Source organism: Methylophilus glucosoxydans (assembly GCF_042676145.1).
GTDB classification, from domain to species: domain Bacteria; phylum Pseudomonadota; class Gammaproteobacteria; order Burkholderiales; family Methylophilaceae; genus Methylophilus; species Methylophilus glucosoxydans.
This window is the reverse complement of sequence record NZ_JBHTJW010000001.1, coordinates 228,456-456,719: the sequence shown is the minus strand read 5'-3', so window position 1 is coordinate 456,719 and position 228,264 is coordinate 228,456. Positions and strand designations below refer to the sequence as shown.

Annotated in this window: 217 protein-coding genes and 1 tRNA gene (2 of these 218 running past the window's edge); 85 read left to right on the top strand and 133 right to left on the bottom strand. The window is 51.8% G+C overall.

The window, feature by feature from the left end; all coding sequences use genetic code 11:
* The 7 genes from ACFQ1T_RS02190 to ACFQ1T_RS02160 all read right to left on the bottom strand — a co-directional run.
* On the bottom strand, positions 1–2,233 hold the 5' portion of the coding sequence (locus ACFQ1T_RS02190; RefSeq protein ID WP_379073648.1) for a DUF4118 domain-containing protein. Its footprint begins 497 nt before the window's first position; only the first 2,233 of its 2,730 coding nucleotides appear in the window; it begins with the start codon at positions 2,231–2,233; its stop codon lies beyond the left edge, outside the window.
* Between the two features lie 31 nt (positions 2,234–2,264).
* Positions 2,265–2,549, bottom strand: a complete 285-nt coding sequence (locus ACFQ1T_RS02185) for a hypothetical protein (protein ID WP_379073646.1) — start codon at positions 2,547–2,549, stop codon at positions 2,265–2,267.
* 6 nt (positions 2,550–2,555) lie between these two features.
* The gene (kdpC, locus tag ACFQ1T_RS02180; protein ID WP_379073644.1) at positions 2,556–3,131 is read right to left on the bottom strand and encodes a potassium-transporting ATPase subunit KdpC; all 576 of its coding nucleotides are present in this window, start codon (positions 3,129–3,131) and stop codon (positions 2,556–2,558) included.
* 20 nt (positions 3,132–3,151) lie between these two features.
* Entirely contained in the window at positions 3,152–5,188 is a 2,037-nt protein-coding gene (kdpB, locus tag ACFQ1T_RS02175) for a potassium-transporting ATPase subunit KdpB (RefSeq protein ID WP_379073642.1), read from the bottom strand.
* A 68-nt stretch (positions 5,189–5,256) separates the two neighbouring features.
* Positions 5,257–7,032, bottom strand: a complete 1,776-nt coding sequence (kdpA, locus tag ACFQ1T_RS02170; protein WP_379073640.1) for a potassium-transporting ATPase subunit KdpA — start codon at positions 7,030–7,032, stop codon at positions 5,257–5,259.
* A 1-nt stretch (position 7,033) separates the two neighbouring features.
* Positions 7,034–7,117 (bottom strand): K(+)-transporting ATPase subunit F, encoded by an 84-nt coding sequence (gene kdpF, locus ACFQ1T_RS02165; protein WP_379073774.1) that lies wholly within the window; start codon positions 7,115–7,117, stop codon positions 7,034–7,036.
* 331 nt (positions 7,118–7,448) lie between these two features.
* Positions 7,449–9,575 carry a molybdopterin-containing oxidoreductase family protein gene (locus ACFQ1T_RS02160; RefSeq protein WP_379073638.1) on the bottom strand — a complete coding sequence of 709 codons (2,127 nt, stop codon included), beginning with the start codon at positions 9,573–9,575 and terminating at the stop codon, positions 7,449–7,451.
* Positions 9,576–9,869: 294 nt separating this feature from the next.
* Here ACFQ1T_RS02160 and ACFQ1T_RS02155 point away from each other — a divergent pair, with 294 nt between their 5' ends.
* The 5 genes from ACFQ1T_RS02155 (at position 9,870) to ACFQ1T_RS02135 (ending at position 19,765) form a co-directional block, all read left to right on the top strand.
* Positions 9,870–10,436 (top strand): MOSC domain-containing protein, encoded by a 567-nt coding sequence (locus tag ACFQ1T_RS02155; RefSeq protein ID WP_379073636.1) that lies wholly within the window; start codon positions 9,870–9,872, stop codon positions 10,434–10,436.
* Positions 10,437–10,823: 387 nt separating this feature from the next.
* Complete coding sequence (locus ACFQ1T_RS02150; protein WP_379073634.1) at positions 10,824–12,125, top strand: MdtA/MuxA family multidrug efflux RND transporter periplasmic adaptor subunit; 1,302 nt, start codon at positions 10,824–10,826, stop codon at positions 12,123–12,125.
* 16 nt (positions 12,126–12,141) lie between these two features.
* Complete coding sequence (locus tag ACFQ1T_RS02145) at positions 12,142–15,228, top strand: efflux RND transporter permease subunit (RefSeq protein WP_379073632.1); 3,087 nt, start codon at positions 12,142–12,144, stop codon at positions 15,226–15,228.
* A complete protein-coding gene (locus ACFQ1T_RS02140; protein ID WP_379073630.1) occupies positions 15,225–18,353 on the top strand; it encodes an efflux RND transporter permease subunit in 3,129 nt (1,042 codons plus the stop codon). Before ACFQ1T_RS02145 ends, ACFQ1T_RS02140 begins: the two co-directional genes overlap by 4 nt.
* Positions 18,350–19,765 (top strand): efflux transporter outer membrane subunit, encoded by a 1,416-nt coding sequence (locus ACFQ1T_RS02135; RefSeq protein WP_275356720.1) that lies wholly within the window; start codon positions 18,350–18,352, stop codon positions 19,763–19,765. The genes ACFQ1T_RS02140 and ACFQ1T_RS02135 overlap by 4 nt, the downstream gene beginning before the upstream one ends.
* Here ACFQ1T_RS02135 and ACFQ1T_RS02130 read toward each other — a convergent pair.
* The 10 genes from ACFQ1T_RS02130 to ACFQ1T_RS02085 all read right to left on the bottom strand — a co-directional run bounded on the left by ACFQ1T_RS02130 (position 19,762) and on the right by ACFQ1T_RS02085 (position 28,404).
* On the bottom strand, positions 19,762–20,976 hold the full coding sequence (locus ACFQ1T_RS02130; RefSeq protein WP_379073628.1) for a diguanylate phosphodiesterase: 1,215 nt from the start codon (positions 20,974–20,976) through the stop codon (positions 19,762–19,764). The genes ACFQ1T_RS02135 and ACFQ1T_RS02130 overlap by 4 nt on opposite strands.
* Before the next feature lie 232 nt (positions 20,977–21,208).
* Positions 21,209–21,604 carry a hypothetical protein gene (locus tag ACFQ1T_RS02125; protein ID WP_194749370.1) on the bottom strand — a complete coding sequence of 132 codons (396 nt, stop codon included), beginning with the start codon at positions 21,602–21,604 and terminating at the stop codon, positions 21,209–21,211.
* Positions 21,579–22,730: a GNAT family N-acetyltransferase gene (locus tag ACFQ1T_RS02120; protein ID WP_338656656.1), complete on the bottom strand. Its 1,152-nt coding sequence runs from the start codon at positions 22,728–22,730 to the stop codon at positions 21,579–21,581. The genes ACFQ1T_RS02125 and ACFQ1T_RS02120 overlap by 26 nt, the downstream gene beginning before the upstream one ends.
* 2 nt (positions 22,731–22,732) lie before the next feature.
* On the bottom strand, positions 22,733–23,971 hold the full coding sequence (locus tag ACFQ1T_RS02115) for a beta-ketoacyl-[acyl-carrier-protein] synthase family protein (protein ID WP_379073626.1): 1,239 nt from the start codon (positions 23,969–23,971) through the stop codon (positions 22,733–22,735).
* Positions 23,971–24,225, bottom strand: coding sequence for a phosphopantetheine-binding protein (locus ACFQ1T_RS02110; RefSeq protein ID WP_379073624.1), 255 nt, complete (start codon positions 24,223–24,225; stop codon positions 23,971–23,973). Before ACFQ1T_RS02110 ends, ACFQ1T_RS02115 begins: the two co-directional genes overlap by 1 nt.
* Positions 24,226–24,256: 31 nt before the next feature.
* Complete coding sequence (locus ACFQ1T_RS02105) at positions 24,257–25,096, bottom strand: alpha/beta hydrolase (protein ID WP_379073622.1); 840 nt, start codon at positions 25,094–25,096, stop codon at positions 24,257–24,259.
* Positions 25,093–25,461, bottom strand: coding sequence for an EamA family transporter (locus ACFQ1T_RS02100; RefSeq protein WP_275356714.1), 369 nt, complete (start codon positions 25,459–25,461; stop codon positions 25,093–25,095). Before ACFQ1T_RS02100 ends, ACFQ1T_RS02105 begins: the two co-directional genes overlap by 4 nt.
* Complete coding sequence (locus tag ACFQ1T_RS02095) at positions 25,458–26,330, bottom strand: arginase family protein (RefSeq protein WP_379073772.1); 873 nt, start codon at positions 26,328–26,330, stop codon at positions 25,458–25,460. Before ACFQ1T_RS02095 ends, ACFQ1T_RS02100 begins: the two co-directional genes overlap by 4 nt.
* Before the next feature lie 10 nt (positions 26,331–26,340).
* Positions 26,341–27,714 carry an aspartate aminotransferase family protein gene (locus ACFQ1T_RS02090; protein ID WP_194749364.1) on the bottom strand — a complete coding sequence of 458 codons (1,374 nt, stop codon included), beginning with the start codon at positions 27,712–27,714 and terminating at the stop codon, positions 26,341–26,343.
* A 15-nt stretch (positions 27,715–27,729) separates the two neighbouring features.
* Positions 27,730–28,404 carry an MtnX-like HAD-IB family phosphatase gene (locus ACFQ1T_RS02085; protein WP_194749363.1) on the bottom strand — a complete coding sequence of 225 codons (675 nt, stop codon included), beginning with the start codon at positions 28,402–28,404 and terminating at the stop codon, positions 27,730–27,732.
* A 208-nt stretch (positions 28,405–28,612) separates the two neighbouring features.
* On the opposite strand from ACFQ1T_RS02085, the gene ACFQ1T_RS02080 reads away from it, so the two are divergent.
* On the top strand, positions 28,613–29,284 hold the full coding sequence (locus ACFQ1T_RS02080; protein WP_194749362.1) for a response regulator transcription factor: 672 nt from the start codon (positions 28,613–28,615) through the stop codon (positions 29,282–29,284).
* Positions 29,281–30,726 (top strand): sensor histidine kinase, encoded by a 1,446-nt coding sequence (locus ACFQ1T_RS02075; protein WP_379073618.1) that lies wholly within the window; start codon positions 29,281–29,283, stop codon positions 30,724–30,726. Before ACFQ1T_RS02080 ends, ACFQ1T_RS02075 begins: the two co-directional genes overlap by 4 nt.
* 130 nt (positions 30,727–30,856) lie before the next feature.
* On the opposite strand, the gene ACFQ1T_RS02070 is transcribed toward ACFQ1T_RS02075, so the two are convergent.
* Positions 30,857–31,363 (bottom strand): hypothetical protein, encoded by a 507-nt coding sequence (locus ACFQ1T_RS02070; RefSeq protein WP_379073616.1) that lies wholly within the window; start codon positions 31,361–31,363, stop codon positions 30,857–30,859.
* Between the two features lie 252 nt (positions 31,364–31,615).
* Between ACFQ1T_RS02070 and ACFQ1T_RS02065 the strand changes: the two genes are divergently transcribed.
* The 3 genes from ACFQ1T_RS02065 (at position 31,616) to ACFQ1T_RS02055 (ending at position 34,554) form a co-directional block, all read left to right on the top strand.
* The gene (locus tag ACFQ1T_RS02065) at positions 31,616–31,789 is read left to right on the top strand and encodes a DUF1328 domain-containing protein (RefSeq protein WP_194749360.1); all 174 of its coding nucleotides are present in this window, start codon (positions 31,616–31,618) and stop codon (positions 31,787–31,789) included.
* 115 nt (positions 31,790–31,904) lie between these two features.
* Entirely contained in the window at positions 31,905–34,139 is a 2,235-nt protein-coding gene (locus tag ACFQ1T_RS02060; RefSeq protein ID WP_379073614.1) for a RelA/SpoT family protein, read from the top strand.
* A gap of 43 nt (positions 34,140–34,182) precedes the next feature.
* Complete coding sequence (locus ACFQ1T_RS02055) at positions 34,183–34,554, top strand: YidH family protein (protein WP_379073612.1); 372 nt, start codon at positions 34,183–34,185, stop codon at positions 34,552–34,554.
* 45 nt (positions 34,555–34,599) lie between these two features.
* Here ACFQ1T_RS02055 and ACFQ1T_RS02050 read toward each other — a convergent pair whose 3' ends face one another.
* The 18 genes from ACFQ1T_RS02050 to ureE form a co-directional block, all read right to left on the bottom strand.
* Positions 34,600–35,760, bottom strand: coding sequence for an efflux RND transporter periplasmic adaptor subunit (locus ACFQ1T_RS02050; RefSeq protein WP_313987067.1), 1,161 nt, complete (start codon positions 35,758–35,760; stop codon positions 34,600–34,602).
* Positions 35,753–38,947, bottom strand: a complete 3,195-nt coding sequence (locus tag ACFQ1T_RS02045) for an efflux RND transporter permease subunit (protein WP_379073610.1) — start codon at positions 38,945–38,947, stop codon at positions 35,753–35,755. Before ACFQ1T_RS02045 ends, ACFQ1T_RS02050 begins: the two co-directional genes overlap by 8 nt.
* A complete protein-coding gene (locus tag ACFQ1T_RS02040; RefSeq protein WP_379073608.1) occupies positions 38,940–39,881 on the bottom strand; it encodes a VTT domain-containing protein in 942 nt (313 codons plus the stop codon). The genes ACFQ1T_RS02045 and ACFQ1T_RS02040 overlap by 8 nt, the downstream gene beginning before the upstream one ends.
* A 65-nt stretch (positions 39,882–39,946) precedes the next feature.
* Positions 39,947–41,041 carry a calcium:proton antiporter gene (locus ACFQ1T_RS02035; RefSeq protein WP_379073606.1) on the bottom strand — a complete coding sequence of 365 codons (1,095 nt, stop codon included), beginning with the start codon at positions 41,039–41,041 and terminating at the stop codon, positions 39,947–39,949.
* Positions 41,042–41,113: 72 nt separating this feature from the next.
* Entirely contained in the window at positions 41,114–41,998 is an 885-nt protein-coding gene (locus ACFQ1T_RS02030; protein ID WP_194749353.1) for an HlyD family efflux transporter periplasmic adaptor subunit, read from the bottom strand.
* Positions 41,999–42,009: 11 nt separating this feature from the next.
* On the bottom strand, positions 42,010–42,222 hold the full coding sequence (locus ACFQ1T_RS02025; protein WP_275356702.1) for a DUF1656 domain-containing protein: 213 nt from the start codon (positions 42,220–42,222) through the stop codon (positions 42,010–42,012).
* A 12-nt stretch (positions 42,223–42,234) separates the two neighbouring features.
* On the bottom strand, positions 42,235–44,406 hold the full coding sequence (locus ACFQ1T_RS02020; RefSeq protein WP_379073603.1) for an FUSC family protein: 2,172 nt from the start codon (positions 44,404–44,406) through the stop codon (positions 42,235–42,237).
* Positions 44,384–45,871, bottom strand: coding sequence for an efflux transporter outer membrane subunit (locus ACFQ1T_RS02015; protein WP_379073601.1), 1,488 nt, complete (start codon positions 45,869–45,871; stop codon positions 44,384–44,386). The genes ACFQ1T_RS02020 and ACFQ1T_RS02015 overlap by 23 nt, the downstream gene beginning before the upstream one ends.
* A 60-nt stretch (positions 45,872–45,931) precedes the next feature.
* A complete protein-coding gene (locus tag ACFQ1T_RS02010; protein ID WP_313987048.1) occupies positions 45,932–46,435 on the bottom strand; it encodes a MarR family winged helix-turn-helix transcriptional regulator in 504 nt (167 codons plus the stop codon).
* Between the two features lie 130 nt (positions 46,436–46,565).
* The gene (locus ACFQ1T_RS02005; RefSeq protein WP_379073599.1) at positions 46,566–47,222 is read right to left on the bottom strand and encodes an ANTAR domain-containing response regulator; all 657 of its coding nucleotides are present in this window, start codon (positions 47,220–47,222) and stop codon (positions 46,566–46,568) included.
* Entirely contained in the window at positions 47,188–48,339 is a 1,152-nt protein-coding gene (locus tag ACFQ1T_RS02000; RefSeq protein ID WP_379073597.1) for a transporter substrate-binding domain-containing protein, read from the bottom strand. The genes ACFQ1T_RS02005 and ACFQ1T_RS02000 overlap by 35 nt, the downstream gene beginning before the upstream one ends.
* Positions 48,340–48,395: 56 nt before the next feature.
* The gene (locus ACFQ1T_RS01995; protein WP_379073595.1) at positions 48,396–48,998 is read right to left on the bottom strand and encodes a HupE/UreJ family protein; all 603 of its coding nucleotides are present in this window, start codon (positions 48,996–48,998) and stop codon (positions 48,396–48,398) included.
* A gap of 15 nt (positions 48,999–49,013) precedes the next feature.
* Entirely contained in the window at positions 49,014–49,712 is a 699-nt protein-coding gene (locus ACFQ1T_RS01990) for an urease accessory protein UreD (protein ID WP_379073593.1), read from the bottom strand.
* 214 nt (positions 49,713–49,926) lie between these two features.
* Entirely contained in the window at positions 49,927–50,562 is a 636-nt protein-coding gene (gene ureG / locus ACFQ1T_RS01985) for an urease accessory protein UreG (RefSeq protein ID WP_379073591.1), read from the bottom strand.
* Complete coding sequence (gene ureC, locus ACFQ1T_RS01980) at positions 50,559–52,268, bottom strand: urease subunit alpha (protein WP_379073589.1); 1,710 nt, start codon at positions 52,266–52,268, stop codon at positions 50,559–50,561. The genes ureG and ureC overlap by 4 nt, the downstream gene beginning before the upstream one ends.
* A 3-nt stretch (positions 52,269–52,271) precedes the next feature.
* Positions 52,272–52,973 (bottom strand): urease subunit gamma, encoded by a 702-nt coding sequence (locus tag ACFQ1T_RS01975; RefSeq protein WP_124553590.1) that lies wholly within the window; start codon positions 52,971–52,973, stop codon positions 52,272–52,274.
* Between the two features lie 24 nt (positions 52,974–52,997).
* The gene (locus tag ACFQ1T_RS01970; protein ID WP_379073587.1) at positions 52,998–53,675 is read right to left on the bottom strand and encodes an urease accessory protein UreF; all 678 of its coding nucleotides are present in this window, start codon (positions 53,673–53,675) and stop codon (positions 52,998–53,000) included.
* Positions 53,668–54,114: an urease accessory protein UreE gene (gene ureE / locus ACFQ1T_RS01965; RefSeq protein ID WP_379073585.1), complete on the bottom strand. Its 447-nt coding sequence runs from the start codon at positions 54,112–54,114 to the stop codon at positions 53,668–53,670. The genes ACFQ1T_RS01970 and ureE overlap by 8 nt, the downstream gene beginning before the upstream one ends.
* Before the next feature lie 494 nt (positions 54,115–54,608).
* Here ureE and ACFQ1T_RS01960 point away from each other — a divergent pair, with 494 nt between their 5' ends.
* Complete coding sequence (locus tag ACFQ1T_RS01960; protein WP_194749349.1) at positions 54,609–54,950, top strand: FlxA-like family protein; 342 nt, start codon at positions 54,609–54,611, stop codon at positions 54,948–54,950.
* A 107-nt stretch (positions 54,951–55,057) separates the two neighbouring features.
* Here the strand turns inward: ACFQ1T_RS01960 and ACFQ1T_RS01955 are convergent, their stop codons facing one another.
* Entirely contained in the window at positions 55,058–56,101 is a 1,044-nt protein-coding gene (locus tag ACFQ1T_RS01955; protein WP_194749348.1) for an NAD(P)-dependent alcohol dehydrogenase, read from the bottom strand.
* Positions 56,102–56,256: 155 nt separating this feature from the next.
* On the bottom strand, positions 56,257–57,222 hold the full coding sequence (locus ACFQ1T_RS01950) for an AraC family transcriptional regulator (protein ID WP_194749347.1): 966 nt from the start codon (positions 57,220–57,222) through the stop codon (positions 56,257–56,259).
* 184 nt (positions 57,223–57,406) lie between these two features.
* Here ACFQ1T_RS01950 and ACFQ1T_RS01945 point away from each other — a divergent pair, with 184 nt between their 5' ends.
* The 5 genes from ACFQ1T_RS01945 to ACFQ1T_RS01925 all read left to right on the top strand — a co-directional run bounded on the left by ACFQ1T_RS01945 (position 57,407) and on the right by ACFQ1T_RS01925 (position 62,372).
* On the top strand, positions 57,407–59,344 hold the full coding sequence (locus ACFQ1T_RS01945; protein ID WP_379073582.1) for an SMP-30/gluconolactonase/LRE family protein: 1,938 nt from the start codon (positions 57,407–57,409) through the stop codon (positions 59,342–59,344).
* Between the two features lie 147 nt (positions 59,345–59,491).
* Positions 59,492–59,779: a PsiF family protein gene (locus ACFQ1T_RS01940; RefSeq protein ID WP_194749345.1), complete on the top strand. Its 288-nt coding sequence runs from the start codon at positions 59,492–59,494 to the stop codon at positions 59,777–59,779.
* Positions 59,780–59,956: 177 nt separating this feature from the next.
* Positions 59,957–60,829 (top strand): fatty acid desaturase family protein, encoded by an 873-nt coding sequence (locus ACFQ1T_RS01935; RefSeq protein ID WP_379073580.1) that lies wholly within the window; start codon positions 59,957–59,959, stop codon positions 60,827–60,829.
* Positions 60,830–61,693, top strand: a complete 864-nt coding sequence (locus tag ACFQ1T_RS01930) for a fatty acid desaturase (RefSeq protein ID WP_379073578.1) — start codon at positions 60,830–60,832, stop codon at positions 61,691–61,693.
* A 157-nt stretch (positions 61,694–61,850) separates the two neighbouring features.
* Positions 61,851–62,372, top strand: a complete 522-nt coding sequence (locus ACFQ1T_RS01925; RefSeq protein WP_379073576.1) for a superoxide dismutase family protein — start codon at positions 61,851–61,853, stop codon at positions 62,370–62,372.
* Positions 62,373–62,448: 76 nt separating this feature from the next.
* Here ACFQ1T_RS01925 and cyoE read toward each other — a convergent pair whose 3' ends face one another.
* Genes cyoE through ACFQ1T_RS01905 form a run of 4 tightly spaced genes read right to left on the bottom strand, consistent with a single transcriptional unit; the run spans position 62,449 to position 65,684 of the window.
* Entirely contained in the window at positions 62,449–63,345 is an 897-nt protein-coding gene (gene cyoE / locus ACFQ1T_RS01920; RefSeq protein WP_194749343.1) for a heme o synthase, read from the bottom strand.
* A gap of 18 nt (positions 63,346–63,363) precedes the next feature.
* A complete protein-coding gene (locus ACFQ1T_RS01915; protein WP_379073573.1) occupies positions 63,364–64,338 on the bottom strand; it encodes a COX15/CtaA family protein in 975 nt (324 codons plus the stop codon).
* Positions 64,339–64,341: 3 nt separating this feature from the next.
* Entirely contained in the window at positions 64,342–64,956 is a 615-nt protein-coding gene (locus ACFQ1T_RS01910) for an SCO family protein (RefSeq protein ID WP_338656607.1), read from the bottom strand.
* A 2-nt stretch (positions 64,957–64,958) separates the two neighbouring features.
* Positions 64,959–65,684 (bottom strand): SURF1 family protein, encoded by a 726-nt coding sequence (locus tag ACFQ1T_RS01905; RefSeq protein WP_338656605.1) that lies wholly within the window; start codon positions 65,682–65,684, stop codon positions 64,959–64,961.
* Between the two features lie 49 nt (positions 65,685–65,733).
* On the opposite strand from ACFQ1T_RS01905, the gene ACFQ1T_RS01900 reads away from it, so the two are divergent.
* On the top strand, positions 65,734–65,934 hold the full coding sequence (locus tag ACFQ1T_RS01900) for a twin transmembrane helix small protein (protein ID WP_194749339.1): 201 nt from the start codon (positions 65,734–65,736) through the stop codon (positions 65,932–65,934).
* Between the two features lie 57 nt (positions 65,935–65,991).
* Here the strand turns inward: ACFQ1T_RS01900 and ACFQ1T_RS01895 are convergent, their stop codons facing one another.
* The 5 genes from ACFQ1T_RS01895 to ACFQ1T_RS01875 all read right to left on the bottom strand — a co-directional run bounded on the left by ACFQ1T_RS01895 (position 65,992) and on the right by ACFQ1T_RS01875 (position 70,961).
* Entirely contained in the window at positions 65,992–66,924 is a 933-nt protein-coding gene (locus ACFQ1T_RS01895) for a cytochrome c oxidase subunit 3 (RefSeq protein WP_194749338.1), read from the bottom strand.
* A 40-nt stretch (positions 66,925–66,964) separates the two neighbouring features.
* Entirely contained in the window at positions 66,965–67,504 is a 540-nt protein-coding gene (locus tag ACFQ1T_RS01890) for a cytochrome c oxidase assembly protein (RefSeq protein WP_338656600.1), read from the bottom strand.
* A 185-nt stretch (positions 67,505–67,689) separates the two neighbouring features.
* Positions 67,690–69,282, bottom strand: coding sequence for a cytochrome c oxidase subunit I (gene ctaD, locus ACFQ1T_RS01885; protein WP_379073570.1), 1,593 nt, complete (start codon positions 69,280–69,282; stop codon positions 67,690–67,692).
* 30 nt (positions 69,283–69,312) lie between these two features.
* Positions 69,313–70,479, bottom strand: a complete 1,167-nt coding sequence (gene coxB / locus ACFQ1T_RS01880; protein ID WP_194749335.1) for a cytochrome c oxidase subunit II — start codon at positions 70,477–70,479, stop codon at positions 69,313–69,315.
* Positions 70,480–70,499: 20 nt separating this feature from the next.
* Positions 70,500–70,961: a DUF2244 domain-containing protein gene (locus tag ACFQ1T_RS01875; protein WP_313986986.1), complete on the bottom strand. Its 462-nt coding sequence runs from the start codon at positions 70,959–70,961 to the stop codon at positions 70,500–70,502.
* A 575-nt stretch (positions 70,962–71,536) separates the two neighbouring features.
* On the opposite strand from ACFQ1T_RS01875, the gene ACFQ1T_RS01870 reads away from it, so the two are divergent.
* The 6 genes from ACFQ1T_RS01870 to ACFQ1T_RS01845 all read left to right on the top strand — a co-directional run bounded on the left by ACFQ1T_RS01870 (position 71,537) and on the right by ACFQ1T_RS01845 (position 76,374).
* A complete protein-coding gene (locus tag ACFQ1T_RS01870) occupies positions 71,537–72,322 on the top strand; it encodes a DUF2189 domain-containing protein (RefSeq protein ID WP_379073567.1) in 786 nt (261 codons plus the stop codon).
* A gap of 333 nt (positions 72,323–72,655) precedes the next feature.
* Positions 72,656–73,237, top strand: coding sequence for a hypothetical protein (locus tag ACFQ1T_RS01865; RefSeq protein WP_379073564.1), 582 nt, complete (start codon positions 72,656–72,658; stop codon positions 73,235–73,237).
* A gap of 343 nt (positions 73,238–73,580) precedes the next feature.
* The gene (locus ACFQ1T_RS01860) at positions 73,581–73,952 is read left to right on the top strand and encodes a hypothetical protein (RefSeq protein ID WP_379073562.1); all 372 of its coding nucleotides are present in this window, start codon (positions 73,581–73,583) and stop codon (positions 73,950–73,952) included.
* Between the two features lie 134 nt (positions 73,953–74,086).
* Entirely contained in the window at positions 74,087–75,004 is a 918-nt protein-coding gene (locus ACFQ1T_RS01855) for a hypothetical protein (protein WP_379073560.1), read from the top strand.
* 83 nt (positions 75,005–75,087) lie between these two features.
* Complete coding sequence (locus tag ACFQ1T_RS01850) at positions 75,088–75,531, top strand: hypothetical protein (RefSeq protein WP_379073558.1); 444 nt, start codon at positions 75,088–75,090, stop codon at positions 75,529–75,531.
* Between the two features lie 69 nt (positions 75,532–75,600).
* Positions 75,601–76,374, top strand: a complete 774-nt coding sequence (locus ACFQ1T_RS01845) for a trypsin-like peptidase domain-containing protein (protein WP_379073556.1) — start codon at positions 75,601–75,603, stop codon at positions 76,372–76,374.
* Positions 76,375–76,892: 518 nt separating this feature from the next.
* On the opposite strand, the gene ACFQ1T_RS01840 is transcribed toward ACFQ1T_RS01845, so the two are convergent.
* The 3 genes from ACFQ1T_RS01840 to ACFQ1T_RS01830 form a co-directional block, all read right to left on the bottom strand.
* Positions 76,893–77,912 (bottom strand): DUF4365 domain-containing protein, encoded by a 1,020-nt coding sequence (locus tag ACFQ1T_RS01840; protein ID WP_379073554.1) that lies wholly within the window; start codon positions 77,910–77,912, stop codon positions 76,893–76,895.
* A 132-nt stretch (positions 77,913–78,044) separates the two neighbouring features.
* Positions 78,045–78,908 (bottom strand): tyrosine-type recombinase/integrase, encoded by an 864-nt coding sequence (locus tag ACFQ1T_RS01835; protein WP_379073552.1) that lies wholly within the window; start codon positions 78,906–78,908, stop codon positions 78,045–78,047.
* 159 nt (positions 78,909–79,067) lie between these two features.
* Positions 79,068–79,152 (bottom strand) — tRNA-Leu (locus tag ACFQ1T_RS01830).
* 54 nt (positions 79,153–79,206) lie between these two features.
* Between ACFQ1T_RS01830 and queA the strand changes: the two genes are divergently transcribed.
* The gene (gene queA, locus ACFQ1T_RS01825; RefSeq protein WP_379073550.1) at positions 79,207–80,232 is read left to right on the top strand and encodes a tRNA preQ1(34) S-adenosylmethionine ribosyltransferase-isomerase QueA; all 1,026 of its coding nucleotides are present in this window, start codon (positions 79,207–79,209) and stop codon (positions 80,230–80,232) included.
* Positions 80,233–80,303: 71 nt separating this feature from the next.
* Entirely contained in the window at positions 80,304–81,176 is an 873-nt protein-coding gene (locus tag ACFQ1T_RS01820; protein WP_379073548.1) for a hypothetical protein, read from the top strand.
* A 75-nt stretch (positions 81,177–81,251) separates the two neighbouring features.
* Here ACFQ1T_RS01820 and ACFQ1T_RS01815 read toward each other — a convergent pair whose 3' ends face one another.
* From ACFQ1T_RS01815 to ACFQ1T_RS01745, 15 genes are all read right to left on the bottom strand, one after another.
* Entirely contained in the window at positions 81,252–81,896 is a 645-nt protein-coding gene (locus ACFQ1T_RS01815; RefSeq protein ID WP_379073546.1) for a lytic transglycosylase domain-containing protein, read from the bottom strand.
* 65 nt (positions 81,897–81,961) lie between these two features.
* Positions 81,962–83,671, bottom strand: coding sequence for a proline--tRNA ligase (locus ACFQ1T_RS01810; RefSeq protein WP_379073544.1), 1,710 nt, complete (start codon positions 83,669–83,671; stop codon positions 81,962–81,964).
* A gap of 67 nt (positions 83,672–83,738) precedes the next feature.
* Positions 83,739–84,338 carry a hypothetical protein gene (locus tag ACFQ1T_RS01805; RefSeq protein ID WP_379073542.1) on the bottom strand — a complete coding sequence of 200 codons (600 nt, stop codon included), beginning with the start codon at positions 84,336–84,338 and terminating at the stop codon, positions 83,739–83,741.
* Between the two features lie 46 nt (positions 84,339–84,384).
* A complete protein-coding gene (locus tag ACFQ1T_RS01800; protein WP_379073540.1) occupies positions 84,385–84,894 on the bottom strand; it encodes a TPM domain-containing protein in 510 nt (169 codons plus the stop codon).
* A 9-nt stretch (positions 84,895–84,903) separates the two neighbouring features.
* Positions 84,904–85,725 carry a TPM domain-containing protein gene (locus tag ACFQ1T_RS01795; protein ID WP_194749327.1) on the bottom strand — a complete coding sequence of 274 codons (822 nt, stop codon included), beginning with the start codon at positions 85,723–85,725 and terminating at the stop codon, positions 84,904–84,906.
* Between the two features lie 54 nt (positions 85,726–85,779).
* Positions 85,780–86,376: a LemA family protein gene (locus tag ACFQ1T_RS01790; RefSeq protein ID WP_379073537.1), complete on the bottom strand. Its 597-nt coding sequence runs from the start codon at positions 86,374–86,376 to the stop codon at positions 85,780–85,782.
* A gap of 121 nt (positions 86,377–86,497) precedes the next feature.
* Complete coding sequence (locus ACFQ1T_RS01785) at positions 86,498–87,259, bottom strand: hypothetical protein (protein ID WP_379073535.1); 762 nt, start codon at positions 87,257–87,259, stop codon at positions 86,498–86,500.
* A gap of 10 nt (positions 87,260–87,269) precedes the next feature.
* Complete coding sequence (gene rimI, locus ACFQ1T_RS01780) at positions 87,270–87,731, bottom strand: ribosomal protein S18-alanine N-acetyltransferase (protein ID WP_379073533.1); 462 nt, start codon at positions 87,729–87,731, stop codon at positions 87,270–87,272.
* 7 nt (positions 87,732–87,738) lie between these two features.
* Positions 87,739–88,440 (bottom strand): tRNA (adenosine(37)-N6)-threonylcarbamoyltransferase complex dimerization subunit type 1 TsaB, encoded by a 702-nt coding sequence (gene tsaB, locus ACFQ1T_RS01775; protein ID WP_379073531.1) that lies wholly within the window; start codon positions 88,438–88,440, stop codon positions 87,739–87,741.
* A gap of 69 nt (positions 88,441–88,509) precedes the next feature.
* Positions 88,510–89,292 (bottom strand): hypothetical protein, encoded by a 783-nt coding sequence (locus ACFQ1T_RS01770; RefSeq protein ID WP_379073529.1) that lies wholly within the window; start codon positions 89,290–89,292, stop codon positions 88,510–88,512.
* A gap of 65 nt (positions 89,293–89,357) precedes the next feature.
* On the bottom strand, positions 89,358–90,167 hold the full coding sequence (gene panB / locus ACFQ1T_RS01765; protein ID WP_379073527.1) for a 3-methyl-2-oxobutanoate hydroxymethyltransferase: 810 nt from the start codon (positions 90,165–90,167) through the stop codon (positions 89,358–89,360).
* Positions 90,168–90,227: 60 nt separating this feature from the next.
* The gene (locus tag ACFQ1T_RS01760; RefSeq protein ID WP_228518910.1) at positions 90,228–90,866 is read right to left on the bottom strand and encodes a deoxynucleoside kinase; all 639 of its coding nucleotides are present in this window, start codon (positions 90,864–90,866) and stop codon (positions 90,228–90,230) included.
* 13 nt (positions 90,867–90,879) lie between these two features.
* Complete coding sequence (gene folK, locus ACFQ1T_RS01755) at positions 90,880–91,374, bottom strand: 2-amino-4-hydroxy-6-hydroxymethyldihydropteridine diphosphokinase (RefSeq protein ID WP_275356660.1); 495 nt, start codon at positions 91,372–91,374, stop codon at positions 90,880–90,882.
* A complete protein-coding gene (pcnB, locus tag ACFQ1T_RS01750; protein WP_194749322.1) occupies positions 91,374–92,720 on the bottom strand; it encodes a polynucleotide adenylyltransferase PcnB in 1,347 nt (448 codons plus the stop codon). The genes folK and pcnB overlap by 1 nt, the downstream gene beginning before the upstream one ends.
* Before the next feature lie 33 nt (positions 92,721–92,753).
* The gene (locus tag ACFQ1T_RS01745; protein WP_379073524.1) at positions 92,754–93,305 is read right to left on the bottom strand and encodes a cob(I)yrinic acid a,c-diamide adenosyltransferase; all 552 of its coding nucleotides are present in this window, start codon (positions 93,303–93,305) and stop codon (positions 92,754–92,756) included.
* A gap of 62 nt (positions 93,306–93,367) precedes the next feature.
* On the opposite strand from ACFQ1T_RS01745, the gene murI reads away from it, so the two are divergent.
* A complete protein-coding gene (gene murI, locus ACFQ1T_RS01740) occupies positions 93,368–94,150 on the top strand; it encodes a glutamate racemase (protein WP_379073522.1) in 783 nt (260 codons plus the stop codon).
* Between the two features lie 950 nt (positions 94,151–95,100).
* On the opposite strand, the gene ACFQ1T_RS01735 is transcribed toward murI, so the two are convergent.
* Together ACFQ1T_RS01735 and ACFQ1T_RS01730 are read right to left on the bottom strand one after the other, a co-directional pair.
* Positions 95,101–95,289, bottom strand: a complete 189-nt coding sequence (locus ACFQ1T_RS01735; RefSeq protein ID WP_194749319.1) for a zinc-finger domain-containing protein — start codon at positions 95,287–95,289, stop codon at positions 95,101–95,103.
* Positions 95,290–95,320: 31 nt separating this feature from the next.
* On the bottom strand, positions 95,321–96,238 hold the full coding sequence (locus tag ACFQ1T_RS01730; protein WP_379073770.1) for a branched-chain amino acid transaminase: 918 nt from the start codon (positions 96,236–96,238) through the stop codon (positions 95,321–95,323).
* A gap of 130 nt (positions 96,239–96,368) precedes the next feature.
* Here ACFQ1T_RS01730 and ACFQ1T_RS01725 point away from each other — a divergent pair, with 130 nt between their 5' ends.
* From ACFQ1T_RS01725 to ACFQ1T_RS01710, 4 genes are all read left to right on the top strand, one after another.
* On the top strand, positions 96,369–96,959 hold the full coding sequence (locus ACFQ1T_RS01725; protein ID WP_275356656.1) for an SCO family protein: 591 nt from the start codon (positions 96,369–96,371) through the stop codon (positions 96,957–96,959).
* Between the two features lie 164 nt (positions 96,960–97,123).
* Entirely contained in the window at positions 97,124–97,612 is a 489-nt protein-coding gene (bfr, locus tag ACFQ1T_RS01720) for a bacterioferritin (protein ID WP_194749316.1), read from the top strand.
* A gap of 12 nt (positions 97,613–97,624) precedes the next feature.
* Positions 97,625–98,101 (top strand): bacterioferritin, encoded by a 477-nt coding sequence (gene bfr, locus ACFQ1T_RS01715; RefSeq protein WP_194749315.1) that lies wholly within the window; start codon positions 97,625–97,627, stop codon positions 98,099–98,101.
* Positions 98,102–98,235: 134 nt separating this feature from the next.
* Positions 98,236–98,463, top strand: a complete 228-nt coding sequence (locus ACFQ1T_RS01710; protein ID WP_194749314.1) for a (2Fe-2S)-binding protein — start codon at positions 98,236–98,238, stop codon at positions 98,461–98,463.
* A 171-nt stretch (positions 98,464–98,634) separates the two neighbouring features.
* On the opposite strand, the gene ACFQ1T_RS01705 is transcribed toward ACFQ1T_RS01710, so the two are convergent.
* Positions 98,635–99,261 (bottom strand): TetR/AcrR family transcriptional regulator, encoded by a 627-nt coding sequence (locus tag ACFQ1T_RS01705; RefSeq protein ID WP_379073518.1) that lies wholly within the window; start codon positions 99,259–99,261, stop codon positions 98,635–98,637.
* 147 nt (positions 99,262–99,408) lie between these two features.
* On the opposite strand from ACFQ1T_RS01705, the gene ACFQ1T_RS01700 reads away from it, so the two are divergent.
* The 4 genes from ACFQ1T_RS01700 to ACFQ1T_RS01685 all read left to right on the top strand — a co-directional run bounded on the left by ACFQ1T_RS01700 (position 99,409) and on the right by ACFQ1T_RS01685 (position 106,208).
* Positions 99,409–100,584 carry an efflux RND transporter periplasmic adaptor subunit gene (locus tag ACFQ1T_RS01700; protein WP_379073516.1) on the top strand — a complete coding sequence of 392 codons (1,176 nt, stop codon included), beginning with the start codon at positions 99,409–99,411 and terminating at the stop codon, positions 100,582–100,584.
* Between the two features lie 9 nt (positions 100,585–100,593).
* On the top strand, positions 100,594–103,689 hold the full coding sequence (locus tag ACFQ1T_RS01695) for an efflux RND transporter permease subunit (protein ID WP_379073514.1): 3,096 nt from the start codon (positions 100,594–100,596) through the stop codon (positions 103,687–103,689).
* A 27-nt stretch (positions 103,690–103,716) separates the two neighbouring features.
* Positions 103,717–105,123: an efflux transporter outer membrane subunit gene (locus ACFQ1T_RS01690; RefSeq protein ID WP_379073512.1), complete on the top strand. Its 1,407-nt coding sequence runs from the start codon at positions 103,717–103,719 to the stop codon at positions 105,121–105,123.
* Positions 105,124–105,299: 176 nt separating this feature from the next.
* The gene (locus ACFQ1T_RS01685) at positions 105,300–106,208 is read left to right on the top strand and encodes a DMT family transporter (RefSeq protein WP_379073511.1); all 909 of its coding nucleotides are present in this window, start codon (positions 105,300–105,302) and stop codon (positions 106,206–106,208) included.
* Positions 106,209–106,211: 3 nt separating this feature from the next.
* Here the strand turns inward: ACFQ1T_RS01685 and ACFQ1T_RS01680 are convergent, their stop codons facing one another.
* From ACFQ1T_RS01680 to glyQ, 5 genes are read right to left on the bottom strand one after another with little or no spacing between them, the layout of a single operon-like run.
* On the bottom strand, positions 106,212–106,925 hold the full coding sequence (locus tag ACFQ1T_RS01680) for a M48 family metallopeptidase (protein ID WP_379073510.1): 714 nt from the start codon (positions 106,923–106,925) through the stop codon (positions 106,212–106,214).
* The gene (locus ACFQ1T_RS01675; protein WP_379073509.1) at positions 106,922–107,635 is read right to left on the bottom strand and encodes a lysophospholipid acyltransferase family protein; all 714 of its coding nucleotides are present in this window, start codon (positions 107,633–107,635) and stop codon (positions 106,922–106,924) included. Before ACFQ1T_RS01675 ends, ACFQ1T_RS01680 begins: the two co-directional genes overlap by 4 nt.
* Positions 107,635–108,177 carry a D-glycero-beta-D-manno-heptose 1,7-bisphosphate 7-phosphatase gene (gene gmhB / locus ACFQ1T_RS01670; protein WP_194749307.1) on the bottom strand — a complete coding sequence of 181 codons (543 nt, stop codon included), beginning with the start codon at positions 108,175–108,177 and terminating at the stop codon, positions 107,635–107,637. The genes ACFQ1T_RS01675 and gmhB overlap by 1 nt, the downstream gene beginning before the upstream one ends.
* 21 nt (positions 108,178–108,198) lie before the next feature.
* A complete protein-coding gene (gene glyS / locus ACFQ1T_RS01665) occupies positions 108,199–110,298 on the bottom strand; it encodes a glycine--tRNA ligase subunit beta (RefSeq protein WP_379073508.1) in 2,100 nt (699 codons plus the stop codon).
* The gene (gene glyQ, locus ACFQ1T_RS01660) at positions 110,295–111,239 is read right to left on the bottom strand and encodes a glycine--tRNA ligase subunit alpha (protein WP_275356646.1); all 945 of its coding nucleotides are present in this window, start codon (positions 111,237–111,239) and stop codon (positions 110,295–110,297) included. Before glyQ ends, glyS begins: the two co-directional genes overlap by 4 nt.
* 171 nt (positions 111,240–111,410) lie before the next feature.
* Here glyQ and ACFQ1T_RS01655 point away from each other — a divergent pair, with 171 nt between their 5' ends.
* The 4 genes from ACFQ1T_RS01655 to ACFQ1T_RS01640 all read left to right on the top strand — a co-directional run bounded on the left by ACFQ1T_RS01655 (position 111,411) and on the right by ACFQ1T_RS01640 (position 117,366).
* Positions 111,411–111,848: a hypothetical protein gene (locus tag ACFQ1T_RS01655; RefSeq protein ID WP_379073507.1), complete on the top strand. Its 438-nt coding sequence runs from the start codon at positions 111,411–111,413 to the stop codon at positions 111,846–111,848.
* A gap of 63 nt (positions 111,849–111,911) precedes the next feature.
* Entirely contained in the window at positions 111,912–113,204 is a 1,293-nt protein-coding gene (locus ACFQ1T_RS01650) for a TolC family protein (RefSeq protein ID WP_379073506.1), read from the top strand.
* Positions 113,201–114,289, top strand: a complete 1,089-nt coding sequence (locus ACFQ1T_RS01645) for an efflux RND transporter periplasmic adaptor subunit (protein ID WP_379073505.1) — start codon at positions 113,201–113,203, stop codon at positions 114,287–114,289. The genes ACFQ1T_RS01650 and ACFQ1T_RS01645 overlap by 4 nt, the downstream gene beginning before the upstream one ends.
* A 2-nt stretch (positions 114,290–114,291) precedes the next feature.
* Positions 114,292–117,366, top strand: a complete 3,075-nt coding sequence (locus ACFQ1T_RS01640; RefSeq protein ID WP_379073504.1) for an efflux RND transporter permease subunit — start codon at positions 114,292–114,294, stop codon at positions 117,364–117,366.
* Positions 117,367–117,863: 497 nt separating this feature from the next.
* Here ACFQ1T_RS01640 and lnt read toward each other — a convergent pair whose 3' ends face one another.
* The 6 genes from lnt to phoB form a co-directional block, all read right to left on the bottom strand.
* Complete coding sequence (gene lnt, locus ACFQ1T_RS01635; protein ID WP_379073768.1) at positions 117,864–119,333, bottom strand: apolipoprotein N-acyltransferase; 1,470 nt, start codon at positions 119,331–119,333, stop codon at positions 117,864–117,866.
* Complete coding sequence (locus tag ACFQ1T_RS01630; RefSeq protein ID WP_379073503.1) at positions 119,333–120,184, bottom strand: ChbG/HpnK family deacetylase; 852 nt, start codon at positions 120,182–120,184, stop codon at positions 119,333–119,335. Before ACFQ1T_RS01630 ends, lnt begins: the two co-directional genes overlap by 1 nt.
* Positions 120,181–120,567, bottom strand: coding sequence for a GtrA family protein (locus ACFQ1T_RS01625; protein WP_275356639.1), 387 nt, complete (start codon positions 120,565–120,567; stop codon positions 120,181–120,183). Before ACFQ1T_RS01625 ends, ACFQ1T_RS01630 begins: the two co-directional genes overlap by 4 nt.
* Positions 120,568–120,574: 7 nt before the next feature.
* A complete protein-coding gene (locus ACFQ1T_RS01620) occupies positions 120,575–121,552 on the bottom strand; it encodes a glycosyltransferase family 2 protein (protein WP_338656521.1) in 978 nt (325 codons plus the stop codon).
* A gap of 45 nt (positions 121,553–121,597) precedes the next feature.
* Complete coding sequence (locus tag ACFQ1T_RS01615; protein ID WP_379073502.1) at positions 121,598–123,226, bottom strand: ArnT family glycosyltransferase; 1,629 nt, start codon at positions 123,224–123,226, stop codon at positions 121,598–121,600.
* Positions 123,227–123,338: 112 nt separating this feature from the next.
* A complete protein-coding gene (gene phoB, locus ACFQ1T_RS01610) occupies positions 123,339–124,046 on the bottom strand; it encodes a phosphate regulon transcriptional regulator PhoB (protein ID WP_194749295.1) in 708 nt (235 codons plus the stop codon).
* 156 nt (positions 124,047–124,202) lie between these two features.
* Here phoB and ACFQ1T_RS01605 point away from each other — a divergent pair, with 156 nt between their 5' ends.
* Genes ACFQ1T_RS01605 through nusB form a run of 3 tightly spaced genes read left to right on the top strand, consistent with a single transcriptional unit; the run spans position 124,203 to position 126,853 of the window.
* Positions 124,203–125,876, top strand: a complete 1,674-nt coding sequence (locus tag ACFQ1T_RS01605; protein ID WP_379073501.1) for an OFA family MFS transporter — start codon at positions 124,203–124,205, stop codon at positions 125,874–125,876.
* A 60-nt stretch (positions 125,877–125,936) separates the two neighbouring features.
* On the top strand, positions 125,937–126,386 hold the full coding sequence (gene ribH / locus ACFQ1T_RS01600; protein WP_194749293.1) for a 6,7-dimethyl-8-ribityllumazine synthase: 450 nt from the start codon (positions 125,937–125,939) through the stop codon (positions 126,384–126,386).
* Complete coding sequence (gene nusB / locus ACFQ1T_RS01595; protein WP_379073500.1) at positions 126,383–126,853, top strand: transcription antitermination factor NusB; 471 nt, start codon at positions 126,383–126,385, stop codon at positions 126,851–126,853. Before ribH ends, nusB begins: the two co-directional genes overlap by 4 nt.
* 106 nt (positions 126,854–126,959) lie before the next feature.
* Here nusB and ACFQ1T_RS01590 read toward each other — a convergent pair whose 3' ends face one another.
* The 5 genes from ACFQ1T_RS01590 to ACFQ1T_RS01570 form a co-directional block, all read right to left on the bottom strand.
* On the bottom strand, positions 126,960–127,700 hold the full coding sequence (locus tag ACFQ1T_RS01590; RefSeq protein ID WP_379073499.1) for a UDP-2,3-diacylglucosamine diphosphatase: 741 nt from the start codon (positions 127,698–127,700) through the stop codon (positions 126,960–126,962).
* 3 nt (positions 127,701–127,703) lie between these two features.
* Positions 127,704–128,198, bottom strand: coding sequence for a peptidylprolyl isomerase (locus tag ACFQ1T_RS01585; protein WP_379073498.1), 495 nt, complete (start codon positions 128,196–128,198; stop codon positions 127,704–127,706).
* A 44-nt stretch (positions 128,199–128,242) separates the two neighbouring features.
* Entirely contained in the window at positions 128,243–128,806 is a 564-nt protein-coding gene (locus ACFQ1T_RS01580; protein ID WP_275356634.1) for a peptidylprolyl isomerase, read from the bottom strand.
* A complete protein-coding gene (locus ACFQ1T_RS01575) occupies positions 128,806–130,053 on the bottom strand; it encodes a L,D-transpeptidase family protein (protein ID WP_313985977.1) in 1,248 nt (415 codons plus the stop codon). The genes ACFQ1T_RS01580 and ACFQ1T_RS01575 overlap by 1 nt, the downstream gene beginning before the upstream one ends.
* Positions 130,054–130,173: 120 nt before the next feature.
* Positions 130,174–131,331, bottom strand: coding sequence for a nuclear transport factor 2 family protein (locus ACFQ1T_RS01570; protein ID WP_379073497.1), 1,158 nt, complete (start codon positions 131,329–131,331; stop codon positions 130,174–130,176).
* A gap of 266 nt (positions 131,332–131,597) precedes the next feature.
* On the opposite strand from ACFQ1T_RS01570, the gene cysS reads away from it, so the two are divergent.
* Positions 131,598–132,959, top strand: coding sequence for a cysteine--tRNA ligase (gene cysS / locus ACFQ1T_RS01565; protein ID WP_379073496.1), 1,362 nt, complete (start codon positions 131,598–131,600; stop codon positions 132,957–132,959).
* 37 nt (positions 132,960–132,996) lie between these two features.
* Complete coding sequence (gene argJ, locus ACFQ1T_RS01560) at positions 132,997–134,223, top strand: bifunctional glutamate N-acetyltransferase/amino-acid acetyltransferase ArgJ (RefSeq protein WP_379073495.1); 1,227 nt, start codon at positions 132,997–132,999, stop codon at positions 134,221–134,223.
* Between the two features lie 146 nt (positions 134,224–134,369).
* Here the strand turns inward: argJ and arfB are convergent, their stop codons facing one another.
* Positions 134,370–134,771 carry an alternative ribosome rescue aminoacyl-tRNA hydrolase ArfB gene (gene arfB / locus ACFQ1T_RS01555; RefSeq protein WP_379073494.1) on the bottom strand — a complete coding sequence of 134 codons (402 nt, stop codon included), beginning with the start codon at positions 134,769–134,771 and terminating at the stop codon, positions 134,370–134,372.
* Positions 134,772–134,790: 19 nt separating this feature from the next.
* Positions 134,791–136,737: an ATP-dependent DNA helicase gene (locus ACFQ1T_RS01550; protein ID WP_379073493.1), complete on the bottom strand. Its 1,947-nt coding sequence runs from the start codon at positions 136,735–136,737 to the stop codon at positions 134,791–134,793.
* A 174-nt stretch (positions 136,738–136,911) separates the two neighbouring features.
* On the opposite strand from ACFQ1T_RS01550, the gene ACFQ1T_RS01545 reads away from it, so the two are divergent.
* Entirely contained in the window at positions 136,912–137,466 is a 555-nt protein-coding gene (locus ACFQ1T_RS01545) for a C40 family peptidase (protein ID WP_194749282.1), read from the top strand.
* A gap of 46 nt (positions 137,467–137,512) precedes the next feature.
* On the opposite strand, the gene ACFQ1T_RS01540 is transcribed toward ACFQ1T_RS01545, so the two are convergent.
* A complete protein-coding gene (locus tag ACFQ1T_RS01540) occupies positions 137,513–137,800 on the bottom strand; it encodes a SelT/SelW/SelH family protein (protein ID WP_275356627.1) in 288 nt (95 codons plus the stop codon).
* Positions 137,801–137,972: 172 nt separating this feature from the next.
* On the opposite strand from ACFQ1T_RS01540, the gene ACFQ1T_RS01535 reads away from it, so the two are divergent.
* The 3 genes from ACFQ1T_RS01535 to ACFQ1T_RS01525 are packed head-to-tail and all read left to right on the top strand — an operon-like array spanning position 137,973 to position 140,440.
* On the top strand, positions 137,973–139,400 hold the full coding sequence (locus ACFQ1T_RS01535) for a S41 family peptidase (protein WP_194749280.1): 1,428 nt from the start codon (positions 137,973–137,975) through the stop codon (positions 139,398–139,400).
* 54 nt (positions 139,401–139,454) lie between these two features.
* Positions 139,455–140,096 (top strand): 2-polyprenyl-3-methyl-6-methoxy-1,4-benzoquinone monooxygenase, encoded by a 642-nt coding sequence (gene coq7, locus ACFQ1T_RS01530; protein ID WP_275356626.1) that lies wholly within the window; start codon positions 139,455–139,457, stop codon positions 140,094–140,096.
* Positions 140,097–140,122: 26 nt separating this feature from the next.
* Positions 140,123–140,440, top strand: coding sequence for a DUF2322 family protein (locus ACFQ1T_RS01525; protein ID WP_194749278.1), 318 nt, complete (start codon positions 140,123–140,125; stop codon positions 140,438–140,440).
* Positions 140,441–140,487: 47 nt separating this feature from the next.
* Here ACFQ1T_RS01525 and ACFQ1T_RS01520 read toward each other — a convergent pair whose 3' ends face one another.
* From ACFQ1T_RS01520 to bioA, 5 genes are all read right to left on the bottom strand, one after another.
* Positions 140,488–140,895 carry a VOC family protein gene (locus ACFQ1T_RS01520; RefSeq protein WP_379073492.1) on the bottom strand — a complete coding sequence of 136 codons (408 nt, stop codon included), beginning with the start codon at positions 140,893–140,895 and terminating at the stop codon, positions 140,488–140,490.
* A 48-nt stretch (positions 140,896–140,943) separates the two neighbouring features.
* Entirely contained in the window at positions 140,944–141,369 is a 426-nt protein-coding gene (locus ACFQ1T_RS01515) for an OsmC family protein (protein WP_194749276.1), read from the bottom strand.
* Positions 141,370–141,422: 53 nt separating this feature from the next.
* Positions 141,423–141,836, bottom strand: a complete 414-nt coding sequence (locus ACFQ1T_RS01510) for an FKBP-type peptidyl-prolyl cis-trans isomerase (protein WP_194749413.1) — start codon at positions 141,834–141,836, stop codon at positions 141,423–141,425.
* Positions 141,837–142,129: 293 nt separating this feature from the next.
* Positions 142,130–143,539, bottom strand: a complete 1,410-nt coding sequence (gene dacB / locus ACFQ1T_RS01505; RefSeq protein WP_379073491.1) for a D-alanyl-D-alanine carboxypeptidase/D-alanyl-D-alanine endopeptidase — start codon at positions 143,537–143,539, stop codon at positions 142,130–142,132.
* Entirely contained in the window at positions 143,539–144,855 is a 1,317-nt protein-coding gene (bioA, locus tag ACFQ1T_RS01500) for an adenosylmethionine--8-amino-7-oxononanoate transaminase (RefSeq protein WP_379073490.1), read from the bottom strand. The genes dacB and bioA overlap by 1 nt, the downstream gene beginning before the upstream one ends.
* A gap of 74 nt (positions 144,856–144,929) precedes the next feature.
* On the opposite strand from bioA, the gene ACFQ1T_RS01495 reads away from it, so the two are divergent.
* From ACFQ1T_RS01495 to ACFQ1T_RS01475, 5 genes are all read left to right on the top strand, one after another.
* On the top strand, positions 144,930–146,864 hold the full coding sequence (locus tag ACFQ1T_RS01495) for a peptidase U32 family protein (protein WP_379073489.1): 1,935 nt from the start codon (positions 144,930–144,932) through the stop codon (positions 146,862–146,864).
* A gap of 47 nt (positions 146,865–146,911) precedes the next feature.
* Complete coding sequence (locus tag ACFQ1T_RS01490; RefSeq protein WP_379073488.1) at positions 146,912–147,553, top strand: YchE family NAAT transporter; 642 nt, start codon at positions 146,912–146,914, stop codon at positions 147,551–147,553.
* Positions 147,554–147,668: 115 nt separating this feature from the next.
* On the top strand, positions 147,669–148,124 hold the full coding sequence (locus ACFQ1T_RS01485; protein WP_379073765.1) for an NUDIX hydrolase: 456 nt from the start codon (positions 147,669–147,671) through the stop codon (positions 148,122–148,124).
* Positions 148,121–149,215 (top strand): tRNA 2-thiouridine(34) synthase MnmA, encoded by a 1,095-nt coding sequence (mnmA, locus tag ACFQ1T_RS01480; RefSeq protein ID WP_313985930.1) that lies wholly within the window; start codon positions 148,121–148,123, stop codon positions 149,213–149,215. Before ACFQ1T_RS01485 ends, mnmA begins: the two co-directional genes overlap by 4 nt.
* Before the next feature lie 94 nt (positions 149,216–149,309).
* Positions 149,310–149,639: a hypothetical protein gene (locus ACFQ1T_RS01475; protein WP_194749265.1), complete on the top strand. Its 330-nt coding sequence runs from the start codon at positions 149,310–149,312 to the stop codon at positions 149,637–149,639.
* 33 nt (positions 149,640–149,672) lie between these two features.
* Here the strand turns inward: ACFQ1T_RS01475 and ACFQ1T_RS01470 are convergent, their stop codons facing one another.
* From ACFQ1T_RS01470 to ACFQ1T_RS01455, 4 genes are all read right to left on the bottom strand, one after another.
* A complete protein-coding gene (locus ACFQ1T_RS01470) occupies positions 149,673–151,871 on the bottom strand; it encodes a TonB-dependent receptor domain-containing protein (RefSeq protein WP_379073487.1) in 2,199 nt (732 codons plus the stop codon).
* A gap of 250 nt (positions 151,872–152,121) precedes the next feature.
* Complete coding sequence (locus ACFQ1T_RS01465; protein WP_379073486.1) at positions 152,122–152,778, bottom strand: PEP-CTERM sorting domain-containing protein; 657 nt, start codon at positions 152,776–152,778, stop codon at positions 152,122–152,124.
* Positions 152,779–152,954: 176 nt separating this feature from the next.
* Positions 152,955–153,152, bottom strand: a complete 198-nt coding sequence (locus ACFQ1T_RS01460; RefSeq protein ID WP_194749262.1) for a hypothetical protein — start codon at positions 153,150–153,152, stop codon at positions 152,955–152,957.
* Positions 153,153–153,396: 244 nt separating this feature from the next.
* Positions 153,397–154,020, bottom strand: a complete 624-nt coding sequence (locus ACFQ1T_RS01455; protein WP_275356612.1) for a glutathione S-transferase family protein — start codon at positions 154,018–154,020, stop codon at positions 153,397–153,399.
* 164 nt (positions 154,021–154,184) lie between these two features.
* Between ACFQ1T_RS01455 and nadC the strand changes: the two genes are divergently transcribed.
* A complete protein-coding gene (gene nadC, locus ACFQ1T_RS01450) occupies positions 154,185–155,075 on the top strand; it encodes a carboxylating nicotinate-nucleotide diphosphorylase (RefSeq protein WP_379073485.1) in 891 nt (296 codons plus the stop codon).
* A 401-nt stretch (positions 155,076–155,476) separates the two neighbouring features.
* The gene (locus tag ACFQ1T_RS01445; protein WP_194749259.1) at positions 155,477–156,406 is read left to right on the top strand and encodes a helix-turn-helix domain-containing protein; all 930 of its coding nucleotides are present in this window, start codon (positions 155,477–155,479) and stop codon (positions 156,404–156,406) included.
* A 108-nt stretch (positions 156,407–156,514) separates the two neighbouring features.
* Here ACFQ1T_RS01445 and ACFQ1T_RS01440 read toward each other — a convergent pair whose 3' ends face one another.
* The 3 genes from ACFQ1T_RS01440 to ACFQ1T_RS01430 are packed head-to-tail and all read right to left on the bottom strand — an operon-like array spanning position 156,515 to position 160,659.
* Positions 156,515–157,834 carry an ammonium transporter gene (locus ACFQ1T_RS01440; RefSeq protein ID WP_194749258.1) on the bottom strand — a complete coding sequence of 440 codons (1,320 nt, stop codon included), beginning with the start codon at positions 157,832–157,834 and terminating at the stop codon, positions 156,515–156,517.
* A 22-nt stretch (positions 157,835–157,856) separates the two neighbouring features.
* Positions 157,857–158,624, bottom strand: coding sequence for a cytochrome c oxidase assembly protein (locus ACFQ1T_RS01435; RefSeq protein WP_379073484.1), 768 nt, complete (start codon positions 158,622–158,624; stop codon positions 157,857–157,859).
* Between the two features lie 52 nt (positions 158,625–158,676).
* Complete coding sequence (locus ACFQ1T_RS01430; RefSeq protein WP_379073483.1) at positions 158,677–160,659, bottom strand: primary-amine oxidase; 1,983 nt, start codon at positions 160,657–160,659, stop codon at positions 158,677–158,679.
* A 1,119-nt stretch (positions 160,660–161,778) separates the two neighbouring features.
* On the opposite strand from ACFQ1T_RS01430, the gene ACFQ1T_RS01425 reads away from it, so the two are divergent.
* Positions 161,779–163,569, top strand: a complete 1,791-nt coding sequence (locus ACFQ1T_RS01425; RefSeq protein WP_379073482.1) for a GspE/PulE family protein — start codon at positions 161,779–161,781, stop codon at positions 163,567–163,569.
* A 15-nt stretch (positions 163,570–163,584) separates the two neighbouring features.
* On the opposite strand, the gene ACFQ1T_RS01420 is transcribed toward ACFQ1T_RS01425, so the two are convergent.
* From ACFQ1T_RS01420 to ACFQ1T_RS01315, 22 genes are all read right to left on the bottom strand, one after another.
* Positions 163,585–164,100 (bottom strand): cytochrome b/b6 domain-containing protein, encoded by a 516-nt coding sequence (locus ACFQ1T_RS01420; protein WP_379073481.1) that lies wholly within the window; start codon positions 164,098–164,100, stop codon positions 163,585–163,587.
* Positions 164,101–164,126: 26 nt separating this feature from the next.
* Positions 164,127–164,405 carry a PepSY domain-containing protein gene (locus tag ACFQ1T_RS01415; RefSeq protein WP_379073480.1) on the bottom strand — a complete coding sequence of 93 codons (279 nt, stop codon included), beginning with the start codon at positions 164,403–164,405 and terminating at the stop codon, positions 164,127–164,129.
* Between the two features lie 13 nt (positions 164,406–164,418).
* On the bottom strand, positions 164,419–165,465 hold the full coding sequence (locus tag ACFQ1T_RS01410; protein WP_379073479.1) for an alpha-hydroxy acid oxidase: 1,047 nt from the start codon (positions 165,463–165,465) through the stop codon (positions 164,419–164,421).
* A 4-nt stretch (positions 165,466–165,469) separates the two neighbouring features.
* Positions 165,470–166,150: a Fe2+-dependent dioxygenase gene (locus ACFQ1T_RS01405; RefSeq protein WP_379073478.1), complete on the bottom strand. Its 681-nt coding sequence runs from the start codon at positions 166,148–166,150 to the stop codon at positions 165,470–165,472.
* Positions 166,151–166,158: 8 nt separating this feature from the next.
* On the bottom strand, positions 166,159–168,429 hold the full coding sequence (locus ACFQ1T_RS01400; RefSeq protein ID WP_379073477.1) for a TonB-dependent receptor: 2,271 nt from the start codon (positions 168,427–168,429) through the stop codon (positions 166,159–166,161).
* A gap of 297 nt (positions 168,430–168,726) precedes the next feature.
* Positions 168,727–170,853: a TonB-dependent siderophore receptor gene (locus ACFQ1T_RS01395; protein ID WP_379073476.1), complete on the bottom strand. Its 2,127-nt coding sequence runs from the start codon at positions 170,851–170,853 to the stop codon at positions 168,727–168,729.
* A 214-nt stretch (positions 170,854–171,067) separates the two neighbouring features.
* On the bottom strand, positions 171,068–172,330 hold the full coding sequence (locus ACFQ1T_RS01390) for a PepSY-associated TM helix domain-containing protein (protein WP_379073763.1): 1,263 nt from the start codon (positions 172,328–172,330) through the stop codon (positions 171,068–171,070).
* A gap of 35 nt (positions 172,331–172,365) precedes the next feature.
* Positions 172,366–174,546 carry a TonB-dependent receptor gene (locus ACFQ1T_RS01385; protein WP_379073475.1) on the bottom strand — a complete coding sequence of 727 codons (2,181 nt, stop codon included), beginning with the start codon at positions 174,544–174,546 and terminating at the stop codon, positions 172,366–172,368.
* Between the two features lie 71 nt (positions 174,547–174,617).
* The gene (locus ACFQ1T_RS01380; protein WP_379073474.1) at positions 174,618–176,711 is read right to left on the bottom strand and encodes a TonB-dependent siderophore receptor; all 2,094 of its coding nucleotides are present in this window, start codon (positions 176,709–176,711) and stop codon (positions 174,618–174,620) included.
* Positions 176,712–176,769: 58 nt separating this feature from the next.
* Positions 176,770–177,603, bottom strand: a complete 834-nt coding sequence (locus tag ACFQ1T_RS01375; RefSeq protein ID WP_379073473.1) for an ATP-binding cassette domain-containing protein — start codon at positions 177,601–177,603, stop codon at positions 176,770–176,772.
* Positions 177,600–178,673, bottom strand: coding sequence for a FecCD family ABC transporter permease (locus ACFQ1T_RS01370; protein WP_379073472.1), 1,074 nt, complete (start codon positions 178,671–178,673; stop codon positions 177,600–177,602). The genes ACFQ1T_RS01375 and ACFQ1T_RS01370 overlap by 4 nt, the downstream gene beginning before the upstream one ends.
* Positions 178,670–179,614 (bottom strand): heme/hemin ABC transporter substrate-binding protein, encoded by a 945-nt coding sequence (locus ACFQ1T_RS01365; RefSeq protein WP_313985892.1) that lies wholly within the window; start codon positions 179,612–179,614, stop codon positions 178,670–178,672. Before ACFQ1T_RS01365 ends, ACFQ1T_RS01370 begins: the two co-directional genes overlap by 4 nt.
* On the bottom strand, positions 179,601–180,149 hold the full coding sequence (locus ACFQ1T_RS01360) for a HugZ family pyridoxamine 5'-phosphate oxidase (RefSeq protein WP_194749245.1): 549 nt from the start codon (positions 180,147–180,149) through the stop codon (positions 179,601–179,603). Before ACFQ1T_RS01360 ends, ACFQ1T_RS01365 begins: the two co-directional genes overlap by 14 nt.
* A 139-nt stretch (positions 180,150–180,288) precedes the next feature.
* Entirely contained in the window at positions 180,289–180,804 is a 516-nt protein-coding gene (gene azu, locus ACFQ1T_RS01355; protein WP_379073471.1) for an azurin, read from the bottom strand.
* 109 nt (positions 180,805–180,913) lie between these two features.
* On the bottom strand, positions 180,914–181,153 hold the full coding sequence (locus ACFQ1T_RS01350) for a hypothetical protein (protein ID WP_379073470.1): 240 nt from the start codon (positions 181,151–181,153) through the stop codon (positions 180,914–180,916).
* Between the two features lie 102 nt (positions 181,154–181,255).
* Positions 181,256–182,392: a PepSY-associated TM helix domain-containing protein gene (locus ACFQ1T_RS01345; protein ID WP_379073469.1), complete on the bottom strand. Its 1,137-nt coding sequence runs from the start codon at positions 182,390–182,392 to the stop codon at positions 181,256–181,258.
* 29 nt (positions 182,393–182,421) lie between these two features.
* On the bottom strand, positions 182,422–182,841 hold the full coding sequence (locus ACFQ1T_RS01340) for an ExbD/TolR family protein (RefSeq protein WP_379073468.1): 420 nt from the start codon (positions 182,839–182,841) through the stop codon (positions 182,422–182,424).
* Positions 182,838–183,581 carry a MotA/TolQ/ExbB proton channel family protein gene (locus ACFQ1T_RS01335; protein WP_194749241.1) on the bottom strand — a complete coding sequence of 248 codons (744 nt, stop codon included), beginning with the start codon at positions 183,579–183,581 and terminating at the stop codon, positions 182,838–182,840. Before ACFQ1T_RS01335 ends, ACFQ1T_RS01340 begins: the two co-directional genes overlap by 4 nt.
* A 27-nt stretch (positions 183,582–183,608) precedes the next feature.
* Positions 183,609–184,475: an energy transducer TonB gene (locus ACFQ1T_RS01330; RefSeq protein ID WP_379073467.1), complete on the bottom strand. Its 867-nt coding sequence runs from the start codon at positions 184,473–184,475 to the stop codon at positions 183,609–183,611.
* Between the two features lie 103 nt (positions 184,476–184,578).
* Positions 184,579–184,797 (bottom strand): hemin uptake protein HemP, encoded by a 219-nt coding sequence (hemP, locus tag ACFQ1T_RS01325; protein ID WP_194749239.1) that lies wholly within the window; start codon positions 184,795–184,797, stop codon positions 184,579–184,581.
* 183 nt (positions 184,798–184,980) lie between these two features.
* Positions 184,981–185,598: a 30S ribosomal protein S4 gene (gene rpsD / locus ACFQ1T_RS01320; protein ID WP_275356595.1), complete on the bottom strand. Its 618-nt coding sequence runs from the start codon at positions 185,596–185,598 to the stop codon at positions 184,981–184,983.
* Between the two features lie 84 nt (positions 185,599–185,682).
* On the bottom strand, positions 185,683–185,991 hold the full coding sequence (locus ACFQ1T_RS01315; RefSeq protein ID WP_194749237.1) for a hypothetical protein: 309 nt from the start codon (positions 185,989–185,991) through the stop codon (positions 185,683–185,685).
* A gap of 198 nt (positions 185,992–186,189) precedes the next feature.
* Between ACFQ1T_RS01315 and ilvB the strand changes: the two genes are divergently transcribed.
* The 4 genes from ilvB (at position 186,190) to asd (ending at position 190,535) form a co-directional block, all read left to right on the top strand.
* A complete protein-coding gene (gene ilvB, locus ACFQ1T_RS01310) occupies positions 186,190–187,953 on the top strand; it encodes a biosynthetic-type acetolactate synthase large subunit (RefSeq protein WP_313985872.1) in 1,764 nt (587 codons plus the stop codon).
* The gene (gene ilvN, locus ACFQ1T_RS01305) at positions 187,953–188,444 is read left to right on the top strand and encodes an acetolactate synthase small subunit (RefSeq protein WP_018987330.1); all 492 of its coding nucleotides are present in this window, start codon (positions 187,953–187,955) and stop codon (positions 188,442–188,444) included. Before ilvB ends, ilvN begins: the two co-directional genes overlap by 1 nt.
* Before the next feature lie 52 nt (positions 188,445–188,496).
* A complete protein-coding gene (ilvC, locus tag ACFQ1T_RS01300) occupies positions 188,497–189,513 on the top strand; it encodes a ketol-acid reductoisomerase (protein WP_194749235.1) in 1,017 nt (338 codons plus the stop codon).
* Positions 189,514–189,686: 173 nt separating this feature from the next.
* Complete coding sequence (gene asd / locus ACFQ1T_RS01295) at positions 189,687–190,535, top strand: archaetidylserine decarboxylase (RefSeq protein ID WP_379073466.1); 849 nt, start codon at positions 189,687–189,689, stop codon at positions 190,533–190,535.
* Between the two features lie 44 nt (positions 190,536–190,579).
* On the opposite strand, the gene pepN is transcribed toward asd, so the two are convergent.
* Entirely contained in the window at positions 190,580–193,186 is a 2,607-nt protein-coding gene (pepN, locus tag ACFQ1T_RS01290; protein WP_379073465.1) for an aminopeptidase N, read from the bottom strand.
* Between the two features lie 209 nt (positions 193,187–193,395).
* Here pepN and ACFQ1T_RS01285 point away from each other — a divergent pair, with 209 nt between their 5' ends.
* Together ACFQ1T_RS01285 and ACFQ1T_RS01280 are read left to right on the top strand one after the other, a co-directional pair.
* On the top strand, positions 193,396–193,881 hold the full coding sequence (locus ACFQ1T_RS01285) for a nucleotidyl transferase AbiEii/AbiGii toxin family protein (protein WP_379073464.1): 486 nt from the start codon (positions 193,396–193,398) through the stop codon (positions 193,879–193,881).
* On the top strand, positions 193,878–194,051 hold the full coding sequence (locus ACFQ1T_RS01280; protein WP_379073463.1) for a hypothetical protein: 174 nt from the start codon (positions 193,878–193,880) through the stop codon (positions 194,049–194,051). Before ACFQ1T_RS01285 ends, ACFQ1T_RS01280 begins: the two co-directional genes overlap by 4 nt.
* A gap of 76 nt (positions 194,052–194,127) precedes the next feature.
* Here the strand turns inward: ACFQ1T_RS01280 and ACFQ1T_RS01275 are convergent, their stop codons facing one another.
* Positions 194,128–194,385: a hypothetical protein gene (locus ACFQ1T_RS01275; RefSeq protein ID WP_049639322.1), complete on the bottom strand. Its 258-nt coding sequence runs from the start codon at positions 194,383–194,385 to the stop codon at positions 194,128–194,130.
* A 490-nt stretch (positions 194,386–194,875) separates the two neighbouring features.
* On the opposite strand from ACFQ1T_RS01275, the gene ACFQ1T_RS01270 reads away from it, so the two are divergent.
* Both ACFQ1T_RS01270 and ACFQ1T_RS01265 read left to right on the top strand, forming a co-directional pair.
* Positions 194,876–195,769: a helix-turn-helix domain-containing protein gene (locus ACFQ1T_RS01270; RefSeq protein WP_379073462.1), complete on the top strand. Its 894-nt coding sequence runs from the start codon at positions 194,876–194,878 to the stop codon at positions 195,767–195,769.
* 13 nt (positions 195,770–195,782) lie between these two features.
* Positions 195,783–196,490 (top strand): FRG domain-containing protein, encoded by a 708-nt coding sequence (locus ACFQ1T_RS01265; protein ID WP_379073461.1) that lies wholly within the window; start codon positions 195,783–195,785, stop codon positions 196,488–196,490.
* Between the two features lie 71 nt (positions 196,491–196,561).
* Here ACFQ1T_RS01265 and ACFQ1T_RS01260 read toward each other — a convergent pair whose 3' ends face one another.
* Positions 196,562–196,897: a zinc ribbon domain-containing protein YjdM gene (locus ACFQ1T_RS01260; RefSeq protein WP_379073460.1), complete on the bottom strand. Its 336-nt coding sequence runs from the start codon at positions 196,895–196,897 to the stop codon at positions 196,562–196,564.
* A gap of 140 nt (positions 196,898–197,037) precedes the next feature.
* On the opposite strand from ACFQ1T_RS01260, the gene ACFQ1T_RS01255 reads away from it, so the two are divergent.
* Positions 197,038–197,835 carry a transglutaminase family protein gene (locus ACFQ1T_RS01255; protein WP_275356588.1) on the top strand — a complete coding sequence of 266 codons (798 nt, stop codon included), beginning with the start codon at positions 197,038–197,040 and terminating at the stop codon, positions 197,833–197,835.
* A gap of 19 nt (positions 197,836–197,854) precedes the next feature.
* A complete protein-coding gene (locus ACFQ1T_RS01250; protein ID WP_379073459.1) occupies positions 197,855–198,715 on the top strand; it encodes a transglutaminase family protein in 861 nt (286 codons plus the stop codon).
* A 100-nt stretch (positions 198,716–198,815) separates the two neighbouring features.
* Here ACFQ1T_RS01250 and tkt read toward each other — a convergent pair whose 3' ends face one another.
* On the bottom strand, positions 198,816–200,801 hold the full coding sequence (gene tkt / locus ACFQ1T_RS01245) for a transketolase (RefSeq protein WP_313988683.1): 1,986 nt from the start codon (positions 200,799–200,801) through the stop codon (positions 198,816–198,818).
* A gap of 273 nt (positions 200,802–201,074) precedes the next feature.
* On the opposite strand from tkt, the gene fae reads away from it, so the two are divergent.
* A complete protein-coding gene (gene fae / locus ACFQ1T_RS01240; RefSeq protein ID WP_313988680.1) occupies positions 201,075–201,626 on the top strand; it encodes a formaldehyde-activating enzyme in 552 nt (183 codons plus the stop codon).
* 77 nt (positions 201,627–201,703) lie between these two features.
* Here the strand turns inward: fae and ACFQ1T_RS01235 are convergent, their stop codons facing one another.
* Complete coding sequence (locus ACFQ1T_RS01235) at positions 201,704–202,717, bottom strand: Gfo/Idh/MocA family protein (RefSeq protein ID WP_379073458.1); 1,014 nt, start codon at positions 202,715–202,717, stop codon at positions 201,704–201,706.
* 112 nt (positions 202,718–202,829) lie between these two features.
* Entirely contained in the window at positions 202,830–203,468 is a 639-nt protein-coding gene (locus tag ACFQ1T_RS01230; protein ID WP_228518904.1) for a response regulator, read from the bottom strand.
* A 157-nt stretch (positions 203,469–203,625) separates the two neighbouring features.
* Here ACFQ1T_RS01230 and ACFQ1T_RS01225 point away from each other — a divergent pair, with 157 nt between their 5' ends.
* The 6 genes from ACFQ1T_RS01225 to ACFQ1T_RS01200 all read left to right on the top strand — a co-directional run bounded on the left by ACFQ1T_RS01225 (position 203,626) and on the right by ACFQ1T_RS01200 (position 211,391).
* Entirely contained in the window at positions 203,626–204,882 is a 1,257-nt protein-coding gene (locus ACFQ1T_RS01225) for a hypothetical protein (RefSeq protein ID WP_379073457.1), read from the top strand.
* Positions 204,879–206,762, top strand: a complete 1,884-nt coding sequence (locus ACFQ1T_RS01220) for a sensor histidine kinase (protein ID WP_379073456.1) — start codon at positions 204,879–204,881, stop codon at positions 206,760–206,762. The genes ACFQ1T_RS01225 and ACFQ1T_RS01220 overlap by 4 nt, the downstream gene beginning before the upstream one ends.
* Positions 206,763–206,839: 77 nt before the next feature.
* The gene (locus tag ACFQ1T_RS01215; protein ID WP_379073455.1) at positions 206,840–207,523 is read left to right on the top strand and encodes a PEP-CTERM sorting domain-containing protein; all 684 of its coding nucleotides are present in this window, start codon (positions 206,840–206,842) and stop codon (positions 207,521–207,523) included.
* Between the two features lie 164 nt (positions 207,524–207,687).
* Entirely contained in the window at positions 207,688–209,256 is a 1,569-nt protein-coding gene (locus tag ACFQ1T_RS01210) for a hypothetical protein (RefSeq protein ID WP_379073454.1), read from the top strand.
* A 164-nt stretch (positions 209,257–209,420) separates the two neighbouring features.
* The gene (locus ACFQ1T_RS01205; RefSeq protein WP_379073453.1) at positions 209,421–210,023 is read left to right on the top strand and encodes a PEP-CTERM sorting domain-containing protein; all 603 of its coding nucleotides are present in this window, start codon (positions 209,421–209,423) and stop codon (positions 210,021–210,023) included.
* A gap of 156 nt (positions 210,024–210,179) precedes the next feature.
* On the top strand, positions 210,180–211,391 hold the full coding sequence (locus ACFQ1T_RS01200) for an NnrS family protein (RefSeq protein WP_379073452.1): 1,212 nt from the start codon (positions 210,180–210,182) through the stop codon (positions 211,389–211,391).
* Positions 211,392–211,394: 3 nt separating this feature from the next.
* On the opposite strand, the gene ACFQ1T_RS01195 is transcribed toward ACFQ1T_RS01200, so the two are convergent.
* A complete protein-coding gene (locus ACFQ1T_RS01195) occupies positions 211,395–211,946 on the bottom strand; it encodes a thioredoxin family protein (protein WP_275356576.1) in 552 nt (183 codons plus the stop codon).
* Between the two features lie 111 nt (positions 211,947–212,057).
* Between ACFQ1T_RS01195 and ACFQ1T_RS01190 the strand changes: the two genes are divergently transcribed.
* The 13 genes from ACFQ1T_RS01190 (at position 212,058) to ACFQ1T_RS01130 (ending at position 223,442) form a co-directional block, all read left to right on the top strand.
* Positions 212,058–212,792, top strand: a complete 735-nt coding sequence (locus ACFQ1T_RS01190) for a 16S rRNA (uracil(1498)-N(3))-methyltransferase (protein ID WP_379073451.1) — start codon at positions 212,058–212,060, stop codon at positions 212,790–212,792.
* Between the two features lie 41 nt (positions 212,793–212,833).
* Positions 212,834–213,301, top strand: coding sequence for a nuclear transport factor 2 family protein (locus ACFQ1T_RS01185; RefSeq protein WP_379073450.1), 468 nt, complete (start codon positions 212,834–212,836; stop codon positions 213,299–213,301).
* Positions 213,302–213,309: 8 nt separating this feature from the next.
* Positions 213,310–214,239 carry an AEC family transporter gene (locus ACFQ1T_RS01180; protein WP_379073449.1) on the top strand — a complete coding sequence of 310 codons (930 nt, stop codon included), beginning with the start codon at positions 213,310–213,312 and terminating at the stop codon, positions 214,237–214,239.
* A gap of 162 nt (positions 214,240–214,401) precedes the next feature.
* Positions 214,402–215,574: a cyclopropane fatty acyl phospholipid synthase gene (gene cfa, locus ACFQ1T_RS01175; RefSeq protein WP_194749212.1), complete on the top strand. Its 1,173-nt coding sequence runs from the start codon at positions 214,402–214,404 to the stop codon at positions 215,572–215,574.
* 316 nt (positions 215,575–215,890) lie between these two features.
* A complete protein-coding gene (gene argA, locus ACFQ1T_RS01170) occupies positions 215,891–217,459 on the top strand; it encodes an amino-acid N-acetyltransferase (RefSeq protein ID WP_338656391.1) in 1,569 nt (522 codons plus the stop codon).
* Between the two features lie 171 nt (positions 217,460–217,630).
* Positions 217,631–218,467, top strand: coding sequence for a Tim44 domain-containing protein (locus tag ACFQ1T_RS01165; RefSeq protein WP_379073448.1), 837 nt, complete (start codon positions 217,631–217,633; stop codon positions 218,465–218,467).
* A 134-nt stretch (positions 218,468–218,601) separates the two neighbouring features.
* A complete protein-coding gene (gene argB / locus ACFQ1T_RS01160; protein ID WP_379073761.1) occupies positions 218,602–219,483 on the top strand; it encodes an acetylglutamate kinase in 882 nt (293 codons plus the stop codon).
* A gap of 33 nt (positions 219,484–219,516) precedes the next feature.
* A complete protein-coding gene (locus ACFQ1T_RS01155; protein WP_379073447.1) occupies positions 219,517–220,134 on the top strand; it encodes a glutathione S-transferase family protein in 618 nt (205 codons plus the stop codon).
* 15 nt (positions 220,135–220,149) lie between these two features.
* Entirely contained in the window at positions 220,150–220,815 is a 666-nt protein-coding gene (locus tag ACFQ1T_RS01150; RefSeq protein WP_275356569.1) for a pyrimidine 5'-nucleotidase, read from the top strand.
* A 58-nt stretch (positions 220,816–220,873) separates the two neighbouring features.
* Positions 220,874–221,467 (top strand): nucleoid occlusion factor SlmA, encoded by a 594-nt coding sequence (gene slmA, locus ACFQ1T_RS01145; protein WP_275356568.1) that lies wholly within the window; start codon positions 220,874–220,876, stop codon positions 221,465–221,467.
* A 22-nt stretch (positions 221,468–221,489) separates the two neighbouring features.
* The gene (locus tag ACFQ1T_RS01140) at positions 221,490–221,714 is read left to right on the top strand and encodes a DUF2788 domain-containing protein (RefSeq protein WP_194749205.1); all 225 of its coding nucleotides are present in this window, start codon (positions 221,490–221,492) and stop codon (positions 221,712–221,714) included.
* 71 nt (positions 221,715–221,785) lie between these two features.
* On the top strand, positions 221,786–222,433 hold the full coding sequence (locus ACFQ1T_RS01135) for an SGNH/GDSL hydrolase family protein (RefSeq protein ID WP_313988640.1): 648 nt from the start codon (positions 221,786–221,788) through the stop codon (positions 222,431–222,433).
* Positions 222,434–222,500: 67 nt separating this feature from the next.
* Positions 222,501–223,442: a sensor domain-containing diguanylate cyclase gene (locus tag ACFQ1T_RS01130; protein WP_379073446.1), complete on the top strand. Its 942-nt coding sequence runs from the start codon at positions 222,501–222,503 to the stop codon at positions 223,440–223,442.
* A 22-nt stretch (positions 223,443–223,464) separates the two neighbouring features.
* Here the strand turns inward: ACFQ1T_RS01130 and ACFQ1T_RS01125 are convergent, their stop codons facing one another.
* The 5 genes from ACFQ1T_RS01125 to lpxC all read right to left on the bottom strand — a co-directional run.
* The gene (locus ACFQ1T_RS01125) at positions 223,465–224,682 is read right to left on the bottom strand and encodes a multifunctional CCA addition/repair protein (protein ID WP_379073445.1); all 1,218 of its coding nucleotides are present in this window, start codon (positions 224,680–224,682) and stop codon (positions 223,465–223,467) included.
* A gap of 21 nt (positions 224,683–224,703) precedes the next feature.
* Positions 224,704–225,663, bottom strand: a complete 960-nt coding sequence (locus ACFQ1T_RS01120) for a complex I NDUFA9 subunit family protein (RefSeq protein WP_379073444.1) — start codon at positions 225,661–225,663, stop codon at positions 224,704–224,706.
* Positions 225,664–225,731: 68 nt separating this feature from the next.
* Complete coding sequence (locus ACFQ1T_RS01115) at positions 225,732–227,711, bottom strand: transglycosylase SLT domain-containing protein (protein ID WP_379073443.1); 1,980 nt, start codon at positions 227,709–227,711, stop codon at positions 225,732–225,734.
* A 32-nt stretch (positions 227,712–227,743) separates the two neighbouring features.
* Positions 227,744–227,926 carry a hypothetical protein gene (locus ACFQ1T_RS01110; protein WP_194749199.1) on the bottom strand — a complete coding sequence of 61 codons (183 nt, stop codon included), beginning with the start codon at positions 227,924–227,926 and terminating at the stop codon, positions 227,744–227,746.
* A gap of 21 nt (positions 227,927–227,947) precedes the next feature.
* Positions 227,948–228,264, bottom strand: partial view of a UDP-3-O-acyl-N-acetylglucosamine deacetylase gene (lpxC, locus tag ACFQ1T_RS01105; RefSeq protein WP_379073442.1) — the 3' end only. The gene runs 619 nt beyond the window's last position; only the last 317 of its 936 coding nucleotides appear in the window; the start codon falls outside the window, past its right edge; it ends in the stop codon at positions 227,948–227,950.

The window sequence follows — 228,264 nt, the reverse complement described above, 5'->3', positions numbered from 1 at the left end:
ATTGCAATCTGGCCATATCCAAGAGATTCAAAACCAGATTTTGCATCCGGATCCCTTGGTCATGCAAACCAGCGATCAGCTTATACTCATTGGTTGTTACATCAATAGACTCTTTTAGTTGCCCTGTTGTGGCAATGATGCTGGTTAAGGGAGTTCTTAAATCATGCGAAATTGCGCTCAGCAGAGAGTTTCTTAAACGTTCAGTTTCCATCGAAATAACAGCATCACGAGCAATTTCTACATAGTGTTTACGCTCCAGCGCCAGCCCAATTTGCGAAGCAAAAGTATCTAGCAACTGTCGATGTTCTGGCAGATAGATTTCTTGATTACTGTCTGGTGAAATCGCCAGCACACCGCGGGTACGCATGGGGGCTTTGAGCGGGATATATAAAATTTTGCTTGAGGGTAGAGTGTCTGTACCTAATCCGGCTTGCTGTTGCCTGTCATATGTCCATTGCGCAATGCCCAGATCTACCTCAGGTAATTTTGTTTCCAGCAAAGAGATATCGTTAGACTCCGTAACCTGTGCAATTTGCAATTGTTCATTTGAATCTGGCGTCAGAATGGCTACTTTGGAATTAAACATTCTGGCAACGTGATGAATGCTGACTTCAACAATATGGCTGGTAGTCATGGCTGAGGCTAATTCTTTACCCACTTCATACAATGCCAAACTGCGCTTTTCTCTGTAGTTGGCAATCATTGCCTGCTTGCGCAAACTGGAGGTCAGATTGCTGATTACTAAAGCCACTGAAAGCATAATGGCAAACGTGAGCAAGTATTGGGTATCCGAAACAGTAAAAGAAAAACGAGGCGGCACAAAGAAGAAATCAAAAATAGACACGCTCAAGAATGAAGCAGCAATACCTGGGCCTCTTCCATAACGAATAGAAATCAGCATCACGCCAAGCAGATACAGCATGATGATATTTGCCAATTCAAAATAAAGCAGCAAGACGCTGGCTACTAGTGAAGTAATGGCGCTGATGACGACCGCCCAGACATAACCTTGCCGCTTCTGGTTGTTAAAGTGCGCACTCATGCTTAATGCACTCAGTTTTGATCTTTTATGTTTGGATGATCTTTCCCTGCCCTTCATCACGATATGCACATCAATATCTGTAGCTGCTTTTGCCAGTGCATCACTGACACTAGGTTGGAAAAAGCGTGACAAAATTGATCGGGTTGGCTTCCCTATAACAATGCGTGAGACATTATGGCTAAGTGCATATTCCAATAACTTGTCGGTCACTGAGTCGCCGCTAAGATTGGCAGTTGTGGCGCCTAGTGATTGTGCCAATCTGAGCAATTCGGTAATTTCCTTGCGCGCTGCTATGCTGATATTTTGCAATGCAGGCGTTTCGATATAAGCCACCAGCCAGTCAGCCTTCAGGCTTTGTGCCAGTCGAGCTGCAGTGCGGATCAGGCTCTCAGATTCTTTGTTGGGACCAATACCAACTAAAATACGCTCATTAGCCTGCCAGATATCCTGTATCGATTGATCCTGGCGATACTCCTGCATCTGTGCATCAACGCGGTCTGCTGTACGCCTTAATGCCAGCTCACGTAAAGCAATCAGATTGCCTTTACGGAAGAAGTTTTTAAGTGCTTTTTGCGCTTGCTCCGGGATATAAATCCGGCCTTCGTCCAAACGCTGTAATAATTCTTCTGGAGGCAAATCGATGAGTACCACTTCATCGGCTAAATCAAACACGCTATCCGGAATGGTCTCTTGTACCTTTACACCGGTGATTTGAGCTACGATATCATTCAGGCTTTCGATATGCTGCACATTGACAGTGGTATACACATCAATGCCAGAAGACAATAACTCTTCAACATCTTGCCAGCGTTTCTTGTGTCTTGAGCCTTCTACATTCGAGTGAGCTAATTCATCTACCAGAATCACGGTTGGGTGAATGCGCAACGCTTCATCAATATCAAACTCTTTAAGTGTTTTATTCCGATAGGGAATTTCCTTCAGTGGCAAACATCGCAGACCTTCCACTCTTAAAGCAGTCTCTGAGCGGCCATGTGTTTCGATGACACCAACGAGTACATGTACATGTTCCCGTTGCAAGGCATGCGCTGCATTCAGCATGGCGCAAGTTTTACCGACGCCAGCCGAACTACCAAAGAATACTTTTAATTTGCCTCTAAGGCTTTTCCGGTTTTCAAGATCAAGCTGCTTAAGCAATTGATCTGGATTAGGGCGTACCACAGTTTTATTCATTTATCACAGCTTGTATGGGAAGGTGATGCTATCAGTGTAAAGGATGCAAGCCATGCACGCTATTTCCCGGCAAAGACAAAATAATCCTGACGGTCACGTTGTCTGCCAGCGCAGTAGGCACATCAAAAATCATCTGCGTTTTACCGTTCAATGCACCATTCTCTACAGTAAATACATGGATCTGTTGACCACATGTTGCAAAAATCACTTTTTTAACCAAATCTACACATTCTTTTTGAGCATACAGTTCTATCGAGATGGTTGGCTTGCGCTCAACAATTCTCTGAGCTTGTTTTGGAAATAGCTGAAACATCATCTACCTCTAGGAACGGTTGATTTCATCCAGTGCCAGGTTAAGCTGGAGCACATTGACACGCTGTTCACCAAAGATTCCCCATTGACGACCCACCACATGTTTCATGACTAATGTTTTCACAGTTTCGTTATCCATCTGCCTAGCTTTCGCGACTCTTGCTACCTGATATAAAGCGGCTGCTGGGCTGATTTCCGGGTCCAGGCCGCTGCCTGAGGTTGTAATCAGGTCTACAGGTACTGGATGATTGCTATGTGTAGCGGCCTGTTGGATTTTTACACGCTCGCTCACTGCTTTTGTCAAGGCAGGGTTTAACGGGCCTAAATTAGAGCCGGATGAAGCTGCCGCATTATTTGGGTATGGGCTAGTAGCAGAAGGTCTGCCCCAGAAATACTTTTCGTCGCTGAAGTTCTGGCCGATCAGGGCTGAACCAATCACTTTGCCATCTTTTTTAATCAACGAGCCTTCAACCTGTTCAGGAAAAAATGTTTGACCTATGCCTGTGACCAATAGTGGATAAGCCACACCAGTGACCAAGGTCAGGCTGAGAAACATTACTAGAGAGACATGTACTATATTTTTCATGAAATTCACCTTTCAACTCACTAGACAATGCCAATTGCAACTAGCAAGACATCGATGGCTTTAATGCCGATAAACGGGACGATAATGCCGCCTAGCCCATAAATCAGCATGTTTCTTCGTAATAATGCTGCCGCGCCTATGGCACGATAGGCCACGCCATTAAGGGCCAGAGGAATCAAAACGACAATAATCAGGGCATTGAAAATCACTGCAGATAAGATGGCAGAGTTGGGGGAGCCAAGATGCATCACGTTGAGTGCAGCTAATGCTGGATAAGTGCTGGCAAAAGCAGCTGGAATAATTGCAAAATACTTGGCAATATCATTAGCGATACTGAAAGTGGTCAGCGAGCCACGCGTCATCAGCATTTGCTTACCGATCTCAACGATCTCAATCAGTTTGGTCGGGTTTGAGTCCAAGTCAACCATATTACCGGCTTCTTTTGCTGCCTGTGTACCTGTATTCATTGCTACAGCGACATCGGCCTGCGCCAATGCTGGTGCATCGTTGGTACCGTCGCCGGTCATGGCAACCAGTTTGCCTTCAGCCTGATGGTCACGAATCAACTGTAATTTCGCTTCGGGGGTTGCTTCAGCCAGAAAATCATCTACCCCTGCCTCTGCAGCAATAGATGCAGCCGTTAAACGGTTGTCGCCGGTGATCATCACGGTTTTGATGCCCATATTGCGCAATTCGGCAAAGCGCTCTTTGATACCACCTTTGACGATATCTTTCAGCTCGACTGCACCTAACACCTTTGCATCATCTGCGACGACCAGTGGCGTGCTACCACGCTTGGCAATATCGTCCACAATCCGAATCAATTCATCAGGATATGCACCACCCAGGCTAACGACATGCTGTTTGATCGCACTTGCTGCACCTTTGCGGATTTGGCGTTCACCCAGATTGATTCCACTCATTTTGGTATGTGCTGAGAAAGGCACAAACACTGCACCTAAGGATTGCATATCTCGTTCGCGGATAGCGAATTTGTTTTTAGCCAATACGACAATACTGCGGCCTTCAGGTGTTTCGTCAGCTAGCGAAGACAGCTGAGCGACATCCGCCAAAGCTTCTTCGGTAATTCCACTAATTGGGAAAAAGGCTGAAGCCTGACGGTTACCTAGCGTGATGGTTCCGGTTTTATCCAGCAGCAACACATCCACGTCACCTGCAGCTTCCACCGCCTTACCAGACACAGCAATCACATTGGCTTGCAACATGCGGCTCATACCGGCAACGCCAATCGCAGACAGCAGTCCGGCAATCGTGGTCGGGATCAGACAGACCAACAAAGCTACTAACACGACGATAGAAACAGGTTCACCTGCACCCATTGCATTGACGCTGAAGATCGACATAGGCAACAAGGTTACTGTGGCCAGCAAGAAAACAATCGTCAACGACACCAGTAAAATGGTCAATGCAATTTCATTGGGTGTTTTCTGACGCGTAGCACCTTCTACCATGGCAATCATACGGTCTAAAAATGCTTCGCCCGGATTGACGGTAACGCGTACTACAATCCAGTCAGACAGTACCTGTGTACCACCAGTGACAGCACTAAAGTCACCACCGGACTCACGGATCACTGGTGCAGATTCACCGGTAATCGCGGCTTCATTCACTGAAGCAATCCCTTCAAGCACTTCACCATCGGCTGGAATCGTATCACCTGCTTCAACCAACACAATATCGTCTTTGCGCAGTGACAGACTATCCACTAGACTGACCTTGGCCGACTTGCTAGCGCTGGCCAGTTTTTTGGCAGGCACGTTCTTCTTGGAACTACGCAAGCTGGCTGCCTGGGCTTTGCTCTTGCCTTCAGCAATTGCCTCGGAAAAGTTGGCAAAAATCACGGTGAACCACAGCCATAGACTGATCAAACCAACGAAGCCAGACTGTGTATTCACTTCGGAGAACAATCCGGCAAAGAACAAAGCTGTGGTCAGGATGCTGCCCAGGTACACCACAAACATCACCGGATTGCGCCATTGCACCTGTGGTGACAGGCGCAGGATGGACTGAACGAATGCCGTTTTCAGTTGATCCATCTTCGGTAAGTTGCTAACAGTATTTGTAGCCATCAATTTACTCACTCTCTTACTTTCTTAACGTCGCATTAGTGTTGTGAAAACAACATCAAATGCTCAATGCCTGGACCTAGTGCTAGCGCTGGGATATAGGTCAATGCCCCTACCAGAATCACTGCACCGATCAACAGGCCGATAAACAGCGGTCCATGCGTAGGCAAAGTACCTAAGCCCGGTTTAATGCGTTTCTTGGTAGCCAATGAACCGGCAATCGCAAGCACTGGCACAATGATGCCAAACCGGCCAAACCACATGGCAAATGCAAGCATGAAGTTATAAAACGGGGTGTTGGCAGATAACCCGGCAAAGGCGCTGCCATTGTTATTGGCTGCAGATGAGTAGGCATAAAGAATTTCACTCAAGCCATGCGCCCCTGGGTTAGCAATACCAGCAAGACCTGGTTCAACCACCACCGAAATTGCCACTCCGATCAGTACCAACAATGGCGTTACCAGAATAATCAGTGCTGACATTTTCATTTCGAACACTTCGATTTTCTTACCTTGGTATTCAGGTGTGCGACCTATCATCAGCCCGGCTACAAACACGGCGATCACGGCATAAATCAGCATGGTGTACAAACCGGAACCGACACCACCAAACACTACTTCGCCCAATTGCATCAACCACATCGGCATCATGCCGCCAATAGGTGTAAAGGAATCATGCATGGCGTTCACTGCGCCACAGGATGCAGCGGTGGTGATCGTGGCAAATAAGGCTGATGTCACGATACCGAAACGTGTTTCTTTTCCTTCCATATTGCCACCAGGCTGTTGCAAGGTAGAGGTAGTATCCGCACCGACACTGGTCAACAGAGGGTTGCCGATCAATTCAGAACGAATCGTCACGCCAGCCATGACCACGAACATGATGGCCATTGCACCGAATACAGCCCAGCCTTGCCTGCGATCACCCACCATCATGCCAAAGGCATAGCACAATCCAGCCGGGATCAGAAAGATGACCAGCATCTGAATAAAGTTAGTCAGCGGGGTAGGGTTTTCAAACGGGTGTGCAGAGTTGGCGTTAAAGAAACCACCGCCGTTGGTGCCCAGCATTTTGATTGCTTCCTGCGAGGCAACAGGACCCATGGCAATATGTTGTGTCTGAGTTGTTGCCTGCTCGGTCATCTCGCTACCTGCAACGGCCACTTCATATTGGGTTGTTTCAACGGTTCGTGCATCGACATAAGGGTTGAAGTTCTGGATCACCCCTTGTTGCATGAAGATTGTCGCCAGCACTAATGAAGCAGGCATTAACAAATACAAGGTGGAGCGAGTCAAATCTACCCAAAAGTTACCGATGCGGTCAGTGTTGCTTCTGGCAAAGCCGCGAATCAATGCAATCACAACTGCAATACCTGTTGCTGCAGAAACAAAGTTCTGAACAGACAAGCCTATCATCTGCGTGAAATAGCTCATGGTAGTTTCACCGCTGTAACCTTGCCAGTTAGTGTTGGTGACAAAACTCACTGCCGTGTTGAAGGCAGAATCCCAAGTCACGTTGGCAAGTTTTTCCGGGTTGAGTGGCAGCCATGCCTGCAATATTTGCAACAAGAAAACAAACAGGACACCGATTGCATTAAACGCTAACAAAGCCAATGCATAAGCTTTCCAGTTCATTTCGATTTTGTGGTCTATGCCGGATAAGCGGTAAATCAGGCGTTCTGGTGCGCCTAGCCATTTGTGATCCTGCAAAGATCGTGTTTCCATGACCTTGTATATCAGCTGTCCTGCTGGCTTGGTCAGCAACAGCAACACGAGCATATACAAACCAACTTGTATAAATCCATTCGTGAACATGTTAAAAGCGCTCCGGATTGATAAGGGCGTAAATGAGATATACAAACAGGAACGCTGCTGTGACTCCGCTAATGATGTAAATCATGCTCAGTACCTCTTTAATTTCTAAAACGTCAAAAACAACTTTTGACACCAGAGTCAGGTTACGCCTTCGAAAATAAAGAAGTTGTAATGAAAAAATGCTGGCGTATAAAAAATGTATAAATACACCAGCAAGTGCGGGAGAATCGGAGTTTTAGAAACTCTCTTAGAAGGAAATGGCAAGTAAGGTAGTAGCCATCAGACTGAATAGCCACTAATTTGTAGACTCTGTTCAGCCGATTGATTGAACAGCCTTTCACAGTTAGTGGAGATCCCGAGTGAAAAAACTCGATAGATCACTCGAACCCGTGCCTCTGCTTTTATAAATTAACTGTTCAAACAAGCTCGACTTCAACGAGATTATCGCTAAACGTATTTGAGTGGCCCATGTCGCCATACTCGGCAGAACTGATACAGTTCACCGTCCCTTTGTTGAGTTGCCGCCAATAGCCAAGAGTAGCGACCACGATGCCAGGATTCACGTCTGTGGTGACACGGGCAACTGCTTCAAAAGCGCCTCTTTCGTTATAGGTTTTGACCATCATGCCATCCTGCACATCGCGTGCGAGTGCATCTACCGGGTTGATCATCAGGTATTGCTCGCCTTGCACACGGAGTTTGGATTCCATATTCGCGTAGGAAGAGTTGATAAAGCCATGGCTTTTGGGGGAGATGATGTTTAATGGAAACCTGGCCGCCAGCGCTGCGTTGGTATCAGGAGCTTCCCGACTGGGCACATAGGCCGGCAATGGGTCTAAATCCTCACCTGGTTGAAAACCGTCATACATCTGCCTGAAGGGGCCGGCGACAAAATTCTTGGCGCCTTCAACCATGAACATGCATTTACCGGTTGGGGTGGGGAAGTTCCCCTCGCGATGCGGGGCGCGGTCGTCTTTGGTGCCTACATTCAGTCTTGCAAACCCGTGCTCACGCATGTAGTTGAGGTCTATGCCTTGGCAGGCGGGCGAATTCCAATCTACATAGTTTTCAAGACATTCGCTGTCGCTCCATTTGAAATTGTCTTCTTCGAATCCTAACCGTTTTGCCAAGCGCCGGAATATTTCATTGTTGGGTAAGGCTTCGCCAGGAGGCTCTATGCATTTGGTGTTATAGGTAAGGTATAAATGGCCCCAGGATAAGATCATGTCTTCCTGCTCTGCACCCATGGCGGCGGGCAAGACAATATCTGCATAAGAGGCGGTATCAGAGATGAAATGATCAGCCACAATCGTAAACAGGTCTTCGCGCTTGAGCCCTTCGATGACCTTGTCAGTTTCGGGCGATTGGGTGACCGGATTGGTATTCCACACCATGATAGATTTAATCGGCACCTCTAGCGGCGTTTCGCCAAGCAGCGCCCGGCCTAATTGCAGGATATTCACCACTGGCGTATCTTCAGGGATCAAGTCCGGCCTGCAAATCACGTCAAACTTGTAAGGATGCTCCCAGACCGGGAATTGCAGCGCACCGCCGCCAACGTGTCGCCAGGCTCCAATCAGGGCGGGCAATGAGGTGACAGCGCGTATCGCCTGACTGCCGCCATAACTGCGTTCCAGCGCAACGCCAATGCGGATGGCGGCTGGCGGCGTGGTCGCATATTCGCGGGCAAACAACCGAATCTGGTCGGCGGGGATGCCTGTGATGTCAGCTGCCCATTCCGGCGTGCAGGGTTTAGCTCTTTCCGCCAGCTCGGCATAACCCACGGTATATTTCTCAACATAGTCATGATCAACCAAGTCTTCTGCAATGATCACGTGCATCATGGCCATGGCCAGCGCGCCATCGGTCCCTGGCCTGGGGGCAATATGCCAATCGGCTTCTTTTGCTGTTTTGGAAGCGAACGAATCCACCACGACGATCTTCGCCCCTCGTTTTTGCGCATCTTTAATAATATGCCAGTGATGCAGATTGGTGGAGACAGAGTTACACGCCCAGATGACGATGAATTTGGCATGGATGAAGCTTTCGGGATCCACGCCGGCGGTCGGCCCGACCGTGAGTAGCCAGGCAGTGCAAGAGCCTTCACCACAAAAGGTTCTTTCACAAACGGTGGCGCCCAGCCGGTTGAAAAAGGCATCCCCACCATTGAGTCCATGCACCAGCCCCTGGTTACCCAAATAACTGACGGGTAATATGGCGCGGGGACCGGTATCTTTGATCAATGCCTGCCATCGATCCACAATGGTATCCAGAGCCTCATCCCAGGTGATGCGCTCAAACTGATTCGTGCCTTTGGGCCCGACCCGCTTCATGGGGTACAGCAGGCGGTTGGGGTGATAATGCCGCTTTTCGTAATCTTTTAATTTGACGCATAACCCGCCTCGCGTCATCGGATGATCAGGGTTACCTGAAACTGAAATCAGCTCGCCGTTTTTGACATGAAACTGCATCGCGCAAGTATCAGGACAATCATGCGGACAACCACCATGAAAGGTTTGGACTACATCTGCAACATCATTCATATGACACTCCAAGCGCACTGTTATATGCCGTCATGTTTTAAAAAGAATCAATGCAAGACAGGTCTGTCTATTCCGAATACTATACCCCTTAGCATGGAAATACAATGCTGCTGGATATTGATACTTTTTGCTCTTAAAGCGGATCATCGCCTGCAGATAGAAAGTTTGAACATGGGTTGCATGAATCGCTATTCAAACTCGATATAATCGTTCTGGGCGATACGCAAACAAAATCAATTGTGTTTTCCCAGCACCCCAATTTATGAATCGCTGCTTATTTTTAAGACTCAATCAATGCAAACCGCCACCCTGCGTGACTTAACCCAGCACTTTAGCCAACACGGTCGACTGGAAAACATTTACCTTCGTCCAGATCGCGGCCAGCCTTGTTTGTCACCCAATCAAGCCTTAGCGATAGCAAACCGTGGATTGCAAGGGGATAGAGCCAGCTTGCGCGCGTCATCACAAGCGAATGGCAGCAAACGGCAAGTAACCTTGCTGCAAGCCGAGCATTTACCGGTGATTGCGGCACTCACGGGTCGGGCGCAGGTGGATCCGGCGGTGCTCAGGCGCAACCTGATTGTCTCCGGGCTCAATCTGCTGGCGGCTAAATCGCTGTTTAAAGATCAGCCCTTGCATCTATTGATAGGTGAAGTGGTGCTGGAGGTGACTGGCCCTTGTGAGCCATGCTCACGTATGGAGCAGGTGCTGGGGACAGGCGGTTACAACGCCATGCGTGGTCATGGCGGGGTCACCGCTCGGGTTTTAAAAAGTGGGATACTGCAGCGAGGAGACCCGGTGCGGGTGATGGTCGCTGAGTCTGCAACAGATGCGCCGTTGCAATCGTCTTTGAGCTTCTAGCAGAAGCAGCCCGCAAAATTATTTTTTCCTGACTTGTCTTCGCCGTCCAAACCCCTGGCTAAGCCCGCTTCAATCCCCGGCGTTGAATCAGGGGTTGATACATTTCGTGACAAAATCTTTTGCACAATAATCGCACCAATTGTTAGATTAGCTGCCTAGCAAATGCAGCACTCAATGCGGTGATGCAAGGTTACGCCCTGTAAACAGATATCACAGTGAGTCCCACCCGAATTACAAACTCCTCCCGTTTGCGATTTGGAATTTTCTTTTTCTGGAAAACCAGAATCGGAGGATGGGCGCGATAAAATGCAAGTTGCGGGGGTGAATGATTGACCGCATGAAGAGATGTTTGTATTTTCAACGTTGAGCAAGCATATTGAGTCGGCTATGTCTAATAAAAAAGCGCTATTGAACACTGCAATAGGACTGATTGCCCTGGGATTGGCGATCTGGTTCTGGAAACATTCGCGTACCGATCAAGGGGCTGAGGTGCCCCAGGCCGAGGCGCAAGCTGAGCAGGGGCATGGTCGCGGGCACGGCGGCCATCATGGCCCGGGGGGAGACAAGCCCACGCCAGTGACAGCGGCCACGGTGACGGTTGCCGATATTCCGGTGACACATACGGCGCTGGGGACGGCGATTCCATCTGCGGTGGTGACGGTGACCAGCCGCGTGGCCGGGCAATTGATTCAAGTGGCTTTTCAGGAAGGTCAGCTGGTCAAGCAAGGGCAGTTATTGGCGAAGATTGATCCGCGTCCGTTTGAAACGGCGCTGGGGCAGATTCAGGGGCAGGCGGTGCGTAACCAGGCCTTGCTCAAAAACAGCCAGATTGATTTGGAGCGCTATAAAACCCTGCAAGCGCAAGACTCGATTGCCTCGCAGCAAGTAGACTCACAAGCCTCCCTAGTGCAGCAATATCAGGGCACGGTGCAGGCCGACAAAGCCTCGGTGGAAAACGCCAGGTTACAGCTCAGTTTTACCAACATCACCGCGCCAATCAGCGGCCGCATTGGCTTGCGCCAGGTCGATAGCGGCAACAATATCGACACCACCAGCCCGATTGCGGTGATTAATGCGATTCATCCTATCCATGTGGTGTTTACGCTGCCGGAAGACCGCATCACGCGCCTGGTGGCACAAAGCCAGTCAAGCGCTGGCTTGCACAAACTCAAGGTAGAAGCGTGGGACAAAGGCAATACGCGGCGGTTGGCCAGCGGGGTGCTTGAGAGTATTGATAACCAGATTGATACGACTTCGGGCACACTTAAGCTCAAGGCGGCCTTTGCCAACGAGGACGACCATCTGTTTCCTAACCAGTTTGTGAATGTGAAACTGTTTAGCGAGACGATTCCGCATGCCAGCGTGATCCCGATCAATGCCTTGCAGCAAGGGCCGGACGGCGCTTTTGTCTATAAAATTGTGCCCGATACCAACGGCGAAAAAGTGGTGTTGCAAGCGGTGACGGTGGGGCATACCGACGCGGAAATCGCGGCCATTACCAAGGGCTTGCAGCCGGGTGACCGGGTGGTGAGCAGCGGCATTGATAAACTCAAGCAAGACGCCAAAGTGCGGGTCAAGGACCCGAATCACGCGCTGGATCCGGCTGAGCAGGCGGACCCAACGCCGGCCAATGGTAGCGCTGAGGGACAAGCATCCAAGCATAGACGCCGCGCGGCAGCCGGGGCATAAGCGGCAACGCCTGACGATGATGAACCCTTCACGGCTGTTTATTTTAAGACCGGTGGCGACCTCGTTATTGATGGTCGCCATTCTGCTGGCGGGCCTGCTGGCGTATACCTTGTTGCCAAAAGCTGCCTTGCCGCAGGTTGATTACCCGGTGATTCAGGTGGTCACGCTCTACCCCGGCGCCAGTGCCGAGGTGATGGCGATGAATGTGACCTCACCGCTGGAGCGTCAATTTGGCGCTATGGCTGGCCTGGCACATATGTCCTCTGCCAGCTCTGGCGGCGTTTCAGTCATTACCTTGCAGTTCAGCCTGAAAAACAGCCTCGATGTTGCCGTGCAGTCGGTACAGGCGGCCATGAACGCGGCCAGTACCTTTTTGCCTGCGGATTTACCCTCCCCGCCCATCTATAACAAGGTGAACCCGGCCGATGCCCCGGTGCTGACGCTGGCCGTGACTTCGCAGAGCCTGCCATTGCCCAAGTTACGCGATCTGGTGGATACACGCATGGCGCAAAAAATTGCGCAGGTGAGTGGCGTGGGCCTGGTCAGTGTGGATGGCGGGCAAAAACCGGCGATCCGCATTCAGGTGAATCAGCCCGTGCTGGCGGCCTACGGGCTGGGCATGAATACGCTGCGCACCATCATAGACAGCGCCAACTCCAACCAGGCCAAAGGCAATATTGATGGCCCCTTGCTGGCCTATGAACTCGATGCCAACAGCCAACTGCGGTCCGCAGAGGAATACCGTAACCTGATTATTGCCAACACCGGTGACCGGCCCGTGCGCCTGCGGGATGTGGCTGAGGTGAAAGAAGCACAAGAAGACTTGTATATCTCTGCCTGGGCCAATCAAACGCCCGCCATTCTGGTCAATATCCGCCGCCAGCCCGGCGCCAATGTGATTGAGGTGGTCGAGCAGATTCGCGAGCGCCTGCCCGGCCTGACCGCGGGCTTGCCGGCCGATGTCAGCGTCAGCGAACTCACTAACCGCACGCATACCATCCGCAGTGCGCTTGAAGATGTGCAGTTTGAGCTCATGCTGGCCATTGCCCTGGTGGTGATGGTGATCTTCCTGTTTTTGCGCACGGCGGCGGGCACCGTCATCCCCAGTTTGACTGTGCCGTTGTCGCTGGTGGGCACGTTTAGCATCATGTATGCGGCGGGCTTTAGCATCAACAACCTCACCCTGATGGCGCTGACCATTGCCACCGGCTTTGTGGTCGATGATGCCATTGTCATGATTGAGAATATCGCGCGCCATATTGAAGAAGGCGAGACGCCGATGAATGCCGCCATCAAGGGCGCCCGCCAGATCGGTTTTACCATCATCTCGCTGACCTTTTCACTGATTGCGGTGCTGATCCCCTTGCTGTTTATGGGCGATGTGATTGGCCGCTTGTTCCGCGAGTTTGCCGTCACACTGGCGGTCGCCATCCTGATTTCGGCGGTAGTCTCGCTCACCCTGACGCCCATGCTGTGCGCGCGCTTGCTCAAACCGGCCAAAGCCCCTGTCGCAAACCAGACTAACCTCATAGACCGCATCATTGCCTATTACGGCAGAGGACTGCAGGTTGCCTTGCGGCACCAGCCGCTGGTATTGCTGCTTGCCGCCGCCTCGCTGGTGCTGACAGTCACGCTGGTGATCAGCATCCCCAAAGGCCTGTTCCCGACCCAGGATACCGGCTTTATCCAGGTGATGACTGAGGCCAACGGTTCGGATGCCTTCAGCGTGATCAGCCACAAGCAGCAAGCGGTGGTAGAAGCCATTTTGCAGGATGCCGATGTAGAAAGTATTTCTTCAGTGGTAGGCGTGGATGGGGTCAACACCACGCATAACAGTGGCCGTATGCTGATCAATCTCAAGCCCTACCCGCAACGCCAGGCCAGCGCCAGCGAGGTCATTACCCGCTTGCAATCTCGCCTGGAGGCCACCGCCCCGCTCAAGCTGTTTATGCAACCGGTGCAAGACCTGACGCTGTCAGACCGTGTCAGCCAGACCCAGTATCAATACCTGCTGACCAGCACTGACCCGCAGGCCTTGCAAAGCGCGCTCCCCGGCTTTATGCAAGCACTGCGCAAGCTGCCGCAACTGACCACCGTCACGCATAACCTGCACAGCGACGGCCTGCGCGCCGCCGTGACCGTGGACCGCGACAGTGCCGGGCGGTTGGGCATTACCATGGCGGATGTGGACAATGCGCTCTATAGCGCCTTTGGCCAGCGCATGATCAGCACCATTTTCACCCAGGCCAATCAGTACCGCGTAATTCTTGAGTCACAACCATCCTCGGCCTCAGGCTTGCAGGCGCTGGATCAGGTTTATGTCACCAGCAATACCGGGCGCCAGGTGCCGCTGGCGAGTATCGCCCGCATCAGCGAGCAACCGGCGGCGCTGGTGGTGAACCGGGAAGACCAGTTACCCTCGGTCACCATTGGCTTTAACCTTGCCGACGGCTATGCCCTGGGGGATGCTGTGGCCGCGATTGATGCAGTCAAACAGCGCATGCAATTCCCGGCCACCATGATTAGCCGCTTTCAGGGCGCGGCTGCCGCCTTTAATGCCGCACTCGGCAACGAATTATTTTTAATGTTGACCGCCATCCTCACCATGTATATCGTGCTGGGCATTTTGTATGAAAGCTATATTCACCCGCTGACCATCCTCTCCACCTTGCCTTCTGCTGGCGTCGGCGCCTTGCTGGCCCTCATGCTGACCGGACACCCGCTCAGCGTGATTGCTATCATCGGCATTATCCTGCTGATCGGCATTGTGCAAAAAAATGCCATCATGATGATTGATTTTGCGCTGGAGGCCGAGCGCCATCATGGCAAGTCGCCTGAAGAAGCCATTTATAAAGCCTGCCTGCTCAGGTTCCGGCCTATCCTGATGACCACGCTGGCGGCGCTGTTAAGTGCCGTGCCGCTGGTCACCGGCGATGGCCCCGGCTCAGAATTGCGTGCGCCGCTCGGCATTGCCATGATAGGCGGCCTGTTAGTAAGCCAGCTGCTCACCTTGTTTACCACGCCTGTCATCTACCTGATGTTTGACCGCCTGGCCCAGCCTGGTCAGCGCAAAGCTGTCGCACACAGCGAGGCGAACCCATGAGTGGGCTCACGCTGTTTTTGCGCCGCCCCGTGGCCACCACCTTGCTGGCACTGGCCATTGCCTTGCCCGGCATAGCCGCTTATGTGGCGCTGCCGATTGCCTCGCTGCCGCAAGTGGAAATGCCCAGCATCGATGTGTTTGCGCGGCTGCCCGGCGCCAGCGCCGAAACCATGGCTTCCGCCGTTGCCTCGCCGCTGGAGCGTTCGCTGGGCAATATTGCCGGCCTCAACGAAATGACCTCCAGCAGCACCAAAGGCCAGACCAGGGTCAGTTTGCAGTTTGATCTGGACCGCAATGCAGACAGTGCCGCACGCGATGTGCAAGCGGCCATCAATACCGCCATCCCCTTGCTGCCAGCCGGCATGCAAAGCAACCCAACCTGGCGCAAGAGTGGCCCGACCATGATCATGCATATCGCGCTGACCTCGGACCGCTACAGCCAGTCCGAGCTGTACGATGTGGCCTACAGCTTGGTCGGGCAGCGCATCTCGCAAGTGGATGGCGTGGGCCAGGTCAACGTCAATGGCAGCGCCTTGCGGGCGGTCAGGGTAGAAGTGAATCCGCTCACCGCCAATCAATATGGCATCAGCCTGGACCAGATCCGCACGGCCATCGCCAATGCCAACGCCCATTTACCCAAAGGCTTTATCGAGAGTGCCAGCAAACGCTGGCAGCTGGAAGTGAATGACAGTAACCGCCAGGCGGCCGATTTTCGTGATTTGATTGTGGCCTGGCGCAATGCCGCCCCGGTCAGGCTGCGCGACATTGCCGAGGTGAAAGACTCGGTGCAGGAGCTGCGCAGCGCCGGCAGCGTCAAGCAAAAGCCCGGCGTGGTCATCGCGGTGAATAATATCCCGGGCGCCAACATTGTCGCCACGGTTGATGGCATCAAAGCCTTGCTGCCCAGGCTGCAGCCCTTGTTGCCGCCAGGCATCGCCATGGAAGTGCTCATAGACCGCAGCACCATCGTCCGCAAATCGTTAGAAGAAGTCGAACACAGCCTGCTGATTTCGATTGGATTGGTGATCGTGGTGACTTTTCTGTTTTTAAAAAGCGGGCGCGCGGCGCTGATTCCCAGCATCGCCATTCCGGTGTCCTTGCTGGGGACGCTGGCCGTGATTTACCTGTGCGGTTTCAGCCTCAATAATCTGACCCTGATGGCGCTCATTATTGCCACCGGCTTTGTGGTGGATGATGCGATTGTGGTAGTCGAAAATACGGCCCGGCACATTGAACATGGCCTGAGCCCCTTGCAGGCGGCGCTGCGGGCAGTGCACGAGGTGTCATTTACCATTATCGCCATGAGCCTGGCGCTGATTGCGGCATTTATCCCGCTGCTGTTCATGGACGGTGTGGTCGGGCGCATGTTCCGCGAGTTTTCAATCACGCTGGCCAGTGCGGTGATCATTTCATTGCTGGTGTCGCTGACACTGACACCCGTCCTCTCCTCCAAACTACTGCGGCCGCAAGCAGCAAAGCATGGCGCAAAGGCTGGTGGCGCTGACCATACGAGTCCCGCTCCAGCCAGGCAGAACCAGCCCTGGCCAGCCTCAGTGTATCAGCGTGTGCTGCGCTGGAGCCTGCACCACAGGCGCCTGATTCTGCTGCTCTTCACCGTGGCCATCGGCAGCAACCTTTATCTGTATACCCTGGTGCCCAAGGGCTTTTTTCCGCTGCAAGATACCGGCCGCTTGCAAGGCAACTTCGAGGGCGACCAGAATCTGTCGTTTTGGGCCATGCGTGAAAAAGTGGCCCAATTCATGCAGATCATCGCCCGCGACCCCGATATCGATACCTATTATGAATACACGGGTGGCTTTGGCGGCGGGCAATCCAATACCGGCATGCTCAATGCGCGGCTGAAACCCCGTGCAGAGCGCCAGGCCTCCGCGCAGGAAGTGGTGGATCGCTTGCGCCCGCAACTGGACCGCGTGGCTGGCGCTTCGTTACGCTTGCGGCCACAACAGGAATTCAATATCGGCTTGCGTCCCGGCTCGGCAGAATACCAATACACCTTGCTCTCCAGCAGCGTAGACGATTTGCGCCAGTTTGCTCCCAAACTCAAGGATGCCATGGCCAAGCTGCCGCAACTGACTGACGTCTCCAGTGATGCACAAGACAAGGGCTTGCAGATTAATCTGGTGGTGGACCGCGATGCGGCCACGCGCCTGGGCATCACCCAGCAGCAGATTGACAGTGCCTTGAATGATGCCTTTGGCCAGCGGCTAGTCTCCACCATTTACGAACCACTTAATCAATACTATGTGGTGATGACGGTGGCGGCCCGCTTTGCACAGGGGCCGGAGTCCTTACAGAATATCTACCTGACCAGCCTGAAAAACCAGCGCATTCCGCTGGCCAGTTTTGCCCACTGGCAACCGGTGAATACGCCCCTGGCGGTCAACCACCAGGGGCAGTTTGCCGCCGCCACGGTCTCGTTTAACCTGGCTCAAGGCTATGCGCTGGATGCCGCCAGCCAGGCCATCGAATCGACCTTTGCCGCGCTGGTGCCGCCAGAGAGCATCCATGGCACCTTTGCCGGTAAAGCCAAAGCATTTCAGGATTCCATGGATAGCCAGCCGTGGCTGATCCTGACCGCCGTGATCGCGATCTACATCGTGCTGGGCATGCTGTACGAAAGCCTGATCCATCCGCTGACCATCCTCTCTACCCTGCCCTCGGCGGGCATAGGCGCCTTGCTGGCCCTGTTATGGTTTGACAGCGAGTTGACCATTATCGCCATGATAGGCATTGTGCTCCTGGTGGGCATTGTCATGAAAAACGCCATTATCATGATTGATGCGGCGATTCATTTGCGGCGTGAACACGCGCTCTCTGCCGAAGCCGCCGTCACCCAGGCCTGCCTGCAACGCTTGCGGCCCATTTTAATGACCACGCTGGCGGCGGTGCTGGGGGCGGTGCCCTTGTTGCTGGGTGTCGGCGATGGTGCTGAAATCCGCCAGCCGCTGGGCATCTCCATCGTCGGTGGCCTGCTGGTAGGGCAAGTACTGACGCTGGTCACCACGCCCGTGGTTTATCTGTATCTGGATGATGCGGGACGTTGGCTCAGCCAGCGTTTCGGCCTCTCGTTAAACTCAAATTCTTTGAAGAATCAAACGGTATGAACATAGTCAAAATGTGGGTGCTGGCCATGGCAGGCCTGATGATACAAGGATGCAGTGTCTGGCAAGACTATGTACGCCCGCGCGTCGAGATACCGGCACAATACAAAGAACCGCCGCCTGCAGGCTGGAAAGTGGCCGAGCCCGGTTCACCAGAACTGTCTGCGGCCTGGTGGGAACGCTACAACGATCCCCAACTGACCGCCTTACTCACGCAAGCCAATCAAGCCAACTATACCATCCTGATTGCGGAGGCCAATTATCGGCAAGGGCTGGCACTGGCGCGGGCGAGCCACTCGCCGCAATTGCCCGCACTCAACGGGCAGGCAGGCGCCACCCGCGGAGAGACCACCAATACCACTGGCGTGCGCAGTGATTACAGCATTGGCCTCAATGCCAGTTGGGAGATGGACTTGTGGGGCAGAATACGTAACAGCGTGATTGCCGGCGAAACCAATGCCGAAGCCACGGCCGCCGACCTGGCAGCGGCCAAGCTCTCGGTCCAGTCTACGCTGGCACAAACCTATTTTCAGCTCAGGATTCTGGACTCGCAAAAGCTGCTGCTGGATAACACGGCCAAAAGCTTTGATCGCTCACTCAAGCTGACCACCAACCGCTATAACGTGGGCTTGGCCTCGCGCACGGAAATCGCCCAGGCCGAAACGCAATTGCGCAACACCTTGGCGCAGTCGATTGATATCAGCGCCTCGCGCGCGCAACTGGAGCATGCGATTGCAGTACTGATCGGCAAGCCGCCAGCAGAGCTGTCTATCCCCGAACAACCATACAAGGACGTGGCCAACTTGTCCCTACCCGCCGCGAATACAGGCTTGCCTGCCAGCCTGCTGGAACGCAGACCAGACATTGCCGGGGCTGAGCGCAGGGTCGCCTCCGCCAATGCACAGATCGGCGTTGCGCGAGCGGCACTCTTCCCCACGCTGACGCTGGGCGCGACCTTTGGCTATAGCGACAACAGCCTGAGCAATCTGCTTTCGCTGCCTAACCGCCTCTGGTCACTGGGCCCCGCGCTGGCCGGGCCGATTTTTGATAATCAGTTGCGTAGATCGAACACCAATGCGGCCATTGCCCGCTACGATGCCAGTGTCGCCACCTATAAACAAACGGTGATTAATGGCTTGCGCGAAGTTGAGGATAATCTGGCCTTGCTGCGTATTCTGGAGGCGGAGGCAAAAGAACAGGAAACCGCCGTCAAATTTGCACGCGAAGCCGTCACCCAAACCGAAAACCGCTACCGTGCCGGCATCAGTGAATACCAATACGTGGTCAACGTGCAGTCCACGCTGTTGAGCGCCGAGCGCAACCTGCTCTCCATCACCGGGCGCAGGCTCAATGCTTCAGTGGCTTTGATGGTGGCACTGGGTGGCGCTTACGTGCTGCCCCAGTCTAACTATTAAGTCTGAACAGGCCACTGGATAGGTGCAACCCCATTGAGCATGGGTTTGGCAAATAAAAATCCCTGAAACAAATCAACGCCAGCAGATTGTAACCAGCACCATTCTTCCACGGTCTCTACCCCTTCGGCCACAATCGTAATGCCCAGCGCATGGGCACACTCAATCAGCGCCCGCACAATCGCCTGCTTGGGGCCATCCTTGTGAATATTTTCAACAATAAGTCTATCCACCTTAAGCTTCTCAGGCTGAAATTTGGACAGCAAGGTCAGCCCGGCAAAGCCGGCACCAAAATCATCAATCGACACGCTAATGCCTGCCAGACGTAATTCCCTGATGGCGCGCTGAAAGTCATCAAAGTTGGCAATAGACTCTTGCTCGGTGATTTCAACGATGATTTGCTGCGGCTTGAAATCAAACTGTGCGATGTAACTGAGCAGCTTTTCCACCGCATTGGGCACCCGCACCAAAGACATCGGCAACAGGTTGATGGATAACTTGATCGGTCCCAGTTGCATCTGCGATGCCAGGGCCAACGCGTGCTGCTTGGATTCCAGATCGAATACATATAACTCCTCGGCTGACAATCCCTCAAAACACTGCCGCGGGGTGCCGCCAGACGGGCTGCGGATCAGCGCTTCAATCGAAGAGATCAGTCCGGTCAGCGGAGAAACAATCGGTTGAAATGCAAACTGGCAAGCCGCCTGCTGAATGCGGGCAGGATTCACGACATCAAACGGGGATGGTTGGGGCTGAAACTGCCAGTCTTCCGCGTGCAGTGTCCGCTCGCCATCGCTCCAGCGGGAGGTGGCAAAGGCCGTGATCAGTTTGATAACACGGTCATGATCAGGGAGTGACTCGCCGCTATTAAAGGTAGCCCCCTCTGACAACAGGGCATAAATGTCTTCACCATACACCTTTTGCACATCAATGCAGTACATGGACCAGCCGCCAAATCGCCGCGCAGGAGAAAAGTCCTCCATCAGCTTGACCACATTACGATGCCTGTCATCCAAGGTAATCAGATGATAAAGCAGCTTGATGGCAATATCCGGGCCTTCCAGATATTGCAGAAAATAGTCGCCATCGTATAAGAGCACGCCTGAAATGGCATTCTTTTGATTCTTTTCAGCAGCAGCGTCAACCAATGCAGCAAGTTCATCCCCCACCAGCTGCTTCACTGAGCGACTTTTATACACCAATACCGTAAACATATTTATTACAAAAACAAATTTATATTAATGTATTATACAAACAAAAATTAATCTAAACATAAAAACATTATCTAAAACAGCAAAAAAGTTAGATGTTTCAGCGGAAAACCGTCAACACTGTAGTGGGGAGATGTGACACTTTTATTTTTAAACCCTGTCACCCGCACATTCAGGTGTGACATCGCATGCTGGACGCGTGAATGGAGGCTGGCATTGCGCTAATCGCCCGCTGCTAGCTGAGACTGGAAATCGTCGCCCCCAGGGTGATCAGGCCAATGCCCATGATTTGTGCCGGGCTTAGATGCTCGGCAAACAAATAAACCGAGACCAGTGGCACGGTGGCATAGGCAATGCCAGAGATCAAATGTGCCTTGGAGAGGTCGGTGCGAGACATGAGCAGCATCCAGCAACAAAACGCCACCAGTAGCAGCATCACCCCACCCACCAGCGCAGGCTGCAGCAACAGTGAGCCGGCAAAGGCAAAAAAACTCTGCCAGCTTTCCAATGAGGCCGCGCCGACCTCCAGCGAGGCCATCTTGAATAACACCTGACTAAACGTATCGCAGAAAATCAGCAGTGAAAATAACCAGACGACACTGGCGTTAGATGTTCTGGTCAAAGTTTTCATAAGCAAGCAATTTGGCCAGACAAGCCAGCGGTTGATTCAGGAAGCGGTTGGTATGTTTAAACAGCAAATAAGTGTCTTCAAGCTCGGCACCCAGTCTTTTCTTGACCTCGTAGGAGGCCTGCCCGCTTTGAAACTGCGTGATGCCATCGCGCAGGCACATCTCGATGTTATAGATCCAGCTTAAGAAGTAAATATTGTGCTCCGCCGCGACAGGCTGGTGCATGCCGATGTATTTATCCATCAGGGTATGGCCATTGTGCAGCAGCATGTTAAACGCAATCAGTTTGCCTTCGAGGTAATACAGCACAAAGCGGGTATTTTCTGGCATCAGGCCCGCCACAAACTCAAAAAAGCTGCTGGTCAGTTTTTCAAACTTCAATTCGCTGCGCTCATAGGTTTCGAGATACAGCTGGTAGATTTCGTCCAGATTGGACGGCATGCCCTGCACTTCACGGATTTCAATCTGCGAGCGTTTTTTGAGCTTTCTGCGCAGGTCTTTGCGCGTGGCATAACTCAGGCTGGCGAAGTAGGCCTCCATCGAGTCAAATGCGATCTGATTAACGGCGACCGGCATGTTTCTGAGCGTGCTGTAGCCCAGCGCATTGAGCGGGGCACCCACTTTTTGCAGGTCACGTGCCAGCACATCTTTAAAGGCAATCACCGAGGCACCGGCTTTGGCGGCGATTTTTTGCAACTGCGCATTGAGGGCCTGCATCATGGCCGGATCAAACGGATAGTCAGGATGCAAGGTCATTTTGCAGGCATCCGTGATTGGCGAACCGACGCAAAGTAATTTGACCCGCATGAGGAAAGGAATACGCTCGCGGACTTTTTGCAGCAAAGGTTTCAGGCGCCCTTGCACCGTGGTATCCAGGTTGTAATCGGTGATAAAAAACGGCGCCAGGCAAACAATGACCTGATTTTTCTTGACCGCCAGGTAACCGGTTTTAAAGCCCTGCACATTGGCGGAGTCAAACGCCAGATGCAAGCGGTAGCCTTCGAGATCATCCTTTAACAGCGTTTTCCAGGTTTCCTCGGGAAACTTGGCGGCACTGTAGCCAATTTCGACGTCAAACACAGGCGTTTCGGCACTGAGGTTGGAATCCATATATAAGGCAGTTTGCATGATTAGATCTTTCTCAAAATAAGGACACCGCTGGTACCACCAAAGGCAAACGAGTTACTCATGACATACTCGAGATGCTGAACGGGTTGCGCCTGGTTGGCCACGTAATTCAAATCACATTCCGGGTCCGGGCTGTGCAAATGCATGGTGGGCGGCAAGGTGTTTTGCTGCAAGGCGACAATGCAGGCGACCAACTCGACCGCGGCCGCAGCGCCCATCAAGTGACCATGCATGGATTTGGTGGAACTGACCGGAATCTGCGCCGCCGCCTCACCAAACACTTGCTTGATCGCACGGGTCTCGGTCACATCGTTGAGCTGGGTGCCGGTGCCGTGAGCATTGATATAGCTGATCTGCTCAGGGTTGAGGCCGGCATCTTGCAAGGCTTTTTGCATGGCCAGGGCCTGACCTTCGACCGAAGGCTGGGTCATATGGCTAAAGTCATTTGACGTGCCAAAACCGACAATTTCCGCCAGAATATGCGCGCCGCGCGCACTGGCATGCTCGTAGGTTTCGAGCACAAACACAGCCGCACCTTCACCGAGCACCAGGCCCGTTCTATCGGCGGAAAACGGTTTGCAGGAGGCTGCAGCGGCTTGCGGGTCTTCTTTGGCCAGCGTACGCAACGCCTCCCAGGCCTTGATGGTGCCAAAGGTGAGCAAGGCTTCACTGCCGCCGGCCAGCGCCGCTTCACAGCGGCCAAAGGCAATCTGTTTGGCGGCTTCGCCTATGGCAATCGCGGCAGAAGAACATGCGGTGGAAATGGTTTGATTCGGGCCAGCCAGCTGGTATTTGGTCGCAATTTGCGAAGCAGCCGCACTGTTCATCGCCATGAGTACTGTAAACGGTTTGAGCCGGTTCAGGCCCTGCTTGAACAAGCGCGCATAGCCTTCTTCCGTGGCGGCAGCGCCGCCCATGCCGGTGCCGATAAAGCAACCAAGCGCGTCTGGACTGAAGGCAGCCAAATCGATACCAGACTGCTGCAAGGCTTGCTCGGCACTATGCAAGGCAAACTGGCTGACGCGGTCGAGCAAGGCCAGCTCCTGGCGGCTGAAATGCTGCTCTGGCTCAAACTGGCACTGGGCAGCAATCCGCGTTTCGAGTTGCTCGGCAAACTCGGCCTTGAGCGCAGCGATCCCAGACACCCCGTTCAAGAGATTTTGCTGAAACGCGGGCACCGTATTGCCCAATGGCGAGACGATGCCCGCCCCCGTGATCACCACCCGGCGCGGCATGCTCATTATGCGCTGGCCTCGGTCTTGAGCAAGTCGTCCAGCATGCGCACCACATCTTCTACGGTGGCAATCTCTTCTGAAGGGTTAGGCACCTTGATGCCATACTGATCTTCAGCCTGGAAGATAATGTCAAAAATATCCAGCGAGTCCAGGCCAAGGTCGACCAGCTTGCTCTGCGGTGTAATCGTCTTCTGGTCTATCTCCAGCTTGTTGGCGATCAGGCCGCTGACGACTTCAAATGTATTCTGTGTATTCTGCATAAGCACTCCTTACTTATCTCACTTCTAGTGATCAGGCGTTAATCACGGACAAACAAAACTCTGCACTGCGTCTGGCGATATCATCCTTGCGCTTGTCCAGTGTCACCACGTGGTAGGTATCGCCGATATAAAAGGTTTCCACATGCTTGCTGGCAATTTCTTTTTCTACCAGATAGGCATTTTTAAGGCTGGCCATGTCATCCTCGGTCGAGTGCACAATCAATACCGGGCAAGTGACTTGTGGCAACTGCTTGCGCGCTGCGCGGATCAATTTGACACTCTGGTAGATGACGGTCGCCGGGGTCTTGAAATAGCCGATTTTTTCCGAGGTACGGGCATCCTTGTTTTCAAGCACGGCAGCCACCATGGCGCGTGTACGCTCGCACTTGATGCCATAAGGCGCGGTTTCTTCCCACTGCATGACATAGCGCAAGGGCGAATACAGCACCAGGGGCAACAAAAAGCGTTGCTTGAACAGGGGGATATTCCAGCCGTCATACACAAAGGTCGCCGACAACAGCACCACGCCAGCCACGTCTTTGCCGTGTTTGGCAGCCACCAGCAAGGCAATCAGTGCGCCCATGGACAGGCCTGAAACAAACACGCTTTTATAATGTTTGCGCATCTCGAGAAAGACGGTTTCAATCGAGGTAAACCACGCTTGCCAGCGGGTGCGACTCAACTCCTGCACCGAGGCACAATGCCCGGCCAGCACCGGGCACACCACAGACAGGCCTTTACGGGCGATTTGCTTGCCGTAATGTTTCATTTCTGCAGGCGTGCCGGTCAAACCGTGGACCAGTAATACGGCATGTTCTGACTGTTGCAGCCAGAAGCCGTTTTCGCCTATCAGTTGTTGCAATGTGTTCATGTGTTGCTCCCTAACAACCCAACGCCGGCCACAATGAGCAAGGCCCCCAGCCAGCGCTTCATGCCAATCTGTTCATTTAGCGCCAGTCGTGACACCAGCATGATCAATACAATGGTGATGCTATACATCGGAAAAGCCTGGCTCAGCGAAGAGGCGGACAAATAGGTAATCCAGATCACGTATTCCACCACGTAGACCAGCAAGCCGGCCGGCACATGCCAGCGGGTCAGGCAAGACCGTAACAGCGCCATCGGCGAAGCTTCTACCGTGGTTTCCGGTTGCATGGCACCCAGCTTAAACAAGGTGGTGCCCAGCGTATCCAGCAGGACGGCTGCGACAAATAATGCGCCGGTATGTATCATCATGCGCCCCCCTTCAGGGCATGCAACAAGCGCAGGTTGGCAGCAGCATTAACCTGGGCGGCAACCTGCACAGCCTCACGCGGATGCACTTTGCGGTCTAAATAAGAGGCGATCCATTTGAGTGGTGAACGGAACCGCACCGGCGAAAAGTCGCCCACCGTATCCGCACCTATGAGCTGTTTATGCTGGCTGAGCGCTTGAATGACGGCGGTGACGGTGGCCAGAGGCAGACTCCCCTGCTCCCAGTTGGTCTTGGCGTCTGCCGCTTGCAGGCAGTCTTTATCAATGCTGATATAGACCTGCTCAGTCTCTATATACGACAGCACCTCTTGAATCCCCGTCGCCAGGTCTTGCGCCAGCTTGCTGTGCAAAAACAGGGGCTGCGGCGCATTCACCTGCACCTTGCGATAAGGCAACAAAATGATTTTTTGCTGCAGAAAGCTTTCTACATCGCCTTTTTTAAACTGATCGTAATCAATATCGCCACTTTCGAGGCCGACGATGATCACGCGGTTGACCTGTGGCAAACGGGCCAGTTGATAGACCCAGGTACCACAATGATACTGATGCGGTGGCTGCATCCAGTCAGGATGATTGTCAAACAGCACCACCGTCAACGGCGTTTCAAAACGCACAATCAAGGCCAGTGAGATATGGTGGTAGTCGCCGGAACCAATCAGCGAAAATTGCGGCAGGCTTGTGCGCGGCCGCAACTGGTTGGCCATGGCGGCAAACGCCTTGGCCGACGCCCACAGGCGCGTCGCCGTTTCATGCTGGCGCATGGCATGCAGCACCGGCTGCACCCCTTGCGCGTTCAGCATGGCCAGCTGCGCCTGAATGCTGCCATCAAAATCGTAGGCGACCACTTCCATCTCAAGCAAGTTACTCTGCTCCGCAACGCTTGAGCAGCATTTCAAACAGCTGGATACCCAGGTCGATTTCTTCCTCGGTAATCATCAGCGAAGGCGCCAGCGTGATCACGTTTTTCTCGTAGCCACCGATATCCAGCACCAAGCCATACTGCTTGTCACCAATCAGCAAATCACCTTTCAGGCCTTCGTTAAACATGCGGTCAGCCAGGGCACGACTTGCGGTGAAACCGTCGCTCTCGCACAACTCGATTCTGAGCGCCAGGCCCAGACCGCTGACATCGCCCACGCACTTCCAGCGCGACTTCAGCTCATGCAAACGTTTGAGGAAATGCGCGCCACGTTGACGCACATGCGGCTCAAAATCAGACTCTTGCGTCATCTTCAACACTTCGAGCGCCACGGCAGTGCCGAGCGGATTCGAGGCAAAAGTAGAGTGGGTTGACCCTGGTGGGAATTTTTCAGGCGAGATCAATTCTTCGCGCGCCCAGATCCCGGACAGCGGATTCAAGCCGTTAGTGATCGCCTTACCAAACACAAAAATATCCGGCACGATGCCAAAGTTTTCCCAGGACCACAATTTACCCGTCCGGTAAACGCCCATCTGAATTTCGTCGGCCACCAGCAACACATTGCGTTTTTTCAGTGAAGCTTGCAGCTTTTGCATATATCCCTCAGGCGGAATAATGTAGCCGCCGGTCCCCTGCATAGGCTCAATATAAAACGCGCCAAATTCACACTGTTTGGATTTTTCATCCCAGAAAGACTGGTATTCGGTTTCAAACAGTTTTTCAAACTCTTTGTGGCAATAGGTATCGCAAGTTTCCACTTTCATGTCATACGGGCAACGGAAGCAGTATGGATACGGCACAAAGTGCGCGCGGTCAGCAAAGTTGCCAAACCGGCGGCGGTAACGGTAGCTGGAAGTAATCGCAGAGGCGCCCAGCGTACGGCCGTGGTAACCGCCCATAAATGCAAACTGATGTGTTTTACCGGTATGGTTACGCACCACTTTCAAGGAGTCTTCAACCGCTTGTGCCCCGCCAACGTTGAAGTGGACGCGGCCTTTGACCCCATATTTTTCTTCCATGTAGCGGCAGATGATTTCTGCCAGCTCGACTTTTTCCTTGTGCAGGTATTGGCTGGCCAGTTGTGGCAAGGTATCAATCTGCTTCTTCAGCACATTGGCAATGCGCTCGTTTTTGTAGCCGAAATTGACAGCGGAATACCACATTTGCCAATCGAGGTATTTCACCCCTTTTTCATCATACAAAAAGCTGCCATCACAGCCTTCAAATACTTTGGGAGGATCGGCATAGTTCACCGTGTCACCATGTGAACAGTACTGATTGTTCTTATCGAGAATTTCTATAATTTTTTGGTCCATAATGAAATCGCCTCACTAGGCTGTTTGGTGGGTAAGAGTGGTTGAAATCTGACATTCGGGCCAGTCTTGCAAGACGGCCACTACATCGTCAAAGGTAGAAAACGGAATAAAAGGAATCTGGTTTTTTTCGCAATGCTTGACCAGTGAGCCTTTGGCAAATACCACATCAGCGCGTTTGGCCAGACAGGCGTCTGACTTGCCATCGCCGATCAGCACCACTTTTTCGCCAGGATAGGCGCGCTGGGCCGTGGCAATCGCACATTTGCAATTGCCGTTGCCGCCCGCACAATCAGGCTGACGGTTAGGGAAAGTCATGCGGATGCCTTTGGGTTCAAAGTTCAGGCGATTGGCAAACACCGGCAGCTCAGGAAAGGCGGAATGTTGCATGGAAACCTTGATCGCATGATCCAGGCCATCGCTGGCAATCACCACACGCGCAAACTGGCGGGCAAAGCTATGAAACTGGCAAAAGCTACGGTCTAGCTCTATGGTGCGGAAAAAACTTTCGAGGGCAATGTGATCGGCTTCAACCAGCGCCAACTGGTTGCTCATGCAGGTGACGGCATCGATCTCGCCCGCCAGCCACGACTGCTCATACTGCTGCCAGCGGTCATCGGCAAACTTCTCCAGCAAGGCATCAATCGTGTCCGACTTTGAAATGGTGCCATCAAAATCCACAATAAATAACATCACCCTCTCCTTATTTTTCGACAACAGCAATCTGGTCCGAACAGCAGGCCTCTCCTGTTGCGCCTACCAGTCAATCTTGGTTACGGCGTCATCATGCAGTCAAATTCTTACGAAACACTTACAGTCATTCAGTGGCCAAATTGATGTAAGCAAACTGTAAGTAGGCATGAGGCAAGCTAGCAGCAATCTTGAAGCAGGACTCAGATGAATGCGTATTTTGTTGGTTGAGGATGATGTGGTACTCGGTGATGCCGTCGTGCAATCGCTAGTCAATGCAACCTATGCGGTTGACTGGTTCAGAAATGGCAAGGACGGTGTACTGGCGGCACAAGCACAAACCTATGATCTGGTGTTACTGGATTTGGGGTTGCCGTTTTTAACCGGCTTTGAAGTCATTCAGCGCTTGCGCAACAGCAAACAATCCGTCCCTATCATCGTGCTGACCGCGAATGACAACCCGGATGATATCGTCAACGCCTTTGACATGGGCGCGGATGATTACCTGATCAAACCATTCAGACTGCCCGAGCTGGCTGCCAGGATCCGCGCCCAGATCCGGCGCGTGAATGCGCACTACTCCTCCAAGATTACGATAGGTCCGCTGGAACTGGACACCAAGGAGCATAGCGTTCACCTCAAGGGCGAGAAACTCAGTGTGTCGCCACGCGAGTTTTCCTTACTGGAAACCCTGGCCAATAAATGCGGCAAGTTGGTGACCAAAGAGGCGCTGATTGAAAGCCTGTGCAACTGGGAACAGGATATCGGCCAGAATGCGATTGAGGTCTATGTGCACCGCTTGCGCAAAAAACTGGGCGACGGCGAGGTCTGCATTTCCAACGTACGCGGTCTGGGCTATATCATGGAACAAAAGAATCCATGAATCGACTGTTCAAATTGAGCCAGGGCCGCACCCTGCGCAAACAGTTATTCTTGTGGGTGACCATCCCCATGTTCATCCTGGTGCCGCTGGACACCACCATTTTGTACAAGGTAGGAAGCCACTTTATTGAGCAATCGTTTGATGAGATGCTGGAGGATATTGCCAATGACGTGATCGCCATGATCAGCGAATCCGGCAAGACCCCGGAAAATTTCAGAATGAGCACGGAATCACAAACAGTGCTGTTTTCTGACAAGGATGATAAAACCTATTTTGCGATTTACGACGCGCAAGGCCATTATTTAAGTGGCGACCCGACACTGCCCTTTAACCACAAGGACAGCTTGAATCATCGTCATTTACGCTATGCCAGAGCGCATGGCGAGGTCGTGCGATTGCTTAATCAGAAAAGCACGATTGTCGATCGTCAGAACCAGCCGCTCATGTACTCTGTGTTGATTGCCGAAACCGTGCACAAACGTAATGACTTGCGCAGCCGGATTCTATTCGCCATCGTCCTGCCACAGTTGCTCCTGCTGCTGGTCTGCAGTGTCATGCTGTTAGCCGGGGTGACCAAGGGTCTACGGCCACTGCACGAGCTCAACGAAGAGATCGCTAAACGCTCCAGCACGCAACTGGACCCGGTCATGCTCAACAACGTACCCGAAGAGGCCATGGTGTTGATCAACTCGATCAACCTGCTCATGGGCAGGCTCAATAACGCCATCCTGGCGCAGAACCAGTTTATTGCTGATGCCGCCCATCAATTGCGTACCCCATTGGCAGGCATACAGGCGCAACTGGAGCTCGCATTGCGCCATGAGCAGGCCAAGGACCAGTCTCAACACCAGCTGGGCATGATCAGCGAAAGCGTGAGCAAGCTCACACATATCGTCAACCAGTTGTTGCGGCTGTCAAATAACCAGCCTGAAGCCGCCAACGTGATTGCGCTCAAACCGGTCAATCTGCTGGCCCTGGCCCAAGATGCCTGCGTGGAAGTGATTCATTTTGCACTGAAAAAAAATATAGATCTGGGCCTAGAGTCCAGTAGTGCCGGACCTTTGCCAGACTTCACCATCCATGCCGACAAGCAACGCCTGAAGATTCTTCTGGTCAACCTGCTGGACAATGCGGTGCGCTATACACCGGAAGGAGGCAAGGTGACGCTGTCTGTGATTGCCCAGGAAAAATGGACGGAAATCCAGGTGGAAGACAACGGGATCGGCATCCCGGAAGAAGAGCATGCCATGGTATTTGAACGCTTTCACCGCGTGCTCAACCACTCACAGGAAGGCAGCGGCTTGGGCCTATCCATCGTCAAGGAAATTGTGGCGCTGCATAGTGCCAGCATCACCGTCAGCGCTGGCGAACAGGGCATAGGCACGCTGATGACGGTGCGGTTTCAACGGCCGGGGGCTAGCGGCCCGGCACAGCTGAGCTAAGGCGTGATGCACTTCGCTAGGTCTGATGCACTATGCTGGGAACAGTATGGGCTGAAAACGAGCGATTGCCTGCCATCAAACCAACACTTGCATGCTGTAGCAACCGCCACCTTGACAGGGATGACGCACCTTAGGATTTCATTTTACGCGCTGGCCGGTTTGGCGGATTCAGCGTGGCATATAAATTAATCAGGCTGCGTTGCTGACCATCAGAACACAGCTGAAAATGAATCAGGTACTGCTTGCCGACACGGATAAACTGGTGGGCGGCCTGAATCTCTTCTAGCGTCAATACCGGGTTTTCGCCAACATTGGTGGCAACGTCTAGCGCATTGCCTTGCCAGTCAAACTTGATTTTCTCAGGCGTCATGCCACTTTCACTATAAGCCACGGTTTTGATTCTGGCCATGGTGACTTGCTGCTGGCAGTCAGGCGACACTTCATCCAGATTCACCAGCGCAATGACGGCAGGCTTGCTTGTGGATTTGCTACCGTGCTTATCCTCAGTCACCGTCATGGCACTGATCACTTTGGCACTATCGCTGGAAGCCAGTGCAAAAGAGACCGGCCACCAAAGACTAAACAGGCAACTTCCTGTGACCAGCCAGGCTGCTCGACACTGTTTGATCCCGCCCATGACTGCGCCCTCCTGCAGGTTAACTCATTTGCACTCCGCCATTCACACTGGCGGACTTGCCTATTTTTGATTTGAAATAATATACGCGCATTTTGACGCTCGCCAAGCACTTTTATACTTGTCAATCACGCATGATCCGACTGCGCGGTGCGTCAGCCTTTTCTGACTGGCAGTCACGACAGAGGCTGATAGTGCGCATGCCAGGCTTTTTTTATCATGAGCATGTATCTAAACATTTGGGAAAGGTCGAACATGCTTTATTACGCACTCTTGTTTCTGGTCATTTCATTTATCGCCGGGCTCTTGGGGTTTAGAGGCGTTGAGTCGGGCGCGGCCACCATCTCCAAGGTATTTTTCTTTATTTTCCTGCTGCTGGCCATCGGCATTGCGCTAGCAACGGTGCTTGGCATTAGTATGATCGCTTAATATCCATTCGACCCTGGCAGCGGACACCACCTTCCGCAGCGGGGACGCGTCCTGATCCATGCGTCAGGACGTGTTTTATCTTTACGCTGCCTGGGGATAGCGGCGATAATAGGGCATGGTTTCTGGTCACCGCTCTACTCACACGCCCACTGTACTTGATCCACAGGCACTCAGTTTGTGGATGGATTCCTTAGCGCAACGGTTTACGGCTGATGAATTGACACAAATACGGCAGGCGGCTGAGCTGGCAGCGTCTCTGTATGCGCAACACCATGCCATCAACCGTTATCCCTTATTGCAACATGCCTTAGAAACGGCCTCTACCCTCTCGGATATCAACATGGATGCAGACAGCCTGACTGCCTGCATTCTGTATGCCGCGCCAGACTTTCTTGATGACTGGTCCGTCCACTTATCTGCCCGCTTCAATCCGTGCGTTGTCAGTCTGATAGAGGGTATTTCGCGCATGTCACAGATCCATGCCTTGAGTGAAATGGATGGCTTGCACCACGCGGACACCAAAGCGGACCACAAACAGAATGACCGCGCGCAACAGATGGAAGCGCTGCGCAAAATGCTATTGGCGATGGTGCAAGATATCCGTGTCGTGTTGATCAAGCTGGCAGAGCGTACCCAATTATTACGGCATTTGTCTGGCGCCAGCCCAGAGCAACAAGTGCAGATTGCCCGCGAGAACCAGAGTATCTTTGCCCCGCTGGCCAACCGCCTGGGCGTGTGGCAACTCAAATGGGAACTCGAAGACTTATCCTTACGCTACCTCGAACCGCAGCTGTATAAAGAAGTCTCGAAAATGCTGGACGAACGGCGTGTGGATCGTGAACAGTATATTGCAGAGGTCGTGCGGCAGCTGCAGCATGAACTGACCCAAGCGGGCATCCAGGGGGAAGTGAGCGGGCGGCCAAAACACATCTACAGCATCGTGAAAAAAATGCGTAGCAAGCATCTGCAATTTAACCAGCTGTATGATGTGCGTGCGGTTCGCATCATGGTGCAAGATGTGAAAGACTGCTATACCGCACTTGGCCTGGTACATCACTTGTGGCAACCGATTCCCGGTGAGTTTGATGACTATATTGCCCGCCCCAAAAGCAACAACTACCGGTCCCTGCACACGGCTGTCAGCGGCCCTCGTGGCCTTGCAGTGGAGGTGCAGATCCGCACGTTTGAAATGCACCAGCATTCCGAGCTGGGCGTTGCCGCACATTGGCGCTATAAGGAGGGTGGAAAATCCGACGCGAAATTCGACGAAAAAATTGCCTGGTTGCGCCAGATCTTGTCCTGGAAGGATGAGGTCGCTGATCAGGGTGATTTGCTGGAGCAATTCAACAATGCGTTATTCCAGGACAAAGTATACGTGTTGACACCACAAGGCAAAGTCATGGACTTGCCCAAAGGCGCCACCCCCATAGACTTTGCTTACGCTTTACACACAGACCTGGGTCATCGCACCCGCGGCGCGAAAATCGACGGCCAGATCGTCCCCTTGCATACCAAGCTGGAAAACGGCCAGCGGGTGGAAATCCTGACCGCCAAACATGGCGCCCCCAGCCGAGACTGGCTGAACCCTGCGCTCGGCTTTTTGCAAAGCGCCAGTGCACGCGCCAAGGTGCGCCACTGGTTTAAATACCAGCATTTTGAAGAAAACGTCGCCCAGGGCCGGGCTAAATTGGACAAAGAGTTACACCGTGCCGGTGCCAGTAGCCTGCCGCTTGAAAAAGTCGCACAAAAGCTGCAGTTCCAGAAACTGGAAGATTGCCTGGCTGCGATTGGCCGCGGCGATATCAGCGAACACCAAATTGCCATCACCATTCAGGGGGAATTGACACCGGTTGCGCAAGGCAATGCGCCAGCCATCATCAAGCGCCCCAGCGCCTCTCAGGTGAACCATGCGGGCATTATGATTGAAGGCATAGGCAATGTACAAACCACCATGGCCAAATGCTGCAAGCCGGTGTCGCCAGAACCGATAGTCGCGTATCTGACGCGCAACCACAGTGTGACCATCCACCGCCAGGCGTGCTCGTTTATTACGCGGCTCGACCAGACACGCCACAACCGTCTGCTCAATGCGCAATGGGGCAATAAACAATCTGGCGTATACGAAGTGGATATTGTGCTGGAAGCGAATGACCGTCAGGGATTGTTGCGTGACATCAGCGAGCTGTTTGCGCGTGAAAAAATCAATACCACAAAAGCGAACACGCTCAGCCGCAACCATGTGGCGCTCATGCACTTTACGGTGGAACTGGTTGACCTCGACCAGCTAGAGCACTTGCTGGCAAGGCTCAAGCAAGTGCCAGGCGTGATCATGGCCCAGCGACAGACCTAAGCCACGTTGAATGATGACATCATGAAACAGGAGAATCCAGCACATGTCTTACCTTGATGACCCACGGGTTTATTTTGCGGCAGAACGGACATTGCTGGCCTGGCAACGTTCAGCCATTGCCCTGATGGGGCTGGGGTTTGTGATTGAGCGTTTTGGCTTGTTTATGCAGCTCATGGCACAGGGGCAGCCAGTGCCGCCCTCCCAAAGCATGTTATCGCTCTATCTCGGGGTTGGATTTATTCTGCTGGGGGCCTGTACGGCAATCTTGTCTGCCATCCAATTTCTGCTGTTTTACCAATCACTCAGCACACAGGAAAAACCACGTGGCCACGTTTACTGGCTGCCACCGGCGGTCAACTTGTTCCTGGCGGTCTCTGCTGCAGCATTAAGCGGCTGGTTAGTGTTTACTCGCTAGCCTTTCCAGGCACGGATAGACTGGATTTTCAGATTTAAGCGGTCATCATTTTTCCGCTGCGGCCCTCATGGCAATATTGACCTGATCCCCATCGTTGAGACCATCTGGCGGATTCTCTACCACCATATCCGTGCTTGTCAGTCCAGACTGCACTTCCAGTTGCTTACCCAGGTCACGCGCAATGGTAATCGTTTTTAAAGTCACCTTGCGATCTTTACCAACGGTAGCCACCTTGAGGCCATTCTGGTCAAAAATCAGTGCACTGGCAGGAATGCTCAGCCGCGCGACAGCATCATTGAATAGCAGATTGACATTGGCAAAGCCCCCAGGCAAAAAACGGCCCGCTGCATTATCCACCAGTAACTGTACCAGCGTTGTACCAGAGGATGCATTGATGGCACCTGAAGTTGATTGTATCGTGGCCTCGAACGCTTCACCCGCGGCTTCCGGCACGGTAAACCTGGCTTTGTCACCGGTCCGGATCTGACCGACATAATTTTGTGGCACATTGATATAGAGGCGCAACTTGCGCGTGTTGGACACTTCAAATAGCGGCAACACCGTCGCACTGCTACTGCCCGCATTAATCAGCGCGCCAGTGTCGGTATTGCGTGCTGTCACTGAGCCGTCAAACGGCGCCACGATGCGGGCAAAACTTTTGAGGGCAAGCAAACGGTTGACATTGGCTTCGGCCGCTTTCACGATCGCCTGCTTGCTTTGCAAGTCTCCCACTTTTTCATCCACCGCCTGGCGGGCAATCGACTGCGTTTTTAGCATTTCCTGCCAGCGCTTGGCCGTGGTTTCTGCCAGTGCCACATTGGCTTGCGCACTGGCGAGATCGGCTTTGGCTTGCAACAATTCCTGATCCAGATCCGGCGTCTCGATCTCGGCCAGCAATTGCCCACTTTTCACCCGCGTGCCAATATCGGCTTTCCAGGATTTGAGATAGCCACTGACGCGCGCATAAATCGGTGCTCGTGCGTAGGCCTCAAATCGCCCTGGCAAGATCAGGCTGCCCCCTTGGTCAGACTGTGCAGGCGGGTGGATACTGACCGTCGGAATCGCCTGCTGGTCGGTCCAGGCCTTGACGCTGGCGTCATGGCTGTGACGGCTGCTGATGCCCGCAATCACAATGCCACTGGCGATCAGGGCCAAGATCAGGCCCGCCAGCTTGAGGCCCCGGCTGGCCGTGGGTGGATTACTCATGGATAGGGTCTCCTGAATCACTGACTGGCCCTGAAACACTTGCCTCAGGGGAAGCCTGTCGTTTTTGATGAATCGCACTAAAGACAACGGGCACAAACAGCAGGGTGGCGACGGTGGCAAACAGCAAGCCACCGATCACAGCCCGGCCCAACGGCGCATTCTGCTCGCCGCCCTCGCCCAGGCCCAAAGCCATGGGGGTCATGCCGATGACCATGGCCAGCGCGGTCATGAGTACCGGCCTAAAGCGGACGAAGCCCGCCTCCAGCGCCGCAGCAGTCGCATCTTGCAAGACGGCCAGCCGTTCGCGGGCAAAACTGATCACCAGCACACTATTGGCCGTCGCCACCCCCATACACATGATGGCGCCGGTCAGGGCGGGCACCGACAAAGGCGTGAAGGTCACAAACAACATCCAGACGATACCGGCCAGCGCCGCTGGTAAAGCTGAAATAATCACAAACGGGTCACTCCAGGATTGCAGGTTGACCACAATCAGCAGGTAAATCAGCACAATGGCGCCCAGCAACCCAAAGAACAGACCGGTAAATGCGCTTTGCATGGTCTGCACCTGGCCCAGCATCACCACGCTGGCGGCTTTAGGCACTTGCGCTTGCGTGTCCTCCAGAATCTTGCGGATATCGGCGGCCACCGCCCCCAGGTCGCGGTCTTGCGTGCTGGCATGAATCTGCACCATGGGCTGGATATCATATTGGCTGATGACGGCATTGCCGACACTGCGTTTAAATGTTGCCAACCCACCCAATGTCTGTAGCGGCGTATCTGCACCGCCTATCGGCAGGTTGGCCAGCGTGTTGAGGCTATCGAGCTGGTATTGCGGGGTTTGCAGCACAATCGGGTAAGTCACGCCATTGGCAGGGTTCAACCAATAAGTCGGGGAGACTTGCGAACTGCCCGCCAGGTTCACCACCAGGCTATTGGTGACGTCGCGCGTACTGATGCCCAGCTCCTGCGCACGGGTTTTATCGACGGTAATGTCAAAACCGGGACGCCGACGCGACTGCTGGATACGCGCATCGACCACACCAGGCACTGCGCGGATGCGTGCCAGCAACTGGTTGGCATAGACAAAATCTTCGGCCAGCTTGCCGCCGCGAATCTGGATGTCAATCGGGGCTGGTGAGCCAAAATTAAGTATCTGACTGACAATATCCGCTGGCGGGAATGAAAAGGTCGTATCCGGAAACTGCCTGGGCAGCACTTCGCGTAGGGTACGGATGTAATCTGCTGTCGGCGCATGCTCGGGTTTGAGCGCGATCTGGATATCGCCATCATGCGCGCCGGTCAGGCCGGTATTGTTGTAGGTCATGTTGATACTGCTGATCGGCATGCCGATATTATCGACAATGGTGAGGATTTCCTCCGGCGGGATAACCTGTTTGATGGCTGCCTGTATCCGGGCAAAACGGTTGGCGGTGTCTTCAATACGGGTGCCCACCGGTACGCGGGCATGCATGAGGATTTGGCCACTATCCACCGCCGGAAAAAAGTTACGCCCCAGCATGGGCAGCAATAAAAACGACAGCATCACCAGCAACATAAAGCCGATCATAAACAGTCGGCGGTGGGCAATCGCCAGGCTCAGCAAGCCATGATAGCCATGCCGGAGCTGCTCAAAGCGGGTTTCAAAGTGTTGCTGGAACCTGACCAGCGGATTGCGGCTGGCTGGGCGGTGTTCACCTGCGACATGTGGTTTGAGCAGGTAATTGGCCATGGTCGGGACCAGGGTCCGTGACAAAATAAACGAGCTGACCATGGCAAACATGACGGCTTCGGCCATGGGCACGAATAAAAAGCGCGACACGCCCTCAAGAAAAAACATGGGCACAAACACGATACAAATACACAGCAGCGACACAAACGCAGGCGTCACAATCTGTGCGGCACCATCGAGAATGGACTGCTCGACCGGCTTGCCTTGCTCCAGGTGCCAGTTAATATTTTCAATGGTCACGGTGGCCTCATCGACCAGCAAACCTACTGCCAAGGCGAGGCCACCCAGGGTCATGATATTGAGCGTCTCGCCTATCGCCGACAGCCCCATCACCGCCCCCAGAATGGACAAGGGAATGGAGGTGGCAATGATCAGCGACGAGCGCCAGCTGCCCAAAAATAGCAGGATCATGAGGCTGGTGAGCACCGCCGCCAGCACGCCTTCAAACACCACGCCTTCAATCGCCGCACGCACAAACAGCGACTGATCGTTGATCGGCGTTGCCACCAGCGTCTCAGGCAGGGCCGGCTTGATTTCTTCCAGTTTGGCCTTGATACCATCGACAATATCCAGCGTCGAGATGGCGCCATTTTTGAGGATGGTCATCAGCACCGAACGGTTGCCATCCACATGCACGATATTGGTTTGTGGCGGATTGCCATCACGTACCTGACCGATATCACGCATATAGACGGTGGCGCCATTGACCACCTTGACCGGGATATTGGACAGCTCGTCAATTTGAGTGACGGCATTATTCAGGTTCAGCGTGTATTCAATGCTGCCAATTTTTTGTGTCCCCACCGGTACGATCATATTGTGCGCAGCCAGCGCATTGGCAATATCCTGTGCCGACAAGCCACGGGCCTGCAACGCGGCCGGATTCAGGTCAATCTGGATCTGCCGGCTTTTGCCGCCATAGGGAAATGGCACGCCCGCGCCCGGCACCGTGACCAACCGGATACGCACGGCATTCAGGCCCAGGTCAGCCAGGTTCTGCTCGGTCAGGCCTTTACCAGACAAGGCAATCTGCAAGATGGGCACCGTGGAGGCGTTATAGTTAAGAATCAGCGGCGGCGTGGTGCCGGCGGGCATCTGCCGCGTCACTGTTTGCGAAATCGCCGCCACCTGCGCATTGGCGGTGGCGATATTGACGCCCATGTGGAAAAAGATTTTGACGATGGCAAACCCATTGTATGAATTGGCCTCGATATGCTCGATATCGTTGACGGTGGTGGTCAGGCTGCGCTGATATAGCGTACTGATGCGGCCCGCCATGTCATCTGGCGGCAAGCCATTGTATTGCCAGGCCACCGCTACCACCGGGATGCGGATATCCGGAAAAATATCCACCGGGCTGCGCAGGGCCGACAAAGTACCAAAAATCAGAATCAGCAGCGCCATCACCACAAAGGTGTAAGGCCGTTTGAGGGCAATGCCAACCACATTAAACATGCGCGTCCTTTGCTGCGGTGATGGCAAAACCGGCATCCCGCCAGGCATCAATGCCGCCGCTTAACGGGCGGATATTGCGATAGCCACGCCGAATCAGTTTTTTTGCCACTTTGGCTGCGGTGACCTCATTCGGGCAGGAGCAGTACAAAATAACGGGCGCATCTTCATCAATATCCAGCGTCAATTGGTCCACATCTTCCAGCGTGACAAACTGTGCCCCCGGAATCCAGCCGTCTTCTATCAAGTGCGGGGCACGCGTATCCAGAATCACCGGCGCCGCATCACTGGCGATCAGTGTATGCAACTCTTGGACACTGATCCGAGCCATGCGCAGGCTTTTGAGAAAGCGTTGCCGGTCCCACCATTTGACCGCGATAAACGCGGTTAACAGCAGTAAAACCAGCCCGGTGCCCCATTTACCCATTTCGACCAGCGTTAGCATCAGCTCGTCAATCGCAGAACTGAACAGATTGCCCAACCACAATGCGGAGCCCGACCATAGCAGCGCGCCCAGGCCATCCATAAGCGCAAACAGCCAATAAGGCGTGCCGGATGATCCGGCCAGCGCACTCGAAATTGAGGCAAAGCCCGGGATAAATTTGCAGACCAGCAACGCGGGCGGGCCGAATTTCAGATAAAGCGCCTCGGTTTGTCGCACACAGGTGTCTGGCGACAAGGAGATTTTGCATAACTTGCCCATGACGCGCTTGCCATATTTGCGCCCAGCGCGGTACCAGATGGAGTCTGCCAGCAAGGCTGCCACCAGCGCCACCAGCAACATGGCCGCCCAGGAGTACTGGCCATTGCCGATCAAGACTCCGGCCAGCAGCAAGGTGGGATAGGCCGGTAAAGGCAAGCCCATCTGCTCCAGAAATACACTGGCAAACACAATCAGCAAACCATATTGCTGAATCAGCTCAAGCACGACATTCATAACAGTTCTTTTTTAACGGGAAATCACACACAGACCATCACATGCCCATCATCACAAGTCAATCATCACATGCCTAGGGATGCCAGCATGGTAAACGCCATAAACAAGACAAAATGCGTCATGCCTTCAATCGCATTGGTTTCACCATCATGCAGATTAATGGTGGCCACAATCAAAGTCAAAAATGTCATCACCATCTGCGTGGGCGACAAGCCGACAATGAGCTGCCTGTCCTCAATCAGCGCAATCGCTTCAATCACCGGCACAGTCAAAATCACGGTAGACAAGGTAGCCCCTAGCGCAATATTGACTACAGTTTGCATGCGGTCATTAACGGCGGCCTTTAAGGCGGTGAGCACTTCCGGGCTGGCCGCAATAATCGCAACCACGATCGCCGCCACAATCGGCGGCACGCCGCTGCCAGTCAGGCCCGCATCCATATGCAGGCTCATTTCTTCAGACAGAAAGCCGATGGTAACGATGCCGGCCAGGATGTAAAGAATGGAAAATTTGACATTGGTACTGATCACCGGCACAGGCTGGCCCTGTTCCAGCATGGCCTGATGCTGGTCACGGTAGCTGAAGTAATTGCGGTGCCGCCCGGTTTGCATCTTGAGAAACAGGGCATAAAACACACTCATGGTCACGATGGTGAACATGGAATATACGCGCCAGTGCTCAGGCGGCAAAAAAGCGGGCAAGGCCATCGAGATGCCCAGCGCGGTCATGATCATGACGATATAGGTATTGCCAGAGTTGACGTTGTACTCGACCTCGCCGTACTTGATGCCGCCGACAATGGCACACAAGCCGAGAATGCCGTTGATATCCAGCATCACCGCGGAGTAAATCGCATCTCTGGCCAAGGTGGTCGAGGAGGTATGGCTGAGCATCATGACAATAATCACCACTTCGATGATGACGGCGCTGATGGTAAGGATCATGGTGCCATAAGGCTCTTTGAGCCGTTCGGCGACATATTCCACCTGAAACGATAACTGAAAAGCCAGGTTGATAATCAGCAAGACAAACAGGACCGCAATGATGAGCGACTCAGGCTGCCCGAGCGTGATGACTTTGTCGGCTTGCGCCAGCGCCAGATAAGCGAGGATGGAAATGAGCAGGGACCACAGTCCCTGGGGCGGTTTTTCTTTAAGCATGCGCTTAGATTGTCATCAATGAGTTGTCATCTTAACAGAGCCGCGCTCTTCTGTTGCATGTTGCGCAATGCACTAGGGGTTGATGACCACCGAACACGTCATGCCTGCAACCAGCGTCAGGCCTGCCGGAATCTGGTCCAGCCGGATACGCACCGGGATGCGTTGTGCCAGCCGCACCCAGTTAAAGGTCGGGTTGACATTGGCCAACAGGCGCACGTCGGTTGGGTTGTCGCGGTCGGTAATGCCGTGGGCAATGCTTTCCACGTGCCCCTTGAGCGTGGTGTGGCTGCCCAGCAACTGCACGTCGGCTGCGTCACCCGGCTTGATCATGCTCAGTTTGTGTTCCTCAAAATATCCATAGACCCAGAACGAGTGCTGATCGATGACTGCCAGCTTGGCCGCCCCGACCTGGGCAAAATCGCCAGGCCGTACCAGCAGGTTCGACACCCAGCCGTCCACGGGGGAGCGCACCACCGTCCGCTCCAGGTCCAGCTTGATTTTCTCGACCTGGGCGAGCGCGGCCTCATATTCTGCTTTGGCCGCCAACGCCCCCAAATCGGTATCTTCACGATTCTCGCGAGAAATGACTTCATCATCCAGATGGGCCCGGCGTAAGGCTTGTTGCTGCTTCATCTCCCATAGCGATTTGCGCTGCTGGGCCACGGCCTTGGCTTCGGCCAGGGCATGCGCATAATGCAGGGGGTCTATGCGGAATAGCACATCGCCTTGATGCACATACTGGTTATCGTGCACTGGCACCGTCGTCACCAGCCCGGCCACATCCGGGGCAATATTCACCACATCGGCGCGCACGCGGCCATCCCGTGTCCATGGGTAGTCGGTATAGCGCACCCACAACGTGTAAGCCAACCAGCCAGCTGCCACGGCAATGCCTAGCGTGATCCCTACGCGCAGTACGCCTGTGGTGACCTTCATCCAGATACGTTGCGTTTGCATGTGTCTCCCTTTCAATACACCATCAAGCCAAACAGCGAAAATAAGCCAAAAAACAGCGCCACCCGAAACAGCGCCGGGTACCAGAGCCGCTCGTAAATCGCCCATGCGGCCAGCCATTGATCTAGCTGCCAGACCACCACGGCGGCGAGCAAAAAGGCGACGAACAGCGTCGGCACATGTGCATCCAGAAATGTCAGTTCACGCGGAATCCATGCATGCCACATGTGTCGTCTCCTTCATAAGGACCTAGGGCTGAGCGCAGGCATTTCGCTCGCGATTACCAGCCGGACAAAATGTAACTGCGTTACCAGCTTTTGCACTTGCGTCGGCGACAAGCTCTGCGCATATTCACCGCCTTGCAACCAGACCAAAAAGTGATCCAGCCATTGCAAGACCTGTTGCTGATGTTTGCGGCTGGGCTGTTTGTAGTCGTGTGCGACCAGCAACAGTGTATGTTGTACTAATCGCTGCGGCTGCGCAGGCAACGCCACCGCCGCCATGCGCAAGGCCAGTACGGCATGGCCCATCTCCAGCGCCGCACACAATGCCTCTGCGACGTGGACGCTGTCTGCCGCTTGTGGTCTATGCAGGTCGCCCGAGCGCTGGATCAGGTCGCGTGACCGCATTTCAAACGCCGCCGCGGTCATGGTGGTATTCAGGCAAGCCTCCACCACTAGCCCGCGCAATTGGGCCAGCAAGCGGCGCCTGGCCCAGGGGCTGGTGGCATAGTCAGTCAGGCTGAACAGGATGGCGGACACCGCTAGCGCAATCATGAGCGCAATCGAATCATTGAAATATCTGACTGGCAGATCACCCAGCGCCTGGTTAAAGCCAACCATTAAAAAGTAGGCAATGCCCAGCCCAGCCCCGACAAGTGCGGTGGCAGGCCGGGCACTGAGCCAGGCCGTCAGCAAAATGGCCGGGGCAATGACGATGCACAACATGACGTAGTCGTGTGCCGCCGTCAGCCAGAACACATTGCTCAGGTAAACCAGCACAATGCCCAGAACCACGCCAAGCGTAAACTGGCGCAAGGTAGCCATCGGCGTCGGGCTGCCCGCAAACAAGGTGCTGGTAATCACCCCAAGGGTCATGGCCAGGATGCCGGAAGGCCAGTCTATGGTCATCCAGAGCACGGCCAGCACCAGCAAGGTGAGTGCGCCACGTGTCGCGGCAATTGCCACCGGCAACCAGTCAATATGCCTCTGCAACTGCGCGGCTGCAAACTCGCGGCTGGCCACTTGCCGCTTGCGCGGATTGGCCACCAGCAACACATAGGTGTCCAGATAAGCCGCTAATTCGGCGGCCAGACGTTGCAACAACGCTGCCCCACTCTCGAATGTCAGCAGCTGTACCTCAGGCAGAATCGACAAGGCCTGCCTCTGCCGCTGAAACGCGGTAGCAAACGCTTGCTGATACGCGGCAACCGCCTGTTGCAATTGCGTCAGCTCGGGCGCGCTTGTAGCGGGTTGCCCTTTACTCAACACCGCCGTCGCCAGGGGTTGCATCAACTCCTGCAAAGCCTCGGCTTCATGCTTGCATCCACTGCGCTGCAGCCGCTGTTGCAGGCGCTGAAAGACGATGTAGGTGGTTGAAACCGCCATAAACTGCAGATTAAGCTGGTTAATCGTGGTGCTATGCACGCGCGCATCATCGGTTTCAAATTGCGCCGAAGCCCGGAAAGACTCCAGTTGATACAGGTCTTGCATAAACTTGAGCACGGGCTGATTCAGGCCAGCAGCGTCGCCCTGCCCAAGCAACAGACTGAAATCACGGAACTTGCCACGCACCACGGCCTGAATGGTTTCCCACAGGCGCTGCGGCAGCACCAGCTCGCTCACCAGGCTGGCACTAAGCAAGCCCACCCCGATTTCTGACATGCGCGTTGAGGCAATTTGAAAGGTGTGCCAGGGCGTCAGCGTGGCTGGCAAGCCGACAATACACAGTGTGTAACCGGCCAGCACAAAGCCATACGATTGAAAGTTGCGGTAGACCAGCGATCCTGCCGTGCACAAGCCGATCCAAAGCGCAGCCGCGATAAAAAACGGGAATCGGTCCTGCGCAAAACTGGCTACTAGCAGCAATGAAAACAGGATACCGATGCCTGTGCCGATCAGTCGGTAGTAACTCTTGGTGATTACCATGCCCGAGCGGAAATGCATGACGATCACCACCGTCAACAGCGCCGTCGCCGGCTGGTCCATTTCCATTTTCAAGGCCAGCCATAAGGCCAGCCACGAGGCGAGCAAATACTTGAACAAATAACCAATGCGCGGGAAATCCTGCCGGTACCAGTCTAGTCCGGCCTGTTGCGCACAGATGGCCAGCCACCGCCCCCCGTGGCCAAGTATTGCAATGCCAGCCGCCAGCGCGTGCCAACCTTGCCTAAGGGCGTGCCTGCGTTGCATGCGCCTCCTCCATCACGCCGCCACCCAAGGCCAGCATCAGTGCCGCATACGCCTCCAGGCGCGCGGCCTCCTGTTCGACCAGCACGTTTTTTTGCTGCAAGACCAGCAGATTGGTTTGCAGGCTCTCGACCCGGTTACTGAGTCCGGCGCGGTAGTTTTTCAGCGCCAACCGATGGGTCTGCTCGCTCTTGTCCAGGGCTTGCCGGGTATTTGTCATTTCAGCCTCTACCGTTTGCATGACCGACAACTGGCTGGAGATGCGCTCAAGTGCCTTCAGCAGCGTGGCGTTGTAGTCCTCCACTGCCATGTCATATAAGGCCGTTTCGGCGGACAGATTGGCGCGTCGACGGCCGCCATCAAACAGCGGCAATGTCATGGCTGGGCCCAGATTACCCACCAGACCGGCACTGGAAAACAGACTCGCAAACGCCAGTCCCTGAAAACCGACATAGCCCAGCAAATTGATATTCGGGTAAAACGCGGCTTTGGCACTTTGTATATGCTTCTGTGCCGCCTCCACCCGCCATCTGGCCGCCACCATATCCGGGCGACGGCCAACCAGATTTGCGGGCAAGCGGTCAGGCAGGCCAACGCTGGCGGACAAATGCAAGGTCGGGCGGGTAATGCTTTCGCCCGCGCCAGGCCCCTCGCCGCTCAGTGCCGCCATCTGGTTTTTGAGCAAGGTCAGGTGCAAGTCTATCAATACCAGTTTGTTCTGCGCCGCTGGTAGCCTCGCCTCCAGACGACTCAGGGCGAGTTGGGTATTGAGTCCGGCCGCCAGGGCTTTTTGGGCAATGGCAATCTCGTGACGCAAATCGTCCAGCTCGTCTTGTGCCAGGTCGCGCCATTGATATTCGGCCGCAAGCTGGATCTCATTTTTGACTATCGCCGCCGTGAGCTCAATCTTGACCTGCTGCATTTCAGCATCCGCCACCCGCGCTTCATCCAGTGCCGCCAGCCACGCCGATTTCTGCTGTTTCCACAGGTCCAGGTTGTAGGACATGTCTACGGTCGCCTGGTTGTTCCAGTTAAAGCGACCTGCCCACGGCTTGGGGATAAAGCTCAACTCGGTAAACCGCTCGCGTGAAGAGCTGACTTTGCCACCGATATTGGGCAAGGTAGCCGCATGTGACTGTTCCGCCATGACAGTGGCTAAAGCAATGCGGGCAGTCGCTTTTTTCAGGTCAGGATGGTCATGCAGACTTTTCTCAATCAGACGGTTGAGCTGTGCATCCCCATAGACATGCCACCAGTGCTCGGTCGGCCACGCCATGACAGGCGCCTCCGAAATGGTTTTACCCAGCGCTAACTTATCCTGTAGCAGAGGCTGCGACACGGGCGCAATGCCTTGACTGCTGAGACACCCATTGAGCAACAGCGCCAAGAGCCAGACCGCACTGCGCGCAACCTGCCTGGGCTGACGCGGCGACAAAACAGTCAGTGTTGAGGTGAAAGGCAGAGACATAAAGTATGGTTATTAATAGTACGGGATCAAACTAAATAATTAAAAAAATGATGCCGCCGTTTATTTAATCAAATCGACGCGGCTGGCCAATGTCGCCAAATCCGCGATCAGGGTGTCTCTTTGTGCCTTGGCCAGGACGTTCATAAACTGGGTGACGCATTGCACATAGTCCGGCATCACTTCATCGAGTTTTTGCTGCCCGGCCACCGACAACCGGATCAGGAATTTGCGCCTGTCACTGGTATCCATAAAGCGCGACACCAGGCCCTCACGCTCCAGCCCGTCAATGAAACCCGTCATGGTGGCCTTGGTCACGCCGGCTTTGTCGGCCAGGTCTGAAGGCGAAGAAGTCAGGTCATCCTGCCGCATCAGCAAGACCAGCACCCACCAGCGGCCTTGCAGCAACCCATGCCTGGCCAGTAACGCATCCAGCGCCGTCGAAATATCCGACGCGGCGCGCAAAATACTGACAAAGTCAGAAATCGCTGTAATGTCTGTGCCAGGATAGCGGGTCACAAACTTTTCCAGGCTTTTGGAGGTGGGTAATTCTTTGAGCAGCAACATAGTACGGATCAGTATAGTATGGTATCAAACAAAATGCAAGTGCTGCTTTTCAGAGCCCTTGTTGTTTGATGTAGGCTCAGCAACATCACAAAAAATTTAATTGACCCAACGCAGGCTCAATCAATCAATATCAAATACTCATAATTGATTGAGCATAAATGATTGTTTCCGCAATCACTTCTATCTCAACTCGCTTACTCTTGGCTTGGTCACGGAGTATTGCATAAGCCTCTTCTTCTGAGATTTTTTTCGAAGCCATTAGAATTCTCTTCGCCTCATACACTGTTGCCACCCCCGCAACTTTCCTTTCAAGTCGCTGAATACGCTTACGCCCCTCTGCAATATCTTTGAAGCATTGTCTGGTAATGACCATGGACGTAAGCAAGCCGAATTCGCGAATAGGGCAAGCGACAACGCCTTTTACGCCTATCTTTAATGCCAGGTTTACGATAGTTGGGTTTTCATAGGCTACAACGGCAATAATGGGTGGGCAATTCTCTGAATTAAACCAAGCATACTCTGCCACATTAAATTCAGGATTGATGGATAGAAAAATTAAATCTGTTAATTCAGATAACTCTGGTCGTGGTGGCCAGAATTGCGACGTCCTACAGCCAATCCGCTCTAATTGTTGAAGTAGCATTTCCCCATCTTTATCCTGAGGGTGAAATACCACCACATTCAAAGATCGCAGATCTCTTAATAACTCTGAAGTTAGTCTCAAAGCCTGAGTGGGCTTGCCGTTGGTCAAATTACATCCCCAATCGTCCTGAAACCAGACGGACATCTTCAAATGTATGTGTCACTAAATAGGGATCCGCATACACTTGATTTGACGATTCACGCACAATCGTAAATTGGCCATCAGCGTTTGCTCGTCCAATTCTAGGATTTAGATTTGTATGATGACTCAGTGGATCAATACTGATCAGGCCTTGTGGGGCATTAAACTCTGAATCCAATAGGTAGGGTAAGAGTGCTTCAATATCATCATCGTTGGATTGAGCCATCGCGTTGGCAAACAAGTGAACCTGGAAATACGCTGCTTCCCAATTCATATTTGGGATTGCGCCATGCCCGAATTTTTTTCTAAAGTTAGCTAGACACTCCCGATTGACTTGAGAGTCTACAGATTGAAAATAGGGTGAGGCTGTAAAGTGGCCTGCCGCAGCCTCAGCACCCATTTGTGCAATTTCAGCCTCTGAGGTAGACAAACTTGCTATCGGCATTTGCTGAGGATTCAGTCCAGCCTGAGCATAGTGTTTATACAAATATGCAGTCGTCTCTCCAACCACGGTAGAAAAAATAAAGTCAGGTTTTTTTTCTTTGATATCTTCAATAATGGGAAGAAACTCGTCTTCACTGGCATTCAACTTCAAATAAACCTCACCAAGGACTTCACCATCTTCATACTGGGTCAGTAATTCTTTCATGATGCGATTCGACTCATATGGGAAGATATAGTCAGACCCAACCAGATAAACCCTTGTACCATAATTGGATGTCATATACTCGACTAATTGCACGATATTCTGGTTGGGCGTTGCGCCTGTATAAATGACGTTATTGGAGAACTCAAACCCCTCATACATGGTTGGATAAAAAAGTAGCCTGTTCCATTTTTCTACGACGGGTAAAATAGCTCTACGACTGATGGAGGTGTACCCTCCAAAAATCACCTTTACCTTATCTTCCAAGATTAACTTTTCAGCAAAAGCAGCATCGAGATCAGGATTTGACTGGGTGTCATATGAAATCGGAACGATCATTCTGCCATTGATACCGCCAGCGGCATTGACCTCATCTATCGCAAGCAGAGTACCTTGTAGTTGCGAGTTGCCAATGGCCGAGACGACGCCAGTTTGGGAGTACAGAACCCCCACTTTGATTGAATGATCTTGCATTAATTTAAACCCCAACAACGTACCAAGGTAATCGGTCTTCAAGCATTTTATTGTATTTATACAACCAGAAGCGACAACCCAACCACTGCAGTGGCAGCGCCAAGATAGGCCACTATCTTCTCACGCCCTTTGAGTGAAGTGAGCATACCCGCCAAAAGAAGTAATGACGAACCTGCCACTAAACCCACCCCGTATTCAAAACCTTTTGCATTAAACGGCATTTCAAGACCATGCGCATAGCCATGAAAAAGAGAGAACATCCCTACCAAAGGTAATAACAATGGCAGGGACAATTTGACCCTGCATGCTAACAGCACGCCACTGACGACCAAGGTTAAAAGGATACCCATTTCACTGAAGGAAATAACCAACCCAGAAATGGCTGCAGCACATGCTAGCGCCATTGTCGAAAGGCATACCACCGGCACCAACATGATTGATTTGCCATCTCTTTGACCAGCGAGCAGTCCTATTGCAAACATAGAAAGCAAATGGTCAACCCCGCTAAAAGGGTGACTGAAGCCTGCAAAAAAACCCATCATATCGTTAAAATGACCAGGGTGCGCGTAGGTGCTTCCGGCCCACATCATCAAAAACATCGTCACTAGATATTTAGTATCACTTCTCATATTTTCCTCATTTCCATTTAAATTGATCATTCCTACGCATCTGCCCTAATCAAGCGCAGCTAATTGCAAAGCGTCAACCATAAACTCTCGAACCAATATCCATGCTAAATCCAGCCCTTGCTTGAGGCATGCACCATCCTCACCCAGCATCCGTATCCACACCCCGGCGTTGGATGGCAAGGTAGACACGCCCACATATAACCCCTCCATCGCAACCAGTCCTGCCCGCAGATGGGTCACCAGAGCGTCTGCAGACACCTGCTGGGCGATCACCATGAGTGTTGCCTGCGCCTTATATTTGCCGGTAATGCCCAGGGTCTTGCTTTCGTAGGTCTCCCCAGTCACCAATGCGCGATCCCTCACCAGCACTTCCCCTTGTAGATTACGGACACAGACGTCTGTCCGTAAACTCGTAAACTTCTCGCCATTGTGATTGGGGTTGTGCGCGATAAAAGAGTCGCAAAATATCACCGTCGCTGATGGATCCACTTTCAACTCTAGACTCGATATTAAATTGGCCATTGGAAACATAATCAGAGGCCCAGGCGCATACTCACAAAATGAGCCCGGCCCTGCTTCTATAAAGACTTTTTGTTGCGCGATGTCTTTCTCCATCCTGTGCACAACCGTCGCGGCCGCAGTGGTAACGCGTGCCTGGCTATTCTCTTCAAGGACGATCGAAACACTGGTTCTATCACTCTCAAAAATACCGCCGCTAGTCGATTGCAAGCATAAAGTAGCCATACTGGGCGGATCATTTGGTTTGTAATATGCTCGGCATACATGAAAGGGATAAGTGACAAATTGCTCATCGATATAAGTGCGCTTGCCAGGCCCAGGAGATACAAATACCAATCTGACTTGATTGCCGCCTGTTGAACCAAGCTTCATTAAAGACAAAGGCACGGTTTCCCCAGCCCCTATACTCTCGACGATGGGCGCTACAACCTGTAAATGGTTAGCCCTCAAAAAGAACCTCCCTGGCAATTTTCTCGACCACCTCATCAATGCCATGACCTTTGGCGCAATTGGTGAGCAGTATTGGCTTGCCACCTCGAACCTCTTCACCTTCCATCAACATCCGTTCGATATTTACACCCACATAGGGTGCTAAATCCGTTTTATTGATGATCAACAAATCGCACTGCATGACACCTAGCCCGCGTTTGCGTGGAATATCATCGCCGCCTGCGACATCAATGACGAATAACCAATAATCAACGAGATCAAGTGAAAAAGAAGAAGCCAAATTATCACCGCCACTTTCAATCAGGATGAGATCCAGATTTCCATATTTCTCATCCAGAAAATCAGCCGCCTGGATGTTCATCGTTGGATCTTCACGGATAGCAGTATGAGGACAGGCGCCGGTTTCGACTGCCATCACCCGGTCAGGTGAAATCAGTCCGCTCCGTTGAATCCTGATTGCATCCTCTTTAGTCACTAAATCATTGGTGATGACAGCGAGTTGGGTGCCTCTTGCAATAAATCTTGGAATCAGTTGCTCAAGTAAGGCCGTTTTACCCGACCCAACGGGACCGCCAATGCCGACCCTGGCGGCCCCCTGATGTGGTTTGACAGTTTCTGTATTCATCTGAACATGTACCTTTGCGCCAATGGGAGTTTCGTTGAAGGCTCACAAGTGATTGGAACGCCATCAATTGAGACCTGAAAGGTTTGAGAATTGACACTGATATTAGGCAAGGTCTTGTTGTGAAGCATATTGGACTTATTGATTTTTCTGGTGCCATACGATGGAAGCAGGCCTTTTTTGAGTCCTAACTTGTCGGACAGACCAGCCTCTATTGCCAAAGGATTCACAAAGTTAAAGCTCAACTGACTTGGCGCGCCACCAAAAGCGCCCCATTGTGGACGCATAATGACTGGTTCACAGGTCATTAGTGATGCAGCACTGTCCCCCATGGGAGACCAGACTATGAAACCGCCTTTCACGACTAACTCAGGTTTGATGCCAAAAAATGCAGGGCGCCATAAAACGATATCTGCAATTTTTCCACTTTCCAATGAGCCAACATGTTCATCGATCCCAAACGCGCGTGCTGCGTTAATCGTATATTTAGCGATGTACCTTTTGATCCGCTCGTTATCCCCAATTCGGGAGGTTTCCTCGGCTAAACGGCCGCGCTGGTCTTTCATCTTGCTTGCCAACTGCCAGGTCCTACAAACCACTTCGTTGATACGCCCCATGCCTTGACTGTCAGAGCCAAGCATAGAGATGGCGCCCATATCATGTAAAACATCCTCAGCCGCAATTGTTTGCGCTCGAATGCGACTCTCAGCAAAGGCCACATCTTCTGGAATGGATGGGTTCAGATGATGGCAAACCATAATCATATCCAGGTGCTCATCGAAGGTATTGATGGTGTAAGGATTGGTGGGGTTAGTAGAAGAAGGTAAGCAGTTCAGCTCCCCGACGACTTTGATGATGTCAGGTGCATGCCCACCACCAGCGCCTTCCGTATGGTACATGTGTATTGTTCTACCCTTGACCGCGGCCAACGAGTCTTCAAGAAAACCACTTTCATTTAAAGTGTCTGAGTGAAGGCAAACTTGGAAGTCGAGTTCATCCGCAACAGAGAGGCAAGTGTCGATGACAGCGGGCATCGCGCCCCAGTCTTCATGAATTTTCAGACCAAAACAACCGCCTGAAAGTTGATCATATATTGATTGAGGGTTGGAAGAGCTTCTCCCCAAGAATCCAAAGTTGATTGGCCAATGCTCACTGGATTGATGCATTTTGCCAACATTCCACTCCCCGGCACTGTCAATACCAACTGTAATGGGTCCTAGTGACCCGCCTATGAGCGTTGTCAGGCCTGAACTAAGGGCATGCTCGCAAAGTTGTGCGCTGTCAAAATGAACGTGAACATCAATGCCTCCAGGCGTGGCAATGAGCCCTTCACCGTCACGCACCGTGGTCGCTGCGCCAATCACCAAGTCACTATCTACGCCATCCATAATGGCGGGGTTACCGGCCTTGCCAATCTTGACTATTTTACCGCCCTTAATCCCAATATCCCCTTTAACGATGCCGAGTACTGGATCAATAATCACCACATTTGAGATCAACATATCTAATGATCCGGATGCGCTATCAAACCCCGGCGCCATTCCAAGTCCATCGCGAAGCGTTTTGCCGCCACCATGCAAACACTCATCCCCAGGGAATCCAAAATCTTTTTCGATTTCAGCGAGCAGTGAGGTATCTCCAAGTCGAACAGCATCGCCAACGGTTGGCCCGTACATTGCTGCATATTCTTTACGCGTGATCTTTGCCATCTCTTACGCACCTTTAAAGTTTGATTGACGTGCCCGCTCTAAAGCGACCTCTAGCAGTTCTTCATTTTTTGTAGAGCCATTGGTCAAGTTGTTTAAACCGTATACTTCTGCCCTGCCGCCAAAAGCGACAAGAGTCACCACTTTGCTTTCGCCGGGTTCAAAACGCACTGCGGTACCGGCTGGGATGTCGAGGTGCATTCCGAAAGATAATCTACGCTCAAAATCCAGGGCTCTATTAGCCTCGAAAAAGTGGTAATGGCTGCCAATTTGGATAGGCCTATCTCCAGTATTCACAGCTTTCAATGAAACCTGTTTTCTACCGGCGTTAATTTCAATGTCCCCATCCGCTGCAATGATTTCACCAGGTACAATTTCATCCTCTGGCGCTCGCTTGAGTTTTCCTGGCCGGATTGGATCGTGCACGGTAACGAGTTTTGTCCCATCAGGGAAAACCGGCTCCACCTGAATCATCGTGACCATGGCTTCCACGCCTGGCATGACATCGTCAGTCGTGAGAATCTGCGAGCCATAACTAATGAGCTCGGCCACGGAACGTCCGTCTCTGGCCCCTTCCATAATTTCGTCAGCAATAATGGCAATCGCCTCAGGGTGGTTCAACTTTAGGCCTCGCTCCCTTCTTCTACGCGCCAACTGGGCTGCATTGAATATTGCAAAGCGCTCCATTTCTACGGGTGTTAGTAACATTCATTTCTCCCTCAATGTATGCCATCAATTAAAAAACAATCTTGAATCTGCTGTTTCATGCTGCATCACAGCAATGTCTGTTTCGGGTATATACGAATGAAGTTCTTCAAGCGGCACCAAGGGTTGCGAGAGCAAATGAGAGGAAATCTCATGCATGTTCTTGATGATGATCTGGCTATCAACATAGCCAATCAGACCCAGCCTGATGGCTGCACTGACGAAGGCTGAGCAAAAACTATATCCAGACAACACGGCTGCCTGATGCTCGGTTAAACCGACCCCAAACCACAGCAGCCCCTGAACTGCCGAGAGTTGCCCAGGCGCTTTTAGGCTTTTGACGAGTTTCTTGTATTCTTCCGCATGCGGCGTGCCTAATTTTGCATGCGTGGTTAACAAGCCCGAACCAGCGCGTTCAGCCCCTGTTCTAAACTCCTTAGTAAGCGATAAAACATGTAGCTCTTTATCCACCCGCGCAACCGCTGCTAAATCCCCTTTCGCCTGGTATGCAGCGATGAGGCCTGGCAATTCACAAGTGACCCAACGTCCTCTTAACTGACCCTCGATATAGGTATTTAAATCAAACGAAGATTGAATTGTTTTTTCATTGCAGAGCGTCTCCAATCCCCAGGAAAAGGAAGTTGCTCCTGAAGGAAAGAAGCTGTCTGCATGCTGCAGAGTGATGAATAGGGAATCACTACTCATGCACCAACTCAACTTTCACATCCGAAATAAAATGGAAAATGCGCTCGATATATCGTTCCTTCGGACCATTCAACATGATTCTCAAAATATCGCCCTCAAAATCCACTTTCCAGTGCATATTCCCGCAGAAATACCCAACCTCCAGCGCGGCCGCTACGCTAGTTGGGCGCAAGCAAAGATATTCAACTTTAGCCATTTGAACGACGATGGCTTTTTTGTCTTCAAGTAGGAGGACTGCCCCATTGGACAGCATCTCATTTCTGGAAAGCTGAATCGCACACTCCGTGCCTTTATCCGTCTTCATCCGCAGTCGGTGCCTCAGAACATCGTCCTTATTCAGTACCAAGTGTTCAACAACGCCATGGTGATTTAAATCGTGTAACTGCTCAGCGACGCCCTGATCAGTCGAGTTACCAATAATTTTATTAAGTACGAGCATTCCTCTGTTCCCTTAAACTTGATAAGCACATCGACATAAATTTTGAGCAAAAAAAAGCCCTGTTCAGTCAATAAACTGACTGAACAGGGCTTTCCTAGCCATACACTAAACCGGCAACATTGGCGATTTGTGTAGAATTAACAAACTGTATTCAAACTATTCTCAAATACTTTCATTGTCAACATTTTTGTGTTTTGCTTTGAATAATTTGCACAAAACCCGTCATCGTCGGCTTGGTCACACCGACTTTTCTACTAGGTCAGTCGTCAATGAACTGAGATCATCCTGCCGTATCAATAACCTCATTACCCACCAGCGCAGTCTAAATATCGGAGGCTATACGCAAAATACTGACAAAACAAAATACCAGCCAGATTTTTCAGCGAATATGGTTTAAAAACCAAGACATGCCTGGTCAAACATTCAGCGCTTTTCTCAAGTTTGGCTGACTTGTGTCGTAATTCAATTGTAGACAATACTTTTATGAGCATGCCATGTCCATTTCTATTTCGATGTCCGCTGTGAGCACTCAAATGACCAGTACAGCCAGCACGAGCGGCAGCAGCCAGTCGGCCATAGAAGCACTGCAGAAAAAGCTGACCTCCCTGCAAAAAGACCTGAAGGAAGCGATTAATACGCAATCGAAAGAAGGGCAGGCCAAAGCCAAGCTCATCCAATTGCAAATCGAGGCAACGCAAGCACAACTGGACCAACTTATCCGGCAAAAACAGGAAACGGCAGAAAAGCAGAAGCAGACAGAAGGCTCTTCAACGCTCAACCAGAACAACCAGGCGCCTGCCAAGCAGAAACTCTCAATGATAGACGAATATGTTTAAACTGTTTTCGGCCCTCAGCTTTGGTGGTCGGGCCTGGCATTACCTATAAAAAAGCCCTGTTCATTTAAACAGGGCTTTTTTATCGCGAGACGGCAAGTACTCTCCGCTTAAGCTTTCATGGAATTGATATCAATCACAAAACGATATTTCACATCACTCTTGAGCATGCGCTCGTAAGCATCATTGATATAGTTGGCATCGATCATCTCGACATCACTGACGATATTATGTTTGCCACAGAAATCCAGCATTTCCTGGGTTTCCGCAATGCCGCCTATCAGTGACCCGGCGACATGACGGCGTTGCGTGATCAGGTTGGCGCCATGGACGTCAACCGGGTCCAGCGGACCGACCAGCACGATAGTTTTATCCCGCTTGAGCAAGCCAATATAAGGGTTCAGGTCATGGGCAACCGGCACCGTGTCAATAATCAAATCAAAGCTGGAAGCATGCTTGGCCAGGTCTTCGGCTTGTGTGGAGATCAGCACCTCATGCGCCCCCAGCTTGGTCGCATCAGCGGCCTTGCTGGCCGAAGTGGTGATCATCACCACATGCGCGCCCATCGCGGCCGCCAGCTTGACGCCCATGTGCCCCAAGCCGCCCAGGCCGATAATGCCGACTTTCTGGCCGGGCTGCACCTGCCAGTGTTTCAATGGCGAATACAAGGTAATGCCGGCACAGAGCAAGGGAGCCACGGCCTTGGTATCCAGGTTTTCCGGCACGCTGACCACAAAGTGTTCATCCACGGTAATCCGCTCGGCATAGCCACCAAAGGTCAGGCCGCCATGCTTGGGATCTTTGGCGTTGTAAGTGAAAACCGTGTGGTCACAGTATTGCTCTTCGCCTTCATCGCAGGCCTCACAGTGACGGCACGAATCCACCATGCAACCGACCCCCACCAATTGCCCAGGCTTGAACTTGCTCACTTGCGGGCCGACCTGCCGCACGCGGCCGACAATTTCATGTCCTGGCACCATGGGATAGAGTGAACCGCCACCCCATTCATTGCGCGCCTGGTGAATATCCGAATGGCAAATCCCGCAGTACTCGATGTCGATGAGCACATCGTTAGGACCGGGTTCCCGGCGGTCTATACTCATAGGGGCAACGGGCGAGGTTGCATTTTGTACGCCGTAGGCTGCAGTTTTCATCGCATCTCCATGTCTTCTTGTTCAACTAAATGTTCCGCGGCCAAAGTCGTCCGCAGTCTGATCAACAGTCTAAACAAGCGTACGCCATCCGGCTTGCCTGCTCTTCTCAAATCGTTGCCTATTCCTCTTGGATGTTATGACAAGCAGCCTACACGCTATTGCTGGACGGTCACATAAGCATAGTCCCGTTGATTGCCAATAAATTCCCCTGGTGAAGTGATCAAGGCACTGCGGACTGCACTCACCTCTTCCATCGGGCTGCGGCCAAACATGCGCTTGAATTCACGGCTAAACTGCGAAGCACTCTCATACCCAACCTTGGTCGCCGCCAGCGTGGCATTCATGCCGTCTTGCACCATCAACAACCTGGCTTTGTGCAGCCGTGTTTTTTTCAAATACTGGATAGGTGACGTGGCCGTGACATCGCGAAAGGCGGCATGAAACGACGGCACACTCATGGCAGAGACTGCCGCCAGAGTGTCCACATTGAGGGCGTTGGCATATTCAGCATGAATCAGGCGCAACGCTTTGCTGATGCGGCCCAAATTGCTGTGCGTGCTATGCGCGGCCAGGATGGCAGAAGATTGCGCCGAGGTGAGCAGCCGGTAATGAATCTCGCGGATAATCGCCTGGCCAAGCACGGCAGCCTCCGTTTTGGATTGCAGGCACTCCAGCAATCGCACCACTGCATTCGAGAGTTGTTTGTCCAGCGCGGTAGAAATAATGCCGCTTTTGCCATTCACCTGCATCGGCGTTGTGTGCTCCAGGCTCATTAATAACTCTGAGATCACCGATAAGTTAATCCGGATAGAAATGGCCAGTAGTGGCTCGTCTGGGGAGGCGATTGTTTCGCTTTCAAACGGCAACGGCACTGACAGAATCAGAAACTGCTGCGGGTTATACTGGTAGACCTCACCGCCGAGGTAACCCACTTTTCTGCCCTGGCAGACAAACACAATACTGGGTTCGTAAAACACCGGGCTGCGTGCAATCGACCGGTTCCAGCGCATGAGTTTGACGCCATCGAGTGCGGTCAGGGTAAATCCCTCTTTGGGCGTCAGTGCCGAGAGTAGAGAAATAGTCCGTTCCTTGTCGTGCGCATGCCAGCATTCATTATTCATAATATCCCCGGTTCATTGAATAATCAGGCATTGATATTACTACCAAATAGCAATAAGCAGCATATCCAAAATAGGAATAGGCAATCATTTCATATTTTTAAACTTTGCAGGGCTTGCGCAAATGCTTACACTGGCTGAGCTAGGTATATTGGTTTAAATATTTGTAGAGAAGAGGATATCCGTGATGAAAAAAAGATTAATCACCTGCCTGCTAGGTGCCGTGCTCGCGACAGTGGCGAATGCATCCTGGGCAGATATCAATGATGTACGTGCCAATTTAAACAAACTGCATCTGCCGGATGGCTTTCAGATTGATGTGTATGCCGAGGTGCCGGGAGCCCGCCAGATGGCGCTGGGCACCAATGGCAATGTGTATGTCGGTACGCGTGGCAGTCATGTGTATGCCGTCGTCGATAAAAACAAGGATCACAAGGCTGACCAGGTGGTCAGCATTCTGGACGATCTCAAGGTTGGCAATGGCGTCGCCATGGTGGATGGCCATTTATATGTCGCCGAGCAGCATCGCATCACACGCTATGCCGCCCCAGACTTTGACCTCACGCTGCCGTTTAAGGCCATGCGTGAAGTCGTGTATGAACAACTGCCGGACAAGGCGCATCACGGTTGGCGCTATCTGGCGGTGGGGCCGGACAACAAGCTATATGTGACAATAGGCGCGCCATGCAATATCTGCGACCCGACAGGTCACGAGGCCTCAATTATCCGCATGAATACCGATGGCAGTCGTGTGGAAACGTTTGCCAAAGGCGTGCGTAACTCGGTCGGCATGGATTTTCAGCCAGACACCCAAACCCTGTTTTTCACTGACAATGGCGTCGATCTGCTCGGACCAGACATCCCGCATGACGAACTTAACGCAGCACCTAAAGCCGGGCTGCACTTTGGCTTTCCCTATTTTGCAGGCGGCGATACACGCGATCCCAACTGGAAAAACAAAACGCCGCCTGCCGAGGTGACCAAGCCTGTTGCAGAATTCCAGGCGCACAGCGCCAATCTGGGCTTCAAGTTTTACACAGGCAAGCAATTCCCTGCCGAGTATCAGGGCAATGCGGTGATTGCCCAGCATGGCTCGTGGAACCGCAAGGTGCCGGTTGGCTACCAGTTGGTGCGCGTGACTTTTGATGCTCAGCACCAGGTCAAGGAAACCAAGCCATTTATTGATGGCTGGCTCACCGCGGATGGCGAAGTCTGGGGCCGCCCGACGGATGTGTTACAGCTTGCGGATGGTTCATTGCTGGTCTCGGACGATTACAATGGCGTGATTTACCGGGTGAGCTACACCGGCAAAGCAGGTGCGTCAGGCGTGAACGCCAACACCGCCAACACACTGAGCGGATTCGCCATGCCTGAATCCGTTTTTGCCAGCCCGGACGGCACCCTGTATGTGTCTGAAATCGGTGAATTTGGTAAAGCGGGCGATGGCAAAATCACGCGCATTGCGGCCGACGGCACGCGTACCACACTGGCAGAAGGCCTGAATGACCCCAAAGGGCTGGATCTGTTTAACGGCCAACTGTATGTGGCGGATAATGATCGCGTGGTGCGGATTGACGCCAGCAACGGCAAGCAGACCGTAGTCGCTGCAGCCAGTGCCTTCCCACAAAAACCAGTGTTTCTGAACGATATCGAGATTGATGGCCTAGGCAATGTCTACGTCTCTGACAGTGGCGATGACAACGGCAAGGGCGCGGGGATTTTCAAGCTCACGCCTGAGGGTAAGGTCACGCAAGTGCTCAAAGCCAATGCCGGGATCAAACGCCCCAATGGTTTGCTCATGGATGGTCCTAACCGTTTGCTGGTCGCAGACTTTGGCACAGGCAAATTGTTCAGTGTTCAACTAGGTGGCAGCAAGCCGGTAGTGACGCTACTGAACCAGGGCTTTGGTGGTGCAGATGGCCTGATCCGCGACGCCTACGGCATGCTGTATGTCAGTGACTGGGCGGGCGGCAACGTCTGGCAACTCAGTGACCCCAAAGCGACGCCGCAACGCATCATCCAGGGCTATCAGTCAGCAGCCGATATCAGCCTCTCCGCGGATGGCAAATCACTACTGATCCCCGACATGAAAGCGGGCTTGCTCTATCGTCTGCCCATTCATTAAATAGACGTCTCAGCGTCAGGCATAAAAGCCCGGGATCTCCCGGGCTTTTTTTATTCCCCAAGCCATGCGCTCTATGTCAAAATGCAACACACAGGCCCGCCGCTGGCAGCCTCAAACTCGAAAAATTTATTTTGTTTGGAGACGTCGATGAATAAACTGGTGATTGCTATGTTGCTGTCTTGTGTCTGTTTTTCTGTTCAGGCTGGCACGCAACAAGAAAAAATGAAAACCTGTAACGCCGATGCAAAAGCCAAGGCCTTGGCCGGCGATGAACGCAAAGCATTCATGAAACAATGCCTGTCCGCAGAGGGCGCTAGCTCAGGATTGACCGCGCAACAGGAAAAAATGAAAACCTGTAACGCCGACGCTAAAACCAAAGCGCTCAAAGGCGATGAGCGTAAAGCATTTATGAAATCCTGCCTGTCCGCCAGTTAAGCGACCACTTGCAAAAAAGCCTGTGTTTTACACAGGCTTTTTTGTTGCTTCTGCGATGCGCTAAACGTCGGCACATGCCCCTGTTTGGCAAAATTCTGCCGCTGTAAGGCTTAAGTAAGTGATCCGCTGCATGATACGAGATTATTTTATCCGTGGATCATTGCTGAGGTTTGGCCCGTGCGCGTCAAAAAATCTCCTTACCTGTTCGCTTATAGCGCCTGGGATATCATCCCTGTCCTTGCCGGTTGCCTGCATTTTCTGTTTTTTGCATGGATGATTTCCAGCTTTCATAGTCTGGCGCTGTGGCAAAAATGCGTGGTGGGACTGATCTATGCCTTTAGTATTTCGTGGAATGTGAATAGTGTTTCCCATAACTTTATTCACAACGCCTACTTCAAATCTGCCCTGCTCAACCGACTGTTCAGCCTGATGGAATCAGTCACCATGGGCTTCTCGCAAACCATGTATGACTATGTCCACCGGCAACATCACATCGGCAACAATGACCGCAAAGGTGCCGATGGCGAGACCATAGACTGGATCTCCATTTATCGTCATGGCGAGCATGGTCAAGCCGAGCATCCACTCAAATACTCGCTGCTGAGTTATTTCCGTGATGATCCCAAACGCATCTACGGTTTGATTAAAAAACATAGCCAGGCATTGGCTTATTTTGCGGTGTTTGAAGTCGTCGTGGTCACCTTGATGATCGTGGGCTTTTTGCTGTGGGATTGGCAATTCGGGCTGTTCTTCGTGTTCTTTTATTACCTGGGCCATTCGCTGACGGCCATGAATGGCTACTATGAGCACGCCGGCGCCAACCCGGACTTGCCAATTGCCTGGGGTGTCAGCTGCTATAACAAACTCTATAACTGGTTGTGGTTAAACAATGGCTATCACGCCGAACATCACTACCGGCCCAAGCATCACTGGACACAGATGCATACCTTGCACACAGAAATTGCCGAGAAACAAAAACAAGCCGGGGTCAAGGTGATCCCTTGGCCACACCCGATTGGATTTATGATGGAATGGATGAAGGAACAATAAATGGCCGCCAAAAACAAGCCAGGATTTCTATTTGCCTACTCTTACTGGGATGTGATCCCCGTTGTGTTCGGGATACTGCATTTTGCCTATTTGATTGGCATGTTTCTATGGTTTGACCGTCTGCCCTGGTACGCCAATGTACTACTGGGGCTGGTCTACGCCGTCAGCATTTCATGGAATATCAATGGCATCTCGCATAACTTCATCCACAACCCCTACTTTAAGTCTGAGTTCCTGAACCGGATATTCAGCCTGCTGGAGTCTGTGACCATGGTCTTCTCGCAAACCTTTTATGATGCCGTGCATAAACGCCATCATATCGGTAACAGCGACCGGCCGGATGCCAATGGCAACACCATAGACTGGCTCTCAATTTACCGCTATGGCAGCAACGGAGAGCCTGAGAATGTCTGGGCGTATACCTTCAAAAGTTATTTCAGGGACGACCCGGCGGAAATCTACCGGGAAATTAAAAAACGCAATCCTGGCCTGGCGCGCTTTGGTGTGTTTGAAATCCTCTGCTCCGTCCTGCTGGTGCTGGTCGGTTTTGTGCTGAACTGGAAATTCATGCTGTTTATGGTGCCGTTTTATTACCTTGGTCACTGCCTGTCTTCGCTCAACGGCTGGTATGAGCACTGGCGCGGCAATCCTGACCTGCCGATTGCCTGGGGGGTCAGCAGCTACAGCAAGCTTTACAACCTGATCTGGTTTAACAATGGCTATCATGCCGAGCACCATTACCGTCCCAAGCACCACTGGACCAAAATGCATGAACTGCATTTGCAAATTGCTGACAAACAGAAAGAGGCTGGCGTGCATGTGATTACCTGGTCGCATGGCCTGGGCTTCTTGCAACCCAAGTAGTCGGATCACCCAGGCATCGTGGCATGGTGCCAGTCATCGTCAGGGAAACTTTTAAAGCCTGGTGCCTGCTTTAAGGCTTTATGCCCGACTTTGCGACACCTGCCCTCGCCTGATGACAGCAATTTCTCGCTCAATGATTCATACCAAGGAGTATTTCATGCAAACCCTATCCCGCTTGCTGCTCAGCCTCTCGCCTTTTTTATTGGCCTCTTGCAGTCAAATACCTTTCATGCAGCAGACTTCTGCGCACGCCACGCTGGAAGCCAAATCCGACTCACAGGTCACTGGCGATGTAGACCTGATTCAACAGGGCACGAAAGTACTGTTGATTGCCCGTGTGGCGGGCTTGACGCCCAACTCCATACACGGCTTTCATATTCATGAAAAAGGCGATTGCTCTGCGGCGGATGCTTCGAGTGCAGGCGGGCACTTCAATCCCGATGCGCATCCACATGCCTCGCAAGCAACGCCTAGCCATCATTTTGGCGACCTTCCTAACCTGAAAGCAGACAACACGGGCCATGCCATTTACCGCGCCACGCTGGAGGATGCCAGCCTGGCTGAAGGGGCACATGCACTGATTGGACATGCGATGATTCTTCATCGCGATGCTGACGACTATGTGACTCAGCCAGCGGGCAATGCGGGACCAAGAATCGCGTGTGGCGTGATTAAATAACGGGCTAAAAGCACAGTGCCGATACGGGAGCTATCCGCATCGGCACTGTGGCTTTGATTTTAAACGCTGTTGTTTTTTAAATGAGGTAATGATCCAGTAACAGCGCGGCAAAAATCAGACTTAGGTAGAGGATGGAATACTTGAACGTGGTTTTAGCCAGCGCATCTGAATACTGTCGGTAGAGGCTGACCACATAATACATAAACACTGCATTGAGCAGCACGGCGGATAGCAGGTAGAGCCAGCCACTCATGCCGAGGCCGTAAGGCATCAGCGACACCACCACCAGAATCACGGTATACAAGACAATATGCAACAGTGTGAACCGCTCACCATGGGTGACCGGTAACATGGGCATGCCGACTTTGGCGTATTCTTCGCGGCGATACAAGGCCAGCGCCCAGAAATGCGGAGGCGTCCAGGCAAAAATAATCAAAAACATCACCAGCGACTCTGGCGAGACGGTATTGTTGACTGCTGCCCAACCCAGAATCGGCGGCATGGCGCCAGAAGCGCCGCCAATCACAATATTCATCGGGGTAGCGGGTTTGAGAAACACCGTGTAAATCACTGCATAGCCGACAAAGGTGGCTAAGGTCAGCCACATGGTGAGCGGATTCACCCAGTAATAGAGAATGCTCAAGCCCACCCCGCCCAGTACGCTGGCGAACAGCAAGGTCTCCATTTGCGATAACTGGCCGGTAGGCAATGGGCGTGCGCGCGTACGCGCCATCATGGCATCAATCTTGTACTCGATCAGGCAATTGAATGCCGCGGCAGCCCCAGATGCGAAAGCAATGCCCACCGTGGCGGCCACCAGCACAGTGACCGGCACCATGCCCGGCGTGGCCATAAACATGCCTATCATGGCGGTAAAGACGATCAGCGCGGTGACGCGCGGTTTACATAAGGCATAAAAGTGCCGCAAGCCCATTTTTGCAGCGGCCATGTGTGTGATCCATGCTGTTTGCATCGCATACTCCCCCTTGTTTTAATCTAATGAATGCTTCAATCTGGCATTAATGGCGACCAGGCATATTCCGAGCAGCGCAGCCCCGGCGTTATGCATGACTGCCAGCACTAACGGTAACTGCAAAATCAGGTTGGCAATCCCCAGTGCAATCTGACCCAACACGAGCATCAGCAAGCAGCCAGTTAACCAACGCGGCATGGCTGATTGCCACAACAGCTTGACGCTGACCATGAGCCATACAAACACCAGCAGTGCCCCTAACCGATGCACCCATTGGATGGCCGTTAATGCATTCAGGTGCAGCTGTCCGCCCTCCCGGCTTTCACCCAACGCCCGAGTCAAATGAAACGCCTCGCCCACATCCATGTCTGGCCACCAGGCGCCATGACAGGTGGGAAAGTCCGTACAGGCCAGGGCCGCATAATTACTGCTGGTCCAGCCACCCAGTAGCACCTGCAGTATCCAGACCAGCAAAGCCAGTTGCAACCAGCGCACTTGCCACGGCCTGATCACGATACGTTGGCTGGCAACATGTCGGCAGGCGATCCAGCTTAAGACAGCCAAGGTCGTCATGCCGCCCAGCAAATGTAAAGTCACAATCATGGGTTTCAGCAACAAAGTCACCGTCCACATGCCTAGCAGCGCTTGTACCACAATCAAGCCGATCAATCCTACCGAGAGCTGCCACGGGGTGTGCAAGAATTGCCTTTGCCTGTAAGCTAATACGCCAAGCAGCAATACCAACAGGCCCAAGCTGCCAGCCAGATAGCGATGTGCCATTTCCTTCCAGGCTTTGGCATGTTGCAGTGGTTTATCCGGATAGGCCTGTTGCGCAGACGCGATCGCCGCCTCGCTTTGCGGCACGGTGAGCGCACCATAACAACCCGGCCAGTCTGGGCAGCCCAAGCCGGCATCAGAGAGCCGGACATAGGCCCCTAGCACCACCACACAAAAGGCCACCATCGCCGCCAGCACACTTAAGCGTTTAAACATCGACTATCCAGCCCAAGAAGCTTTTAACAATTTGACCAAGTCCTTGCGTATCCACTTGGCTTCCATCTCTGGCCCGTACTGCATCATGATATTGCCGAGCGGATCAATAAAATACACGCGGTGGGCATCCAGCGTATTCTGTCCACCACCGCTTAATAGCCCACCCAATTCTGCAACTTGCTGCGTTTCTCCATTAATAATTAGCAAATCAGGATAACGTGCACGGATCGCTGTGGTATCGGCCTGTTGCGTGATGAGCACCCGTTGCACGCGGATCATGTCTTTATACAAGGAGACATAAATCTGCCTGAGGTCGTACAGCCGCTGCATACAAGCACTGTCGCACTCCCGTGCGATAAACACCATATTCCATTTGTCTTGCCAGAAGGTGGGCAGCGCCTGCTGCCTGTCGCTGACCCAGTGCGTCGCATGCGCAATCGAGACCGGCGGATGAATGAGCTGACCATGACTTTTACCGCTGGGTCGCCAGTCAAACTTGAACATCGCGACCACGACGAGCAGCGGCACTGTAAAAAATACCGCCAGCAGAAAAAATACCCTGCGGCCTTTGCGCTGCTGGATCGGGTCCAAAACCACCTCTGTCAACTGTTCCTGCATGATCAAGACCGCTTTTCTATCATTTGATAAAGACCAATCATAAAACTCGCCAAGGCAAACCCAAACCACTGATAGGCATAACTCATATGCTTTTCAATTTGCCCACCAGGCACTTCCCATACTCTAACGAATCCGGCAGGCATTGCTGGATCAAGTTTGAGGATGACATTTGCAAACGAAAAAGGCACATGCTGCCGTAAGTAGGAAAAATCTATTACAGGTTGCACCGGCTGCCAGCTTGAGCCCGCTTTATCCAACCGGAATCCGGTTTTGCTTTGTTGCCAGAACATCCCCCGGATGACTTGCTCTGCTTCAGGGGTCTGAATCTCGGGGATTTTTTGATGGTCTGCAAAACCGGGCACCCAACCACGATTCACCCAAATAAGATGCTTCTGGTCATGCAGTAAAAACGGTGTGATGACAGCAAATCCGGCCTGCCCTTGAACCACCTGGTTATCCAGAAAAAAACTGTATTGTGGTAGATAGCGGCCGCCGATCATCACTGTCTGCAAGTGCAGGGCCTCAACATGACTGGGAATATCCAGCGCTTGTGCGCGCAGCTCCACGGCATCGCCATGCGGTTTCAATGCCAGCATAATCGCCTGTTTTTGCTCAGCCTTATGCCACTGCCACAGGCCCAAGCGCAGACAACTCCAGATTGCCACCACCATCACAGCCACCACCATCCAGCGCAGACGAAAAACATAATTTCCCAAGGGTATTTGCATTTTTTTGCTTACAGCCCATAATGTCATCACGTTACCGAGAGATCACATCATGTTAATTAAAATTGCCACCATTTTGATACTGATCGTCATTATTGGCAGCCTGTTTTCTGCCCTGCTTTTTTTACTCAAAGACAAACGCGGATCAGACCGCACGGTTAAAGCACTTACCCTGCGTATTGGTCTGTCTATCTTCCTGTTTCTCGCACTGGTCATCGCCGCACATTTTGGCTACGTGGGCCATACGCTTTAATCCAGAACGATGGAATCACCAGACTAAAAAGGGCGCTGTTTGCGCCCTTTTTAACCGTCAGAGCATGTAAACAAAGATATACAAACCGAGCCAAACCACATCCACAAAGTGCCAATACCAGGCCACGCCTTCAAACCCGAAGTGGTGCTCGGGAGTAAAGTGACCGCGAATGCTGCGCAACCAGATCACAATCAGCATGAGGGTGCCAATGGTAACGTGAAAGCCATGGAAACCGGTTAACATGAAGAAGGTCGCACCATAGGCGCCAGACTTCAGCGTCAGCCCCATTTCTGTATAAGCGTGGTGATACTCGGCTGCCTGGCAGCACAAGAAGGTCACCCCCAGTGCAATCGTCAGGAACAGCCCTACAATCAGTTGTTTGCGGTTATTTTTGATCAAGCCCCAGTGTGCCCAGGTAATGGTCGCACCAGAACTCAACAACAACAAGGTATTGATCAGTGGCAGGCCACTCCAAGTCATGGGGTGAAAGGCGGTGCTTGGTTGATAGGTCTCCCCCAGAACCGTTCCGCCAGGCCCCTGTGATGGCCAAGTACTTAAAAAGTCCTTGTAAGGCGTAATGTCTGGCGCGTAAGAAGCCAGATCAGGCACCGACAACACGCGCATATAAAACAATGCCCCGAAGAACGCCGCAAAAAAAGCCACCTCAGAGCAAATGAACACGATCATGCCAATACGGAAAGATTTGTCTTCCCATTTTTTATACTGGCCGGTGACACTTTCAGTGACAACTGTACTTAACCACTTGAACATCATGGCCAGCACAATCGCCAGGCCCAGATACATCATGTACTTGCCCGGGGTAGCGAGGTAGGACAAGGCCGGATTTTTCATAGACCCATCTAGCCGCGTGTCCGAGCCGGTAACATTAAAGACAAAGCCACTCGCCATCGACAGCAACCCGACTGAAATCAATGCCGGGTAGATACTGCCGTGCGGGACAAAATAGTGATTTTCTGAATGACTAGCCATGCATTAACTCCCTATCCTTTGATCGTGTTACTCATATTATTTATTGCTGACTTGCCGGAAAAAACGAATACGACAAGGTCATTTCTTGTACATCTTTGGGCAATTCGGCACTGACGAAGAATCGCAGTGGCAATGCCTTCACTTCACCCGGTTTTAACGATTGCCTGACAAAGCAGAAACACTCTATTTTTTTCAAGTGGGCCGATGCTTTGCCTGGGGTCACACTGGGAATGGCCTGCCCGACAACCTCCTCATTGGTAATGTTTTTTGCCTCAAACATGACCGTAGTGACTTGGCCAGGATGCACCACCACACTGCTTTGCTTAGGATAAAAATTCCACCCCAACCCAGGCATCACCGATGACACAAACTGCACGGTGACTTCCCGCTTTAAATCTACAACTGCTTTTGTGGCTGTTTCCGCCGTATTTTTGGTTTTGCCATTGAGCCCGGTCACAGAACAAATGACGTCATACAATGGCACCAAGGCAAAGGCAAACAACAGCGCACCGACGATGATCCACACCAATTTAAAAGCCAATTTTCGATTGGCTTCTACCTGATCTTGTTTTAATGCCATAACTGTTTCAGCAACTGGTTTACTTCCAGATCGTAAACATCGAAATCAGGTACCAGAGAATTGCTACCGCAGCGAGCAGCCATGCAATTTTCCTGTTATTAGACTGCTTGGGATCACTCAAAATACGTCAACCTTAAAACAAAGCCAATCAACCAAAAAACTGGATTGACTGGCTTTTTTAGCATTTATTTAACCACCGGCTGTTCAGTAAAGCTGTGATATGGCGGAGGAGATGGCAACGTCCACTCCAGGCCTTGCGCCCCTTCCCAGACACGGTCTGTTGCCTTTTTGCCACCTTTGACACAGCTGATAATGATGTAGACAAACAGCAACTGTGACAGACCCAAGGCAAATGCACCGATACTCGAAATCATATTGAATTCGGCAAACTGCAAGGCATAGTCTGGAATCCGGCGCGGCATCCCGGCCAAGCCGACAAAGAACTGTGGAATAAAGGTCACATTGAATGAAATGGCTGTTAACCAGAAATGTAATTTACCCAGTTTCTCGTTATACATATGGCCTGTCATTTTTGGCAGCCAGTAGTACACGCCCGCCATAATCCCCATGATGCCACCCGCAAACAGGGTGTAATGGAAATGTGCGACCACAAAGTAACTGTTGTGATATTGCGCATCGGCAGCCACGTCTGCGAGCACCAGACCAGTCAGACCACCCACGCCAAACAGAATAATCCAGCCGACCGTGAACAGCATTGGGGTTTCAAAGCTCATGGAGCCTTTCCACATGGTGCGGATCCAGCAATAGAACAGTACCGCCAACGGTAAGGAAATTGCCATGGTGCTATACATAAAGTACAGCAATGCAGGCACAGGCATACCGGCTGTAAAGAAGTGGTGCGCCCAAACAACGACCGCCAAAGCGCCAATCGCCCACAATGAATACACTTGCGCTTTATAGCCATACATAGGCTTGCGGCTGAAGGTTTGCAGAATCTGGGGGATAAAGCCCCAGACGGGCAATAGCAGAATGTAGACTTCCGGGTGACCAAAGAACCAGAACAAATGCTGGAACATAATCGGGTCACCGCCACCGGCCGCGTCAAAGAAGTGTGTACCAAAGTGACGGTCCGTCAGCAACATGGTCACTGCGCCGGCCAGTACAGGAATGGTGGCAATCAGCAAGAAAGCGGTGATCAGCCAACCCCAGGCAAACATCGGCATTTTCATCAAGGTCATGCCAGGCGCACGCATGTTGTAAATCGTCACAATAATGTTGATTGAACCTAACACAGACGAAATACCCAGCAAGTGCACCGCAAAAATGGCAAAGTCCACACCAATGCCGCCTTGCACAGACAGCGGCGGGTAAAAGGTCCAACCGGTGGCCAGCGCGCCATCACCCACACCAAACAATGCCAGAGTGAATGGCAACGTCAGCAAGATGGCGGAAGGGGGCAAAATCCAGAAGCCCCAGTTATTCAAGCGCGGTAAAGCCATGTCTGGCGCACCAATCTGCAACGGCAACATCCAGTTGGCAAATCCGGTTGCAGCCGGCATCAACGCTGCAAAAATCATGATCAGCGCATGCACGCCAATTAACTGATTAAAGAACTCGGGGTTCATCAATTGCAGTCCGGGCTTGAACAACTCGGCACGGATACCAAGAATCATGCTGCCACCAACCAGGAACATAATCAGTGAAAACGTCAGGTACATGGTCCCGATATCTTTGTGGTTTGTCGTCGTCAGCCAACGCATGATCCCGGTTGGGTAATCCTGATGCTCGTCATGATGTGCTACTGAAGTAGTACTCATAGTGCTCTCCTAAATCAATCGCTTAAATATTTATTCACGGGCTGCTTTAACTTGCGCCGGCTGCAACACGGCATCCACTGCCGCCGCGTTACCCAAGGCATTACGCTCATAGGTGATCACCGCTGCAATTTCCGTATCGTTCAAAGTTGCCTTCCAGGCGGGCATCACACCCTTGCCATTCAGCACGCGGTCAAGGTGGCTATCTTTCTGATATTTGCCATCAGAGCCAAAAATAGCGCCCGTCGCAATTTTGCTGCCGGTCAAGGCCGGGAATGCAGGCGGCAAGCCAGCCCCGGTCACCTGATGGCAGACGGCACAGTTTTTCTCGTAAACCACTTTCCCCTGCGCCACCAACTCATCCTTGGTCATTTCTTTCACATCATTCGCGGCTTTTTGCTCATCCTGTTTTTTGTTTGCCCACTGCGCAAACTCTTCTTTGGAAACCGCATTCACAACCACCGGCATATAGCCATGCCCCTTGCCACAGAGTTCTTTGCATTGGCCGCGGTAGACGCCTGGCTTCTCGACTTGCACCCAGGTTTCACGGATAAACCCAGGCACGGCCACACGTGACGAGCCAAACTGTGGCACCCACCAGTTATGCAACACATCAGAGGCCGTCATCAAAATGCGCACCTTCTCGCCGACAGGCAACACTAGCGGATTATCGACTTCAAGCAGGTAGTGCTCGCCTTTATCTTCCTCGTTATGCATTTGGCCGTTAGTCGTCGCCAGGTTGCTGACGAACTTGATGCCCTTGGCATCGCCATCAAGATACTCATATTGCCAGCGCCACTGTGACCCGGTAATTTTGATCACCATGGTCGATTGGTCTCGCGTGTCTTCCATCATCACTACGCTGTGATAGGCCGGGATACCCATGATGACAAAGTCAATCAACAGCAGGATCGCAAACGGGATCAAGGTCCAGAAAATTTCTACGGCAGTAGAGGGGGGGTTATCGGCGACAGGTTTGTAGCCTTTGCTGTGACGGTGGGTCACAATCGAGTAAATCATGATTGCCAGCACCACCACAAAAATCACGGCAGTAATCAGCATGAATTTATTATGTACGTGGAGGGTATCCAAAGCCATTGGCGTGACTGGCTCCGGAAAATTCCAGGTGTAGTCAGCATGCGCACTTAAAGACAAAAACCATGCAACCGCACCAACCCCGAGTTTCTTCATCCCTTGCATCTAATCGCTCCAAAATCCAGTTATCTAGTTTTTAGAAGTGTTCGTTTGAGATGAGAGGCCAGGGCTTCGCGTTGCGCATCATCCATGGTATCTCGACCAAACTCGACTTCTTGATTATGGGACCCTATCCACAGTGACGTCTTGCCGTTCTCACCTTCCCTGAGCGTTATACGGGTCCAGTAGCGCTGAAACCGAACGTGTTTTATTTTCCCCAACACACTTTGTTCGATTTCAATATGATCCTCAACGAAAGTGATTTTTTCGTAGTCACCGCTATGACGCAGCACCACCACAAACGCCAGAACCACCAACACCAATTCCAAGCCAGCAAATGGCAACACCATCCAGGCACCGATATGCAAAAAAGCCATGGCAATCAGCCCCGAAAACACGCCCAAACTCAGCAACAACTTCAACACACTTTCCGATGAAGCCGAGGCATTTGGCCTGGTAACGCATTGTGTTTCGCAAATAGATAACATGTTTGCCAACCCAGAATTCAGCTTGTATCAACCAAATTACGTTTAGTTACAAATTTGTTACATGTTGTAAATTAGCACAAGATAATCGCAGTGACAAGACAAAAAATGCCCGGTGCCAATGTCATCAATGTAAATTTATGAATAGCCACGCTTAACAAAAAAACACGCTCACTCTACCAATCTCACAATTGCAATCCCCCTCACAGCCCCTTAAAAACGCGGCAAAGCAATTCAAAACCTTGGTTCTGCCATCAAGATAGCTGTGCTCACCCGCAGCGCAAAATGTCACTTAAAAGCACAATCAAGAAAATATTCCGGTGGGTGTTGTCACATTTTTGTTGTTGCTTAAGCCACCATTCATGATTAAGCTAAACAAGTCTCGGAACAGAAATGCGCTCCGGGTGACGTGCGCAAAGCCTCAAAACTTGGCGCATTCAAAGCAGTTTTTTGTGTTGATTGATTAGAAATGCCAGTAGCGGGACCGCCGTCCACGAAAGTGTATTTTTAGTTTTAAGACCGGCCCCACTGCCAGCAGCAATGAATGATAGCTATCATTTTTGACGGGGGCCAAACACATGGGCATACAGCATATTTCAGCCAACAAAATACACGCTGACGATGAATTTTTAATTCGAAAAGTCCCCATCCACATCATTCCAGACTGGCTACATTCCGGCGTCACTGACATTCATCTCGGTGGCCGTGCCAGCCTGTTTTATGGCATTTTTTTTGCGGCAACAGGCATTCTGTTACACACCATCTTCGCTGAAAATTACTGGCTGCTCGCCGGGCTCACTACCGGGTTTTTCCTGCTAGGACCATTTCTGGCCATGGGGCTATACGATCTGAGCAGACGCATGGAAGCTGGTGAGCCACCCGCCCTCGCCCCCACGCTCATGGCCTGGCTACCCAACCTCATCAACATCACTCTGTTTACCGTGCTGCTGGTGTGTTTGTTTTTAAGCTGGGTGCGGCTCTCCATGACCATTTTCTCGCATTACTTTCACGGTGCGCTGCCAACATTTACCGATGTCGTCATCAATGTATTCACATTCAAACAACCGGTTTTCCTGTTAGTTTACTTTGGCACTGGCGCCTTGTTTGCCGCGGCCATTTTCAGCATCAGCGTCATTGCCATGCCCCTCATGCTAGATAGAAACACCAGCGCCTGGACCGCCGCCATTACTAGCCTGCGCACCTGCGCCCGCAACCCTATCCCCATGCTGTTCTGGGCTTTTTGTATTGTCGTGCTCATCGGCTTTGGCCTGGCGACCAACTTTTTAGGTTTAATGCTGACCATGCCCGTGGTTGGACACGCAAGTTGGCATGTCTATCGGGATTTGATTGAGGTAAAAAATTAATCCGCTCGTTAAAGTCCATATCCAGCGATAAAGTAACTGCCAGTAATCAGCCTGTCTAGTAATGATTGAGATAATTTAATATCTATGCTGCTTAGTGATTTAGCAACTTATTACTTTAAATCAATTAGTCACATTGATTCTAAGACTCTGCAATAGTCGCATGGTTATCCCATCCGGCTACAGTAGAGTGAAATGTAATGATTTGTATATATAATATGGTTAGACCTTCAGGGAAGTCTAAGACAAGTTTCATGTTGATCTAGTTATATGCACAGCGGCAACTATAGCCGCGATCTATGTTTGTTACGTAGAGAATTAAAATCGGATAAAAACTTGAATAAAATTACCATATTACTTTTAAGCACACTTTTTACTGCATGCGCTACAGGCAATCCATACAAAAACGATGATCCTGTTGATCAGGCGCTCAAAATTTGTGGCCTAGGTTACCAATCACAAGCTGCAAGAGTTTATAAAGGCGCTTACGCTTATGCACTTAAAGAAGGTAGCGCTGAATTTGAGATGAAGATGAATGATTATATCAAGTCACAAACAACTGCTATGTTTGAGTCAATGCAGCTCAAAGGTAAAGAAGAGCTAGACATTCTACAAAAAGAAATTCAAGAAAATCGATCTTGCGTACTCAATTTGATTGAAAAAAACCGTCCGAAAACTCGCTCTGAATTTATATCGTCATGCATTTCCGACCTGAAGAACCGTGTGGGTGATATTGGCAACCAATACCCCAAAGTTAAGAACTGGAGCGTAATCGAGTCTCACCCACAAAATTCTGAAAATAACATTGTAATCAAAGCAGGTATTGATCACGGCGGATCAGATAGTTATTGGCAGACATTAACTTGTCGAATACGAAATAATCGATATGATGATTTAGTATTTATGGATTCCAATTGAAAAATTAGTCCAACCCTTTTTAAAAATGTCTCGCCGCCGAATTAAGCAAAAGCAATTAACCCCACAGCCGATCTCAATCGATGTAGTAAATCCTGAGACCATAAAGGCGCCTTGGTATAAGCGCTACTGGGTGATCGCTTGCGGTATTTGCGGCTTAGTTACAGCAATCCTTATCAAAGGCCCGGAAGCTTTGCAAAACTCTAGGGTCCTACCGTCAGAAATCGCACATACAATTTCCCAATTTCGAAGTTGGGTATACGAAGACTCGGATTGGACCGGAAAATGGTCCGCTCACCCAGAGGGTTACGTTGATCTTATGGACATGCACCTATCTGAAGTTGATATGGAAATCGTTATCTGGGCAACTGAAGGCCGGATCGACGGTACAATTGCAACCAAGAGACTTTGCAAAGAGCTTCCATTGCTGAACTACATTTTGCTTGAGGGTAGCGTTTCCGGTAACTCTGCTGAAGTAGTTGCATGGGATCTAATTGGCGGTCATCGCGTTGAGTTTGCAAGGCTTACTCTTGAGCGTGACGGGCAACTTATGGCCGTCACGCCAATAGCTGGAAATAAGGGCTTGTTCCCAATAAGGTCACGCATTGCACGCGACCCTTCCGTACCAGAGGATAAGGAAAAACTGGATGCTGACCACACTTTTTGCTCCGTGGAGAGATCGGAATTGCTCAAGAGATTTCGAAGCAAACAGCATTAAGGCCTACAAATCATTCAGGCCAACTCTGCTTTTATCGCACTCAGATTCTCTCAAATGAAGTAATGGAAATGGCAATCCCTGGGAGTCAGTAGATGATCGATCATAAACTTCAAATCCATTAGATAGGAGTGTTAATGGCACAGACCGGAACAATATTTAGAGCTCTTGTCGCTTCACCTAGTGATTGCATTCACGAACGAAAAATTATTCCGGAAGTCATCGCTACGTGGAACGCCGTCCACTCTTTGAGCGCTGCGGCAATTATTGAGCCAGTTCTTTGGGAGATGCATTCCAGACCAGGAATGGGTAGCCGCCCGCAAGAGGTAATCAACCGGCAGCTTGTTACGAATTGCGATCTAGTAATCGGAGCGTTCTGGACAAGACTGGGTACGCCCACAGGTGTCTCAGAGTCGGGGACTGCAGAAGAGATCGAACATTTCAGAGAAGCTGGAAAGCCCGTGCTTCTTTACTTTTCGTCGGCTCCAGTTGTTCCGGAGAGCCTGGACGCAGAGCAGTATAAAGCACTTACCGAGTACAAGAAGCGTTTGGGGCAAGAGGGGCTGTATTTCAAATACGAGACGCTTTCCGAATTCCGAGAGCTGCTCCAGCGTCATCTTGCAGGTGAGATGATTGAACTATTAAAGCAAATTCCAACTACAAACCTGCCTACTGAAATGGCCTCATCTAGTGCAACTGAGCAGCAGCAGGCACTTACCAATTTCTGCGCTGACTTTGAGGCCTTCTTACGAAGGCTAACTGCTGAGTGGGAAGCCGAGCGCGACAGCGATCCCCACAGCACAGATGATGGCAAGTACATCATGAGTCGCGCCGCAGACGAGGTGTTGCACTTCAAAAGCATGATCACTGAAGACGGCACCGGGGTATCACAGAGCCTTGGGGAGATATTGAAACGCCTTCGCACTCATCAACGACATCAGACGTATATCGACGGCGGAGTTTCCTTCAAGACGTTTTGGGACGAAGGAGATCAACTCATTTCGGCGATTAGGGAGCAAGTATCGAAGCTACGAGAACTATCCAAGAATGCCTGAGCACATTATACCCAACCCTACAATGCACCGGACCTTGTGCAATAGCCTCGCAAGGCCGGTGATTTTGAACATTATATATTTCCATGAGTAAGCTGCTATATCGCGGTGTGTGTAAGGCAATGGATGCCCAAAACCAAGGGCGCATCATTGCAAATGGCTCTACTTGTCTGGTGACTGCCAAGTACGATGGAAAAATCAAGTACGACGGTACATTCACTTATGGTCCTAGCGCAAATAATACAGCGAGAGCGCAACAACTCGATGGCAGCCCCTACGATCCTTCGGCTGTCTCAACCTCCACTTCGGAGGATGTAGCGAAGCACTTCGCCACAAGTGGAAACACAGAGGATGGTTTCGTATATGTAATTGATGCCAGCAAGTTGGCTGAGGCTGGAATTTTATCCTTTGAGTTTTCTGACCCAGAGCATCCTCACGAAAAGGAAGTCACCTTAGTCTTATCAGTACAAGATTCGATCCCGTCTGATCTCATCGTCAGAAAGTATGAGGTCAAGAGTGACTGGCAATAAATCTAACCTTTCAGCCGAGCGGATTTGTGCAATTAGTCGCGCAGGCCGCTCACTTTCACATTAAACAGCATGGCTCTCATTCAGACAGATCCTTACTCTCAAGCGCTGCTTCTTATTAAAATGCGATTCGGTGAAACTGAGTTGGCCGTGGGAACAGCGTTCTTCTACAAGCGAGGTGGCGCACTGTACTTGGTCTCCAACTGGCACAACTATTCAGGCAGAGATCCGATCACTAAACAGCCTATGGCGTCGCATGGCGGTATCCCTGACAACTTGCTGTGTTATGCATGCTTAAACCAAAATACCATTTCGCGAGAGTGGTTGCCTATCGCACTCAATGACAGCATGGGACCAGCCTGGCTTGTGCATCCGGTGCACGGCAGCGAGGTGGACATTGGCGTCCTCCCTGTTCAACTCCCGGACCGTTTTCGAGCCATCGTGCTAAATGAATTACCCAGTACCTCGATGCGGCTGGGAATTTCGCAAGATGTGTTTGTCCTCGGTTACCCGCTTGGTCTCCTGGATACACACGGTATGCCAATCTGGAAGCGCGCCAGTGTGGCTACCGAGCCTGGCACATCGCAGCCTAACTTCCTGATAGACACGGCTACTCGTTCTGGGATGTCAGGTTCTCCTGTCATATTGCGATTCCGAGGATTCTATAAGCAAGACCTAGGTTCGGCTATACCAAGCGATGAAGATTGGTTCGGCGAGGGAGATATGTTCGTTGGGGTGTATTCCGGACGACTCGGAAAATCCGAGCTTGAGGCGCAACTTGGTGTCGTTTGGAAGGCACGCCTCATCGATGAAATCATAGACGCGAAAGTTCGCACCCAAGCATGAGGATTTCTAATAGAACCATCAACACGGATCCCAGCCAAAACAAAAAAGACCTAAGGCGTTAACCTTGAGTCTCTCCCACCTGGGCAAACCGCAATTCCCACGCCAAGCCAAGCCACCATAACGGTCAACTATCTCAACCGGGATTACCGTCGTATCAGCCAGCCGACTGACTATGATCGAGGTATTCTTCTTTAAGTGAGTCTTCTCAGAGCACATGTACACTCATCCCAAGCGGAGTTAAAAGCTTTTTCCGTCTCTGGCAAATATGTTAGAGAGACTGCCAGGAACACTGTAAGTGACATTTCTAAATGAGTGAATGGCTTCTGCGATTTGTCCTGCTTCAAAGCTAAGTATAGGGCAATAGGCTAATAACTGGGAAAATGGCATAATTGATCGGTGCAGGGAGAAGCTATGTGGGTCAGTTTCGGGTATGCGTCCTGATTGTCAAAACGCAATGTTGCTTCGGCAAGCAGTCCAAGGTCTGGCTCCAACGTTTTTCCCATGCACCCCCTCATTTTTTAGCGTCTTCTTGCCAGTTCGTAAATCGAGTAAAGCGTACGAGTTACCAATGGTTTGGATTCGCCATCTGATTTGGCCGGTTTTGTTTCCGTGCACTCAATGATGACTCGAATGACTGCTTCCTGTCGCTCGTAGAAGGTCACTCGTGCTGTCAATGCCTCATAATGCCGTGACCACTTTGCGCCACTCGGGAGAATCTTCTCATGACGGTTGTTCATATTCTTTGGGACAAGTGCGGAGGATCGCGCCAACATCATGCTAGCCACCGGGAGGAGTAACAGTGATTGAAACATCGTCCTCTTGGGCCGACCTATACGTGTCATGTGCCGCCATCCCCTGTTAGTAACCTCAGCAATATACTCGTTTGGATTTACTTTACTATGTAACATCCAATCCTTATAGAATCCACGACAGTGGTCGTGGAAATTGCCCGAAAGTGAATGGACATGAAGAGGTGTGTGATTCTCAGACCACTCAACTACCCCAGGAGCTTTTAGGATTGGGAGTTTACGCAACTCCGCCCACCGCCAGCAGAGGTTGTAGATACGCCCCTTACCTTGCGCATCAAATTTTCGCCTCACGTCAAATGTGACGGTAGTTGGCTTAGCAAAGGTTTGCGGATCTCTAAGATCTGTCCAGTATGCCACAGGGTCCCCTTTGGTAATCCGCGGAGGTACCACATGAATCATGATCGCAGGACCTGGCATTGAGAGCCAGCGAGGTAAATGTGCTTCGATGTGCGTTCGATTCAGATTTATTTTATAAGTCCCACTTGTCGGTGGCATCAACTTACAATATCCGGTTTTGATTTGTGCGAAAATCACGTCGCCCGTCGGCCCAGCGTATCCACCAGTCTTTTCACTGCGCTTGAGAAATATAAGAATGTCGATGCTGTTGTCATTGTGAGCGGAAATCACTTCGACACCGCAGCCCCATAGCCCCTCAACAACCCATGTTACCCAACTAACGCCAATTTGGGCCGTGTGGGTCGTGTCATGGTTCTTTCGCTTTTTTATCAATTTTTTCTTTCTACCTCAATAGCGACTTGACCATGCAAGCCAGCCTTACGTCTCTCCTGACCCTAACTGAAGCTACCGAACGTGATGGTTGTTATTTTTTATTGAAATAGTCGATTTGTACAGATTTAAGACTCACCGATAATTCATATTCAAACACATTGACTTGGACAAAGGCACAATGTGCTGTGTTTTGGTTTTAGTTACCAAGTAGCGCCATTCATTGTTCTCAAAATCAAGATCAACCCATTTCATGTGCCTTAACTCACCGATACGCTGGAAAAGCAATGGCGCAAGCTTTATTGCACATCGAACGGTTAAAGTACCTTTATAACCATCAATGCTGCGTAGCAGTTGCGCAACGTCTTTAGGTTCAATCATAGCGGCCATATTTTTAACTACTGGTGGTGGCAATGCACCTTTAAGGTCTGGAGCTGGGTTGTAGGTAGCAAAACCCTTTTGGATTGCATAGCGAAAAACTTGCCCTGCCGTTTGTATGACACGGTGCGCAGTCTCTAACTTGTTTTGATTCTGCAATATACTGGTGGTCTCTAAAACCATAGGGGCTGTTATGCTTGAGATGGCCTTCTGACCTAAGCTTGGGTATAAGTAATAATCTAACCATCTTTTAACTCGTTGCTGATGACGTTCTGACTTACTTTTATTGTGTAGGGCATGCCAGTCATTGGCTATGGCCTCAAAGGTCTTAATCGCCTCAAGCTTAGCACGTGCCTTTGCATCTTTACGGGCTTCGCTTGGGTCTTTACCTTCAGTCACCAGCGTACGGGCTTCATCACGTTTTGCTCTTGCTGTAGCAAGTGATATTTCAGGGTAGGTGCCGACGGAAAGCGTTTTCTCTTTGTCGTTGAAATAATACTTCAATCGCCACCACTTACCCCCGTTTGGGTTAACAATCAGGTACAAACCCTTTTCGTCATATAGCTTATATGCTTTATCAGTTGGCTTGGCATTGCGTAACGCTGTGTCTGTTAGTGCCATTTTGGGGTAATAGGGGTAAATTTTGTTACCCCCAAAGTTACCCCTGTAAACCGGGACATGTCAAGCGACGATATGATATGAAAAAAGGCCTAGATTTTCATCTAAGCCTTTGAAATTCATACTATTTTGAGTCTTTTTGGTACTACTTAGAGTACTTCTTGGTGCCGGGAGCCGGAATCGAACCGGCACGCCTTGCGGCGCTGGATTTTGAGTCCAGTGCGTCTACCAGTTCCGCCATCCCGGCATGGGATATAATGTAGGACATCAAAGACCTCTATTATAACCATAATTTTGACTTATGAGAACTCTAGATTTCGATTTTTATCTTCCGCCCCACCTGATTGCCCAATATCCGTTACCCAATCGTTCAGAAAGCCGCTTGCTGGAGGTCAATGCGCAAGAGCGTTCCATTAAGGATAATTTGTTCCGGCAGATTAGCGAGCAGTTTGCCGCAGGCGATGTGCTGGTCCTGAACGATACCAAAGTCATCAAGGCCAGATTGTTTGGTCAGAAAGCCACTGGCGGACAGATTGAGGTGATGATAGACCGCGTGCTGTCGCCGCAAGAAGCTTATGCGCAAATCAAATCATCCCGCTCCCCAAAGGCAGGAAGTATGCTGCACCTGGCTGGCGAGATGCAGGCTGAGGTGCTCGGCAGGGTGCAGGATATGTTCCATATTCGCTTACTTGGCGAACAGTCGTGGTATGACTTTTTGGAACAGTATGGCCAATTACCTTTACCGCCGTATATTGAGCACGCGGCAGATACGACCGACGATAGCCGCTACCAGACGGTGTTTGCCAAGCATGCGGGCGCAGTGGCCGCGCCAACGGCAGGGTTGCATTTTGACGAGGTGCTGTTGCAATCGCTAATGGATAAAGGCGTCCATGTGCGTTATGTGACGCTGCATGTGGGCGCGGGGACGTTTCAGCCAGTGAAGGTAGACAATATCGCCGAGCACCATATGCATAGCGAGGTTTACCATTTGCCGGAAGAGACCATCTCTACCATCCTCGCAGCCCGTGCTGAAGGCAAACGGGTCACAGCCGTGGGCACCACTTCATTGCGCACGCTGGAAAGCGCAGCACATGCCGGCAAGTTGTTTGCGCACCATGGCGACACGGATATTTTTATTACGCCAGGATTTGAGTTTAAACTGGTAGACCGTTTGATCACCAACTTTCACCTGCCTAAGAGCACCTTGATGATGCTGGTCTCGGCATTTGGCGGTTACGATTTGATGCGTGAGGCCTATGCGCACGCCATTGCCCAGTCTTACCGCTTTTTTAGTTATGGCGATGCCATGCTGATCACGCGCAAGTAATCCGCCCAGCGTTAAACTTGCAGACTAAAATAACGTCTATTAAACACTGATAAAAACTAGGATACGGAGATATGCAATTCATCCCAAAAACTTTGAGCGGCCTGGCACTGCTATGCCTGACGCTCACCACCCAGGCCGAGATTTTGCCTGAGGCAGAAATCGGCATCAAAATCCCGCTGGCCAAGAAACCAACCACACGCCCTATGGGCGTGGCCTACTTGCCCGCCAACCAGCATTACTACATTGCCGATGGCGGCCTGGCGCCCATGGGCAGCGAGTTTGAAGCACCCATCTCCAAGTCTGAAGTGCATACGTTTACCGGCGACGGCAAGTATGTGCAGTCAGCCAAACCGGGGTTTGATAACCGCTCGCTCTATTTCAACCCCAATAATGGCAAACTGGAGATCATCACTTACAACATTTCTAGCGCGGTAGGCTTTTTGCCTAACACAGGGATTTTCAGCCTGGACGTGGCCGAGACTGGCGAACTGCTGGGCACTTCGGGCGAAATTTCGCAATTCAACCCCGCCTTTGGCGATGCGGCTACCATGCCAAGTTATGACCCAGTGAGCAAACACTATTTCGCCAAGCAAGAGCACGGCAATCTGGTGTTTGTTGTGGACACCAAGCAGCGCGAAAAACTGCAGGAGATCAAGCTGGACTTTGCCAAAGCCAAAGTAGCCCACGATGATGTCAGCGACCATTTTGTCGCCTTCACCGGTGTGGCGGGTAATGAGCTGGCCTTGCTAGACGTAGACCATAAAGCCGTATTGATTTTTGACTTGAACGGGCAATATGTGGGTAAAAGCGCCTTACCCGCTACCATGAAACTGCGCTCACAAAATCACTTTAATGGGCTGGGATACACCAACGGCATGCTATTCGTTTATCACGAATCGGAAGGCGAGTTTGGCACCTATTACGGATTCAAGGTGGTCAAGTAACCCATAAAAAAACCGCGCTGATTCAAGCGCGGTTTTTTGATTGCTGGCAGGCACACGTTACCTGTAAAGTACTTTTTACTGGCTGCTGGTCATATTCACTTTGATCACTTGCGGCGATGGCGTGTAATGCCAATGATTGCGCCAGGCACCCACCACTAAATTCGGATAGTCCGGCTTGCCCAGACTGCCGTTATATCTACCCAAGGCCCGGTAATAATCGCCGCGCTCAATATCCAGATAATGGCGCAATATCGTGCAGCCATAACGCAGATTCAGGCGCATATCAAACAGATTGTGTTCAGGCGTACCAATAGACTGCACCCAGAAAGGCATCACCTGCATATAGCCTCTCGCGCCCACGCTAGAGACTGCATACTTTTTAAACCCGCTTTCAACATGAATCAGACCTAGCACCAACTGCGGATCCAGCCCGGCGCGCGTGGCTTCATAATGCACGGACTTGAGAAAATCTTCACGGTAGTGCGCGTCTGGCATGCGCTTGGCCAAGCGGGCTGACATTTCTTGCAACCAGACTTGTGCCGCTTGCTCGGAATCAAAAATCAGGCGCGGCGCCGCCAGGTCACTGACGGATTTTTGCATCACCGCTTTAACGCTATTGGCCAGCGGCTCTTCTTTTTGATTGCCCGCCATAGAAGGCGCCGCCCACAGACAAAGGCCGGTGACCAACAAGGCAAACACATAAAAAAACACTTTTTTCATGTTGCCTATTGTAATCACAAGCGGCGTGCCGTGGACGGGCAAAAAGAGGGAATAAATCCCGCTAATTACTCAGCAAGCTTTCGCTGCAAAAAGGCCAAACAATCAGCCACTTGCAGGTTTTGTGCTTCAGCATCGGTGCGGCCTTTGTATTCCACCTTGCCTTCAGCCAGGCCACGGTCACCAATTACCACGCGGTGCGGAATACCCATGAGATCGCTTTCTGCAAACATGACCCCCGGACGCTCGCCACGGTCATCGAGCAAGACATCTACACCCGCCTGTTGCAGTTGCGCATAGAGCTCAAACGCGGCCTGTTTGACGGCCTCACTCTTATCGAGGCCGATCGGGCAGATCACCACCGCAAACGGTGCCATGCTCAATGGGAAAATAATGCCCTTGTCATCATTGCCCTGCTCAATTGCTGCCCCCACAATCCGTGACACGCCAATGCCATAACAGCCCATTTCCATCACTTGTGATTGGCCGTTTTCGTCCAGGTAAGTCGCCTGCATGGCTTCTGAATACTTGGTGCGCAACTGGAAAATATGGCCGACTTCAATGCCGCGGCACAAACTCAGGGTGCCTTTTCCATCCGGGCTTGCATCGCCTTCTACCACGTTGCGGATATCGGCCACGATGGCTGGCTCAGGCAAATCGCGGCCAAAGTTGACCCCTGCTAGGTGAAACTTAGGTTTATTGGCGCCACAGACAAAGTCACTCATCAGGGCCACGGTTCTATCGGCCACCACGCGTACATTGGCATTCACACCCACCGGGCCAATAAAACCAGGCGGGCAGTTCAGGTTGGCGCGGATTTCTTCTTCGGCGGCCAGGCGGAACTCTTTCACGCCCTCTACCTTGCCGAATTTCACTTCATTGAGTTGATGATCACCGCGCAACAAAGCCAGCGTAAACACTCCATCCACCAGCAAGGCCACCGACTTCACGGTTTTGCTCACAGGCACTTCCAGCAATTTGGCCACGTCTTCGCAGGTCGTTTGCTTGGGCGTATCCACTTCACGCATGGTTGCTGTGGCTGCGGCACGGCTGCCAGTCGCTACGGCTTCGGCCAGCTCGACGTTAGCCGCGTAATCAGATTGCTCGCAATAGGCCAGTGCATCTTCGCCACTGTCTGCCAGTACGTGAAACTCTTGCGAACCGTCGCCACCAATGGCACCAGAGTCAGCTTTCACGGCGCGGAATTTGAGACCCAGGCGCGTAAACACATTGCTGTAAGCCGTGTGCATGGTGTTGTAGGTATTCACCAGGCAATCGACGCTAGTATGGAAAGAGTAGGCATCTTTCATCAAAAATTCGCGGGCACGCATCACGCCAAAACGCGGGCGGATCTCGTCACGGAACTTGGTCTGAATCTGGTAAAAATTTAACGGCAATTGTTTGTAGCTGCTGATTTCCTTACGCGCGATGTCAGTAATCACTTCTTCATGCGTGGGGCCAAAGCAGAAGTCACGCTCGTGCCTGTCCTGAATCTTGAGCATTTGTGGGCCAAACACCGCCCAGCGGCCAGTTTCTTCCCACAGCTCTTTAGGCTGCACAGCGGGCATCAACAGCTCCAGCGCACCCGCCTTGTTCATTTCGTCGCGCACAATGTTTTCCACCTTACGCAATACGCGCAAGCCCAGCGGCATCCAGCTATACAAACCGCTACCCAGCCTTTTGATCAAGCCGGCACGCACCATCAGTTTGTGGCTGATCAGTTCAGCATCTGAAGGGGCTTCTTTTTGGGTAGCAATGAAAAATTGTGAGGCGCGCATAAGAATAACTTTAATTAAAATCCGAAAGCGCGATTTTAGCCTTATTCGCTGGCGGCGTCATCCGCGCCTACTCGGCTGTCGCCTCTTTTTGCTGTGGCCGTTGCAAGATCGGACTATCGGTAGGAATGTATCCGTCTTTCCAGGTCGCCATCGGAATGATGGTGGCCGGATAGCCGTTATCGTAGAACCAGCTATCAACCGCATATTCAGCTTGATTGGCCTGCTCACGGATGACGGCGGCCGTATGTGGCCAGCCGGTTAGAAAAAACTTGCGGGTGCGGGTATCCAGAATGTCATGGTAACGGATCAGGCCAGCTTGCTGCATCAGTCGCAGATAGGTCGTACTGTTGATGGCTTCGTCGTTGCAGTCTTGTTGATGCAGGTATTCACTGTTGTTAAACGTCCCGGCGCGGTCTGCTGCAGTACCAATTTTGGTACCGACTATGTCCTCCAGCAGGCCGATGGCTTTTGCAATGGCCTCGCGCTCGGCCTCTGCAGTCGCTGGCAGCGGCGTAAATAGCTGCTCGACGTTATCCCATTCGGCAGGGCTCAGGCTCAGCACGTCTGACTGGACACAGCCCCCGCCATGACAAATCTCAAAAGCTTGCAGGGCGGGGGGACTGTGATAAATACGATAGATGTCTTTGAGATCGGCCTGTGCTGGCATCGCGCCCGATAAGCAGGCCAATACAAAACCGGAGAACAGGTGTGCGCTAGAGAATAAGGACGCGGTTAGACAACTCGTTACGCGGCACAGCTTCGGGCGGAAAATGCGCTGCCAAATGTTGGCCAATGGCCTGAATACCGTAAACCACACCTGCTTCAAACTGCCCACTTCTGAACATCCCTTCCATCTGCTGGCAAATCTGCTGCCAGCCTGCTTGCCCCACCTGCCGATGAATACCGCGGTCGGCGACAATTTCTACATCCTGATCGGCCAGACACAGGTAAATCAGTACGCCATTGTTATGCTCGGTATCCCAGATATTCAACTGACCAAACAAGTGAATGGCGCGTTGCCTTGGGGTGAGCCCTCGCAGGATAGCATAGGCAGGCAAGCCAGATTCAATCACCACGCGTATTTCACCGGCATGATGGTGTTCATTTTGTGAGATAGCATTTTCAATATTGGCCAGCGCCTGTGCAGAAAACAGCGCCTTGACCTGGCGAGGATGGCTCCAGGCATGCTTAAACCAGCGTTTGAGAGGATGAATGGGTTTCATGTGTTTAGTTTACCAATCGCCGGAAGCCCCGCCGCCGCCAAAATCACCGCCACCGCCACTGAAAATATCTGGCCCACGGCTGCCGCCTGAGTAGCCGCCAAAGCCGCCCGCAGAATACGGCATACCACTGCCACCGCGCCCGCCCATGGCCAGTGTAAAGACAAATGCCGCCAGGCCGACCAAGCCCATGACCAGCAAAGTGGCCCCCATGAATCCGGCCAGTACACCCAACGCACCGCCAGTCACCAGGCTGCCCGGAAAATCCCCTAACATGCTTTTGAAAATCGCCCCGGCGATAATGGCGGCAAACATCAATATCGGCAGCATGGTCATCCAGCCATCCGCATTTGAGTGATGCGAGGATGATTTATCCGCTGCGGGCAGTTGCTCGCCTTGTATCAGCTTGATCAAGGTATCCGTGGCCAGATTCAGGCCGTTGTAAAACTGGCCCTGCTTGAAGGCCGGCGCCATTTGCTCGGCAATAATGCGCTTGGCAATCGCGTCAGGAATCGCCCCTTCCAGCCCATAGCCGACTTCAATGCGCATTTTTTTGTCGTTTTTGGCGACGATCACAATCACGCCATCATCCTGCTTATCGCGGCCAATTTTCCAGGCTTCGGCCAGGCGAATGCCAAATTGCGCGATGTCTTCTGGCTGCGTGCTGGGCAAGATCAGTACCGCGACCTGCGAGCCAGCTTGCTGTGCAAACTGGCTCAGCTTCTGGTTCAGGGCCGCTTGCTCTTCAGGACGCAAGGTCTGCGTCAAATCGGTAACCGCAGCCTGTAAAGCAGGGATAGCAACCAGATCGTCTGCATGGCTGACCAGCGCCATGCAGAACAGGCACCAGGTAAGAAATAATGCTCTTAAGCGCAAAGCCACCCGCCGTTACTTGCTGTCACCAAAATCGACTTTAGGCGCGCTAGAAATGGCTTTTTCGTTTTCTACCGTAAACGTGGGCTTGGGCTGATAACCAAACATCATGGCGGTCAGGTTGTTTGGAAAGCTGCGTACGGCGACGTTGTATTTCTTCACGGATTCGATGTAACGGTTACGCGCCACGGTGACACGGTTCTCTGTGCCTTCCAACTGCGCCTGCAAGTCCCTGAAACTGGCATCTGCCTTCAGATTAGGGTAGTTTTCTGACACCACCATCAAGCGTGACAAGGCACTGGTCAATTGACCTTGCGCCGCCTGAAACTTGGCAAACGCCTCAGGATCATTCAGCAACTCTGGCGTCACTTGCATGCTGCCGACTTTTGCGCGCGCCTCGGTCACCTCAGTCAGTACTTTTTCTTCGTGGCTGGCATAGCCTTTGACTGTCGAAACCAGGTTAGGCACCAGATCGGCCCGGCGCTGGTACTGGTTGAGCACTTCAGACCAATTGGCTTTGGTTTCTTCATCCAGGCTTTGGAACTGGTTATAGCCACACCCAGACAGGCTAAGTGTCGCAGTCAGCAACAACAGAGTGAATAAACGGCGCATATTTGAGACTCCAGTCTTCAATCACTTAAAAATATTTGGTGGTGACGGGCTTGCCACGATTGGTTAGCCACATTCAAACACTCCACAACACTGCAATAGATGCGGCCAAAGAAGTGTTTATTCAAGCCATCAGTTCGCTTTTCTTTGCCAGTAACAGGCACAAGTCCTGCCATACCTCACGCTTGAGCGCAGGTGTTTGCAACATCGCAGCCAAGTCGTGCGTCACCACACACCACAAGTCACCCACTGCATGCAACTGACCACGCACGGCTGCGACCTCGGTATGTTGGGCATTTAAAAACTGATTGGCGGCCGCCAGGCCAAATAGCACACAAAAGCGGCTGCTGACCTGTGCGCGTTGCAACGGTTCATGAGTCACGGTCACCTCATCAGCAGGTAACTGCATGGCTTGCATGATGTTTTGCAGCAATTGCTGGCTGGGGGCGTCAACGGGGCGGGTCGAATAGATCAGCCAGGGAGACTGAATCAGCGTTGCAACGCTCTCGGCTGGTGTCTCAGCGGCGATATCCTCTACAGGGTGATCCACCTCAAGCGCCAGCACTGGCGCGTCAAGCGACACGCTGTGCATGGGGGCCTCTTCAGCAACGTTGGGCTGCCAGTTGGGCAGGGAAACATTTTCTGGCTCACCAGCAGCAGCCACTGGCATCAAGGTTGGCGACTCAGTGACAGGTAACTCGGGAGCGGTCTCTGTCACATCTGGAGGGACCGCTTTTTCTGCGACATGGGTCACTTGCTCGCCCGCAGACACAGGCGCTGTTTGCGGCATGGCAGCAGCCATCTCTAGCACTGGCGGCATGCGCACATGCCATGCTGGCAACAACTCCAGTTCACGCAGCATATCGTCACGGGTCAAGCTCATCATGCCCTCCTGCTCATAAGGCCAAGCCCATCAGCACCGCATCCTCGCGGCCGCTCTTGGTCGGATAATAATTGCGGCGTATACCCATTTCACAAAACCCCACCGCCTCATACAAGGCAATCGCGGACGTATTGCTGACCCGCACCTCAAGAAACATATTGGCCGCCTGATAGCGGCGAGAGATGGCAATCATCTGCGCCAGCAACGCACGCCCAAAACCCTGCCCCTGAAACGGTTTTGCCACACTGATATTGAGCAAGTGGGCTTCATCCAGCACCATCATCACCAGCGCATAGCCGACCAACTCGCCCGCCAACTCCATGACCCAGGCGCTATGGCCGGCATTGAGGGAGTCCTTGAAATTGCCCAGGGTCCATGGATGACTGTAAATGGTGGGTTCGATACGCATCACGGCAGACAGATCCTGCTCTGTCATCGGCCTGAAACTGGGTTGAGAATGTGGTAATGCGCTCATATGGCCCTTACAAGGTCTGGCCTTGCGCACGCTCGGCGGCGGTCAACGCCACCCGGTTGCGCACATACAAAGGGGCCGCCTCATGGGCCGCCTGCCCTTGCCCAGCCACAAACAATGGCTGCGCCAACGCGAGCATGGCACTGGCTTTAGGCAAACATTCAGGGGCAAATTCACTCACCTGCCTTGCATATTGCGCGGACAAGCCCTCGGCAAACACCCGCCACCCCGAGCCCGCCCCCAACCAACCTTCGCCCGCGATCGCAGGCACCTCGTGTGGCTTACACACCACCGGCGGACTCACCGCCAGCCACTGATCCGTTTCGCGGATAAACGCAGCATGATAGACCTCGCCCATACGTGCATCCAGGCACACCAGCACCTTCTCGGACTGCGTTTGCAGCCACGCTGTCTCAGCCACGGCCAAGACCGAGCTGATCCCTACCACTGGCAAATCTGCACCAAAAGCCAAGCCTTGTGTCACGCCGACGGCGACACGCACACCCGTAAATGAACCTGGCCCCATGCCATAGACGATGCCATCCAACTGAGGCAACTTTACGCCAGCCTTCATCAATAAATGTTGGATTTCCGGCAAGATGCGTTGCGAAGCGGCAGGGCCGGTGACTTCATCAAACGTCAACATACCGGCCTCGGTTTGCAGGGCCAGTGACAGGGTTTCGGTGGAGGATTCGATGGAAAGTAATTTCATGTGACAACCTATTGCAATATTGTGCCATAGGTATTTCAAAGAATAATTTAATTAACTAACTTTGTAGATTCAATCTGGAAACTTAGACTCTGGCAATCTCATATGCTTTCTCAACCATACCAAAGCTAAGCGACAAGCTGGATTTTTCTTATTTTTTTCTAAAATCTCATACTTAGTAGCATTAATATAATTTGAAATTGGAAATTGTGGATTTGGCACCTCAGTCATTGGAACACCTGGATAAAACCAAGGGTTATATTTCTGAAAAGTGTTTAAAACATCCGAACCCAGATTACTAAAACTTTTCTCAATTGGATCAACGCCTATCAACTCTCTCAATTGAAATATAAGAGCATCTAAAGCCAACAAATGACCAGTATTAAAATCTATTCCGAAAATATTATATCTGTTATCAGCAGAACCATACTTCTCAAAATCTTTGAGTAACTCAACTACGGTAAATCTTCTAATATGCTTATTAACAGATGAGTTGATAGGAATACAAACGTGAGGTGATATATCGAGCCTTGAAATTGACAAATCAACAGATTGGCTAGCTTCAAATAATTTAATTATTGGATGACCTTTGTAGGTTTGGACACTGAGACCATTCATCAGAAGAAAAGCTTTAAAGTACTTCTCGACAGCCTGTGCGGCAGCCCAGAAAAAGGCTCGGGACAATCCGTTAATTGCCATAAAACGAGCTGCCAAATAGTCTTGATCTCCTGAAACGACAAATGACTGGTTAATCACATCAACAACATTCACCTCTGCGCTTATTTGTGTTTCTTTAGGCATGAGTTTGAAATGCGATATAACTTTACTCATATCAAAGTTATATAGAAAGCTCATGATCACAGCCTCCTTAAGAGTCTTAAGCTCCAAAGTACAGTCAAAGTCGATAGTAAAAAGCTAAATTAATAACTATGCTGCTCCCCAGGAAAGCGCCCTTCCTTCACGGCGTGCACATAACGCTCCACCGCGCCCTGCACACTCCCGCCCTGTTGCAAAAAGTTTTGCACAAACCTGGGCGCTTTGTAGTCTTGCGGCGCTTTGTCGGCGGGGCCAGTATAAATGCCCAACAAATCTTGCAATACTAGCACCTGGCCGCTACAGCCTGCCCCGGCGCCTATGCCTATGGTAGGCACCTGAATCGTTTGCGTAATCTGCGTCGCCAGAGCGGCGGGCACCATTTCAAACAGCACCATACTGACGCCGACAGCGGCCATCGCTTGCGCATCGGCCAGCATGGCGCGGGCGCTTTCTTCGGTCTTGCCCTGGATTTTATAGCCGCCCAGCTTTTCAACCGATTGCGGGGTAAAGCCAAGGTGCGCACAGACCGGCACACCGTTTTCAATCAGATAGCGCGCGGTTTCGACCATGTCTCCACCGCCTTCGATTTTGACAATATGCGCGCCTGCCGCGAGTAGGGTTTGTGCGTTAGTGAGCGCAGTTTCTCTATCATGCTCATAGCTGCAAGCAGGCATGTCACTCATGATGACCGTATGCGGCGCGCCTCTGGCGACCATACGGGTATGGTAAATCATGTCTTGCATGGTGACGGCGAGCGTATTGCTGCCACCCTGTATCACCATACCGAGTGAATCCCCGACCAGCAATACATCCACCCCCGCCAATGCCAGCAACTTGGCAAAGGTGGCGTCATAGCAGGTCAGCATGGCAATCTTCTCGCCCGATCTGGCCCTGGTGATCAGAGTATTCAGCATGTCGTTATGTCGTCTTAAAAGGCTGCCCGCAAAAAGCACATGCGTCGCAGCAGACCCGCATCAGAAATTAGGATTAAAGTACTCGCGGCTGCTCTTGATCTGGCCTATGCGTTCGATCAGCAAATCAAAGGCTTCCGGGTCTTTAATGATATTGAGCTTTTCGTTGTTGACGATCAGCAAAGGTGAAGCATCATAAGCATGAAAGAATTCACTGTAAGCCTCAGCCAGACGCGCAATATACTCGCGCGGCATGTCTTGCTCATAGCTGATATTGCGCTCTTCAATACGATCCATCAAGGCATCGACCGGGGTTTGCAGATAGACCACCAGGTCAGGCTTGGGTGCCTTCAGCTGCAAGTGCTGGTAAATTTGATGGTAAAGCGAATACTCTTCATCATCGAGATTCAGGCGTGCAAACAGCGGGTCTTTTTCGAGAAAGAAGTCAGACACCGTAGGCTGGCCAAACATGTCACGCTGCGCCATGTCTTCAATCTGCCGTGAACGCTGAAACAGGAAAAACAGCTGCGTAGGCAAGGCGTAGCGTTGCGCATCCTGATAAAAGCGGGTCAAAAAAGGATTGGCTTCGGCTTTTTCGGAGAGTAACTCTACCGAAAACTTGTCTGCTAGCATGCGGGCCAGCGTGGTTTTGCCACTGCCAATAGGACCTTCAATGACAACATAAGGAAAGCGGGTAAACATGGAGATTGCTCGTCTAGCGGATTGAATTCGGATCCAGTTTGCGCACGTCGTCGTGCTTGTTTGTTGTCAACCATTCTACAACACTCTGCCCGGATGGCAGCACAAAGTCCGGCACAATTTCAGCCAGTGGCACCACCACAAAGCCGCGCATGTGCATGCGTGGATGCGGCAGGGTGAGCAGCGGTGTATCCAACTGCATGCCGTCATAATCGAGCAGATCCAGGTCCAGAATACGTGGCGCATTGGGAAAAGGGCGCTCTCGGCCAAACTGCTGTTCTATCTCCAACAGCAATTGCATGAGGTGTGGCGCTTCAATCTCGGTCGCCATTTGCACCACGGCATTGATAAAGTCTGGCTGGTTATCATACCCCACAGGGGCGGTGGCATAGAGGCTAGAAGCTTGCAGCAGCGTCAAGCCTGGCGTCTGCGCCAACACTTCAATGGCTTTGCTAACCTGCCGCTCCGGCTGCTGCAAATTGCCGCCCAGGGCAATCAAGGCAATCGCCATCAGGCCAGGTCTCCACCAGCCGGTTTTTTCTTGCGTGGCTTGCGTCTACGTTTTTTCGGGCCGCTTTCCGGTAGCAGCATGGCGGTACGCTCTTCTGTCCCGGCATCGGCAAAACGTGTCCACCAGTCACCGAGTTCTTGCGGCAGCTCGCCAGAGGCACAACGCAACAGTAGAAAATCATAGCCGGCGCGATAACGCGGATGCGTGAGCAAGGCATACGGCCGCTTGCCCGAGCGCTGTTCAAAGCGCGGCTGCATGGCCCAGATCTCTTTCATGGTGGTCGTATAGCGATTATGAATCGCCATCTTCTCGGCTTGCTTGTCGATGACTTCGTTCATCGCCTCATGCAGCGCAGGAATCATATGTTCGCCACGCTTCTGGTTTTCTTGCCAGGCAAGCAAGACTTCATGCCACAACAAGGTTGCAAACAAAAAGCTGGGGTTGGATGACTTGCCGGACGAAATGCGCTCGTCGGTATTCTTAAGCGCCAGCATGACAAACTTCTCGCCCATGGGCTGCTCAAGTATCACATCCAGCAAGGGCAACAAGCCGTGATGTAACTGTTGCGCACGTAAAGCATTGATGCTTTCAATGGCATGCCCGGACAAGAACAGCTTGAGCATTTCATCAAACAAGCGGCTAGGTGGCACGTCTTCAAGTAAATCGGCCAGCTTGCGAATCGGGGTCTCGGTATCTCGCTCCAACTTCAAGCCCAGTTTGGCTGACAAGCGCACGGCGCGCAACATACGCACCGGGTCTTCCTGATAACGCTTGATCGGGTCGCCGATGATACGCAAGGTTTTGGCACGAATATCGGCCACCCCATTATGAAAATCGAGCACTTCCTGCCGCTTGGGGTCGTAATATAAAGCATTGGCGGTGAAGTCGCGGCGCACCGCATCCTCTTCTATGCTGCCAAACACGTTATCGCGAATGATACGGCCACTGTCATTGGTTTCAGCATCGCCCTCACTCAGGTGATGCCCGCGAAAGGTAGACACCTCTATAGTCTCATGCCCCCATAACACATGCACCAGCCGGAAACGGCGGCCAATAATACGCGAACGGCGGAAAACCTTATGCACCTGCTCAGGGGTGGCATTGGTTGCCACATCAAAGTCTTTGGGCGGATGATCTAGCAGCAAATCGCGCACTGCGCCGCCGACGATATAAGCCTGAAACCCGGCCTTTTGCAGCTGGTCGCAAGTTTTGAGGGCCGCCTGACTAATATGCTTCTGGTTGATTTTGTGCTTGCCCGCCTGGATGATTTGCGCCGCTGGCAATTGAGTGTGCGTATTCGCGCTGGCACGCCGACGGAATACTTTCTGCAGTAATTGTTTAATCATTATTTTGCAATTCGAGCGTCAGCCTGCGCCGCGCTACAGTTTATGTTGGTTATTCCACAAGACATCCGGCACACCCGCATGCCGGTTTAAGGTACGACAGAGGACAAACAGCAAATCGGACAAACGGTTCAGGTATTGCAAGGCCACGGGCGTCACCGGTGCTTGCGCATGCAAGGCATGCAACACCCGCTCGGCACGCCGACACACCGTGCGTGCCAAATGACACACCGCGGCTGCCCGACTGCCGCCAGGTAATATAAACTCTTTTAACGGCGTCAATGCTTCGTTCCAGGTATCCAGCGTCATTTCCAAAAACGCGACACGGCCAGCCTGCATAAACGTATGCCCTGGCATACACAATTCACCACCCAAATCGAACAAGTCATGCTGTATCGCCAGCAGACTGTCACGCACATCCTCAGGCAAGGTTTCAACCAGCAATATGCCTAACACCGCATTCAGCTCATCCACGTCACCCATGGCTTCCACGCGCAGATCAGACTTTGCGACGCGCGTGCCGTCGCCCAGCCCGGTCGTACCGCTATCGCCGGTACGCGTGTAAATCTTGCTCAGCCGGTTGGCCATCCCTGTCACCCGTATAAAATCCGATATAATCCAGCCATTATAAATCATACCGTGCCATTTCGATGTGCTCAGCGATTGCAGTCAACGCCCCAATCGGGGTCATGGATTCCGGGGTCGGCGGCCTCACCGTCCTCAAACACTTAACCCGCCAGCTGCCACACGAGCATTTCTACTACTTTGCTGACAGCGCACATGCGCCTTATGGCAACAAAACGGCGACAGAAATTCAGCAGCGCTGCTTTACCATCGCCGACACCCTCATTGACCAAGGTGCAAAAGCACTGGTCGTCGCCTGTAACACCGCCACTGCCGCGGCCATCAGCGCCATGCGCGAGCGTTACACTCTACCCATTATAGGCATGGAACCCGCCGTCAAACCCGCGGCAGCGGCCAGCAAAAACGGCATCATCGGCGTGCTCGCCACCACTGGCACGCTTAAAAGCGCACAATTCGCCGCCCTGCTCGAGCATTACGGTCAAGGCGTGCAAGTCGTGACACAAGCCTGCGTCGGTTTGGTGGAGTGCATAGAACAGGGGCAGCTAGATACCCCACAGACACTGGCTCTATTGCAACAATACTGCCAACCGTTGATGGCAGCAGGCGCAGATACCATAGTGCTGGGCTGCACACACTACCCGTTTGTTAAAAAGCAGATTCAAGAGATTGTGGGGCCCGAAGTCACCTTGATTGATACCGGGGCTGCGGTTGCCAAGCGCCTACATCAGGTGCTGGAGCAAAAGCAGATGCTTAATGTTGCCACTGAGGCTGGGGATTTTGTGTTTTTAAACAGTGGAACAAAAGATACTCAACGAGTAATGCAGCAGTTGTGGATTCATTCTAATTAAGCGACTCAACTCACGTAAAAGACTTCAAAAATAACTCTTTTGAATTGCTATTGAGGTCCCAAATTCCCTTTGGCGTACTAATAACTATCTTTTTCGCCTCTCGGCGAGTTACTTTCTGTTGCTTGCCCCACCGAAAGTAACCAAAGAAGAGGGCTCCCAGCCATCACGGCCTGCGGCTCCCTTGCGTTGTTGGCTACGGCCGCTGCGCTTAACATCGCTACGCGAGTTAGCCTACGCCCTAACAGACTGCTGCACAGTCTTAGTTATCAACAAAGTGGGCGTCCATCGAAACTCGCCCTAACAGCTTGCACACTACGCAAGCTGCCGCGGAACTCGAACAGCCGATGGCCGACAACTCCCACTTCGCCTGCGCTCCTCGGCGTGATGGGATGGGATTTTTCTCATCTAAGTAGCACTGTTGAATTTTGAACAGTGGCATTTCAAGATCACAAAGGGCGGCGCTCATGGGTTTTTGGGCCCCTATCTGACGCGCCGAGTAGCGCAGCCAAAACAAGGGAGAAGGGAGCGACTGTTCGAGTCCCGCAGCAGCTTACGTATTTTGTGAGCTGCCAGGTCGAGTTTCGTGACCGCTTGTTTTGGTGAACAAGGCAGGGATCAAGCGGAAGCTAGGGTGCATTTCTTTTGGTTACTTATTCTTTGGGCAAGCAAAGAAAAGTGACTCGCTGAAGGGCGAAACAGAGCATGACATAAAACAAACACCAATCCGCGTGGGCATACATGCCCACCCTGCAACTTGAACAACGGCCTCTAAATACGCCAACCATTGCGCCAGCATAGCGCATAATTTGGGAACCCTACTCCAAAGTGGAATTAAGGAAATTCAGACACCTTGTGACAGAGAAACAAAAGAATGACCTTCTAAAATCATTCTCAATCGCACAACCCAAACCTGCAACAAAAAACCCACGCGCTGCGTGGGTTTTTTTGACTTAATGGTGATGCACCTGTGTGCCGGGTTTCAACCGGTATTTCGTCCCGCAGTACGGGCAAGAGACCTGCCCCGTTTTCGCCACATCCAGAAACACTCTTGGATGTGATGCCCACAAAGCAACTTCTTTGGTTGGGCAATGCAATGGCAAGTCTTTGCCGTCTACTTCAAACTCTTTGACATCAGACATTCAAACTCTCCAGCAAACAGGCAACAATTCATTAAACCAGGGTCAGCCAGTGAGCGTACTTGGCGTTTTTCCCTTTAACCACATCAAAATACATACTTTGCAGTTTTTCAGTGATCGGGCCGCGTGTGCCTTCGCCAATGGCGCGGTTATCCAGTTCACGAATAGGCGTCACCTCAGCGGCAGTGCCGGTGAAGAAGGCTTCGTCAGCGCTGTAGACTTCGTCACGCGTAATGCGTTTTTCAATCACTTCAAGGCCCAGCTCTTCTTTGGCCAGGTGGATGATGGTGTCACGGGTGATGCCTTCCAGCGCAGAGGTCAGGTCTGGCGTGTACAGCTTGCCGTTACGGATGATGAAAATGTTTTCACCGGAACCTTCAGCCACGAAACCGTCCACATCCAGCAACAGCGCTTCCTGGTAACCATCCTGCGCCGCTTCCTGGTGTGCCAGGATGCTGTTCATATAGTTGCCATTGGCTTTGGCTTTACACATGGTGATGTTGACGTGGTGACGCGCAAAAGAAGACGTTTTTACGCGAATGCCTTTGGTAATCGCCTCTTCGCCCATGTAAGCACCCCAGCTCCAGGCGGCAACAATGACGTGAGTAGATAAGGTTTTGGCAGAAATGCCCATGGCCTCTGCACCATAAAACGCCATTGGGCGCAGATAGCCAGAGTCGAGATTATTCTCACGCACGGCAGCTCTTTGCGCTTCGGAGATAGTCGCTTTATCAAACGGCATTTTCATGCCGAGGATATGCGCACTGCGGAACAAACGGTCAGTATGCTCTTTGAGGCGGAAAATGGCTGTCCCCTTGTCAGTTTTGTAGGCACGCACCCCTTCAAACACGCCCATGCCATAGTGCAGGGTGTGGGTTAATACATGGGTGGTGGCGTCACGCCAGTTGACCATTTTGCCGTCGTACCAGATAACGCCGTCACGGTCTGCCATCGAACTCGGTATTGCCATTTAAACTCGCCTTTAATCCGTCAGTCATCAAAAACCAGTATTGTAAACTAATCTGCGCGCTTTTCGCCTATGCTAGAATCCATTTCAATGATGATTTACAAGGATTTTTTGCATGCCTGTGCGATTTAAGTGGCTTTATCTGGTGTTCTCGCTATTGAGCATGCTGCTGGTGGCTTGCCAGCAAGGGCCCTCTGCCCGCTTTATTGGCACCGACCTGACTGGTACCCAGTTTGGTCAGCCGCTGTCTCTCACCGATCACACGGGCAAATTGCGTCATATGAGCGACTTTAAAGGCAAGGTCGTGGTGATGTTTTTTGGTTACACGCATTGCCCGGATGTTTGCCCCACTACCATGACCGACCTGAAAAAAACCATGCAATTACTCGGTGAAAAATCCAACGATGTACAGGTGCTGTTTGTGACGGTAGACCCGGAGCGCGACACGCAAGCGGTGTTGGCGCAGTTCGTCCCCGGCTTTGATGCGCGTTTTATTGGCTTGCGCGGCACCCCGGCTGAAGTGGCGGCCAATTTGAGCGAATATAAGGTGTATGCTGCCAAAGTCAGTGAGCCGGGAAAATCAGGATACACCATGGACCACAGTGCAGGCTTGTATGTGTTTGATAAGACTGGCGCACCCCGTGTTTACGAGGGCTATGGCGAGAAGCCAGAGAATATTGCGCATGACCTCTCGTTGCTGTTATAGCCTCGCTGACTGGAATGATTCACCCCAAGCGCATCAAGAACGATTGTCATTTATGTTTCTATTTAAAATATCATTTAAAATCAAATAGTTACATAAAAATTTCAATTGCATCAATTTATTTTTACTGTATGATGGCTAGCATCTGAAACGTGCAAGGAGCCGTCATGAAGGGCGACAAAAAAATTATAGAGATACTGAACGACTTGCTGGCAGGCGAGTTGTCCGCCACCGATCAATACCTGATTCACGGTGAAATGTATGCCGATATGGGCCTGGGCAGCCTGGCAGAGCATAGCCTGCATGAATCGCTGCACGAACGCGAACATGCACGTGCCTTGATACAGCGCATTCTGTTCCTCGAAGGCAAACCCAATCTGGCCAAGCGTGAATCACTCAATATTGGCAAGGATGTGAAATCCATGCTGGAGTCTGATCTGGCGTTGGAGTACACCGTGGTCAAACACCTGAAAAAGGCTATGGAAGCCTGTGAACAAGCGCAAGATTACGTCACCCGCGAAATGTTGCTGGTGCAACTCGAAGATACCGAAATGGACCACGCCTACTGGCTGGAAAAACAGCTCAATCTGATCAAACTGGTGGGTATCGAAAACTACTGCCAGAGCCAAATGGGCAGCAGCCCTTCTGCTGCATAAGGAGTATCACGCATGCAAGGCGATAAACAAATCATTACCACCTTGAACAAGGTGCTTAAAAACCAACTGACGTCGATCAACCAATATTTTTTGCATGCGCGCATGTTCAAAAAATGGGGGCTCGAGCGACTGAATGACTACCAGTACAAACAATCCATCCGCGTCATGAAAGAAGCGGATGAGGTAATTGAACGCATTCTTTTTCTGGATGGCCTGCCTAACCTGCAAAACCTGGGCAAGTTACTCATAGGCGAAGAGGTGGTGGAATGCCTGCAGGGCGACCTGAGCTTTGAAAAAGAAGTGCAGCGCCCGCAACTGGTAGAGGCGATTGCAGAAGCCGAGAAACTGCAAGATTACGTCACACGCGACTTGTTGACCGAGTTGCTTGAAGCCTGTGAAGAAGCCATCGACTGGCTGGAAACCCAGCAAAGCCTGATCGAAGACGTGACCCTGCCGAACTACCTGCAATCACAGATTGAGTCTGATTAGCTGATACACGCTAGTGAATCATTGAATTAAGCCGCGAAAGCGGCTTTTTTTATGGCTGCAAGGAACCATATGCCGCTTGACAAAGTCACATTAAATGATAATAATTATCATTAGTGAACTTAATTAGAGGCAATATGTACGTTTGCGTGTGTAATGCAGTGACAGAGCGACAGATTCATCAAGCAGTGAAGAATGGCGCAAAAACCGTCAAGCATTTGAAAGATCAACTGGGCGTAGGGGCAGAATGCGGCAAATGTGCCAGCTGTGCCAAAGCCTGTCTGAAGGAGGCGCATGCAGAACAACATCCGGGCCTGGTTAAAAAACTGATCCAGTTAACACCTGTACAATTAGGCGCAGCCTGATTACATACAGTTTCAAAAAAAGGGGCTATCAGCCCCTTTTTTATTGCCCGCTTTTAGCAAACATCACGCTTGCCAATCACTATCTTCTCCACGCGTGGAAGTGAACCGAAAACAAATCGCGGCTCTTGTCTCATCTCTAAAAAACACAGTTACTTTTAACCATCCTATTTGTTAGCTGGGGTTTAACTCGTGCTCAAGAACATACTGAATCGTCCTGCCTAACATCGGGACAGTACGCTTCAGTGAAAGATCAGGATTCCTGATCAATCGGATAGTAAAGCCTTCAAACAAAGAAGCTATCAAATTACAAGCGGTATCTAGCGCCTCTTCTGAGATGTTCATGTGCCGTTGAATCATTCCTTTACGAAAATAACTTTTGATACTTTCCATGGCCATGGCTTCTGCGCGGCGGATGATATTGGCAATTTTGGGATTGCGTGCGGCCTCGGCAATCACCTCCAGCAATAAGGGCGCATCTGGATCATAGAAAGTATCCATCGCAGTCGTTTCAACGTCAGCAATCAGGGCATCAAAGATATCACCGTCGCCCCGGTTTTGCTCAACGCGGTTAGTAACATTCAGTATTTTGAGCAAATCTTTTTCCACGATCGCCTCAATAATGGCCTCTTTATTCTCAAAGTAATGATAGATGTGCCCAACACTCATGCCCGAGGCTTTGGATATCTGGGACATGCTGGTGCCATGAAAGCCCTGGTTTCTAAAGCACTCAGTCGCGGCCGTCAGCACCTGGTTGCGCCGGAGGTCCGCACGGCTGTTCTGTATGTTCGAGAGGGACATGACTTCTCCTGTCATCATTAAAAATAAAAGTTGCTTTTTTAGTATTCTATATTAGAATGATCATTCAATCTAGAATGAATACTCAATCTAATTTAAGTCAACCTGAAAAAAACCAATTTTCATGGCGGTACTTAAAAGGAGAATCCTATGAAACCACCATTACAGACCATGCGTTTGGCGACGGCATTTCCGGTATTGCTCGCTTTATGTGAATTACTTACCGGCTGCCATCAGGGTGCAGCACCTGCACCGGCAGCCCCTCCGCCAGCAGAAGTGGAAGTCATCAATCTCCAGCCACAATCGGTTAACCTGAAAACCGAGTTACCTGGGCGCACTTCCCCCTTTCTGGTTTCGGAGATCCGGCCGCAGGTCAGTGGTATTTTGCAAAAACGCTTGTTCACCGAAGGGACAGATGTCAAGGCGGGCCAACAGCTGTACCAAATTGACCCTTCAACATACAAGGCTTCATTAGACAGTGCGCAGGCAAGCCTGAATAAAGCCCAGGCGAATCTTGTGGCTGCAAAAAGCAAGGCTGAGCGCTATCACGAGCTGGCGAGCATACAAGCCGTGAGCAAGCAGGATTTAGAGGATGCGCAATCAGTGCTGGATCAGGCGCAGGCAGAAGTAGATTTGGCGAAGGCCGCATTGCAAATAGCAAAAATCAACCTGGCATACACCAGCGTCATGGCGCCGATTTCTGGACGGGTGGCGAAATCGAACATTACACCGGGCGCCCTGGTGATTGCGAACCAGGAAACCATGCTGACCAATATCCAGCAGCTTGATCCCATTTATGTCGATGTGACCCAGTCTAGCGCTGACCTGTTGCGGCTGCGCCATGACTGGGAGAGTGGCCGCCTCAAGAAGGCAGGAGAAAACCAGGCCGAAGTGAAACTCGTCCTTGAGGATGGCAGTACCTATGCACTGACTGGCAAGCTGGCATTTGCAGACATTACCGTAAGCCAGTCGACAGGCACCGTGTCGCTGCGGGCCATATTCCCCAACCCCAAAGGCGTACTCTTACCGGGCATGTATGTGCGCGCAGTGCTGGAACAAGGCGTTGCAGAAACCGCCATCCTGGTGCCACAACGAAGCGTGAGTCGCGACGCCAAAGGGGACCCTGTCGTGTATGTGCTGGACAAGGATAGCAAGGTGCAACTCAGGAATATTCAGGCGGACAAGACGCTGGATGGCCAGTGGGTGGTACGCCAGGGCCTGAATGCAGGCGACAGACTGGTAGTGAATGGGCTGCAAAAAATACGGCCTGGAATGCCGGTAAAAATTGTGTCGACCGACAAAAGCCGCACAACCAAGCCAATATAGGGAGTCATCATGTCTAAATTTTTTATTGACCGCCCTATTTTTGCCTGGGTGATTGCGATCGTGATCATGCTGGCAGGCATACTCGCGATCCGGTCATTACCGATTGCCCAATACCCGATGATTGCTCCGCCTGCGATCTCCATCACGACCACTTACCCGGGCGCCTCGGCCAAAGCGGTGGAAGACAGCGTCACCCAGGTGATCGAGCAAAAAATGAAAGGGATCGACCACCTGACCTATATGTCCTCGACCAGCGACGCTTCAGGCAGCGTCACCATTACACTGACCTTTGACGCGGGAACCGACCCGGATATTGCACAGGTACAGGTGCAGAACAAGCTCGCGCTGGCTACCCCGCTACTGCCGCAGGATGTGCAAAAACAAGGCGTGCAGGTCGCCAAAGCTTCCAATAACTTCCTCATGGTAGCTGCGTTTATCTCAGAAGACAACAGCATGTCTAGCATCGATCTGGGGGACTATGTCGGTTCCAATGTCCAGGACATTATCAGCCGGGTGAATGGCGTAGGCGATACGCAGGTTTTTGGGACCAAATATGCCATGCGCATATGGCTGGATCCGGCCAAGCTGCACAATTTTGGGCTGACGCCTGCCGAAATCAGCGAGGCGATCACAGCACAGAACGCCCAGGTGTCAGCAGGCCAAATCGGTGGCATGCCCGCCAAAAAAGGGCAAGAATTAAATGCCACGGTGACGGCGCAAAGTCGTTTGCAAACACCCGAGCAGTTTGGGCAGATTTTATTAAAAAGCACCGCCAATGGGGCTGCGGTCAGATTGCAGGATGTCGCCCAAATTGAACTCGGTGGCGAAAGCTATGAGGTTGTCGCTCAATATAACGGCAAACCGGCAACAGGCCTGGCAATCAAGCTGGCAACCGGCGCCAATGCGCTGGAAACGGCTCAAGCCGTCAAGGCTAAACTGCTTGAGCTGGAGCCGTTTTTCCCGGCGGGCATGAAGGCGGTGATGCCATATGACACGACCCCCTTTGTCAAAGTCTCCATCGAGGAAGTCATCAAAACGCTGGTAGAAGCCATCATCCTGGTATTCCTGGTGATGTATCTTTTCCTGCAAAATATCCGTGCCACACTCATCCCGACCATTGCCGTGCCTGTGGTCCTGCTGGGGACATTTGCCGTGTTGTCCGCCACCGGATACTCGATCAATACGCTGACCATGTTTGCCATGGTACTGGCGATTGGCCTGCTGGTAGACGATGCCATTGTGGTGGTAGAGAACGTTGAACGCGTGATGCACGAAGAGGGACTGTCTGCCAAGGAAGCCACCAGTCGTTCCATGACGCAAATTAGTGGGGCCTTGATCGGCATCGCCCTTGTGCTCTCGGCGGTATTCGTCCCCATGGCATTTTTCGGCGGCTCTACCGGCGTCATTTACCGGCAATTCTCCATCACAATCGTATCGGCCATGGTGCTTTCAGTGCTGGTAGCCCTGATTCTGACGCCTGCCCTATGCGCCACCTTACTCAAGCCACACACCAAGACACACAACCCGTTGACGGGTGCTTTTAAGGTATTTAACCGTGGCGTGGAACTTACAACGCAAGGCAGTCAATCCGTGGTTGCGCGTATGCTGCATCGTCTTGGCCGCTACGGACTGATTTATGCACTGATTGTTGTCGTGATGGCGCTATTATTTGTCCGCATGCCACAGGCTTTCCTGCCGGATGAAGATCAAGGCATCCTGTTTACGCAAGTGATCTTGCCTGCCGGGGCAACGACAGAGCGCACCCGAGCCGTGCTAAACAAGGTAGAGCATCATTTCCTCGCCGAACAAAAAGAGGCTGTCGCATCCGTGTTCACGGTGTCTGGCTTCAGCTTTGCGGGAAGTGGCCAGAACAATGGACTCGCCTTTGTCAGCTTGAAAGACTGGTCAGAACGTAAACGACCTGACCTGAAAATATCAGCGGTGATCGGAAAAGCCATGGGCAAATTCTCAACCATTAACGAGGCCATGGTCTTTGCATTCGGCCCGCCAGCCGTGGTCGAGTTAGGAAATGCATCGGGTTTTGACCTACAGTTGCAAGACCGGGCAGGCCTTGGGCATGAGGCCCTCATGCAGGCACGCAACCAACTGCTGGGGATGGCCTCGGCGAATCGCTCATTGGTCGGGGTGCGGCCAAACGGGCAGGAAGACTCACCAGAATACAAGCTGGATATTGATCAAGCCAAAGCCAGTGCCCTGGGCATTTCCCTCGCGGATATCAATTCAGTGCTTTCCACCGCCTGGGGGAGCACTTACGTCAATGACTTTATGGACCGCGGCCGGGTCAAGCGCGTGTACCTGCAAGGCGCCACTTCAGCACGGATGGAACCCAAGGATTTTGATCAGTGGTATGTGAAAAATGCCAGCGGTGAAATGGTGCCATTTTCTTCATTCGCCAGCGCACACTGGGCTTATGGGTCACCCAAGCTGGAACGCTATAACGGTCAATCCTCGGTAGAAATCCTGGGCGCCCCGGCACCGAGGCATAGTACCGGCGAGGCGATGGCCATCATGGAATCATTGGCGGCAACCCTGCCTCCCGGCATCAGCTACGAGTGGACAGGATTGTCATACCAGGAGCGCATGACGGGTTCACAAGCCCCCGCGCTGTATGCTTTATCCCTGCTGATTGTGTTTTTATGCCTCGCAGCATTGTATGAGAGCTGGTCCATTCCATTTGCAGTCATGCTGGTGGTGCCGCTGGGTGTCGTCGGCGCCTTGATTGCAGCGTCCATGCGGGGACTCTCCAACGATGTGTATTTTCAGGTTGGCTTGCTGTTGACGATAGGCCTGTCGGCCAAAAATGCCATCCTGATTGTGGAGTTTGCGAAGGAAAAAATGGAGCAAGGCAAAGAGATGACAGAGGCCACATTAGAGGCGTTAAGGTTGCGCTTCCGGCCAATTATCATGACATCGCTGGCCTTCATCCTTGGCGTGCTGCCGCTTGCCATTTCGACTGGCGCAGGCTCTGGCGCCCAAAATGCGCTGGGCACAGGCGTGATTGGCGGCATGCTGACAGCCACCGTACTGGCCATCCTGTTTGTACCGCTGTTTTTCGTGGCGGTACGCAGGATATTCAAAGGCTAAGGTCGCTCATTAAAAGGAATAACGAACATGAATAAATCACGCTATCCCATTGTGATTGCCAGCCTGCTGCTGGCAGGCTGCATCAACATGCAACCAAACTATGAAAGGCCTGCCGCACCGATTCCCGCACAATGGCAGCCATCTGCCGGCCAAGCAAAACTGACGGGAGACACACTCTCGGCTGAATTGGGCTGGGAGCAATTTTTTACCGACAACGAATTGAAAAAGTTGATCCGGCAGTCGCTGGAAAACAACCGTGACTTAAGGGTCGCCTCGCTCAATATCGAAAAGGCGCGTGCCCAATATCAGATCCAGCGGGCGGCCCTGTTTCCCAAGGTGAATGGCACGGTCAGCGGGACCAATCAACGGATGATGCTGAACTTGCCGACCGGACCCATGACATTTAACAGCCACCAGTACTCGGCAAACCTGGGATTCTCTTCCTATGAGATGGACTTTTTCGGGCGCATCAGCAGCCTGCGCGATCAGGCCGTGTATCAATACCTGTCAACAGAAGAGGCCAAGAGAAGCGCCCAGATCAGCCTGGTGTCTGAGGTGGCGAACGCCTACCTGACATTGGCCGCAGATAGTGAAAGCCTGGCGCTGGCACGGGAAACCTTGCGCACCCAACAGGCGACTTTCGACTTGAGTAAACGGCAACTGGCCTTGGGCAGTATCAATGAGCTGACGCTGCGGCAAGTGGAAACCAGCGTGGAGACTGCCCGAGTCAATGTCGCCAAATATATGACCCAGGTAGACCAGGATAGAAACGCGCTGGCACTACTGGTGGGTGAGCCTCCGAATATCAATCTTGAACAGGTGAACAACTTGCAGGCCGTCTCGCAAACCGCCAGCCTGCCTGATGGCCTTCCCTCTACGGTCTTGCAGAACAGGCCGGACGTGCTGGAAGCAGAGCGCACGCTGCAGGCCAATAACGCCAATATTGGTGCGGCCAGAGCAGCCTTCTTTCCGACCATTTCATTGACGGCATCCGCCGGTTTGGCCAGCCCGGAGTTGGGGAGCCTGTTTAGCGGCAATAACCATGTCTGGAGTTTTGCACCGCAAATCGTGCTGCCCATCTTCAATGGTGGGTTAAACAAGGCCAACCTGAAGGTTGCCGAAGTCAGCCGGGAGATTAGCGTGGCGCAATATGAAAAAGCGATTCAAACCGCGTTCAAAGAGGTCTCTGACGCGCTGGCATTACGTGCCACGCTGGAAGAACAATTGTCGGCCCAAACGGCGCAGGTGAATGCCACGCAAAGAAGCTTTGTACTATCTCGCGCCAGATTCGAGAAAGGCCTGGATAGTTACCTGACAGTACTGGATGCGCAACGTAGCTACTACGCTGCGCAACAGACGCTTATCAGCGTCAGGCTGTCGGAAGTCTCCAATCAGGTGACCTTATATAAAGTCCTGGGGGGCGGCGCATTCTGACATCAGGAGCACAAAGGAAACGCTGGCGATCAACCCCTGCCCCGCCAGCGGCCTGGCCATTCGCCTCACTGACCCTTTTAGCACTCAGGCACACACATCCAACATTGCCCCTAGCCAGAGAGGCTGGGGCAGCATACCATGTCAGCAAACAGGTAATCATCGTATGCAATCCCCAGATGACAGACACATCGCACGCCACTCTTACCCCATATACACTGGGGCTGTTACTTCTCCCGCCCCTGCTATGGGCAGGTAACTTTATCGCAGGCCGCGCCGTCAGCCATGAGGTGCCGCCCGTTGCTTTATCCCTGATCCGCTGGGGCCTGGCGTTTTTATGCTTGCTCCCTTTTGCGATCAAACCGTTTTTGCGTGACCGCGCCCACTACCTAAATTACCGCTGGCATGTGCTAGGGACCGCAATGACGGGCGTACTTGCATTTAATCTGCTGGTGTACTGGGGGTTGCATAGCACCAGCGCAACCAACGGGATTATCCTGAATTCGTTTATTCCCTTTCTAGTCGCAATCTTTGGCGGGTTGTTTTATCAGCAACGCTTATCGACCCGTCAATTGCTCGGGCTACTGATTTCATTGATCGGCGTCCTGACGGTCGTCTCGCATGGCGATATACAAGTGCTGCAATCGCTGGCATTTGCTCCTGGCGATATGATTATTTTTGTCGCCATGATCTGCTGGGCGTTGTTTACCTTGTGGCTAAAACAGATTCCAGTTTTTGTTGACCGCACCGGACTCATGCTATGCCAGGTCCTGATTGCGCTGATTTTATTGTTACCGCTCTATATTTGGGAGAAGCAGACCGCCGTGACAACAGTAGACCATATACAAACGGTCTGGTCGCTGCTTTATATTGGGATTTTTCCTTCGGTGATTGCTTTCCTGGCCTATGCCAAAGCCGTCACATTGGTCGGCTCGGTGCGCGCCAGCGTGTTTATTCACGCCATGCCGATTTTTGGCTCCTTACTCTCCAGCGTGTTATTGAGCGAACCCTTCCATGGCTACCAACTGGCAGGCATGCTGACGATCTTTTGTGGTATTGGGCTGGCGAACATCGGTAAGGTGCATTAAAAATCAAGCCATACGATGCAAGATGGGTGACAGGGCCTTTAACGCCTTCTCGGCATGTTCGTATTGCGGAAACAAACTGGCCTGCACCGCATAAAACCTGGCTGAATGATTCATTTCTTTCAGATGCGCCATTTCATGACACACCACATATTGAATCACATGCGGCGGCGCCTGGATCAAGCGCCAGTTCAGGCGAATCTGCTTGCGGCTATTGCAACTGCCCCAGCGTGACTTGGCATTGGAAAGTCCGACACCGCTCACCTGCTCGCCCATCTGTGCGGCAATTAAGGCAACGCGGCGTTTAAAATCAGGCAAAGCCTGCTGCGCATACCATTGCAGCACTTTGCGCGCGACCCAGTCGGGATTGTTGATATAAGGTGAACGGACCAGCAGCTTGTCCCCCTCTAGCGTGACTGCCTTACTGGTGGGATGCGCAACCAGGGTCAGCACAATATCCTGGCCCATGAACAACAGCGGCTCACCATCCAGCCATTGCATGGGGGCCACCTGATTAGCCTCACGTAGGGCCAGCTTTTGCTGTATCCAGCTGGATTTTTCCTGCAAAACTTGCTGCAATTGCGAGGCAGAAATGCGCTTGGGCGCATGGACCACCAAGCCCTCGGCCGTGATTTTAAGGCCTATGGATCTACGTGCCCGCAGATCCAGCTGGTAAGCAATCGTTTGCCCGTTAGGCAGTTGCAACTGCTGCGTGATCACAGATGCTGCATCTCCGTTTCAATCCATGTTTCGACTTGCTGATTCAACACATCCGGCTTAAGGCCGTTGGTGGGGATGACTGGGCCGATCACCACCTGAATCACGCCTGGATATTTAAGGATGGAGTTTTTACGCCAGTAGCGGCCTGCATTGTGCGCCACCGGCAGCACTGCGGTTTGCGTATGCGTCGCCAGCCAGGCGCCACCAATATGATACTTGGCGCGGGCACCGGGGGCGGTCCGTGTGCCTTCCGGAAAAATCACCACCCACAAGCCACGCTTGAGCCGGTCTTTGCCGTGATTCACTAATTTCTTCAGCGCTTCGCGGCCACTGCTGCGGTCAATCGGAATCGAGCCCACCGCCCACAAACCCCAGCCAAAAAACGGGATCATCAGCAACTCTCTTTTGAGCACCCACACTTGCGGCGGCAAAATGGTTTGCAGGGCAATGGTCTCCCAGGCAGATTGATGTTTTGCCAGAATAATACTGGGCGTGGCCGGAATATGCTCGCGGCCACTGACTTCATAACGCAGATTGCAGGTGACCTTCAGCCACCACATCACCGCATGCGCCCAACCACTGACCCAGCGTGAACGCGTCACCGCGGGCAGCGGAATCAGCACGATTGCCAACAATGAAAATGGAATGGTCAGCACAAACAGGCCAACATAAAACAGCCAGGCTCGCACATACAGCAGCACGGTTTGCATTACTTGTCCCCGGCGATGATGTGCTGTACCGCAGCGGCCAAATCAGCCACCACAATCGTGTTTGCAGGCACTTCGGACAAGTTATAAGTTTCTTCGCCCTTGCCGGTGCGCACCAGGTAAGGCTGGCAACCGGCTTTGGCGAAGGCCTGCAAATCTCGCAAGGCATCGCCCACACCCGGCACTTTGGTCAGTTCGACATTAAAACGGCGGCTGATTTCTTCCAGCATGCCGGTCTTGGGCTTGCGGCAGTCACAATGGGCATCGGCCGCATGTGGACAATAAAAGACGGCGTCAATACGGCCACCAACTTGCGCCAAGGCTTTGTGCATTTTGTCGTGAATGGCATTGAGCGTGGCCATATCAAAATAGCCGCGCGCGATGCCCGACTGATTCGTCGCCACCGCCACCCGGTAGCCATGCTGGTTGAGCAGCGCAATTGCCTCCAGGCTCCCCGGAATCGGAATCCATTCGTTAGGATTTTTGATAAAGGTCGCGCTGTCGCGGTTAATCACGCCGTCACGATCAAGAATGACGAGTTTCATGGCTACACTCCTGACGGCTGTTTAGCTGGCCAACTTGGACAAGTCAGCCACACGGTTCATGGCCTGATGCAAGGTCGCCAGCAGTCCCAGACGATTGGCTTTCAAAGCAGGGTCCTCGGCATTCACCATGACCTCATCAAAGAAGGTATCCACCGGAGCCTTAAGCACGGCCAGTGCCTGTAACGACGCGGTGTAATCGCCTGCTTCAAACAGCTGATCCGCTTTAGGCTTGGTGTCAGCCAGGGCCAGATACAAGGCTTTTTCAGCCGCCTCTTGCAACAAACTGTCGTTCACTTCGGCCTTAACGTCCCCTTCAACTTTCTTGAGGATATTCGACACACGCTTATTGGCAGCCGCCAGCGCAGGCGCTTCTGCCAAATTGGCAAACGCTTGCACGGCACTTAACCGGCGCGGCACTTCTGCCAACTGGTTCGGTGACAAGGACAATACCGCATCCACCTCTTGCGCAGTCGCACCCTGGTCACGCAGATTTACCGCCAGACGATCAAAGCAGAAGGTCTGGATGGCTTCTGCCACCTCGGCATCCCCATGAAAGACGCTCAGCGTTTGTGCGATTAACTGGTCAAAGGCCAACGGCAAATCGGTTTCCATCAGCATACGCAAAATGCCCAGGGCCTGACGGCGCAAGGCAAACGGGTCTTTATCGCCAGTCGGCTTCTCACCAATGCTGAATAGCCCAACCAGGGTTTCCAGCTTATCGGCCAACGCCACCACCACACCTACCTGGCTGCGTGGTAACTCATCACCGGCAAAGCGTGGGCGGTAGTGGTCTTCTATCGCATATGCCACGTCATCGGCCAGGCCTTCATGCTGGGCGTAATAGCGGCCCATAATGCCTTGCAATTCAGGGAACTCGCCGACCATATCGGTCAGCAGGTCAGCCTTGGACAAGCGCGCAGCTTGCGCCACTTTGGCGACAAAACCGTCGCCGCCGATGTGTTGCGCAATGGCGGTGGCAATGGTCACCACACGCTCATTACGCTCGCCTTGCGAGCCGAGCTTGTTGTGGTAAACCACTCTCGCCAAGCCAGCCAGACGGCTTTCCAGCGTCTTTTTGCGGTCCTGGTCAAAGAAGAACTTGGCATCGGCCAGACGCGGACGCACCACGCGCTCGTTACCGCCAATCACCTTGCTAGGATCGGCCGGATTAATATTGGACACAATTAAAAATTTATTTGTCAGCTTGCCCTTGGCATCCAGCAGCGGGAAGTATTTCTGGTTGGCCTTCATGGTCAGGATCAGGCACTCTTGTGGCACCGCCAAAAACTCTGCTTCAAACTGGCCCAGCAATACATTCGGGCGCTCCACCAGCGCCGTGACCTCATCAAGTAATGCGTCATCTTCAATCGGCTTTAGGCCTTGTTTGTCAGCCGCAGCTTGCAATTGCTGCGCAATCTCGGCACGACGGGCATCAAAACTCGCAATCACCGCCCCTTCATCCGCCAGTTGTTGCGCATAGGTGTCGGCAGACGTGAGCGTCACCACCGGATTTTTTGCTTCAAAGCGGTGCCCTTGCGTGGTGTTGCCTGCCGTCAACCCCAGGGTTGAAATCGACACAACGGTATCGCCATGCAAGGCGACCAGTCCATGCGCCGGCCGCACAAAATGAACACTTTCCCAGCCATCATTAATCTGGTAAGTCATCACTTTGGGAATAGGCAATTTGGCTAGCGTTTCATCCAGCGCTTTTTGCAAGCCTTCTTGCAAGGTCGCCCCCGCTTGAGTGGCATCCAGAAACAGAATATCGGCCTTGCCATCGTGCTCCTTACGCAATTTAGCAACTGCGCTTTCGTTCTCGCCCAAGGCCTGCAACTTCTTCACTAATGCCGGCGTTGCATGCCCGTTGGCATCCAGACCAACAGTTGCTGGCATCAGTTTCTGCGCGACTTGCTTGTCCGCCGCTTTTTCGGATACCTGTGTGATATGTGCGGCTAAACGCCGGGGTGACGCAAAGGAGGTGACTACACTGCCCTCTGCCACCAGGCCAGAAGCTTTCAGGCTCTCAGCCAGCACACTACTAAACGACTCGCCCAGTTTTTTCAGTGCTTTGGGCGGCAGCTCTTCTACAAATAATTCAACTAACAGATTGCGGGTACTCATGCGGCGGCTTTCTTGTTTTGTTCGGCTTGTTCGCTTTCCAGTTTGGCGATGACTTCATCCGCCCAGGCTTTAGGCGCCATCGGGAAGCCCAGTCGGGCGCGACTATCGAGATAGCTGGCGGCCACGGCGCGCGCCAGGTTGCGGATACGGCCAATATAAGCGGCACGCTCGGTGACGGAAATGGCACCGCGCGCATCCAGCAAGTTAAACGTATGCGCGGCTTTGAGCACTTGTTCGTACGCCGGCAGCGCGAGCTTCACCTCCATCAAATGCTTGGCCTGTTTCTCATGTGCATTAAAGGCCGTGAACAGGAAATCCGCATCAGAATGCTCAAAGTTATAAGTCGATTGTTCCACTTCATTCTGGTGGAACACATCACCGTATTTCACGCCAGGCGAATATTCGAGGTCATAGACGTTTTCCACGCCTTGCAGGTACATGGCCAACCGCTCCAGTCCATAGGTAATCTCACCGGTGATCGGTTTGCAGTTAATACCGCCTACTTGCTGAAAATAGGTGAATTGCGTCACTTCCATGCCGTTGAGCCAGACTTCCCAGCCCAGCCCCCAGGCGCCCAGCGTCGGGTTTTCCCAGTCATCTTCGACAAAACGGATATCGTTTTCTTTCAGATTAAACCCCAGTGCCTCGAGTGAGCCGAGGTAGAGCTCCAGGATATTGGCCGGGGCGGGCTTCAGTACCACCTGAAATTGGTAGTAATGCTGCAAGCGGTTTGGGTTTTCGCCATAGCGACCATCTTTGGGGCGGCGGCTAGGCTGCACATACGCGGCTTTCCAGGGCTCAGGGCCCAGGGCGCGCAAAAAAGTTGCGGTGTGGCTGGTACCAGCGCCCACTTCCATATCGTAAGGTTGCAACAAAGTGCAGCCTTGTTTGTCCCAGTATTCCTGAAGCTTTAAAATAATTTGTTGAAAGGTCAGTACCATGACGCCTGATCCAGATAAATGTAAAACCAATATTTTACCTGATTCAGCCCGGGTAAAGAAATTGCATTCAGGCCATGCCCAGCTACCTGGCAGCCCCATTTGAAGAGTTGAATGCTTTTTTTACGGCTTTTTGCGATTGTGGCATTCACTGAATTTTGTTAGATTGAGAAGATGAGCACTTATCGCACATGGGTACTGTTGTTGACGCTATGGTTTGCCTTGCTGCAAACCGTCGCGCCGCTCATGCACGCCCATGCTGCTGGCGATACCGCGGCGGATGACGGTCCGCACATGCACATGGTAGATATCCCCGCCCTGCATACTCAGGCCGAAGCTTCCAAGCACCCTTTTCACTGGCATGTACACTCCAACAAATCGCACGGTCAAATCATCGGCTTAGGCCAAGCCATCAGCGAAAGCAATCCGCTGTCATCACTGATAGATGCCTATGCCAGCTTTTGGCTGCCCGCCGCCATTTTGCCCGCACTACTGTTGCTGGCAATCGCGCTGCAACGATCTGAAAAACCTTTTGAGCGACACCGTCAGGAACGCGCTCCGTCCAGTCTCACTCTCGCCTGCCACGCCCCACGCGCACCGCCTTACGCCTGAATAAATACGCGTAGCACCGGTTGGCATTAGCCATCCGTTTGCCTGTTTTATTCAGGAGCCTCTATGTTTCATTTAATAAGGGGAGTCAACCGCTCCCTGCTGATCGCCTGGCTTGCCGCCTGCGGCGTCTGGCTTGCGCAACCAGCGCTGGCCGAGAAATTGCCCGCCAGTGTCGCCCAGCATCCTACCGAGCACGAAGATATCGTGGCGCTGAATGCACGCCTGTCACTGCACGAGGTTTTGCAGCAGGTGGTGGCCATTCACCCGCAACAAGCCTTGCTGGCCGCGCATCAGCAAATGGTCAACGCACGCAAAATCATGGCAAAAAGCTGGTTACCCCTGGCACCTAGCGTGGGTTTCTCTCATCAAAACGATGCCTGGCAGAGTGATCGCGATGAGCGCGAATGGCAAGCACAAATGCAAATCCCGATCTGGCTACCGGGGCAACGCGAAGCGCGTAGCCAGGTGGCCAGTTTGGCCGATAACAGCCTGTCACAGGACCAGGCCAGCCTGCAACAGCTGGCGGCAGACTTGTTGCGCAATGCGGTTTGGGAGATTGCCATGCGCCGTAACGAGTTGCGTCTGGCAGAAAGCAGACGCGAGACCTTGCGCAGCATTGCCGAGGATGTGCAAAAACGCTTTCGGGCGGGAGAAGTGGCCAGACTCGAGGTGATGCAAACCAGCCAGGAAACCTTGCAGGCTGAGCGCTTGTGGATCACGGCACAGGCAGAACTCATGCATGCGCAATTCCGCTACCAGCAGTTGACCGGTCTGAATGAAATGCCAGCCCGCCTCGAAGAATCCCTCTCCAGCCGTGAAGGCTATACAGAATCCCCGTTTTGGCTGGCAGCCCAAGCAAAAGTCAAGCTGGCAGAAGGGCAGCGTGACCTGACCATGATAGAGCAGCGACAAAACCCGACGCTCACGGTGAACACGCGCACTATGCAAGGAGGGTTTGATAGCAAGTTCAATAGCAGCATGGGGCTTTATGTCAACATCCCGCTGCAAAGCGAAGTGCAGCGTGCGCCCCTGATTGCCAATGCAGAACAAAATATCGGCGATGCACGCATGCAACTGGAAACGCTGCGCCGCCAGCTCGAAAACAGCCTGCACGAGGCTGAGCACAACCTGCATGTCAGCCGCCAGGAGCTCGCCGTCATCGAGCAACAACAAGCCATCGCCAGTGAAAATTTTGCGCTGGCACGCAAAGCCTATCGGCTGGGCGAGCTTGACCTCAACCAATTATTACGCCTGCAACTGCTGGCTTTTGAAGCTGAACGCAGTTTGAGCAGCCAGCAACTTCAAGTGCAATGGAATATCGCCAAATACAATCAGGCCGTAGGAGTCCTCCCATGAAAAAAATACTGTTATTCACGCTCGCGGCTTGCCTGTCCTTGAACACCCTGGCGGCCACACGCTTGCCACTGACCGCGTCACAACTGCAGCAAATGCAGGTGCAATGGGGGCCGTTGAAAGCCCAGCAAACCGGTCTTTCTGCCAGCTATCCCGCAGAAGTCGTCTTGCCACCCACGCAAACACGCGTGGTCACCGCGCCACAAGCCGGCCTGATTACCAAACTGAATGTCAGTGTCGGCGATAGTGTGAAACAAGGCCAGGTCATCGGCCAGCTCAGCAGCCCAGACCTGATCGCCTTACAAAGCAATTATCTGCAAGCAGAAACCCAGGCCAGACTGCATGAGCAAGCCCTCAAACGTGACCAGGAATTATTCAAGGACGGCATTATTGCCCAGCGCCGGATGCAGGAAACCCAAAGCGCATATGAAACCAGCCAGGCGCTCATGCATGAGCGGCAACAAACCCTCAAGCTGTCTGGCCTGAGCGAAACGCAAATCCATCAGCTGGCGCAAAAACGCAGCATGCAAAACGGCATGGTCATTATTGCGCCTATCAGCGGCCAAATCATGGATCAGCAGCAATCCGTAGGCGCACGCGTGGACATGGCCATGCCGATTTTCACGATCATGAATCCCAAGCCGTTATGGCTGATGATGCAGCTGCCGATTGTGCAGGCCAGCACACTGACGCCTGGCACAGCCGTCAAATTGCCCAAGTTGGGGCTGAGCGCCAAAGTTGAAACCGTGTTGCGCAAGCTCAACAAAAACAACCAAACAACGCAAGTCCGTGCCGTCATTAGCGAAGGCGCCGAGCAACTGTCTATCGGGCAAATCGTAGATGTGGCGCTGGTTGAGCATACGACACAACACAGTTTTGCCGTCCCGAGAACGGCGGTAGCCCGCCAGGGCGAGCAGGCGCTGATTTTTGTGCAACAAGCCAACGGCGTGACCGTCATGCCCGTCAACATTCTGCTGGAAGAAGACCAACAGCTGATTATCAAAGCTGATTTAACCGGCAATGAGCGTATCGCCACGCATGGCGTAGCCGCCTTAAAAGGCTATTGGCTGGGCATGGGGGGAGAATAAGCATGTTGAACTGGCTTATTGAAACCTCGCTCAAGCAGCGACTACTGGTGTGCGTGTTTGCGATCGGCCTGCTGTTCGCAGGCTGGACCGCTTATCAGACCATTGCCATTGACGCCTTCCCGGATGTCTCTTCGACGCAAGTCAAAATTATCATCAAATCACCGGGCATGACGCCTGAAGAAGTTGAGACGCGAATTACCGCACCGATTGAAGTCGAGATGCTGGGCATCCCCAAACAAACCAGTTTACGCGCGGTGGCGAAATATGCCCTGACCGACATCACCATCGACTTTGAAGACGGCACCGATATCTACTGGGCGCGACAGCAAGTCACCGAGCGGCTCAACAATGCCTGGCCCAACTTGCCCGCCGAGATTTCTGGCGGCATCGCCCCCATGACCACCCCGCTTGGTGAGATGTTCATGTTCACCATAGAGTCGGACACGCTCAGCCTGCAGGAAAAGCGCTCGCTCCTGGACTGGGTGATTCGTCCACGTTTGCGCACCGTGCCTGGCGTGGCCGATGTCAATGCCCTGGGCGGACTGGTGCGCAGCTTTGAAATCGTGCCGGATAACACCAAGCTGCAGGCACGTGGCGTCGCCTTGAGCGAACTGCAACAAGCCATCAGCGAAAACAACCGCAACGATGGAGCAGGCCGCCTCAAGGATGGCGAAGAGTCTTTACTGGTACGTGCTGAAGGCGCCTTCAAGACGCTGGATGATGTGCGCCATACCGTGCTCAAAGGTCACCAGGGCAGCCCCATACGCATCGCGGATGTTGCCGAAGTCCGCATCGGGGAATTGACCCGTTACGGTGCCGTCAGCCGTAACGGTAAAGGTGAAGCGGTGGAAGGCCTGGTGTTGGGCTTGAGGGGCGCGAACGCCAGACAAGTGGTGGAAGGCGTACGTGCCAAACTGGATGAAATCGCCCCCACCCTCCCCAAGGGCGTCAATATTCATGTGTTTTATGACCGTGGTAATCTGGTCGAACACGCGGTACACACGGTGAACAAGGCGCTGATGGAAGCGGTAGTGCTGGTGCTGATTTTACTGGTACTGTTTTTAGGAAACCTGCGTGCAGCGCTCACCGTTGCCTGCGCCTTGCCCCTGGCCATGCTCGCCACCTTTTGGCTCATGCAGCAATATGGCATGTCAGCCAATCTCATGTCATTGGGGGGCCTTGCCATCGCCATTGGCATGTTGGTCGACTCTGCCGTGGTGGTGGTCGAAAACATCGTCGAACATCTGGCGCACAAGCAAGCCTCACCCACCACAGATAAACTCGGCATCATTCTCGCGGCCATGCGCGAGGTCAGTGTGCCTGTCAGTGCCGGTATGATCATCATCATGACCGTATTTCTCCCCTTACTCAGTCTGCAAGGGTTGGAAGGCAAGCTGTTTGCGCCGGTGGCGCTGAGCATTATTTTCGCTCTAGGTTCATCGTTGTTGCTATCGCTCACCATTATTCCGGTACTGGCCTCGTTCCTCATCCGCGACCAGGCCAACGAAGAGCCATGGTTGATCCGGCACCTCAATCACTGGTATGCCAGCGCACTGAACACGGCCATGCAACATAAGCGCCCTGTGCTTTTAGCCGCGGTTATCCTGCTGGTGCTCACCGGCGCCGTCTATCCGCTGATCGGCAAAACCTTTATGCCCACCATGGATGAAGGCGACATCATCATCGGCACCGAAAAACTGCCCTCTATCTCGCTGCAACAAAGCATCGCAACAGATAACCATCTGCAACAAACCCTGCTACAACAAGTGCCAGAACTCGAAGGCGTTTACTCCAGGGCGGGCGCTGATGAACTGGGCCTGGACCCGATGGGCGTGAATCAGACCGATAATTTTCTGGTGCTCAAACCGCGTGACCAATGGCAAGTGCCAGACAAAGCCACGCTGATCGAAAAGCTACGCCAGGTCATGCACAGCATTCCAGGCCTGGATTACAACTTCACGCAACCGATCGAAATGCGCGTAAACGAAATGATCCTCGGTGTGCGTGGTGATTTGGCGCTCAAAATCTTTGGGACAGACCTCAACGTACTTGACCAGAAAGCGCAGCAAATCATCAAAGTGCTTGAATCCATCCCGGGCAATCAGGATGTCTATACCCCGCAAAACAGTGGCGTGCAATATTTGCAAATCAAGATAGACCGCGTCGCCGCCGGCCGACTCGGCCTTAGCGTGGCGGACATCAACACCCTGCTGCAAAGCCAGCTCGAAGGCAAATTGCTGGGTATCGTGCTGGAAGGCAACCGCCGCACCCCGATCTTGCTGCGCGGCAGCCAGATCGTGCGCGAATCCGCCGCCGACTTCAGCCAGCTCATGCTGGCGCTGCCACAAGGCGATACCGTCCCCCTTTCCAGCGTCGCCCACGTCGTGCGCGAAGAAGGCCCGGTCAAGATAGACCGCGAACGCGGCAACCGCATGGTCGTCGTCACCGCCAATGTCAAAGGGCGCGATCTGGTCAGCTTTGTAGAAGAAGCCAAGCAAAAAGTGGCACAGCAAGTAACGCTACCCGAAGGCTACTGGCTGAAATGGGGCGGCCAGTTTGAAAACCAGCAACGTGCCGCCGCACGGCTTAGCATCGTCATCCCGATTGCGGTCACACTGATTGCCCTGCTGCTGTTCATGACCTTCGGCTCCCTGCCCAAAGCCCTGCTCATACTCGCCAACATCCCATTTGCCATGATCGGTGGCGTATTCGCACTGTGGCTGTCAGGTGAATACCTGTCTGTCCCAGCCTCGGTCGGCTTTATCGCGCTGCTAGGGATCGCCGTACTAAATGGCGTCGTCATGGTCAGTCACTTCCAACACCTGGCCGAACAAGGGATGGCCGCCAGCCTCATCGCCTACGAAGGCGCCAAACGCCGCCTGCGGCCAGTACTCATGACCGCCAGCATCACCGCCTTTGGCTTGATTCCCTTATTGTTTGCCACCGGACCAGGCGCTGAGATTCAACGGCCATTAGCCATTGTGGTGATTGGTGGCCTCATCACAGCGACCTTTTTGACATTGTTTGTCTTGCCGATTTTGTATCAGCACTTTTTTGGTAGGGAAAAGAGGGGTTAAATGAGCAAGCAATTCTTCTTCGCCTTGATGTTTGGCTGACTAGTCAGGCAATCTTTTCGCCTTTAGACCAGTGACTTCCCTCCAGAAAGTCACCTCGTCCAGCACCGTGTTGCGGCATAGGCTGAGCTTCAGGTGAAGCCGTATTGGCAGCTCTAGCCAAGATGAGTTTCGCGAACGCTTAGCCTCAGTCCGGCAAAGCAATGGACGAAATCCCTAAGCCGAGCACCGCAGGGAATCAGTGGAAGCTGGGGTGCACTTTCTTTTGCTGACTTGTTCTTTGAGCAAGCAAAGAAAAATCACTCGCCGAGTGGCGAAATAGAACATCACAGATTACAAGCAACTATCCGCGTGGGCATCCATGCCCACCCTACTACTCTATCAATCAACCATGATGTGGACACAGAATGCCCTAAGAATCGCCTACCAAATCCACGCAGACCTAGCTGCACTCACGACAAGACTGGTCTACTTCAATCCGCAAACGCAAGCAGCAAGAATTACCTTCTTACCCTAGTCCAGATCAATCCTGCCACACTCAAGACCAAAAACGCCCAATTCCCCCACCAAACATAAGGCGTCTGTCCTTGGTAGCTCTGCGCTTCGCCCGTCAAAATCACCGCCTCATCATGCGGTGCATGCTGCAATACCTGGCCATTTTTATCGATGATGGCGGTCGCGCCCGTATTGGTGCTACGCAACACCATCCGCCCGGTTTCAATGGCGCGCACCTGGCTGAATTGCATATGCTGGTCGGCCGCAAACGATTGTCCGTACCAGGCATCGTTGCTGATATTGACCAAGAGCTCGGCTTGCGGCAGTTGCTGGGCAATTTCTTCCCCAAACACGTCTTCATAGCAAATATTGACACCGACTTTTTGCCCGGCAATCAGCAATGGCTGTTTCGATGTGCCGCGGGATAAATCGCTGAGCGGCATATGCAGCCAGTCTCGGTAGATCCAGCCGAACAGGCTTTTAAGCGGAATAAATTCGCCAAAAGGCACCAGGTGGCTTTTGGAGTATGACTGTGTGGGAGAGCTGCCCAGGCTGATGGCGCTATTAAAGTACTGGTCTTGTTTGGACTCAACAACGCCCACCAAGAGGTCGCCTTTTTGCTGTACTGCGTGCTGTTTGAGAGCATCGAGATAGCTGGGCGCAAGTTGGTCAAGCAACACTGGCAAGGCGGTTTCGGGCAGCACCATCAGTTGGGCTCGTGTTTGCTGCACCATGTCGAAATACTGACGCAGGGTCTGTTCCGCGTGCTCAGGCGACCATTTGATGGTTTGGCTAATGTTGCCTTGCAGCAAGGCGACCGAGACAGGTTTTCCCGTAGGCTGCGTCCACGGCACCAGTGTCAGCAGGCTGCCGCCTAGCCACAATAGCGCGAGCATGATGAAAGCAGGTTTACGCTGCGGCGTGATCAGCAGGCAAGCAAGACTGGCAGCCCCCAGCATGAGCAAGGCAGAGACGCCATAGATGCCAACGACAGGCAGAAAACCGCTGAGCGGGCTATCTGGGGCCTGACTGTAGCCCAGAGTCAACCAGGGGAACCCGGTAAAAATCCAGCTACGCACCCAGTCTGACAAAGCCCATAGCAGTGGCGCAGACCATAGCAGATGACCGACTTTCTTTGCCAGGTAACCCGCGATGGCCGGGAACAGTGCCATGAAGGCGCACAGGCAAAAGGTACAAAAACCGGCAAACCACCAGGGCATGCCGCCAAAGGTATGCAGGCTGATATAAATCCAGTAGATACCAACACCGTATAAGCCCAAGCCAAACGCCAGGCCCAGCCTGAACACTTGCGCGGGCGTGGCCGCCTGCTGCCAAATTACCAGCAACGCTGCCAGCGTCAGCCAAGGTAGCCAAAACAGGTTAAACGGCGCAAAACCAAACACCGTTAACGCGCCTAACAGGCATGAAAGAGCGGCTTGCTGCATCCACGAGGCCTGATTAAGCCAAGCATTCATTACGCGCATGGCAGGCCTTTCGGGTGGCCTTTGACCGGCTGTAAATCTGCCATCTTAAGCCAGGCTGAAAAATCGGCGGACTGCATGACTTGCCACTCGATCATGCGCGCAATGGCGATGGGGTCCAAGGGATCCACCGTCTGTGTTGGCCGGGCAGGATGGCACATGAGCACAGGTGGCAATTCGTTTTGCCTGACAGGCGCCAGTTGCTTGAGTTGTCTGGCCCATTCTATCCAGTGTGCCTGATAGGCGGCAGCATCGCCCTGAAAATCATAGACGCCTAATAAGACTGGCGAGACCCGGAAACCAGCCGCACTTGCCTGTCGCTGCAAGGCTTGTGCGCCTAGCCAATGAATAATGCGCGCCTTGAGACCGGTTGCTGCTGGCGGGCTGGAAATACGCAACCAGGGACGTTGATCCACGGGCAGATGGCCATAGCGTTGTTGCATGAGTGTGATCAACGATTCGCGGATGACTGGCAACTGGTGCACATGCAAGTGACCATCAATATAATCAGGCGGCGTGTGCAAGGCCGCTTCAAAGGCATCCAGTTGCTGTGTGATATTCGCCGTCACATCTGCAGGGTTGAGCATGCCGCACAGGCTGCGCATGATCAGGACGGGATGTGCAAAGCGTGAGGTGTGCGCGTACTGCGTGAAATCAAGATGCAAGCCGATGTCTGCCAAATTGCGGATGGCTGGCGTGACATGCCGGGCACTCTCTGACCAACGCGGACTCAGGGTCATGCAAGAGGTGGCGGTCAATACGCCGCGCTCGATCAAGGCCAGGATGGCGTCATCAATCGCGGCGGACTGCGCATAATCATCTGCACAAATAATCAGCTGCGTCATGCTTGGCCCTCATGGTGTTGAAACGCCCAAAAGCGGCTGAGCAGCCAGGTGCTTGCCGCGACCATCACCATCACGCAGCCGAGCACCAGCCAGAAGGGCAGCGGCGTATAGTTTAGCCCTAGCCATAACAGGGCCTGATTGCCAAAGAACCCCAATAAGGCCACCGCAAAAAACTTGCAGAATGCCGCCAGATGATTGGCTTGTGTGCCGCGAAAAGACCATAGCCGATGACCGAGGTAACTGACCGGGAATGCGCATAAAAAGCCGATCCAATTCGCCTGTGCCGGTGACAGGCCCCAGGCATGTGCCAGTAGCGCCATGACATAATGGACGGCGGCCGCGAAGGCACCAACACTGACAAACCCGAGTACCGAGGCACGCATGGGACGCTTAGCGGGAATCCGCTGATGGCGCAGGCGTGACGACTTCTGCCACAATGTAGGGTGGCCGCCCTTTGACCTCATCATAAACACGCGCCAGATATTCGCCAAGCACGCCGATAAACAACAACTGTACGCCGGACAGGAACATCATGCTGGCAACGACGGTGGGCCATCCAGGAACAGACTCATGAAAAAATAGCGCATCAATGACCACCAGCAGACCATAGGCAAAAGCAAGGATGGCCAGGGTGGCACCAGTCAGGCTGGCCAGACGTAAAGGCAACACCGAGAAACTGGTAATGCCAGTCCAGGCCAAGGCAATCAGCTTGAGTTTTGAATAAGCACTTTCACCATGCAACCGCGGCAATGGGGTGTACGGAATGCCGATCGACTTGTAGCCAACCCAGGCATAGATACCTTTCATGAAGCGGTTGCGTTCTGGCAGTGCACACAGCGCATCGACCACTTTACGGTCCATCAGGCGGAAATCACCGGCGTCGCGTGGAATTTCCACATGGGTGCTGCTACTCATCATGCGATAAAACAGCCGAGATCCCCAGAGTTTGAAAGGCGATTCCTGCTCGCGGTCCTGACGCACGGCATAGACCATGTCATATCCTTCCCGCCACTTTTCCAGCATGGTGTACATCAGATCTGAAGCGTGCTGACCATCGGCATCCATACAAATGACGATCTCACCCTTGGCATAAGTCAGGCCAGCGCTGATGGCGTTTTCCTTGCCAAAGTTGCGGGAGAACTTGACCAGGGTCACACGACACTCTTCCACCAGCGACTGCACCACGAGAGAGGTCTGATCACGGCTACCGTCATCCACCACGACAATGTCCCAGTTGGGCGACATTTGCTGCAAATCTTGCCGGATATTTTGCAAGGTTTTTGCAATATTTTTTTCTTCGTTGTAAGCAGGCACCATCACCGTCATATGCGGCTGGGCAGATTGGCGATGGCTAACAGCAGTGGTCATGGCGTCATACTCAAAAATAACTGGGACTATTGTAGCGGATTGCGGTTAGTTTTTGGCTGGCGTCGCTTTGCGATCCGCCCCTTGCAAGTGACGACGGTCCTTGACTACCGCCAGCCACATGCCTTCGCGCTGGATGCCACTGATGAGTTTGCCTTGCATGACCTCGTGGCAATGCATATTGGTGGTGGAGAGGAAAAAATCTGCTTCCTCCCAGCGACGGGTGACACTAAAACGGCCATCCAGATAGGGCTCGATTTGTGGCGTATCCACACAGGCAGCCACCCAATAAGGCTGGGCGCGCGCGGGCAAATGCAGGGCCGTGAGTTGGGCCGCAGCCGCCCGCAAGGCGCTGGACCAGTAATCGCCCTCCCACTTGAACTGTGCTTGTACCTGATCGCCGACCAGACGATTCAACCTGACGTATTGATACGGATGCATTTGCACAATATCCACCAGCGTTACCAGCATGAGTCCGGCGATAACACCCGCCCACAGAGCCTGCGCGTGATAATGCAAGGACGATGTGCACTGCACGCAGGCCTGCCAAACCGCGCGCACAGACCAGGCAGACAAGATGGCCAGCAAGGGCAAGATAAAGGTAAAGTGTCGGACACCATTGTACAAAGCTGGACGGTCATCCATGACAAAGACCAGCGGAAACAGGATGCCCATCAACAGCGTATACATAGCCATGCGTGTTGCGTTGTCGGCCAGGCGCAGTGACCGTCTATTCACCAGCCACAGCACGGCGACCCCGGCAAACGCCAATAGCGCTGCCTCAGGCAACTTCACCGCCAGATACTGGAACAAATAGCTGCGTGGAACTTCGCTGATGTTATACACCACCCCGTTGGCGATGGTTTGCATATTAAAGTCAAAGTGGGAGAACGACTTGGCCGCCTCCAGCATGTTGTCTGCCTCGATCACGCTCCAAGGCCAGCACATGGCCATAAACACAAACGCCAGCACTGCCGCAGGCAGCAACACCCATACCATGCGCAACAGGCGCGAAAATATCGGCGTGTGCAGTTGCCTGTGATCGAGCCAGGCCCGCAGCATGACCAGCAAAACCAGGTAAATCACGGCAAAGGCGCCGCCCACGCGCAAGCCAAGCGCACCGCCGACCGCAAAGCCAAGCAGGACAATGACTCTGCCACTCACCAGTTCCATGTCGCGCACCACCAAGGCGGTGGCATACAGCGCCCACAGCATGCAGGTCGCAAACGGAACATCTTTGGTATGGGTAAACATGGTGCCTGACCACGACACCGTCAAAAACAACATGGTCATTGCCAACAGTGCCAGACGGGGGCCGCCTAGCAACCGGCCAAATTGCGAGACACCATAAAAACCAAGCAAGCCAAACAAGGCCGAGAGCAGGTGTCGGATATCCCAGATCATGACCGGGATATAGGGGTCGAGTGCGGCCGCGATAATATCGAACAGGCCGCCATAGAGATATAGATTACGGTAATGAAAAGCGTCCTGGTCTTTGAATCCCGACTGATACCAGTCAAGCAGCATTTGGCCATAGGTATGCTGCACATACTCATCATTGCTGATGCCATGCTGACGGAAGGTCAACGCCACCCATGCGACCAGTACAAGCCAAAACAGCCGGATCAACCAGCGGTAAAGTGACTCATTCAAGGAAGCATTTGCAGCAGCGTTCATGGGCCTTGCCATTAAAAAAATGAAACAGGCGCAAGCGTATCACGACACCCTGCCGGATGGTAGAGCAAGACCCATGGTCTTGCTCGTATTTTGTCAAATTAAGGAAGAATGCTTATTGCGTACCAGGATCGGTATGCACGGAGAAACGGTAGCCTGAACCGCGGACAGTCTGAATCATTTCCTGATGATTGGAGGCCACCAGTGCGTTGCGTAAACGACGGATATGCACATCCACGGTACGGTCTTCAACAAAGACACGGTCACCCCACACCTTGTCCAGCAGTTGCGTACGGCTATGCACACGCTCCGGATTGGTCATGAAGAAATGCAGCAGTTTGAATTCGGTAGGGCCCAGTGGAATATGGACATTATGACCAGTCACACGATGGGTAGTCGGGTCTAGATGCAAGCCGGCAATTTCAATCGGATCATCTGTCATCTGCGGCGCACGTCTGCGCAACACGGCCTTGATGCGTGCATTTAATTCACGCGGGCTGAATGGCTTGGTCACATAATCATCCGCACCCACTTCTAGACCACGCACCTTGTCAAACTCATCGCCGCGGGCAGTGAGCATGATAATCGGCACTTCTTTGGTCATGCTGTCAGATTTAAGCCTGCGCGCAAACTCGATCCCGCTCATGCCAGGCAACATCCAGTCCAGTAAAATCAGGTCTGGCATCGTTTCGCGTAACAACATTTGTGCATGTTCAACGCTGGTGGCACGGATAGCATGATGCCCCGCCTGTTTGATATTCAACGCCAGCAATTCCTGGATCGCCGGTTCGTCTTCTACCACCAAAATATTCGCTGCAGCCATGACACTCCCTTCGAGCAATATTGAGATCAAACTACTTAATTGAATGCTCGCCAGTTTATGAATGAATTATGACATTTTAATGACAACATCACATAAATTTAATCAAGACTGTTATTGCCTTTTGGGGCAAATTGTAACAATATGTAACAGACGTAAATGAGGGGCTTTATCTTGATTAATCTTTCCAAAGAACACATTACAGCCGGCAATCAGTTTAATCGCTGGCTGGTACCGCCAGCCGCATTGGCAGTACATCTTTCAATAGGCATGGCCTATGGCTTTAGCGTGTTCTGGAAACCGTTAGGCAATGCATTGACCGGACCAGACGGCAAACCTGTTGCCGCCTGTGCTGCAGGCGCATCCACTTTCGCCGACAAATTGGCCGGCACCGCAAAAGCATTGACCGCCACCGACTGTAACTGGACCCAGTTTGATCTGGGCTGGATGTATACCTTATTTTTTGTCTTACTTGGCTGCTCGGCGGCCATTTGGGGCGGCTGGCTGGAACGGGCAGGACCACGTAAAGCCGGCCTGGTAGCCATGCTTTGCTGGTGCGGTGGTTTACTGATTTCGGCGCTGGGCATACACCAGCATCAACTCTGGATGATGTGGCTGGGTAGCGGCGTCATCGGCGGCATCGGCTTGGGGCTAGGCTACATCTCACCCGTTTCCACCCTGATTAAATGGTTCCCAGATCGGCGCGGCATGGCGACCGGCCTGGCGATTATGGGCTTTGGCGGGGGCGCCATGATAGGCTCACCTCTGGCGACTAAGCTGATGGCGATGTTTGCCACACCGACAGACCCTGGTGTCTGGCAAACGTTTGTGGTGCTGGCGCTGATTTACGCGGTATTCATGACTTGTGGTTCGCTGGGTTACCGTGTCCCCGCCGCCAACTGGAAACCTGCTGGCTGGACGCCACCCGATGTACAACACAACCGACTGGTAGCCACCCGGCATGTACACTTGAAAAATGCCCATAAAACGCCACAGTTCTGGCTGTTATGGCTGATTTTGTGCATGAATGTGTCCGCAGCCATCGGTATTATTGGCGCAGCAGCGCCGATGTTACAAGAGACCTTTGGTGGCGTATTGATAGGCCAGCCACAACTGGGCTTTGCCGAGATCAAGGCAGACGAAGCATTAACCGCCACAGCAGCCGCGGTTGGCGCAGGCTTTGTCGGTCTCATTTCGCTGTTCAATATTTTTGGCCGTATCGGCTGGGCCACCTCTTCCGATAAATTGGGGCGCAGAACCACTTACTTTATCTTTTTTGTGCTGGGTATCATGATGTATGTCTGCGGCACCTATGCCGCCAACCATCATCAGCTAGCCTTGTTCCTACTGGTGTTTTGTGTGATCGCCTCCATGTACGGCGGCGGCTTTGCGACCATTCCCGCCTACCTGGCAGACCTGTTTGGCACGCAGTTTGTTGGTGCGATTCATGGCCGCCTGTTAACCGCCTGGTCTACCGCAGGGATTTTGGGGCCCGTCATCGTCAACTACATGCACGATGTGAGGCTGGAGGCTCATGTTCCGTATGCAGACATTTATGCGCCGATATTCATGACGCTGGCGGCTTTGCTTGGGGTGGGCTTCACGGCCAATTTGCTAGTCCGGCCAGTGGCAGACAAATACTTCATGTCCGACAGCGAACTGGCGGCTGAACAGCAAAGCGGCAAAAAACCGGCAGACAACGCAGTCAGCCTTGTTAACGCGGATACACCAACACCTGCCATACTGGTAAAACTGGCCTGGCTGGCAGTACTGATCCCCATCAGTTACGGCATCTGGATGACCGTACAAAAAGCCTGGTCATTGTTCGCATAATCCGTAAAGCAGCCGTTTGGGTTAAAATAGCACTTTTATGTGTTAATCCACGGACTCAAAGTGAACAAAATTGCCCAAAATCTGGACGGTACCGGTAAAAAAATCGGTATCGTTCTTTCCCGTTTTAACGACAATATCGGTGCAGGTTTGCTTAACGCCTGCGAACAAGAACTGCTCAAACTGGGCGTCGCTGCTGAAGATATTACGCTTGCCAGTGTCCCTGGTGCGCTCGAAACGCCCCTGATTCTGCAGCACATGGCGCTGTCAGAAAACTTCGATGCCCTGATTGCCCTAGGCGCTATCATCCGCGGCGAGACCTACCACTTTGAAGTGGTGTCCAACGAGTCCGCGCGCGGCATTTCCGAAGTGCAGCGTGACACTGGCGTGCCCGTCGCCAACGCCATCCTGACCACCGAAAACGACGAACAAGCCGAAGCACGCATGGCCATCAAAGGCGCTGAAGCTGCACAAGTGGCGATTGAAATGGCCAATCTGGTGAATGCACTATGAGTGCTGATCAGGCAGCACCCAGCAAAAGCAAAGGCAGTAAAAACCGCCGAAAATCGCGTGAGCTGGCGCTCAAGGCCCTGTACCGCAACCGTATGAATGCGGGCGATGTCAAACAACTGCGCCTGGACAGTTTGGATGACCCGGACTATTTCAAAGCGGATGAAGCGTATTTCAAACAACTGCTGACCGGGGTACTCGAGCAGACCGAGCAAATCGACGCCATGATCGGCCAGTTTATTGACCGTCAACTCGAAGAACTGAGTCCAATCGAACATGCCATTTTGCGTATTTCAGGCTATGAACTGATGTTTGATGTCAGCATCCCCTACCGGGTCGCGATCAACGAAGGCGTGGAGCTCGCCAAATCTTATGGCGGCATAGACGGCCATAAATACATCAATGGCGTCTTGGACAAAGTTGCAGCACAGGTCCGTCCACATGAGTTTGGTCAACAGCTCAGAAAGTAACCCCTCGACGATTCCGCCTGGATCTGACATAAAAAAACAGCGCTTGTAAGCGCTGTTTTTTTATGCTCGGCTAAGTGAGCAAGTCGCGTCCAATGAACAGTCAGGACTAAAGTGACAAGGTCACCAACTGCATGGCAGCAGCATCCAAACGCGCCACCACAGCGGTATCGTGCCAATCCCCCAACACCCAACGCTCACAGGCATGCTGATCGACCAGCAAAGGATGTATCGCTGGCCGGTGTGTATGGCCATGCAGCAACACATCCGGATAGTGATTATCGCGGATCAACTGGTTGACCGCCTCACCATTCACATCCATGATCTGCATGCTTTGGCTGGCTTTGTTTTGCGCACTCTGGCTACGCGCTTGTTGGGCAAAGGCAATACGTGCTGCCAACGGCTGCGACAGAAAAGCGTGTTGCCAGGCCGGACTGCGCACCTGCTGACGAAATTGCTGATAAGCCACATCGTCCGTGCATAGCGCATCCCCATGACTCAACAGAAGACTTTTGCCTGCCATCTGCAAGCGTGCAGGGTCTTGGAGTAAAGTGACGCCACAGGCCTCAGCAAAGGCCTCACCGATTAAGAAGTCACGGTTACCGTGCATGAAATAAAGCTGAACACCTTGTGCCGACAAAGCCCTAAGCGCCTGGACGACAGGCAAAAATGCTCTGCCATACTCGGCGTCTTGCAGCAGGTCATCACCCACCCAGACCTCAAAAAAATCACCGAGAATATACAATGCGCTGGCCTGACTGACCTCGGTGTCTAGCCAACGCAAAAAAGCCTGCGTTACCGCAGGCCTTTGCGCACTCAAGTGCAGATCAGAAATGATCCAGGTGGTCATGCCCTAGGCAACCACAACTGCTTTTTCAATCACCACAGGTTCAACCGGCACATCCTGATGACCAGCGCGGCTAGCTGTTTTTACTGCTGTGATTTTATCCACGACGTCCATGCCTTCGACCACTTTACCGAACACGCAGTAACCCCAACCTTGAGTGGTGGGTGCGCTAAAGTTGAGAAAATCGTTATCTTTCACGTTGATGAAAAACTGGGCAGACGCTGAGTCTGGCACCATGGTACGTGCCATGGCAATCGTATATTTGTCATTGCTGAGGCCATTATCGGCTTCATTTTTGATCGGCGCGTCAGTTGGTTTTTGCTTCATGTCGACATCAAAGCCACCGCCTTGAATCATGAAGTCTTTGATCACGCGATGAAAAATCACGCCATCATAAAAGCCTTTTTCTACATAGCTCAAAAAGTTAGCGACCGTGATCGGTGCTTTTTCTGCGTTGAGTTCTAGCGTGATATCGCCAAAGTTAGTCGTCAGTTTGACCAAAATATTCTCCGTTGATTAAAGGTTGCGACAATCAATAAGCTCAATTAATTGACTATCGTTGCACGTTTGATGATGACCGTACGATAGGGCACATCCGAAAAACCGCGCTGGTTACCTGTCGGTAAGTTGCTGATTTTGAATACCACATCCATGCCAGACACCACTTTGCCAAAGACACAGTAGCCGATACGGTCTGGTTCCGGGCTGGTGTAATCCAAAAACTGGTTATCTGCAACATTGATGAAAAACTGGGCGGTGGCCGAGTTAGGGTCTGGTGTACGGGCCATGGCAATCGTGCCAGTCTGGTTGATCAACCCATTAGCCGCCTCATTGACGACGGGCGCGCGGGTCGGTTTTTCGTTGAGGTCACGGTCAAAGCCTCCGCCCTGAATCATGAAACGGCCAATCACACGATGAAAAATGGTATTGCTGTAAAAACCGTCTTTCACATACTGCAAAAAGTTATCCACGGTTTTAGGTGCCTTGTCACGATAAACCTCTACCGTAAAATTACCCTGATTGGTTTCAAACATGACCTGCGTTGCTGCAATGGCCAGATTCACAGCCAACATCAAGCACACACCTACTAATTTTGACCACACACGCATTAAGCTGATCCTTCGTAAAGAATTTTCCATTCACCGTTTTCCTGCACCCAGTACTGCCGTTTTTTCATGACATTTCTGAGCGCAGCGCTAATATATTCCTGCTCAAAGTCTACGACCACCATATTGCGCTTGGCGTTCGGATAGGTGAACATGCTGACATCAGACAAATTGATATTGACCTTGGGCTTGGACGCTTGAATCTGGCGTTTGTAACTGGCCCATTTAGACAAATCACCATCAGAGTAAAAGAAGTCAGGCGTGTAGTGCGACAGATAAGCCTCTGTATTTTGCGCCATCCAGTCTTTACGCCAGCGCTCGATCGCCTGTTTGAGATCAGCCTTGGCACGATCTTGCTGGCGGGCCGATTCCGGTGTCACCCATTGAAAATCCACCCCGATTACCACGGGCGTATTGCCTGCTTGCAAAATACCTTGCAACGCTTGCATGTCAGGATTGGACAACACAACACAGCCATCACTGGCCCTTGGCGGACGGCTGTAGGTATCGCGTGGCGTGCCATGAATCCAGATCCCGGAGCCTGTTTTACGCTCGTAGCTATCTATTTCGTTCGGGTAGTTGAGCGGATAAGCCGCATCGCCATACAAATCTGGTAAGGGACGGTTCAGTTTGCGCGAGGCAAAATACACACCAATCGGTGTGCGTTTGTCGCCTTGGTCTTTTTTGCCGATGCCATTTTTTCCTATCGTGACATAATAGTCAGCCATGTACTTAAGCTCATTGTCATTGCCTTTTTCGTAGACATAGACACGGGAGCGTGCAGTATCGACAAACAGGACATGACTTTGCTTTTCAGACAACTCAACCAGCAGATTGGGTTGGGTCAAGCCACGATTGCGGTCAAAGTAATTACGGATCCGAATCTCGGCCTCTTCTTTGAAGTCCTGGATACGGCTGACGTCGGCGACATGCGCATCGCCAAAACCATGGAGGATTCTGGCTTTGGCGGATAAGAGATCGCCATGAATCAAGTGCGCCAGTGCAAAATTGGGAGAGATGGCGAGTAACTGATCGACATAATCCAGCGCCTGTTGCAAATGACCTTCTTTAATAGACTGCAAGGTCTGCACCAACATGCGCTCTACCGCATTGGTGTTTTTGCTTTGCATGAACAACCTGGCGGTTAACGCCTCATGGTTAACCGCAGTTGCATTCCAGGGCAAAAGCGCAGCGCTGACAAACGCAATACAACAGTACTTTCTCAACCGACTCATACCATGATTATACAATTGTTTCAGTAAAAACCCGTGTGCTCAGGCCCCAGGCGCCGCAGTGCGGCTTTGGTGTGACCTACCTCAAGAACACCAGCATGCATCATGCAAGAGGCCCCCAGAGGCAAGTGCGCCAATTTAAAACTTGCCTACACGCTCTTGCTGAATCAACCAGCGACCACCTTCTTTGACCATATTGAGTGTTTTGTTTGAGTTCGCATCCAGGCCGGTTGCTTTATAGGCCTGACGGAAGGTGACTTTTGCCTTGCTGTCGCCCTCCATCCTGACATTGATATTGCTCAACTTGACAGAAATTTTACTTGGCCGGCTCACGCGATCACGACGCGTGGATTCCCACTGTTTGCGCGGCTCACCTGCGGGTGTTTTAAAATCTTTGGCATAGCTGTTCAGATAGCGCTCTACATTTTGTGCCTCCCAAGCATCCGCCCAGGCGTTTACCGCATCCAACACTGCGCGCTCGAGTTGTGCCGACGATTTACTGTCGGCAGATTTAGACTCTGCTGGCTTGGACTCAGCAACCTTGGACTCGACAGATTTCGACTCAGCCGGCTTGATCTCCTGCGGTTTTACCTCAGTGACAACCGGTTTTTTAGTCTCTGTCACGGGAGAATTATTGGTCACAGGGGCGGTCGCAACCGGTGGCATCACCGCTGCCGGTGGATTCACAACCGCATTATTGGTGGGCGGCGTAGGCGATACGCTCGCGGCAGGTGGTACAGCTGTCGCCGGACGCGCTTGCGCACGTTTTCCGCCGAACAGATCCGTAATCATGGCCAGCTTATTCTGCGCACGGCTATTTGAAGTATCCAGCTTGAGCGCCTTGTCATAAGCCTCAGAGGCCAGCCGTGCATAAATATCGCCCAGATTCTCATGGGCCGTGGCATAACTTGGATGCGTTTTGATGGCAGACTCCAGCGCTTTTCTCGCTTTGTCATATTGCCCCTGATCCGCATACAACACGGCCAGGTTGTTATAAGGCTCAGGCAGGCTAGGATATTTGTCCGTCAACTCGGTAAAAGCCTTGATCGCTTCGTCCCGCTTGCCCAGCTCGACCAGAATCACGCCACGCATAAACATGGCTTCGGCATTTTTCGGGTTGGCTGCCAAATAGTTATTCACGCGATCCAGCGCTGCTGCCTGATTCCCCTGCTCAGAGAGCTGGTTGATTTCGCGCAACTCGACATTGGTTTGACCGGCCAGCACGGTATCGGAGAAGGCCGCCTGGCTTAAAAAGACGCCAAGCACGAGTAAATATTTTTTTAATGTTGCGTTCATGAGCTATTACCTGGGTAATCGTTGATTTTTATCAGTATGTTATACTCGGATTGTACTAGAGACAGTGCAAAATTAGGTGAATATGCAGACGAATTACACATCATTTTGTGTTTGGCGTCGCCTCAACCACAACAAGCTGATCAAGCAAGGGATTGTTTGTAGACTGTTTTAGGCAAAACATACAGCCTGCCTGCTTAACACCAATTAAACACCAGACTATTTCTGCTAATTTTATCACGCATCCATCCTTCTTCAATTTCATTCGCATGCTAAAACTTTACAACACCCTTACACGCAGCAAGCAAGATTTCAAGCCGATTCAGCCCAACCAGGTAAATATGTACGTCTGCGGCATGACCGTGTATGACTTTTGCCACTTGGGACATGCCCGCGTCATGGTGGTGTTTGACATGGTGGCGCGCTGGCTGCGCGCCACTGGCTATCAAGTGACATATGTACGCAATATCACCGATATTGACGACAAAATCATCAAGCGTGCCAACGAAAACAATGAAACCATCCAAAGTCTGACGCAGCGTTTTATTACCGCCATGGACGAGGACTCGGCCAAGCTTGGCATTTTGCGCCCTGACCTTGAACCACGCGCAACCGAACATGTGCAGGGCATGCTGGACATGATCAGCAAACTCATAGACAAAGGCTTTGCTTACCAGGCACAAAATGGTGATGTATTTTACAAAGTGCGCAGATTTAATGATTACGGCAAGCTCTCCGGCAAAAGCCTGGAAGACCTGCGTGCGGGTGAACGCGTTGAAGTCGATAGCTTTAAACAAGACCCGCTAGACTTTGTGTTGTGGAAGTCCGTCAAACCTGGCGAACCCTACTGGGAATCCCCCTGGGGCAATGGCCGTCCCGGCTGGCATATTGAATGCTCGGTCATGAGTGCCGCCCATCTCGGCCAGCACTTTGATATTCATGGTGGCGGGCAGGATCTGCAGTTCCCGCACCATGAAAATGAAATTGCCCAATCCGAAGCCACCCACGACTGCACCATGGCCAACTACTGGATGCACAATGGCTTTGTGCGGGTCGATGACGAAAAAATGTCCAAATCGCTGGGCAACTTTTTCACCATCCGTGAAGTGCTGGAAAAATATGACCCAGAGGTCGTACGTTTCTTTATTCTGCGCGCCCATTACCGCAGCCCGCTTAATTACTCTGACAAGCACCTAGATGATGCCAAGGCCTCGCTGACCCGCCTGTACACGGCCTTGCGAGGGATTAAGGTCGATGCATGTGAGATCGACTGGCAACAACCGCAAGCGGCCAAGTTCCAGGCAGCCATGAATGACGACTTCAACACCCCAGAGGCGATTGCCGCCTTGTTTGAACTTGCCAACGATCTCAATAAAGATAAATCTGCGACCACCGCCGCATTACTAAAACAATTGGCTGCGATTATCGGCTTGCTACAACGTGACCCGGAAAGCTTTATGCAAGGCGACACCGGTAGCACTAGCCTGGATATTGAAGGCATGATCAGTGCACGCATCGCCGCCAAAACAGCCAAGAACTATGCCGAGGCCGACCGGATTCGCAAAGCCCTGTCTGAAGCAGGCGTGATTCTGGAAGATACGCCTCAAGGCACCACCTGGCGTCGTGCCTGATTAAAAACAACTCATTAGCAATCACGAAGGAACTTGGATGCCCGTTAAACTGACTGCTCCCGCTGCCGGGACCCTACTGCCTGTCAAAGGCGTCAAACTTGGCTTTGCCCAGGCTCATATCCGCAAGCCCAACCGTAAAGACATTCTGGTAATGACCCTGCCTGAAGGCAGCAGCGTCTCAGGGGTGTTTACCCTGAACCGGTTTTGTGCGGCGCCAGTGACGGTGTGTAAAACGCATCTGACACTCAACAAAGGCATTCGCGCCCTGTTGGTGAATACCGGCTGTGCCAATGCAGGCACAGGCCAGCAAGGGCTGGATGATGCACTCGCCAGCTGCATCGGTGTGGCGCAGGCGCTCAATATCAGCCCGGAACAAGTGCTGCCGTTTTCGACTGGCGTGATTCTGGAGACGCTGCCGATGGACCGCTTGTTAGGTGGCATCCCGAATGCAGTCGCCAACTTACAGGAAGATAACTGGTTAAATGCCGCCGAAGCGATCATGACCACCGACATTGTGGCCAAGGGCACTTCCCGCCAACTGACCATAAACGGCAAGCCGATCACCATCACCGGCATCAGCAAGGGCTCTGGCATGATCCACCCCAACATGGCAACCATGCTCGGCTATATCGCGACCGATGCGGCCATCGCACAATCAGCGCTCGATAGCATCATTCAACATGCCGTCAACCAATCATTTAACTGCATCACCGTCGATGGCGATACCAGCACCAACGACAGCCTGATTCTGATGGCTACCGGCGAGGCTGGCAATGCCATGATCACAGAACAAAGCCCTGAGTTTGCGGCTTTGCAAACCGCCCTGACCGACGTTGCGATTGAACTGGCACAAGCGATTGTGCGTGATGGCGAAGGCGCCACTAAATTCATGACGATTCAGGTTGAAGCAGGCAAAGATGAAGCGGAATGCCGTAAAGTTGCTTATGCGATTGCCCACTCCCCGTTGATCAAAACAGCCTTTTTTGCCTCAGACCCTAATCTGGGCCGGATTCTGGCCGCCATCGGCTATGCGGGCATTGAAGACCTTGATGTCAACACCATGCAACTTTATCTGGGCGATGTTTTGGTTGCCGAAAAAGGCGGCCGTGCAGCCAGCTATGTCGAAGAACAAGGCGCGGCAGTCATGAAAGAAAGTGACATCCTGGTGCGTGTGGTATTGAATCGCGGCGCGGCGAATGCGACTGTATGGACCTGCGATTTTTCTTATGACTATGTAAAGATCAATGCCGACTATAGATCCTGATAGTTAGCTGACTGCCTCATCGGTAATGAGGCAGTCACAATAAAAAGCCGTCACACGCCTTACCATGCGTTGTGATGGCTTTTTTATTTTGCGCACGCAAAAAACGCTTTCAACCCATACAGCGGCCAAGCAAAAGTATGTCTTGTTTATGCTTCATCCAGCACCTTGCCCCTGCCCTGTTTAACGACCCCACGCAGCAACTTCCCGGTCACCCTTCTTTTTTTCGAAGCCAGTGTTGGCCGGGTCGCATGGCGTACCGGGTTCACATGACTCGCCGCTTCGACAATCGCATGCAACCGGGCAATCGCATCGCGCTTATTCGCTTCTTGCGTGCGGTATTGTTGCGCCTTGATTACCAGCACACCTTCTGCACTGATGCGCTGGTCTTTGCGACTGAGCAAGCGGGCTTTCACGGCCTCACTGAGGCTGGAGGCTTGGATATCAAACCGCAAATGGATGGCAGACGAAACTTTATTGACGTTTTGACCACCTGCGCCTTGGGCGCGAATGGCAGTGAGGGTATATTCGTGAGCGGCAATCTCAAGCATGGCGCGCAATCCTCACAAATCAAGAAACCCCATTGATCAGTGCAAAGAAGTCTTCCACCTCTTGTTGCACACGTGTGCGTTTGAATGGAGGCAGACTTTGCCAGATACGGCGGCCATAAGGTTTATCCACCAAGCGCGGATCGCAAATCATCAATACCCCCACATCCTGCTCATCCCGAATCAAACGCCCGGCGCCCTGTTTGAGGGTAATCACAGCATAGGGCAACTGGTACTCCATAAAGGCATTCTTGCCTTCGGCGTTCATTTTGTCGATGCGGGCGGCCAGGACCGGATCATCGGGCGGCGCAAACGGTAGCTTGTCGATAATGACGCAGGACAAAGCCTCGCCGCGCACATCCACACCCTCCCAAAAGCTTTGCGAGCCGACGAGGACGGCATTGCCATGACTGCGGAAGCGATCCAGCAATTCGGTGCGGTTACTCTCGCCTTGCATCAGCAGGGGGTAATTGAGGCCAAGTTCTTCAAACGCATTTTTGAGCAACGCATGCACTTCGCGCATGGCCTTAAGTGAAGTACACAGCACAAACGCGCGGCCACGGCTGGCTTGCAGCACAGGCAAACTGACAGCGGCAACGGCAGCGGCATAAGCACTGCTATTCGGTTCAGGCATACCCGTAGGCACATATAGCAACGCTTGCTGACCGTAATCAAACGGACTTTGCCAGTGCCGGGTTTGCGCCGCCAACAGCCCCATCTGGCTCTGGTAATGGCTAAAATCACTTTTAACGGCCAGCGTGGCTGAGGTAAAAATCCAGGCACGCGGCTGCGCATTGAGTTGCTTGCCAAAGCCATCCGCCACACTGAGGGGGGTCGCATGTAACTGTACACTTTGGCTAAATACCTCGACCCAGCGCACAAGATTGGCGTGATTGCCTTTCAACCAGGCTTGCAACAGGGCCAGCAATGCTTCACCGCGTTGCCAGCACTTCTCCAGCAGCGGATCACGACCAGCTTGGGTTTCTAGTACCGCGGTCAGGGCGGCGAGTGTTTCCAGCATGCGCTGAAAAGCCTCATCAAAATTTTTCATGGTTTGCGCCTTTTGTGCCTGCATACGCGAACCTTCAAACTGGAACACCAGCCTGAAATCTCGGCATGCCTTTTCCAACGGCGGCACCGCTTCACTCAGCGCAACACAATCCTTGGCCAGGCTCAGGTAAGCCATCTGACTATCCCGCGCCAGATCCATCAACTGTGAGGTGGAGATATCCTCGCCAAAAAAGAGCCCAGCCACCTCAGGCAATTGATGCGCCTCGTCAAACACCACGGTATTGGCGCTGGGTAACAACTCGGCCACGCCCTCATCGCGCAACATGACATCGGCGAAAAACAAATGATGGTTGACCACGACCACATCGGCCGCCAATGCCTGCTTGCGTGCTTCCATGACAAAACATTGCTTGTAAAACTGGCAATCTTGGCCGACACAGTTATCGCGGGTGGAGGTCACTTGTTGCCAAACGGTCGCTTGTTCCGGCACTTCGACCAACTCTGCTTTATCACCAGTCTGGCTATGTTCAGCAAAGCTTTGCAGGATAGGAATATATTGTGCGTCCTCGCGCGACTGAAAGCGCCCTTCTTGGCTGGCACGTTGCAAGTGATAATGGCAGAGATAGTTGGCGCGCCCTTTGAGCATGGCAACAGACACGGGCACTTTGAGCGCTTCGCGTACCGCTGGCAAATCCCGTTGAAAGAGCTGATCTTGCAGGGTTTTGGTGCCGGTAGAAATAATGACCTTGCCCCCCGACAACAGCGCAGGCACCAGATAAGCATAGGTTTTACCGGTGCCGGTGCCAGCCTCGGCGACCAACTGCTGTTGCTGCTCAATCGCTTCGGCGATGGCCAGCGCCATTTCCTGTTGCTGCGGGCGGCTGCGGAAATCGGGCATGGCTTGTGCCAAAGACCCGTTTTCTGAAAATGCCGAACTGACTTGCTGCGCTAAAGACATGTGTAATTATCCCATGAGCATTGCCAAAACAGACAGCACTTTTGCGACTTTCAGTCAGTCAAGCAACGTACAAAAGGCGCCAAATACTTGCATATCAATATAAAATATGGCATGGTTTAGCCTGTAAAACTTTTTAAACCGCTTCAAATTCAATATAACAAGCCCTTGATTGTGATGAATAAATCCATTTTCCGGCTGGCAGCCTTACTCGTGAGTGTACTGCTCTGCCAGTGCAAAAGCGTTGCCGCGCCCGGGGATGACAAGCGCTGGCAAAACGCCTACAGTTACTCTCAAGCGCAGGTGATGGAGAGTCAGTCCGGCGTCTCTGGCAGCTGGTCTGAAAAGGTCGAGGAAATCATGATCCGCGCCTTAAGCCTGACCGGGGTCAATTACAAATATGGCGGACGCAGCCCTGAAACCGGCTTTGACTGCAGCGGCTTTGTACAGTATGTGTTCATGAATGCTGCTCAGATTGCGCTCCCCCCTTCAGCCCGTACCATTAGCGAAATGGGCAACACCGTCAAACGTGAGGAATTGCAACCGGGCGACCTGGTCTTTTTCAACACCCTTAAATCTGCGTTTTCGCATGTGGGCATTTATGTCGGCAATAACCAGTTTATCCACGCGCCACGCGCGGGTGCAAAGGTACGCATTGAAAACATGGATGAGCGCTACTGGAAATCGCGCTATAACGGTGCCAAGCGACTTGAGGTAGAAGCGTCTCAATAACCGTCATCAACTCTTCAGGATGACGACCAGCCTCCTTCCAGCCCGCTTAAGGACTGACTGGCGTATCGCTGTGCCCGAGCGAACGCTCGGGATCAATCACATCACGGATCAGCTGTTTCAACTCCTTGGCTTCTGGAAAGCGCCCTGCGGCTTTGCGTGAAAAAATCACCACACCATCACAGCGCACCTCCAAAATACCGCCCGTTCCAGGGACGAGATTGACTGACTTCAAATCGCCATCAAACGTGGTTAACAGCTCCTGCGCCAGCCAGGCAGCCCGTAACAACCATCGGCACTGTGTACAAAACTCGATTTCTACGATAGGCTTTTGCATGTTTTTCTCTAAACAATTATTTGCTAGAAGAGTATAGTCAATTTTATTGAAATAGCGGAAAATGAACTTAACAGCGTTCTATCTACTCTCTGCAACAGGCTGACATCAACTGATGCATCCTGATTCTGAATAAAGTAATATTCTTCGCTTATTTGATCACACAAGGCATGGTATGCGTTCCAAATTAGAAAAGTTCGGCTTGCTGGGTGCAGGCGTATTTGTAGGGATTCTGGTCAGTATCAATATTTCTGCATGGGCAGACCGGACCTCAGTCTCTCAATTACCTATTGATGAATTACGCGTCTTCGCCGAAGTCTTTGCCAAAGTAAAATCTGATTACGTTGAGCCTGTAGAGGACAAGAAGCTGATCAACGAAGCTTTGTCCGGCATGCTGCAAGGCCTGGACCCACACTCAACCTTTATGGATGCCGATGCTTATAAAGAGCTGCAAGCAGGTACGCAAGGTGAGTTTGGCGGACTGGGAATTGAAGTCGCCATGGAAGACGGCCTGGTCAAAGTAGTTACGCCGATTGAAGATAGCCCGGCTTATAAAGCAGGTCTCAAGTCTGGTGACCTGATCATGAAACTGGATGATGCCCAAGTACGTGGTATGACGCTGAATGATGCAGTTAAACGCATGCGTGGCGTTCCAGACACCAAAATTACATTGACCGTGATTCGTAAAGGCGAGGACAAACCGCTGACCTTCACCCTGACACGTGCCATTATCAAGTCACAAAGCGTGAAGAACAAATGGATTGAACAAGGTTACGGCTATGTTCGTATCACCCAGTTCCAGGAACGCACTGGTGAAGATTTGGCCAGAGCGCTCAAAAACTTGCGTGCAGAAAATAAAGGCCCGCTCAAAGGCTTGGTGCTCGACCTGCGTAACAACCCAGGCGGTTTGCTGGATGCGGCCGTAGGCGTCTCTGCCGCGTTCCTGCCCAAGGATGACTTAGTTGTGTACACCGAAGGTCGTGTTGCTGATTCCAAGATGCGCCTGAATGCAACCCCTCTGGATTATGCGCGTCGCGGCAAGTCTGATTACCTTAAAGATTTGCCAGAAGAGTTTAAATCGGTGCCTATCGTCGTGCTGATCAATGCCGGCTCAGCCTCTGCTTCAGAGATTGTGGCTGGGGCGTTGCAAGACCACAAACGAGCAACCATTATGGGCATCCAAAGCTTTGGCAAGGGCTCTGTGCAAACCATATTGCCGATGAACAATGGCAGCGCAATCAAATTGACCACAGCGCGCTATTTCACGCCCAATGGCCGTTCGATTCAAGCCAAGGGCATTGTGCCGGACGTGACGGTGGATGATGGTTCCGATCCTAGCCTGAGCCTGCATGAAGCAGACTTGAAGCGGCACTTGTCCAACCCGACCGATGGCAAGAATGCGACTGACAGCAAATCCGTTGACGAGGCAAAATCACGTGCGGCTGCCGAAAAACTCAAGGAAGAAAAACATGCTGAAACACGTGGCCCGATTGAGCCAGCCACTCAGGATGACTTCCAGTTTGTTCAGGCCATGAACTTACTCAAAGGCTTGCCTGTTCAAAAAGCGCCAGAACCTGCTAAAGTAAGCGCAACCAAACCATAATGTTCTGCCTGTTTACACCCGCAGGTGTAAACAGGCCTTACTTGAGACACCACTATGCTGAACTTGCCGCCGCTGACACTAGACAAAGCCATCGCCGTCATGGATATGGGTTTGCGTACGGTGTTCAGCCCGGCAGTCTCCAGCCGCCCTTACCCACCCGCGGAAACCACCCCCGACACGTTAAGTGACCGCGAACGCAAACATGCCGCGGCACTCATGCGCATCAACCATGTCGGCGAAGTCTGCGCACAAGCCTTGTACAGTGGTCAAGCCCTGGTTTCACGTGACCCGGCCAATGTAGAGGCGCTTAAACAAGCGTCTCGTGAAGAGGTGGATCATCTTGCCTGGTGCGAACAACGGATTCAAGAGTTGGGGGGGCGCAAGAGTCTGCTCAATCCGCTCTGGTACGGTGCCAGTTTTGGCATGGGTATCACAGCCGGCCTGCTTGGCGACAAGTGGAATCTGGGCTTTCTGGCGGAAACAGAACATCAAGTTTCTGCACATTTGCAAAGTCACCTGCAACAGCTCCCGGCTCACGATACCGCGTCCAAAGCGATTGTGGCGCAAATGAAAGAAGACGAAGAGCACCACGCCCATACCGCAGAGCAACTGGGCGGCGCCAGGTTGCCAGCGCCAGTCAAACTGGCCATGCGGCTGGCTTCAAAAGTGATGACGCGCACCGCGTATCACTTGTAATGATTTGTAGTAACCTAGAGTCAACCATGCAAAAATTTAGTGACAATCTTCTGATGCTGGACAGTGCGGATCACGTCAAACGCATTGAACTGTATGATGAAAGCAATCAGCCTGCCGGGATCATCGAGAACAAACCTGGCACCCAAGGCTCCATCAAGATTTACCATCATCTGTTCAAAGTCTTTGGTGAAATTAACACCGATGCAGCGGTAGAGGGATTGGCCTTATACGCCGAACATACCGAGGATGCGGAAGATCATCCAGGCAAGCATCCCAATATCGACCGCTTGCTCAATGTGTTAGATAAAGAGCTGACGCTCAATATCAAGCTCATTACCGAGTAGCGCCAAACAAAAAAGCCTCTAACACTAGAGGCTTTTTTAATGTCCAGTCACGCAATCGCCGCGAGATGCCGGACGATGGGCGGGTGATAGATAAACTCGAGCAAATGGCCGACACTGTCGAGGCAGTAAAAGCCACGGGAGCCGTCCCGATGGCTTTTTGGCGCTTCTGTAATGCGCACATCATGCGCCACCATATGCGCATACCAGTCATCCACCGACTGCGCATCTGTCAGCACAAAGCCAATATGATCCAGCCGTTGCATCGGGTCCGGTGTATAACTGACGCGGTGCAAGGCAAACACATCGCCATGATTGGTCAAATACACATTGTCAGGATCGGGCTGCCACTCGATTTGCATGCCCACCACCCGCGTGTAAAAATCCACGGCTGACTCCAGCTCCTTGATAAACAGCGCGACGTGACGAATGCCTATCATGCCTTTTGGAATACTCATGCCACGCTCCGTTGATTGATTATGTCAGCCAGTGTCATCATGCGTAGATTAGTCAAAGGTCGGCGCCTTGATTTCGAAGCCGTGTGTGATCTCGCAGGCTTTTTGCAGCATGATGCTGGCCGAGCAATATTTTTCGGCAGACAGTTTTACCGCACGCTCCACTTGGGACGCATTCAGGCCTTCACCCGTCACCACAAAATGCACATGAATTTTGGTAAACACCTTGGGCACCGTATCAGCGCGCTCGGCCTGAATCTGCGCGACACAATCCACAATGGGCTGACGGGCTTTCTTCAGGATCGTTACCACGTCAAATGAAGTGCATGCGCCCATCCCGATCAGCAGCATCTCCATGGGACGCATGCCAATATTACGGCCACCATTTTCTGGCGCACCATCGAGTACCACGGCATGGCCTGTTTCAGACTCACCGACAAAACTGACCCCATCTATCCACTTCACCTGGACTTGCATCTAAACTCTCATTTCACAAGGATAAAAACGTATGTCAACGATACGGCTAGTGTTTATTTTACGCCCAGCAACTCAACATCAAACACCAACGGCGCATTCGGCGGAATCACACCACCTGCACCACGGGCACCGTAGCCCATCTCAGAAGGGATAATCAAGGTGCGCTTGCCGCCCACTTTCATGCCCTGCACCCCCGTATCCCAACCTTCAATCACTTGGCCACCACCAAGAAAAAAGTTAAACGGCGAATTGCGATCCAGGCTACTATCGAACTTCTGGCCTTTATGATCGGCTTTGTTGGCGTCATAGAGCCAACCGGTGTAATGCACAGTGACATTAAAACCAACTTCAGCCTCGCGACCAGTGCCTACCACCGTATCAATTTTTTGTAATTCAGTCACCTTGGCAGACATTTGCGTAGCTTCCTTTGTATTCGCAGAGTTAGATTGCGCCTGGCAACCCGTCATGGTCAACAGCATCAACAAGCTGCAACCGATTAATTTCATTCCAGATTTCATGTATTTGCTCCCAGAAAACGTCCGTCATTTTACGCGCTTTTATCCACAAATTCTTTAGTGCGTTGTTCAACCCAGATTTTCTATTAGGACTTGAAATGACAACGAAGGACAGTTTGATGGATTTTTTACGGAAATTTGAGGGTAATAGTCATTCTATTGGCCGAAAATTTACGCAAAAAAGACGCAAAATGGACAAGTTGGCATTCAAGTAGATTGAAAATCGCCTAATGGAAAATCTGGGTTCAATAACCTTCTATCAGTTGTTTTAATAACAGATCCTGCACCGCACGCACGGCCGATGCCCGCGCATGGTTAGCGACGATCACCAGCACATAGCGTTTGCCCGCCTGATCCTGCACATAGCCAGCCAGACTGCTCACGCCCTCAAGCGAGCCGGTTTTGAGATAAGCCATGCCTTTGCTCGTGCTATCGGCCAGTCGCTTTTTGGTGGTGCCATCCATGCCTAAGATGGGCAAAGAAGCCATAAACACTGGCATCACCGGACGCTGATAGGCTGTGACGAGCAACTGCGCCAAATGTTCCGCACTGATACGCTCATTGCGCGACAAACCAGACCCATTTTCAAGCACCAGTTCATAAAACACCAACCCACGCTGACGCAAAACCTGCTTGAGTGCCAAAGCAGCTCCGGCTTCATCCGCGGGCGTAAACCCGGCGTCTTGCGCAATCGTCAGCATCACCTGGCGCGCCATGATATTGTTGCTCCACTTATTGATGTCGCGCACCACCGAATCCAGCGGTGGCGATGACCAGGTCGTGAGCGGGATCGCCGCATCCGTGACCGGAGCCAGTGCCAATTGTCCGTTAAACTGCCCGCCCAATTGCGCCCACAGTTTTTTAAACGTGGCATACACATATTGCGTATCAGACAGCACGCTCAACTCAAGGTAGCGCTCATCACATTGCTCGGGCAGTGTGCCACTAAAGGCCACGGTGACCCCATCCGTCTGCGGGGTGACGCTGTAATGCAAGTCACTGCGCCAGTCATTGCACGCCCCTTTGCGCGCTTGCATGGTGTTGATGATATGGATATTCGGCAACTCAAATTCTTGCGCGATGAGCACGGCGGGCTTATTCGCCTGACTGCTGACCGAAAAACGGAAGCTGGTATTGCGGCCATTGAGCAATAGCGCACTGGGGTTGGCGTTGTAGGCGCGCCAAGGTTCATCATCCAGCACGGGCCGTTGGCTGACTTCAGGCGCATATAGGGTTAAATCGAGTAGCAGATTGCCTTTGATCTGGCGCACGCCTTGTTGCTGTATTTGTTGCAACAAGCGCCAGAACTCTGCAACATTGAGTGCCGGGTCACCTGCGCCTTTGATGATCAAATCACCCTCAAGCACGCCTTGATTGAGCGGCCCATTGCGATAGACTTCGGTTTTCCAGCGATAGGCAGGCGTCAGCGCCTCTAGCGCAGCATAGGTGGTGACCAGCTTCATGACGCTGGCGGGATTCATGGCTTTGGACGCATGATGGCTGATCAAAGGCGGCCCGCCTTCCACCGGCTGTACAACAATTGCTACACTCTCAAGCGGCAGTTGCGCTTTGGCGAGTGCGTCTTGCAAACTGGCGGGCAAGGCCGCCTGCGCCAGCGCCGGCCACAGACTGGCAAACAGTAGCCACCAGCGCATTACATGCTCTCCATCACCGCTGCCCGTGTAGCTTCCACCAGATGCTGCTGATCCGATTGCGTCAGGCAATAGGGCGGCATCCAGTAAACGGTGTTGCCGATTGGCCGCAACAGCAGGCCATGCTTTAAGGCCGCGGCATAACAATCCCGCGCGAACTGCGGGTTTTGCGTCACGACCTCAAAAGCCGTAATCATGCCGCGCTGGCGCACATGTTGCATGGCAAAATCATAGTGCTCAACGGCGCTCAGCAAAGTCTGCGCTGTCTCACGGTTTTGCCCCAGCACATCCGAAGCCGCAAACAGCTGTAGCGTCGCGAGCGCGGCACTGCAAGCGAGGGGATTACCGGTATAACTATGGCTGTGTAAAAAGCCTTTGACGGTCTGGTCGTGATAAAAAGCTTGATAAACATCATCAGTCGTCAACACCACGGACAAAGGTAAGTAACCGCCGGTGATGCCTTTAGACAGGCAAATAAAATCTGCAATCTCACTCACTTTTTCACCTGCCTGCTCACAGGCAAACAAGGTGCCGGTACGGCCAAAACCAACGGCGATTTCATCGGCGATCAAATGCACCTGGTAACGGCTGCAAACTTCACGCGCCCGTTGCAAATACACTGGGTGATACATCGCCATGCCTGCTGCGCCTTGTACCAAAGGCTCGATAATAAACGCAGCCAGGGTGGCATGATGCTCGGCCACATAGGCTTCCAGCGCCTCAGCACAACGTAAGGCGTAGGCCTCGGCAGACTCACCCGCTTCAGCCAACCGGCTATCCGGGCTAGGCATTTGCGCCGACTGCAAAATCAGGGGTGCATAGGTGTCTTTAAAAATGGCGACATCGGTCACACTGAGTGCACCCAGCGTTTCGCCGTGATAGCTATTTTGCAAGCTAATGAATTTAGTTTTTTCCGGTTGCCCGATATTGCGCCAGTAATGAAAACTCATCTTCAGTGCAATCTCGGTAGCACTGGCACCATCTGAGCCATAAAAGGCGTGACCCAAGCCAGTTAATGCCGACAGCTGTTCTGAAAGCGCCACCACGGGTTCGTGCGTAAAGCCGGCCAGCATCACATGCTCTAACTGATCAAGCTGGGCTTTGATTGCCTCTTTAATGACTGGCTGGTTATGCCCAAATAAATTGACCCACCAACTGCTGACGGCGTCGAGGTAACCCTTGCCTTCACTATCAAACAACCAGGCACCTTCGCCACGTGCAATTGGCACCAAAGGGTAACGTTCATGATGTTTCATTTGCGTGCATGGATGCCACACGCTGCGCAGGCTACGCTGCAATAAATCCTGATTTCCACTCATGGTGCTATTTTAAACCAAGCGTAAATAGCATGCTTGGTTTAAAATAGCGTCTTAAATCAAGTTCTTACCTCTGCATGCAAAAAACCCGCAAACATCTCGAACTGCTCGCCCCGGCCAAAAATGCCGATTTCGGTATTGAAGCCATTAACCATGGTGCCGATGCCGTGTATATCGGTGGCCCGGCCTTTGGCGCGCGTGCCAAAGCACCAAATACCGTTCAGGATATTGCCAGGTTAGTGCAGCATGCGCATCGCTTTCATGCTGAGGTATTTGTCGCCTTAAATACCATTTTTCATGATAACGAACTCGAAGGTGTTCGCCAGTTGGTGCATCAGCTATACGACAGCGGTGTCGATGCGCTGATCGTGCAGGATATGGGTTTACTAGAACTCGACTTGCCACCGATCCAACTACATGCCAGTACACAAACCGATATCCGTACCGTTGAAAAAGCACAGTTTCTGGATCAAGTCGGCTTTAGCCAGATCGTACTGGCACGCGAACTGGATATTGCCACGGTGAAGAAAATTGCCGATGCCACCGCTGCCAACCTGGAATATTTTATTCACGGCGCACTTTGCGTCGCGTTTAGTGGCCAGTGTTTTATCAGCCACGCGCATACCGGCCGCAGTGCTAACCGTGGGGAATGCTCACAAGAGTGCCGCTTGCCTTACACACTGGAAGACCAGAAAGGTCGCATTATCGGCAAAAACAAACATTACCTGTCGATGAAAGACAATGATCAGAGCGCCAACTTACGCGCCCTGATCGCCGCCGGTGTCAGCAGCTTTAAAATTGAGGGCCGCTACAAAGACTTGCCATATGTAAAAAATGCCACTGCGCATTACCGCCAACTGCTTGATGAAATTCTGAAAGAAATGCCGGAATACGCGAAGTCTTCCGCCGGACATGCCACCTACACATTTACCCCGCAACCGGAAAAAACTTTTAACCGCAGTTCCACCGATTATTTCGCCAATGGCCGCCAGGCCGATATCGGCGCGTTTGATACACCCAAATTTGCCGGCGAAGAACTGGGTAAAGTGCGTAAGGTGGGTAAAGATTTTATTGATGTGGCGACCGACATAGAACTTCACAACGGTGACGGTGTATGCTTTTTTGATGTACACAAAGAACTGGTTGGCCTGCGCGTAAACACGGTGCAAGCGCTGGATAAATACACCTACCGCCTGTTTCCAAACGAAATGCCAGCGGATATTCGCAACAACACGCAGCTTTACCGCAACCGAGACCATGCCTTTATGCGTTTGCTGGAAAAAGATTCAGCCTCGCGCAAAATTGCGATTGATGCTGCCTTTTACGAAACGCCTGATGGCTTTGCCTTAACACTCACCGATGAACAAGGCTTCAGCGCGACCTCCCAATGCAGTGCAGAAAAACAATTGGCCAATGATGTCGAAAAAGCGGAAACCAGCTTGCGTGAAAACCTGGCAAAACTAGGCAATACCGATTTTATTGCCAGAGATATAGGTCTCGAGCTGACCCAGCCCTGGTTTTTACCAGCGTCCACAGTCAATCAACTGCGCCGTGATGCCGTTGAGCAACTGGTCGATATCAGAACACTAGCTTACGAGCGTCCACTATTGCGTGCAGCAGCCGAACCACCCGCCATTTATCCGCAAGATAGCCTGAGTTATTTAGCCAACGTCTATAACCAGAAAGCACGCGACTTTTATCACAAGCATGGCGTCAAACTCATCGCCAGCGCTTATGAGGCCAATGAAGAGCTAGATGAAGTACCGGTGATGATTACCAAGCACTGTCTGCGTTTTAGCCACGGCCTATGCCCCAAAGAAGCCAAAGGCGTCATCGGTGTACAAGGCACGGTGACGGCTGAGCCCATGACGCTGATCAGTGGTAACGACAGATACACGCTGAAATTCGACTGCAAACCTTGCGAAATGCATGTGATGGGCAAAGTGCGCAAACACATCTTGCAAATGCCACCACCACAACCGATTGCATTTTTCGATAAACGCCCGGCATAAGTCCACCTACCACGCAACCAGCCGCACGATTGGGAGTCTGAAACAGCATGACCGAATACGCATATCTGCTCAAAGTCGCCATCGCCCTGATCGCCATCGTTAACCCCATCGGCTGCCTGCCTATTTTTATCAGCGCCACAAGTGGCTGGAGCAAAGCTGAGCGAGCACGTACCGCTCGTACAGTGGCTATCACCGTAATGATAGTCTTATGCGTCTCCGCCTTTATCGGTGACAAAATTCTCGACTTTTTTGGCATCACCATCCCCTCATTCCAGGTGGGAGGCGGTATTTTATTACTGCTAATTTCTATCTCCATGATGCATGGCAAACAGAGTGCTACGCGCCAAACTCCCGAAGAAGCTCATGACATGGCTGAGCGTGAAGTTATCGCCATTGTACCGCTCAGCATTCCATTATTAGCTGGCCCAGGTGCCATCTCGAGCATGATCCTGACTGCGCAACAGCACCCCGGCTTTTGGGGGCACCTTAGCCTGGTGGTTCCGATTGCGCTGATTTCGTTGTTCATCTGGGGCCTGTTACAACTCGCAGATGGCATTACGCACTACTTGGGTAAAACCGGTATCAATATTGTCACCCGCCTGATGGGTTTGATTCTGGCCGCCATGGCTGTTGAGTTTATTGCGCATGGCTTGTCTGGCCTGTTTCCACAACTGATCACTGCCGCATAGTGCCAAGGCGGGGTAAATTAAGCCTCCCCCAATCAATCACTTAGCGGTAAAATAGCGTTTTTAACGAAACCCGCAAATCTTGAATTCCACCGTTTCAAATCCATCCAAATCTTCCCTGCAGTGGAAACCTAACGTCACCGTTGCAGCCATCATTGAAAAAGATGGCAAATTTTTGCTGGTAGAAGAAACCACAGACCGCGGTAACAGGTTTAACCAGCCGGCTGGGCATCTGGAAGAAGGTGAAACGATTATTGCAGCTGCGATTCGTGAGACGCTGGAAGAGACGGCTTATGATTTCACCCCTGAGGCACTGGTGGGCATTTACCACTGGCAGCATCCGCTCAATGGCATTACCTACTTGCGTTTTGCCTTTACCGGCAAATTGGGTGCACATTATCCGGAGCAAGCATTAGACGATGGCATTATTCGCACCGTATGGAAAACTGAAGCCGAGATTGCGGCCGAAGGCGAGTTGATGCGCAGCCCGCAAGTGCTGTTGTGTGTGCAGGATTACCTGGCGGGTAAACGTTATTCTTTAGACATTTTGAAGCATTTGGGCCAAGCATTATGAGTAAGCCACATGTGATCGTCGGGTTGTCCGGCGGCGTTGATTCCTCCGTGACCGCTTTGTTGTTGAAACAGCAAGGCTATGAGGTCACCGGTTTATTCATGAAGAACTGGGAAGACGATGATACGGATGAGTATTGCTCTTCTCGCCAGGACCTGATTGATGCGGTTTCTGCGGCCGATAGAATTGGCATTGACATTGAAACCGTGAATTTTAGCGCCGAGTATAAAGAGCGAGTGTTCGCTAACTTTTTACAGGAATATCAGGCGGGCCGCACGCCCAACCCGGATATTTTGTGTAACGCCGAGATCAAGTTCAAGGCGTTTTTGGACCATGCCATGGGGATGGGCGCAGACTTAATCGCCACGGGGCATTATGCTCAAGTGCGTGAAAACCCGATCCAGCCAGGCAATTTTCAACTGCTTAAAGCCGATGATGGCAGCAAAGACCAGAGTTACTTTTTGTCACGCCTGAATCAGGCGCAGTTGTCAAAAACGCTGTTTCCGTTAGGCAAATACCTCAAGCGTGAAGTACGCGAAATCGCGCGTGAACATGGCCTGGCCAATGCCGAGAAAAAGGATTCAACTGGTATCTGCTTTATTGGCGAGCGGCCGTTTCAGGAGTTTTTACAGCGCTACCTGCCGCGTCATCCTGGCGTGATGCGTACGCCCGAAGGCAAAGTGGTGGGCGAGCATGAAGGCTTGATGTATTACACCATTGGTCAGCGCCAGGGGCTCAAGATAGGCGGTAGCCGTGAAAGCAATGGCGAGCCGTGGTTTGTCGCCGCCAAGCATATGGCCGATAACGAGCTGATTGTGGTACAAGGCCATGATCACCCGCTTCTGAAATCCGACGGGCTGAAAGCGGGACAACTGCACTGGATTAGTGGCGAAGAGCCGCGTACCAACTGGGTATATGCGGCCAAAACCCGTTATCGTCAGCCGGATGCGCCTTGCGAGGTCGATGCGGTGAATGCAGAAGAAGCGACAATTCGCTTTGGTCAGCATCAATGGGCCATCACACCGGGGCAAAGTGTGGTCGTTTACGAAAGCAACGTCTGTCTGGGCGGCGGCATCATCACGGGTGCGCTTTAACCCGGGTTGAGATCGCAAGCGCGAGGCATGGTTATTGCTTTTGTTTACACCATTTAATCAAAATACACTGCCAAGTGACAAGGAATGACACCTGATGGCCTACGTCTTAAAAAATAACCAAGGTGCGATTATTGCGGCCAGCCCAGATACGCAAGTGGCTGCGGACTGGGTGGAAATAGATAATACCGACACAGAGTATTTGTGTTTTCTGGATGACGAACTCAAAAGGCACCACACCTTCCGTGAGAGTGACATTCAGCTCGCGCGCGTGCTTGAAGACCTGATTGGCATTTTGATTGAGCGTAACCTGATCAGCTTTACCGACTTCCCGAGCCCCGCACAAAAACGCTTGAACGAGCGTCAAACCTTGCGTCACAAAAACAAGCTGCATTTGCTGGGCGATGACGATTTGGGCCCACTCTAGCAGCAGTCGTCAACCGACAATGCCCCATCTTGGCTAGTAGGTCAGTTCAATCTGAAATTTCACATTCCGGCCCGGGCCGTACATACCCAGGCCGCCCATGGTGCCATCCAGGCGATACAGCGTATTTTTGAGATTTTCACCGATCAGTCGTAACGTCACATATTTGCTCGCCTGCCAACGGGCACCTGCATTCCAAAGCGCATAGCCGTCCTGTGTCCCAAACCGGTAAGGGCTGGCGGTGGTGCCATCCCCACTTAACAGGATATCCCGGTCAGAAACCTTGCGGTAACTGAGGTTCAGATCGACTGCCTCTGAGAGCACGGCGCCCAGCTGCACATTGAAGGCATTGCCTGGCGCGGTATACAACGGCGCACTGACCAGCCCGGTATTAATCCCACCATTGATTCTGGAATACGCACTACGCAGATACCACCCACGATATTGCAAAAAGCTTTCAACCTCAACCCCGTTTCTGCGCTCCCAACCATCTTGCGCAAGATTGCCATTGGCATCTTCACGCAATGAGGTCAGCAAATGCGAGGTATAGGTGTGATAAAAATTCAGCTTGCCTGAAAACCAGATAGTGCTATTGAACAAGTGCGGTGTTTGATAACTCACCCCGGCCTCGGTGGTTTCAGAGCGCTGCGGCACATACAAATCCCCACAAATCTGCGACTTCGGCCCCTTGGTTGTCATGACTTGCGTACGACAACGGCTGAACGGCCCCTGCGTAAAATATTCATCAATCAGGGGCGGCCTGAAGCCTTGCCCGTAATTGCTGTAAAAGGTTAATTTGTCTGGGTTTTGTTTGGCGAAGGCATCATAGGCCAGGCCCAGACTCCAGGTCTCTTGTTTGAATTTGATGGTGCTTGCCTGGCCATACGGGGCGAGCAAGGCCAAAGTGCCTCCGTCAGCCTCTACTTGATAACGGTCCTGGCGATAGCCCGGGATCACTGAAAATGCGCCGAACTCAAACTTTGGTTGCACATAAATGGCATGAAACGACTTGCGCCCTGGCGGCGCTGAGGCATTAAAGCCATCGGGATAAAGCGCTTGTAACGCGGTCTTCCGATTGTCGAAGAAGCGGGTAATTTCACGTTCGCTGGCGTTGTATTGGTAGCCCGTCAGTAACGAAACAGACCATAGATCTTTCTCAGCAAAGATTGCCCGGTTGCTCAGGTCTACGGTGTTTGTTTTATATTCGTACGTATCCGTCAAATTGCCGCGGCAAGTCGTGGTATCCGCGGGATTTGTCGTATTGATGACACCCTGACACTGCCTTTGCAAGGCATTAAACGTGGAATTGAACGGCGCACCCTGACCAATCACATCTTGCAAATGCGTATGCCCGGCACCGATAGTACCCTTAAAGTTGATCCACGGGTGTTGAGGATCGTAGTTCACTGTCTCTGACCAGGTGAGATCATCCACCGAACGCACCACATTGCCAAAGAAACCGGGTTGTCCGCCTGTCGCATCATAGGGTTGTAGCCCGGTATCCTCAAACTTCACCACAGAGGTCACCAACTGCAAGTCTTCGGTTGGAAACACACTGACCTTGAGCAACTGTGAAATAGATTCAATCGCAGAACTTTGTAGCTTGGAGCCATCGCCCAAGGTCAAATTATTGGCCTGCCGATTGGAATAGTTATACAAAATATCCACGCGTTCATCGGGGCGCGCATACAGCAGATAGGAGCGTGAATATTCATCACTGTTATTGCCATAGCCAAACTTGGCCTTGCCACCATACTTCTGACCGGGCTTTAAAAAGTCTTCGGCATTTTTTGTCGTCGCATTGACAGTGCCTCCCAATGAACCGGAACCACTCGCAATCTGCGGCCCACGTTGTACTTCTATGCTTTTCAATAACTCAGGCTCGATAAACGTGCCGCCCATACGGTATTTCTCAAATCCTTTGGGCACGCCATCCACTTTCACCAGCACGTCTTCATTGTCCACGTAGCCTCGAATCCCAAACGTCATGCCACTCGGCCGTGGTCCGCCAGAGATAGACACCCCTGGCACGGCTCTGACCGCATCAAAAATATTGCTGGGCTGGGCACGTTGCAATTGTTCGCTGGTAATGGTGGTAACCGGCAAGGTTGGATTGATCCCAGTCTCGGGCGCTTTTTGTTTTTTTTCCTGGATGGTGACCTCAGGCAGCGTATCCACCTCCTCGGCCACTGGCTGTTTTATCGTGGGTGCTGGAGACGCAGGGGGCGTTTGCACGTCCGTTGCCTCCACGTCTGGTATTGGCTGCTCAGCCCAGGCGGCGTGAGGCCAAAAAAAACAGGCGAGCCAACACAGCCCCACAAACAAGGTTAACCTTGTGCGAATGAAGCTTTTTTCAGGCAGGCAACTGGAGAGGATCGCAAGAGAGCGAGCCCGCTTTAAACCGGTGATGTTCATTTAACGAAAATAAGTGGGCGCGCAAGAAAGGGGCTAAACAGCCCCTTTGCCATGGTCAGCCGAATGGGAATCAGGCTTGTTTTTTTGCGTTGCGGCGCGCGACAAATGCCATCAAACCCAGTCCCAAGCCCATCAGACTAAAGGCCTCAGGTTCAGGCACCGGTGTCACAGTAGGCACAGACACGGCGGCCAATGCCAATTGATCCAAACTCATACTGGATGAATTGGCATTGAATTTAAAGGTATACAGGCTGGAAGCGGCGACATTGCTCCATTTCCAATACAACTCTTGTTCAGCAGTTGCCCCTCCCATCACGGTGCCTTGATCTTCGTTAAACTGCAACACGGAAGTCGCTGTAACGCCATTCAAGGTTGCTGAACTGTTGGCCAGGGTGCCCAAGGTTGCAATGCGCAGATAGACATCAAACAGGCCTGTGCTGGCACCGCTCAAGGTCGCGGTGAATGCCGTAGCACCAGAGAAACTATAAATATTGCCCCCGCCAGTGATAAAAGCACCGCCTGTAGTTTCTTGCACAGAAGCGGTGATCCCGGCAGTCACAGCGACATCTGGTGTATTGTCATTGGTGCTGTTAAACACGTTCCACTCAGCATAACTCGCTGGTGTCAGACTCCCCCAGGGATTGGCGGTGTCCCATACTGCCTGGGTCGCAAATGCGTAACTATTGAACAGCATGCCTAAGGTGAATGCCAAAGCTGAAAATTTCATGATTTATTTCTCCTCAACGAGCGCTTGTGCCCCTTCCTCTCGAAGGCCATCGCGCCATTTTTTTAAAATGAAGTCTCACGGACCCACACCGTTGAGTATTTCAATCGCCACGCTTTGCGCATGGCAATAAAATTGAAATTAAAAAATAAAAGTGATGTTGTTTTAATCACGCATGGTCAGGCGCCTTGCTTCTCCTGCCTGGACTCAAAATCAACCACATAGCGGTACTGCTTGCCGCAATCAATAATGACTTCTTTCTGTCCCCGCTTGAGCAGGCGTATATCCACTTTGATGCTACCGAAGCCATCATGAGCGATGAGCTCATCCAGCAGTTCTAGCAATCTTTTTTTGACTGGTGCATTCATTGCCTGCATAGCATGTATTGATCATGTTTTTGAGTATTCTTAAATGATAACAATTATCATTTAGTTTTGCAACGTAAAAATATGATCTCTGATTAAGCTTAAGTAGATAGATGCAGTGAGGCCAAAAGGCAGAATGAAAGAGAAGGTAGACAAGGGGAAAGCGCCGCATCACAAGGTGAACGGCTGAAGATCAACTGGAGAAAATCAAGACAGCATCCCGACAGCTTAGGACGGAATGCTGAGATAAGGTGCCCTAAGGCTGTGGCATGGTTTGCTTGAAGCTGGGACGCTTTACCAGCACCCCGTAATGTTTGGCCAGATTAGGAAACTTCTCTTGCCAGTATTTGCCTTCCCATTGCACATTTTTAAAACGCAAGTCTATGTAGCCCAGCGCGGTGCCCAGGGCAATGTCTGCCAGACTGAACGTTTCGTTGACACACCACTTTTTCTTTAGCAAGTCATTATCAAGCACGGTCAGGCCAGCCGTCACCTTGGCAAATTGCTTTTCTATCCATGGCGCAGACTGCTGCACCTCTGGCTTGCGTTGTTCCAAGATCACCGCCACGGCAGCATCACACACACCATCGGCAAGTGACTCCCAGCGACGGACCTTGATTTTGGCTGAGTGGTCTTGCGGAATCAGGTGGGCCACCGGCGTGCGATGATCCAGATACTCGACAATCACGCGTGAATCATACAAGGCATCGCCATCATCCAGCACCAGCACAGGAACCTTACCCAACGGGTTGTGCTGGCTCACGGGACAATCCGGCGCAGACAGCACGACCTCCGTCAAAGTCAGGTCAATATGTTTTTCAATGGCGACGATACGCACTTTACGTGCATAGGGACTGTTAACCGTATATAAAAGCTGCATAGTGTGATGTGAGCCGGATTGAAGAGTACTTTTACCGAAAAAATACCCCATGACGCAATACGATGGTACAAAACTCGCTGGTCTTGGGGTGCTTTTATTATAATAGCTTTTGCCATGGGCTTAGAACGCTCATCTGCATAAATTTTAAATTGACTGAGCTGCTCATGACCACTGCATCACTTTACCAACACTTGCCCGACTACTTAAATGCCGATCTGATAGCGGCGCAAGTGCAATCGGCCCTGGCAGAAGACCTGGGCAAAGGCGACCTGACCGCTGCACTCATCCCTGCCGGCACCCAGGCCAGCGCGATCATCATCAGCCGTGAGGCTGCCATTCTCTGCGGCTGTGCCTGGGCGCAACAGTGCTTTGCGCAGTTGGATCGCAGCATCCAGCTCGAATGGCTGGTAAAAGACGGTGACCGCGTCGTCCCCAATCAAGCGCTGGTCCATATTCATGGCGACGCACGCGCCATGCTCAGTGCCGAACGCCCTGCCCTCAACTTTTTGCAAACGCTTTCTGCAGTAGCCACACATACCCGCCGCTATGTTGACGCGATTAGTGGACTCCCCACTCAAATTCTCGATACACGCAAGACCCTGCCTGGCCTGCGCCTGGCACAAAAATATGCTGTGCTCGCTGGCGGTGGCGCCAACCAACGGCTGGCCTTGTACGACGGCATCCTGATCAAGGAAAACCATATCGCCGCCGCAGGCTCGATTGCCGCCGTGCTTGAAGCCGCATTCGCCATGCGCAGCACGGATAACATCCAGATCGAAGTGGAAACGCTGGATGAACTGCAGCAAGCGCTGGATGCCGGCGCCACCAGTATCTTGCTCGATAATTTCACGCTGGAAGACCTGCGCAAAGCTGTCGCAATCAATCAAAAGCAAGCGTTGCTGGAAGCATCGGGCAATGTGGATTTAACGACGGTTAGGGCGATTGCGGAAACAGGCGTAGACCGGATTTCGATTGGCGCGCTGACTAAAAATATACAGGCGTTGGATTTGAGTATGCGAATTGAAATGCCATTTCAAAAACTTAATAAGACTTAATACTTCACTAAGCAAGCCCTTTTCACCTCCCACAAAATTCGGACAAATCCATCCAGCATTTAAGGCGGCGAGTACATTTTCCGCACGCATGACCCCGAGTGCAACAAAGGATGCATGCGCCCCCTTACGGTGCAATGCATCTGCTTTATGGCATGCGCCATTACTCCTAAGAACCTTCGGAATAATAAAGGAATTCAATAGCGCAATTAACAGGAAAATATTTATGAAACTGCTTAGGCTTTACAACGCAGGTGTTATTCAGCAAGCTCGCTTGAACGTCTCTCTAAAAATAACGATAACGGCTATATTAGCGATGTAAAAAAAAATGGTAAAAATGGAATGTTTTTTGCTTGCTCACACAAGTAAGACTTTAATTCATTTTAAATATAGTCATTAATCACATGCTGTCAGAAACGCAAAAGTTTGATGATATCGTTTTTCACGCAGCAGCCTTAAATGGCTGGTCCCAGCACTACGACCAATTAACGCCAGGTGAATTTAGAGGCTTTTTGCAAGACGTACAATTACCGAGTATGCGAATTTTTCGTGAGTATATGAACTGCAGCGTTGTTCAACATACCATGGCCCCCAAAAATACATTCAATCTTATTATTCCTATTCGTGGCACGCAAGATACTAAGCTTAGCAATCATACATTACGACCCGACTGCTTTACATTAATCCCCTCAAGTGCAGAGTTCTTTCTCTGTACACAAGGAGAAACTGACTATGTAGTTATTTCTCTAGATGAGTCTTTTTTAGAGAAAATGCTTGTCCCAGAAGACTTTGATACCTTTTTGAAATATCCAAAAGGATACTCCCTAAGATGCGATGAATCCGCTTTATGTGCCCTGCAATCATTGTGCAAACATGTTTTAGACGATAGAACGCCTGATCTAGCCGGCAATTTAAAAGGGCGTGTGCAAGCGCTTTTTAGAGATGAAGTGATTAATTACCTTTTACAAGGAATGGATGTAGCAGGTCAACGATCAAGGATCAGAAATTTGGAATCCAACCATCACTATCTTGTCCGATACTGCCATGACAGAATTTTAAATGAGAAAGGTCAAATCAGCATACTGACACTTTGTAATGAATTGCGGATACCAAGACGCACTCTGGCTTATGCATTTGAGAGGGTGACCGGTGTATCACCGAACAACTACCTAAGAGCAGTCAGGCTGAATGCTGCAGATAGAGGCCTTAGAGACTCCCCCGATTGGGCATTAACCGACATCGCACACCATTATGGTTTTACTCATTCCAGCCACTTCGGGCGAGAGTATAGAAAACTATTTGGAAAAAGGCCTTCCGACCATCGTAAATGGTGACGGTTGAGTTAATTTGCAATTCGTCACCTCCTTCAATCCACAAATACCTTGCAATAAAAAACGGGCACCAGAAGACCTGGCACCCGAAAAAATAAACACCTTTAAATTTTAGGGATTGTAAGCACGCTCATTGTGTTGAGAAATATCCAAACCTTGCTCTTCAACTTCATCAGAATCCCTTAGACCTACAGTTAAATCAATCAATTTAAGAATGATCCAGGTAATGATGACGCTATAAAAAATAGTAAACAACACACTTGCAGACTGCGCTAAAAACTGATGGGTAATGTTCATATTCACAATATGCCCTCCCAACTTGTCCGAGGCTAGAATCCCAGTCATCAACGCCCCAACAATCCCCCCCAAACCATGAATTCCAAACACATCCAGCGTATCATCATATCCAAATTTTTGTTTAATCGAAGTCACCCCAATAAAACATACCACCCCTGCAGACATTCCAATCAGTATTGCTCCAAATGTACCAACAAATGCACAGCCAGGAGTAATCCCGACCAAGCCTGCAATTGCCCCTGATATCACCCCTAAAGCACTCACATGTCCAAGTTTGACTCGTTCAATTATTGCCCATGCAATCACCCCTCCGCATGCACCTAATTGCGTATTTAGTAAGGTCGTGCCTACTTTTGCATCCACAGCCATACCTGACCCGACATTGAAAGCAAACCAGCCCACCCAGAGCAGACCACCTCCCACCAATGTCATCACGAGGTTATGGGGCGGCATGGCAGCCTTAAGATAGTATTTACGTTTGCCGACCATGATTGCAGCCACCAATGCAGCCACACCTGTATTGATATGGACGGCAGTACCTCCAGCAAAATCCAACGCGCCCCAATCGGCCAACAATGCACCAGGTCCGGCCCAAACCATGTGAGCCATTGGCAAATAGGCAAATGTGAACCATAAAATGAGGAATAATATTGCTGAAGAAAATTTGATGCGCTCAGCAAAACCCCCAACTACCACAGCGGGAGAAATAATAGCGAACATCATTAAAAACATAATCATTACGCCTTCAGGAATGGCTCCAGCACCAGTATCAATGCCAGCAAGAAATGCTTTATCCAGCCCGCCGATAAAGCTCCTAATCGTAATGTGCCCAGGGCTTGCTCCAGTCATATCAAGCATCAGGCTATATCCATACACGACAAACAATACGCCAATAATGCCAGCAGACAGAATTAACTGCGTGAAGATAGAAAGTACGTTTTTTGAGCGTACCATCCCGCCATAAAACATTGCTAACCCGGGTAAATACATCATAGCAAGTAGCGTGGATGCAGTAAGCATCCACGCAGTTGCTCCAGTATCAATTACCGTAGAGGTATCCGCCAACACCGTTAAAGGGAATTCAAGGGCTATTATCAAAAATGCCCAGAGAAGAGTATGTATTTTTAAATTCATAATAGTAAACTTTCATGATCAATCATCTATGGACAGGATTCGCTGACACACGTAAAAAGTCACAGAATCTATTTGATAGTACAAAAAAAAGTGTTGCGGAAATTAACAATAAAGCGCCTCCCAATGCTTGGTCAGCCCTAGGGCCCAGAGATTGACCTAACTTAATTAATACGCCAACCAATCCATTCGTCTTTGATAAACACTGCGGCATTGGGTATAGAGGAGCGGCCATCATTAACAATATGCCGACCAAGACCTGAGGCACCGTAATTGCCAAATGAAATACCCAAAATCTAAGCGAGGATATGAAACCCTGCTGATAAAGAATCGCTGCTGCATAACACAACAAAACACCGCTGATCGCCATTGCCCATTTCATTGCTCTGTACAAACTTCCATCATGCATTAACTGGATATGTAGTTCTGGCCAGACCCACATCACACTCATGGCTAAAAAGGAAAGCATGATCAAGGAGCTTGCTAATGGAGACGCTAAAATCTGAGCAAAGGGCTTGTTAAGTTTTGATGGTAACTTTAACTCTGCCATGAGTAGTAGCATCGGCGCTACATGATGAATGAGCGCACTCTGCAAGCAGTGAAGCCATACGGAATGTCTAGCCACAATATCTAATTGAGGCATTAATCCTATAACCATCGTTGTAATGGCCGTAATCATTAAGCCTGGAGAGGCTCTACACGCTTTTCGATTATTAATTAACAATAACGCAAAAACTGCAATTGCCATTAACTCCCAGCTAATCTGATGATTCATCATGATTTGATCACGCATATACGATCCCTGCCCGCTCATGCACTACATGAGCGGATCACAAAACGAGTGGTTAGAGGGGATTATGTTGACAGCATGGCGCCGAATGACCCTCCCCATCAGCAACACTTGCTGTGTCTGCCCCTGCTGGTAAATCCATTGCCGGATTTAGCTCAAAGAAGTTATTTGGCTGTAGTTTGAATCCCACATACATCGTTGGCATAACTGGAAAATCTTCTGGCTTGCAAACATGCGTGTGCCCAAACGTATGCCAGACAACAATGTCGCTGTTGGAAATCGGGCGATTCTGTTTAACCCATACAGGTAAGCCATCGCCATAGTGCTGATTGGGATACTCACCAGACCCATATCGCTCATCTGGGGAATATGGAGTCACCCATAGATGATTACGCGCAAATCCAGCGCGACGTCCGGTTTGGCTGCCTGGCTGGGCAAGAATTACTGGATTATGCTCTGCGACAAGTTTGTAGCCAGGATGATTGCCGACTGAGTTTTTAATATTTGGATTGATTACCTTCCAAAATCTACCACTTTGCCCATTGGCTTCACGGCAGGCATCTAATTCATTGGCGAAGGTAATCGTCTCGGTATTAAATACATTGCCATATTGATTTCCCTCTCCAATCGGGCGCGGATAAAAATTGGTTTCGGTGACTGAGTTACGCTCCCCATCAACCATCATATGCAACCTCGCACTAAAGAAGTGCTGATGCGTTGGCCCATACAACTCAGGAGTCACCATGCCTCCTGACGGCTTTTCTCCAGGCTTAACAGCACCAGTTTGAATGATGCCAGTTAACTTGGCTTCTAGCTGAATAGTGCCATCCTGATACAAATACCAATAGAATCCATAGTCATAATTCGCCACAGTACAGAAGAAGCTAATAACCAACCTTCTCGAACGACGGATTTCATAAACACCTGAGCGGAATTCATAGTGTTTCCAAAGTGTTCCGTAGTCCTCCTCATGCATACAAATTGCATTCTTCATGACAATGGGTTCGCCCAAGTCATTCACTGTGGGTATATCAAAATAGCGAATGGCGCCTAAGCAGTCACACCCTAGTTCAAGTTGATTTGCCAGACGACCCAAGCCATACTCTCCACCATCAAATGCACATTTCCAATAATGATTTAACGCTTCATCAGAGTAAGGAACCCCCATGTCTGTAATACTGGCTCTGTAGATGATAGGGCGCACTTTACCTTTATCGGCGTATCCTAATTGGTGAAGCACCAACCCCTCACGCGGTGTAAAGCCGACTCTAAACTCCCAGTTTTGCCAAGAGACTTTCCAATCATCATCAACAGTAAAACTAACCCCTTCAGGCTGAATAATATGCAGCGGCTTTAACCCTTCTCTCGGTTTGCCAAGGGATGGCGTGTCGTAGTTGATTATTCTTTGAGGTACCGGAATATCCACACCATCATCAAGCAACTCAATCACTCGACCTTCGTTGAGGTCAATAATTGCAACCAAGCCCTCTATCGGACGCGCATAGCCATTGTCAGTTAACTTGTCTCTCACAAAAGCAACGCCACGCATAAGCCGGCGATGCTTATAGTCTGGTTTATTCTCAAAGAAGTGGCCATAAGACCAAGGATCAATCTGAATATTTTCGATATCCGCATCATTCAGTCCGCGTGCTTTTAGTGCCGCTCGCCAGTCAGGATCATTCTGTACAATTTCTACACAGGTATCGAACTCCTCAAGAATAATAGGTGCATGCCCGCGTGTTTCAATGTCCAATTTTTCCCATGAAATAATCTCTTGAGAACGTAAATCCACCACGGCTTCAAAAGTGTCTCCCGTTGCCTTATCCAAGATTAAAGAAAAGGCTCGACGAGTCATTGGTTGCCCTGGAATGTAATCAATCACTTCGTCTTTACTTGGCTCTTGCAAGTACAAATAGGGAAAGCGACATTGACTCCCTAGACCTTTACTCTGACGAAGGATTTGGCTAGCTAGCGCTATCTCCTTAGTTGATAAAGGATCCAAAGGATGTAACGCTTGGACAGTGTCATTTGATTTCATGATAGTACCTTTGTGAATAATCAATAATGAATCACCTGCCACTCGACAATTCGAAATCGAGAAATTTCTAGAGCAACAGAGTTACACGTAGTTTCTCGCTATCACCCACAAACAACTATCACATTTTTGCAAGTTCTATTTTATGCAGTATTAAGCCACTCTTTGGCAACCATCCTCTTTATCGATTTTCCTTAAAATATGCAGTAAAAATATCTTGCGGAAAATCAGCGGAAGATCGCTCTATCAATGAGTGGGGAAAATTATTAGGGACAAGTGCTAACAGAATGACTCGTAAATTTAAGTCAGAGGTTGGCTTAAATAACAGGCAACGGAAAAGAAAATTTAAGGCATTTTTCACATTGGGCAAGTTATCAACGAATTACTGTACTACAGAGATATCAATGACTTAGGCTACGCATCTGTTTCAGCTTTTACATGTATGTTCATGGAGGAAATCGGATGTAGCCCATCAGAATGGAGCAATAAAACTTCAAATCAATTTTGCCTGAAAACTTGAGACATATACCTGATCGTCTTGCACTGCAACTTTGGAACCGCGCAGCAAGAAATCTGTTCTTGGATAAAGTTAACACGCTCGTAAAACACTACTGTGTTCGAAATAAATGGCTTTCAGGGAAAGAATGATATTGAGCTAACTCATAATGAAAAAAGGTTATAGGCGTTACCACTGATCATCTTCACCTTTTGCCAATTTGTGATAGCTGACCCTGATGCAAGACCGCAAAATAAATCTACGTTTTTTATAGAAACGATCATCTTTTATGCTCACATCCACTATGCTTGCTTTAGCTGCAAGCAACGCAAGGAAGCCGTAAGGGCGTGATGGCTGAGTATCCTCCTCTTAGATTGCTTTCTGGTAGAAAAGCACCAGAAAGCAACTCGCCTAGAGGCAAAAAATATCTCTTTAAGAAACATCCATCAAGATTTTCCCCAAATCAAAACTTAATAACGCTCAACAATAAGTGACAGACTCAAATTAAAAAACCTTTAGAAAACCCAGACTAAACACATTTCCAATCTAAGCAATGTGACCATTTCTGCCACCTCCTGATGGCATGACTCTTGCATCATTTGCAGCTAGTCTAGCCAGCATGTGACATGAATAGTCCAATCCCCGTTTCCTCGCCCAAAACCATAGAGAGCCTGCGCCTCTCGGATTTGTTACGCATGCTGGTTGCTCATGGGCATGCAGATAAAGTCCAGGCTGAAAAGCTTTATAAAGATCGCAAGAGGGACAGCTCCAAAATTCACCCGGTTGTGATTGTGGCCGAGCAAAAATGGCCGGATTTACAAAACCCCAATCAATTATTGACTGTAGAGGCCCTGAGTCGCTTTGTGGCAGAGCAGGCTGCAGTGCCTTATTATCAAATCGACCCTCTAAAACTGGACTTTAGTGCCGCGGCGCAAATTGTGTCGCAAGCCTATGCCGAGCGCCTGCGCATCATGCCGATTACGGTCAAGAATGGGGTGGCCACAATTGCGACGGCCGATCCGTTCCACCAGACCTGGCTGCATGATCTGGAGCGTATGCTGAAGTTGCGCATTGAAGTGGTGATGGTGAATCCGCTGGACTTGCAGCGTTATTTGCCCGAGGTGTATCAGCTTTCTGCAGCGATTCAATCTGCCAATGCCGCCAAGGCCGGACAAATTGTCGGCGTACAAAACTTTGAACAGTTGATTGAGCTGGGCAAAGACCGCCAACTGGATGCGAATGAACAGCATGTAGTGAGTATTGTCGACTGGTTGTTTAAATATGCGTTTGAACAGCGCGCCAGCGATATCCACCTGGAACCGCGCCGCAATCTGGGCTTGATGCGTTTCCGCATCGACGGTGTCTTGCATCAGGTCTATCAGTTGCCGAGCAATATCATGAATGCGATTACCAGCCGCATCAAGCTGCTGGGGCGGATGGACATGGTGGAAAAACGCCGCCCACAGGATGGCCGTGTCAAAACCGTAGACACTGATGGCAAAGAGGTTGAATTACGCTTATCGACCATGCCGACCGCGTTTGGCGAAAAACTGGTGATGCGAATTTTCAAGCCGGATGTGCTGGTACAGGATTTTCAGTTACTTGGTTTTTCCAAGCGACAGGGCGAGCAATGGGCGCAGTGGACACACCAGCCCAACGGCATCATTTTGGTCACCGGGCCTACCGGCTCGGGCAAAACCACCACGCTGTATACTACCCTCAAGCAATTGGCGACCGATGAAGTCAATGTATGTACGGTAGAAGACCCGATTGAGATGATAGAGCCGGCGTTTAACCAGATGCAGGTGACACAGAATATCGGCCTGGGCTTTGCCGAAGGCATACGCACACTGATGCGCCAGGACCCCGATATTATCATGGTCGGCGAGATCCGCGACCAGGAGACCGCAGATATGGCGATTCAGGCCGCACTGACCGGCCACCTGGTGCTATCCACGCTGCACACCAACGATGCGCCATCGGCTGTGACGCGTTTGCTGGATTTAGGCGTGCCTGCTTACCTGATACATTCCAGCCTGCTGGGGATTATGGCGCAACGGCTGGTGCGCACCTTGTGCCCGCATTGCAAAACAGAAGCCACCATTTCAGACGCAGAATGGGCCAGCGTTACGCGCCCGTTCAAGGCCGCCAAACCGGCAAAAATCATGAAAACCGTGGGCTGCAAGGAGTGCCGCAACACGGGTTACCGTGGTCGCACCGGGATTTATGAGATGCTGACACTGACGCCGACCTTACGCAAACTGATCACGCCTGAAACCGATTTGATTCAGCTCAGACAAGCCGCTACACAAGCGGGGATGCAGCCTTTGATGTTAAACGGTGCTGAGAAAATTGCGGCGGGACTGACAACCGTAGAAGAAGTGCTCAAGGTTGCCCCACCGATTGAAGTAGATTAAAGGCGCAAGGCCCGCTTATTTGCGTAAGTGAATGCGGCCATGCCACATTTGCCGCACTAAATGCTGCTTGGACAAGCGTCCAATCCAGATTACCGCAACAATATGCAACGCAATCACAGCCATCAGCAACCAACTCAACAGCGCATGAATTACAACCGGCCCCTCTTCGCCCCAAAAGGCATCGGTGCGGCTTAACCAGCCAGTCAGCGCCAGCAAGGCAATCAGCATCCAGATGACATACACGGCCCATTGGCCTAGCGGATTGTGCCCGGCATGCACAGGCAGGGTTGCTTGACGCACCTCTGCAATGTGCAAGCGGATGTCACGCAGGCCGGGCAGATGAAAGCGCGCACTTGGATATGCGCTAAAACACCCGACCAAGATGCGGATCAAAATGATTGCCTGCACAGCGTAGCCAACCGTGCGATGCAGCACATCCGTTTCGTACCAGACATGGCTCATCAGCCACAATGCCATCACCCCGGCTGCCACCAGCCAGTGACTCAGACGCACCCACCAGGGCCAAAGCATTGCGGATGGCTGCAACATCTCGCCACTTAGTCTTTCAACCCGATGGCTTTGACGATCGCCAGCGTTTTCATGTCGAAGTAAATCTCAACCTTCTTACCCTCTTTGTTACGGCCATAAATTTCGTAGCAATTACCGTCTACTTTAAATTTTTTGATGGTATAGCCCTCTGCTTCCAGCGCTTCTTTAAGGGTATCTTCCGAAGCCCACTCCTCTTTTGGATAGGATTTGCAATCCGCCGCGGCCAACGTAGCTTGTGCATGCAGCAGGCCAATTGCCAACAAGAGTGAAAAACCAATTTTTTTCATCAAAACGTCCTTTTCATGATTCAAAGAATTCTACCTGGCGCAGCTCTGCCAAATTCGAAACGCCAGTCAACGCCATGGTCATTTCCAGCTCATCACGCAAAGTGCGGATCACTTTTGCCACGCCCATCGCGCCTTCTGCGGCCAGGCCCCATATATAAGGGCGACCAATACAAACGGCATCAGCGCCCATCGCCAGCGCTTTAAACACATCTTGCCCGGAGCGGACACCACTATCCACCAGGATTTTGCATTGGCTACCCACGGCAGCCACGATCGTTGGCAGCACTGCCGCCACAGACGGAGTGCTATCAAGCACGCGGCCACCGTGATTGGAAATGACCACGCCGTCACAGCCGCATTCCACCGCCCGTTGGGCATCCTCTACATGCATCAGGCCTTTCAGTAGCAGGGGGAGGTTCACTTGCTGCCTGAGCCAGGCCACATCGTCCCAGGTCGGCGCCTGCGTCATCCAGCCATCGAACACCGTACTTTGGCCCGTTTGTAAGGGTCGCATTGCCAATGGCTGCGCCAGGTTGACCGCGGAAATCCCCTCGGGTAAATCGATCAAAGCTTGCTTGACTGGCGCATCGACAGTGAACACGACTGCGCTAATGCCAGCTGCCACGGCTTTATGCAATAACGCTTGGGTACGTTCACGATCGCCTTGCCAATAGAGCTGAAACCAGAGCGGTTGTTGCGCCTGCATCACAATCTCGCTCACGGCTTGACTGGCCAGACTGCTCACCATCATCTGCCCCTGCTGGGCATTGCAAGCGACAGCGGTGCCAATCTCGCCATCGGCATGAAACAAGCGCTGATAAGCCACTGGCGCCAGCAGGATGGGATGCGCCCATTGCTCGCCAAAAATGCTACACCTTGTGTTCGGTTGATGGAGGGGTTGGAGTGGACGTGGGCAAACTTTCTTGCTTTGCCAACCAGCTTCGTTGACCTGCAATTGCAACCCGTTCCCGGCATCTGACTGCAAATAATGCCAGACATCAGCGGGCAATTTGGCTTGCGCTTGCTGGGCAAAATAGGAGAGCAAAGGTAAGGACTGCATTCGCTTAGAGCGCCCACTGGCGCAACAGGTTATGGTAAATGCCGGTTAACTGCACCACTTCTGGCGTTTCCCCTTGTTGCTGGCGCAAGCGGACCAAGGCCATATCCATATCAAACAGCATGCGCCGTTGCGCGGCGTCGCGCACCATGCTCTGAATAAACATAAAGCTGGCCAAGCGCTCACCACGCGTGACCGGCGTCACCGCATGCACCGAGCTGGAAGGATAAATGACGATAGCACCCGCTTTGAGCTTGATGCGCTGGTCACCAAACACATCCTGCACCACCAGCTCACCGCCTTCATATTCATCCGGGTCGTTAAAAAACAAAGTAGCCGAAACATCTGCCCGTACCCGCGTACTACCATCCGGCATATGACGCATGGCACTATCGACGTGAAATCCATAGGCATTGGTCTCACCCGCATAACGATTCACAAAAGGCGGCAAGATTTTGTCTGGCAACGCGGCCGAAAAAAATAAAGGATCGCGCTGCAATGCCTGCAACACGATCCTGCGGATTTGTGCCAGCAACGGGTCGTCTTCGGCCAGTTGCTGGTTGTTTTTAACACTGGCTGCCTGAATACCGGCGGTTGTGCGGCCATCCACCCATTGCGCCTGCTTCAGCAAGGCACGGATAGTATGCAGCTCTTCTTCAAGCAAAACCCCCGGTAAACTTAACAGCAAATTAACTCCTAGAACTTGTACTCAGTAGTGACGATAGCCTGACGACGGTTGCCTGGTGTCAAGAAAGCACCATTATCATAAATCGCATCATAATACGTTTTATCCAGCAAGTTCTTGATATTTAAACGCACCGCCCATTTCGGTTGTTCGTAGGCCACCATCGCATCGACGCGTGCATAGCCAGGTGCAGTATTGGGTTTAAACTGACCATTTACAAATGCTGTACTTGTCGTCGCTGTAGGGTTATATCCGTAGCGATCCGCTTTGGCCTCTACCCCGCCACCGATTTTCCAACCATTACTCCAGTCATAAGTTGTCCACAGATTAAAAGTCGTACGTGGCGTGTTTCTAGCGCGCTCACCTGCAAATCTTGGGTCAGCAGCATTAACTTGGCCAATCGTTGAACATGTATTCGATGTTTGCGCACAAATATTCACTGCCGGATTAATAATTGTGGCATCAAGGAAAGCAACACCAGCAAAAATATCCCAATTCTCTGTTACTTTACCAGTGAGTTCGACTTCTAAACCATTTGTACGACGTCTCTTAGTAAGGATTGGCGTATTACCAAAGGAAGCAATATCTGTATTACGCTCCCAATCTTTAGTCGTTGTAAAAATAGCGGTTCTTAAGGCTAAGTCGCCATCTAAGAACAACCATTTGGACCCAATCTCAAGGGTTCGACTACGCTCAGGCGGTTGTTTGACTGTAGTTAACTGATACAGGTCCGCTGTTGGGCTGAAGGAGTTGCTGTAAGTGATGTAGTAATGCTGGTTAGCATCTGGTTGCCATGACAAACCACTGCGGTAGCTATTTTGCCCATAATCTAAACTAGAGACTGCAGAAGTATTGTAATCAGCCTTCATTTCATCTCGACGCAGACCTGCCAAAACTGTCCAGTGTGGAATAAACTCTATACTGTCTTGAACATATACAGCATAGTTATCGGCAGAAAACTTCGCAGGCGTTCCAGTCATTGCCTCAAACCCACTAGAATATGACACACCGTTCGCGGTAATCGCGTTATTCAGTGCATTACCCGTCTGCGTGTATGGAAGCCCTGTATTAGGATTGACTGGTTGCAAAGAGTTTCTATATGAATGCTCATGCAAATATTCAACACCGCTCAGTAGTGAGTGATGCATACCAGCTAAATCAAACTTAGTCGTAAAGTCGGATTGGAGATTATATGTTTGATAAGACTGAGTCCTTGTAACGTTACCACCAACGCTTTGATTGGCGGTTGGCAATAATGTTGAACTTGGCTTTTTCGCCCAATATGCGCGTTCATAATCCCCATGTCTTAATTGAGTACGCAGTTGTGTGTCTTCAGTAAATTTGTGGGTGAAAATGGCGGTAGTAATATTGGTATCACTATTGTCAAAATTATTACTACTTCCATAGAAGGTCTTATCGTCTACTTTGGTCCCATTAATCGTAGTGTTAATAGGGCGCTCATTTACAAAAGAAACGCCAAAATCCGGGACATCTCGAGTGCGCAAATATTGATGATTTAAGAAGACCTCGTTTTCAGTCCCGATACCAGCCCCAAAACTGACTGCAATCCCCTGACGATCAAATTCGGGATGATCCCCGTTTGCCGGGTTTTTGCGGTAGGTTTCTTCGTGCCTATCCATGACATTCACGCGAATGGCCGCTGTATCTGTCAGCTTTTTATTAAAGTCGCCCGTCGCTTGATGATAATCATAATTACCCAGACTCCCTGTCACGATATTCTTGTCGTGTAACTCTGCCATCTTACTCACCTGGTTGATGACACCACCCGCCTGACCACGCCCAAACAACATCGCCGCAGAACCACGCAAGACATCCACCTGCTCCAGGTTAAATGTCTCGCGGTTGTACTGTGCGGTGTCACGCATGTTATCCAGATAAATATCGCCAAAGGTATAGAAACCGCGCAGGTTAAAGTTATCGCCAGCACGGCCCCCTTCAGCCGCATTGACTGATAAGCCAACCACATTCCGCAAGGCTTCACGCAGTGAGCCCACTTGCTGATCATGCAGCAATTCTCTGGTTAGCGTAGTGACTGCCTGCGGCACATCTTGCGGATCCTGATAGGTTTTACCGACGCGGGTCTTGGTCGCTTGATAGCCTTTATTAGGCGCATCTTGAATTCGTTGCGTTTTGACCTTCACCTCGGTCATGGTCTGAGTCGCGTCTGCAGTTTTTTTCTCTTCATCTGCCGCGATCGCAATCGCTGGAAGCGCCATCATCAGCGCTATCGTCATTGTTTTCTTATTAAAGCCGGATGGCATAAATAGTTCCCGTCATTGATTGAATGAGTTAATTGCTGGCTACTGGAAACAATGCTCGTTGGCTTGCAAATTGAATAAGCAAGAATGATAACAATTCTCATTTTTACAAGCAATGAAAGGTTGTGCGAGAATTTATTTGTACAAATGTAAATACTGGTGGAAATCCAAGCGTCATATAGCTCAAATTGTGCGGTACCGTTTAATCGAAGTAGGTGCGGCCTGTGCTCTGGGCACAAACCGCATCAGGGCCACTAGCCTGACGCCAATATCAAGCTAGCTGCGTGTGACAGGGGCCAGTTAAAAATCCAGGCGCAGATTGGCCTGCAAGGTCCTTGGTCGGCCGACGCCTAACAGGCTGTTCCCTGCGGTACTCCAGTAGTCTTTATCTGTGATATTGTCGACCACGACCTGAAAAGTGGCTTTTTGCTTGCCCAGCAGGGTCTTATATCTGGCCCCTACCGACCCAATCGTGTAGCCATCTATGCTGGCTTGATTAAATGCATTGACCTGTTGCTTGCCGCTATAAAACAAGCCCGCGCTCAAAAACAGGCCAGGGACCTGCGCAATCTGGTATTCACCAAACAGACTGGCAGTTTTCTCTGGCGTATTTTCTGGCGTATTGCCATTGCTAGCCGCGTCAGGTGTTTTCAAGGTCGCATCCATCAACAGGAAAGAGGCGGCGACAGACAGCCTCTCCGTCAACTCGCCAGTAGCAGCAAATTCCAAGCCTTGATAATTTGCGTCACCGTTAATCTTATAGATATTAGTACTCGGATAACCAAATGCGGCGGCACGCTCAATATCAAAATAGGCCAATTGCAGCAAAAAACGATCAAACACTTGCGCCTTTGCACCAATTTCTTTTTGTCTTGATTTTGCCGGATTGAGTAACTCGCCAGCATTTGACCATCTAGTCGGAACTTGCCCACTGTCCTCAAAACCTTCAATATAGCTGGCGTAGAGAGAAATATTTGGCTGAACTTTGTACATCAGCGCCACGGAGGGAATGACTTTTTTGGCGTTGAAGCGCGTAGCCGTTGCCGTGCCTGCATTGGTGGCAATGGTCTCGGTGTCATAACGACTTTGCCGCGCACCTGCCATGAGGGTCCATTGGTCTGTCAACGCCATTTGATCAAATACATACAGGCCTCGATCCAGAATTGTCTGGTCAGATAAACGGTTATTGGAAACCGCCGCAAGCACAGGAACGACTCTGGGATTAAAATAGTTTTGAGTCACCGTACGAGTTGCAAACATAGGTGTCACGCCTTCACGCTGATTGCTGGTGTATCCCAGTGTGAGCTGATGCTTGATGGGGCCCGTTTCCAGCAAACCGAGCAACTCGGTTCTAAAGTTGGTGTTGGTAAACACTTGATTCCGTGTAAATGAAACTTGCAACTCTCCTTCACCCGTAAGCGGGTTAAAGTTCTGAAACTGTGAAAAGTTACGGTCGCGCTCCGTCTTGGCTCGTCCAGCTTCAAACAGCCAACTCCAGTCATCACTCAAGGCATAATCGGTCCTGAACAGAATATTGGTTGCCTCAGCATCATAGTGCTGCCATTTGCCCGCCAGGTTTTGTGTCGCTGCTGGCACAGGCGGCAGCGTGATCTTACCGTTGACAGCATTAGGCACTACAATCGCAGCCTGCTCTGAAACATCTTTGCGGTAATGCTCAAGGTCAAGCTTGAAAGACAATTTATCGTTTGCACGCCAATCCAATGCGGCTGAGACCAGACCACGGCTGCCGTCATAATGGTCAATGCCAATATCTTCGCTGCCAGTGACCACATTAAAACGTGCACCAAACTGCTGCTCAGCGCCAAAGCGCTTGCCATAGTCCACATGGGCGCTACGCGCACCAAATTCATTGGTAGACAGCGTCAGGCTTTTGTTTTCAACCTTGCCAGCCCGCTTGGTTACCAGGTTGATAATGCCAGAGGGCGGCACCAGGCCGTAATACAGAGACGAAGCCCCTTTGAGCACTTCTACCCGCTCTTTGTTTTCTAGTGGCGTATCAATCAGGTTAATAATCGGCAACGAACCATTGAGCCGGTAGTTTCCGCGGTTCTCGACCAGAATGCCTCGGATCGCAATATTGTCATAGGTCGAGCCACTCAATTGCGAGCGTGAAACCCCTGCGGTGTTCCGCAATGCGCCAAACAATGAGTTGGTCGCTTGCGCATCCAACACCTCACGCGTCACCGTGTTCACGGTCAAGGGCACGTCCAGCGGATTCATGTCTCTAAACGTCCCGACCTGTACCGTGTTTGAGTGAAAACTCTGGCGACGGCTGGTCGATACCTCAACTTCACCCAGAGTTTGCTGATCGTCATCAGTGTTTGTTGCAGCTGGCGCAGAAGCAGTCTTCTCAGCCTCCCCCTGCGCCCAGGCTGCCGACATCGGCAAGGCTAACAACAACGACAAATAAACTGTTTTTAATCGAATTACGGACACACAACACTCCCATTAAATAAAGCTGGCTACTGGAGTGCGTAACTCGATGGCTGGCAAACAACAAGATCAATCTGATTTTTATTTTCAAAACCCTCAGCACCCCTCCCTATCAGGGGCCAGTAAACATACCGGATTGCTAAGAGGTTGGCGTTTTAATAACGCCACGTAAGTGTGGCTAAAGCGCTCATGAACGATGCGTACGCAACGAATTCATGCGCAGCATTCCCTCAGAAATGCTTCGTGCCTTGCGCTTTTTCCACCATAAATACACGCCCGTTGCAGAAAGCGTGGCCACCACCATTCCCATGACAGAAATCATAATCCTGCCGGGCAGGCCCAAGATACGGCCAGAATGCAGGGGGAATTGGGCTTGCACAATCACATCACCTGCTGTGCCTTCCCAAGGAATACGTTTGCCAACATAATGTGCATCCAAACCATCGTAATACAAACGTTTATGGCCGGCACCTGCCACACCATGATCGGCATCAGGATAATAAAAATCCACATTAAACAACTGGTATGCCGCGCTATAAGAAATGCGTCCTGCTGGCTCATGCCAGCCTTGCCTACGCGCCTCCTTGATCGCCATCGCCAGCACTTTTCCATAATCTACCTGCGGTGGTAATTGTTGTGAGACCGGTAAGCGCGGACGGATATCTGAAGGAGTGGGCGTCAGTGTAAATGCAGACTTCATGACTGGCATAAAGACTTCACGGCGCAAATTGAGCGCAAAGGCAGAAAATGCCAGAATAATCAGCAATATCCATGTCCATAAGCCAAAAGCACGATGCATATCAAAATAACGTTTGTGCGTGCTGCTGTTCCAACGCAGTTTCCATGCAGGCCACCAGCGCTTCCAGAATGAGGCCTGGGCATTGTGTTGCACCTTGTGCAACTTAGTGATTGGAGTGTTGGCAAATTTGGGCAAGGTAAGATAAAAACCCACAAAACTATCAATCAGCCAAATCAGTGCCACACCGCCTAACAACCATAGTCCCCAGCGGTCGATTCCCCACATTTCGGGCAGGTGCAAACTGTAATGCAGCTTATACAAAAAAGAGACGACATTGGTCCTATCTATCGGCCACACGGCGCCCCACTCCCGCTTGCCTAGCTCCTGGCCGGTGACGGGGTCAATAAACACCTGGTTAAATTTAACAGGCACCATGCCATCCGGTGGATTAGATAATGGCTTGACGCCAATGGTCAGCGTATGCCCCTCTTCAACACTCAGCGGAATCGAACTGACCTGAACTTGTGGGTAGCGCTCTGACACCTGTTTTGCAAGCACTAATGTCGACTGATGCGCACCTTGTGACTTGCTATGCATCCACGCTGGATTCAGTAACGTATCAATCTCGTGATCCCATGAAATAATGGCACCAGTGAGCCCGGTGATCATTAGAAACAAGGCACTAGCCATGCCTAACCACCGATGTACCAATAATAAAGACGAACGCAAAACAAATTACCTCGTATTTAAAAATCAAGCTGGGCGCTGACGGTGATAGTCCGTGGCGCACCCAACACCAGATAGCCGGAATTAGAGGTTAGCCCTGCATAACCACCTGCAGAGGCCCAATAATCACGATCTGTGATGTTATCAATACGGCCACGAACGGTTAATAAATGCCCTTCAATCTCAGTCGCATATCTTGCGCCGATATCTAAACGGGTCCAACCTGGCAGTCTTTGAGTGTTTGTGCCATTACCATACACATGGCCAGTAGTAATCACACGCGCATCAAATGTTAAACCAGGCACCATAAATGCATCCCACTCTAGACCCAGGTTAGCTTGTTGATCTGGAATACCAATCGTTTGCTTATCTTCCGTCGAGGCATTGCCCGTATTCTTCTGTTTGGCATCCAACCAGGTAATCCCCCCCAACACCCGCAAACTGGGCGAAATCTGACCATAAGTCATCAGTTCAACCCCTTGGTGCTCTTCTTTCCCTTGCGAAGTAAATACATTCGCCGCATTGATAAAACCGCGTGGTTTCTCAGTGGTAAAGTAAGCAGTAGTCACCCGAACCTTACCAAAATCAAACTTGGCTCCCACTTCTTTCTGTTTTGAGACATAGGGGGCAAGCGTCTCACCTCGATTAGCGGTGGTTCCTGGAGCTGTTGCCCCTTGTGACAAGCCTTCAATGTAATTAGCATAGAGAGAGATGCCGTCCCAGGGTTTTACTACCGCACCCAACACAGGGCTCAGCTTCGTCTTGTCGTACGCACTACTAAACACGCCATTGTAATCATAGGTTGTCGCAGCTATTTGCTGACTTCTCACCCCTAGCGTCAACAACAACTGATTATCTAACATGGCCAGTGTGTCACCTATGGCAAGGCTACGTAAAATCGTTCTACCTGTCGTATTCGGATTATCCAACACACCACCTGAACCTGCGCCTGCAGTAAATGCAGGCAGGGAATAATAAGTTGGGGCATATAAGTTGGTATTGAGCTGATTACCAGAATCAAACATATACGCTGCTTTTTTCTCAAAATGATATAAGTTTGCATTTAATACAACGTCATGGCTGATAGAACCCGTTTCAAACTTACCTTTTAGGCCAACTTCACCGGTTCTTACCGAGTCTTCTCTGGTATTGTCAAAACGATAGAAAGTACCCGTGCCAGTCGCAGAGTTGTTGACTGTCAAATTTGCTAACGAGTTAGCTTCATGTGACTCACGGAAGCCTCCGGCAAAGTAAGCTGTCACTTTGTCAGTTAAATCGTATTCACCACGCAAAGTCCCGAAGGTGTCCCGCTCATTAGAGTAAGACCATGGCTGTGCCCAGTTTGAATCGCTACTAGGCGCTCGCGGTACACCTGTCGACGCAGCAAGCGTGACGTTTGTGCGCGTTTGCTTCAGATGATTATCCTGATAACCGATATCACCAGACAACCGCAAATTCTCGCCGCGCCAATCTAATGCCAGCGAAATCAGATCAACTTCAGCATGTTCTTTATCAACTGCAGTACCGCCATCACGCCTAGACACATTCAACCGAATACCGGCACTGTCATCCGGGCCAAAACGTCTTGCCACATCTGCAGAAATAAGTTGTTGGTTACCAGAACTCCAGCCAGCATTTACTAAGCTCAATGGCTCATTTGGTGCTCGCTTTGGCAGTAAAGAAATCGAGCCTCCAATGGCATCCCCATTCGGGCTTGTCCCATTTAAGAATGCGGAGGCACCACGCAGAACCTCAACACGCTCAAAGAGCTCGGCCGCAATATACTGTCTTGGAAGTATTCCATACAACCCGTTATATGCAACACTATCGGAATACAGTTGAAAACCACGAATAAAATATGACTCCTGAAAGTTGCCAAAGCCACGGGCAACGCGTACGGAAGGATCATTTAGTAACACATCCCCTACACTTTTTGCCTGTTGGTTCTGGATCAACTCATTGGTATATGCGTTGATTGAAAATGGGGTATCCATGGCATCTTTATTACCAAGCACGCCAACCCGCCCGCCTTTCGCAACCTGTCCGCCAGCATAAGGCTTCATCAGGCCTTTAGCATTCGCATCAGCAGAAGCTTTCACTTTCACCTCGCCCAAAGTGTCTAATTCAGACTCTTCAGCGGAAGCATCCATAAAAACCGTTGCATACATGACTGCAATCAGGACTTTTTTATAAGCGTTCATGTTTGATAACCTCAAAAAGTTAAAAAACCAAGCACGTAAGCGGTGCTTGGTTGTATATATAAAAGTTGGTGTTAAAAGGTATAGTTTGCAGAGAGGACAGCATTCTGTCGTTCGCCATATCCACAATCTTGACCATTGCCGCGACACCAGGAAATAAACTCCTTGTCAGCGATATTTCTAATCGTGGCGCGCAAGTCCCATTTCCCATAGTTAAATCCAACCATGGCATCGAACAAGGTAACTGATGGCACTGTGGGCAAACCACCAAATCCGACGTTGTCACCTAAATAACGCACCCCCACCCCAGCGCGCCAATTTGAGTTGATTTTGTATTGTGCCCAGGCTGAACCCAATTTTTCTGCGACATATGGCAACCTAATTTTGGTGGTGTCGTTAAACGCATTCATGCGACTGTAGTTGCCAAGCAGCTCCCAATCACCCATTCGATGCTTGGCCTCGACCTCCCAACCTCTGGTTAATGCACCGGTTTGTTGCAAACCACCCGGGGTGTTCCCTTGAATAACTCTATTGAGTTGCTCAATCTCAAACCAAGCAAACGCTGCTGATGTGTTGCCATCTGGAGAGTAATATTTCATCCCAGCTTCGCGTTGTTCTCCTTCAGTAGGTTTTAGCACGCCATTATTCCCATCAGTACCCAAATTCGGCACAAATGCTTCAGAGTAGTTAACATAAGGTGAGACTCCACTCTCGAACCGATACATCAGACCCAAGCGTCCCGTGGTTACTGAATTACGCGCATCAACATCTGGCGTAGCACCAACCTTGAGCAAGGTATTTGTCGCATGATCTCGACGCAGAGCTCCAGAAACAACCCAGGGGCCCCATTCCATATGTTCGGTCAAGTAAAAGCCCGTCTGCACGATTTTGTTATTGTCCCGTTCAGCGCCGACTAATGCACCATAATCGACATTGCCATATACCGGGTTATAAACATTGATGCCAAATGCAGAGGTTGTAGAGGTGTAATTACGCTCTGTCCATAATGCATCTTGGTAATCCATTCCTAAAGACACCAAATGCTTGGTCGGTCCTAACGCAAAATTGCCCTGCAAGCGTGTATCGCTTGAAAATACATTGGTACTGCGGTCAGCAGCGTGAATGGTACGCTGTATATTGCCTGTGCTATCAGGGTTAGCTCCAACTCGAGTCCAGTGTTCCCGTGTGATCGTATCTGAGTTAACTTTTCTCAAATTTGCCACAAGTTTAATTTGGTCAGTAATCGCCTGATCTACGAACAATGACACTTCGTCTTTTTTGGTGTCGTAGCGATCCCAGCCAGGCTCCCCGACAAAGGTCCGGCTGGATATTCGACCTAATGGTCCTGGAAGGATCGTTCCTCGAGAAGGCAAAAACTGTGCTGAAACCGTACTATCAGTTTCCTGATGCACATACTGCATAGTGATACTGGTTTTATCACTTGGCTGCCAAGTCACCGAGGGCATAAACACCACGGCATCATCTTTCACATAATCAACCTGTGTACCACTGTCTCGCTTTAAAGCCACCAGTCGATAAAGCCATTCGCCATCCTCACTCAGAGGACCTGTAAAGTCGATACCGAGTTGCTTACGGTCATACATACCATATTGCAGATTCACTTCACGTGCGGCTACTTTTTTGGGGCGTTTGGACACGCTATTCACAATACCACCCAAATCTGACTGCCCGAACACAGATGAAGAAGGCCCCTTCAAGACTTCTATGCGTTCAAGCATATAGATATCCGTTCTGGTGTTATTGTAGGAGCCATACAAATTACGCAAACCATCTTGGAACATAGATGGGGTTAAGCCGCGAACTGAGGCAGAGTCTATTCTGGTATCAAATCCAAAGTTACCAGCATAGACGCCAGCACTGTAAGTCAGAGCATCCTGAATATTCAAAGCCCCCATTTCTCGTGCCTGCTCGACATCCACAACAGTGACGGACTGAGGCATATCTTGCACTGAAACGGGGCTTTTACCCACTGAAGTCGCACGGTCTTGGGTAATGAATTTATCTCTTTTACTACTTTTTTTCGCGCTCACAGACACCTCAGATAAGGTATCTGTTTCAACTTTGGGTACTACTTCCTCACTGGAAGCTATTGCTGGGAGAGCAATCACAAATACAAGCGGGATTGCAGGGATACGAAACGAGTACATACAAAAACTCCAGTAAACAATCGCTGGCTACAGGAGATAAAGGACTCGTTGGCTTGCATTAATACATTGAATGATAACAATTATCATTCATAAAATCAACAGAAGTGACTAGGGCCGCCTCGGGGGCAACCAGCATTTGCCCTTGCTCAGTGACCGCACTGACCAAATTAACTTCGTACAAAGCAGCCAGCGTCGACAGGGCAATTTGCCTGCGCGGATAATCGCCGATGAGACGCCCGTCTTTAATCAGCACGAGCCGGTCGAATCCCTGCAAGGCCTGATTGATATCATGCAAGATAGCGAAAATCGCATGCCCACGCTGGCGGGCAAATTGGTCCATGGCAGCCATCAGTTGCCACTGCAAGCCGGGGTCGAGCGCCGCCATCGGCTCATCTACCAGCAACAGGCCTTGCTCGATATCCCACAATTGCGCAAACACTCTGGCGAGATGGACGCGCGCCTTTTCGCCACCGGACAGGGTATCGAACCGGCGCGGCAGCAAGTGCCGGGCACACGCCAGTTCTGCCGCCTGACGCACTATCACATTTAAATCAGGATCGACCATTCTGGCGACCCGGCCAAGACCAATCACCAGTTCAACGGGCAACCCAAAGGCGACCTCATGCGACTGTGGCAAGATGGCGCGTTGGCGGCTTAAGTCGACCAGTGACCACGTTGTCAAACAGCGCTCACGCAGCCTGACTTGGCCACTGCTGGGCAAATACTCGCGCGCGAGCAACTTGAGCAAGGTGGATTTACCGGCGCCACTGGGTCCGAGCACCGCAATCCGTTCACCTGGCTGCACGGTCATCGAAAACGGACCAAAAACATGGCCTCCCAATTTGAGTGTCACGGCTTGCAGCTCGAGCAAATGTGCAGCGCGATAACTCATAGATGACCGCCTTTTCTGAGGCTCCCGAGCAATAGCAAGAAGAACGGCGCACCCAGCAATGCCGTAAAAATCCCAACTGGAATTTCTGCGGGAATCGCCAGCGTACGGGCCGCTGTATCAGCCAATAGCAACAGGATGGCGCCAACCAGCATGGCAAGGGGGGCTAGACGACGCTGATCAGGCCCGATCAATAAACGCACAATATGTGGGGCGACCAAGCCGATAAAACCGATCATGCCGCACCAGGCGACGGCAAACCCGCTTAATAGCGCCACCAGCACAATGACACGGCGGCGTAATTGACGCACGTGAATGCCGACATGGGTGGCGGCGGCCTCACCGAGCGCGAGTGCATTCATGGCGTTCACCAGCCGTTGCATATAGGCCAACGCGCCGATTAACAACAGCGACAACAACAGCACCAGCCGCCAACTGGCACTCGCCAGCGACCCTAACGTCCAGAACGTGAGGCTACGCAGCTGTTCATCCGTCGCCAGATAGGTGCATAAGCCTATGACAGCGGTAGCCAGCGCATTGAGCGCAATTCCGGTCAGTAACAATCCGGCAATCGAATCAGCCGTGAGCCAGCGCGCCACGCCATCCAGCAAAAAGCAGACGCTTACCGCGCCGAAAAAAGCCGTCAGTGGTAACAGCCAATAGCGTAAAGTGATGGGAATCTCTATTCCCGAGCCAGCCAGCAGCACAATAGTTAACGCCGCCGCGCAGGCGGCACCACTACTCACCCCCAGCAACCCCGGATCGGCCAGCGGGTTACGAAACAGGCCTTGCGTGAGCGCGCCTGACAATCCCAAGGCAGCCCCAACCAGTGCCGCAAACAGAATGCGCGGCAATCGCAGATTCCACAGCACATAAGCACCGCCTGTGAGCGGATGAGAGGGGTCATTCAACCAGCCGATGCGCCAGTCAGCCAACGTCACGGGGACGGCCCCCGCCCAGGCCGACAATGCGAGCAGGATCAGCAAGACAAGACCCAAACCCCAGGAAGGATATGTTGCAAAACGGGTGGTTAGGCGCTCGCAGAAGACCGGCCAGGCGGTTGCGCTGATCATAGGGTCATGGCCTTGCCGAGCAATTGATCAAGTGCGGCGACGGCCTGCGGCAATCGTGGCCCGAACCCTAGCATGAACATGGCTTCCAGCGCCACAATCCGGCGATGCTCCCCGGCAGGCGTCTGCGCCAGGCCAGGCAGCCGCAGTGCGCCTTCGACTCCACCCACCACCGCCAGCCCTTGCTCTGTGAACAAAACGACCTCTGGCTGCGCCGCAATCACGGCCTCGGGCGTCAAGGGCTTAAAGCCCTGGAAGCCCTGCACCGCATTGCGTGCGCCCACATAATGCAACATGGCCTCGGCACTGCTCCCCTGCCCTCCCACCATGACCTGGCCGGGGGCGTGTGACAACACAAACAGCACACGTGGGCCCTGCCCTTTACGTGCCAGAATCGGCGCACGCACACGCTGCCAGTCGGCTTTGAGTTTGTCTACGCATTGCGTCGCCGCTGGCGTACGATCAAGTAAATGCCCAAGCTGTTGCATACGATCTACCACGCCTTCAAAGCGGTCATGCGCCGCCAGAATACTTAGCGGCACACCTGCCGCCTGAACTTGCCTTAGCACGGCTGGGGGCCCGGCATCTTCAGTGGCGACTACCAGGGTCGGCGCCAATGCCAGAATCCCTTCGCTGGACAAGGTGCGTGCATAGCCAACACTGGGTAACCTGGTGGCCGCCGCCGGAAAAAGCGAAGTGGTATCTACACCGACCAAGGTCTGGCTGGCACCGAGTGCATATATCATTTCTGTCAAAGCACCGCCGATACTGACGATGCGCTGGCTCGCGGGCTCGGTGTCTGCGGCCCACACCAAAGACTGGGGCAATAGGGCTGTGATTCCCAATGCACCCGCTTGCTGTAAAAATTGCCGTCTGGCCGCCACTGAAGCATTCATGGCATGAATACGTGTTTTCTGCTTATCCATGCCATCAAACCAACGCATCCAGATCCGCCTGACTGGCGCTATCTGGCGCACGATGGCCTTGTTCGTTACGGTGCGCCACCTCAGATAAATCCTGGCCGGTCAGGCGATAGGCTTTGGCAAAGCCAGCCACATAGCTGCCCTCTAACGGTGTTAAGGCATACAGGTGAAAGTCCGTCAGTTTGGCGATCACTTCCATAAATTTGCCAAATTTGGCATGAAACTGATCCATCACCAATACAAACGTAGCTTCATCCCTAGGCACTTCTTGCGCCTGGCATTGCAGCACAAGACGCTTTCTGGCAAATGGATGGCTGGCTGCCTGCTCGCTTTCGATGAACATCACCGAGCAACGACCGTGATGTTGCAAATTGGCGCAATGGGCGGCCAACTCACTCACATAAATATAAAACCGCTGCTCGTGCTCGACAAAAGTGGCATAGCTGGCTTCAGGCCATCCCTGATCACTGGTGGTCGCTAACTGCAGGGATTGAAACTGCCGGTGGAACGCATTGGCTTCAGTGCCAACGGCCTGTAATTTTTGTGTGTCTTGCATCGTGTTCTCCTCAAACGCACTCATCATGTTTTAGCCGCGGTAACGCTTTGCTTTTACTGCCAGTAAGAAACAAAGTGACCGCCCGCAACTGGGCCCTGTGCCCATTTGAACCTGCCGGTGCAGGCAGGTTCTGCAAGGACTAGATCAGCTTGAGCGTGCCTTTCATCATTGAGGCATGGCCGGGGAATGAGCAAAAGAAGACATAACTGGCTGATGCATCCAGCTGCTTGGGTGTAAGGCTGGTCTCTGCACTCTCACCACCGCCAATCACCTGGGTGGCGGCGAGCACGCGACTGTCCTGCGGTTTGACAAAAGACTTGGCGATGCCTGCCTTCATGCCATCCTGCAATACGCCCTGTTCATCTGCCTGTTTGCTGATCACCAGGTTATGGCCCATGATGTTTTTAGCCATGGTGCCGGTATGCTTCAAGCGAATGGCAAAAGAGGCACAGGCTTTGGGCACAGCAATTTCCTTGACGTTATAGCTCATGGCATCCGTGGCTTCTACCGTGACTTCACAATGGTCTGCGGCCTGCGCATTGGCTTGTAGTAATAAAGTGCTGGCAACCACGGCGAGCGGCGCGGCTTTTAACAATAAGCGCGCTGAAAAAGAAGGCTGGCTCGCGGAAAGGCGGGGGTTAAAAGTGAGTTTCATCTATGCTCCAATCATCCAATTTAAAAACTGGCTGGCTACTGGAGTGACGACTCGGTGGCTGGCTAAACTAAAGACAGCCCAGCAGCTTGCGGGGCAATCAAAAAAAGACTTACTTGCGGGCGCGCCCAGGCTGGCCGGGCAAAAAACGGGCAAGCAAGCGCGGCTTGCAAAGATAGTAATAAAGGCTAATCACAATCGGCAGCGCCACCGCTGCATCCGACAGCAATTCGCGGGCATCATCTACCAGCAAGGCAGTCACCAGGCCCAGAACAGTGATGAGGCCAATAACCAGCGGCCATAAAAAGATTTGTGACAGTGATTTACTTTGCATAAACAGATGTGTGACCATGATTCATGTTCGCCTATTGAGACATCGCCGTTGAAACCCCAGAGGTTTAATTTCACAAACAGTGTCGATATTCACAAAAACGCTATTCATCAAACCGGATGCTCAACTCGCCTCACTGAGTATGATGCGCGTTTGAATATCCGGCACATATTGGTGGCGCTTTTTCCACCAGAGCTTGAGCCCGGTCCACAACACCACAATACTCAATACATCCAGCACCGCCCAAATCCACTTCAAGGTCATGCCACCATAATCGCCAAAATGCAACGGCTGCGATACCAGCAAGCCCACCAGATACCAGGGCAGCGGTCGACTATCGGTCAGCTGTGCGGTCTGTGCATCGACCAGCACGGGCTTGAACAGGCGCTTGGTCAGCGGGCTATCGCCACGCATGAAAATGCCATAATGATGCCGGCTGGTATAAGGCGTGCCTGGAAAGGCGATAAAGCCTAATTGCATCTCGGGTTCGGCACGCTGCGCCACTTGCAAAGACTGCTGCAGTGAGGCAAACGCTGTCGGTGGAGGCAGGTTTTTATAGGGCGCGACCATTTGCGCCATTTGGTCAAATTGCCAGTATTTAATCAGCAAATCCGACCAGGCATTGATCACGCCGGTCGCCCCCACCACCAGCAACCAGCAGAGCGTGACGATGCCCAGAAAGTTATGGATATCAAGGCGCTTGAGCTTGTCGCCACGCTGGTGACGGATCTCGCCAAACGGCAGTTTGCGCATGAAAGGCGCATACAGCACCACGCCAGAAATAAGGGCAATCAACAGCAAAAAGCCCATCAACCCCAGAAACAACATGCCAGGCAAGCCCGCGAATAAATCAACATGCAGCTTGAACATCACATATAAAAAGCCTTCGTCATCCTTGGGCTCACCCAATACCTGTGCCGTACGCGCATCGAGTACCACGTTGTGGGTATTCGTGATGTCAGTCGGCGTCGCACCCAAGCGGACCACCCATTGCAAGGGCTCGTCGTCTTCGCGGTACATATATTGCGGCACCAGCTTGGGGTAACGGGCTTTGGCCGCCGCCATCAGGCTATCCATGCTGGCATTGGGCCCGGCATGACTGATCACGGGCGTTTCAATCTGGTCACCCAGCAGATGATGCAGCTCATGCATAAAGATCAGGGGCAGACCGGTCAGGCATAACAGCAACATGAATGCTGTACAGACCAGACTGCTCCATTTATGGATCCATGCCCAGCGGCGGATGGTTTGCTGTTTCATATGCAATGGTTAACTCAGATGAATTTGAATCAAGGTTGCGGCTGGCTGACAAAGCCAATTTTTTTCATGCCTGCCGTTTGCGCCTTGGCCAACACCTCGGCCAGCACTTGATAGCGGGTGTTTTTATCTGCGCGAATCTGCAACTCGGACTGTTGCTGCCTGCCTGCTTCTTCCTGCAACTTGGCAGCCAACTCTGGCGCCTGGATTTCGCTATCGTTCCAGAACAGCTTACCGTCTGCATCCACCGCTAGGTCAATCACTTCCGGCTTTTCCTCCAGTGGCTGCGAGGTGGCCTGAGGCAAATCAATCTTGACCGCATGCGTCAGCAAGGGCGCAGTAATGATAAAAATCACCAGCAAGACTAGCATCACATCGACCAGCGGCGTGGTGTTGATTTCACTCATGGGCTGGGTGTGTTCACCCGCGCTAAAAGGATTTTGCCCCATCATAGGTTGCCACCTTTGCTTGCGACTTTAGCGTGCAGCTCAGTCACATTGGCAGGTTTCTGACCTTGCTTGATCATCAATGGCGCACCCGTAGTCAGCAAGGTATGCAAGTCTTGCGCAAAATTCTCGAGCTCGGCCATGACACTGCGATTCGCCTTGATAAAGGCGTTATAGGCCAACACAGCCGGGATCGCCACCGCCAGACCAATCGCCGTCATAATCAAAGCCTCACCAACCGGGCCGGCCACCTTGTCGATGGTCGCCACGCCGGATTGGCCAATCGCGGTCAGCGCGTGATAAATCCCCCACACCGTCCCAAACAAACCAACAAACGGAGCCACGCTGCCCACAGAAGCAAGCACAGACAACCCGCTCTCCATGCCTGCCTGTTCTTGCGACAAGGTACGGCGCAACTGGCGTGCAACAAACTCATCCTGGCTGCAAGCCGCGCCCAGAGACTGGCTGGCATGTTGCTGATGGTGCTGGGTAGATTCCACGGCAGTCAGCGCCAGGCGGAACGCTGGTGATTGCATCTGCGTATCCTGCAGGGCCTCTTGCAAAGTTGCTTTGCGCCAGAACTGCTTTACATAAGCCGTGACTTCGCGCTTGTGCTTGAAGACTTGCCAAGCCTTGACCACAATAAAATACCAGCTCATGACCGACATGGTCAGCAGCACCAGCGCCACGATGACCGAGACAACCCCACCCTCGGTAATAAATGCCAAACCACTAGTTGATTGCATCAAACGTTCCTTTCAATAAAAACTGATTTAATTTTGTGTGAGTGAGAAAGACAATGGCACATTGACGAAAGCACTGAGCGCCTTGCCGCCTTTGCGGGCTGGCTCAAACCGCCATTGCTTGACGGCATTGAGTGCCGCCTTGTCCAGCCGCTCATAGCCACTGCTTTTAAAAATCTCTACCGACTCCGGGTGGCCTTCTGCCGACACCAGCACCCTGAGCAACACGCGCCCCTCTTCACCGGCGCGCTGTGACAATCGCGGATATTCCGGCGCCGGGTTGTTCAGGTAAGCCACGCCAAACTTTGGCGGCTCCTCTTTTTCTTCCACCTCGTGCTTGGGTGGCGCAGCAGGCGCAGGTGCGGGCTTGCTTGGGGCAGCCGCTTGCGGTGCTTCCAGCGGCGGCGCGGCAGGCTGGGTGCTGGCTTCAAACTTGGGCTGATCTGGCGTGGTTTCCGTGATCCGTTCCACCACTGGTGCCGGTCGCTCTATGGGCTTGACTGGCGTTTCCTTTGGTTTGATCACCGGCTTCACCACCGGCTGCTGCTTGATGATGGGCACCACCTCTGGCGCAGGCGCCTCCTCTTTTTTTGCAGGCAAGGTAATCAACGATACCGTGATCGGCTCTGGCTTGGGCAACTCAATGAGTTCCTCTTCAAACAGCAGAAAACTGGCGATCACCAGCGCATGCAGCGCGACCACCAGCAGCATGCCTACTGCATGCCAACCCTGGCGGCGGTCACGTATGAGCAACTGTTCAGTCGCCAATACTGACCAGCGGAACACCCCCGCCAGCTCGCCCAACTGCCGCTTATGCAAGCTCAACTCAGGTAAGCTGGTAGCCGACATCCGGGCGGGCTTCAACGACAACCCACGCAAAGACTCACGTTGCGCCATTAGCGTCCATCTCCTACAAAAAGACTGTTTATTAAAGTGCTGAAGGCAACCTGCTGGTTGCCTGCTTCACATTGATATTTCACCACACCCAACGCGCTCTTAATCATGAAGAGACGCCATGCCCTATATTGTCCTGACACTTGGTCAGCAGCAATTTATTTTGCCTGGTCCGGGTGAGTCGGTACTCATCACGACCATGCATAATGGCTACCACGCCGCGCTTCCCCAGCAATTCATTGGCATCCACCACAGGCACGCCGGTCTGAGTCGCGTTGGCGGCATTTTGCCCTTGATTCAACTCAGGCTGCAAGCGATTCGTCATCTACAATCCAGTCCAAAAAAAAGCCGACTTACATGCTTGCGCACTGCGGCATCAGATTTCAAGGAACACCCTTACCAGGGGTAATTTGGCGCATTAAAAACACGCCTATTTGAGCAGTGACATGTTGGGGTTAGGAGCACCACTCAAATTCATTGGCCTGCAGGCTTGCACCTGCACGCGAAATTAAACGCGGTTAGCGTAGTATTCAACCACTTGCTGCACTTCAATCGGGAACGGCACATCCTCAATGGATGGCAAGTGACCAATTTTTGCCGAGGCGGTCGTCGTATCCACAGATAACCACTCGGGGATGGTCAGACTGGGCGTCGCCATCGACTCGGCCACCATCGGAATTTTGCGACTTTTCTCTTTGAGCGTGACCACATCACCCACTTTCAAACGCACGGAAGCAATATTGACAGACTTGCCGTTTAACAACACATGCCCATGATTGACCAACTGGCGCGCAGCAATGCCCGTCGGCGCAAAACCAGCCCTGAACACCACGTTATCCAGACGGCGCTCAAGCAAAGACATCAATTTGTCACCGGTAGGCTCCGAACCTTTACGCGCTTCCAGCATCAGCTTGCGCATTTGCTTCTCGCTCACACCATAGTTAAAGCGGATCTTCTGCTTCTCCACCAACTTCACGGCAAAATCCGAGCGACGACGACGCGAAGCCTGCTGACCATGCTGGCCAGGCGGATTGGGTCTATCTTCAATCGACTTGCGTGACAACCCTGGCAACTCCACGCCCAGGGCGCGCATAATCTTGAGTCGAGGTCCGGTGGTTCTTGCCATTTCAATACTGCCTTTCTTAATCTTTTGTTTTTTGTATGCGATGTACACTACTTAATGCAACGAGTGCCTGCGCCCTTGCGCCCATCACTGCATGGTGGCCGACGGCGTCACAAATTCAGACACCGCTTGCTGCATGGCAAAGGTTTGATGCGCTTGCAACAACTCCTGCCATTCACGCAACAATTGCCTGGCCGCCGAGGTAATCAAACCACTCTCTGCATACTCAGGCGCATTCAAGGTCTGGGCCAGACTGCAACCCAACAAGGCCAAATCCTCAGAAGGATTCATGGCATATCGCGTTGCCACACAACTCAGCGAAACCAGCACCGCACTTGCGGTCGGCAAGTCAGGATCGAACAACTGGCTGGGTGATGCGCCTTGTAAACTTTGCATGGCGTGTATGCCTCTCGTTAACTGTTATGCAAATGATAATGTTTCTCATTTATAAAGTCAACTATTGATTGCAGGGATTGCAATATTGACCCCGGCATCACTGAAAGTCGGGTACGGTCAGCGCGAAATCTTGACCAAATTAGTAAAGCAAGTTAATGTATAGGGTTCAACATTTATTAGCCGAAAAATCAAGGTTTTATGGACGCCTCAGCCCACTCTGCGACAGACACCCACGCCAAATCCATGACAGGTGCGGACATTGTTGTCTCCTGCCTGAATGAAGAAAAAGTCAAATTCGTCTTTGGCTATCCAGGTGGTGCGGTCTTGCATATCTATGATGCTTTATATAAACAGAATGGCTTCAAGCACATTCTGGTGCGTCACGAGCAAGCGGCTGTGCATGCGGCAGATGCTTACTCACGTGCAACAGGGGATGTCGGTGTTGCCTTGGTCACCAGCGGTCCAGGTGCGACCAATGCGGTAACCGGCATTGCCACTGCCTATATGGATTCGATTCCACTGGTGGTGATCAGTGGTCAGGTCCCGGTGCCAGCGATTGGCATGGACGCCTTCCAGGAAGTCGACATGGTGGGGGTGACCCGCCCGTGCGTGAAGCACAACTTCCTGGTCAAGCACGTTAAAGACATTGCGCCGACCATCAAGAAAGCATTCTTCATCGCCAAAACCGGCCGTCCCGGTCCAGTGGTCGTGGATATTCCTAAAGATATCACGGCGCACGTGGCTGATTTTATCTACCCAAAAACGGTAGAGATGCGTTCTTACAACCCGATTTTGAAAGGCCATAGCGGCCAGATCAAAAAAGCGGTCAAGCTGTTGCTGAGTGCAAAACGTCCGATGATTTACACCGGCGGTGGCCTGGTATTGGGTAATGGTGCGGCTGAGCTGGTAAAACTGGCTAAGGCTTTGAATTTCCCGGTCACCAACACCCTGATGGGGTTGGGTGGCTACCCTGCCACTGACAAACAGTTTGTCGGCATGCTGGGCATGCACGGGTCTTATGAGGCCAATATGGCCATGCAGCACTGTGACGTGTTACTGGCGGTTGGCGCGCGTTTTGACGACCGCGTGATTGGCAATCCCAAGCACTTTAGCAGCCACAAACGCACCATCATTCATATTGATGTCGACCCGTCCAGCATCTCCAAACGCGTCAAGGTTGACGTGCCGATTGTTGGCGACGTGCAATCCGTGCTGTCTGACATGAACGAGATTCTGGCGCAAGAAGAAAACCAGAGCACAGACACCGCCGACTGGTGGTCACAAATCAATGAATGGCGCGGCATCCAGTCGATGGATTACGCCTATTCAGACACCGTGATCAAGCCACAGTACGTGATCCAGAAATTATGGGAGGTCACCAAAGGCGAAGCCTATGTGACTTCTGACGTGGGCCAGCACCAGATGTGGGCGGCGCAATACTACAAGTTCGACAAGCCACGTCGCTGGATCAACTCCGGCGGCTTGGGCACCATGGGCGTGGGCTTGCCATACGCCATGGGCTGTCAGTTTGCCGACAAAAATGCACAAGTCGCCTGCGTGACCGGCGAAGGCAGTATCCAGATGAACATCCAGGAGCTGTCCACCTGTGCGCAATACGGCCTGCCGATCAAGGTCATTCTGTTGAATAACCGTTACCTGGGCATGGTGCGTCAGTGGCAGGAGTTCTTCTACGAGAACCGCTACTCAGAATCCTACATGGATAGCCTGCCTGACTTCGTCAAACTGGCAGAGTCTTATGGCCACGTTGGCATGCGCATCACCGATCCGGCGGATGTAGAAGGCGCCCTGAAAGAAGCGTTTGATAGAAAAGACAAATTTGTATTTATGGACTTTTTAACCGACCAAACAGAAAACGTCTTCCCGATGGTTGAAAACGGCAAGGGCCTGTCAGAAATGGTATTGAGCCCACGCACGGCCAGCCGCCTGAAAGGGGAAGAATAATGCGTCACATTATTTCACTGCTGATGGAAAACGAAGCAGGCGCCCTGTCACGCGTGGCCGGCCTGTTTTCTGCCCGCGGTTACAACATTGAATCACTCACGGTGGCGGTCACCGAAGACCCTACCCTGTCTCGCATGACGATTGTGACCACAGGCTCCGATGATGTGATTGAACAAATTATCAAGCAACTCAACAAGTTGATTGACGTGGTCAAGGTGCTGGATCTCAACGATGGCAAGCACATTGAGCGCGAACTGATGCTGGTCAAGGTCAAAGCCACCGGCGTCCATAAAGACGAAATGAAGCGCATGTGCGACATTTTCCGCGGCCGTATTATCGATGTGGCCGACAATAGCTACACCATTGAGCTTACCGGCTCTTGCAGCAAACTGGATGCGTTTATTGAAGCCATAGACCGCAGCGCGATTCTTGAAACCGTGCGTACGGGTGCTTCCGGCATTGGTCGTGGCGACCGCATCCTCAAGGTTTAACCGGAATTATTTTTTACAGACAAAGCATTTGTATTGAAAGGCAAAAGCAGAGATGAACGTTTATTACGACAAGGACGCCGACTTAAGCATTATCAAAGGCAAAAAAGTGACGATTGTGGGCTACGGTTCCCAAGGTCATGCACACGCAGCCAACCTGCGCGACAGCGGCGTGAATGTCACCATTGGTTTGCGTAAAGGCGGCGGCTCCTGGGCCAAAGCCGAAGGCGCTGGTCACACCACTTTAGAGATCGCAGCAGCGGTTAAAGACGCTGACGTGGTCATGGTATTGCTGCCAGACGAAACCATGGCAGAAATTTTCAATGCCGAAATCGCGCCTAACCTGAAAAAAGGCGCAGCACTGGCATTCGCACATGGCTTCAACATTCACTACAACCAGATCGTGCCACGCGCAGACCTGGACGTGATCATGATCGCCCCTAAAGGCCCAGGCCACACCGTGCGTTCCGAATATCTCAAAGGCGGCGGCGTACCTTCATTGATCGCTGTTTACCAAAACACCTCAGGCAAAGCCAAAGAAATCGCTTTGTCTTACGCAGCAGCCAACGGCGGCACCAAAGGTGGCGTGATTGAAACTGACTTCCGCGAAGAAACAGAAACTGACTTGTTCGGCGAACAAGCCGTACTCTGTGGTGGCGCGGTTGAACTGGTGAAAGCCGGTTTTGAAACCCTGGTTGAAGCTGGCTATGCGCCAGAAATGGCCTACTTCGAATGCTTGCACGAGTTGAAACTGATCGTTGACCTGATGTACGAAGGCGGCATCGCCAATATGAACTACTCCATCTCCAACAACGCGGAGTATGGTGAGTACGTGACAGGCCCACAAGTGATCAACAGCCAGTCCAAAGAGGCTATGCGTCAATGCCTGAAAAACATCCAGAATGGTAACTACGCTAAACAGTTCATCCTGGAAGGCCGCACCAACTACCCAGAAATGACGGCTCGCCGTCGTTTGAACGCTGCTCACCCAATTGAGCAAGTGGGTAACAAACTGCGCGCCATGATGCCTTGGATTGCGAAAAACAAACTGGTTGATCAGTCTAAGAACTAATTCTAGACCTTGAATCAGTACCTAAGGTTGGGTTGATGACAAATTAATCCAGCCATAGGTAAAAAGCACAGGCCGATGTATCGCCTGTGCTTTTTTATTTGTAAAATCATGAATAAAGACATGATAAAAACAAGTGCTTGCAACAACCAAGCGCTACTCAATAAGGGAAAGAAGTGAAACTCGCCATTCTGCTGCAATACATTGCCCCCAAACAACTCCTCACCGCCGCTGCCGGCAAACTGGCGCACTGGCAGGCGGCTGGCCTGACCACGGCGTTTATCGGCTGGTTTGTGCGCAAATACCATGTGAATATGGAAGAAGCACTCAACGGCGATATCAGCAGCTACAAAACGTTTAACCTGTTCTTCACGCGCCCACTCAAACCGGATGCCCGGCCCTTGGCAAATAATGCCTTTGTATGCCCGGTGGATGGCGCCATCAGCCAGTTTGGCAAAGTTGAAAACGGCCAGATTTTTCAGGCTAAAGGCCATCATTACACAGCGCAGGCATTGGTCGGTGGCGACGCTGCTTTAGCTGGAAACTTTGACAGTGGTCGTTTTGCCTGCCTGTATCTAAGCCCCAAAGATTATCACCGCATCCATATGCCATGCGCTGGAAAACTGCTGAGCATGACCTATGTGCCTGGCGATTTATTCTCAGTGAATCCACTCACAGCCGCCAATGTGCCCGGCCTGTTTGCGCGTAACGAGCGCGTAGTCTGTACGTTTGAATCCGCCCAGCATGGCAAGTTTGTGCTGGTTTTGGTCGGTGCGACGATTGTCGGCAGCATGGCGACCGTTTGGCACGATGCCAAAGACCACATTATCAACCCGCCTCGTCCGGGCAAAGTCATCCATTGGGATTACAGCAACCAACACATCATCTTGAAACAAGGCGAAGAAATGGGTCGTTTCCTGTTGGGTTCTACCGTGGTGATGCTGTTTGAAAAAGACGTGCTGGAGTTTAATGCCAGCTGGCACCCAGGCAAACCGATACGCCTGGGCGAGGCCATGGGGAAATAGTGCGAGCAGACCATTTAAAAAGCGGAGCTTAAACTCCGCTTTTTTTAGCCATTCAAGCTCTTACTCACCACTTCAAACACATCACCCGACAAATTAGGCGTATCCAGCACCGCTTGTAGCGCCGCTTTCATCTGCGCCTGCAAGGCAGGTGTGTAGCGCTTCCACTCACGCAACGGCGTCACAAGGCGCGCGGCAATTTGCGGGTTGATGCTATTGAGCTCGATAATTGCATCACGCAAAAAGGCATACCCTTTGCCGCTAGGATCATGGAACTTGACCGGATTGTTAATGGCAAACGCGCTATACAGTGAACGCACGCGGTTAGGATTTTTGATGTTGAAATCGGGGTGTGCGCGCAATGAGGCGAGGTCATCAAAAATTTGCTCGCGGTTGGCAATCGCTTGCAATGAGAACCACTTGTCAACCACCAGCGGATACTTTTCAAAGCGGGTATAAAAGTCTGCAAACACCTCGGCCCGTTGCGGCTGTGTACTGTCAGACAGGCACGACAATGCAGTCACCCGATCCGTCATATTATCTGCTGCGTCGTAATGCGCTTTGGCGCGTGCAGCACAACCAGTGCCATTGGTGGTGGTCAGAATCTCTAACACGGCGGCCTGTAAAGTACGGCGGCCCATGGCTTGCGGGGTAATGGTGAACTCGCCCGGATTGGCGTTGGCCTCATACAGCGCGGCCAAAGCGTCTTTATGCGCACGCTTGATCTGAGTGAGGATGCTGCTACGCGCCGCATCAATGGCTGCCGGGTCTATCACCGGCTGATATTGGCCAATCACACCTATCATGGGCAAACTCAAGGCGCGCGCCAGCAAGGCTTTGTCACCCTGCCCGCTCAAGCCTTGCGCAATCAAGGTGCCGACATCGGCAATAAACTGGCTAATATCCGCCTGTGGGTCTGCCATCACGCGCTGTATGGTGCGCAGCGCCAGCGTCTGCCCGGCCTCCCATTTGTTAAAGCCATCGGTGTCATGCACCTGCAACAGGCGCAAGTCATCGTCACTTAAATCGGTCTCCAGTTTGACCGGTGCCGAGAAGCCACGCAGGATCGAAGGCACTGGTTTGGCAGCGATGCCATCGAAAGTGAATGATTGCTCACGGGCCGTCATTTCCAGCACTTGCGTAGGCACAATCTCACGGCCGTCCGCGGCCAGTAAACCCACCGCAATCGGGATATGCAAGGGCTGCTTGTCGGTCTGACCCGGCGTCTCCGGCTGCGATTGTTTAAAGCTTAGCGTATAACGCTGCTGGGCCGCATCGTAATGGCTGCTGGCGACCAAGGTGGGCGTGCCTGCCTGTTTATACCACCTGAAAAACTGCGTCATGTCACGGCCAGAAGCTTCTGCCATGCACTGCACAAAATCATCACAGGTCACCGCCTGGCCGTCAAAACGGTCAAAGTACAAATCGGTGGCCTTGCGGAAGGTCTGTGGCCCAAGCAAGGTATGCTGCATGCGAATCAGCTCAGCACCTTTGTCGTAGATGGTTTTGGTGTAAAAGTTGCTAATCTCGATAAACTGGTCCGGCTGCACCGAGTGCGCCAGTGGACTGCCATCTTCGGGGAACTGCAAACGGCGCAAACCGTTCACATCGTCAATCCGCTGCACCGCACGCGAGTTCAAGTCTGCACTAAACTCCTGGTCACGGAACACGGTAAAGCCTTCTTTCAAGGACAATTGGAACCAATCACGGCAAGTCACTCGGTTACCCGTCCAGTTATGGAAGTATTCGTGACCAATCACGCCCTCCACGCTCATAAAATCGCTATCGGTCGCGGTCTCTTGATGCGCCAGCACCAGCGCGGTGTTAAACACGTTGAGCGAGGTGTTTTCCATCGCGCCCATATTAAAGTCGCTCACCGCCACAATATTAAACAGGTCGAGCTGATACTCGCGGCCATAGACCTCTTCGTCCCACTTCATCGACTTTTTCAGTGACTCCATGGCATGACTACACTGGCCTTCGTCGCCCGCACGCACATAAATGTGCAAATCTACGTTGCGTCCCGTCATGGTGGTAAACGTATCCGCCACCCGCACCAAGTCGCCCGCCACCAGTGCAAACAGGTAGCAAGGTTTAGGGAACGGATCATGCCAGACACGGTAATGCCTGCCATCCGGCAAGCCGCCCTCTTCCTGCAAATTACCATTCGACAACATCACCGGATACGCCTTGGCATCCGCCTCAATGCGCACCGTAAACACGCTCAACACATCCGGCCTGTCCTGATAATACGTAATGCGTCTAAAGCCTTCTGCCTCGCACTGTGTGCAATACGTGCCTTGTGACTGATACAAGCCCTCCAGCGCCGTATTCGCCTCGGGGTTAATCTCGCTCACAATAGTAAGCGTGAATTCATCACCCGGACTCGCAATCGTCATCTGCCCATCGGCCACCGTGTAATCGCTCAATGGCACACCATTTTTTGCCACTGAAACAATCGTCTGCTCTTCTCCATCCAGCACCAAGTCGCTCGATACCCCCACCGGGTTTTTCACATACCTCACTTCAGAGGTCACAATCGTCTTGCCCGGCAACAGGTTAAAACTCAAATTCACCTGTTTCGCCAGATAAGGCGCGGGCGTGTAGTCTTTGAGGTAGATAGTTTTTGGTGCAACAGCGTTTTCGGTTCGCATGGATTTACCTGAGAGTTTTAAGAGTTAAGTAAGGATTATATTTGAGAGTTGCCTTCTTTGAATTGGTTTAATCCGATTGGCTACGGTTTTCCATGAAATCATCATTCAATTGATTGAGGCTTTTGATTAACACACCAAATCAATACTTGATGAACAGCACAAAATTAAAAGCAATTCTTTTTTTAAGCCACCTGCTTTAAACTGCAGCTATGTTTTATTTAGATCTGTTTGCCGCCCTGCAAAAATTTGATGTCGACTACCTATTGATCGGTGGTTTGGCTGTTTCTTTACATGGCGTTGAGCGGGCAACCATGGATGTGGATATCACGGTCGCCATGCAGCCAGAAAATCTTGAAGGCTTGTTGCAATTGGCAAAAGCGCTGCAACTAACGCCCGTTGCACCTGTACCTTTAGAGAGCCTAACCAATCTCTCGTTATTGCGGCAATGGCACACTGAAAAAAACATGCTGGCATTTGCATTACGCACACCAGACCTGGCGGGGGTGACGATTGATATCCTATTGTTTCCACCTTTAGACTTTCACGAGATGCATACTCGCGCTGTGCAATTTAACTTGGGTGAGGTATCAGTCGCAGTCGCTTGCGTGGATGATTTAATTGCAATGAAACGTGCTGCCGCCCGCCCGATAGACCTAAGTGATATTGAACATTTAGAGAAAATAAAATCACTATGAACGCGCCTTTTAATCCAGCCGACAGAACTTACCATGTCAGTGAAGAACGCTTGCGGGCCTTTATGGCTTTAACGCCGTTGCAACGGTTGCAATGGGTCGAGCAGGTTGCTTATTTTTTGCGTTTGGCTAAATCTTCAAAAGCGCATGAGTTGCCACAGGTTGACTGCTAAATGAGGGCTCTCTAATGCCCATAAGAAAAATAGGCGAGTCCAGATAAATTACACGTATCCAATTGATTCAGTTAGCTTAGGTCGCAACCTCAAGCTCATCCACAACGCCATCGTTCACCACAAACTCAGAGACAGGATGGCCGCTCTCATACAGTAATGCTGCATTAGCTTCAGTTGCTGGCACAGTGATGCGGGAGTTATTGATCATAAAAACGGTGAAGTACTTATTCGCGTTTTTATCAAAATGCTCCCACACCGAAAACACATCCTCAAGATACAAGCCATTAATCTCCAGCCCATCTAACTTCAAATCAGTTTTATTAAAATTGTTCATTGCAATCTACTTCGCAAATTTATCAACAGTAGCTAGATTGAACGCCTCCGAGCCTGCTTAGTTCCGGGAAATATCCTTAGTTCTGGTATGTGACACTGTCTTTAATATACCGATACCCGTGAGAATCACTGAAGCAATCACAATGTACAAATGCGGCACACCCGTTTCTACCAACGCCCATGCAATGCCACCAATCAAAATTGCAAAGCCGATGAGATATATAACGAACGACGACATACAGCCTCCTCATTTAATTTAAATTTTTAGCAATTAAATGATAATTTTTGAGGAAGATAGTGGTATCAGACAGTTACTGTAAAGAGTGTAGGAAAAGAGGAAATTTGAAAATATTATGAAGCTAATTTGCTGGTTCCTTTTAATCTATTAAGGGACCGTGATTTAATTTAGCCTATTAATTTTCTATATAATTTAGCGTGCTTACTTGAGGCCTATTAAGCTGTGGGTTAAATTTGTTAACGAGAGCTATAAATTGTCTATATTAAAGAAAATAAGAGAATCATTTGGCATTAGCCAAGCAAAGCTGGCTGAAACCGTTAACATTGATCTTAAAAATATAGAAAAGTGGGAAAAGTCGCCCAAGAAAATTACAAGCAATGACCTTAGCAGCCTTGCTTATTACTTTGGTTTATCTTCTGACGATTTAAGAGAAGCAATAATCGGCAATAAAACAGAACTAAGTAGTAACGAGTATCATATTTTCCATGACAATAGCGTCTTAGATGGTTGGTGGGGGCACATCGGTATCGGTGTTATCAACCAAGCTAAAACTCACTGGCTTCCCATTACCATAAATACAGCAAGCCGAGTGTCAAGCATATTAACTAATTACGAACTCAAGAATGAGTGGATAGTTCTAGACACTCTCAATAATAGAACCTTAGCATTTGAGCCATCTCGTTTAAAACATATATGGCTCTTAGATGACAATGCAGACCCTCCTAATAACGACTGGTACCCGCCTGATGACTACAGTGGCATGCCTGGTGAATTTTACAAAGCATTAGAAGCATTTTGCGCACAGAAAGATGGAATTGATTTGTATGAAAATGAAGAGATATCAGATTACTCTAAGAAAGATATAGATACCTTCACCGAAGTACACGATTTAGACCACGAATTAGTAAGAGACTTACTGACACAAACACATATCCACGATATAAATGGCAACGTTCAATCTCACCTTATTGAAGCAGAAAAGCTTGCTCATTTCTTATTCCACATACAACTCGAAACCGCAGCAATCTTAGATTTCAGTAGTACCGAAGAAGGCTATGAGTTGTATATACCATCAAAAAATATTTCACTAATCGATATGCCAAAGCGATTTGTAGATAAAAGCTTTAGGGAAATATATGAGGACTGAGGTCATAAACACTTTGACTGAATATTTAAAATTAGTCAGTGAAGTAAGATTAAAACACAAAGACAGAGACAATCAAGTAAGGCAAGACTCTGAGCCACTTTATCGCGGGCAAAGCCAAGATTTTCCGTTATTGCCAAAAATCGCAAGAAATAACGATTCATCCCAAGTCTTGGAAAAAGAATCTTTTATGTTGACCGAGCTGAAAATTCGAGGACACAGACATAAAGATATTTCACAACTAGATGTATGGGGCCTACTTACCTTAGCGCAACACTATGGACTTGCTACAAGACTGCTTGACTGGACTAGCAACCCTTTGGTTGCAATTTGGTTTGCTTGTTACGAGAATAATCCTCAAAATAAACCTCATGTGTACATTTTGCTTCCGCACTGGGGAATCGACCATTTAGACAGAGAATCAATTCGTAACACTAAAGATCATATCCAAATATCTATACTAAGAACTCGCTTGGAGGACTCAAGAGTAATAGCTCAAGATGGATGGCTTACAGTACACTCGCCATCCAGAAAACATGGAAAATTTATACCTTTAGGCGAACAAGAACATCACGCGGAAGGTATGGTAAAAGTCAAAGTGAATCCAGAAAGCAGGAAAGAAATTCTCAAAGATTTGGACACGCTTGGTGTAAGTTATCAAACCATATTCCCTGACATGGAAGGCTTGTGCAGATACATAAACTGGAAAGCAGAAGAAATTTAGCTAATTAGTTTATGGATAATAGAAAACCGCCCTATGAGGGCGGTTTTCTATTATGTGAGATCTAAAGTGTACTAAACTTTCTTCACAAATTCCGACTTTAACTTCATCGCGCCAAAGCCATCGATTTTGCAGTCGATATCATGATCACCATCGACCAAGCGGATGTTTTTCACTTTGGTGCCGACCTTAACGACTGATGAAGAACCTTTGACTTTCAGGTCTTTGATCACGGTGATGGTATCGCCATCTTGCAGCACGTTGCCGTTGGCATCGCGCACGACTTTGACTTCTTCTGACTCGGCAGTGGCCACTTTGCTCCACTCATGCGCGCACTCTGGGCAGACGTAGTTATCACCGTCTTCGTAGGTGTATTCGGATTGGCATTTTGGGCAGGCTGGCAATGACATAAAAAACTTTCTGGCTAAAACTGTAAAACCATAAATTTTACAGGGTTATTATTGATATGTCTTAGTTATTCATTCACTTTTGCACATATGCCTTGAAAGCAGGCTAGAATGGGTTGGCTTGCATCACTTAAGGATTGCACATGTGGTTACGTACTGAATGTGATATCAGCTTTGTTGTCAGTATTCCCACACCGTTTATTTTGATGCTGAGGCCGCGCAGTGGGGTGCATCAGTGGGTGGCTCGGCAGTCTTATACGCTTAAGCCCAGTGTGCCGGTGGAAGAGTATACCGACACTTATGGCAATCTTTGCCAGCGCTTGATTGCGCCTGTGGGTGAGTTTTATATCAGCACATCGGCGGATATTTTGACCGCTGACAAGCTTGAGACTGCCCCCGGCGGGCGGTTTGAAGAGGTTCAGCATTTGCCTAACCATGTGCTGACTTATTTACTGCCGTCACGCTATTGTGAGTCAGATAAATTCATTGATCTGGGCCAGCAAATTGTCGCCAATGTGCTGCCTGGATACGATCAGGTAAAGGCCATCGAACAATGGATACGCCAGAATATTCGTTTTAATCCGGATTCTCCACATTTTCAGCTGTCTGCGGTTGAGGTGAATCAGCAGCGCGAAGGCGTTTGCCGTGAGCTGGCGCATTTGGGCATCGCCTTGTGCCGAGGGTTGTGCATCCCGGCACGCATGGTGGTGGGGTATTTGCACGGGCTACAACCGATGGACTTTCATGCCTGGTTTGAAGCGTATGTGAATGGGGGATGGTACACGTTTGACCCGAGCCAGTCAGAATCCATGGGCGGACGCATTACTGTGGCCTATGGGCGCGATGCGGCCGATGTTGCCATTTTTAATCAGTTTGGCCCGGCCTTGTACCCCGCGCTGATGCAGGTGCGGGTCACGCAACTGGCCGCCGCACCGATTTAAGCGGCGCGAGAAACACACCATGAAACGATTAAGAATCAAACATCTGACTGAATATCTCTTCTCGAGCACAGTCACACTGCAGCAGCATTATTTATTGCTGCGGCCGCGTGAGGGGCACGATTTGCGTATCGAGTCTTCCATCCTTAACATTACGCCGGCCTATCAGATCAAATGGTATCGCGATGTGTTTGATAACTCGCTGGCGGCTGTCACCTTTTTGCAAGCGAGCGACAGACTCACCATTGCAAGTGAAGTGGTGATTCAACACTATGAAGAGGCCCCACTGGACTTTTGGATTGAACCCTATGCGGTGAATTATCCGTTTGCCTATGCGCAGGCTGACTGGGAAGACCTGGCGGCTTTTCAGCGACCCACTTTTATGGATGACCAAGATACGGTGAGCCAGTGGCTGCTACAACTGGGGCTGAGAAACGGCAGCATCAATACATTTGAACTGCTGACCCGCCTGAATCAGGCGATTTATACCCAGTTTCGCTACCAGATTCGCGAAGAACCTGGCGTGCAGACCCCGGCCACCACCTTGAATAAGCTGAGTGGCTCTTGCCGTGACTATGCCACCTTGTTTATTGAAGCTTGCCGCCTCTTGGGACTAGCCAGCCGGTTTGTCAGTGGCTATTTGCATGCCCCGGCGACTGAGGCCGGTAACGCCACCACGCATGCCTGGGCTGAGGTGTATTTGCCAGGCACCGGCTGGAAAGGCTTTGACCCCACCGCAGGCAAGGTGACCGGCACACAACATATTGCCGTGGCGGTATCCCGTAACCCGGAAACGATCCCGCCAGTGGCGGGTAGCTTTATCGGCCCCAATATTCAGCCTAAGTTGATTGTGAATGTACAAGTGAATTTGCTCACAGGCTAAGCAAGAGTAACCTTGCCGTGGATGGGTTGTTTCACGGCATATAGGCGAAAAAAAACCGCTTCACGAGGAAGCGGTTTTTTATGCAGCAATCTGGTCTAAATTACAAAACAGATTTCACTGTGTTCACAACATTCTCTACGGTGAAACCGAAGTGTTTGAACAGTGCGCCGCCTGGTGCGGATTCGCCGAAGGTATCGATACCAACAACGGCACCTTCAATACCTACATACTTACGCCAGAAGTCTGGGTGAGCAGCTTCAACAGCCACGCGTTTAACGCCTGGAGTCAATACGCTGTCTTTGTAAGCCTGGTCTTGACGGTCGAATACGTTGGTGGATGGCATGGAAACCACACGCACTTTAGTACCCGCAGCGTTCAATTCAGCAGCCGCTTGAATTGCCAGATCCAACTCGGAACCGTTAGCAATGATGATCACATCCGCTTTACCTGCAGCGTCAGAGAATACATAGCCACCCTTGCGGATCAGTTCAAAGTCTTTAGCATCGTGCTTGATGCCTGGCACTGCTTGACGGCTCAATACCAAGCTGGTTGGGCCTTCAGTGCGCTCTACTGCAGCAACCCATGCAACGGTTGTTTCTGTAGAGTCAGCTGGACGCCATACATCCATACGAGGAATCATACGCAGACCAGAAGTGTTTTCTACTGGTTGGTGGGTAGGACCGTCTTCACCTTGACCGATAGAGTCGTGGGTCAGCACGTAGATCACACGTTGATGCATCAACGCAGACATACGCATGCCGTTTTTCATGTAGTCAGAGAACATGTGGAAAGTACCGCCGTATGGCAACAAGCCACCGTGCAATGCCATACCGTTCATGATGGCAGCCATACCGAACTCACGTACACCGTAAGAGATGTAGTTGCCTGGCTCTTTACCACTCACGTGTTTGAATTCTTTAGCCGCTGTCAGGTTAGAACCTGTCAAGTCAGCTGAACCGCCCAGGAATTCTGGCAAGATTGGCGCCAACGCTGTAATTGCTTTTTGTGAAGCTTGACGAGTAGCCAATTTCTCAGCTTTTTCGTTCGTTTCAGCGATGATTGCGTCAGTCAGTGACTTCCAGTTAGCTGGCAATTCACCGGCCATACGGCGTTTGAATTCTGCAGCTTCTGCTGGGTAGGCTTTAGCGTAAGCGTCGAACTTGGCGTTCCAGTCAGCTTCGCGTTTTGCGCCTTTGTCTTTTTGGTTCCAGCCTTCGTACACGTCAGCAGGAATCACGAATGGCTCGTGTGGCCAGCCGATTTCAGCACGGGTTGCTGCAACTTCAGCTTCGCCCAATGCGGAACCGTGGCAGTCGTGTGAACCGGATTTGTTTGGAGAACCTTTACCGATGATGGTTTTGCAGCAGATCAGTGATGGTTTGTCAGTGACTGATTTCGCTTCGTCAATGGCTTTTTGAATCGCCGCCTGGTCGTGACCATCTACTGAAACAACGTGCCAGCCGTATGCTTTGAAGCGGCCTGCGGTGTCGTCTGTGTACCAGCCTTCGATGTGGCCGTCGATAGAAATACCGTTGTCATCCCAGAAAGCTACCAGTTTGCCCAGGCCCCATGTACCAGCCAGTGCGCAAGCTTCGTGAGAAACGCCTTCCATCATACAGCCGTCGCCCAGGAACACGTATGTGTAGTGGTCAACGATGTCGTGGCCTGGCTTGTTGAATTGGCTAGCCAGCAGTTTTTCTGCCATGGCAAAACCAACGCCGTTCGCAATACCCTGGCCTAATGGACCGGTAGTTGTTTCAACGCCTGGTGCGTAGCCGTATTCTGGGTGACCAGCGCAACGGGAGTGCAATTGACGGAAAGACTTGATGTCGTCCATGGTCACATCGTAACCAGTCAGGTGCAACAAGGAGTAGATCAACATAGAGCCATGGCCGTTGGACAATACGAAACGGTCACGGTTAGCCCATTGTGGGTTGTTTGGGTTGTGGCTCAGATTGTGGTTCCACAATACTTCAGCAATTTCAGCCATGCCCATAGGTGCGCCTGGGTGGCCGGAGTTTGCTTTTTGTACAGCGTCCATGCTCAGAGCACGGATGGCGTTGCACAAGTCGACACGAGTTGCCATTGTTTTCTCCCTAGAGTGAAAGTGAACGGTCTTACACAAAAAGCTGCAAAACCTTGATTGAATTCTTTAAAAAAGCCAGAAAACCAGCCTTTTACGGAAAGGCTAGATTATTCCCTAGAACCTGCTTTTCTTCAAGCGTTAATGGTTATTAAATTCATGCACGCGCTTGGTGCCTCAAGCGGTAAAACCGCGATACCGAGCGCATGCAACTAGCCATTGTGGGAGAATTCCCCTACCATGTTGCAATACATTGATAGCAAAGGAGCTCCAAAGATGTCTAATGATCGAATTATTATGCGTGTGGGTGAAGCACTGGTGGCAGGCGGCCCGCCCGGCACGGCCGCTGAACCCGAAGTGGCGATTGGTGAAATGAACGGCCCGATGGGCACAGCATTTGCCAACCTGCTGGGCGACCAGGTCAAAGGCCATACCCGCGTACTGGCGATTATGAACACCGACATTATGGTGCGCCCAGCGACGCTGATGGTGAGTAAGGTGACAGTGAAAGATCCGCGTTACACCAATATTTTGATGGGCACCGTGCAAGGTGCGATTGCCAACGGTGTGCTCGATGCGGTGCGTAGCGGCGATATCCCGAAAGAGAAAGCCAATGATCTGGGTATTATCGTCTCAGTGTGGCTGAGCCCGGCTATTCTGGAACAGGAAAAGATCGACCATAAAGCCCTGTTTGATATTCACCGTGAGGCGACTTTTAAGGCGATTCAGAAAGCGTTGCGTAATGAGCCTAGCATAGACTGGTTGTTAGAAAACCAGGAGAAGATTGTGCATAAGTATTACCAGATGGGCCTGGATAATAAGATTTAGAGCATGGCAAGTTTTAAAACACCAACTCAGCAATAAAAAAAGGATGCCAAGGCATCCTTTTTTTATTGTGCAAAGCCTTAACGTTTCAACGCCGAAATCACCGCTTCAATCGCTTTACAGTTTCCACGCGCATCGTCAAAAGTGAGCAAAGGCGCTTTGCCATTGAGCACACAATCACCAAAGTGCTCGATCTCAAGGTTAAAGTGGTTAGCCTTGGGCAAAACGATGGTTTCTGACTTGCCGCCCGCTTCCCAGCTAATGACCGGATCATCGCCCGGGTAAGACCACATATTGTGGCACTTGATCCAGCCCTTATCGCCAATCAGCTCATACTCGGCTTTGCGGCCACGCTCAAAACTCACATCAAAGTGGCCGAAACGCGCACGTCCCTGTGCATCAGGGCCAAAATCGAGCACACCACTGGCAACCACATCGGCGCCATGCTCGTTGAGTTTGCCATAGGCCAATACATCTTTAGGTTCGGCAGGGACGCCGTTTTGCGCAAAACACCAGCGCAAGGCATGGATGGCGTAAGGCCCAATATCCCACATGGCGCCACCACCGTTGGCCATATCACGGGTAATGCGGTACATACGTGCAGGCGCCATCAGGAAAGAAAAACTGGCACGGCATGAAAGCACATCGCCGATCAGCCCGCTGTCGATTAATTCTTTAACCTTGGCATGCTGCGGATGAAAGCGGTACATAAAGCCTTCCATCACGGTCACCCCTTTGGCTTTGGCGGCAGATTCAATCGCATCAATATCTGCCAACTTGGTGGTCATCGGCTTTTCTATCAGCACATGCTTGCCTGCCGCAATCGCCTTGAGCGCCCATTCGGCATGCTCTTCGTTGGCCATGGGGCAATAGACAGCTTCAACATTGCTGTCTGTGAGCAGGCTGTCCATATCGTCATAACAACTAACGCCACCCGCATTGGGTGCGTATTTATCCAGCGTGGCCTTGGCGGCGCCCGGGCGGCGGCTGGCGATGGCGACCAGTTGTGAGTTGCTGGCCTCTACAATCGCAGGTAGCAGGCGCTCATTCACACGCGCAGCACCGAGAATGCCCCATTTTAGTTTTGTCGTCATGATGCTCTTCCCATGTTTTAATTTGGCTGATTATAACTTGCAGAAAATGGCGGGGTCATGCGCCTTTGCATTAAGAAAGACAGGGCAAGAGCTTTGTAAGTGCCCTAAAAGATTAAATCAGCCCCATGCGTTGTGCCGTGATGGCGGCTTCAGCCCGCGAAGAAACATTTAATTTGCGGTAGATTTCCTTGACGTACCCAGCCACCGTATTGCGCTTGAGACCGAGAATATTGGCAGTTTCTGCCATGGTCATGCCTTTGGCAATAATCGACAGCACCTCTTTTTCACGCTCGGTGAGAACGCCTTGTGCAGTCGCCTCGACATAGGGCTCGTGAAAATGCCGCAATAACTTGCGCGCAATCGCGGGTGACAGTGGCGGCTGCCCCGTCACAATGCCATTCAGCGCCTGCACGATAGCGGTTTGCGGCTGGTCTTTCAGTAAATAACCATGCGCCCCGGCACGCAATGCCGGGAAAATGTGGCTATCATCATCAAATATGCTGGCTACCACACAAATTGTTTGCGGTGAATGACGATTTAACCATTCAATCACCGCAACCCCGCTACCATCTGGTAGACTCAAATCAATGAGCGCGATATCGATTGCTGATAGATGGTTCAACGCAGTGAGTGCCTGCGCGATGTGATTGGCTGCGTGTATCTGGATATCTGGAAAACTCTGTTGCAGGACCTCAGACAGCCACAATTGTGACTCGGGAGTATCCTCAAGAATAAAAGCAGTTTTCATCATAGGGCAGTGGCTAGGACAGCAATAGCGTTGGGATAAAAACTATATACCAAATTCAACGTATAACACCCCCGCAAACAGGGGGCTCCGATCAAAAAATAATTCGAATACACTCATGACCAAGACTCTTTTGTGTTTGCCTGTTTTGTTGCCGAATCTAATGCGCCCCTTATTACGCCTGAACTGGATCAGTTTATTGATGGGCGGGCTATTGCTGGGCAACTTTCTAACCCAACAGGCATTCGCCATGGATGAATTACCCATACCCACGGCATTTGGCCTCAACACCATGGCGCCTGAAAGTAGCTGGGGCATCCGCTTTGAGCAACGCAACAACGACTACCACCAGACCTATGATCAACATGGCAACTTGCAGGGACTAGGCGCCAGCTTTGACGGCATTCAATTAAATAGCAGCATTTTCCCTTCGCTCGCACTATTAGGTCCCGGTGCCTCGCTGGGAACGACGCGCTTCAAGAGTGAGGTGCGTAACCAGATCAGCACATTGACCATCGGTTATGGCATCACGCCGGATATCACGGTAGGCGCGATCATCCCTTATGTGAAATCACACACGCGCGTCAGTTTTGGCGTCGACGGTGGTAATGTCGGCGCAAACCCGGCGTTTGACGCGAGTCAGCCCATCAGCGCGGGCAACTTTCCGTTTGCGCCTGCGGGTGGCGCGGTGGCTCCCATGGATACGGCTGGCGTGCAAAATATCCTGACGAACCCGGCGTATGGTTATCAATACAAGCGGATTGCTTCTCAACAGTCAGAGGGATTTAGCGACCCGACCATAGGCGTGCTCTGGCGGGCTTATAAGGCGGCAGACCAGAGCCTGATTGTGGGCATCGGCTGGCGAGTGGGTCTGGCCAGAAAAGACGACCCGGATAACTTGCTGGATACGCCGCCCGGCGACGGTAGCGACGACCTGCGCACCCGCATAGAATATTTCAAGAATATAGGCAGCCACCTCGACTTGCGCTTGCTGGCCGATTACAACTGGCAAACCCGCGACAAAGCCAGCATGCGCATCCCCTCATCAGGCCAGTTACTGGCCCTCGCCAGTAGCAAACAAAGATTACAGCGCGACCTGGGGGACTTTTATGAAACCGATATTGAGTTGGGATATCGCTGGTCCAACTGGCGCTGGGCGGCCACCTGGCACCGTTATGAAAAACAGTCTGACAATTACCGGTCTGACCTTGGCACCGATACCAGCAGCCTGGAAACGAACACTTACACCCGCGCCGACCAGTACCGGCTGAGTGCGACCTGGAGTGGTATCCAGGCCTGGCAACAAGGCAAGTTACCGCTGCCGCTCATCGTCAGGCTCGAAATGCAGGATACTTTTTCCGGGCGCAACTTTGTCGATGTGCGCGATATTTACCTGCAAGTGACGGCCTTGTTTAAATGAGCTTTTCCGTGCATGCCCTGTTAAAACCATTGCGCGATAGCTGCATTTTTTTGTGGCTGCTGCTCGCCTCTCTGAGCACATTTGCAACCCCTGAGGCGACCAGCAAAGCCCTAGTCAGCATGACACAAGGAGAGTTTGTCCAAAGTGCTGTAACCCAGCCCCCAGGTGATCAGGCTGACTGGCAACCTGCCAGCCTGCCGGATATATGGAAGATCAGTCATCCGACGGCAGAGGGCATCGGATGGTACCGCTTTCGTTTTGATTACCCGACACTCAGCCAGAAGGCTTTGTATGGACTCTACCTTTCCAGGCTCAGCCTGAATGCGGAAGCGTTTCTCAATGGTGAGAAGATAGGCTCTGGGGGTGCGTTTGAAGAACCCGTCGCCAGACACTGGAACCGCCCCTTGTTGTTTGCCATCCCGCCCCACCTGCTCAAGCCCCGCGACAATCTGTTAATGGTGAGAGTCATTGCTCCCCCACACTCTCAAGGCATGCTCGCTCCGCCGCAAATAGATACCTTGGAGCATCTGCAGCCGCGCTTTGAAGAAGCCAAATTTATCCGTATCACCCTGAACCAGACTTCGAGTTTATTGATTGTGGGCATCGGGCTGCTGATGTTGAGCCTTTGGTGGCGCAGAAAGCAGGATACGGCTTATGGCCTGTTTGGACTGGCAGCCTTTGTCTGGGCACTGCAATCCCTCAATTTTTACATCATCACAGCGCCGTTGCCGACCCCGCAATGGGAGTTGTTTGTGAATGCGAGTTTTCAGGCGATTGCCACCTTGTGGCTGATCTCACTGCTTGATTTTGTCGGCATCCGACTCAAGCGTTTCAATCAATTGCTGTGGGCGATCCTCATCCTGTCGCCGCTGACTTTGCTGTGCACTCCCGACGCCTACTTTACTGACGTCACCGATGTATGGCACCTGGTGACCATGGGTGTGGTGGTGTTCGGCCTCTGCTTGCTGGCAAAAGAAGGCATTTTGCACCGCAATAAGGACGCCAACTTACTGTTGCTAACCTTGAGTTTGATCCTGCTATTTGCATTTCATGACTGGTTGATACACACCAATATTGCTGCACTCAACCACTGGGTGAGCAATGAGGAATATCTGATGCAATTCTCGGCCCCCGTGCTGTTTTTGATTGTCGGGCTCATGATGACTTCACGGTATGTGGGGGCCCTCAATGATTACGAGCAACTGAATCAGCAACTCGAACAACGCGTGGTTTCCAAGCATGAAGAGCTGAATCAAAACTTTCAGCAGCTGCAGTCCATTCTCAAAGAGCAGGCCTCACTGGAGGAGCGCGAGCGGATTTACCAGGACCTGCATGACGACTTGGGTGCAAAACTGCTGACCCTGGTATACCGCGCCCAAGACAGCAACAATGCCGAACTTGCCAGGTCTGCCCTGCAAGACCTGCGCGATGTAGTTTCACGGGCCGGGACAGAACATATCCCATTGACGGATGCCATGGCGGACTACCGCATCGAGTGCGAAAAACGCTTGAGTGATGTCCATATCCAGCTGGTTTGGCAGATTGAGATGAAAGAAGACCACCTGCTCCTGACGCAACCGCAAGTCCTCAACCTGGGCCGCATTATCCGCGAGGCGGTTTCAAATGTGATCCGCCACGCCCAGGCAAGCCAGGTCACAGTCAACCTGAGTCATAGCGACAGGCAGCTGTTACTGTCAGTGAGTGACAATGGCATCGGGCTGCCCGCCGAGTCGGCCAGAAACAAAGGCCGCGGTTTGAACAATATTCAGAAACGCGCGATGCTGCTGGGCGGTGAAGTGCACTTTGAAGCCTTGTCCGCAGGCGGGCTCAAGCTTTGTCTGCAACTGCCGTTGCAAGCATTCGCGCAAGCTCCCCATTGACACCCCCTATCCAGGGGGTGCAAGCAAAATGGCAAAGTCTCTAAGATGAGTACTCCAATCATCAGGAGGAGAGAGACATGCACAAATTAAAAATAATGACCGCACTCACTGGTTGTTTATTTGCCAGTGCCAATATGGCACATGCCACGAGTAGTACCGCGATCTTCTGGGGACCCACGCCCTACCTATCCTCGAGTGACATCCCGGCTGGCTTTTACCTGGGAGACAATCCTGTCCTATTAGATAATCTGGAAGATGGATCGCTGGATGCATCTATCAGTGCCAGTAACGGTTCAGTGTATGGACCCACCGGCATTGCCGACTCGGTGGATGCCGATGATGGCAACATTGATGGCTTTGGCACCGCAGGACGTAGCTGGTTTTCAGGCACTGTGACCTTTACTTACACGGGTAGCGGCCCTCTGCCAACGGCTTTTGGTGTGGTCTGGACGGATGGCTCTGGCACCATTACGTTCAGCGCAACAGATGCACTGGGGCAATCACTGGGTTCACAGTCGTATACGGGCATTCCTGATGGCACGTTTGGCGGCACCACCGGCGATGACCGCTTCTTTGGTGTGCAGTTTGCCGGTGGCATAAAATCGATCACCATAGGCACCGGGGGCGGCATTGAAGTGGATCATATCCAGTATGGTCAAATGGTGAGCAGTGTGCCAGAGCCTACCTCGGCACTCATGCTCAGTCTGGGCTTGCTGGGCGTGGTTGGATACAGGCGCACGCGCAAATCGACTACAGAATAAAGGCGCTGTCACGCGCCAAAATCCTAGTAAAAAATAAAAATGACTGTTTCACCCTTTGAGTAGCTGTGATGGCACCCCCTGAACTGGGGGTGCCTTTTTTCGGATGATTGCACTAGTCTAGGGACATTCTTAATCTCGTGCCCAACCAGGGCAAAGGGTTTGTCATGTTGACCTTGCAGCGCTACGCTAAACCATCTGCCGCCATCATTGTGTTGGCTGCTTGCCTGCCTTTCCAGGCCCTCGCCACAGAAATCGCAACTAACATGCGGCTAAACTTTAACGAGATTGCCATCATGAACAGAACCACCTCGGTGTCTGTCGATGGCGTGGATATCACCACTTACAGCAACCAGATTGACAAGCTGTTGACCTTGGACCCAAGTATTGCCAATGCGCGGTTTTTGAGCACCCGACTTGGAACGTTCAGTAGCGGCAGCATGACGATTGAACTAAGAGGTAATCAATTTATTTCACTGAATGACCCAGGGGTCTCAGTATTGCCTGATAGCCAACGCACCCTAACGCGGATAGAAGCCGGCGCCACATTGAGCGGCGGCCTGCTGACCACCACCGAGTCACTCAACCTCGATGCCACCTGGTTTTGCCGTGCAACCGCGCTTTCCTGTACCCGCGACGAAGTCTATAGCACGTTAAAATTTCTCTCTCCGCTCTCAAACTCAACCACCAGTGCAGCGGCACTGGTGCAACCCATACGCTTGCAAGCAAGTGGCGCACCCACGTTTACCGCGGATGGTGTGAGCATCAATTATGCCGGGCTCTCTTTATCCGGCACAGTCAATGTGAATGCCACCTTTACCGCCAAAACACGTAGCCAATATGTGGCAGATGCCCTCGCCGCCACCCCAGGGGCAGGTGGCGGAGTCGCAGCCGCACGCTGGGATGCTGCCGCAACCGATATTCAATCCCTGCGCAATAGTGTACTGACGGATGTCGCAGTCGCAAATACCCTGAAAATCGCCCGCACACCCGAGCTAAAAGATGCACAAACACTGCTCGCAGCCGCCAGAGACAGCACCATTTTGCTCAATGCAGGCGCGACTGCACCGACAGTATTCAACTCACCCTTCGATCTCATGCGTCAGCTATGGAACGTCACCGCAACCGTGGACCCCTCTCTGGGACGCTCAACGGCTGGCTTTAGCAGCGAAGACCTGACCAGTGACAATGCAGCCCTGTCGTTGGCGGCATTATCGCTGATTGCCAGCGGCAGCGATGAGCATGATTTCGCTGCGCAACTGGACCACGCGCTGGGCGTGCCGCTCACGACAAGTGCCGCCCCTCAATTGACGCTGGATGGGGCATTACTTGGGTTGACTGACGCCATGCTCTCCATCTATTACTTGGGCAATAGCAGCAGCGGCTTGGTAGAACTCAACCTGCCAGATGCTGCTCGCTATGCTCTGTTACGGAATGGATTATATGACCGCATCAGTTTGCTGGAGGGAAATGGCCTGACGGTGATTGGTAACAGCGATTATGCCGGTTCGGCAGTGTTGCAAGGTGAAGGTGAAGTCTATATCGGCGAAATCTCAAGTGGTTTGCTAGAACTCAGCGGACAGAGCACGGCCTCGCGCTTGCAACTCAACAATATATACAGCAACCAGTTTTTGGTCGTCGCCAGCTGGGCAGTGACCCCAGCGCCAGAGCCAAGCCAGGCCTGGCTGCTCATGATGGGCTTGCCGCTGTTGTTATGGCGTCGTCAAAGCGCTTGAGAAAATACAGGCATATTTTGCCAGGTCGCTTTAACACACATACAAGCATTCTCATCCCATCATTTACTTAAAAGGAGCATGTGATGTCATCCCCAGTGATTAATCCAGCTTGGTTTATCAAACTCGTTACGCTTTTTACTATTGGCCTGACTAGCATGCCCACGATGGCAGCCTTCACGGTATACACGGATAAAGCCAGCTTTTTGACTGCAGCGGGTACGGTGTCTAGCGAAACCTTTGACGCAGTGACGGCAGACCTCGATCCCAGCAGCACCGGCATCCACCTCAATGACTTCACATTGAGCGGCAGTGTCAGTGTCGATGCACCTTCTTCAGCGATAGATATTAATGGCACAACCAACCTCTATTTCAACACCTCATACGGCGGCTGGGCGGATCTGATATTTAGTCAGCCAATCACTGCCTTTGGGCTCACCATGAACAATGCCCGGCTACAATTGCTCTCCATCAGCTTGGCCCGTATCGGCCCGGCCTATGGTGAGTATCATCATATTGCCACCTATGCCGCGCCAGACCCTTACGTCAGCAATCAAACTCTAAATGGCTTTATTGGGTTCACCTCCGATGTGGCGTTTAATCGCATCGTCTTTGCTGGCACCGGTTGCTGCTCCAGTACGTTTGCCGTAGACGATGTCACCTATGCGACGACGCTGGCGACGCCAGTGCCCGAGCCGTTATCCGCCAGCCTGCTTGGCCTGGGGGTCGCAGGCTTGTGCCTGTTTAGAAAACAACCGCTGCGTGTATAACTCACCGACACCTTGGCCATCAGGCCTGATGTTGATTTAACCCCGTTCAGCGCGGGGTTTTTAATTGGCATTTTTGCATGCATCATGTTTGCGTCAGCGCAATATGCGGGCACCTCAGCGCCGTATTATTCGCTATACGCTTTTGAGGAGGCCTGCATGCAACCACTCACCATCTCACCACCCAGCCGCAAGGTACCGGCTAACCAGTTTGCACTGTTCAACCTGGGCTTCAGGCCTTTTTTCTTGCTGGCTGCCTGCTTTGCGGTGCTCTCGATTGGCCTCTGGGTGTGGAAATATGCAACGCATTCGGTGCTAGTGTTGAACACGGTGACCGCATCACAGTGGCATGCACACGAAATGCTATATGGTTTTGCCTTTGCCGTGATTGCTGGATTTTTACTGACCGCGGTCAAAAACTGGACCGGTCTGCAGACCTTACATGGTCGCCCGCTCATAGGCTTGGTCACCTGCTGGGCATTGGCCCGCGCCGTCATGCTGATGGCACCCTACCTGGTCGCATTGGCAGCTGCGTTTGACGGCCTATTCAACCTGTGGCTGCTCATCGCGGTTGCCAGACCGATTATTCAGGTGAAGCAATGGCGCCAGCTGGGCGTACTGTCAAAAGTACTGTTGCTGTCGGTTGGCAACCTGGCTTTTTATTCGCAAGCGCTGGGCTGGACAAACCAAGGTGCACATGCCGCGCTATGGATGGGTTTACTGCTCAATGTCAGCCTGATCATGGTGATGAGCCGCCGCATTTTGCCCATGTTTATTGAGCGTGGCGTGAAAGAACAGGTGACGCTCAAAAATTCAGTTTGGATAGATCGCCTGTTGATGGTCTGCCTGGCCGCACTGCTGATCAATATATTAACCGCCAATGCTGAAATTCTGAATACAGTGTTAGGACATACTATCAGCGTCAGCGCAAGCTTTAGGTTATGGCGCTGGCATACACCCGGTATTTGGCAGGTGCCGCTACTGTGGAGTTTTTATCTGGGTCTGTGGCTGATCAACCTGGGCTTTTTACTATATGCCTTGAGTTTTTTGCTGCCAAGCATTTCGGTGATTCTGGCCATCCATTGCTGGGCGATTGGCGGCATCGGCGTGATTACGCTGGCGATGATGACTAGGGTCTCCTTAGGGCACACAGGCCGCAATATTCATAACCCACCGCGTAGCTTGGTATGGATATTTGGCCTGGTCATTTTTGCTACCCTGAGCCGGGTGTTATTGCCTATCGTGCTGCCAGACTTTTACCGTTTGTCAGTGATGCTGGCTGCCAGCACCTGGATGGCCGCATTCACATTATTTACGATTGTCTATTGGCCGATCCTCAGTCAACCACGTATTGACGGCACGCCCGGTTAACGCTCACTCTTTCCACTTGATAGAACAACCAATACTTGCAATCTGTTCCTGCGGGCCGTGACCTGTTTCAGCCACTAACTTCATGGCTTTGAACAATTCACGGGTACTCTCAGGAGCAGTTTCCTTGCGGCTCTCGTCAAACCGACCCCGGTATTGCAACGCAAAATCTTTATTAAAGCCAAAAAAGTCTGGCGTACACACAGCATCATAAAGTTTGGCAATTTGCTGAGTTTCGTCTAACAGATAAGGAAACGGAAACGCCATCTCGGTGGCAATTTTGCGCATGTTCTCAGGGCTGTCTTCCGGATAATCGGAAGGGTCATTAGACATAATTGCCACCGTATTCACGCCCAGCGTCTGTAGTTCTTTTACGTCAGCGATCAGGCGAGGCAAGATGGCTTTCACGTAAGGGCAATGGTTACAGATAAACATCACCAGCAGACCATTTGGACCCATGCTGGTTTCAAGATTGACGAGCTTGCCATCTACATTAGGCAAATTGAATGCCGGTGCTTTCCAGCCAAAATCACATACGGGGGGGCTAATACTTGCCATCAGAGTTGCTCCTGCCATTAGATCAAACCATTATGGTACGTGATTAAGACGTCAAGGTGAATCTTGTCACCACCGTGCCCGCACACAGGCATTTTGGTTACAATGCCAGTCATGAGTAATTTACGCTTTCATAGCCCGGCTGCATTGACTGTGGGCCAATCCGTCCCACTCAGTGATAACGCCATGGCGCATGCAGTCAGAGTCATGCGGCTCAAAGTAGGCGACACGTTGATTTTGTTTTGTGGGGATGGTTTTGACTATCTCTGCGCGCTGACGCAGGTCGAGAAAAAATCCGCTACCGTTGAAGTCCTCAGCCGCACACAGGTCAGCAATGAATCGCCACTGAATATCCGCCTGCTACAAGGTATTTCCAGCGGCGACCGCATGGATTACACCATCCAGAAAGCGGTGGAACTGGGTGTGCGCGAAATTTTCCCGTTAAGCACCGAGCGCTGCGTGACCAAGCTCAGTGGCGACCGCGCCGAAAAACGCGTCGAACACTGGCAAGGCGTGGTGATTGCCGCCTGCGAGCAAAGTGGCCGTGCCATAATTCCGTTAGTACACGCGCCTCTCACGCTTGCACAATGGCTGAGCCAGCACGCGACCGCTGACAGCCTTAACCTGTTATTGAATCCTGTCGGTGCACAAAGGCTGGCATCACTAAACCCGCAAAAAAACGCCATTCATTTATTAATTGGCCCGGAAGGCGGCTTGAGCGCGGCAGAAATTGCGCTCGCCTCGCAACATCACTTCCAGTCTATCGTGCTTGGCCCACGGATTTTACGCACCGAAACTGCTGCATTGACTGCCATGAGCGTGATGCAGTCACTGTGGGGAGACTTTTAAGCAGGTCTGACACTGCACACTTAGCAACCCAAGGAGCCTCTATGGAACCCCGCCCACCCTTACCGCCCTTTACCCTGGAAACTGCCATGCAAAAAGTACGCATGGCCGAAGATGCCTGGAACAGCCGCGACCCGGATCGCGTGATTCAGGTTTACACGGAAGATACAGTTTGGCGTAACCGTGCCGAGTTTCCGGTGGGGCGTACAGAGGTACATCAGTTTTTAACGCGCAAATGGGCGCGCGAACTGGATTACCGTTTGATCAAGGAAATCTGGGCGTTTCTGGATAACAAGATTGCTGTGCGCTTTGCCTACGAGTGGCACGACGACGCGGGCAATTGGTATCGCAGCTACGGTAATGAAAACTGGATGTTTAACGACGCCGGGCTGATGATGCAGCGCCACGCCAGTATTAACGACCTGCCGATTAAAGAAGCAGACCTCAAATTCTTCTGGCCCTTGGGCAGACGCCCGGATGAGCACCCCGGACTGACCGCGCTCGGTTTATAAGGCGGCACATGTTTCAAGTCATGCTGCAAATGGCCTTGCTGATTATGGCAGGCATGCTCTGGCAACGGTGGGCGCCCTCACATATCACCGCCCTGTCGCACCGACGTGCGCTGACAGATCTGGTGTTTTATGTGCTATTGCCAGCCTTGGTGCTCAATATTTTATGGCAGGCGCCGTTTGATTTGAGTGCAGTCAAGATTGCGCTGACCGCCGTGTGCCGGCTGACGGTCGCGGCCTCGTGCATGTGGCTGGTACTGCAATTATTGCAGCGCCTGACGACCGTGAACCGTGCCCAGCAAGGCGCACTGATGCTGGCGGCCACCTTCCCGAACGCAACCTACCTTGGACTACCGGTGACCAGCGAGGTTTTGGGTGACTGGACGCATGAGATCGTGCTCAAGTTTGACCTGTTTGCCTGCACGCCGATCTTGCTCAGCCTGGGCATGCTCATGGCGCAACATTTTGGCCATGCAGAACAACGCTCGCACCCGCTCAAGGAACTCATGCGCGTGCCACCGTTATGGGCCTTGCTCTTGGCGGCCATCCTCAATCTGTGTCACATTCCGCAACCGGTCATGATTGCACATGCCTTGCATACCCTGGCGGGGGGCGTGGTGCCCTTAATGTTGATTGCACTGGGCATGAGCATCCGCTGGGATACTTTTAAACTGAAATTCATGCCCTTGTTATTGCCCGTGTGTGCCATTGGCCTGTGCGTCGCACCGCTGGTGACCTGGTGCTTTGCACAATGGCTGGGCATCTCGGGTGACACCCTGACCGCCTGCATTTTGCTGGCTGCCATGCCGACCATGGTATTTGGCATTATCATCTGCGAGCGCTATCACCTGGATGGCGCACTGTATGCCGCGGCCGTGTTTTTGAGTACCCTGCTCAGCATCGCCAGCCTGTCAGTATGGTTTGCAGCATTGCAGCCCTGACAGCAACCGCTTTAGCTCGTTAAAACCATCCTGCCCGACGGAATCTTTGCCATCAAATCTGTCATACGTCATATGACGAGTTGTCTGCAAGCGCAACTGTTTTTATGATGCAATCCATCAGTCATGCCTACGTGAAGTGTTATTAGGGATTATCAAACGATCATGCCGAAAACCACGACCAACCATTACCTCAGTGCGCATCCCGCGCCACCGGATACGCTGGCCAGTTTGCTGGCGGGCGCTGGGATCACGATTAACGGCAACGCGCCCTGGGATATCCAGGTGTATGAAGAAAGCGTCTACCGCGATGTGTTGACCAAAGGCTCGCTCGGACTGGGACAGGCGTTTATCGAGGGCCGCTGGGGCTGCAACCGACTGGACGAGTTTTTCCATCGCGTCATGCGGGCGGACCTGGATGAAAAAATGGGCGGGACGGCCAGACTCAAATTATTGGCTGAGATCATTCGTCATACCCTGTTTAACCTGCAAGCGCCGCACCGGGCTTATCAGGTGGCGCAGCAACATTACGATATTGGCAATGATGTGTTTGAAGCCATGCTGGATTCGAGCATGAGTTACTCTTGCGGCTACTGGCAACATGCGCAAACGCTGGAAGAAGCCCAGCGTCACAAGCTGGATATGATTTGCCAAAAGCTGGATTTACAACCCGGCGACCGCGTGCTGGAAATCGGCTGTGGCTGGGGTGGGCTGGCCAAGCATATGACACAACATTATGGGGTGCAGGTGCTCGGCATCACGGTGTCAGTTGAGCAACAGGCCTTAGCCAGAGAACGTTGTGCAGGATTGCCGGTGGATATCCAGCTCAAGGACTACCGCGAGTTGCATGGTCAATTCGACAAAATTGTCTCGGTTGGCATGTTTGAGCATGTGGGCCAAAAGAACTACGAAACGTATTTTGCCACCGCACAGCGCTTGCTTAAGGATAACGGGCTGTTTTTGTTGCATACCATAGGCAATCATAAAACCGCCTTGCATACCGACGCCTGGATAGACCGCTATATTTTTCCGAATGGCAAATTGCCCTCGGCCAGCGAAATCACTGGGGCGATTGAAGAAAAGTTTTTAATTGAAGACTGGCATAACTTCGGACCGGATTATGACCGCACCCTGATGGCCTGGTGGGACAAATTCAACCGTGCCTGGCCTGAATTGCAGTTTAAGTATGATGAAAGTTTTTACCGGATGTGGAAATACTACCTGATGTGTTGCGCAGGCTATTTCCGCGCCCGGCAAGGGCAACTCTGGCAGCTGGTATTGAGCAAACGGCAGAGCAACCGTGTGTATCGCTCAATCCGCCCGCAGCCAGTCAGTTGATGTTGACGTAGTCTCTCTGTGTTCTTGACCTTAATATGACGGCCTTGGCCGTCATTTTTTTATGTGCCGTTCCCCTTGAATATCTACAAACACAAAACTTTTTAAGTACCGATACACGCCGATGAGCGCGAACTGCCACTGCTAACATTCTGCTGCGCTTGAAACTGCGCGCGCTTTGCTTACGCTAAAAACTCACACCGGCTTCGCCTGATCGGCGTTTATCTGCTTTCATCGGTGAAAAATTAACACCCCAATATTTGCAATAAAAACCATTTTTATTTATTATTTTGCAAATTAACCTTAAATTAAATGCAAAATGCTAGGCTCAAACATCAGGGAATTGCGTAAATCGCAAAATTTAACCTTGCAGCAACTGGCTGCCCGTATGGGTACAGATGCCAGCAATTTATCGCGCATTGAACGCGGTGAGATTGGCATCTCTGAAGCCCTGCTACGCGCCGCCGCACAGGCGCTGCATACCACGCCTGGCCGGCTCTATGATGCCAACCTAACCCCCGTCTCACTGACCAACACGCCGCCCGCCATCCTGTCTAGCACGAATAGCAAAGAGTTTGTGCATTGGTTTCGCTCTGCGGCGCCTTATATCCACGCCTTTGGCGGCAGCACCTTTGTCATTGCATTTGGCGGAGAAGTCGTCAGTGAACAACAGTTTGTGGCGCTTTCGCACGACCTCAACCTTCTGGCCAGCCTAGAAGTCAGACTGGTATTAGTCCATGGTGCCCGGCCGCAAATTGAGCAACGCCTGAAACGTGACCACCTCACCCCCAAACTGCATAACGGCTTGCGGATCACCGATGATGCCGCCATGGAGGCGGTAAAAGAAGCCAATGGTGCCATCCGGGTAGAGATTGAATCGCTGTTATCCATGGGCATTGCCAACTCGCCGATGGCAGGCAGCGACATCCGTGTTGCCAGTGGTAATTTTGTCACTGCCAAACCCTTGGGCGTACGCGACGGTGTGGATCTGCAACATACCGGCGAAGTGCGCAAGATTGATGCGGTCGGCATCCAGAAACGGCTGGACGATGGCGAGATGGTGTTGTTGTCGCCCATGGGTTACTCGCCCACCGGCGAGACCTTTAACCTGACCCTGGAAGATGTCGCGGTGAGTGCCGCGATTGCGCTGGATGCAGAAAAACTGATTTTCCTGATGGACTCAGAAGGCATCCAGAACCTGCGCGGCGAATTGTTGCGCGAAATGACCTCGGCCAAGGCGCGTAACCTGCTTCGTAACGTGCAGGAAAGTGATGAGCCGATTTTCTATTCCGAGGACGTCAATTATTACCTGCCCGCCGCCGTGCGTGCCTGCGAGCATGGCGTGGCCAGAACCCACCTGATCTCGCGCCACATTGATGGCGCCATTATTCAGGAGCTGTTTACGCGCCAGGGCATAGGCACCATGATCACTGAACTGTCACTGGAAACCATGCGCCAGGCCAATATCGAAGATGTAGGCGGCATTTTGCGGTTGATTGAACCCCTGGAGAATGAGGGCATTCTGGTGCGGCGCGGCCGCGAACGCATCGAGATGGAGATCAACTATTTTTATGTGATGGAACATGATAACCGCGTCATCGGTTGTGCGGCTTTATATCCGTTTCACGAGGAAAAAATGGTAGAGTTCGCCTGCCTGGCGATAGATCCCGCTTACCGTGGCGGTGGCCGCGGTGACAAGCTGTTTAACTATTGCCAGCAGCAAGCCAGTCAAAAAGGCTTTAAACAGCTTTTCTGCCTGACCACCCGCACCGAGCACTGGTTTCTGGAGCGCGGCTTTAGCGAACAAAGCGTGGAGCAACTGCCGCAAGAGAAACTCAAGTTCTATAATTTCCAGCGCAAGTCCAAGGTATTTGTGAAACCTTTGTAAGGCCGCAGCCCAAAGGCTGACCCTTTTATGGCCCCTAAAAAACAAACAATGGCCTTAGCTTCTTGAAATGCAACCATTTCATGCCCACTTACGTTACATTGGATATCCGATTGCCATGCAAGCGCTCTGGCAATCCAGCATTTATTTAATACACATAAACAAAAGGAAAACATGAAACAGTTTTGGAAGCTATTGATGGTGTTGACGGTCTGCATGAGTTTGTTGTCTGGTGTGGCAGAGGCCAAGCGATTGGGCGGTGGCGGCAGTTTTGGTAAAAATCGGCCTGCGCCTGCCAAACAAATGCAACGTGCGCCCGAAGCGACGCCACAACCAGCCCCTGCGGCTGCACCACGTAACGGGATGAGCAAATGGATGGGGCCATTGGCCGGTCTTGCCATTGGTGCCGGCTTGGCAACCCTGTTTTCACACGGCGGATTAGGCGATTTTGCCAATAATTTCAGTACATTATTGATGGTGGTTGCAGGCTTTGCCTTGCTGATGTTTTTAGTGCGTCGCTTCAAAAATGCGCAAGCCTCGCCGCCACAATACGCCGGCGCAGGCGCACCGTACGCCCCCGCCGGATTTCAATCTGAATCCACATACAACGCCAGCGCTGCATCCACAATCAAAGCTGATATTCCTGCCGATTTTCCGGTGGATAGTTTTTTACGTGGTGCCAAATCTTCATTTATTCGTCTGCAAGCCGCCAACGACCGCAAAGACATCCAAGACATTCGTGAATACACCACCCCTGAGGTCTATGCTGAAATCAGCCTGCAATTGCAAGAACGCGGCGATGCCCCACAAACAACCGAGGTATTGAATATTGATGCTGAGCTGATTGAGGTGGTCACTGAAGGCGCTTACACCATTGCCAGTGTGCGTTACTCGGGTCAGTTGCGCGAAAACAATGGTGCGATTGAACACATCAATGAAATCTGGCACTTGCAAAAAGCGTTACAGCCAAGCAATGCGCCATGGTTATTGGCTGGGATTCAGCAAGCCTGATATGGCTGATGCATCCAGGTTAAGCTACTGGCTACCCTAAATTCGCATGATGTGTAAGCGCTGTTTTTTAATCAGCGCTTCACATTTCTGCGGTAAAATTCACGCTGTTTTGAACTCAATACGGACCTCCGATGATGCAACATGCCACTGCCTCGCAAAAGGCAAAAACCCTGTCCGAAGCGCTGCCCTACATCAAACGCTTTTTTGATAAAACCATCGTGATCAAATATGGCGGTAACGCCATGACGGACGACCGCCTCAAAGAGTGTTTTGCGCAGGATGTGGTGCTGTTAAAACTGGTGGGCATGAACCCGGTGGTGGTGCATGGCGGCGGCCCGCAAATCAATGAAATGCTGGACAAGCTGGGCAAAAAAGGCGAATTCATTCAGGGCATGCGTGTCACCGACGAAGAAACCATGGACGTGGTGGAAATGGTGTTGGGGGGTCAGGTGAACAAGGAAATCGTTAACCTGATTAACCGTCACGGCGGTAAAGCGGTGGGGTTAACTGGGCAGGATGGTAACTTTATCCATGCGCACAAACTGCTGATGGAAGACCTCAAAGACCCGAGCAAAATGATTGATGTCGGCCAGGTGGGCGAGATTTCCGGCATAGACCCCAGCATCATTACGTTTCTGGATAGCGGTGACTTTATCCCGGTCGTCGCGCCGATTGGCGTAGGCAAGGATGGCGAAACTTATAACATCAATGCCGATGTGGTGGCGGGCAAACTGGCTGAAATCCTCAATGCAGAAAAACTCATTTTGCTGACCAATACGCCAGGCGTGCTGGATAAAAATGGCCAGCTGCTGACCGGCCTGACACCCAAGCAAATCGATGACCTGGTAGAAGATGGCACCCTGAGTGGCGGCATGTTGCCAAAAATCGGTTCTGCGCTAGATGCGGCGCGCAGTGGCGTCAAGTCTGTGCACATCATTGATGGCCGCGTGGAGCATGCCTTGCTGCTGGAAGTGTTGACTGACGAAGGCGTGGGCACGCTGATCAAGGCGAAATAGCCATTCAGCCACGCTCATCAGCAGTGCCCAACCATGGCTGAGATTATTTTATACAGCAACAAACTGTCGCGTGGCCGTGCCGTGCACTGGCTGCTCGAAGAGCTGGGCCTTGCGTATCAGGCGGTGTGGCTGGACTTTGGTCCGGCCATGAAAAAAGCAGACTACCTGGCAATCAACCCCATGGGCAAAGTACCTGCCCTCCAGCATGGCGGGGCCGTGGTCACCGAGACGGCCGCGATCCTGACCTATCTGGCAGACACGTTTGCCGACAAGGGCTTGATTCCAGCCGCGGGCACCCCGGAAAGGGCAGCTTTTTACCGCTGGATGTTTTTTATCGCCGGTCCGTTGGAAGCGGCAACGACGGCTGAGTTTCTGGGCTGGCAAACGCCGGAAAAAACACCTTTGGGTACGCCTTGTCAGGCTTTTCTGGGCTTTGGCTCACTGACACTGACGCTAGATACCCTGGAATCGCATTTACGCCAGCATGCCTATGTGTGTGGCGACCAGTTCACCGCCGCCGATGTCTATCTGGCGACCCATCTGGCGTTTGGCATGCGTTACACCAAAGCCTATCCACCGCGTGCCGTCTTTGACGACTACTTAAACCGCCTGCTGCACCGCCCGGCCAAATTGCGGGCAGATGCCCTTTAATCTGGCACGACAGTAATGACGCGCAGGGTGTGGATTTTTGACCTGGACGACACCCTGCACAACGCCTCGGCGCACATCTTCCCGGTGATGAACCGCGCCATGACCCAATATATCCAGGATCACTTGCAGCTGGATGAACCAGCCGCCTGCGCCTTGCGCCAGCATTACTGGCAGGTCTATGGCGCCACCCTCAAAGGGCTGATGCGCCACCACGGGGTCAACCCGCATCATTTTCTTGCAGAAACCCATGCCTTTCTGACGGACGAAATGGTGCATACCACCAAACAGCTCAGACAATTATTGCAGCAACTGCCGGGACGTAAATGCGTCTTCACCAACGCACCGCGTCACTATGCGTTGCGCGTGCTGCAAGTGCTGGGCATTGAGGATTGCTTTTCACTGGTCTTCAGTGTGGAATCCAGTGGCTTTCACGCCAAACCCAGCGTGCGCGGGTTTCAATTGCTGCTACGCCAGCTTAAATGCCGTGCGGCAGATTGCACCTTGTTTGAAGACAGCCTGCCCGCACTGATGACGGCCAAACGGCTGGGGATGCGCACGGTGTGGATCAGCCGCAAGTTACGCAAACCAAACTTTGTGCAATATAGGTTAGCGCATATGTTGGCGCTCACTCACAGCGGCCTGAAAAAAGGGCCGCTTTACATTCCCGCCGCCGGTGAATAAGGTTAAAATACGGGTCAAAATAACCACCTAACGATCAGGCTCAGGCTCCCACATCATTATGGCTACCATCAATAAAGAAGCACGCGCAAACCGTAAACAGCAAATTCTGGAAACCCTGGCAGGCATGCTGCAAACGCCACGTGGCGAAAAAGTCACCACGGCAGCCCTGGCTGCCAAACTCGATGTTTCCGAGGCGGCACTTTACCGCCACTTTGCCAACAAGGCCAAAATGTTTGAGGGCCTGATCGAGTTTATTGAAAGCGCCTTGTTTGGTGTCATGAACAAAATCACCACCGACGAAACCGATGGCCTCAAGCAAGTACAGCTGATGCTGCAAACCATGCTCAAGTTTGCCGAGCGCAATCCCGGCATGTCACGGGTGTTGATTGGCGATGCCCTGGTCAATGAAGATGACGCCTTGCAATTACGTATCAACCAGTTGCTGGACAGGTTAGAAGCCAGCCTCAAGCAATCGTTGCGTATTGCCGAAGCACAGGGTCACAAAATCAATGATGCCGGCACGGCGGCCAATACCATGATCAGTTTTGTGCTGGGCCGCTGGCATGCTTTTGCCAAAAGCGGATTCAAACGCAAACCGAGCGACAATCTTGAGCAACACTTGGCCCAGCTGATTACGGGCTGCCTGCAATAAGTTTCAACAGAAAGTATCACGGATGGAAACCACTATTTTTGGCATGAATGAAGCCCAACTCACCGAGTTTGGCATGTCCTGGGGCCTCGCGTTCCTCATGCTGTTTATTGTCTTTATTGTGGGCAACCTGGCCTGGAAATCCAAAGCGGGCAAAACCGGCACTTTTGCCTTGTTTCTGGCCCTGACGCTGGGGCTGGTCGGATTCCTGGCCAAATTTGCCATTCAGCACTATCTGAATATTCACTAGCTGAATATTCACCTGTTTTATCAAAACCAGCGTCTGCTTTATACTGCATGCTCCCTTGGTGAGGTGAAGCAATGCAGCACATCCTGGTTTACTCAGACTCGTTAAGCTGGGGCATCATCCCCAATACCCGTCAGCGCCTGCCGTTTGAGCAGCGCTGGCCTGGGGTCCTCGAAATCAGCCTGAGTCAAATGCAGCAACGCGTGCGCGTGATTGAAGATTGCCTGAATGGCAGGCGCACGGTGTTCGAAGACCCGTTCAAACCCGGACGCAACGGCCAGCAAGGGTTGGCGCAGCGTATCGAAATCCATTCGCCGCTGGCGCTGGTCATCCTCATGCTGGGCACCAATGACTTTCAGTCCATGCATCCGCACACCGCCTGGCACGCCGCGCAAGGCATGGCCAGCCTGGTCACCACCATACGGCAAGCCCCGATAGAATCAGGCATGCCTGTCCCACAAGTCATGATCGTGGCACCACCACTCATCACTCAACCACAAGGACCGATTGCAGAAAAGTTTGCTGGCGCCGCACAAAAATGCCAGGGACTGGCCACGGCTTACCGCGCAGTCAGCCAGGCGATGGATTGCCTGTTTGTCGATGCAGGGTACATCGTCACCACCAGTGAAATAGATGGCGTGCATCTGGATGCTCCACAACATCTGCAATTAGGGCAAGCCCTGGCCCATGAAGTGAACGCGTTTCTAGGGCAGCAAGCCTGAATTGGCTATTGCGATCCTGCTGTCCGTCCGCTACCCTTAATCAATTTATCACACCACCGTTTTCGCCATGGATCACGTACTGCCCCCTCAAGATAACGATACTTATAAAACATTGCTGGAATCCACCAAAGCGATTCCATGGAAATTAGACTGGGCCTCCAAACGGTTCACTTATATTGGTCCACAAATTGAGTCCTTACTCGGCTGGACACAGGACAGCTGGCAATCCGCAGGGGACTGGGCCGCACGCATGCACGAGGAAGACCGCGATCGGGTATTCAATTTTTGTATCTCGCAATCACTGCAAGGCCTGGATCATGAAGCCGACTACCGCGCACTGACGGCTGACGGTGGCTTTGTCTGGATACGCGATGTGGTACATGTGATCCGTGCTGCGAACGGCGAGCCCGAGGCACTGATTGGCTTTATGTTTGATATCAGCGAACGCAAACAAACAGAGCAACAATTACTGGATTTGCAAAAACAACTTGAAGTGCTGTCCTATCAGGATAGCCTGACTGGGGTCGCCAACCGCCGCATGTTTGACAGCGTGCTGGAAAAAGAATGGCTGGAAGCCAGCCGACATCAGCAGCCCTTGGCACTGATCATGATCGATATCGACTATTTCAAGCAATTCAATGATGCTTACGGGCATCTGAAAGGCGATGAGATACTCAAGAAAGTCTCCAGTCTTTTGTCTCATGCCGGCGTGCGTGCAAATGATTTTTTTGCCAGATTTGGCGGCGAAGAGTTTGCCTGGATCTTACCGGAGACCGATCTTGTTTCCGCAGGCAAGATCGCTGAGCGTTGCCGCCATCTGATTTTCAAGGCACAGATTCCGCATGCGCACTCAGCCGTCAGTCAGCTGCTCACCATCAGTGTGGGGGTGGGCAGTATCATCCCCTCAGCAACAGACCAGATGAATGATTTTTTGGCGGATGTAGACAGACTGATGTATCACGCCAAGCATCAAGGCAGAAACCGGATAGTCTTGCAGGAAGAGGTTTAGACCCTAAACGATCGCGGACTGGTTAATGCAGATGCATGGCCTGCTGGATGGCCTGTGTTCTGGCTTCCGCCACCGCTTGTTTGATCTGCACAGGTGACTGGCATTGTTTGGCAATCGCACCTGCGTCTACGGTCAAGGCCGCCTGCAATGCGCGGCTCAGGTGCTCGGCATCCTCCAGTGGGCATCGCTCTAATCCCAGCCGGCCTCGGCTGTCACATTCACAGGCCTTGAGAAAATCCTCAAAACGGCTGCGCTGTCTGAATGCGTCCAGCTCCTCTAGAAAATGCAGCAGCGTACTTGCCTTCATTTGCCGCGCCGCATGCAATTTGCCGTGATATTTCGCCACCACCAATGACAGATCCTTGCAATCATTGGGCACTTTCAGGCGGGCCACGACATCCCTAATCAGATCAACGCTGCGCAACTCATGGCCAATATGGCGCGGCAGCACTTCAGCCGGCGTGGTGCCCTTGCCCAGATCATGGGTCAGTGCCGCAAAGCGTACAGGCAGGCTAAAGGCTTGCGTCGCAGCGTAATCAATCACCATCATGATATGGATGCCGGTATCCACTTCAGGATGATAAGTGGCGGTTTGCGGTACGCCCCACAAGCGGTCCAGCTCTGGGAAGATGATTTTCAACGCGCCGCAAGCACGCAGCATCTCAAACATGCGGCTCGGTTGGGACTCCATGAGGCCTTTGGCGATCTCTTGCCAGACGCGCTCGGGCACCAGGGCATCCACCTCGCCTGCGGCGACCATCTCGCGCATCAGCACCATGGTTTCAGGCGCCACAGTAAAATCGGTAAATCTGGCCAAAAAGCGTGCAGCACGCAGGATTCTGACCGGATCTTCACTAAACGCGGCTGTTACATGCCGCAAGATTCTTTTTTCAATATCTGCCTGGCCACCGAACGGATCAATCAGTTGCCCCTCCGCGGTCTCGGCAATGGCATTCATGGTGAAGTCACGGCGAGCGAGATCTTCCTCCAAGGTCACGTCTGGATCCGCGTGAACACTAAAGCCCTTGTAGCCTTTGGCGGTTTTGCGCTCGGTACGCGCCAGCGCGTATTCTTGCTGGGTCTGGGGATGTAAAAAAACGGGGAAATCCTTGCCGACTGCGCGGTAGCCTGCGGCCAGCATTTGTTCGGGGCTGGCACCCACCACCACATAGTCAAGGTCTTTGACGGGCAGGCCGAGCAGGCTGTCCCGCACGGCACCCCCTACCTGGTAAATCTGCATGACAGGCAACCCTGTACGCAATCAACGTCTGGCGTTGATGACACGCCCAGCGGCCGCGCGGAACTGATCATAGGCCCCCCGCGGATTGTTTTTGACCAGATACCCGGAAATCACGGCGAACATATCCGTTGGGACCACACACAGTTCGTTGGCCATCGGTTGCTGGCACACATTATCTACCTGCATGGATTTGACGTTATCGCGTGAGATCAGCTTGATGGGCAACAGCTGCATAAAGCTGCCTTGCAGCAGGGACATGCGCAGGCTCAAGCCCAGGATGGGGCGCTGCACATGGATGGTTTTCATGACCGCCTCTATGATTTGCTGCAAGGTCATGATGGCGGGGCCACCCAGCTCATAAGTCTTGCCATAGGTCGCAGGTTCATCGACAGCATTCACCATGGCGGCAGCGACGTCTTCCACCCAAATCGGCTGGAACTTGGCATTGGGCATGGCCAGTGCCAAAACGGGAATCCATTGGATCAGCTTGGCGAACAGGTTGATAAAGCGGTCACGCGTGCCAAAAATGACTGAAGGCCGGAAGATGGTCACATGCAGTTTTTTGCTGAACGCCATGACGGCACTGTCCCCCGCGGCCTTGCTGCGCAAATACTCACTGGGGGCGCTGGCAGAAGCCTGCAGGGCGCTCATATGTAGCAAACGCGGAATCCCCAACGCTTCGCACAATTGCGCGACCTGGCGTGGAAACTGGTGATGCATTTTTTCAAAAGCGTTATCACGGGTTTGATGCAAGATGCCAATCAGGTTAATCACCACATCACTGCCCTGCAATTGCGCCTTGAGAGCGGCGTGATCATGAATATCACACTCAACCACCTGCACATTAGGCAGCAAAATCAAGTGCTTGGCCTGCTCGCGACGCCGCGTCAGCACTTTGACTTGGTGACCGGCCTGATCTAGCCTGGCGACCACACTGCTACCAACAAAACCGCTACCACCCAACACTGTGACTGTCTTCATTTGCTTGTTCCTGATGCGTCTTGCGTTAACTGAGTTCGTATTTGCTTATTGTACCGAAAAACCGCCGCTTACTCTTGCTCTGAAATCGTGATCGTGGTGGTGACCGTGTCAGCCTCTGCCACACTGCGTGCGGGGATCGTCCCCAGACGTTTCTTGAGGGTCACCACCGGCAAGCCCAGACGCGCAGCGTACATATGCGCATTGGCCAGCACTTTTTTCACGTAATTGCGCGTCTCGCTAAACGGGATGGTTTCGGCATAAATTGCGCCTTCGAGTGGCGTACTGGCCGCCCAGCGCCGTGCACGGCTCGGGCCGGCATTGTAGGCGGCGGTGGCCATCACCTCCTGGCCATTAAACGTATCCAGCGTGTAGCGCATGTAATAAGTGCCCAGATTCACATTGGTTTCGATGTCATGCAGCATGCCATCATGGTAGCTATTCAAGCCGAGTTTTTTGGCGATCCATTTGGCGGTAGCAGGCATCACCTGCATTAAACCACCTGCGCCCACCGATGACTTGGCGTAGTGCATAAACCGGCTCTCCTGCCGGATAATGCCATAGACCCAGGCTTCATCAATCTCCCGGCTGCGAGAGGCTTTTTGCAGGTAATCGCGGTAGGGCGTGGGGTAACGCAACTCAAAATTATGGGTACGACTGGTTTTGTCTGCCGCCAGCACCGCCAGGTCAAACCAGCCTTTGAGCATGGCATATTGTGCGGCGACGATACGTCCGGGATCATCCAGCGCTTCCAGCAGGTACATCCACTCCAGCCTCGCCTCGTAGCGTGCCTCGACGTCAAACAAGGCTTCCATGCGTTTGACTGCCGGTTGCCGTGAAAACTGCCGGACTTCGTCGTCAGCGGGTTGATAAGTGGCCGTCGGCTCACCCAGCATTGGCCCCAACTCTTCAGCGGCCAGCCAGCCATAAAAATGCCGCTCCTGCGAGAGTTTAGCCAATAAGGCATTGGCTTCTGCAGGCGTCCCCTTCATCAGCAGCGCACGTGCTTTCCAGTACCGCCAGGCAGCCTCTTCGCCCAAGACCGGCGGCATGTCAGAGATCACTTTCAGCAGCTGGTTCCAGTCCTGCTGACGCAAAGCGGCCCGTGCATACCATTCCCACTGCTCGTTATTGAGCACAGAGGCAGTCACTTTGTTAAAACTTTGCAAGGCTTCCGGCGCGTGTTTACGTGCCGCCTCCAGTGCGATATAAGCCTGAACCAGTTGTTTTTCTTCAGCATCCAGCAAGCCGTTATATTTTTGATAACTGGCCCGCGCGACCTCGATCTCAGCCTTGGCCTGTCTATGGAGGATATACATATACAACGCCCGGCCATAAGCGCTACGGTCCTGAATCGTGCCTTTTTTCAGCGCTAACGCCGGGTTTTGCGTGACTTCGTCCAGTTGTTTAAACAGCGCAGCATCTGTTTTGCTGCTACGTTTGGCCATCGCTTTGGCTAGGCCCGGCTTATTGGCAAACAGCGCGTCCCGATACAGGGTCAGTAACAACTTCTCGTCGAGCACGCCCACTTGCTGCAAGGCTTCCAGCATGCCCTGACAATCGGGCGGCAGGTCTTTGCCCGCCAGCAACAGTTTCTTGCCGTCCTCGTAGGCATTCGGATCATCCATGGCGATCCCAGCCTGAATCTGGTAACACTGGTTACCCACATCGTTGAGGCTGTAATACATGGGCATTTGCGCACGCATTTCAATAAACTGGTCCCAGAACTGCAAGCGGCCTAGTCGTTTCAGCCACAACTCACGCACCCGCTGTGACAGCAAGGACTCATTGTTTTCTTGCAAAAACGCCTGCACCTGGTTGTAAGAGAGTTGATCCAGTGTGAGGATCATCTGCCAGTATTGCAGATAAGGCAGCAACGGCGAGCGCTTTTGCCTGAGCGTATCAGTAGCTTCGGATAATTGGGCCAGGTTTCTGGTTTGATAGGCCTGTTTGGCCTGTGCATAGACCTCGGCGTCGCCAGCGAATGCAGCGGTCGCCACAATGAACAGCGCAGCAGCCAGTGCCACGAAAAAGGGGAATCTAGTCTTCATGCATTAACGATCACGTGATGGCGTGATCAATTTCAAATTCTGGCCAATCGACTAAGGAAAAAGAACAACAGCAACAACAGGATGACCACAAACCCACCGCGCCAGACTGCTTTGAGCCAGCGCCAGTAGCGTGGCTGCCCGGTCTGCCAGCTCAGCAAACCCAGGATCAGGGTGCTCAACACCAGCACGGCAAACAAGATTCGTATCCACCACATTGTGATCTGCCTGGACGCGGTTTACGCCGGTAACAGCGGCGCCGGACTAAAATAGTCGCGTTGTTTGACAAAGCCAACCGGGGCATGGGCGTCGTTATCAAACGTACAGTATTCCCAGGCGCTTTCATCGGCCAGCAGGGCGCGCAGTAACTGGTTATTCAAGGCGTGGCCCGATTTGAACGCAGTAAACTGTCCAACAATCGGATAGCCCAGAATATACAAATCGCCAATCGCATCGAGGACTTTGTGCTTGGCGAATTCGTCTTCATAACGCAAGCCACCGCCGTTGAGGACTTTGTATTCATCCAGCACAATCGCGTTATCGAGGCTGCCGCCTT

What these genes read in the sequence shown, in the direction of transcription:
- ACFQ1T_RS02185 (WP_379073646.1), bottom strand. Translation starts at nt 2,549, where the DNA reads ATGATGTTTCAGCTATTTCCAAAACAAGCTCAGAGAATTGTTGAGCGC.
- kdpC (WP_379073644.1), bottom strand. Translation starts at nt 3,131, where the DNA reads ATGAAAAATATAGTACATGTCTCTCTAGTAATGTTTCTCAGCCTGACC.
- kdpB (WP_379073642.1), bottom strand. Translation starts at nt 5,188, where the DNA reads ATGGATCAACTGAAAACGGCATTCGTTCAGTCCATCCTGCGCCTGTCA.
- kdpA (WP_379073640.1), bottom strand. Translation starts at nt 7,032, where the DNA reads ATGTTCACGAATGGATTTATACAAGTTGGTTTGTATATGCTCGTGTTG.
- kdpF (WP_379073774.1), bottom strand. Translation starts at nt 7,117, where the DNA reads ATGATTTACATCATTAGCGGAGTCACAGCAGCGTTCCTGTTTGTATAT.
- ACFQ1T_RS02160 (WP_379073638.1), bottom strand. Translation starts at nt 9,575, where the DNA reads ATGAATGATGTTGCAGATGTAGTCCAAACCTTTCATGGTGGTTGTCCG.
- ACFQ1T_RS02155 (WP_379073636.1), top strand. Translation starts at nt 9,870, where the DNA reads ATGCAAACCGCCACCCTGCGTGACTTAACCCAGCACTTTAGCCAACAC.
- ACFQ1T_RS02150 (WP_379073634.1), top strand. Translation starts at nt 10,824, where the DNA reads ATGTCTAATAAAAAAGCGCTATTGAACACTGCAATAGGACTGATTGCC.
- ACFQ1T_RS02145 (WP_379073632.1), top strand. Translation starts at nt 12,142, where the DNA reads ATGATGAACCCTTCACGGCTGTTTATTTTAAGACCGGTGGCGACCTCG.
- ACFQ1T_RS02140 (WP_379073630.1), top strand. Translation starts at nt 15,225, where the DNA reads ATGAGTGGGCTCACGCTGTTTTTGCGCCGCCCCGTGGCCACCACCTTG.
- ACFQ1T_RS02135 (WP_275356720.1), top strand. Translation starts at nt 18,350, where the DNA reads ATGAACATAGTCAAAATGTGGGTGCTGGCCATGGCAGGCCTGATGATA.
- ACFQ1T_RS02130 (WP_379073628.1), bottom strand. Translation starts at nt 20,976, where the DNA reads ATGTTTACGGTATTGGTGTATAAAAGTCGCTCAGTGAAGCAGCTGGTG.
- ACFQ1T_RS02125 (WP_194749370.1), bottom strand. Translation starts at nt 21,604, where the DNA reads ATGAAAACTTTGACCAGAACATCTAACGCCAGTGTCGTCTGGTTATTT.
- ACFQ1T_RS02120 (WP_338656656.1), bottom strand. Translation starts at nt 22,730, where the DNA reads ATGCAAACTGCCTTATATATGGATTCCAACCTCAGTGCCGAAACGCCT.
- ACFQ1T_RS02115 (WP_379073626.1), bottom strand. Translation starts at nt 23,971, where the DNA reads ATGAGCATGCCGCGCCGGGTGGTGATCACGGGGGCGGGCATCGTCTCG.
- ACFQ1T_RS02110 (WP_379073624.1), bottom strand. Translation starts at nt 24,225, where the DNA reads ATGCAGAATACACAGAATACATTTGAAGTCGTCAGCGGCCTGATCGCC.
- ACFQ1T_RS02105 (WP_379073622.1), bottom strand. Translation starts at nt 25,096, where the DNA reads ATGAACACATTGCAACAACTGATAGGCGAAAACGGCTTCTGGCTGCAA.
- ACFQ1T_RS02100 (WP_275356714.1), bottom strand. Translation starts at nt 25,461, where the DNA reads ATGATGATACATACCGGCGCATTATTTGTCGCAGCCGTCCTGCTGGAT.
- ACFQ1T_RS02095 (WP_379073772.1), bottom strand. Translation starts at nt 26,330, where the DNA reads ATGGAAGTGGTCGCCTACGATTTTGATGGCAGCATTCAGGCGCAGCTG.
- ACFQ1T_RS02090 (WP_194749364.1), bottom strand. Translation starts at nt 27,714, where the DNA reads ATGGACCAAAAAATTATAGAAATTCTCGATAAGAACAATCAGTACTGT.
- ACFQ1T_RS02085 (WP_194749363.1), bottom strand. Translation starts at nt 28,404, where the DNA reads ATGTTATTTATTGTGGATTTTGATGGCACCATTTCAAAGTCGGACACG.
- ACFQ1T_RS02080 (WP_194749362.1), top strand. Translation starts at nt 28,613, where the DNA reads ATGCGTATTTTGTTGGTTGAGGATGATGTGGTACTCGGTGATGCCGTC.
- ACFQ1T_RS02075 (WP_379073618.1), top strand. Translation starts at nt 29,281, where the DNA reads ATGAATCGACTGTTCAAATTGAGCCAGGGCCGCACCCTGCGCAAACAG.
- ACFQ1T_RS02070 (WP_379073616.1), bottom strand. Translation starts at nt 31,363, where the DNA reads ATGGGCGGGATCAAACAGTGTCGAGCAGCCTGGCTGGTCACAGGAAGT.
- ACFQ1T_RS02065 (WP_194749360.1), top strand. Translation starts at nt 31,616, where the DNA reads ATGCTTTATTACGCACTCTTGTTTCTGGTCATTTCATTTATCGCCGGG.
- ACFQ1T_RS02060 (WP_379073614.1), top strand. Translation starts at nt 31,905, where the DNA reads ATGGTTTCTGGTCACCGCTCTACTCACACGCCCACTGTACTTGATCCA.
- ACFQ1T_RS02055 (WP_379073612.1), top strand. Translation starts at nt 34,183, where the DNA reads ATGTCTTACCTTGATGACCCACGGGTTTATTTTGCGGCAGAACGGACA.
- ACFQ1T_RS02050 (WP_313987067.1), bottom strand. Translation starts at nt 35,760, where the DNA reads ATGAGTAATCCACCCACGGCCAGCCGGGGCCTCAAGCTGGCGGGCCTG.
- ACFQ1T_RS02045 (WP_379073610.1), bottom strand. Translation starts at nt 38,947, where the DNA reads ATGTTTAATGTGGTTGGCATTGCCCTCAAACGGCCTTACACCTTTGTG.
- ACFQ1T_RS02040 (WP_379073608.1), bottom strand. Translation starts at nt 39,881, where the DNA reads ATGAATGTCGTGCTTGAGCTGATTCAGCAATATGGTTTGCTGATTGTG.
- ACFQ1T_RS02035 (WP_379073606.1), bottom strand. Translation starts at nt 41,041, where the DNA reads ATGCTTAAAGAAAAACCGCCCCAGGGACTGTGGTCCCTGCTCATTTCC.
- ACFQ1T_RS02030 (WP_194749353.1), bottom strand. Translation starts at nt 41,998, where the DNA reads ATGCAAACGCAACGTATCTGGATGAAGGTCACCACAGGCGTACTGCGC.
- ACFQ1T_RS02025 (WP_275356702.1), bottom strand. Translation starts at nt 42,222, where the DNA reads ATGTGGCATGCATGGATTCCGCGTGAACTGACATTTCTGGATGCACAT.
- ACFQ1T_RS02020 (WP_379073603.1), bottom strand. Translation starts at nt 44,406, where the DNA reads ATGCAACGCAGGCACGCCCTTAGGCAAGGTTGGCACGCGCTGGCGGCT.
- ACFQ1T_RS02015 (WP_379073601.1), bottom strand. Translation starts at nt 45,871, where the DNA reads ATGTCTCTGCCTTTCACCTCAACACTGACTGTTTTGTCGCCGCGTCAG.
- ACFQ1T_RS02010 (WP_313987048.1), bottom strand. Translation starts at nt 46,435, where the DNA reads ATGTTGCTGCTCAAAGAATTACCCACCTCCAAAAGCCTGGAAAAGTTT.
- ACFQ1T_RS02005 (WP_379073599.1), bottom strand. Translation starts at nt 47,222, where the DNA reads ATGTCCGTCTGGTTTCAGGACGATTGGGGATGTAATTTGACCAACGGC.
- ACFQ1T_RS02000 (WP_379073597.1), bottom strand. Translation starts at nt 48,339, where the DNA reads ATGCAAGATCATTCAATCAAAGTGGGGGTTCTGTACTCCCAAACTGGC.
- ACFQ1T_RS01995 (WP_379073595.1), bottom strand. Translation starts at nt 48,998, where the DNA reads ATGATCAATTTAAATGGAAATGAGGAAAATATGAGAAGTGATACTAAA.
- ACFQ1T_RS01990 (WP_379073593.1), bottom strand. Translation starts at nt 49,712, where the DNA reads ATGGCTACTTTATGCTTGCAATCGACTAGCGGCGGTATTTTTGAGAGT.
- ureG (WP_379073591.1), bottom strand. Translation starts at nt 50,562, where the DNA reads ATGAATACAGAAACTGTCAAACCACATCAGGGGGCCGCCAGGGTCGGC.
- ureC (WP_379073589.1), bottom strand. Translation starts at nt 52,268, where the DNA reads ATGGCAAAGATCACGCGTAAAGAATATGCAGCAATGTACGGGCCAACC.
- ACFQ1T_RS01975 (WP_124553590.1), bottom strand. Translation starts at nt 52,973, where the DNA reads ATGTTACTAACACCCGTAGAAATGGAGCGCTTTGCAATATTCAATGCA.
- ACFQ1T_RS01970 (WP_379073587.1), bottom strand. Translation starts at nt 53,675, where the DNA reads ATGAGTAGTGATTCCCTATTCATCACTCTGCAGCATGCAGACAGCTTC.
- ureE (WP_379073585.1), bottom strand. Translation starts at nt 54,114, where the DNA reads ATGCTCGTACTTAATAAAATTATTGGTAACTCGACTGATCAGGGCGTC.
- ACFQ1T_RS01960 (WP_194749349.1), top strand. Translation starts at nt 54,609, where the DNA reads ATGTCCATTTCTATTTCGATGTCCGCTGTGAGCACTCAAATGACCAGT.
- ACFQ1T_RS01955 (WP_194749348.1), bottom strand. Translation starts at nt 56,101, where the DNA reads ATGAAAACTGCAGCCTACGGCGTACAAAATGCAACCTCGCCCGTTGCC.
- ACFQ1T_RS01950 (WP_194749347.1), bottom strand. Translation starts at nt 57,222, where the DNA reads ATGAATAATGAATGCTGGCATGCGCACGACAAGGAACGGACTATTTCT.
- ACFQ1T_RS01945 (WP_379073582.1), top strand. Translation starts at nt 57,407, where the DNA reads ATGAAAAAAAGATTAATCACCTGCCTGCTAGGTGCCGTGCTCGCGACA.
- ACFQ1T_RS01940 (WP_194749345.1), top strand. Translation starts at nt 59,492, where the DNA reads ATGAATAAACTGGTGATTGCTATGTTGCTGTCTTGTGTCTGTTTTTCT.
- ACFQ1T_RS01930 (WP_379073578.1), top strand. Translation starts at nt 60,830, where the DNA reads ATGGCCGCCAAAAACAAGCCAGGATTTCTATTTGCCTACTCTTACTGG.
- ACFQ1T_RS01925 (WP_379073576.1), top strand. Translation starts at nt 61,851, where the DNA reads ATGCAAACCCTATCCCGCTTGCTGCTCAGCCTCTCGCCTTTTTTATTG.
- cyoE (WP_194749343.1), bottom strand. Translation starts at nt 63,345, where the DNA reads ATGCAAACAGCATGGATCACACACATGGCCGCTGCAAAAATGGGCTTG.
- ACFQ1T_RS01915 (WP_379073573.1), bottom strand. Translation starts at nt 64,338, where the DNA reads ATGTTTAAACGCTTAAGTGTGCTGGCGGCGATGGTGGCCTTTTGTGTG.
- ACFQ1T_RS01910 (WP_338656607.1), bottom strand. Translation starts at nt 64,956, where the DNA reads ATGCAGGAACAGTTGACAGAGGTGGTTTTGGACCCGATCCAGCAGCGC.
- ACFQ1T_RS01905 (WP_338656605.1), bottom strand. Translation starts at nt 65,684, where the DNA reads ATGCAAATACCCTTGGGAAATTATGTTTTTCGTCTGCGCTGGATGGTG.
- ACFQ1T_RS01900 (WP_194749339.1), top strand. Translation starts at nt 65,734, where the DNA reads ATGTTAATTAAAATTGCCACCATTTTGATACTGATCGTCATTATTGGC.
- ACFQ1T_RS01895 (WP_194749338.1), bottom strand. Translation starts at nt 66,924, where the DNA reads ATGGCTAGTCATTCAGAAAATCACTATTTTGTCCCGCACGGCAGTATC.
- ACFQ1T_RS01890 (WP_338656600.1), bottom strand. Translation starts at nt 67,504, where the DNA reads ATGGCATTAAAACAAGATCAGGTAGAAGCCAATCGAAAATTGGCTTTT.
- ctaD (WP_379073570.1), bottom strand. Translation starts at nt 69,282, where the DNA reads ATGAGTACTACTTCAGTAGCACATCATGACGAGCATCAGGATTACCCA.
- coxB (WP_194749335.1), bottom strand. Translation starts at nt 70,479, where the DNA reads ATGCAAGGGATGAAGAAACTCGGGGTTGGTGCGGTTGCATGGTTTTTG.
- ACFQ1T_RS01875 (WP_313986986.1), bottom strand. Translation starts at nt 70,961, where the DNA reads ATGTTATCTATTTGCGAAACACAATGCGTTACCAGGCCAAATGCCTCG.
- ACFQ1T_RS01870 (WP_379073567.1), top strand. Translation starts at nt 71,537, where the DNA reads ATGGGCATACAGCATATTTCAGCCAACAAAATACACGCTGACGATGAA.
- ACFQ1T_RS01860 (WP_379073562.1), top strand. Translation starts at nt 73,581, where the DNA reads ATGGAAATCGTTATCTGGGCAACTGAAGGCCGGATCGACGGTACAATT.
- ACFQ1T_RS01855 (WP_379073560.1), top strand. Translation starts at nt 74,087, where the DNA reads ATGGCACAGACCGGAACAATATTTAGAGCTCTTGTCGCTTCACCTAGT.
- ACFQ1T_RS01850 (WP_379073558.1), top strand. Translation starts at nt 75,088, where the DNA reads ATGAGTAAGCTGCTATATCGCGGTGTGTGTAAGGCAATGGATGCCCAA.
- ACFQ1T_RS01845 (WP_379073556.1), top strand. Translation starts at nt 75,601, where the DNA reads ATGGCTCTCATTCAGACAGATCCTTACTCTCAAGCGCTGCTTCTTATT.
- ACFQ1T_RS01835 (WP_379073552.1), bottom strand. Translation starts at nt 78,908, where the DNA reads ATGGCACTAACAGACACAGCGTTACGCAATGCCAAGCCAACTGATAAA.
- queA (WP_379073550.1), top strand. Translation starts at nt 79,207, where the DNA reads ATGAGAACTCTAGATTTCGATTTTTATCTTCCGCCCCACCTGATTGCC.
- ACFQ1T_RS01820 (WP_379073548.1), top strand. Translation starts at nt 80,304, where the DNA reads ATGCAATTCATCCCAAAAACTTTGAGCGGCCTGGCACTGCTATGCCTG.
- ACFQ1T_RS01815 (WP_379073546.1), bottom strand. Translation starts at nt 81,896, where the DNA reads ATGAAAAAAGTGTTTTTTTATGTGTTTGCCTTGTTGGTCACCGGCCTT.
- ACFQ1T_RS01810 (WP_379073544.1), bottom strand. Translation starts at nt 83,671, where the DNA reads ATGCGCGCCTCACAATTTTTCATTGCTACCCAAAAAGAAGCCCCTTCA.
- ACFQ1T_RS01805 (WP_379073542.1), bottom strand. Translation starts at nt 84,338, where the DNA reads ATGCCAGCACAGGCCGATCTCAAAGACATCTATCGTATTTATCACAGT.
- ACFQ1T_RS01800 (WP_379073540.1), bottom strand. Translation starts at nt 84,894, where the DNA reads ATGAAACCCATTCATCCTCTCAAACGCTGGTTTAAGCATGCCTGGAGC.
- ACFQ1T_RS01795 (WP_194749327.1), bottom strand. Translation starts at nt 85,725, where the DNA reads ATGGCGCTGGTCAGCCATGCAGACGATCTGGTTGCTATCCCTGCTTTA.
- ACFQ1T_RS01790 (WP_379073537.1), bottom strand. Translation starts at nt 86,376, where the DNA reads ATGCGCCGTTTATTCACTCTGTTGTTGCTGACTGCGACACTTAGCCTG.
- ACFQ1T_RS01785 (WP_379073535.1), bottom strand. Translation starts at nt 87,259, where the DNA reads ATGATGAGCTTGACCCGTGACGATATGCTGCGTGAACTGGAGTTGTTG.
- rimI (WP_379073533.1), bottom strand. Translation starts at nt 87,731, where the DNA reads ATGAGCGCATTACCACATTCTCAACCCAGTTTCAGGCCGATGACAGAG.
- tsaB (WP_379073531.1), bottom strand. Translation starts at nt 88,440, where the DNA reads ATGAAATTACTTTCCATCGAATCCTCCACCGAAACCCTGTCACTGGCC.
- ACFQ1T_RS01770 (WP_379073529.1), bottom strand. Translation starts at nt 89,292, where the DNA reads ATGAGCTTTCTATATAACTTTGATATGAGTAAAGTTATATCGCATTTC.
- panB (WP_379073527.1), bottom strand. Translation starts at nt 90,167, where the DNA reads ATGCTGAATACTCTGATCACCAGGGCCAGATCGGGCGAGAAGATTGCC.
- ACFQ1T_RS01760 (WP_228518910.1), bottom strand. Translation starts at nt 90,866, where the DNA reads ATGTTTACCCGCTTTCCTTATGTTGTCATTGAAGGTCCTATTGGCAGT.
- folK (WP_275356660.1), bottom strand. Translation starts at nt 91,374, where the DNA reads ATGGCGATTGCCTTGATTGCCCTGGGCGGCAATTTGCAGCAGCCGGAG.
- pcnB (WP_194749322.1), bottom strand. Translation starts at nt 92,720, where the DNA reads ATGATTAAACAATTACTGCAGAAAGTATTCCGTCGGCGTGCCAGCGCG.
- ACFQ1T_RS01745 (WP_379073524.1), bottom strand. Translation starts at nt 93,305, where the DNA reads ATGGCCAACCGGCTGAGCAAGATTTACACGCGTACCGGCGATAGCGGT.
- murI (WP_379073522.1), top strand. Translation starts at nt 93,368, where the DNA reads ATGTGCTCAGCGATTGCAGTCAACGCCCCAATCGGGGTCATGGATTCC.
- ACFQ1T_RS01735 (WP_194749319.1), bottom strand. Translation starts at nt 95,289, where the DNA reads ATGTCTGATGTCAAAGAGTTTGAAGTAGACGGCAAAGACTTGCCATTG.
- ACFQ1T_RS01730 (WP_379073770.1), bottom strand. Translation starts at nt 96,238, where the DNA reads ATGGCAGACCGTGACGGCGTTATCTGGTACGACGGCAAAATGGTCAAC.
- ACFQ1T_RS01725 (WP_275356656.1), top strand. Translation starts at nt 96,369, where the DNA reads ATGCCTGTGCGATTTAAGTGGCTTTATCTGGTGTTCTCGCTATTGAGC.
- bfr (WP_194749316.1), top strand. Translation starts at nt 97,124, where the DNA reads ATGAAGGGCGACAAAAAAATTATAGAGATACTGAACGACTTGCTGGCA.
- bfr (WP_194749315.1), top strand. Translation starts at nt 97,625, where the DNA reads ATGCAAGGCGATAAACAAATCATTACCACCTTGAACAAGGTGCTTAAA.
- ACFQ1T_RS01710 (WP_194749314.1), top strand. Translation starts at nt 98,236, where the DNA reads ATGTACGTTTGCGTGTGTAATGCAGTGACAGAGCGACAGATTCATCAA.
- ACFQ1T_RS01705 (WP_379073518.1), bottom strand. Translation starts at nt 99,261, where the DNA reads ATGTCCCTCTCGAACATACAGAACAGCCGTGCGGACCTCCGGCGCAAC.
- ACFQ1T_RS01700 (WP_379073516.1), top strand. Translation starts at nt 99,409, where the DNA reads ATGAAACCACCATTACAGACCATGCGTTTGGCGACGGCATTTCCGGTA.
- ACFQ1T_RS01695 (WP_379073514.1), top strand. Translation starts at nt 100,594, where the DNA reads ATGTCTAAATTTTTTATTGACCGCCCTATTTTTGCCTGGGTGATTGCG.
- ACFQ1T_RS01690 (WP_379073512.1), top strand. Translation starts at nt 103,717, where the DNA reads ATGAATAAATCACGCTATCCCATTGTGATTGCCAGCCTGCTGCTGGCA.
- ACFQ1T_RS01685 (WP_379073511.1), top strand. Translation starts at nt 105,300, where the DNA reads ATGACAGACACATCGCACGCCACTCTTACCCCATATACACTGGGGCTG.
- ACFQ1T_RS01675 (WP_379073509.1), bottom strand. Translation starts at nt 107,635, where the DNA reads ATGCAAACCGTGCTGCTGTATGTGCGAGCCTGGCTGTTTTATGTTGGC.
- gmhB (WP_194749307.1), bottom strand. Translation starts at nt 108,177, where the DNA reads ATGAAACTCGTCATTCTTGATCGTGACGGCGTGATTAACCGCGACAGC.
- glyS (WP_379073508.1), bottom strand. Translation starts at nt 110,298, where the DNA reads ATGAGTACCCGCAATCTGTTAGTTGAATTATTTGTAGAAGAGCTGCCG.
- glyQ (WP_275356646.1), bottom strand. Translation starts at nt 111,239, where the DNA reads ATGGTACTGACCTTTCAACAAATTATTTTAAAGCTTCAGGAATACTGG.
- ACFQ1T_RS01655 (WP_379073507.1), top strand. Translation starts at nt 111,411, where the DNA reads ATGAGCACTTATCGCACATGGGTACTGTTGTTGACGCTATGGTTTGCC.
- ACFQ1T_RS01650 (WP_379073506.1), top strand. Translation starts at nt 111,912, where the DNA reads ATGTTTCATTTAATAAGGGGAGTCAACCGCTCCCTGCTGATCGCCTGG.
- ACFQ1T_RS01645 (WP_379073505.1), top strand. Translation starts at nt 113,201, where the DNA reads ATGAAAAAAATACTGTTATTCACGCTCGCGGCTTGCCTGTCCTTGAAC.
- ACFQ1T_RS01640 (WP_379073504.1), top strand. Translation starts at nt 114,292, where the DNA reads ATGTTGAACTGGCTTATTGAAACCTCGCTCAAGCAGCGACTACTGGTG.
- lnt (WP_379073768.1), bottom strand. Translation starts at nt 119,333, where the DNA reads ATGAATGCTTGGCTTAATCAGGCCTCGTGGATGCAGCAAGCCGCTCTT.
- ACFQ1T_RS01630 (WP_379073503.1), bottom strand. Translation starts at nt 120,184, where the DNA reads ATGACGCAGCTGATTATTTGTGCAGATGATTATGCGCAGTCCGCCGCG.
- ACFQ1T_RS01625 (WP_275356639.1), bottom strand. Translation starts at nt 120,567, where the DNA reads ATGCGTGCCTCGGTACTCGGGTTTGTCAGTGTTGGTGCCTTCGCGGCC.
- ACFQ1T_RS01620 (WP_338656521.1), bottom strand. Translation starts at nt 121,552, where the DNA reads ATGACCACTGCTGTTAGCCATCGCCAATCTGCCCAGCCGCATATGACG.
- ACFQ1T_RS01615 (WP_379073502.1), bottom strand. Translation starts at nt 123,226, where the DNA reads ATGAACGCTGCTGCAAATGCTTCCTTGAATGAGTCACTTTACCGCTGG.
- phoB (WP_194749295.1), bottom strand. Translation starts at nt 124,046, where the DNA reads ATGGCTGCAGCGAATATTTTGGTGGTAGAAGACGAACCGGCGATCCAG.
- ACFQ1T_RS01605 (WP_379073501.1), top strand. Translation starts at nt 124,203, where the DNA reads ATGAGGGGCTTTATCTTGATTAATCTTTCCAAAGAACACATTACAGCC.
- nusB (WP_379073500.1), top strand. Translation starts at nt 126,383, where the DNA reads ATGAGTGCTGATCAGGCAGCACCCAGCAAAAGCAAAGGCAGTAAAAAC.
- ACFQ1T_RS01590 (WP_379073499.1), bottom strand. Translation starts at nt 127,700, where the DNA reads ATGACCACCTGGATCATTTCTGATCTGCACTTGAGTGCGCAAAGGCCT.
- ACFQ1T_RS01580 (WP_275356634.1), bottom strand. Translation starts at nt 128,806, where the DNA reads ATGCGTGTGTGGTCAAAATTAGTAGGTGTGTGCTTGATGTTGGCTGTG.
- ACFQ1T_RS01570 (WP_379073497.1), bottom strand. Translation starts at nt 131,331, where the DNA reads ATGAACGCAACATTAAAAAAATATTTACTCGTGCTTGGCGTCTTTTTA.
- cysS (WP_379073496.1), top strand. Translation starts at nt 131,598, where the DNA reads ATGCTAAAACTTTACAACACCCTTACACGCAGCAAGCAAGATTTCAAG.
- argJ (WP_379073495.1), top strand. Translation starts at nt 132,997, where the DNA reads ATGCCCGTTAAACTGACTGCTCCCGCTGCCGGGACCCTACTGCCTGTC.
- arfB (WP_379073494.1), bottom strand. Translation starts at nt 134,771, where the DNA reads ATGCTTGAGATTGCCGCTCACGAATATACCCTCACTGCCATTCGCGCC.
- ACFQ1T_RS01550 (WP_379073493.1), bottom strand. Translation starts at nt 136,737, where the DNA reads ATGTCTTTAGCGCAGCAAGTCAGTTCGGCATTTTCAGAAAACGGGTCT.
- ACFQ1T_RS01545 (WP_194749282.1), top strand. Translation starts at nt 136,912, where the DNA reads ATGAATAAATCCATTTTCCGGCTGGCAGCCTTACTCGTGAGTGTACTG.
- ACFQ1T_RS01540 (WP_275356627.1), bottom strand. Translation starts at nt 137,800, where the DNA reads ATGCAAAAGCCTATCGTAGAAATCGAGTTTTGTACACAGTGCCGATGG.
- ACFQ1T_RS01535 (WP_194749280.1), top strand. Translation starts at nt 137,973, where the DNA reads ATGCGTTCCAAATTAGAAAAGTTCGGCTTGCTGGGTGCAGGCGTATTT.
- coq7 (WP_275356626.1), top strand. Translation starts at nt 139,455, where the DNA reads ATGCTGAACTTGCCGCCGCTGACACTAGACAAAGCCATCGCCGTCATG.
- ACFQ1T_RS01525 (WP_194749278.1), top strand. Translation starts at nt 140,123, where the DNA reads ATGCAAAAATTTAGTGACAATCTTCTGATGCTGGACAGTGCGGATCAC.
- ACFQ1T_RS01520 (WP_379073492.1), bottom strand. Translation starts at nt 140,895, where the DNA reads ATGAGTATTCCAAAAGGCATGATAGGCATTCGTCACGTCGCGCTGTTT.
- ACFQ1T_RS01515 (WP_194749276.1), bottom strand. Translation starts at nt 141,369, where the DNA reads ATGCAAGTCCAGGTGAAGTGGATAGATGGGGTCAGTTTTGTCGGTGAG.
- ACFQ1T_RS01510 (WP_194749413.1), bottom strand. Translation starts at nt 141,836, where the DNA reads ATGACGGGTTGCCAGGCGCAATCTAACTCTGCGAATACAAAGGAAGCT.
- dacB (WP_379073491.1), bottom strand. Translation starts at nt 143,539, where the DNA reads ATGCGCTGGTGGCTACTGTTTGCCAGTCTGTGGCCGGCGCTGGCGCAG.
- bioA (WP_379073490.1), bottom strand. Translation starts at nt 144,855, where the DNA reads ATGAGTGGAAATCAGGATTTATTGCAGCGTAGCCTGCGCAGCGTGTGG.
- ACFQ1T_RS01495 (WP_379073489.1), top strand. Translation starts at nt 144,930, where the DNA reads ATGCAAAAAACCCGCAAACATCTCGAACTGCTCGCCCCGGCCAAAAAT.
- ACFQ1T_RS01490 (WP_379073488.1), top strand. Translation starts at nt 146,912, where the DNA reads ATGACCGAATACGCATATCTGCTCAAAGTCGCCATCGCCCTGATCGCC.
- mnmA (WP_313985930.1), top strand. Translation starts at nt 148,121, where the DNA reads ATGAGTAAGCCACATGTGATCGTCGGGTTGTCCGGCGGCGTTGATTCC.
- ACFQ1T_RS01475 (WP_194749265.1), top strand. Translation starts at nt 149,310, where the DNA reads ATGGCCTACGTCTTAAAAAATAACCAAGGTGCGATTATTGCGGCCAGC.
- ACFQ1T_RS01465 (WP_379073486.1), bottom strand. Translation starts at nt 152,778, where the DNA reads ATGAAATTTTCAGCTTTGGCATTCACCTTAGGCATGCTGTTCAATAGT.
- ACFQ1T_RS01460 (WP_194749262.1), bottom strand. Translation starts at nt 153,152, where the DNA reads ATGCAGGCAATGAATGCACCAGTCAAAAAAAGATTGCTAGAACTGCTG.
- ACFQ1T_RS01455 (WP_275356612.1), bottom strand. Translation starts at nt 154,020, where the DNA reads ATGCAGCTTTTATATACGGTTAACAGTCCCTATGCACGTAAAGTGCGT.
- nadC (WP_379073485.1), top strand. Translation starts at nt 154,185, where the DNA reads ATGACCACTGCATCACTTTACCAACACTTGCCCGACTACTTAAATGCC.
- ACFQ1T_RS01445 (WP_194749259.1), top strand. Translation starts at nt 155,477, where the DNA reads ATGCTGTCAGAAACGCAAAAGTTTGATGATATCGTTTTTCACGCAGCA.
- ACFQ1T_RS01440 (WP_194749258.1), bottom strand. Translation starts at nt 157,834, where the DNA reads ATGAATTTAAAAATACATACTCTTCTCTGGGCATTTTTGATAATAGCC.
- ACFQ1T_RS01435 (WP_379073484.1), bottom strand. Translation starts at nt 158,624, where the DNA reads ATGCGTGATCAAATCATGATGAATCATCAGATTAGCTGGGAGTTAATG.
- ACFQ1T_RS01430 (WP_379073483.1), bottom strand. Translation starts at nt 160,659, where the DNA reads ATGAAATCAAATGACACTGTCCAAGCGTTACATCCTTTGGATCCTTTA.
- ACFQ1T_RS01425 (WP_379073482.1), top strand. Translation starts at nt 161,779, where the DNA reads ATGAATAGTCCAATCCCCGTTTCCTCGCCCAAAACCATAGAGAGCCTG.
- ACFQ1T_RS01420 (WP_379073481.1), bottom strand. Translation starts at nt 164,100, where the DNA reads ATGCTTTGGCCCTGGTGGGTGCGTCTGAGTCACTGGCTGGTGGCAGCC.
- ACFQ1T_RS01415 (WP_379073480.1), bottom strand. Translation starts at nt 164,405, where the DNA reads ATGAAAAAAATTGGTTTTTCACTCTTGTTGGCAATTGGCCTGCTGCAT.
- ACFQ1T_RS01410 (WP_379073479.1), bottom strand. Translation starts at nt 165,465, where the DNA reads ATGCAGTCCTTACCTTTGCTCTCCTATTTTGCCCAGCAAGCGCAAGCC.
- ACFQ1T_RS01400 (WP_379073477.1), bottom strand. Translation starts at nt 168,429, where the DNA reads ATGCCATCCGGCTTTAATAAGAAAACAATGACGATAGCGCTGATGATG.
- ACFQ1T_RS01385 (WP_379073475.1), bottom strand. Translation starts at nt 174,546, where the DNA reads ATGAACGCTTATAAAAAAGTCCTGATTGCAGTCATGTATGCAACGGTT.
- ACFQ1T_RS01380 (WP_379073474.1), bottom strand. Translation starts at nt 176,711, where the DNA reads ATGTACTCGTTTCGTATCCCTGCAATCCCGCTTGTATTTGTGATTGCT.
- ACFQ1T_RS01375 (WP_379073473.1), bottom strand. Translation starts at nt 177,603, where the DNA reads ATGAGTTATCGCGCTGCACATTTGCTCGAGCTGCAAGCCGTGACACTC.
- ACFQ1T_RS01370 (WP_379073472.1), bottom strand. Translation starts at nt 178,673, where the DNA reads ATGATCAGCGCAACCGCCTGGCCGGTCTTCTGCGAGCGCCTAACCACC.
- ACFQ1T_RS01365 (WP_313985892.1), bottom strand. Translation starts at nt 179,614, where the DNA reads ATGCGTTGGTTTGATGGCATGGATAAGCAGAAAACACGTATTCATGCC.
- ACFQ1T_RS01360 (WP_194749245.1), bottom strand. Translation starts at nt 180,149, where the DNA reads ATGCAAGACACACAAAAATTACAGGCCGTTGGCACTGAAGCCAATGCG.
- azu (WP_379073471.1), bottom strand. Translation starts at nt 180,804, where the DNA reads ATGAAACTCACTTTTAACCCCCGCCTTTCCGCGAGCCAGCCTTCTTTT.
- ACFQ1T_RS01350 (WP_379073470.1), bottom strand. Translation starts at nt 181,153, where the DNA reads ATGGTCACACATCTGTTTATGCAAAGTAAATCACTGTCACAAATCTTT.
- ACFQ1T_RS01345 (WP_379073469.1), bottom strand. Translation starts at nt 182,392, where the DNA reads ATGAAACAGCAAACCATCCGCCGCTGGGCATGGATCCATAAATGGAGC.
- ACFQ1T_RS01340 (WP_379073468.1), bottom strand. Translation starts at nt 182,841, where the DNA reads ATGATGGGGCAAAATCCTTTTAGCGCGGGTGAACACACCCAGCCCATG.
- ACFQ1T_RS01335 (WP_194749241.1), bottom strand. Translation starts at nt 183,581, where the DNA reads ATGCAATCAACTAGTGGTTTGGCATTTATTACCGAGGGTGGGGTTGTC.
- ACFQ1T_RS01330 (WP_379073467.1), bottom strand. Translation starts at nt 184,475, where the DNA reads ATGGCGCAACGTGAGTCTTTGCGTGGGTTGTCGTTGAAGCCCGCCCGG.
- hemP (WP_194749239.1), bottom strand. Translation starts at nt 184,797, where the DNA reads ATGACGAATCGCTTGCAGCCTGAGTTGAATCAAGGGCAAAATGCCGCC.
- rpsD (WP_275356595.1), bottom strand. Translation starts at nt 185,598, where the DNA reads ATGGCAAGAACCACCGGACCTCGACTCAAGATTATGCGCGCCCTGGGC.
- ACFQ1T_RS01315 (WP_194749237.1), bottom strand. Translation starts at nt 185,991, where the DNA reads ATGCAAAGTTTACAAGGCGCATCACCCAGCCAGTTGTTCGATCCTGAC.
- ilvB (WP_313985872.1), top strand. Translation starts at nt 186,190, where the DNA reads ATGGACGCCTCAGCCCACTCTGCGACAGACACCCACGCCAAATCCATG.
- ilvN (WP_018987330.1), top strand. Translation starts at nt 187,953, where the DNA reads ATGCGTCACATTATTTCACTGCTGATGGAAAACGAAGCAGGCGCCCTG.
- ilvC (WP_194749235.1), top strand. Translation starts at nt 188,497, where the DNA reads ATGAACGTTTATTACGACAAGGACGCCGACTTAAGCATTATCAAAGGC.
- pepN (WP_379073465.1), bottom strand. Translation starts at nt 193,186, where the DNA reads ATGCGAACCGAAAACGCTGTTGCACCAAAAACTATCTACCTCAAAGAC.
- ACFQ1T_RS01285 (WP_379073464.1), top strand. Translation starts at nt 193,396, where the DNA reads ATGTTTTATTTAGATCTGTTTGCCGCCCTGCAAAAATTTGATGTCGAC.
- ACFQ1T_RS01280 (WP_379073463.1), top strand. Translation starts at nt 193,878, where the DNA reads ATGAACGCGCCTTTTAATCCAGCCGACAGAACTTACCATGTCAGTGAA.
- ACFQ1T_RS01275 (WP_049639322.1), bottom strand. Translation starts at nt 194,385, where the DNA reads ATGAACAATTTTAATAAAACTGATTTGAAGTTAGATGGGCTGGAGATT.
- ACFQ1T_RS01260 (WP_379073460.1), bottom strand. Translation starts at nt 196,897, where the DNA reads ATGTCATTGCCAGCCTGCCCAAAATGCCAATCCGAATACACCTACGAA.
- ACFQ1T_RS01255 (WP_275356588.1), top strand. Translation starts at nt 197,038, where the DNA reads ATGTGGTTACGTACTGAATGTGATATCAGCTTTGTTGTCAGTATTCCC.
- ACFQ1T_RS01250 (WP_379073459.1), top strand. Translation starts at nt 197,855, where the DNA reads ATGAAACGATTAAGAATCAAACATCTGACTGAATATCTCTTCTCGAGC.
- tkt (WP_313988683.1), bottom strand. Translation starts at nt 200,801, where the DNA reads ATGGCAACTCGTGTCGACTTGTGCAACGCCATCCGTGCTCTGAGCATG.
- fae (WP_313988680.1), top strand. Translation starts at nt 201,075, where the DNA reads ATGTCTAATGATCGAATTATTATGCGTGTGGGTGAAGCACTGGTGGCA.
- ACFQ1T_RS01235 (WP_379073458.1), bottom strand. Translation starts at nt 202,717, where the DNA reads ATGACGACAAAACTAAAATGGGGCATTCTCGGTGCTGCGCGTGTGAAT.
- ACFQ1T_RS01230 (WP_228518904.1), bottom strand. Translation starts at nt 203,468, where the DNA reads ATGATGAAAACTGCTTTTATTCTTGAGGATACTCCCGAGTCACAATTG.
- ACFQ1T_RS01225 (WP_379073457.1), top strand. Translation starts at nt 203,626, where the DNA reads ATGCGCCCCTTATTACGCCTGAACTGGATCAGTTTATTGATGGGCGGG.
- ACFQ1T_RS01220 (WP_379073456.1), top strand. Translation starts at nt 204,879, where the DNA reads ATGAGCTTTTCCGTGCATGCCCTGTTAAAACCATTGCGCGATAGCTGC.
- ACFQ1T_RS01215 (WP_379073455.1), top strand. Translation starts at nt 206,840, where the DNA reads ATGCACAAATTAAAAATAATGACCGCACTCACTGGTTGTTTATTTGCC.
- ACFQ1T_RS01210 (WP_379073454.1), top strand. Translation starts at nt 207,688, where the DNA reads ATGTTGACCTTGCAGCGCTACGCTAAACCATCTGCCGCCATCATTGTG.
- ACFQ1T_RS01205 (WP_379073453.1), top strand. Translation starts at nt 209,421, where the DNA reads ATGGCAGCCTTCACGGTATACACGGATAAAGCCAGCTTTTTGACTGCA.
- ACFQ1T_RS01200 (WP_379073452.1), top strand. Translation starts at nt 210,180, where the DNA reads ATGCAACCACTCACCATCTCACCACCCAGCCGCAAGGTACCGGCTAAC.
- ACFQ1T_RS01195 (WP_275356576.1), bottom strand. Translation starts at nt 211,946, where the DNA reads ATGGCAAGTATTAGCCCCCCCGTATGTGATTTTGGCTGGAAAGCACCG.
- ACFQ1T_RS01190 (WP_379073451.1), top strand. Translation starts at nt 212,058, where the DNA reads ATGAGTAATTTACGCTTTCATAGCCCGGCTGCATTGACTGTGGGCCAA.
- ACFQ1T_RS01185 (WP_379073450.1), top strand. Translation starts at nt 212,834, where the DNA reads ATGGAACCCCGCCCACCCTTACCGCCCTTTACCCTGGAAACTGCCATG.
- ACFQ1T_RS01180 (WP_379073449.1), top strand. Translation starts at nt 213,310, where the DNA reads ATGTTTCAAGTCATGCTGCAAATGGCCTTGCTGATTATGGCAGGCATG.
- cfa (WP_194749212.1), top strand. Translation starts at nt 214,402, where the DNA reads ATGCCGAAAACCACGACCAACCATTACCTCAGTGCGCATCCCGCGCCA.
- argA (WP_338656391.1), top strand. Translation starts at nt 215,891, where the DNA reads ATGCTAGGCTCAAACATCAGGGAATTGCGTAAATCGCAAAATTTAACC.
- ACFQ1T_RS01165 (WP_379073448.1), top strand. Translation starts at nt 217,631, where the DNA reads ATGAAACAGTTTTGGAAGCTATTGATGGTGTTGACGGTCTGCATGAGT.
- argB (WP_379073761.1), top strand. Translation starts at nt 218,602, where the DNA reads ATGCAACATGCCACTGCCTCGCAAAAGGCAAAAACCCTGTCCGAAGCG.
- ACFQ1T_RS01155 (WP_379073447.1), top strand. Translation starts at nt 219,517, where the DNA reads ATGGCTGAGATTATTTTATACAGCAACAAACTGTCGCGTGGCCGTGCC.
- ACFQ1T_RS01150 (WP_275356569.1), top strand. Translation starts at nt 220,150, where the DNA reads ATGACGCGCAGGGTGTGGATTTTTGACCTGGACGACACCCTGCACAAC.
- slmA (WP_275356568.1), top strand. Translation starts at nt 220,874, where the DNA reads ATGGCTACCATCAATAAAGAAGCACGCGCAAACCGTAAACAGCAAATT.
- ACFQ1T_RS01140 (WP_194749205.1), top strand. Translation starts at nt 221,490, where the DNA reads ATGGAAACCACTATTTTTGGCATGAATGAAGCCCAACTCACCGAGTTT.
- ACFQ1T_RS01135 (WP_313988640.1), top strand. Translation starts at nt 221,786, where the DNA reads ATGCAGCACATCCTGGTTTACTCAGACTCGTTAAGCTGGGGCATCATC.
- ACFQ1T_RS01130 (WP_379073446.1), top strand. Translation starts at nt 222,501, where the DNA reads ATGGATCACGTACTGCCCCCTCAAGATAACGATACTTATAAAACATTG.
- ACFQ1T_RS01125 (WP_379073445.1), bottom strand. Translation starts at nt 224,682, where the DNA reads ATGCAGATTTACCAGGTAGGGGGTGCCGTGCGGGACAGCCTGCTCGGC.
- ACFQ1T_RS01120 (WP_379073444.1), bottom strand. Translation starts at nt 225,663, where the DNA reads ATGAAGACAGTCACAGTGTTGGGTGGTAGCGGTTTTGTTGGTAGCAGT.
- ACFQ1T_RS01115 (WP_379073443.1), bottom strand. Translation starts at nt 227,711, where the DNA reads ATGAAGACTAGATTCCCCTTTTTCGTGGCACTGGCTGCTGCGCTGTTC.
- ACFQ1T_RS01110 (WP_194749199.1), bottom strand. Translation starts at nt 227,926, where the DNA reads ATGTGGTGGATACGAATCTTGTTTGCCGTGCTGGTGTTGAGCACCCTG.